Annotated in this window: 196 protein-coding genes, 9 tRNA genes and 1 pseudogene (2 of these 206 only partly in view); 69 read left to right on the top strand and 137 right to left on the bottom strand. The window is 34.1% G+C overall.

Translation table 11 applies throughout. The features are described 5' to 3' along the window. Positions 1-240, top strand: partial view of an SDR family oxidoreductase gene (locus C8C87_RS11295; RefSeq protein ID WP_199716381.1) — the 3' end only. The gene continues 642 nt to the left of window position 1, outside the view; only the last 240 of its 882 coding nucleotides appear in the window; the start codon falls outside the window, past its left edge; the stop codon is at positions 238-240. Between the two features lie 151 nt (positions 241-391). Here C8C87_RS11295 and C8C87_RS11300 read toward each other — a convergent pair whose 3' ends face one another. From C8C87_RS11300 to C8C87_RS11315, 4 genes are all read right to left on the bottom strand, one after another. Beyond that, positions 392-706: a hypothetical protein gene (locus tag C8C87_RS11300; protein WP_121342676.1), complete on the bottom strand. Its 315-nt coding sequence runs from the start codon at positions 704-706 to the stop codon at positions 392-394. 70 nt (positions 707-776) lie between these two features. Next, positions 777-1,307: a YceI family protein gene (locus C8C87_RS11305; protein ID WP_121342677.1), complete on the bottom strand. Its 531-nt coding sequence runs from the start codon at positions 1,305-1,307 to the stop codon at positions 777-779. A gap of 66 nt (positions 1,308-1,373) precedes the next feature. Continuing rightward, positions 1,374-2,126, bottom strand: coding sequence for a pirin family protein (locus tag C8C87_RS11310; protein WP_121342678.1), 753 nt, complete (start codon positions 2,124-2,126; stop codon positions 1,374-1,376). Between the two features lie 90 nt (positions 2,127-2,216). Continuing rightward, positions 2,217-2,798 (bottom strand): Crp/Fnr family transcriptional regulator, encoded by a 582-nt coding sequence (locus C8C87_RS11315; RefSeq protein ID WP_099714583.1) that lies wholly within the window; start codon positions 2,796-2,798, stop codon positions 2,217-2,219. 151 nt (positions 2,799-2,949) lie between these two features. On the opposite strand from C8C87_RS11315, the gene udk reads away from it, so the two are divergent. From udk to C8C87_RS11340, 5 genes are all read left to right on the top strand, one after another. Further along, positions 2,950-3,558 carry a uridine kinase gene (gene udk / locus C8C87_RS11320; protein ID WP_099714582.1) on the top strand — a complete coding sequence of 203 codons (609 nt, stop codon included), beginning with the start codon at positions 2,950-2,952 and terminating at the stop codon, positions 3,556-3,558. A gap of 140 nt (positions 3,559-3,698) precedes the next feature. Continuing rightward, a complete protein-coding gene (locus C8C87_RS11325) occupies positions 3,699-4,019 on the top strand; it encodes a septum formation initiator family protein (RefSeq protein ID WP_099714581.1) in 321 nt (106 codons plus the stop codon). A 62-nt stretch (positions 4,020-4,081) separates the two neighbouring features. Further along, positions 4,082-5,446 (top strand): methylmalonyl-CoA mutase subunit beta, encoded by a 1,365-nt coding sequence (locus C8C87_RS11330; protein WP_121342679.1) that lies wholly within the window; start codon positions 4,082-4,084, stop codon positions 5,444-5,446. Between the two features lie 67 nt (positions 5,447-5,513). Then, positions 5,514-7,652, top strand: coding sequence for a methylmalonyl-CoA mutase (gene scpA, locus C8C87_RS11335; RefSeq protein WP_099714579.1), 2,139 nt, complete (start codon positions 5,514-5,516; stop codon positions 7,650-7,652). Positions 7,653-7,993: 341 nt separating this feature from the next. Continuing rightward, a complete protein-coding gene (locus tag C8C87_RS11340; RefSeq protein ID WP_099714578.1) occupies positions 7,994-8,512 on the top strand; it encodes a hypothetical protein in 519 nt (172 codons plus the stop codon). A gap of 70 nt (positions 8,513-8,582) precedes the next feature. Here C8C87_RS11340 and C8C87_RS11345 read toward each other — a convergent pair whose 3' ends face one another. The 5 genes from C8C87_RS11345 to dapF form a co-directional block, all read right to left on the bottom strand. Next, positions 8,583-9,230: a peptidoglycan-binding protein LysM gene (locus C8C87_RS11345; protein ID WP_099714577.1), complete on the bottom strand. Its 648-nt coding sequence runs from the start codon at positions 9,228-9,230 to the stop codon at positions 8,583-8,585. Between the two features lie 97 nt (positions 9,231-9,327). After that, positions 9,328-10,206 carry a DUF2279 domain-containing protein gene (locus C8C87_RS11350; RefSeq protein WP_121342680.1) on the bottom strand — a complete coding sequence of 293 codons (879 nt, stop codon included), beginning with the start codon at positions 10,204-10,206 and terminating at the stop codon, positions 9,328-9,330. 44 nt (positions 10,207-10,250) lie between these two features. Further along, positions 10,251-11,291 (bottom strand): endolytic transglycosylase MltG, encoded by a 1,041-nt coding sequence (mltG, locus tag C8C87_RS11355; RefSeq protein WP_099714575.1) that lies wholly within the window; start codon positions 11,289-11,291, stop codon positions 10,251-10,253. 89 nt (positions 11,292-11,380) lie between these two features. Then, a complete protein-coding gene (locus C8C87_RS11360) occupies positions 11,381-11,914 on the bottom strand; it encodes a GNAT family N-acetyltransferase (protein WP_121342681.1) in 534 nt (177 codons plus the stop codon). Positions 11,915-11,932: 18 nt separating this feature from the next. Further along, a complete protein-coding gene (gene dapF / locus C8C87_RS11365) occupies positions 11,933-12,715 on the bottom strand; it encodes a diaminopimelate epimerase (protein WP_121342682.1) in 783 nt (260 codons plus the stop codon). 137 nt (positions 12,716-12,852) lie between these two features. On the opposite strand from dapF, the gene C8C87_RS11370 reads away from it, so the two are divergent. Together C8C87_RS11370 and C8C87_RS11375 are read left to right on the top strand one after the other, a co-directional pair. Continuing rightward, positions 12,853-14,253 carry a S1C family serine protease gene (locus C8C87_RS11370; RefSeq protein ID WP_121342683.1) on the top strand — a complete coding sequence of 467 codons (1,401 nt, stop codon included), beginning with the start codon at positions 12,853-12,855 and terminating at the stop codon, positions 14,251-14,253. Between the two features lie 158 nt (positions 14,254-14,411). Then, positions 14,412-15,860: a glyceraldehyde-3-phosphate dehydrogenase gene (locus C8C87_RS11375; RefSeq protein ID WP_121342684.1), complete on the top strand. Its 1,449-nt coding sequence runs from the start codon at positions 14,412-14,414 to the stop codon at positions 15,858-15,860. 281 nt (positions 15,861-16,141) lie between these two features. Here the strand turns inward: C8C87_RS11375 and C8C87_RS11380 are convergent, their stop codons facing one another. Next, positions 16,142-17,548 (bottom strand): APC family permease, encoded by a 1,407-nt coding sequence (locus C8C87_RS11380; protein WP_121342685.1) that lies wholly within the window; start codon positions 17,546-17,548, stop codon positions 16,142-16,144. A 441-nt stretch (positions 17,549-17,989) separates the two neighbouring features. Here C8C87_RS11380 and C8C87_RS11385 point away from each other — a divergent pair, with 441 nt between their 5' ends. After that, entirely contained in the window at positions 17,990-18,490 is a 501-nt protein-coding gene (locus C8C87_RS11385; protein WP_121342686.1) for a hypothetical protein, read from the top strand. 256 nt (positions 18,491-18,746) lie between these two features. Here the strand turns inward: C8C87_RS11385 and C8C87_RS15805 are convergent, their stop codons facing one another. Continuing rightward, the gene (locus C8C87_RS15805) at positions 18,747-18,887 is read right to left on the bottom strand and encodes a hypothetical protein (RefSeq protein ID WP_158589745.1); all 141 of its coding nucleotides are present in this window, start codon (positions 18,885-18,887) and stop codon (positions 18,747-18,749) included. Between the two features lie 341 nt (positions 18,888-19,228). Between C8C87_RS15805 and C8C87_RS11395 the strand changes: the two genes are divergently transcribed. Both C8C87_RS11395 and C8C87_RS11400 read left to right on the top strand, forming a co-directional pair. Next, on the top strand, positions 19,229-19,618 hold the full coding sequence (locus C8C87_RS11395) for a hypothetical protein (RefSeq protein ID WP_147402371.1): 390 nt from the start codon (positions 19,229-19,231) through the stop codon (positions 19,616-19,618). Between the two features lie 89 nt (positions 19,619-19,707). Further along, the gene (locus C8C87_RS11400; RefSeq protein ID WP_121342689.1) at positions 19,708-20,568 is read left to right on the top strand and encodes an NAD(P)-dependent oxidoreductase; all 861 of its coding nucleotides are present in this window, start codon (positions 19,708-19,710) and stop codon (positions 20,566-20,568) included. A 119-nt stretch (positions 20,569-20,687) separates the two neighbouring features. Here the strand turns inward: C8C87_RS11400 and C8C87_RS11405 are convergent, their stop codons facing one another. The 7 genes from C8C87_RS11405 to C8C87_RS11435 form a co-directional block, all read right to left on the bottom strand. Next, a complete protein-coding gene (locus C8C87_RS11405) occupies positions 20,688-20,915 on the bottom strand; it encodes a CDGSH iron-sulfur domain-containing protein (RefSeq protein WP_091164708.1) in 228 nt (75 codons plus the stop codon). A 236-nt stretch (positions 20,916-21,151) separates the two neighbouring features. Continuing rightward, complete coding sequence (locus C8C87_RS11410; protein ID WP_099714565.1) at positions 21,152-22,300, bottom strand: cytochrome-c peroxidase; 1,149 nt, start codon at positions 22,298-22,300, stop codon at positions 21,152-21,154. A gap of 21 nt (positions 22,301-22,321) precedes the next feature. Then, entirely contained in the window at positions 22,322-23,791 is a 1,470-nt protein-coding gene (locus C8C87_RS11415) for a hypothetical protein (protein WP_147402372.1), read from the bottom strand. Then, positions 23,778-25,256 carry a RagB/SusD family nutrient uptake outer membrane protein gene (locus C8C87_RS11420; protein ID WP_121342691.1) on the bottom strand — a complete coding sequence of 493 codons (1,479 nt, stop codon included), beginning with the start codon at positions 25,254-25,256 and terminating at the stop codon, positions 23,778-23,780. Before C8C87_RS11420 ends, C8C87_RS11415 begins: the two co-directional genes overlap by 14 nt. Positions 25,257-25,260: 4 nt before the next feature. Further along, a complete protein-coding gene (locus tag C8C87_RS11425; protein WP_121342692.1) occupies positions 25,261-28,611 on the bottom strand; it encodes a SusC/RagA family TonB-linked outer membrane protein in 3,351 nt (1,116 codons plus the stop codon). 42 nt (positions 28,612-28,653) lie between these two features. Continuing rightward, entirely contained in the window at positions 28,654-29,766 is a 1,113-nt protein-coding gene (locus C8C87_RS11430) for a FecR family protein (RefSeq protein WP_121342693.1), read from the bottom strand. Positions 29,767-30,002: 236 nt separating this feature from the next. Continuing rightward, positions 30,003-30,605, bottom strand: coding sequence for an RNA polymerase sigma-70 factor (locus C8C87_RS11435; protein ID WP_121342694.1), 603 nt, complete (start codon positions 30,603-30,605; stop codon positions 30,003-30,005). A gap of 420 nt (positions 30,606-31,025) precedes the next feature. Here C8C87_RS11435 and C8C87_RS11440 point away from each other — a divergent pair, with 420 nt between their 5' ends. Both C8C87_RS11440 and C8C87_RS11445 read left to right on the top strand, forming a co-directional pair. Next, a complete protein-coding gene (locus C8C87_RS11440) occupies positions 31,026-32,081 on the top strand; it encodes a glycosyltransferase family 9 protein (protein WP_121342695.1) in 1,056 nt (351 codons plus the stop codon). Positions 32,082-32,105: 24 nt separating this feature from the next. Next, complete coding sequence (locus C8C87_RS11445; RefSeq protein ID WP_121342696.1) at positions 32,106-32,564, top strand: VOC family protein; 459 nt, start codon at positions 32,106-32,108, stop codon at positions 32,562-32,564. Positions 32,565-32,653: 89 nt separating this feature from the next. On the opposite strand, the gene C8C87_RS11450 is transcribed toward C8C87_RS11445, so the two are convergent. The 6 genes from C8C87_RS11450 to C8C87_RS11480 all read right to left on the bottom strand — a co-directional run bounded on the left by C8C87_RS11450 (position 32,654) and on the right by C8C87_RS11480 (position 43,442). Beyond that, entirely contained in the window at positions 32,654-34,153 is a 1,500-nt protein-coding gene (locus C8C87_RS11450) for a LysM peptidoglycan-binding domain-containing protein (RefSeq protein ID WP_121343358.1), read from the bottom strand. 702 nt (positions 34,154-34,855) lie between these two features. Then, complete coding sequence (locus C8C87_RS11460; RefSeq protein ID WP_099714555.1) at positions 34,856-35,176, bottom strand: panthothenate synthetase; 321 nt, start codon at positions 35,174-35,176, stop codon at positions 34,856-34,858. Positions 35,177-35,375: 199 nt separating this feature from the next. Continuing rightward, a complete protein-coding gene (locus C8C87_RS11465; RefSeq protein WP_121342698.1) occupies positions 35,376-37,643 on the bottom strand; it encodes an aconitate hydratase in 2,268 nt (755 codons plus the stop codon). Between the two features lie 121 nt (positions 37,644-37,764). After that, entirely contained in the window at positions 37,765-40,536 is a 2,772-nt protein-coding gene (locus C8C87_RS11470; protein WP_121342699.1) for a bifunctional aconitate hydratase 2/2-methylisocitrate dehydratase, read from the bottom strand. Between the two features lie 403 nt (positions 40,537-40,939). Next, the gene (locus tag C8C87_RS11475) at positions 40,940-41,893 is read right to left on the bottom strand and encodes a MoxR family ATPase (RefSeq protein WP_121342700.1); all 954 of its coding nucleotides are present in this window, start codon (positions 41,891-41,893) and stop codon (positions 40,940-40,942) included. A 118-nt stretch (positions 41,894-42,011) separates the two neighbouring features. Next, positions 42,012-43,442 (bottom strand): peptidylprolyl isomerase, encoded by a 1,431-nt coding sequence (locus tag C8C87_RS11480; protein ID WP_121342701.1) that lies wholly within the window; start codon positions 43,440-43,442, stop codon positions 42,012-42,014. A gap of 760 nt (positions 43,443-44,202) precedes the next feature. On the opposite strand from C8C87_RS11480, the gene C8C87_RS11485 reads away from it, so the two are divergent. Next, a complete protein-coding gene (locus tag C8C87_RS11485) occupies positions 44,203-45,645 on the top strand; it encodes an alpha-amylase (protein ID WP_121342702.1) in 1,443 nt (480 codons plus the stop codon). A gap of 189 nt (positions 45,646-45,834) precedes the next feature. Continuing rightward, positions 45,835-47,425, top strand: a pseudogene (locus tag C8C87_RS11490) (peptide chain release factor 3). An 81-nt stretch (positions 47,426-47,506) separates the two neighbouring features. Here C8C87_RS11490 and C8C87_RS11495 read toward each other — a convergent pair. The 20 genes from C8C87_RS11495 to C8C87_RS11590 form a co-directional block, all read right to left on the bottom strand. Then, positions 47,507-47,866: a hypothetical protein gene (locus tag C8C87_RS11495; RefSeq protein WP_099714548.1), complete on the bottom strand. Its 360-nt coding sequence runs from the start codon at positions 47,864-47,866 to the stop codon at positions 47,507-47,509. A 350-nt stretch (positions 47,867-48,216) separates the two neighbouring features. Continuing rightward, positions 48,217-48,528, bottom strand: coding sequence for a DUF3467 domain-containing protein (locus tag C8C87_RS11500; RefSeq protein ID WP_121342703.1), 312 nt, complete (start codon positions 48,526-48,528; stop codon positions 48,217-48,219). A 3-nt stretch (positions 48,529-48,531) separates the two neighbouring features. Continuing rightward, the gene (rpoC, locus tag C8C87_RS11505; RefSeq protein WP_121342704.1) at positions 48,532-52,845 is read right to left on the bottom strand and encodes a DNA-directed RNA polymerase subunit beta'; all 4,314 of its coding nucleotides are present in this window, start codon (positions 52,843-52,845) and stop codon (positions 48,532-48,534) included. Positions 52,846-53,138: 293 nt separating this feature from the next. Next, positions 53,139-56,951, bottom strand: coding sequence for a DNA-directed RNA polymerase subunit beta (gene rpoB / locus C8C87_RS11510; protein ID WP_099714546.1), 3,813 nt, complete (start codon positions 56,949-56,951; stop codon positions 53,139-53,141). A 274-nt stretch (positions 56,952-57,225) separates the two neighbouring features. Then, positions 57,226-57,594, bottom strand: a complete 369-nt coding sequence (gene rplL, locus C8C87_RS11515) for a 50S ribosomal protein L7/L12 (protein WP_035670434.1) — start codon at positions 57,592-57,594, stop codon at positions 57,226-57,228. A gap of 90 nt (positions 57,595-57,684) precedes the next feature. Continuing rightward, positions 57,685-58,197, bottom strand: coding sequence for a 50S ribosomal protein L10 (rplJ, locus tag C8C87_RS11520; protein WP_099714545.1), 513 nt, complete (start codon positions 58,195-58,197; stop codon positions 57,685-57,687). A 22-nt stretch (positions 58,198-58,219) separates the two neighbouring features. Then, a complete protein-coding gene (gene rplA / locus C8C87_RS11525; protein ID WP_039111376.1) occupies positions 58,220-58,909 on the bottom strand; it encodes a 50S ribosomal protein L1 in 690 nt (229 codons plus the stop codon). 13 nt (positions 58,910-58,922) lie between these two features. Continuing rightward, on the bottom strand, positions 58,923-59,360 hold the full coding sequence (rplK, locus tag C8C87_RS11530) for a 50S ribosomal protein L11 (RefSeq protein WP_035639405.1): 438 nt from the start codon (positions 59,358-59,360) through the stop codon (positions 58,923-58,925). Positions 59,361-59,428: 68 nt separating this feature from the next. Next, on the bottom strand, positions 59,429-59,980 hold the full coding sequence (gene nusG, locus C8C87_RS11535) for a transcription termination/antitermination protein NusG (RefSeq protein ID WP_121342705.1): 552 nt from the start codon (positions 59,978-59,980) through the stop codon (positions 59,429-59,431). 12 nt (positions 59,981-59,992) lie between these two features. Beyond that, complete coding sequence (secE, locus tag C8C87_RS11540) at positions 59,993-60,190, bottom strand: preprotein translocase subunit SecE (protein ID WP_039109059.1); 198 nt, start codon at positions 60,188-60,190, stop codon at positions 59,993-59,995. 17 nt (positions 60,191-60,207) lie between these two features. Next, positions 60,208-60,278: transfer RNA gene (locus C8C87_RS11545), tRNA-Trp, on the bottom strand. A 59-nt stretch (positions 60,279-60,337) separates the two neighbouring features. After that, positions 60,338-61,525 carry an elongation factor Tu gene (gene tuf / locus C8C87_RS11550; protein WP_099714543.1) on the bottom strand — a complete coding sequence of 396 codons (1,188 nt, stop codon included), beginning with the start codon at positions 61,523-61,525 and terminating at the stop codon, positions 60,338-60,340. Positions 61,526-61,579: 54 nt separating this feature from the next. Next, a tRNA-Thr gene (locus C8C87_RS11555) sits at positions 61,580-61,651 on the bottom strand. Between the two features lie 79 nt (positions 61,652-61,730). Then, positions 61,731-61,811, bottom strand: a tRNA-Tyr gene (locus tag C8C87_RS11560). A gap of 33 nt (positions 61,812-61,844) precedes the next feature. Further along, positions 61,845-61,918: transfer RNA gene (locus C8C87_RS11565), tRNA-Thr, on the bottom strand. A 90-nt stretch (positions 61,919-62,008) separates the two neighbouring features. Then, a complete protein-coding gene (gene hpf, locus C8C87_RS11570; protein WP_099716279.1) occupies positions 62,009-62,311 on the bottom strand; it encodes a ribosome hibernation-promoting factor, HPF/YfiA family in 303 nt (100 codons plus the stop codon). A gap of 35 nt (positions 62,312-62,346) precedes the next feature. Then, the gene (locus C8C87_RS11575; protein WP_121342706.1) at positions 62,347-63,243 is read right to left on the bottom strand and encodes a tyrosine-type recombinase/integrase; all 897 of its coding nucleotides are present in this window, start codon (positions 63,241-63,243) and stop codon (positions 62,347-62,349) included. A 70-nt stretch (positions 63,244-63,313) separates the two neighbouring features. Then, positions 63,314-63,508 (bottom strand): 30S ribosomal protein S21, encoded by a 195-nt coding sequence (gene rpsU / locus C8C87_RS11580; RefSeq protein WP_035670421.1) that lies wholly within the window; start codon positions 63,506-63,508, stop codon positions 63,314-63,316. Between the two features lie 262 nt (positions 63,509-63,770). Next, entirely contained in the window at positions 63,771-64,913 is a 1,143-nt protein-coding gene (locus C8C87_RS11585) for an acyl-CoA dehydrogenase family protein (RefSeq protein ID WP_121342707.1), read from the bottom strand. Positions 64,914-64,930: 17 nt separating this feature from the next. Continuing rightward, positions 64,931-65,599, bottom strand: a complete 669-nt coding sequence (locus C8C87_RS11590; protein WP_367881661.1) for a ComEA family DNA-binding protein — start codon at positions 65,597-65,599, stop codon at positions 64,931-64,933. Between the two features lie 497 nt (positions 65,600-66,096). On the opposite strand from C8C87_RS11590, the gene C8C87_RS11595 reads away from it, so the two are divergent. Continuing rightward, entirely contained in the window at positions 66,097-67,548 is a 1,452-nt protein-coding gene (locus tag C8C87_RS11595) for an amino acid permease (RefSeq protein ID WP_099714539.1), read from the top strand. Positions 67,549-67,622: 74 nt separating this feature from the next. Here C8C87_RS11595 and C8C87_RS11600 read toward each other — a convergent pair whose 3' ends face one another. Together C8C87_RS11600 and C8C87_RS11605 are read right to left on the bottom strand one after the other, a co-directional pair. Continuing rightward, positions 67,623-67,850: a PspC family transcriptional regulator gene (locus tag C8C87_RS11600; protein ID WP_099714538.1), complete on the bottom strand. Its 228-nt coding sequence runs from the start codon at positions 67,848-67,850 to the stop codon at positions 67,623-67,625. A 67-nt stretch (positions 67,851-67,917) separates the two neighbouring features. Then, complete coding sequence (locus tag C8C87_RS11605; RefSeq protein WP_121342709.1) at positions 67,918-69,189, bottom strand: DUF2851 family protein; 1,272 nt, start codon at positions 69,187-69,189, stop codon at positions 67,918-67,920. A 163-nt stretch (positions 69,190-69,352) separates the two neighbouring features. Here C8C87_RS11605 and C8C87_RS11610 point away from each other — a divergent pair, with 163 nt between their 5' ends. Further along, positions 69,353-71,026: a GLPGLI family protein gene (locus C8C87_RS11610; protein ID WP_121342710.1), complete on the top strand. Its 1,674-nt coding sequence runs from the start codon at positions 69,353-69,355 to the stop codon at positions 71,024-71,026. 44 nt (positions 71,027-71,070) lie between these two features. Here C8C87_RS11610 and C8C87_RS11615 read toward each other — a convergent pair whose 3' ends face one another. The 9 genes from C8C87_RS11615 to C8C87_RS11655 form a co-directional block, all read right to left on the bottom strand. After that, positions 71,071-71,553, bottom strand: coding sequence for a 3'-5' exonuclease (locus C8C87_RS11615; RefSeq protein ID WP_099714535.1), 483 nt, complete (start codon positions 71,551-71,553; stop codon positions 71,071-71,073). A 99-nt stretch (positions 71,554-71,652) separates the two neighbouring features. Then, the gene (locus tag C8C87_RS11620; RefSeq protein WP_099714534.1) at positions 71,653-73,014 is read right to left on the bottom strand and encodes a pyridoxal-phosphate dependent enzyme; all 1,362 of its coding nucleotides are present in this window, start codon (positions 73,012-73,014) and stop codon (positions 71,653-71,655) included. Positions 73,015-73,219: 205 nt separating this feature from the next. Next, positions 73,220-75,178 (bottom strand): putative porin, encoded by a 1,959-nt coding sequence (locus C8C87_RS11625; protein ID WP_121342711.1) that lies wholly within the window; start codon positions 75,176-75,178, stop codon positions 73,220-73,222. A 301-nt stretch (positions 75,179-75,479) separates the two neighbouring features. Beyond that, positions 75,480-76,205, bottom strand: a complete 726-nt coding sequence (locus C8C87_RS11630) for a hypothetical protein (protein WP_147402373.1) — start codon at positions 76,203-76,205, stop codon at positions 75,480-75,482. A 57-nt stretch (positions 76,206-76,262) separates the two neighbouring features. Further along, entirely contained in the window at positions 76,263-77,744 is a 1,482-nt protein-coding gene (locus tag C8C87_RS11635; RefSeq protein ID WP_121342713.1) for a RagB/SusD family nutrient uptake outer membrane protein, read from the bottom strand. Between the two features lie 11 nt (positions 77,745-77,755). Then, positions 77,756-80,818 carry a SusC/RagA family TonB-linked outer membrane protein gene (locus C8C87_RS11640; protein WP_121342714.1) on the bottom strand — a complete coding sequence of 1,021 codons (3,063 nt, stop codon included), beginning with the start codon at positions 80,816-80,818 and terminating at the stop codon, positions 77,756-77,758. Between the two features lie 197 nt (positions 80,819-81,015). Beyond that, complete coding sequence (locus tag C8C87_RS11645) at positions 81,016-82,965, bottom strand: S8 family serine peptidase (RefSeq protein ID WP_099714529.1); 1,950 nt, start codon at positions 82,963-82,965, stop codon at positions 81,016-81,018. A gap of 346 nt (positions 82,966-83,311) precedes the next feature. Next, a complete protein-coding gene (locus C8C87_RS11650) occupies positions 83,312-84,940 on the bottom strand; it encodes a RagB/SusD family nutrient uptake outer membrane protein (protein ID WP_121343359.1) in 1,629 nt (542 codons plus the stop codon). 16 nt (positions 84,941-84,956) lie between these two features. Next, positions 84,957-88,043: a TonB-dependent receptor gene (locus C8C87_RS11655; protein WP_121342715.1), complete on the bottom strand. Its 3,087-nt coding sequence runs from the start codon at positions 88,041-88,043 to the stop codon at positions 84,957-84,959. A 199-nt stretch (positions 88,044-88,242) separates the two neighbouring features. Here C8C87_RS11655 and C8C87_RS11660 point away from each other — a divergent pair, with 199 nt between their 5' ends. Continuing rightward, the gene (locus C8C87_RS11660; RefSeq protein WP_121342716.1) at positions 88,243-88,902 is read left to right on the top strand and encodes a ribonuclease HII; all 660 of its coding nucleotides are present in this window, start codon (positions 88,243-88,245) and stop codon (positions 88,900-88,902) included. Between the two features lie 7 nt (positions 88,903-88,909). On the opposite strand, the gene lipB is transcribed toward C8C87_RS11660, so the two are convergent. Together lipB and C8C87_RS11670 are read right to left on the bottom strand one after the other, a co-directional pair. Then, a complete protein-coding gene (lipB, locus tag C8C87_RS11665) occupies positions 88,910-89,629 on the bottom strand; it encodes a lipoyl(octanoyl) transferase LipB (RefSeq protein WP_121342717.1) in 720 nt (239 codons plus the stop codon). Between the two features lie 83 nt (positions 89,630-89,712). Beyond that, positions 89,713-90,444: a hypothetical protein gene (locus C8C87_RS11670; protein WP_233550030.1), complete on the bottom strand. Its 732-nt coding sequence runs from the start codon at positions 90,442-90,444 to the stop codon at positions 89,713-89,715. A gap of 205 nt (positions 90,445-90,649) precedes the next feature. Between C8C87_RS11670 and lysS the strand changes: the two genes are divergently transcribed. After that, entirely contained in the window at positions 90,650-92,359 is a 1,710-nt protein-coding gene (gene lysS / locus C8C87_RS11675; RefSeq protein ID WP_121342718.1) for a lysine--tRNA ligase, read from the top strand. 163 nt (positions 92,360-92,522) lie between these two features. On the opposite strand, the gene C8C87_RS11680 is transcribed toward lysS, so the two are convergent. The 6 genes from C8C87_RS11680 to C8C87_RS11705 all read right to left on the bottom strand — a co-directional run bounded on the left by C8C87_RS11680 (position 92,523) and on the right by C8C87_RS11705 (position 99,674). Then, positions 92,523-94,046, bottom strand: a complete 1,524-nt coding sequence (locus tag C8C87_RS11680; protein WP_121342719.1) for a DUF4394 domain-containing protein — start codon at positions 94,044-94,046, stop codon at positions 92,523-92,525. A gap of 205 nt (positions 94,047-94,251) precedes the next feature. Beyond that, on the bottom strand, positions 94,252-95,211 hold the full coding sequence (locus C8C87_RS11685; protein WP_121342720.1) for a transporter: 960 nt from the start codon (positions 95,209-95,211) through the stop codon (positions 94,252-94,254). Between the two features lie 160 nt (positions 95,212-95,371). After that, entirely contained in the window at positions 95,372-96,412 is a 1,041-nt protein-coding gene (locus C8C87_RS11690) for a cytochrome-c peroxidase (RefSeq protein WP_121342721.1), read from the bottom strand. A gap of 58 nt (positions 96,413-96,470) precedes the next feature. Further along, positions 96,471-97,253: an MbnP family protein gene (locus C8C87_RS11695; RefSeq protein WP_121342722.1), complete on the bottom strand. Its 783-nt coding sequence runs from the start codon at positions 97,251-97,253 to the stop codon at positions 96,471-96,473. Between the two features lie 136 nt (positions 97,254-97,389). After that, complete coding sequence (locus C8C87_RS11700; RefSeq protein WP_121343361.1) at positions 97,390-97,731, bottom strand: hypothetical protein; 342 nt, start codon at positions 97,729-97,731, stop codon at positions 97,390-97,392. 128 nt (positions 97,732-97,859) lie between these two features. Further along, positions 97,860-99,674 (bottom strand): hypothetical protein, encoded by a 1,815-nt coding sequence (locus C8C87_RS11705; protein WP_121342723.1) that lies wholly within the window; start codon positions 99,672-99,674, stop codon positions 97,860-97,862. A 266-nt stretch (positions 99,675-99,940) separates the two neighbouring features. On the opposite strand from C8C87_RS11705, the gene C8C87_RS11710 reads away from it, so the two are divergent. From C8C87_RS11710 to C8C87_RS11720, 3 genes are all read left to right on the top strand, one after another. Further along, positions 99,941-100,534 (top strand): Crp/Fnr family transcriptional regulator, encoded by a 594-nt coding sequence (locus C8C87_RS11710; RefSeq protein WP_099714519.1) that lies wholly within the window; start codon positions 99,941-99,943, stop codon positions 100,532-100,534. A gap of 3 nt (positions 100,535-100,537) precedes the next feature. Continuing rightward, positions 100,538-101,770 (top strand): hypothetical protein, encoded by a 1,233-nt coding sequence (locus C8C87_RS11715; protein ID WP_147402374.1) that lies wholly within the window; start codon positions 100,538-100,540, stop codon positions 101,768-101,770. A 67-nt stretch (positions 101,771-101,837) separates the two neighbouring features. Continuing rightward, on the top strand, positions 101,838-102,395 hold the full coding sequence (locus C8C87_RS11720; protein WP_121342725.1) for a fasciclin domain-containing protein: 558 nt from the start codon (positions 101,838-101,840) through the stop codon (positions 102,393-102,395). A gap of 69 nt (positions 102,396-102,464) precedes the next feature. Here the strand turns inward: C8C87_RS11720 and C8C87_RS11725 are convergent, their stop codons facing one another. The 8 genes from C8C87_RS11725 to C8C87_RS11760 form a co-directional block, all read right to left on the bottom strand. After that, complete coding sequence (locus C8C87_RS11725; protein WP_121342726.1) at positions 102,465-102,836, bottom strand: group III truncated hemoglobin; 372 nt, start codon at positions 102,834-102,836, stop codon at positions 102,465-102,467. An 11-nt stretch (positions 102,837-102,847) separates the two neighbouring features. Further along, the gene (locus C8C87_RS11730; protein ID WP_099714515.1) at positions 102,848-103,141 is read right to left on the bottom strand and encodes a hypothetical protein; all 294 of its coding nucleotides are present in this window, start codon (positions 103,139-103,141) and stop codon (positions 102,848-102,850) included. Further along, on the bottom strand, positions 103,141-103,908 hold the full coding sequence (locus C8C87_RS11735; RefSeq protein WP_121342727.1) for an ABC transporter permease subunit: 768 nt from the start codon (positions 103,906-103,908) through the stop codon (positions 103,141-103,143). Before C8C87_RS11735 ends, C8C87_RS11730 begins: the two co-directional genes overlap by 1 nt. Further along, positions 103,892-104,614 (bottom strand): ABC transporter ATP-binding protein, encoded by a 723-nt coding sequence (locus C8C87_RS11740; RefSeq protein ID WP_121342728.1) that lies wholly within the window; start codon positions 104,612-104,614, stop codon positions 103,892-103,894. The genes C8C87_RS11735 and C8C87_RS11740 overlap by 17 nt, the downstream gene beginning before the upstream one ends. Then, the gene (locus C8C87_RS11745) at positions 104,611-105,840 is read right to left on the bottom strand and encodes a nitrous oxide reductase family maturation protein NosD (protein WP_121342729.1); all 1,230 of its coding nucleotides are present in this window, start codon (positions 105,838-105,840) and stop codon (positions 104,611-104,613) included. The genes C8C87_RS11740 and C8C87_RS11745 overlap by 4 nt, the downstream gene beginning before the upstream one ends. Positions 105,841-105,888: 48 nt before the next feature. Continuing rightward, positions 105,889-106,905 (bottom strand): nitrous oxide reductase accessory protein NosL, encoded by a 1,017-nt coding sequence (locus C8C87_RS11750; RefSeq protein WP_233550031.1) that lies wholly within the window; start codon positions 106,903-106,905, stop codon positions 105,889-105,891. Positions 106,906-106,969: 64 nt separating this feature from the next. Further along, a complete protein-coding gene (nosZ, locus tag C8C87_RS11755; protein WP_121342730.1) occupies positions 106,970-108,943 on the bottom strand; it encodes a Sec-dependent nitrous-oxide reductase in 1,974 nt (657 codons plus the stop codon). Positions 108,944-108,959: 16 nt separating this feature from the next. Beyond that, entirely contained in the window at positions 108,960-109,448 is a 489-nt protein-coding gene (locus C8C87_RS11760; RefSeq protein ID WP_121342731.1) for a c-type cytochrome, read from the bottom strand. 194 nt (positions 109,449-109,642) lie between these two features. Here C8C87_RS11760 and C8C87_RS11765 point away from each other — a divergent pair, with 194 nt between their 5' ends. Beyond that, positions 109,643-110,104, top strand: a complete 462-nt coding sequence (locus C8C87_RS11765) for a hypothetical protein (RefSeq protein ID WP_121342732.1) — start codon at positions 109,643-109,645, stop codon at positions 110,102-110,104. Between the two features lie 66 nt (positions 110,105-110,170). Here the strand turns inward: C8C87_RS11765 and hemL are convergent, their stop codons facing one another. The 5 genes from hemL to C8C87_RS11790 form a co-directional block, all read right to left on the bottom strand. Continuing rightward, entirely contained in the window at positions 110,171-111,457 is a 1,287-nt protein-coding gene (hemL, locus tag C8C87_RS11770; protein ID WP_121342733.1) for a glutamate-1-semialdehyde 2,1-aminomutase, read from the bottom strand. A 32-nt stretch (positions 111,458-111,489) separates the two neighbouring features. Then, on the bottom strand, positions 111,490-112,398 hold the full coding sequence (locus tag C8C87_RS11775; protein WP_121342734.1) for a glucosaminidase domain-containing protein: 909 nt from the start codon (positions 112,396-112,398) through the stop codon (positions 111,490-111,492). After that, positions 112,391-113,287, bottom strand: a complete 897-nt coding sequence (locus C8C87_RS11780) for a 1-aminocyclopropane-1-carboxylate deaminase/D-cysteine desulfhydrase (RefSeq protein ID WP_121342735.1) — start codon at positions 113,285-113,287, stop codon at positions 112,391-112,393. Before C8C87_RS11780 ends, C8C87_RS11775 begins: the two co-directional genes overlap by 8 nt. Before the next feature lie 86 nt (positions 113,288-113,373). Next, positions 113,374-115,209, bottom strand: coding sequence for a T9SS type A sorting domain-containing protein (locus C8C87_RS11785; RefSeq protein ID WP_121342736.1), 1,836 nt, complete (start codon positions 115,207-115,209; stop codon positions 113,374-113,376). Positions 115,210-115,648: 439 nt separating this feature from the next. Then, positions 115,649-115,990, bottom strand: coding sequence for a hypothetical protein (locus C8C87_RS11790; RefSeq protein WP_121342737.1), 342 nt, complete (start codon positions 115,988-115,990; stop codon positions 115,649-115,651). A 123-nt stretch (positions 115,991-116,113) separates the two neighbouring features. On the opposite strand from C8C87_RS11790, the gene C8C87_RS15810 reads away from it, so the two are divergent. The 6 genes from C8C87_RS15810 (at position 116,114) to C8C87_RS11815 (ending at position 122,714) form a co-directional block, all read left to right on the top strand. Next, positions 116,114-116,290 carry a DUF5522 domain-containing protein gene (locus C8C87_RS15810; RefSeq protein ID WP_158589746.1) on the top strand — a complete coding sequence of 59 codons (177 nt, stop codon included), beginning with the start codon at positions 116,114-116,116 and terminating at the stop codon, positions 116,288-116,290. A gap of 215 nt (positions 116,291-116,505) precedes the next feature. Further along, complete coding sequence (locus C8C87_RS11795; protein WP_121342738.1) at positions 116,506-118,488, top strand: urocanate hydratase; 1,983 nt, start codon at positions 116,506-116,508, stop codon at positions 118,486-118,488. A 49-nt stretch (positions 118,489-118,537) separates the two neighbouring features. Further along, a complete protein-coding gene (locus C8C87_RS11800; RefSeq protein ID WP_121342739.1) occupies positions 118,538-119,074 on the top strand; it encodes a DUF4136 domain-containing protein in 537 nt (178 codons plus the stop codon). A 60-nt stretch (positions 119,075-119,134) separates the two neighbouring features. Next, the gene (locus C8C87_RS11805; protein ID WP_121342740.1) at positions 119,135-119,536 is read left to right on the top strand and encodes a group III truncated hemoglobin; all 402 of its coding nucleotides are present in this window, start codon (positions 119,135-119,137) and stop codon (positions 119,534-119,536) included. 63 nt (positions 119,537-119,599) lie between these two features. After that, positions 119,600-120,733, top strand: coding sequence for an esterase-like activity of phytase family protein (locus C8C87_RS11810; protein WP_121342741.1), 1,134 nt, complete (start codon positions 119,600-119,602; stop codon positions 120,731-120,733). Between the two features lie 223 nt (positions 120,734-120,956). After that, the gene (locus C8C87_RS11815) at positions 120,957-122,714 is read left to right on the top strand and encodes an aromatic amino acid hydroxylase (protein ID WP_121342742.1); all 1,758 of its coding nucleotides are present in this window, start codon (positions 120,957-120,959) and stop codon (positions 122,712-122,714) included. A 58-nt stretch (positions 122,715-122,772) separates the two neighbouring features. Here the strand turns inward: C8C87_RS11815 and C8C87_RS11820 are convergent, their stop codons facing one another. From C8C87_RS11820 to alaS, 5 genes are all read right to left on the bottom strand, one after another. Then, positions 122,773-123,393: a DUF4230 domain-containing protein gene (locus C8C87_RS11820; RefSeq protein WP_099714497.1), complete on the bottom strand. Its 621-nt coding sequence runs from the start codon at positions 123,391-123,393 to the stop codon at positions 122,773-122,775. 2 nt (positions 123,394-123,395) lie between these two features. Further along, positions 123,396-124,352 (bottom strand): GSCFA domain-containing protein, encoded by a 957-nt coding sequence (locus C8C87_RS11825; protein WP_121342743.1) that lies wholly within the window; start codon positions 124,350-124,352, stop codon positions 123,396-123,398. Positions 124,353-124,486: 134 nt separating this feature from the next. Continuing rightward, positions 124,487-125,344, bottom strand: a complete 858-nt coding sequence (locus tag C8C87_RS11830; RefSeq protein WP_121342744.1) for a hypothetical protein — start codon at positions 125,342-125,344, stop codon at positions 124,487-124,489. A 135-nt stretch (positions 125,345-125,479) separates the two neighbouring features. Next, on the bottom strand, positions 125,480-126,256 hold the full coding sequence (locus C8C87_RS11835) for a hypothetical protein (protein ID WP_121342745.1): 777 nt from the start codon (positions 126,254-126,256) through the stop codon (positions 125,480-125,482). Positions 126,257-126,485: 229 nt separating this feature from the next. Next, positions 126,486-129,122 carry an alanine--tRNA ligase gene (gene alaS, locus C8C87_RS11840; RefSeq protein WP_121342746.1) on the bottom strand — a complete coding sequence of 879 codons (2,637 nt, stop codon included), beginning with the start codon at positions 129,120-129,122 and terminating at the stop codon, positions 126,486-126,488. 343 nt (positions 129,123-129,465) lie between these two features. Here alaS and C8C87_RS11845 point away from each other — a divergent pair, with 343 nt between their 5' ends. The 10 genes from C8C87_RS11845 (at position 129,466) to C8C87_RS11890 (ending at position 138,721) form a co-directional block, all read left to right on the top strand. Continuing rightward, positions 129,466-130,443 carry a M23 family metallopeptidase gene (locus C8C87_RS11845; protein ID WP_121342747.1) on the top strand — a complete coding sequence of 326 codons (978 nt, stop codon included), beginning with the start codon at positions 129,466-129,468 and terminating at the stop codon, positions 130,441-130,443. Between the two features lie 74 nt (positions 130,444-130,517). Further along, the gene (locus C8C87_RS11850; protein ID WP_099714491.1) at positions 130,518-130,850 is read left to right on the top strand and encodes a MerR family transcriptional regulator; all 333 of its coding nucleotides are present in this window, start codon (positions 130,518-130,520) and stop codon (positions 130,848-130,850) included. 66 nt (positions 130,851-130,916) lie between these two features. After that, positions 130,917-131,504: a LemA family protein gene (locus tag C8C87_RS11855; protein ID WP_099714490.1), complete on the top strand. Its 588-nt coding sequence runs from the start codon at positions 130,917-130,919 to the stop codon at positions 131,502-131,504. Positions 131,505-131,587: 83 nt separating this feature from the next. Beyond that, a complete protein-coding gene (locus C8C87_RS11860; protein ID WP_099714489.1) occupies positions 131,588-132,025 on the top strand; it encodes a TPM domain-containing protein in 438 nt (145 codons plus the stop codon). Further along, on the top strand, positions 132,025-132,840 hold the full coding sequence (locus C8C87_RS11865; RefSeq protein ID WP_121342748.1) for a YgcG family protein: 816 nt from the start codon (positions 132,025-132,027) through the stop codon (positions 132,838-132,840). Before C8C87_RS11860 ends, C8C87_RS11865 begins: the two co-directional genes overlap by 1 nt. A gap of 69 nt (positions 132,841-132,909) precedes the next feature. Continuing rightward, positions 132,910-133,323 carry an Rrf2 family transcriptional regulator gene (locus C8C87_RS11870; protein WP_099714487.1) on the top strand — a complete coding sequence of 138 codons (414 nt, stop codon included), beginning with the start codon at positions 132,910-132,912 and terminating at the stop codon, positions 133,321-133,323. Positions 133,324-133,568: 245 nt separating this feature from the next. Then, the gene (locus tag C8C87_RS11875; RefSeq protein ID WP_121342749.1) at positions 133,569-136,112 is read left to right on the top strand and encodes a TonB-dependent receptor; all 2,544 of its coding nucleotides are present in this window, start codon (positions 133,569-133,571) and stop codon (positions 136,110-136,112) included. Between the two features lie 196 nt (positions 136,113-136,308). Further along, positions 136,309-137,493: a chromate transporter gene (locus C8C87_RS11880; protein WP_099714485.1), complete on the top strand. Its 1,185-nt coding sequence runs from the start codon at positions 136,309-136,311 to the stop codon at positions 137,491-137,493. Between the two features lie 124 nt (positions 137,494-137,617). Continuing rightward, positions 137,618-138,358 carry a DUF2490 domain-containing protein gene (locus C8C87_RS11885; protein WP_121342750.1) on the top strand — a complete coding sequence of 247 codons (741 nt, stop codon included), beginning with the start codon at positions 137,618-137,620 and terminating at the stop codon, positions 138,356-138,358. Positions 138,359-138,484: 126 nt separating this feature from the next. Further along, complete coding sequence (locus C8C87_RS11890; protein WP_121342751.1) at positions 138,485-138,721, top strand: hypothetical protein; 237 nt, start codon at positions 138,485-138,487, stop codon at positions 138,719-138,721. 100 nt (positions 138,722-138,821) lie between these two features. Here C8C87_RS11890 and C8C87_RS11895 read toward each other — a convergent pair whose 3' ends face one another. The 3 genes from C8C87_RS11895 to era form a co-directional block, all read right to left on the bottom strand. After that, the gene (locus C8C87_RS11895; RefSeq protein WP_121342752.1) at positions 138,822-139,613 is read right to left on the bottom strand and encodes an SDR family oxidoreductase; all 792 of its coding nucleotides are present in this window, start codon (positions 139,611-139,613) and stop codon (positions 138,822-138,824) included. A 79-nt stretch (positions 139,614-139,692) separates the two neighbouring features. Continuing rightward, a complete protein-coding gene (gene der, locus C8C87_RS11900) occupies positions 139,693-141,003 on the bottom strand; it encodes a ribosome biogenesis GTPase Der (RefSeq protein ID WP_099714481.1) in 1,311 nt (436 codons plus the stop codon). 160 nt (positions 141,004-141,163) lie between these two features. Next, positions 141,164-142,045 (bottom strand): GTPase Era, encoded by an 882-nt coding sequence (gene era, locus C8C87_RS11905; protein WP_099714480.1) that lies wholly within the window; start codon positions 142,043-142,045, stop codon positions 141,164-141,166. A gap of 117 nt (positions 142,046-142,162) precedes the next feature. On the opposite strand from era, the gene C8C87_RS11910 reads away from it, so the two are divergent. The 3 genes from C8C87_RS11910 to C8C87_RS15935 all read left to right on the top strand — a co-directional run bounded on the left by C8C87_RS11910 (position 142,163) and on the right by C8C87_RS15935 (position 142,963). Further along, positions 142,163-142,235, top strand: a tRNA-Met gene (locus C8C87_RS11910). A 32-nt stretch (positions 142,236-142,267) separates the two neighbouring features. Then, positions 142,268-142,340, top strand: a tRNA-Met gene (locus C8C87_RS11915). Between the two features lie 242 nt (positions 142,341-142,582). Then, a complete protein-coding gene (locus tag C8C87_RS15935) occupies positions 142,583-142,963 on the top strand; it encodes a hypothetical protein (RefSeq protein ID WP_233550032.1) in 381 nt (126 codons plus the stop codon). Between the two features lie 552 nt (positions 142,964-143,515). Here the strand turns inward: C8C87_RS15935 and C8C87_RS11925 are convergent. Beyond that, positions 143,516-144,370 (bottom strand): leucine-rich repeat domain-containing protein, encoded by an 855-nt coding sequence (locus C8C87_RS11925; RefSeq protein WP_121342753.1) that lies wholly within the window; start codon positions 144,368-144,370, stop codon positions 143,516-143,518. Between the two features lie 182 nt (positions 144,371-144,552). Here C8C87_RS11925 and C8C87_RS11930 point away from each other — a divergent pair, with 182 nt between their 5' ends. Beyond that, positions 144,553-145,035, top strand: coding sequence for a DUF1761 domain-containing protein (locus C8C87_RS11930; RefSeq protein WP_099714477.1), 483 nt, complete (start codon positions 144,553-144,555; stop codon positions 145,033-145,035). Positions 145,036-145,123: 88 nt separating this feature from the next. Here the strand turns inward: C8C87_RS11930 and C8C87_RS11935 are convergent, their stop codons facing one another. Next, on the bottom strand, positions 145,124-145,402 hold the full coding sequence (locus C8C87_RS11935) for a 4a-hydroxytetrahydrobiopterin dehydratase (RefSeq protein ID WP_121342754.1): 279 nt from the start codon (positions 145,400-145,402) through the stop codon (positions 145,124-145,126). 97 nt (positions 145,403-145,499) lie between these two features. On the opposite strand from C8C87_RS11935, the gene C8C87_RS11940 reads away from it, so the two are divergent. Continuing rightward, the gene (locus C8C87_RS11940) at positions 145,500-146,648 is read left to right on the top strand and encodes a GNAT family N-acetyltransferase (protein WP_121342755.1); all 1,149 of its coding nucleotides are present in this window, start codon (positions 145,500-145,502) and stop codon (positions 146,646-146,648) included. Here the strand turns inward: C8C87_RS11940 and C8C87_RS11945 are convergent. After that, positions 146,641-147,531, bottom strand: coding sequence for a diacylglycerol kinase family protein (locus C8C87_RS11945; RefSeq protein WP_099716273.1), 891 nt, complete (start codon positions 147,529-147,531; stop codon positions 146,641-146,643). The genes C8C87_RS11940 and C8C87_RS11945 overlap by 8 nt on opposite strands. Before the next feature lie 64 nt (positions 147,532-147,595). On the opposite strand from C8C87_RS11945, the gene C8C87_RS11950 reads away from it, so the two are divergent. Then, positions 147,596-148,564, top strand: a complete 969-nt coding sequence (locus C8C87_RS11950; RefSeq protein ID WP_099714475.1) for an App1 family protein — start codon at positions 147,596-147,598, stop codon at positions 148,562-148,564. 33 nt (positions 148,565-148,597) lie between these two features. Here C8C87_RS11950 and C8C87_RS11955 read toward each other — a convergent pair whose 3' ends face one another. Beyond that, positions 148,598-150,505 carry an ATP-binding cassette domain-containing protein gene (locus tag C8C87_RS11955; protein WP_099714474.1) on the bottom strand — a complete coding sequence of 636 codons (1,908 nt, stop codon included), beginning with the start codon at positions 150,503-150,505 and terminating at the stop codon, positions 148,598-148,600. Positions 150,506-150,578: 73 nt separating this feature from the next. Here C8C87_RS11955 and C8C87_RS11960 point away from each other — a divergent pair, with 73 nt between their 5' ends. Further along, positions 150,579-150,962 carry a DUF983 domain-containing protein gene (locus C8C87_RS11960; RefSeq protein ID WP_099716272.1) on the top strand — a complete coding sequence of 128 codons (384 nt, stop codon included), beginning with the start codon at positions 150,579-150,581 and terminating at the stop codon, positions 150,960-150,962. Positions 150,963-150,964: 2 nt separating this feature from the next. Here C8C87_RS11960 and C8C87_RS11965 read toward each other — a convergent pair whose 3' ends face one another. The 7 genes from C8C87_RS11965 to topA form a co-directional block, all read right to left on the bottom strand. Then, positions 150,965-152,017: an FAD-binding oxidoreductase gene (locus C8C87_RS11965; RefSeq protein WP_121342756.1), complete on the bottom strand. Its 1,053-nt coding sequence runs from the start codon at positions 152,015-152,017 to the stop codon at positions 150,965-150,967. Positions 152,018-152,117: 100 nt separating this feature from the next. Beyond that, on the bottom strand, positions 152,118-153,008 hold the full coding sequence (gene gldN / locus C8C87_RS11970; RefSeq protein ID WP_099716271.1) for a gliding motility protein GldN: 891 nt from the start codon (positions 153,006-153,008) through the stop codon (positions 152,118-152,120). 53 nt (positions 153,009-153,061) lie between these two features. Continuing rightward, positions 153,062-154,609 carry a gliding motility protein GldM gene (gene gldM / locus C8C87_RS11975; protein WP_099714472.1) on the bottom strand — a complete coding sequence of 516 codons (1,548 nt, stop codon included), beginning with the start codon at positions 154,607-154,609 and terminating at the stop codon, positions 153,062-153,064. Positions 154,610-154,654: 45 nt separating this feature from the next. Beyond that, a complete protein-coding gene (gene gldL, locus C8C87_RS11980) occupies positions 154,655-155,302 on the bottom strand; it encodes a gliding motility protein GldL (protein ID WP_099714471.1) in 648 nt (215 codons plus the stop codon). A gap of 46 nt (positions 155,303-155,348) precedes the next feature. Next, positions 155,349-156,758, bottom strand: a complete 1,410-nt coding sequence (gene gldK, locus C8C87_RS11985; protein ID WP_099714470.1) for a gliding motility lipoprotein GldK — start codon at positions 156,756-156,758, stop codon at positions 155,349-155,351. 267 nt (positions 156,759-157,025) lie between these two features. Beyond that, the gene (locus C8C87_RS11990) at positions 157,026-158,177 is read right to left on the bottom strand and encodes a formimidoylglutamase (protein ID WP_121342757.1); all 1,152 of its coding nucleotides are present in this window, start codon (positions 158,175-158,177) and stop codon (positions 157,026-157,028) included. A 72-nt stretch (positions 158,178-158,249) separates the two neighbouring features. Continuing rightward, positions 158,250-160,769 carry a type I DNA topoisomerase gene (gene topA / locus C8C87_RS11995; RefSeq protein ID WP_121342758.1) on the bottom strand — a complete coding sequence of 840 codons (2,520 nt, stop codon included), beginning with the start codon at positions 160,767-160,769 and terminating at the stop codon, positions 158,250-158,252. 394 nt (positions 160,770-161,163) lie between these two features. Here topA and miaB point away from each other — a divergent pair, with 394 nt between their 5' ends. The 8 genes from miaB (at position 161,164) to C8C87_RS12035 (ending at position 170,387) form a co-directional block, all read left to right on the top strand. Beyond that, positions 161,164-162,609, top strand: coding sequence for a tRNA (N6-isopentenyl adenosine(37)-C2)-methylthiotransferase MiaB (gene miaB, locus C8C87_RS12000; protein WP_121343363.1), 1,446 nt, complete (start codon positions 161,164-161,166; stop codon positions 162,607-162,609). An 81-nt stretch (positions 162,610-162,690) separates the two neighbouring features. Continuing rightward, entirely contained in the window at positions 162,691-163,947 is a 1,257-nt protein-coding gene (locus tag C8C87_RS12005) for a sigma-54-dependent Fis family transcriptional regulator (RefSeq protein WP_099714467.1), read from the top strand. A gap of 99 nt (positions 163,948-164,046) precedes the next feature. Next, positions 164,047-164,550 (top strand): LptE family protein, encoded by a 504-nt coding sequence (locus C8C87_RS12010; RefSeq protein WP_099714466.1) that lies wholly within the window; start codon positions 164,047-164,049, stop codon positions 164,548-164,550. An 81-nt stretch (positions 164,551-164,631) separates the two neighbouring features. After that, positions 164,632-165,483, top strand: a complete 852-nt coding sequence (locus C8C87_RS12015) for a tetratricopeptide repeat protein (protein WP_121342759.1) — start codon at positions 164,632-164,634, stop codon at positions 165,481-165,483. A 3-nt stretch (positions 165,484-165,486) separates the two neighbouring features. Next, entirely contained in the window at positions 165,487-165,831 is a 345-nt protein-coding gene (gene secG / locus C8C87_RS12020) for a preprotein translocase subunit SecG (RefSeq protein WP_099714465.1), read from the top strand. A 139-nt stretch (positions 165,832-165,970) separates the two neighbouring features. After that, on the top strand, positions 165,971-166,246 hold the full coding sequence (groES, locus tag C8C87_RS12025) for a co-chaperone GroES (RefSeq protein WP_007137725.1): 276 nt from the start codon (positions 165,971-165,973) through the stop codon (positions 166,244-166,246). 39 nt (positions 166,247-166,285) lie between these two features. Then, positions 166,286-167,914: a chaperonin GroEL gene (groL, locus tag C8C87_RS12030; protein WP_099714464.1), complete on the top strand. Its 1,629-nt coding sequence runs from the start codon at positions 166,286-166,288 to the stop codon at positions 167,912-167,914. 115 nt (positions 167,915-168,029) lie between these two features. Continuing rightward, positions 168,030-170,387, top strand: a complete 2,358-nt coding sequence (locus C8C87_RS12035) for a hypothetical protein (protein WP_147402375.1) — start codon at positions 168,030-168,032, stop codon at positions 170,385-170,387. 288 nt (positions 170,388-170,675) lie between these two features. Here C8C87_RS12035 and C8C87_RS12040 read toward each other — a convergent pair whose 3' ends face one another. The 8 genes from C8C87_RS12040 to xrtF all read right to left on the bottom strand — a co-directional run bounded on the left by C8C87_RS12040 (position 170,676) and on the right by xrtF (position 177,775). Next, on the bottom strand, positions 170,676-171,356 hold the full coding sequence (locus C8C87_RS12040) for a DedA family protein (RefSeq protein WP_099714462.1): 681 nt from the start codon (positions 171,354-171,356) through the stop codon (positions 170,676-170,678). Positions 171,357-171,628: 272 nt separating this feature from the next. After that, entirely contained in the window at positions 171,629-171,970 is a 342-nt protein-coding gene (locus C8C87_RS12045; RefSeq protein WP_099714461.1) for a heavy-metal-associated domain-containing protein, read from the bottom strand. 17 nt (positions 171,971-171,987) lie between these two features. After that, positions 171,988-174,000 (bottom strand): TonB-dependent siderophore receptor, encoded by a 2,013-nt coding sequence (locus tag C8C87_RS12050; protein WP_199716382.1) that lies wholly within the window; start codon positions 173,998-174,000, stop codon positions 171,988-171,990. Positions 174,001-174,071: 71 nt separating this feature from the next. Beyond that, on the bottom strand, positions 174,072-174,443 hold the full coding sequence (locus tag C8C87_RS12055; protein ID WP_233550033.1) for a hypothetical protein: 372 nt from the start codon (positions 174,441-174,443) through the stop codon (positions 174,072-174,074). 81 nt (positions 174,444-174,524) lie between these two features. After that, the gene (locus C8C87_RS12060) at positions 174,525-175,880 is read right to left on the bottom strand and encodes an MBL fold metallo-hydrolase RNA specificity domain-containing protein (protein ID WP_121342761.1); all 1,356 of its coding nucleotides are present in this window, start codon (positions 175,878-175,880) and stop codon (positions 174,525-174,527) included. 37 nt (positions 175,881-175,917) lie between these two features. Next, a complete protein-coding gene (locus C8C87_RS12065; RefSeq protein WP_121342762.1) occupies positions 175,918-176,748 on the bottom strand; it encodes an ATP cone domain-containing protein in 831 nt (276 codons plus the stop codon). A gap of 57 nt (positions 176,749-176,805) precedes the next feature. After that, entirely contained in the window at positions 176,806-177,249 is a 444-nt protein-coding gene (locus tag C8C87_RS12070) for an exosortase F system-associated protein (protein ID WP_121342763.1), read from the bottom strand. Next, positions 177,227-177,775 (bottom strand): exosortase family protein XrtF, encoded by a 549-nt coding sequence (gene xrtF / locus C8C87_RS12075; protein WP_121342764.1) that lies wholly within the window; start codon positions 177,773-177,775, stop codon positions 177,227-177,229. Before xrtF ends, C8C87_RS12070 begins: the two co-directional genes overlap by 23 nt. A gap of 75 nt (positions 177,776-177,850) precedes the next feature. Between xrtF and C8C87_RS12080 the strand changes: the two genes are divergently transcribed. The 5 genes from C8C87_RS12080 (at position 177,851) to rpe (ending at position 183,135) form a co-directional block, all read left to right on the top strand. Beyond that, positions 177,851-178,318, top strand: a complete 468-nt coding sequence (locus tag C8C87_RS12080; protein ID WP_121342765.1) for a GAF domain-containing protein — start codon at positions 177,851-177,853, stop codon at positions 178,316-178,318. Positions 178,319-178,463: 145 nt separating this feature from the next. Beyond that, positions 178,464-178,730, top strand: a complete 267-nt coding sequence (gene rpsO, locus C8C87_RS12085) for a 30S ribosomal protein S15 (protein ID WP_035670202.1) — start codon at positions 178,464-178,466, stop codon at positions 178,728-178,730. Between the two features lie 150 nt (positions 178,731-178,880). Beyond that, the gene (locus C8C87_RS12090; RefSeq protein ID WP_121342766.1) at positions 178,881-181,016 is read left to right on the top strand and encodes a polyribonucleotide nucleotidyltransferase; all 2,136 of its coding nucleotides are present in this window, start codon (positions 178,881-178,883) and stop codon (positions 181,014-181,016) included. A 165-nt stretch (positions 181,017-181,181) separates the two neighbouring features. Beyond that, the gene (locus tag C8C87_RS12095) at positions 181,182-182,045 is read left to right on the top strand and encodes an RNA polymerase sigma factor RpoD/SigA (RefSeq protein WP_007137700.1); all 864 of its coding nucleotides are present in this window, start codon (positions 181,182-181,184) and stop codon (positions 182,043-182,045) included. Between the two features lie 427 nt (positions 182,046-182,472). After that, complete coding sequence (gene rpe / locus C8C87_RS12100) at positions 182,473-183,135, top strand: ribulose-phosphate 3-epimerase (RefSeq protein WP_121342767.1); 663 nt, start codon at positions 182,473-182,475, stop codon at positions 183,133-183,135. 33 nt (positions 183,136-183,168) lie between these two features. On the opposite strand, the gene C8C87_RS12105 is transcribed toward rpe, so the two are convergent. The 16 genes from C8C87_RS12105 to mraZ all read right to left on the bottom strand — a co-directional run bounded on the left by C8C87_RS12105 (position 183,169) and on the right by mraZ (position 200,796). Further along, positions 183,169-183,978, bottom strand: a complete 810-nt coding sequence (locus C8C87_RS12105; protein WP_121342768.1) for a zinc-dependent peptidase — start codon at positions 183,976-183,978, stop codon at positions 183,169-183,171. Positions 183,979-184,063: 85 nt separating this feature from the next. Next, a tRNA-Arg gene (locus C8C87_RS12110) sits at positions 184,064-184,137 on the bottom strand. A 71-nt stretch (positions 184,138-184,208) separates the two neighbouring features. After that, positions 184,209-184,658, bottom strand: coding sequence for a GatB/YqeY domain-containing protein (locus tag C8C87_RS12115; protein ID WP_121342769.1), 450 nt, complete (start codon positions 184,656-184,658; stop codon positions 184,209-184,211). Positions 184,659-185,010: 352 nt separating this feature from the next. Further along, on the bottom strand, positions 185,011-186,945 hold the full coding sequence (gene ftsZ, locus C8C87_RS12120; RefSeq protein WP_121342770.1) for a cell division protein FtsZ: 1,935 nt from the start codon (positions 186,943-186,945) through the stop codon (positions 185,011-185,013). Between the two features lie 54 nt (positions 186,946-186,999). Continuing rightward, positions 187,000-188,385: a cell division protein FtsA gene (ftsA, locus tag C8C87_RS12125; RefSeq protein WP_121342771.1), complete on the bottom strand. Its 1,386-nt coding sequence runs from the start codon at positions 188,383-188,385 to the stop codon at positions 187,000-187,002. A 7-nt stretch (positions 188,386-188,392) separates the two neighbouring features. Further along, on the bottom strand, positions 188,393-189,115 hold the full coding sequence (locus tag C8C87_RS12130) for a cell division protein FtsQ/DivIB (protein WP_121342772.1): 723 nt from the start codon (positions 189,113-189,115) through the stop codon (positions 188,393-188,395). Continuing rightward, complete coding sequence (gene murC, locus C8C87_RS12135; protein WP_121342773.1) at positions 189,102-190,451, bottom strand: UDP-N-acetylmuramate--L-alanine ligase; 1,350 nt, start codon at positions 190,449-190,451, stop codon at positions 189,102-189,104. Before murC ends, C8C87_RS12130 begins: the two co-directional genes overlap by 14 nt. A 37-nt stretch (positions 190,452-190,488) precedes the next feature. Beyond that, positions 190,489-191,577: an undecaprenyldiphospho-muramoylpentapeptide beta-N-acetylglucosaminyltransferase gene (gene murG / locus C8C87_RS12140; protein ID WP_121342774.1), complete on the bottom strand. Its 1,089-nt coding sequence runs from the start codon at positions 191,575-191,577 to the stop codon at positions 190,489-190,491. Between the two features lie 30 nt (positions 191,578-191,607). Then, positions 191,608-192,894, bottom strand: coding sequence for an FtsW/RodA/SpoVE family cell cycle protein (locus tag C8C87_RS12145; RefSeq protein ID WP_121342775.1), 1,287 nt, complete (start codon positions 192,892-192,894; stop codon positions 191,608-191,610). A gap of 72 nt (positions 192,895-192,966) precedes the next feature. Continuing rightward, a complete protein-coding gene (gene murD / locus C8C87_RS12150; protein WP_121342776.1) occupies positions 192,967-194,298 on the bottom strand; it encodes a UDP-N-acetylmuramoyl-L-alanine--D-glutamate ligase in 1,332 nt (443 codons plus the stop codon). Position 194,299: 1 nt separating this feature from the next. Continuing rightward, positions 194,300-195,529 carry a phospho-N-acetylmuramoyl-pentapeptide-transferase gene (gene mraY, locus C8C87_RS12155; protein ID WP_099714442.1) on the bottom strand — a complete coding sequence of 410 codons (1,230 nt, stop codon included), beginning with the start codon at positions 195,527-195,529 and terminating at the stop codon, positions 194,300-194,302. Between the two features lie 93 nt (positions 195,530-195,622). Continuing rightward, positions 195,623-197,086: a UDP-N-acetylmuramoyl-L-alanyl-D-glutamate--2,6-diaminopimelate ligase gene (locus tag C8C87_RS12160; protein WP_099714441.1), complete on the bottom strand. Its 1,464-nt coding sequence runs from the start codon at positions 197,084-197,086 to the stop codon at positions 195,623-195,625. Further along, positions 197,083-199,089, bottom strand: coding sequence for a penicillin-binding protein (locus tag C8C87_RS12165; RefSeq protein WP_121342777.1), 2,007 nt, complete (start codon positions 199,087-199,089; stop codon positions 197,083-197,085). Before C8C87_RS12165 ends, C8C87_RS12160 begins: the two co-directional genes overlap by 4 nt. Further along, positions 199,080-199,427 carry an FtsL-like putative cell division protein gene (locus C8C87_RS12170; protein WP_099714439.1) on the bottom strand — a complete coding sequence of 116 codons (348 nt, stop codon included), beginning with the start codon at positions 199,425-199,427 and terminating at the stop codon, positions 199,080-199,082. The genes C8C87_RS12165 and C8C87_RS12170 overlap by 10 nt, the downstream gene beginning before the upstream one ends. 12 nt (positions 199,428-199,439) lie before the next feature. Next, positions 199,440-200,348 carry a 16S rRNA (cytosine(1402)-N(4))-methyltransferase RsmH gene (gene rsmH / locus C8C87_RS12175; protein ID WP_199716383.1) on the bottom strand — a complete coding sequence of 303 codons (909 nt, stop codon included), beginning with the start codon at positions 200,346-200,348 and terminating at the stop codon, positions 199,440-199,442. Continuing rightward, positions 200,323-200,796, bottom strand: coding sequence for a division/cell wall cluster transcriptional repressor MraZ (mraZ, locus tag C8C87_RS12180; RefSeq protein WP_121342778.1), 474 nt, complete (start codon positions 200,794-200,796; stop codon positions 200,323-200,325). Before mraZ ends, rsmH begins: the two co-directional genes overlap by 26 nt. 381 nt (positions 200,797-201,177) lie before the next feature. Here mraZ and C8C87_RS12185 point away from each other — a divergent pair, with 381 nt between their 5' ends. Together C8C87_RS12185 and yihA are read left to right on the top strand one after the other, a co-directional pair. Further along, positions 201,178-201,951, top strand: a complete 774-nt coding sequence (locus C8C87_RS12185; RefSeq protein ID WP_099714437.1) for an alpha/beta fold hydrolase — start codon at positions 201,178-201,180, stop codon at positions 201,949-201,951. Between the two features lie 33 nt (positions 201,952-201,984). Continuing rightward, the gene (gene yihA / locus C8C87_RS12190) at positions 201,985-202,605 is read left to right on the top strand and encodes a ribosome biogenesis GTP-binding protein YihA/YsxC (protein ID WP_113634788.1); all 621 of its coding nucleotides are present in this window, start codon (positions 201,985-201,987) and stop codon (positions 202,603-202,605) included. Positions 202,606-202,683: 78 nt separating this feature from the next. On the opposite strand, the gene gldC is transcribed toward yihA, so the two are convergent. Both gldC and gldB read right to left on the bottom strand, forming a co-directional pair. Next, positions 202,684-203,019, bottom strand: a complete 336-nt coding sequence (gldC, locus tag C8C87_RS12195) for a gliding motility protein GldC (protein WP_091165314.1) — start codon at positions 203,017-203,019, stop codon at positions 202,684-202,686. After that, positions 203,019-203,975: a gliding motility lipoprotein GldB gene (gldB, locus tag C8C87_RS12200; protein WP_121342779.1), complete on the bottom strand. Its 957-nt coding sequence runs from the start codon at positions 203,973-203,975 to the stop codon at positions 203,019-203,021. The genes gldC and gldB overlap by 1 nt, the downstream gene beginning before the upstream one ends. A gap of 100 nt (positions 203,976-204,075) precedes the next feature. Between gldB and nadE the strand changes: the two genes are divergently transcribed. Then, a complete protein-coding gene (gene nadE, locus C8C87_RS12205; protein WP_121342780.1) occupies positions 204,076-204,876 on the top strand; it encodes an NAD(+) synthase in 801 nt (266 codons plus the stop codon). Between the two features lie 94 nt (positions 204,877-204,970). Further along, on the top strand, positions 204,971-205,600 hold the full coding sequence (locus tag C8C87_RS12210; protein ID WP_099714433.1) for a response regulator transcription factor: 630 nt from the start codon (positions 204,971-204,973) through the stop codon (positions 205,598-205,600). Here the strand turns inward: C8C87_RS12210 and dnaG are convergent. From dnaG to rlmN, 6 genes are all read right to left on the bottom strand, one after another. Beyond that, a complete protein-coding gene (dnaG, locus tag C8C87_RS12215) occupies positions 205,597-207,570 on the bottom strand; it encodes a DNA primase (protein ID WP_121342781.1) in 1,974 nt (657 codons plus the stop codon). The two genes, C8C87_RS12210 and dnaG, sit on opposite strands and share 4 nt — an antisense overlap. Positions 207,571-207,702: 132 nt before the next feature. Beyond that, on the bottom strand, positions 207,703-209,295 hold the full coding sequence (locus tag C8C87_RS12220) for a hypothetical protein (protein WP_121342782.1): 1,593 nt from the start codon (positions 209,293-209,295) through the stop codon (positions 207,703-207,705). A gap of 47 nt (positions 209,296-209,342) precedes the next feature. Continuing rightward, entirely contained in the window at positions 209,343-210,020 is a 678-nt protein-coding gene (locus C8C87_RS12225) for a hypothetical protein (RefSeq protein ID WP_147402376.1), read from the bottom strand. A gap of 55 nt (positions 210,021-210,075) precedes the next feature. Further along, a complete protein-coding gene (locus C8C87_RS12230) occupies positions 210,076-210,636 on the bottom strand; it encodes an RNA polymerase sigma factor (RefSeq protein WP_099714429.1) in 561 nt (186 codons plus the stop codon). Between the two features lie 148 nt (positions 210,637-210,784). Continuing rightward, positions 210,785-211,762 (bottom strand): polyprenyl synthetase family protein, encoded by a 978-nt coding sequence (locus C8C87_RS12235; RefSeq protein ID WP_121342784.1) that lies wholly within the window; start codon positions 211,760-211,762, stop codon positions 210,785-210,787. A 79-nt stretch (positions 211,763-211,841) separates the two neighbouring features. Beyond that, entirely contained in the window at positions 211,842-212,885 is a 1,044-nt protein-coding gene (gene rlmN, locus C8C87_RS12240) for a 23S rRNA (adenine(2503)-C(2))-methyltransferase RlmN (RefSeq protein ID WP_121342785.1), read from the bottom strand. An 81-nt stretch (positions 212,886-212,966) separates the two neighbouring features. On the opposite strand from rlmN, the gene C8C87_RS12245 reads away from it, so the two are divergent. After that, positions 212,967-213,608: an O-methyltransferase gene (locus tag C8C87_RS12245; protein ID WP_099716267.1), complete on the top strand. Its 642-nt coding sequence runs from the start codon at positions 212,967-212,969 to the stop codon at positions 213,606-213,608. 146 nt (positions 213,609-213,754) lie between these two features. On the opposite strand, the gene C8C87_RS12250 is transcribed toward C8C87_RS12245, so the two are convergent. From C8C87_RS12250 to C8C87_RS12280, 7 genes are all read right to left on the bottom strand, one after another. Further along, on the bottom strand, positions 213,755-214,318 hold the full coding sequence (locus tag C8C87_RS12250) for a phosphatase PAP2 family protein (RefSeq protein ID WP_121342786.1): 564 nt from the start codon (positions 214,316-214,318) through the stop codon (positions 213,755-213,757). Continuing rightward, positions 214,318-214,719 (bottom strand): twin-arginine translocase TatA/TatE family subunit, encoded by a 402-nt coding sequence (locus tag C8C87_RS12255; protein ID WP_121342787.1) that lies wholly within the window; start codon positions 214,717-214,719, stop codon positions 214,318-214,320. The genes C8C87_RS12250 and C8C87_RS12255 overlap by 1 nt, the downstream gene beginning before the upstream one ends. A gap of 110 nt (positions 214,720-214,829) precedes the next feature. After that, a complete protein-coding gene (locus C8C87_RS12260; protein WP_121342788.1) occupies positions 214,830-217,073 on the bottom strand; it encodes a M1 family metallopeptidase in 2,244 nt (747 codons plus the stop codon). 59 nt (positions 217,074-217,132) lie between these two features. After that, positions 217,133-217,639 carry a DUF6702 family protein gene (locus tag C8C87_RS12265; RefSeq protein WP_121342789.1) on the bottom strand — a complete coding sequence of 169 codons (507 nt, stop codon included), beginning with the start codon at positions 217,637-217,639 and terminating at the stop codon, positions 217,133-217,135. A gap of 79 nt (positions 217,640-217,718) precedes the next feature. Continuing rightward, complete coding sequence (locus C8C87_RS12270; RefSeq protein ID WP_121342790.1) at positions 217,719-218,474, bottom strand: hypothetical protein; 756 nt, start codon at positions 218,472-218,474, stop codon at positions 217,719-217,721. Between the two features lie 216 nt (positions 218,475-218,690). Beyond that, the gene (locus C8C87_RS12275) at positions 218,691-219,419 is read right to left on the bottom strand and encodes a hypothetical protein (protein ID WP_233550034.1); all 729 of its coding nucleotides are present in this window, start codon (positions 219,417-219,419) and stop codon (positions 218,691-218,693) included. Continuing rightward, a complete protein-coding gene (locus tag C8C87_RS12280; protein WP_121342791.1) occupies positions 219,409-220,164 on the bottom strand; it encodes a hypothetical protein in 756 nt (251 codons plus the stop codon). The genes C8C87_RS12275 and C8C87_RS12280 overlap by 11 nt, the downstream gene beginning before the upstream one ends. Positions 220,165-220,312: 148 nt before the next feature. Here C8C87_RS12280 and pepE point away from each other — a divergent pair, with 148 nt between their 5' ends. Beyond that, positions 220,313-221,020 carry a dipeptidase PepE gene (gene pepE / locus C8C87_RS12285; RefSeq protein WP_121342792.1) on the top strand — a complete coding sequence of 236 codons (708 nt, stop codon included), beginning with the start codon at positions 220,313-220,315 and terminating at the stop codon, positions 221,018-221,020. A gap of 53 nt (positions 221,021-221,073) precedes the next feature. On the opposite strand, the gene C8C87_RS12290 is transcribed toward pepE, so the two are convergent. Together C8C87_RS12290 and C8C87_RS12295 are read right to left on the bottom strand one after the other, a co-directional pair. After that, a tRNA-Gly gene (locus tag C8C87_RS12290) sits at positions 221,074-221,146 on the bottom strand. Between the two features lie 47 nt (positions 221,147-221,193). Continuing rightward, positions 221,194-221,266: transfer RNA gene (locus tag C8C87_RS12295), tRNA-Gly, on the bottom strand. A 429-nt stretch (positions 221,267-221,695) separates the two neighbouring features. On the opposite strand from C8C87_RS12295, the gene C8C87_RS12300 reads away from it, so the two are divergent. Next, a complete protein-coding gene (locus C8C87_RS12300) occupies positions 221,696-223,282 on the top strand; it encodes a murein L,D-transpeptidase (RefSeq protein WP_121342793.1) in 1,587 nt (528 codons plus the stop codon). On the opposite strand, the gene C8C87_RS12305 is transcribed toward C8C87_RS12300, so the two are convergent. Beyond that, positions 223,271-223,993: a murein L,D-transpeptidase catalytic domain family protein gene (locus C8C87_RS12305; protein ID WP_121342794.1), complete on the bottom strand. Its 723-nt coding sequence runs from the start codon at positions 223,991-223,993 to the stop codon at positions 223,271-223,273. The two genes, C8C87_RS12300 and C8C87_RS12305, sit on opposite strands and share 12 nt — an antisense overlap. 188 nt (positions 223,994-224,181) lie before the next feature. On the opposite strand from C8C87_RS12305, the gene C8C87_RS12310 reads away from it, so the two are divergent. The 3 genes from C8C87_RS12310 to gpmI all read left to right on the top strand — a co-directional run. Beyond that, the gene (locus tag C8C87_RS12310) at positions 224,182-226,575 is read left to right on the top strand and encodes a DUF5916 domain-containing protein (RefSeq protein ID WP_121342795.1); all 2,394 of its coding nucleotides are present in this window, start codon (positions 224,182-224,184) and stop codon (positions 226,573-226,575) included. 138 nt (positions 226,576-226,713) lie between these two features. Beyond that, positions 226,714-229,131, top strand: a complete 2,418-nt coding sequence (locus C8C87_RS12315; protein ID WP_121342796.1) for a DUF5916 domain-containing protein — start codon at positions 226,714-226,716, stop codon at positions 229,129-229,131. A gap of 141 nt (positions 229,132-229,272) precedes the next feature. Continuing rightward, positions 229,273-230,686 carry the 5' portion of a 2,3-bisphosphoglycerate-independent phosphoglycerate mutase gene (gene gpmI / locus C8C87_RS12320; RefSeq protein ID WP_121342797.1) on the top strand. 104 nt of this gene lie beyond the right edge of the window, so the window shows 1,414 of its 1,518 coding nt (coding positions 1-1,414); the start codon lies at positions 229,273-229,275; the stop codon falls past the right edge of the window.

Consider the following 230,686-nt stretch of genomic DNA (forward strand, 5'->3'; position numbering starts at 1 on the left):
GCCGAAAAATTTGATATGGCTAAAAAAGTGCCATTAAAACGTGTAGGAGATCATCAGGAATTAGCCAATTTAGCGGCTTATTTAGTTTCTGATTTTTCAGCGTATGTAAATGGTGAAGTCGTTGTTATTGATGGTGGCGAATGGTTGAAAGGAGCCGGTCAATTCAATATTCTGGAAGCTATTCCCGAAGAACTTTGGGATCAGTTAGAAATGATGATTAAAGCAAAGAAGAACAAATAATAGTTTTATACAAAAACAAAAAAGAGAGTCACTTGGCTCTCTTTTTTTAGTTGACACTACTAAATATTTTAGTAAACATCCTATTTTATAAATTTAACCATTAAGAAATTAAGAAGTGGTGCTTAATTTCTTAATCGTAAAAAAAGAGTTTTTAATTTTTATTGTTTTCCAAGGCAAGTAAAATTTCACTTTTCAGCAAACCACTTCCACCGCCATAATGCTGAACAATAATTATATTTGGATTCTGTTTATTGAAAAAAGTGCACAAATTAGTTTCACTTTCTTTCTGAATTCCGGAACCTAACAATACAAGTGAAAAATCTTTTCTTATAAAAATCTCCTTAGCTTCCTCATCGTTCATAACGCCTACTCCATTCCAATTCTCATTTGCATTTATTAATCGGATTACAGTTGCCAAGATTTCGAGATGTCTTCCTATGTATAAAATATTTATGGTTTCCATCATTCCAATTTTTTAAAAACACAAACCTCAAGAGAAATAATTCTTTGAGATTTGTGCTTAATTTATTTTAAAATTATTGTTGCAAAAATTGCAATTCGATATTCAAACGAACTTCTTCGCTTACTAAAACACCGCCAGTTTCAAGAGCCGAATTCCAGTTTAATCCCCAATCTTTTCTGTTGATTTTTCCTTCTAATGCAAGTGCCATTTTGGTATTTCCCCATGGATCTTTCATTAATCCTCCATATTCTGCAGCTAATTTCACTGATTTTGTGACACCGTGTAAGGTTAAATCACCAACCAATTCATATTCGCCTTCATTGATTTTGGTAAAAGAAGTAGCGCTAAATTTAATTTCTGGAAACTGTGCAGCATCAAAAAAATCCGGACTCAATAAATGAGTATCTCTATCTGCATTTCCTGTTGTTATCGAATCAATTGCTCCGGTAAATTCAATTTTTGCGTTTTCAAAATCATTATCTTCTGCTTCAATCGTTGCGTCGAATTTTGAAAATTTACCTGAAACATTAGTGAACATCATGTGTTTCACTTTAAAACCAATTTCTGAGTGTGTTGGGTCAATTACCCATTTTGTTGTTGACATAGTATTATTTTATTTATTATTATTATTATTATTATTATTAGTTATTTCTATTATTCTTTTATTTAATTACAATTTCATCGGTACTTCCATCAAAAGGATTTCGGCATTGGCAGAATTAGCGGTAATTTTAATACTATTGGTATCCCAAATTCCTAATCCATCACGTTCATTTAAAGCAATGTCCCCTATAGTGAAATCCCCTTTCAAAACAAAAGCATAGATTCCATTTCCTGGTTTTTTCAATTCATATGAAGTAGAAAAATCATTGTCAAACTTTCCAATATGAAACCAAGCATCCTGATGAATCCAAACACCTTCATCTTCTGGATTTGGCGATAAAATTTGTTGTAATTTATTGTGACGATCGTTTAAATCTAAAGTGATTTGGTCATAACGAGGCGTTACATTTTTTTGATTTGGATAAATCCAAATCTGCAAAAACTTAACCAACTGATCTTTGTTTTTATTGTATTCGCTGTGAAAAATTCCGGTACCGGCGCTCATCGCCTGAATATCACCTTCTTTGATTACGGTAGTATTTCCCATACTGTCTTGGTGTTCTAAATCACCTTCGAGCGGAATAGAAATAATTTCCATATTGTCATGCGGATGTTTTCCAAAACCCATTCCTTGATTGACTCTGTCATCATTCAAAACACGCAACACTCCAAAATTCATTCGTTCTGGATTGTGATAATTTGCAAAACTAAAAGTGTGATAGGATTCTAACCAACCGTGATTGGCATGACCGCGAGTATCCGCTTTATGCAAAACGGAATGTGTAATTGCTCCTTCTATAATTTTATCTGTATTTTCCATTGTTCTGTTCTTTAATATTGTGGTACAAAGTTGCGTCAAAAAAAAAGCGCATGCATTGAACTAGGACAAGAAATGAAAAATAACGAGAATTTAGTGTTTGGCTATTTTAGTTCTTATTTTACTAAGAAACTCCGCCGAAATACCCAAATAAGACGCAATATAATGCTGGGCAACGCGCTGTGAAAGTGTAGGATAATGTTCGAGAAATTCTAAATATTTCTCGGTGGCAGTTTTAGAAATGGTGTAAAACAAGCGTTCTTGGGTTACCGCAAGATTGCGTTGCATCAAGATGCGGAAAGCGCGTTCAAACTTTGGTGCTTTAACGAATAGTTCTTCTTTACTGTCTGGACTGAACATAAAAAATTCGCAATCTTCTAATGTTTCGATATACACACGACTCGGTTTATCTTCATAAATACTAAAAGAAATATCGCTTATCCACGCATTTTCGATAGCAAATTGTAGAATGACTTCAAAACCATTGGCATCAATATAATATTTACGGACACAGCCTTTGATAACAAAGGCTTCAAAATTGCACATCTCGCCTTCATGAAGTAAAATTGTCTTCTTAGGAACCGTTTTATATTCCAATAAAGAATTGAAAATTTCTAATTCTTTCGGTTCAAAAGTGACATAGCGACTTATATTTTTATTGATTTGTGAATACAAAGCAGTCTGTTTTAGAAACTAAAGATAGAAAAAAATGTCAATTAATAACGAGCAATAAATATATTAAATTAGCAAGATTTCCTCAAAAAACAAAATCCACTCCCAATTAAATTCCTATTTTTGTCGGGATAAAATACATAACAAAAAAATTATGCTCATTATAGGAATTGCAGGTGGTACAGGAAGCGGAAAAACAACCGTTGTACATCAAATCATGAATGAATTACCAGAAACCGAAGTAGGAATTATTTCGCAAGACTCGTATTATAAAGAAAATCACGGACTATCATTTGATGAAAGAGCATTAATTAATTTTGATCATCCGCGTGCCATTGATTTCGAATTATTGGTCACTCACCTTAAAGAATTAAAAGAAGGAAACAATATCCATCAACCCGTTTATTCGTTTGTAACGCACAATAGAACGGACGATACTGTTTTCACACATCCTCGAAAAGTGATGATTGTGGAAGGGATTTTAATTTTGGCAAACCCAGAATTAAGAGAATTATTTGATGTAAAAATATACGTTCATGCTGATTCTGACGAACGATTAATCCGTCGTATGAAACGCGATATTGCTGAACGTGGCCGAGATATGCATGAAGTAATCAACAGATATCAAACAACATTGAAGCCAATGCACGAGCAGTTTATAGAACCAACCAAAGCATTTGCAGACATTATTATACCAAACGATAAATACAACACGGTAGCCATTGATGTAGTTCGTGCGGTAATAAATCAAAAAATTCTATAATTTAATTGTAATTTTAGTGTAATAATTATTAGGAGCTATTTCCCGCTTTCCGTTTCAATCTTTTAGTAGGTGCATCTTCCTTCGTCATCATCACCTACTAAAAGGATTTTCACTGTAATCGGGGCTAAAAAAAATAAAAAATGACAAATCCGTATAAAGACAAACCTTGGTTTAAATTTTTAAGTAACAAATATGTCTGGGTGTTGTTATTTTTTGCTACTTGGATGATTTTTTTGGACAACTATTCCTATTTCGGGCATCGAGTTCTAGACAAACAAATCAACGAATTAGAAGACAATGCCAATTATTATAAGGAAGAAATAAAAAAGGACCAAGAGAACATCAAGCAATTAAAAAATTCAGAACAGATAGAAAAATACGCCCGAGAGAAATACTATATGAAAAAAGATAGTGAAGATATTTATATCATTGAATTCGAAGGTGACACGATTGAAAAATAAAACACCAAGTTTCAGCTCATTTCCAATAGGAAAAAGCTGGAATTAGGAAAACCATAAACAAAATGACAACAAATCTTTTCGATGATTTCAATCCCATTTCCTCAAAGCAATGGAAACAAAAAATCCAATTTGAACTCAATGGAGCGGATTATAATGAAACGGTAGTTTGGAATTCTCCCGAAGACATCCAAGTGAAACCTTTTTATCACAAAGATGAGTTCTCTAAAGCTTTCTCAGTAACTACAAAAGCGACAAATTTCAAAATTTGCCAAAACATATTTGTTTACGATATTGAAAAATCTATTGAAAGAGCATTAGATTCCTTGAGTCGTGGTGCAGACAGCCTTCGTTTTACAATAGAAAACGAATCGATTGATATTACCAATCTATTGGAGAAATTACCTTTAGAAAAAGTTATTGTTTATTTTAATCTGGGGTTTATTTCAATCGATTTCGTTAAAAAAATAGATGCATTTGCCAAGAAAAACAACACCACTATTTTCTGTAATCTGGATCCAATTGGGCAATTAGCCAAAGATGGAAACTGGTTTACAACCAAAGAAAAAAATAATTTCGAAACACTGAATTTACTTTCGACTGCAACACCATCTGTATCGTTAATAAGCATTAATGCGGCATTGTATCAAAATGCCGGTGCCAACATGGTGCAGCAAATTGCCTATAGTTTAGGACATGCCAATGAATATTTCAACAGGGTTGAAGCTATAAACAAACCCATTGTTTTTGAAGTTGCCGTGGGGACAAATTACTTTTTTGAAATTGCAAAACTGCGTGCTTTACGATTACTTTTTAATCTGATTGCCAAAGAATACAACCACAACTTAGATTGCAACATCATTGTTTCGCCTACAAAACGAAACAAAACTTTATACGATTATAACGTGAATATGTTGCGTACCACAACCGAATGTATGAGCGCAATTATTGGCGGAGCGGATGCTATTGCTAATTTGCCTTATGATGCGTTGTACCACAAAGACAACGAATTTGGTGACCGAATTGCCCGAAACCAATTGTTGATTCTCAAAAACGAAAGTTATTTTGATAAAGTTAATAATCCGGCTGACGGTAGTTATTATATCGAAAATCTTACTAATCAATTAGCTGAAAAATCATTGGCTTTATTCAAAGATATAGAGGCAAATGGCGGTTTCCTGAAACAACTTAATGATGGAATCATCAAAAGAAAAATTCAAGAAAGTGCTGATACTGCACAAGCATTATTTGATAACGGTAAAGAAATTTTATTGGGAACAAACAAACATCCCAACAAACAAGATAAAATGAAACACGATTTAGAGCTGTTCCCTTTTGTAAAAGTCAAACCAAGAAAAACATTGATTACACCCATAATCGAAAAACGTCTGGCAGAAAAAATAGAACAAGAGCGACTTGGTCTTGAATAAGATTCAGCAATTTCGACTAATCAAAATTAAAAATTCATCAGCATTCGTGTAATTCGGGACTAAACAAATGAAAAGAAAAGATTTACAACATATAAAATTAGAAAGTACATCGTTGAAAGTGGAGAATGAAAATTCTTTGGCTGATGCATTTCTAACCGCAGAAGGAATCGAACTAAAACCAACATATTCAGAACAAGACATAGAAAATCTTACTCATCTTGATTTTGGCGCTGGTTTTGCACCCAATTTACGCGGACCTTATGCAACAATGTACGTCCGCAGACCTTGGACCGTTCGCCAATATGCAGGATTTTCAACTGCTGAAGAAAGTAATGCTTTTTACAGAAGAAACCTAGCTGCGGGTCAAAAAGGACTTTCCATCGCTTTTGATTTACCTACTCATCGTGGTTATGATTCGGATCATGAACGTGTGGTAGGCGATGTAGGAAAAGCAGGAGTTGCGATTGATTCCGTGGAAGATATGAAAGTATTATTCGACCAAATTCCGCTAGATGAAATGTCCGTTTCTATGACGATGAATGGCGCTGTTTTACCTATTATGGCTTTCTATATTGTCGCCGCCGAAGAACAAGGCGTAAAACCCGAGTTACTTTCCGGAACGATACAAAATGACATTCTGAAAGAATTCATGGTACGTAACACGTATATTTATCCGCCAACGCCTTCGATGAAAATCATTGCAGATATTTTTGAATTTACCAGCAAAAAAATGCCCAAATTCAACTCGATTTCCATTTCAGGATATCACATGCAAGAAGCGGGAGCCACTGCTGACATTGAATTGGCTTACACTTTGGCTGATGGATTAGAATACATTAGAACTGGATTAGCGACCGGAATGAAAATTGATGAGTTTGCTCCACGATTATCCTTTTTCTGGGCGATTGGAATGAACCATTTTATGGAAATTGCCAAAATGCGTGCGGGAAGAATGATATGGGCAAAACTGGTAAAACAATTCGAACCAAAAGACGATAAATCATTAGCCTTGAGAACCCATTGTCAAACTTCGGGTTGGAGTTTAACCGAGCAAGATCCTTTCAATAATGTGGCACGAACCTGTATTGAAGCAGCCGCAGCCGCTTTTGGAGGAACACAATCTTTGCATACCAATGCCTTGGATGAAGCCATTGCCTTACCTACGGATTTCTCGGCAAGAATTGCCAGAAACACACAGCTTTATTTACAAGAAGAAACTAAAATTACCAAAACTGTTGATCCTTGGGCCGGTAGTTATTATGTAGAAAGCTTGACGAATGAGATTGCCGAAAATGCTTGGAAACTTATTGAAGAAGTGGAAGAACTTGGCGGAATGACGAAAGCCATTGAATCTGGAATCCCGAAACTTAGAATCGAGGAAGCGGCCGCAAGAAAACAAGCAAGAATAGACAGCGGACAGGATATTATTGTGGGTGTGAATCAATATAGATTAGAAAAGGAAGATCCGTTACAGATTCTGGATGTGGATAACCAAATGGTTCGCAAGCAACAATTGGAACAATTAGACCGAATCAAAGCGACTCGAGATACAGAAAAAGTCCAAAATTCATTAAAAAAACTAACCCTTTGTGCGCAAACAGGAGAAGGTAATTTATTGGAAATTGCCGTTGAAGCCGCTAGAAACCGAACAACATTAGGAGAAATCAGTGATGCATTAGAAGCGGTTTTTGGAAGATACAAAGCACAAATTAAATCCTTTAGCGGTGTGTATAGTAAAGAAATAAAAGACGACAAGAGTTTTGAAAAAGCAAAACAATTAGCAGACGAATTTGCTAAAAAAGAAGGACGTCGCCCTCGAATAATGATTGCCAAAATGGGACAAGACGGGCACGATCGTGGTGCAAAAGTTGTGGCTACCGGTTATGCCGATGTTGGTTTTGATGTAGACATTGGCCCACTTTTTCAAACACCAGCCGAAGCTGCCAAACAAGCCGTAGAAAACGATGTGCATATTTTAGGGGTTTCTTCTCTAGCGGCCGGACACAAAACTCTTGTGCCGCAAGTAATTGAAGAGCTAAAAAAATACGGTCGAGAAGATATTATGGTGGTTGTAGGCGGAGTAATTCCTGCGCAAGATTATCAATTTTTATTTGATTCTGGTGCTGTTGCCGTGTTTGGGCCAGGAACAAAAATTAGTGAAGCTGCCATTAAAATATTAGAAATTTTAATGGGCAGTTTCGAATAAAAAAGAACACTATAATTTTCAATTCTATCTAAAGCACTAATCAAAAGATTGGTGCTTTTTTTGTTTTTTATTAAAAAGGAAAAACATACTATTCCTATTAAAAAAGAAATGATTTAACTGATTTTATTAACATAAGTTATGGTATAAATTAACGCAAAAAATTGAATTAAAAAGCTAAATTTACATAAGCATATTCATTTTTGTTAAAAATTTAAAATTGTAAATTACTGATATATAGATAATTAAATAACTAAAGAAGGGGAAGTAAAACAGCAAGCCTTAGACTATATTAGTTTATTACAATTACGAAAAATCATTAATTAATTTAAAACTTAAATATTATGAAAGCACTTATTATTATACTTTTTTTAAGCGTTACTATAGCATCATACTCACAAGAAACTCCAAAGGGAAAAATTAAAATCGAAGAATTACCTGGCGTAGTTATTAAAAGAGTTGGCTCCGATTTTTCTGTTTATATTCCTGACAACAATCCTGACCAAAGAGTACGAACTGTAGAAGAAAAATTTATTGCCTTTGATTTAGGTAAAGATGCTGAAGGGTTTGAAGAATACCTTGTAGTAATGGAAGTAAAAAACGGCTCTTTGACCGCAACTTACAATGAAAACGGGAAATTAATACGCGTTGTGGAAGAATTCAAAAATGTAAAACTTCCCGGGGAGGTTATCTATTCTATTTATCGAGCATATCCCGGTTGGTCCATTGTAAATGACAGTTTCCTCTATTCACAGGCAGAAGGAGATATCATCAAAAAACAATATAACATTAAAATCAAAAAAGATAAGGAAACCATGAAATTAGTGGTTCGTCCGAATGGGGAAATTCTTAAAGCGAAATAAATCTGATTTAGAATCAAAAAAAGGCTGTCTAAAGTAATTTCAGACAGCCTTTTATATTTTGTTTAAACTATTAAATCTGTATGTTTTTTACATTTGCATTGCCATCAGCAACAATAAATGAAGTATCATAACCACCAAATAGTTTCATATATGTTCTTATGGAAGTTCCGTAAGCATCTCTAAAATAGCGCTTACCCTTATTTTTAAAATACTTTTTTACTGATCCTGCACCGCCAAGATGAGCCGCAGCTAAAATTCCAGATTCAGTAACGTGTATTCCGTTGAGAATTGTTCCTTCGTATTTTTCTATTTCCTTTTTCAGTTCCCATTTATTTTTAGCCAAAAGTGCGATAAATGCTTTTTCCTGTAATTCAGGACTATTTAAAAAAGTAGAACTATTACGAACTCCAACAGACTTTAAAGTCTCAATACCAAATTGGTATTTCCCTAAATATCCTAAAGAATTGATTTTTCTATATTTACTTTCAGATTCTCTGTATCCGATTGCTTCCTTAAAGCCAACGAAAAAATTTCCAGTAAAAGGGATGTTCAAATTGATGTAATCTTCTTGCTTTTCAGAAGGAAATAAGTAGTGTGTTCCTTCTTCTTCATTGATAAGAAACCAAGGGCTGGTTTCTAAGTTAAACGGTTTAAAACCTGAGCTTAAAAAAACTGTAATTACAGTCAGACTAGTGTAAAAATACCACTTCTTTATCATAAATTGTTTTTCTTCAAAACGCTGTCCCGTTAAGAAATTTCTATGCGCAAAGATACAACAAAAATAATTATACTGATAATCAAGCAGTTAAACTTTTCTAAAAATAGATTAAGTGGTATTTTATATCGTTTAAGTGCACAAATTCAATTGTGGGTGCAGGAATCTTAACGGTATTAAGAACGGAGAAAACGGTCTTCAAAAAATGGGATTTGGTCTTAATTTTTGTCAAATCTACATCCAAACTCAGGTAAAATTGTCTGAATCTTTTTGGATTCGAAGTTAAAACAGGGGGTGCATCTTCTTTATTTCCAGTTATCATACCATCAGCCCCATAACCCAAGGCCAAGTTAAGCCATTTTGGTATTTTTGAGCCTTTAGCGAAAGAATGCAAATTGATCGAGAGCCAATAGGTTTGTCCATTGTAGTCTTTTAGAATCTGTTCTGTAAATGAACTTCCTAAAACTTCAGGTCTGTAACCGGCATATTTTGTAGTATGAAAAGAAAATTTAGGCGTAATACGCTGTTCCTTCCATATTAATTCTTGTGAAACATATAAAGCTGTCCCGGAAGCATTTGCCACAACATCACCTAATGAAGCGCCCCATTCAGAGGAATATCCATCTAAAACCTCAACTGCAGTTAAAAATGCAAAGCCTAAACCCGCTCCATACAGCATTTGATTTTTTTTATTGGCACCACTCCATTGTAGCATTTCGGCACCAAATCGTCCCAAATGATACGACGAAAATACATGACCGGCTTTATCCATTTGGAGCCACTCAGCATTGTCATTTATAAAATGAAAATCAGATTTGGGATACTCGGCGTACCAAGCTTGATTCAAAGCTATTAAAGTTCCCGTAGCCAAAACTGCTTCGGAAATGATAACTGTATTTTGTCTTTTAATATCTAAAGAATCGGATGGTTTGAAGAAACTATCCGCTGTATTTTGAGCAAAACCAGTTTGGAAAATCATCCAAAACAGCAACAAAAAGACAACTTTTTTATTCCGCCCCAAAACTATCTTTTTACGCCTTGGCTGTTGATCCAATCCGAATATTTTTTGGCGTTTTTATTGTGTTCCTCTAATGTAGCGGCAAACTCGTGGTATCCAAAGCGCTCTACACTGGCGCAGAAGTAAATGAAATTATTTTTCTCAGGATCTAAAACAGCTTCTAATGCTGTAATATCAGGCATCGCGATAGGTCCCGGAGGAAGTCCCACATTCATATACGTATTGTACGGATGACTCATTGTCAAATCATTGTAAAAAACCCTTTTGATGACTTGGTCAAAATCATTCGATTTCTTTTTCATCGCAAAAATAACGGTTGGATCTGCTTGCAATGGCATTTGCGCTCTTAAACGATTCAAATACACGCCTGCAATTCTAGGTCTCTCGTCTTTTTTAACGGATTCTTTGTGTACGATTGAAGCCAAAATAGTAGCTTCAATAGGAGTTAATCCTTGTTTTTGTGCTTTGGCAACTCTTTCTTTATTCCAGAAATTACGGTATTCCTTAATCATTTTATCGCGAAACTTTTCAGCAGTGGTATTCCAATAAATCTCATACGTATTAGGAATAAACATTACCAAAACATTCTCTTCGTTAAAACCGTTTTCTTTCAAGAAAATAGAATCTTTAAACGAAGTCAGTAATGATAAACTGTCGGCTTCTATTTGAGAACCTACACGTCCGGCTAAATTCTCCACTCTTTCCTGATTATTGAATGCTAATTTCACAGGTGAATTAAGTCTTAAGGTTTTTACCAATTCATAACTGTTCATTCCTTTTGTGAATAGAAAACGACCCGGAATTACATTATCAGAATAGCCTCTTTTATTTGCCACCATTTCAAAACGGTCCATATTCTCTACATACGGCGCAATTATTTTTTTAACATCTTCGTATTTAGAATCTGTCGGAACATATACATACACTTCTTTATCTGTAAATTTTGTATTGGCAGAAAAAATTTGTTTCAACAGTATTAATCCATAAATCATTAATATTGATATTAAAACAACAGAAGCAATGGTGATAATTTTCTTAATATTCATAGGTGGTATTGTTATTTTTTGGAATCAGAACCGTGTCATTCTTCCTATTTGTTTGATTTTGAAACGATACTGATTCAAAACTAAAAAATTTAAAATTTAGTATTGATTAATTGAAAAATAGCTTCGTCTTTATAAACCCCGTTCACAAAGGTCCAGTCTTTCTTCACGCCTATTATTTCGAATCCAAATTTAGTAAAAAGAGCTTTACTAGCTTCATTTTCGGTTCCTATATTTGCATATAATTGATGTAAATTAAGATTACAAAAAGCATATTCAATTAATAGCCCCAAAGCTTCTGAACCAATATTCTGTTTTCGGTTTTCGTTGTCTTGGATAACGATACCTACTCCTGCCCTGTTATTCTTTGGATCAAAATCAAATAAATCGATTAAACCCAAGGCTGGAAAATCCTGATCTTGACAAATAGCCAATCTCAATTGCTTGGCTTCATAAATATCCTGATGGGCATTTTCTAAATATTGTTTGACTAAAAACCGGCTGTAAGGCGTGTGCGTATTACTAACTTCCCAAATACTCTGGTCGTTTTCTATGGCATACACAAACTCTAAATCATTGGGTTCTAATGCACGAATATAGATATTGTCGCCTTTTAATGTTTTCATTTTTGATTTAGAATTTGTTTAAATCTCAATCGTTCCTTTAAATACAAATTCTGCCGGTCCTTTCAAGAAAACGTCTGTAAAATGTCCTTCTTTTTTATCAAAAGAAACGACTAATTTTCCGCCTTCAACATTCAAATCAATAGAAGAAGCATCCGTTTTTCCTAAAACATTCATTGCAATTGCAACTGCTGTAGCGCCTGTTCCACAAGAAAGGGTTTCGTCCTCTACGCCTCTTTCATACGTTCGTAACGAAAAAGTAGTGTCGTCAATTTGTTTTACAAAATTGATATTACTTCCTGCTTTCCCATACAAATCTCCGTATCGAATGGCTGCTCCGTTTTCCTTTATATTGTAATTTTCTAAATCGTCTACCAGTTGCACATGGTGCGGCGAACCGGTATTTAGAAACACATGATCTGAACTCACTTTTACCTCAGCAACATCTATCATTTGTAGCGAAACCAATCCGTCATCTTCAATAGTCGCGTGGTGCAAACCATCTGTAGCAATAAAAGTAGTGTTGTTTTGGATTACGTTCAGCTTTTTGGCGAAAGCCACTAAACACCTGCCGCCGTTACCACACATAGAACTTTGGTTTCCGTCAGAGTTATAATAGACCATTTTGAAATTAGTTTCAGAGTCATTTTCCAATAAAATAAGACCATCGCCTCCTATTCCAAAACGTCTGTCACATAAGTGCGCGATGAGTTGTGTATTCTCCTTTGGAAAAAACTCCGAACGATTATCAATCATGACAAAATCATTTCCTGTTCCTTGGTATTTATAAAATTCTAGTTGCATTTTAATTGAATTGAGTTATACAAAATTACGAATTATTAATGAAATGTTAATCATTGTTAAAGAGCGTTAAACTGTATTTTGCGAAGCTAATTTAGTTTTATTTTTACGAGTAAATATCTTAAAAAACGAATTTAATTATGAAAAATTTTTCAACACTTTTTTTGGTTTCCCTGTTGAGCGGAGTAGTAACACTAGGTTCATACAAATTATTATTTGACACCAATGGATATTTTTCTAATGATAAAAATTCAGGAGTCACAATGGCATCCGATTCTTACGGAAAGAAAGTAGGATTATCATCGGAAGTACTTGATTTTACTGAAGCTGCAGAAAAAACAATCCATACGGTGGTACACGTAAAAAACGTTTCCCGAAGAACAATTACGAATCCCATTTTAGAATATTTTTATGGGTATAAAGGAGGACAATCCCAGGAGCAAGTGGGAACGGGTTCTGGCGTAATCATTTCTGAGGACGGTTATATCGTAACCAATAATCACGTAATTAAAGGTGCATCAGAAATTGAAATCACCTTAAATAACAAAAAATCGTATCAGGCAAAACTCATTGGAACCGATTCTAAAATGGATATTGCCTTATTGAAAATTGATGCGAATGAGAAATTACCGTACACTGTTTTTGCCAATTCTGATTCGGTGAAGGTGGGCGAATGGGTTTTGGCTGTCGGTAATCCGTATAATTTAACGTCCACGGTAACCGCTGGAATTGTTTCGGCGAAAGCCAGAGATTTAGACACCAGCGGAATCCAGTCTTTCATACAAACTGATGCTGCGGTAAATCCTGGAAACAGCGGTGGAGCCTTAGTGAATACGCGTGGTGAACTGATAGGAATCAACACGATGATTTCCTCCATGACGGGTTCATACGTAGGATATTCGTTTGCGGTTCCTTCGAATATTGCCCGAAAAATCATTGAGGACCTTATGGAATTTGGGAATGTACAACGTGGAATTCTTGGAGTTGAAGGAGGCGAATTGAACAGCATTAGTTCTAAAGAATTAGGCATAACACAAACACAGGGATTCTATATTAATAAAGTAACCAAAAATTCCGGTGCCGAGAAATCAGGACTTGGAAAAGGCGATGTCATCATCAAATTAGACGAACAAAATGTGGCTACTTTTGCTGATCTTTCCGGATACATCAATACGAAAAGACCGAATGATAAAGTTCAGGTTACGTATATCAGAGATGGAAAAACCAGAGTGGTTCCTGTAGTTTTAAGCAAAAATGAGTTTTTCAATGCTGAATTTAAAGGCATCGAATTAGAAAACATTGAGGCTGCTGACAAGAAGAAGTTCAAAATTGATTACGGTGTACGAATCAAATCCATAAACAGCCAAAACCTGAAGCAATACGAAGACGAGTTGATAGGGAATATTATCTTGAGTATTGACAATGTAAAAGCTACCGATGTGGAAACGGTATCCAAACTTTTAAGTAAAAAAGAGGAAAACCAAACTGTACGAATCGAAATGATTAATAAAAACGGAGAAATTATGCGTGTGATTCTTTAACACATCCGAGTTTTGAAAAAACAAAGCCATCTTGAAAAAACAAGGTGGCTTTTTTATTTTATAAATAATTCATAAAATGCGTTACGAAATCGATTGAAATGGGTACTTTTGCGCAAATTTTAAAAAATACAATCACTTATTTTCATTAAATTTTCAACATGGCTACCACAACTTTATACGAAAAAGAAGTTACTTTTCAAGCCGACAGGCGACGTGCAGGAGTAAAACTGATTAAAATCATCAGCGATTTATGGTATGATAAATCCATAGAAATGGTCTTATTCCGAAATCAATTAATTGACAGAAATGTCAGTGACATTATCAACCTGCATGAATATGCTGCCGAATTTGTAGGCAAACCCATTTCAGTATTTGACTCGGTTAAAATTGCAAAAGCTATTTTAGAATTGAATTTACCACCTGCAAAATTAGACATTGGTAAACTGACGTATGAATACGGTTTAGAAGAAGATAAATATCCGGATGCCAAGTATTTTGTAATTGACAAACTTAAAAACGCTAAAGACTCTGAAGAAATTCAGCCGAAAGATGTTGTGCTATATGGTTTTGGACGAATCGGTCGATTATTAGCCCGAGAATTAATGTCTAAAACCGGAAAAGGAAGTCAAATGCGATTGCGCGCTATTGTGACACGTGATAAAAATGACGCCAATTCTCTTGAAAAAAGAGCTTCCTTATTGCGATATGATTCCATTCACGGCGATTTTCAAGGATCAGTAACTGCTGATACTGAAAATAATGCTTTGATTATCAACGGAACAACTGTTCACGTTATTACTGCAAACGGACCTGAAGAGATTGATTACACCCTTTTTGGAATCGACAATGCATTGGTAATTGACAACACAGGCGCTTTTACAACCCACGAAGCATTAAGCCGACATTTGGTTTCCAAAGGTGTGGATAAAGTATTGCTTACCGCTCCCGGAAAAGGAGTTCCAAATATTGTTCATGGCGTAAACCATAACGAATACAATCCTGACGAAATCAACATTTTTTCGGCTGCGTCGTGTACTACCAATGCGATTACACCAATATTAAAAGCTGTTGAAGATACATTAGGAGTTGTAAAAGGACATCTAGAAACCATTCATGCCTACACAAACGACCAAAATCTTGTGGATAATATGCACAAAAAATACCGTCGTGGTAGAGCAGCAGCCTTAAATATGGTAATTACCGAAACGGGTGCCGGAAGTGCTGTTGCAAAAGCATTGCCAAGCCTTGCCGGAAAATTAACCTCAAATGCGATTCGGGTACCGGTTCCTAACGGTTCATTGGTAGTCTTGAATCTTGAAGTATCCAGAGAAACATCGCTGTTAGAAATCAATGCCATCATGAAAAAATATGCGTTGGAAGGCGAACTGGTAGAGCAAATCAAATATTCTTTGAATAACGAATTGGTTTCTTCGGATATCGTGGGAACATCGGCTCCTGCCATTTATGACAGTAACGCCACAATCGTTTCTACCGATGGTAAAAATATCGTGTTATACATTTGGTACGATAACGAATACGGATACAGCCACCAGGTAATCCGATTAGCAAAATACATTGCCAAAGTAAGACGTTTTACGTATTACTAGCCTATAGATTACAGGTTGATGGTTGCAGATTGTAATTTTTAGTTTTTTAGTTTTTAGATTTAGATTGAAGAAAGCAGCAACCCAGCCTGAATTAAATAGAAAATCCGTCGCGTTATCAAAACGAGACGGATTTTTTTTGTTATTCTACCGAATTTAGCCACAGATGACGCGGATTAAACGGATTTTCACTGATTTCCAAAAAATTATATTTAAAAATTCGATTTAACATCCACAAATTAATAATTAATAATTAATAATTCATAACTCATAATTAAAAAAAACTATTCCTTAGCTTTAGTCAAATAATAAACTGGAATACCTATTAGCATAATCAAAACTCCCCAACCACTTGTACTCGTTTTAGTATACAACAAAGCAATACAAATAGCCGTGGCGATAATTAGGTACAATCCTGGCAAAAATGGATATCCAAAAGCTTTATATGGTCTTTCGGCATTTGGCATTTTCTTGCGAAGAATAAATATCCCTAGAATCGTAAGTATGTAAAAAATCAAAACGATGATAACCACAAAATCCAATAAATCCCCATATTTCCCTGTTAGACACAACGCCGAAGCCCAAATACACTGCGCCCAAATAGACCAAGCCGGAACACTGGCATGATTCAATTCAGCCGCTTTCTTGAAGAAAACACCGTCTTGCGCCATTGTATAATACACTCTGGCTCCCGCCATAATCAATCCGTTGTTGCAAGCAAAAGTCGAAATCATAATCATCACAGCGATAATTAATGTTCCCACTGAACCAAAAATACTTTGCGAAGCCACAACAGCCACACGATCAGATTCTGCCGTAGCAATTTCATACAAAGGCACTACTGCTAAGTACATAATATTTGCCAAAATATAAATCACACTCACAATTAAGGTTCCTAAGAACAAACTCAATCCCACATTGCGTTTTGGATTTTTTATTTCACCAGCGATAAAAGTTACCCCTTCCCAGGCCACACTGGAGAACATTGAACCTACTAATGCTGCCGAAATTCCAGATATCAAAGCTGTTCCGCTGATGGGTAACCAAGAACCCGTTTCCACATTTAGTGTTTGTGACGTCCAAGCGTTGGTCCAGTTTGCGTCCCAAACTTCTGCTTTGGCAGCCATAAAACCAAAAATAATCAAACCTGCCAACGATAAAATTTTGATAACCGTCAGAACCGTTTGTAAAATCTTCGAGTTTTTCACCCCGCGACTGTTCACATAACTCAACAAAATAATGGTAAAAATAGAAACAATCTGAGCCGCATTGAGTTTGAAATCCCCAATCTCGTATAAAATATTCTTATCACTTAAAGGCGCGTACAAATAGGCGGCAAATTTAGCAAAAGCCACACCCACGGCAGCAATGGTCCCAGTTTGAATCACGGCAAAAAAGCTCCAACCGTATAAAAAACCCACCAGTTTCCCGTAGGCTTCCTTAATGTACACATATTGACCACCCGCTTTAGGAAACATCGCGCTCAACTCGCCATAACTCACGGCGGCAATCACCGTAATAGCGCCCGTAAGCACCCACATAGCAATCAACCAACCGGCAGAACCCAACTGGCGAACCATATCGGAGCTTACAATAAATATCCCGGAACCTATCATAGAACCCACCACAAGCATGGTTCCGTCGAGTAATCCTAATTCTCTTTTAAAATCGTCTGGTTTTTGGTCTTCCATATTTTTTGGTTTTGGGGTTTTGGTTTTAGTTGGCTAAAGATATACTTTTTTTGGAAATTTCATAAATTGAAGGAGGAAAGTGAGAAATTCAAAATAAAGAGTAAAGAGACAAGAGCAAAGAGTGAGGATTAACTAACCGATCGTTCATTTGGGCGTGACCCTGCAGCAGCTTTGTCGTTCCTCCTCGCTACTTTGGGTCGGGCGGTACGCTGTATCTTTATTTTCTTAAAGAAAGAAAATAAAGGATGCCGCTTCCCTCCCTCACGCAAACCGCAACAACTATCGTATTTATTCCTTTCAAGAAAATTGTAAGAAAAATTTAATATATTTGAGAAAAATAAAAACGAAATAAAGTTTCGCCAAGCCACGCATATTTTGGTGCATATGCGAAGATTTATTTCGCCTATATACAAGTTGTATGCAAGGTTAAAAACCGAAAAAATGAGAAAATATCTTTTAATAATTAGCTTTTTGTTTTTTAAAACTTTTATTTACTCTCAAGATTTTATAAAATCCGATACTTTAAAATCTGAAAGCGAAGTATATAGAACATCTCATATAAGTATGGGAAACTCAGGTTTGACAAAATATTTTAAAATTTTAACTTGCGACTCTTCAGACTTTAAAAAAATTGAACTTGAAATAATCAACTGTTATACTAAACATAAACTTGAATATACCGAATTTTATATTATCTGTATTCCAAATTATATTAAACTTCAATCAAATAAAGAAACAGACATTCTAATGAAATTTATTAATAAAATTGATGCTGAAAGAATGAATTTAAATTTATCTACTGCTTTAATTAAATTAAAATACGATTTTAAAAATAATAAATTTGAATATTATTTAGACGAACCAAAAAAAGATTTAATCGAATTTAAAGACTATAAACTAAATATAAAACCAAATGAAGTTTGTATGTTTTTAAGACGCTAAAAAGCCTGTATAAAACACACGCTACAAGCAATTTGGTTATTTGGCTTAATGGAAAAATTGGTTTGTATTTGGAAGATTTGGCAAATCCGAAGATAAGGCTTAATTTAATCCCAAACCCGCTGTAGTGTCAGAACTTTGGCAGTAATGTTAAAAACCCGAAACGCAATTGAATGAAATTACATGTTTTAAATAAAGTAGTATCTTTATTAATAATATTGCTGAATTTGTATTTTCTGCCTTATACAGTTATCCAGATTTATACAAATGGTGGAGCAATGGGTTTTGGCTTGATGTCCTTATCATTTACGTTATCAATCAATTTATTGTTAATTCCTGCAATCTTAATTTTTAAAAAAAGATTTGAAAATAGTATTTTTATCTTAATACTTAATTCCATAGGATTTATAATTTCATCATTAATTTTTTTCTTACTAATTACAACGCCGAACTTTGAATAGAATAACAAAAAAAAGTCAAAATAATTTCAATAATAGTAGGAAGTATAATTCTATTTTTCATGTGTGTTTATTTATATTTTACAGATTTTGGGAGCAAAGGAATTTTATCAAACGATCCCCTGCTAGCGCGAGCGTACCGCTCGTGATGGGTGTTAATAGATTAATATGATTTTAGTTTGTGCCAGTCATTAGATTTTTTTTTTAAAATATAGTGAGATAATAATTGTGTTCACGAGCGGACGCTCGCTCCAGCAGAGAATCCGAAAAGAATTAAAGTAAAATGAAAGAAAAAACAGTTCGAATTTTTGGATGGATTTCAGTTATATTTTATTCAATAATGGCACTTATAATGTTTCTAATTTTAATTTATGAAAGTCTAGATATTACTGCATTCTTGACTTTAACAATATTTACAGGGATGGCTGTTACCGGCTGGAACGCTAGGAGATTTGGATTGAATGATTTTAAACATAAACTCATCATAAAACTAACAGCTATATTTTCATTGATTTTTGGATGTGTGTTTGCGATTCTATCGCCATTTATTTTTTCCAAGAGTTACGGCATTGGTGACTCATATGAGCCTATTGTCGTTTTGATTGTTATGTTTCTTCCTTCGATAATATCGTCATTAGCAATTCTGATAAAATATAAAGTTCAAATAAATTAAATCCCGACCGCGCTGATATGCAACAATCGTTCGCGCACTTTTGCAAACTGTGCCCATAATTAGCAAATAATCTAAATAACACAAAAACTATGAATACATTAAAATTAGGATGGACAGGTCTTGGCAACATGGGAAATCCAATGGTGATGAACCTGCTCAAAGCGGGTTTTGAAGTATCCGTTTTCAATCGCACCAAAGATAAAGAAGCGCCATTACTGGCTGCAGGAGCAAAATCAGCAAGCAGTTTGCAAGAACTAATGGAAACTTGTGACGTCGTTTTGACCATGTTATCCAATGACGCAGCTGTCAAAGAAGTTTTTGAAGGACCAACGGGTTTATTGTCTAAAACCAATCCTGGCAAAACCATCATCAATATGAGCACGGTTGCTCCAGAAACCTCGCGTTATTTAAACACGATTTGCAACCAACATAACGTACATTTTATAGATGCTCCCGTTTCTGGAAGTGTAAAACCAGCACAAGACGGAACTTTAGTCATTCTCGTGGGCGCATCAACTGAAGACTACGAATTAGCCAAACCGATATTTGACGTTTTGGGTAAAATTGCGATTCACGTAGGCGAACCGGGCGTAGCAAGTTCAGCTAAATTAGCCATCAATTACCTATTGGGATTGAACCTTCAAGGAATAGCTGAAACAGTTTTATTTGCGGAGAAAAACGGCGTGAGCAAAGAAGATATGCTCAACATCATCAATCAAGGCGCTTGTGGCAACGGAATTACGAATATCAAAACGCCTTCCATTCTGAACGATTCTTATCCGGCAGCATTTGCTTTGAAACATCTCGTTAAAGATTTAAGACTGGCCAAAGAAGCCGGGCTCGATTCCCCGTTGATTCATCCTTTGTATGACAGTTATGCCGCAGCAGAACAAGAAGGATTAGGCGATCAAGATGTTATGGCGATTATCAGCAGTTTAAAGAGCAAGTGATATTTGGATATTATTTTGGGAATAAAACCCTTGCCAACAAATAAGTCACCCAAAAACATAAAAAAAGCTAAATCCATAAAGATTTAGCTTTTCTCATTTAATCAAATCAGAAAATGATATTACTTCGTTTTCATTGGTGGCAAGTCAAATGCAGCTGATTCATGCTCAAAACCATTGCGGTGTGAACCATCACAAAAAGGTTTGTTCACTGATAATCCGCAACGGCAAAGACCCAAAGCGGTTCTTCCTTCTAATCCGTATGTTTTTCCTTCACAGTCTGTTATTTCGAAATCGCCTTCTATTTTTATAGATCCATTGCGATTGATTGTTAGTTTTGTTTTGCTCATAATGCTTTTAATTTTTTAGAGTTCAAAGATTGCAAAATATTTTAGGACCTTTCTTCATTGCTGCGCTTTTTTATGATTCCAAATCGTAATTTACATTAATTCTATTTTATGCTATGCTAAAATCAAAAAACAGCTCAAGCCAACAAAAGGAGAGTAATAGTTATTCCTAAAAAAAAGATTCTAAATAATCACTGCTGATTGTTTAGAATCTTTTTCGTTACGCTATTTAATAAAACTTATTGCGGCATTTTTGGTGTTGCAATTCGCCCATTTGGCGAGCTTAATGTTTCTATAAATGCCAAAAGAGCATTGATTTCGGTTCTGTTTAAAGCCAGTTTTTTTAGAATTGGAGATGTTACAGGCAACAAAGAATCACGAGCTGTTCCTAAATACTTGGTTTGAACCGGTGATGGATTACCTAAATTATAAAATTCCACCACATCCAATAAACTTGGGAAATGCCCATGGTGCATCCATGGTTTTGTATTTACAACCTCTCTTAATGTTGGCGTTCTAAATTTTCCAAGATCTTTTTTATCATGTGTAACATTGTAACGACCAAAATCCTCATCTTTTGTCCCAAATAATGTTTGTCCATCATTATGAAATTGATTGTCGCTAAAATAAGGCGTATTGTGACAGTTGATACATTGCGCTTTGGTTCTGAACAAATGCAATCCAGTTACTTGTTGATCCGTATACGCATCTGATTTTCCGCTAACAAACTGGTCAAATTTACTTTTCGGACTTTTTATCGTTCTTTCATAGGTGGCAATCGCATATTGTATTCTTTGCAAAGTAACCTTTTCGTCACCAAAAGCATCTGTAAACAATTTACCGTAGCCATTTACAGCAACGATTTTATCAACAGCAATAGTTAATTTTTCATTCATTTCTAAAGGATCGGCAATAGGAAACTGCGCTTGATCTTCTAAACTGGAGGCACGCCCGTCCCAGAATAATGTTTTGGCATACCCGGAATTCAAAATAGTCATGGAATTTCGTTTTCCATTTTGTCTATTATGACCAAAAGAACGTGTTAAATTATCCGTCCAACCCAATTCTGGATTGTGGCAGGAAGCACATGCAATTTGCCCACTCACTGATAATCGGGGATCAAAGAATAATGTTTTACCTAAAAATGCTTTTTCTTTTGAGTATTTATTATACTCTGGATAAGTCATTTCTGGTAGCGGTCCAATATCTTGAAAAGTAGCTTTATCAACGTTCTTGTCCAAAGCAGGTTTTGGCCACTTCGCTGGATTTCCGCTGGAATACATTTGTCTTAAATCTTTTATGTCTATATATTCATTTTGATCATCTTTTTTGTAAGCAGATAAAAAAATCAACAAGGCGACTGGCAGTATGATGTGTTTTATTTTCATTTGTGACTACTATTACTAATTTTATAAACTAATTTCTTTGAGACAACTCTCGCTTATTGGAGTCGGTTTTGGATACACTCTGTTATTAAAAATTCTGTATTGTGAGGAAACTGTTCCGCCAAACAGAGCTGTATTTGTTGCTTTTAATTCGAATGAAATTTCAAATAAACCGGCACTAATTTCTCTATATGTTCCGCCGCCGGAAATACCAATGCTGTAACTTTTACCATTCGTTCCCGCAATAGTAATGTACTGTGGAATCACTAAAACAGCACCTTTTGTTTTACTATTTCCATTTTCAGGGAAAAATTCAAGCGCAGAAGTAATATTAAATCCAGGAGAATTTGCAGCCGAAATACTTTCATTAGAAAACCATCGTTTCAAACCGAAAGAATTTGTTGTATTAGTCCCCGTAGTAACATTAAACCCAATTTTGAAAGCATGATGGTACACATCATCTGTTGTGCTTGGAGTTCCTTTATCACTGTATAAAATGGCGTTTTCTGAACCAGCAGGAACAACCACAGGAAATGTAAATGCATTAAAAGTCTGCCACGCACACACGCCGCTTCTATCAAACCAATTCTCTCCATAAGTCAGGTAAAAAGGATTGGATAAATCATAGAAATTTGCTGCTGTATTTGCCGCCGTATCTCGGATTGATTTAATAGGTTTCACGATTTGAAGAACCGTATTTCCTGTTGTCTTGTACGTATCTGAATTGACTAATGCAATATTAGTTTGATAAAAAACATCATCATTTTTTATATTTTCCAAAAGTTTCAAACGATAGGTTACGCTGTTTCTATTGTCACCAAAATCATCGTGCGTCAATGTATAATTAAATCCATTCAAAAACTCAAACATCTTATTATCATTAATCTCTGAAGGTATAAAACCGTTAGGAAAATCGACTTTAAATACGATTTCTTCACCTATTTCGCCTTTTATTTCAAACCTGTTTATCGGAAAAGTGTAGGTTGTTTTTACCTCATCAAGATTTACTTCGAAACTATTATTAGGAGCTACAGTATTCAGATTTCCTATAGTAATAGCGGGATCTGAGCTTTCTTCAAGTTTTAAAGTAATCTTTTGCTTCGTGCTCCATCTTTTGTCGAAAGACAAATATATAGTATCCGTAAGTTGATTACCCATAAATGAGATTTGGTCCAATGGTTTAACGCTGAAACTATTGCTATCTCCTGTTCCTGTTATGCTATAGGTCACAAAAACAGGTTTTTTCAAGGTGGAAGACGATAAAGTTACCGGTATTTTTAATGGTTTCACTGATTTGTTCGTGTAACTGGCCACCGGAACTAAAGCGCTGTTCAATGTGGGATATTCTAAAGGCATATTGTTACTGTTCACCAATACATTGAACCGTACAAATGGATCAACATTGTCTGAATTTAATTTATAGTCATCCTTTGAGCAAGCAGTAAACAGGCTTAGGATTAAAACTGCTATCGATATAATTTTAATAGGATTCATTTTGCTGTAAGTTTGAATTAAGATTAATATTCTTTCTTGGAATTGGCAATACAAATTTTGGAGATGGATAATCCAAAGTACAGTTTAGCGACAAACATCCGTCATTTCTTGAAACCCCTTTATTTCTTCTGGCCAAATCAAAAAAGAAATGTCCTTCAAAACAAAGTTCTTTTCTACGCTCGGTTAGCAACACTTGTTCTAAATTATCCGTGGTTGTCAATAAAGTCGCTTTTGCTCTGCCTCTGATGGTATTGATATCCGCTTTTGTTGTTTCTAAATCTCCAAGTTCTAAAGCTGCTTCGGCACGAATTAAATAGAGTTCACTTAATCTGAATGCCAAATATCCCGGATTATCCTGAAACTTTTTGGTAAAATAATAATTGACATTAATAAATACTCCATTAATCAATGTAGGAAGTGCTTTTTCTAAAAACAATTGCTTTCTAATATCAGTAGATTCATAAAGTCCTAATAAATCTTGAGAAGCCACGTATTTATTATAATTAGTATTTGAAAAATACCCGAAAAAACTTGATAAAGAGCCTCCAACCTCACCGCCACTATCTCTAGGAATAGTAAACTCCAATAAATTTTCTGAAATGGGAAGATCTGTCTGTTCCCATTGTGAGATATAATTTTCAGTTACCACTAACGAAACCCCGGAATTTAAAATAACATCATTGGCGGTGGTAAATGCATTTTGCCAATCGTTCTTAGACAGATACACTCTTGCCAATAATGCCTTTGTATTTTTACTGTTAAAATACGAATACGATGGCCCAGTTAAAAGTGAATTATCCGAAAAATTATCTAAAGCCGCTTTTATATCCTCAATAATAAAAGAATATGTATTCGTTAAAGTTTCTCTTTTAGGATAGGTTATTCCATCGGTTAAAGTCGTTTTATTGTACACAATTCCTAATTGAGTATCTGGCGAAGTACTTCCTACAGCCTGACTGTACACTAAAGTCAATAAATAATGAGAATAGGCTCTTATTGCAAAAGCCTCGGCTTTAATTTGATTTTTTTCAATGTCAGTTGCATCCGATAAAGCATCAACATATTCTAAAATTAAATTGGTTTGATTAATTACATCATAACTTTCGTCATAAAAAGTGGTGAAATCACTATCGAGTGCCTGATCTTGGAACGAATATACATTTTCAAGATTTATTGGCACCGTAATCTGACCTCTGCTACTTCCAGATACAGTAGGAGAAAATTTAAGATTCCCACCTTGCAAATCTGCATAAACGGCAAAGCGCTCGCCTCTTACATTAGCTTCAAGTGATTGATAAATGCCATTTAATGCGTTTAAAACTCCTTTTTTAGTGGCTAATTGTTCCGTAATTGACGTTTGGGAACCTGGCTCCTGTTCTAAAAAATCACTGCAACTTTGCAATGAAAAAAGAACAACTAAAATCATTAATAATCTGTGGTTATATGTTATTTTACAGTAATTCATCGTATCAAAATTTAGTATTAAACCCTAAAGAAATTGTTCTTGCTTGTGGATAGGTAAAGTTAAATTCACGTATTCCATTCATACCAGACGGACTTTTGTCTTTGTACCAATACATCGCATTCGAAACATCAACAAAAACAGATAATGCGTCTAAAAAGGTCTTTTTAATAGGAACATTGTAGCTTAAATTAATATTACTGATTTTTAAATAAGTAGCGTCGTATAAAAATTTACTTAAATTAGGAATGAGGGTTGTATTGCTGATTACCAAAGGCTGTGAAACTACATCTCCTTGATTTCTCCAATAATCATAGGCATTGACAGAAAGGTTTCTATTAGAGGTAATGTTATATTTTGAGATAAGACTGTTATCTACTAAATAATCTCCACCCAATTGAAACGCGCCTCTTATGGATAAAACAATATTGTTTTTAATTGTAAAACTATTATTAAAACCTCCATAAGCTTTAGGTTGATTATCGCCAATAGGAACCCAATCAGCAGCATCAAATAAACTGCTATAGGTTGCAGCATCATAAACCTGCCCGTCTTTTTCTAAAAGATCTCTACCAGTTGCAGGATCAACACCTACCCACTTTATCCCCCAAATTGTTGATGTACTATACCCAACTTTTTGAGCAAGAGCGATCTCTGCAGTAGAAAATTCACTTCCTAAACCAACAAGCTCCGTAACTTTATTTTTTACCGTCGAAATATTAAAAGATGTCGTCCATTTAAAACTATCGCTTTGCAACCACTTAATTCGGGTTGTAAATTCCAATCCTTTATTATACATACTGGCAGCATTTAATTGGATGGAACTATAACCTGTTTCTGTTGGGATATCTCTAGTTGTTATTAAATTTTTTAAATCATCGTAAAAATATTCTAAAGACAATTCTACCCTACCCAAAAAATTAAAATCGACACCTGCGTTAAATTTTGTGTTTTTCTCCCAACTCAGATTCCCGTTTGGTGCTTCAGAGGGATAAGAACCTTGCGCTCCATTATATCCGTTTTGACTCAAGATATAAAGCCCTTTTGAGCGGTACGATCCTATTCTTGAATTGCCTGTAGTTCCATAACTGATTTTAAATTTTAGGAGGTCAATTATACTATTCGATTTCATAAAATCCTCATTACTGGTAATCCAACTCAACCCAGCTCCGCCATTTAAAGCAACATTAGTATCATCTCCAAATACCGAACTTTCATCACGCCTAAAATTCCCTAAAAAGTAATATCTCTTTTTATAATTGTAGTTAAACTGTGAAAAAAAAGACACTCGTGAGCTGTAACTAATATCGTCTCCAAAGGTCTGATTTCCGGATGATTCGTCTACTGTAGTCAACGGGTCATCATCTTGTATTGCATCGTTGATACTATTAATGCCATTTGGATTCACAAAACCTCTACCCGATGAATAATTAAAATTAGCTTTATCATTAGACAACTCAAAACCAAGAATTCCATCAATATTATGATCCAAATTGAACGTTTTATTGAATAAAGCTTGTCCTTGCCAGTTCCACTTAGTCGAATTTCTCTCGTTCAAAAGACGTCTTCCCCAGTTTGGGTATTGAATTCCTTCTAAAGTAAATGAGCCGTTGTATTGACCACTTTCATTGGCTCCTGAGAAATATCTGTCTTGCGTTTTGTCTTTATAATCTATCCCAAAAAGTGTCGAAAAACTTAAAAATTTGTTGAATTCATAAGAAGCATTTAAACTTCCCAAAAGACCATAACTGTCCGTTATATTTTTATTTTGCTCAATAGCTGCCAAAGGATTCCCTAAACCCGACACACCTACATTAGCATACGAACCATCCGCATTATATGGAGAAATAGTAGGAACAAAAGCATAACTGTAATAAATATTTGGTGCGTTTTTTTGAATGTAACTAGGATTCAAAGACAGGCTGACATCAAATTTATCTACGCGGTAACCCAGATTTATACCAGCGTTTAATTGTTGTGTTTTATTTCCTTTTTGTGGTTCGTCGATTGTAAGGTAACTCAAACTGCTACGATAGGACAACTTAGAATTGGCTCCAGAAACATTAAAATTATATTTATTGTAAATTCCCGCAACGTTCAGCAAATCAAACCAATCCGTATTTATACCATTATAAGCAACAGGTGTGTAATTTGTTTGACTGTTTTTTAAGTATTCATTTCTGAAGTCATTGTATTGAGATCCACTTAAATATTTAATTTGATTAATAGCTGAGGAAATCCCAAGCTGATTAGAAAAACCAAATTTTGCTTTTCCCTTTTTACCTTTTTTAGTAGTAATAAGAATTACACCATTAGCACCATCAGCACCATAAATACTTACTGCAGCTGCATCTTTTAGCACCGTAAAACTTTCGATATTTTCCGGTGATATTTGAGCGAGAGGATTGGATAGATTTTCAGAAAAAGTACCGTTAGCATCAAAAAACTGACTATCAATACCTACTTCTTCACTCATTATCACACCATCAACAATGATTAAAGGCTGTGTAGAAGTCCCTAAATTAGAATTAGTTAAAGAACTTAAGCTTCCTTGACCCCGTATATTAATTTTAACCGGACCACCAATCCCCGAAGTATTTTCTATTAACACCCCAGCAATTTGTCCTCCTACTATTTTATCAATACTTTCGGAAGCTTGTTCTACTGCTAAATCTTTGGCGTTCAAAGTAGAAATACTTCCTACTATTTCCTCTTTTAGTTTTTTTGTACCGTAGGATGAAGTAATAACCACTTGATCCAACTCATCTGTAAACTGTTCCATATTAAAAACAAAATCAAATGAATTTCCCACCCGGAAACTTTGTAGTTTCATCCCAAGATAGGATACTTCTAAAACAGTATTTGCTATGTCATCTCCTTTTAATAAATAGACAAATTTTCCGTTGCTGTCACTTATAGCTCCAGTCGAGGTGCCTTTTACCAAAATGGTTGCACCAGGAATGGGTAGTTTTTCTTTGTCATCTAAAACAACACCTTTTATAAAACGCTCTTTTTCTTCTAAAGGTTCATTACTCGTAATTTCGAGTAATAATATTTGCTCTTTTTGTATAAAAAAAGAGATTTTCTTGTCTTTGAAAAGTTTTTTCAAAGCGTCTTCAAGCTTGACATTTTTTACTGCAACAGTTACTTTTTGATTCACATCAATTTTATTAACATTGTAAATAATCCGAAAATTAGTTTGCTGTTCTATGAATTTTATAACTTGACTTAGTGGTTGTTCTTTAAAATTTAAAGTAATGGTCTTATCTTTTGTTTGGGAAAAAGCATTCATACTCATTAAGACTATCCCACAAGTCATTAAGAGCTTTTGCAAATAGGGGTGTAATGTAAACGTCATGTAATTCAAATTTTGGTTAGTTAGTTGTTAGTTAGTTGTTGTTTAATTGGTTATTCTTATACTGCCTTCTTTTTTGGTATATTTAAATGGAGTATCCAGCTTTAACAAGTCTAGAATATCTTCTACTTTAGATTCTTTAATCTTAATTGTTCCTGTAAATTTTTGTGCGACTAGATTGCTGTTTGTGTTTACAATAGTAACATCAAAAGCACGCTCCATTCTTTTACAGATGGAACCAAAAGATGCCTCTTTAAAAACAAGTTCTCCTTGAACCCAAGCCGTAAATAAATCAACATCTACCGTTTCTATGGCAAACTTTTTTGAAGATTCATCCCATGTTCCTATGTGGTTCGGAGATAAAATTTTACTGTTTTTCTGGTTAGCATTCTCTGATAATAGCACGCTGCCTTCTACTAAAACAGTATGTATTTGCTTATCATCAGGATAAGCTGTCAGATTAAACTTTGTCCCAAGAACTTCAATACTGACTTGGTTTGACTCCACTATGAATGGGTGTAATTTATCTTTGGCTACATCAAAAAAAGCTTCTCCGGTTAAATAAACTTTTCTATTATTATTTATACCAAATTGTTGCGGATACTTAAATGTTGTTCCGGCATTCAAATGAACCATAGTACCATCTGAAAGTGTTACTTTGAATGTTTTACCATAAGGAACTTTAAGCGTATTATAAACCACTTCATTATTCGCTACATGACCATGATAAATAATTTCATCGTGACTTTGCTCTGCAATTGGTTTTCCTTTGTCATCTACTACTTTTTTATGTTGGTCTTTAGTAATATATTCTACTGCTCCATTGCTTAATTCCAAAACAATCTCTTTTGAAGTATTTCCTAAAGGGTTATTCAGCTCTGTTGCGGTTCTTCCTAAACCAATAAACACGAGCACAATTGCTGCATATCGCAAAATTGTGTACAGTTTATTTGTGCCAGTCTTTTGCTTTTTCTTGTAAAAATCTTTTATAGCTAATGATGGGTTTTCATTAGACATTGCTGTAAACGCCCATGCCTTTTTTAAAGCAATAAATTGTTTTTTATTCTCTTCAGAAGTTTCAATCCATCTAAAAACAATAAGAACCTCTTCTTCAGAAGTTTCATTGTCTAAATATTTATAAATCAAGTCAGAAATCATATTAATATTTTTAGTTTGAACAAACGCTTTTTACGAGTAACTTTTAGAAACTGTGACAACTATTCATTTATAGAATAAACGGAACAAATGATTTTGTAATCATTATTATATATTCAGAGGTAAAGCTTGAAGCTAATTTTCTTGTAAATAAAAAAACATTTCGTAAGCCATATTCCTATCGTCTAAGTAAGTACACTTAACAATTGAAATACCCTATGTTAAAATTTAATTATTTTTTAACTATTTAGTAAAGTGATAATGATAAAGGAAGGCAAATAGTCTGACAATTGTTCTTTTAAAATCTTTAAAGCCTTTGTTATATGGGCTTCAACCGCTTTTTGGCTCACACCCATTTCAGCAGCGATTTCTTCATTTTTTTTATTCTCAAAACGTTTTTTTAAGTAAACTTGTTTTGTTTTTTCAGGAAGTTCAGCAATTACTTTATTTATCAAAACTTCTAATTCGGTTAATTCTAGGGAATCAAAATGTATTGAATTCAAGATTTGAGTATCTAATTCTCTCTCTTTTTGATTCAATAATTCATTTTTAAATTTGTCTTTTACTTTATTATGCCTTAAAAGATTTAAGCATATTGATTTTGCATACGTATAGAGAAAAGGTAGAATACCATTTGCAGTTTCAATTTTGTCCTTGTTGATCCATAATTTCAAAAAGACCTCTTGAGTAACATTTTTAGCTTCATCCTTATCGTATAAAAATTGAATGCTGAAGCCCAAAACACGATTATAATATTTATTGAAAAAAAAATTAAACGCAAAGTCATCTCCCTCTTTAAAGGCTCTGAATTGGTCTAATTCATTATGTTTTATTTCTTTCATTAAATAAAATAACACGCTGTTTTGTAAAAAAGCTAAATTAGAAAAATAATTCAACTAATTTATAGTTAACTATTATTTTGAATCTACTGGGAAAACAATTTGAATTCAGTCCAACTGAAAAGCAGATAGTTTCAGAAAAGAGGATGCAAAAAATTCACTCTTATAAATAAACAAAACAGCATCGTGTCTTTTATCTTTTTGATTTTATAACGCCTCAAAAAAACGTCCATATCAAGCCATCCTTAAGATTAAAGTAATCTTGATAAGCTACAAATATTATTAGCTTCTATATTGTATATTTGTCCGTTAGGTAATCCGTTTTAGGTGGTGTTAATTATTTTATATTCTGTAAAAGAATAAAAACACCTTTTCAATTTTATATTTAAAAATAATTTCAATACCATATAATATTTTAAAAGCATGAGTATCTTAAAAAAAGTAAATGTATTCCGAAGGATTTTAACTCGAAGCCTTACTAAAAATATCGGCAGTTCCCAGAAGAATCAACATATAGATTTGACTCAAAAAATTGAAATCAAAAGAGTATTAATTTCCAGACCCAATCATAGATTAGGAAACCTATTGCTAATTACACCTCTGGTACAAGACGTAATAGCCACTTTCCCAGAATGTAAAATTGATTTATTTGTAAAAGGAGGGCTTGCGCCAATTGTTTTTCAAAACTACGAAAACATCAATTATATTATTGAACTTCCAAAAAAGCCCTTTAAAAACCTAATCGCTTATTTTCAAGTTTGGATAAAAATCAAAAGGCAACGCTATGACATAGTTATAAATGTTGATAAAGGTTCTTCATCTGGACGATTATCGGCTCAGTTTGCAGATGCGAAATATAAGTTTTTTGGCGAAGTTGATGAAAACATTGCATTAAAACATAAAGATTACGAGCACATTGCCAAGTATCCGGTGTATGAATTTAGAAGTTTTTTAACCAAATTAGGATTTCAAGAAAAGGAAAATCCAGTTCCATCATTAGACCTTAAATTAAGTCATGCCGAACTTGCCGAAGGCAAAAAAACAATAGACAAAATAGTTCCTAATGACAAAAAAACTATTGCTATTTTCACCTATGCAACAGATGACAAATGCTATTCAGAAACTTGGTGGGAAGATTTCTATCAGCAATTAAAAACAAAGTTTGAAGATTACAATATTATAGAAATTTTACCGGTAGAAAATATTTCACAAATAGGATTTAAAGCACCTACTTTTTATAGCAAAGACATTCGGGAAATTGGTTCAGTAATTGCAAATACAGAAATTTTCATTGGTGCCGACAGTGGAATTATGCATTTGGCCAGCGCTTCACTAACACCTACTGTGGGTTTATTTTCTCGTCTTAATCAAAACAAATATGCCCCTTACAACAATAACAGTGTGGCCATAAACACCAATACCAGCACAACCGAGGAATCGATCAAAGTAATCAATAACATTCTTCTTGGTAAGAATTAATTAAAAGTATAAAGCAAATTATCCATGAAAAAAATAGCTGTATTCCTAATTGTATTTGTAATCACTGGAACACTTTGCGCCCAGAATACCAACACCTATGCTTTGAAGTTGGACCACATGGCACTTTCAGTAAAAGACTTGGATCGCTCCGTTGATTTCTATACTAATGTTTTGAAACTTTCAGAAATTACCAATCTTACACGAAAAGAAGGCATTCGTTGGGTTTCATTGGGTGATGGTAAAGAATTACACTTAGTTTCCACCATTAAAGGACCTGTTACGATAAACAAAGCAGTACATCTTGCGTTTAAATCAGCTAATTTTGACGCATTGATTCAAGCACTTAAAGCTTTAAAAATTACATATTCTGACTGGCCGGGGAAACTTGACACGATCACCGTTAGAGCAGACGGAATCAAACAAATATACATACAGGATCCAGATGGCTATTGGATTGAAATAAATAGTGCCGAGCAACACTAAACTGTAAAACTAAAAAAACGAAACTCCTCAGTTGCCTGAGGAGTTTCGTTTTTTATTCGTTATATTTTTTTGAAATTCACCAATTAGAATTACTGTAAAACTCTATTTATTTGGGAGAAATTTTTCTCATAATATTTTTCTTTGGTTGAGGAAATAATAACTCCATTACTCACTGAAGAGTGAATGAATTTTATTTCTCCTTCACAAACTTCTACCACCATACCTACATGATTAATTTGGCTTCTACCATTTGTTTTAAAGAAAATTAAATCTCCTTTTTGAGCTTCTTCAGTATTTATTTTAGTACCAATACCGGATTGTTCTCTTGATGTTCTTGGCAACTTTATATCGAATGCACCAAAAGTAGTACACATTAAACCGGAACAGTCAAATCCTGCTTTTGAAGTTCCTCCAGAACGGTATCTTGTTCCTATGTTTTCTGAAGCGCGTTCTATCAATTGATCCAGAAAATCATGACTAAAAGTAGGCTTTAACGTATTGTTAAAATCAATTGTAGTATTTTCAATTGTAGTTGCATTATTGCTATCGATGCTAACAACAGCATTATTTTCTACTGGTGCATTATTTGTACGAATGTTCAATTTAGCCCCTACACGAAGCCCGTTTTTAACTTCTGGATTTTGTTTTTCTAATTCCTGAACCGAAATTCCGTATTGTTTAGCAATACCATATTTAGTTTCTTTTGGCAACACTTCGCGAACAATATTATCTGAGATTGCGCTTGGCGATTCATTAGGTTGAGAAACAGCTATAACTTCTGATTTTGGCAAATCTATTTTTGGCTGAGAAACTACTGGCTCTTCTGTTTTAGGTGTAATTGTAACGGGCTCTGCAATAACTACAGCTTCAGCAGTTGGTAATTCTTTGTTTGGCTGTGGCGCAACTGCTACTTCAGTCACTGGTATTCCATTTCCTGGAATCGTTATTTTTTGACCCACTCTAAGTGCTTTAGTACCTAAAGTTGGATTGGCTTTGTCTAATTCTTTAACCGTAATTCCGTATTTTCTTGCGATAGAATATTTTGATTCTTTTGGTAGGACTTCTATCGTGGTTTGTTCCGTAGTGGATTTTTCAGTTTCGATTACTTGGGGAGTAACTACTAATTCCGGTTTTTGAGAAACCTTTTTGGCTTGAGGAGCAACAGCTACTTCCGTTGAAGATGCGTTTGCAGGAATTATAATTTTTTGACCTATTTTTAATCCTGTAGATTCTAACGTTGGATTAAGTTCATTTAATTCTTTTAGGGAGATTCCGTATTGTTTTGCAATTCCGTAAAGCGTTTCTTTGGCAAGTACTTCATGTTCTTTTGCGGAGTAATTTGCTGCAACCTTAGATTTAGTATTTGTCTTTTTTGTAGCTGCTACAGGAATTAATAAAATGGAATTGAGTTTTAATAGATTTTTTGCATTTGGATTTAATTTGAAAATAGCGCTTTGTTTAACATCATATTTCTCAGCAATACTAGAAATTGTTTCTCCTTTTACGATGGTGTGCTTCGTGATATTTTCCTGAGAAAAAAGAACGATACTATTCAATAAAAACAATGTTACAATTAATCTTAAACTCATATTCATTTATTTCAAATTACTTACCCCATTTTTATTCTACACAGCGATTTCGGGATATAATTATTAAATCTCGCTATGGTTTGCTTTTTTACTTTTTTATTTAAAAAATTGTAAAAATAATCCTTATCTCTTTTATAAAAAGAGGTTCAGAATGTGTTCATTTTAAATTCTAGTTGATTTTTTATTTCAATTGCAAAAGCAGGTGAAATAGTAACGCCGTACAATCCTATTGTATTGTTGGGCTGAAAATAAAAATTCTAAAGAAGGTTGATTTAAAAAAACTATCAAAAAAGCTCCTTTGAATAATTAATTTTTCAAAAAAGCTAATATAAGAGATTTAATCAAAAAACACAGCCTTTTTTTTAATTTTAACGTTCAAAAAATAAAATTTCGACTTGTTTTTTGAATTTTGCCCGTATTTTCGGCTTATAGCCCTTTTCTTTTTTAAAATAAAATTTTGTTTCAAATCAATAAATAGGGATTGAAATTCTGGTTCATGACTTGTAGCCCTGATGAAAGTGAAAAGCCTTTTGAAGCGGAATTGCCTATTTTTCCTGAGAAAAAAGAGCGACTAAAAGAAGCTCCTTTTTTATCTTGGAAAAAAGCAATTGCGCAAAAAAGCTTGAAACGGTCAGCGGGAAATAGCTCAAAAAAAACCACCTCATTTTATTTGAAGTGGCGCTGTTAATTCTCTCGTTTGGTTTATACTACATGAATATCACTCCACTTTTCAGCAAGTTTAGAGAGGTTAGCTCGCATTAAATCATCAGGAGTCATCGCTATTCTAAATTCGCAATTGGCTTCAAAATTTAAAAACCAAGGTTCAGCAATAGATGGAATTGCAGACGCATCAGGAACTTCAACTACCATAATAGCGCCTCGATGACCGTCTTGTTCAGAAAAATAAATACTCTCTGGTTTGATATCATTAATCACTCGACTAATGATTTCGCCAGCTGTTCCATTTCTAGTCATTGAGTTGAAAGGCTCAATAGGAAAGATAACATTGACTAACATTCTCATAGCAATAAGATTTAAGATTAATAGTAACTAAAGATACAAAATAACACAATCCGTATCTCTAATAAAATACTCATTATCAATACTTTAACTTAAATTAACATGCCGTTAAAAAACGAATATTGTTCTTCTAAAAAAACCCATAAAACAAAAAAACTCCCAAGTTTCCTTGAGAGTTTTGAATATAAATATTTTAATTTACTTATGCGTTACTGGCAGCAGCAATTAAGTTTAATGCTGAACCAGCTACAAACCAGCCAATTTGCCCTTCGTTATAGGTATGGTTTGCCAAGATAATATCTTTGGTTCCATCTGCATGAACGAATTCTAGAGTTAATGGCTTTCCTGGAGCAAAATCTACCAAATCGATGAAGTTGATTGTATCATCTTCCTGGATTTTATCGTAATCTGCTTCGTTAGCAAATGTCAATCCTAAAAGTCCTTGTTTTTTAAGGTTTGTTTCGTGGATACGAGCAAATGATTTTACTAATACTGCTTGAACCCCTAAGAAACGAGGCTCCATAGCTGCATGCTCACGAGAAGATCCTTCTCCATAATTGTGATCTCCCACAACAATAGATGGAACTCCAGCTGCTTTATATGCACGTGCTACGGCAGGAACGGCATCATAGGTACCCGTTAATTGATTTTTAACCGAATTGGTTTTTTCTGTAAAAGCATTAACTGCTCCAATCAACATATTATTAGAAATGTTATCTAAGTGACCGCGGAAACGCAACCATGGACCAGCCATAGAGATGTGATCTGTAGTACATTTTCCGAAAGCCTTAATCAATAATTTAGCTCCAGTAATATTTTTACCATCCCAAGGTTGGAATGGTGCCAATAATTGCAAACGGTCTGAAGTTTCGCTAACTAGGATTTGAACACCTGATCCATCAGCTGCTGGTGCTTGAAAACCTGCATCTTCTACTGCGAAACCTTTTTTAGGCAATTCATCACCATAAGGAGCGGTTAGTTTTACTTCTTCCCCGTTATCGTTGATTAAAGTATCAGTAATAGGATTGAAATCCAAACGCCCTGAAATTGCTAATGCAGCAACCATTTCTGGAGACGTTACAAAAGCGTGTGTGTTTGGGTTACCGTCGGCACGTTTAGAGAAGTTACGGTTGAAAGAGTGCACGATTGTATTTTTCTCTCCTTTATCAGCGCCAGCTCTATCCCATTGTCCAATACATGGTCCACAAGCATTAGTAAAGACTTTGGTTCCCATTTTTTCGAAAGTAGCGATAATTCCATCTCTTTCGATTGTATATCTAATTTGCTCCGAACCTGGGTTGATACCAAATTCAGCCTTTGGGCTGATTCCTAATTCAACTGCCTGATTTACGATAGATGCAGCGCGAGCCATATCTTCGTAAGAAGAGTTAGTACAAGAACCGATTAATCCCCATTCTACTTTAATTGGCCATCCGTTTGCAGCAGCTTCAGCTTTCATCTGAGAAACTGGCGTACCGCGATCCGGAGTAAAAGGACCATTTATGTGTGGTTCTAATTCAGAAAGATTAATTTCGATTACTTGGTCAAAATATGTTTCTGGGTTTGCATACACTTCTGGATCAGCAGTTAAATAAGACGCTACCTTATCAGCAGCATCTACTACATCTTGACGACCTGTTGCAGAAAGGTATCTTCTCATGGACTCGTCATAACCAAATGTAGATGTGGTAGCACCAATTTCGGCACCCATATTACAAATAGTTCCTTTTCCAGTACATGACATTGAAGTAGCGCCTTCTCCAAAATATTCAACGATAGCTCCTGTTCCACCTTTTACAGTAAGAATATCAGCTACTTTAAGGATAACATCTTTTGGTGCAGTCCAACCGGAAAGTTTTCCAGTTAATTTTACACCTATTAATTTTGGAAATTTTAATTCCCATGACATTCCTGACATTACATCTACAGCATCAGCTCCACCAACACCAATAGCTAACATTCCTAATCCACCTGCATTTACAGTATGCGAATCAGTACCAATCATCAAACCTCCTGGGAAGGCATAATTCTCCAAAACGATTTGGTGAATAATTCCCGAACCTGGTTTCCAAAAACCAATTCCGTATTTATCAGACACTGAAGAAAGGAAGTCAAAAACTTCTTTAGATTGTGTATTTGCTGCAGCTAAATCAAATTCAGCTCCATTTTTAGCCAAAATCAAGTGATCACAATGCACCGTTGTAGGAACTGCAACTTTCTTTTTACCAGCGTGCATAAATTGCAACAATGCCATTTGAGCCGTTGCATCTTGACAAGCAACTCTATCCGGGGCAAAATCCACATAATCAACACCTCTTCCAAAAGCAGTTGATGGCATTCCATCCCAAAGGTGATTGTACAAAATTTTCTCTGTTAAAGTAAGCGGACGGCCAACTATTTCGCGTGCCTTATCAACACGAGTTGTCATGTTGTCGTACACTTTTTTAATCATTTCAATATCAAAAGCCATAATATATAGGTGTTTTTTGTTATTCTATTTCTTCACCACAAGATACAAAAAAATAGAGTATAAAAAAAAGCCTGAGTCTAATGACTCAGGCTTTTAAATTATAATTAACTAATTATGTGAATTATTTAACTAATAACTTATGAGAAGGTGCAAACTTGGTTAGATTAATACCTTCTACCGCCGTTTTATATTCTTCTATTGTTGGAGTTCTACCAAGGATTGTTGACAAAACTACAACTGGTGTAGAAGAAAGTAAAGACTCTCCTTTTTTACCTTCAGTATCTTCTACAACTCTTCCTTGGAAAAGACGTGTAGATGTTGCCATAACGGTATCTCCTTTTGCCGCCTTTTCCTGGTTACCCATACAAAGGTTACAACCCGGACGTTCTAGATATAACATATTTTCATATGAAGTACGTGCTGCAGCTTTAGGAACATTATCGTCAAATTCGAAACCAGAATATTTTTGTAAAATTTCCCAGTCACCTTCTGCTTTTAACTCATCAACAATATTATAAGTAGGCGGAGCTACAACTAGTGGCGCTTTGAATTCTACTTTACCTTCTTGCTCATCAATGTTCTTAAGCATATGAGCTAGAATTTTCATATCACCCTTATGAACCATACAAGATCCAATAAATCCAAGATCTACTTTTTTAACCCCTCCATAGAAAGATAATGGTCTAATAGTATCGTGTGTGTATCTTTTAGAAACATCAGCATTATTCACATCAGGATCCGCAATCATTGGCTCAGCAATTACATCAAGATCTACGACAACTTCAGCGTAATACTTAGCGTTTGCATCCGGTCTTAGCGCTGGTTTTTCACCTGAAATAATCTCAGCAATTCTCTTATCAGCAATAGCAATCAATCCTTTCAGTACTTGATTTTTGTTATCCATTCCCTTATCAATCATGATCTGAATTCTACCTTTTGCCATCTCAAGAGATTCAATCAAGGTATAATCTTCAGAAATACAGATAGAAGCTTTTGCTTTCATTTCTGCAGTCCAATCCGTAAAAGTAAATGCTTGATCCGCATTCAGCGTTCCTAAGTGAACCTCAATAATTCTTCCTTGGAATACATTCTCTCCACCAAATGTTTTAAGCATTTGAGATTGTGTAGCATGAACCACGTCACGGAAATCCATGTATCCTTTCATATCTCCTTTGAAAGTCACCTTCACAGATTCTGGAATTGGCATTGAAGCTTCACCTGTAGCCAAAGCCAAAGCAACTGTTCCTGAGTCAGCACCAAAAGCAACACCTTTTGACATTCTGGTATGAGAGTCACCACCAATGATGATAGCCCATTCGTTTACAGTAATATCATTAAGTACTTTATGAATTACATCCGTCATGGAATGATAAACGCCTTTCGGATCACGAGCCGTGATCAAACCGAAGTCATTCATAAATTTCATCAGTCTCGGAATATTTGCTTTAGATTTACTATCCCATACTGAAGCAGTGTGACAACCTGATTGGTAAGCACCGTCAACTATTGGAGAAATCACAGTTGCAGCCATAGACTCTAATTCCTGAGAGGTCATCAAACCAGTTGTATCTTGTGAACCAACAATATTTACGGTAACACGAACATCAGAACCAGCGTGTAAAACTTTACCTGGAGTTGTTCCAACCGCGTTTTTATTAAATATTTTTTCTACTGCCGTAAGACCTTGCCCTTCAATAGAAACTTCTTTTGACGGAGCATATACAGGTACAATAACAATACCAAGAGTCTTTGATGCAAATGTTTGTAATTTTTTCCCAAACACAATAGCGTAAGAACCACCAGCTTTTATAAATTCAATTTTCTGAGGGGTAAATGCCTTAGAAATATCAATCAATTCTTTATCTCCGCTGTAAAGTTTCTTTGTCTTTGTATTGATTGTAAGAACCGTACCAGTAGCAACAGAGTAAACTTCTTCTAAAATAGGATCACCACTTTCATTACGAACAGGATTACCATTTTCATCTAATTTTTTTACCCAGTTTTTAAGGTCCAAACCAATACCACCAGTAACATCTACAGTAGTAAGGAAAATCGGGGAAATACCATTTGTTCCTGCAACGATTGGCGCAATATTAATAAATGGAACATAAGGGCTTGCTTGTTTTCCACTCCAAAGCGCCACGTTGTTCACACCTGACATTCTTGAAGATCCCACACCCATAGTACCTTTTTCAGCGATTAACATCACGCTCTTATCAGGATTCGCTTCTGCTAACGCTTTGATTTCAGCTTGTGCTTCTGGTGAAATTAAGCATTTACCGTGCAATTCACGATCTGAACGCGAGTGCGCTTGATTTCCTGGAGAAAGTAAATCTGTTGAAATATCTCCTTCACCAGCAATAAAAGTAATTACCTTAATTTCTTCTGCAATTTCAGGTAATTTAGTAAAGAACTCTGCCTTAGCATAGCTTTCTAAAATATCCTTGGCAATTTCGTTACCGTTTTTGAAAGCCTCAGCTAAACGATCTGTATCTGCTTCATAAAGATAAACTTGTGTTTTTAAAACAGCTGCAGCATCTTTTGCAATAGCAACATCATCACCTAAAGCTAAATCAAGTAAAACGGCTATAGAAGTTCCACCTTTCATATGTGATAATAACTCTAAAGCAAAAGCAGGCTTAATTTCAGCAACTACTGATTGACCTAAAACGATTTCCTTCAAAAACTTAGCTTTCACATTAGCTGCAGGAGTAGTTCCTGGAACAACATTGTAAATAAAGAATTTAAGAGAATCCTCTCTGTACTCGTTACTCAAATCTTTAATTTGTTCAATGATTTCGCTTAATAATTCGGCTCCATCAATTGGCTTTGGGTTAAGTCCCTGGCCTTTTCGTTCTTCAATTTCTTGAATGTAATCCTTATAAGTATTCATAATAGAAGTCTTTTCTTGGTATTTTTATTTTTTGTACGCAAATTTAGGAATTAATGCCGAGAATTAAAAAAAATATAATAGATGTAGCTTTTTCAAAAATTATTATTACAAAATAAAGAGTTTCACTACTTTTTATTGTCAAAAATTCAATTTTAAATTAAAATAATGAATTATCAACAATTTAAAATCTTTTCTTTGAGAAAGTTGAAATTTAACGATACTTAGGGAGCGAGATTTTACACCGTTTTCAGCTAAGAACCTTTCTAAATTATCACTTATAACGTTGTAGTTGTAGTTGCATTTTTAAACGCTCTTTTTGGTCAAACTGCACTATTAAGTGAAAACAAAAAAGCCAAACAGATTTTAAAAATTTGTTTGGCTTTTTTCTCAATATTAAAGATTATTACATCAGCTTCTGAATAATAGCTTCTTCAGTAATTCCTTCGGCATCAGCTTTATAATTTTTAATAATTCTATGGCGTAAAATTCCGGTAGCCACAGCTTTTACATCTTCAATATCCGGAGAAAATTTACCATTAAAAGCAGCATTTGCCTTGGCAGCTAAAATTAAATTTTGAGAAGCACGAGGTCCAGCTCCCCAATCTAAATAATTTTTCACAAACTCATTAGACAACGGATTATCCGGTCTTGTTTTACTGACCAATGTCACTGCATACTCAATTACATTATCTGCAACAGGTATTCTACGGATTAATTGTTGAAAATCAATTATTTCTTGAGCAGTAAATAATGGATTTATAGTGTTTTTTATATCAGAAGTAGTCTGCTTAACCACTTGAACTTCTTCTAAAAAAGAAGGATATTCTAATTTTATGGCAAACATGAAGCGGTCTAACTGAGCTTCGGGCAAAGGATACGTTCCTTCCTGCTCAATTGGATTTTGAGTTGCCAAAACAAAATAAGGCAAATCTAATTTATAGTTTTCACCCGCAATAGTAACCGAACGCTCCTGCATCGCTTCCAACAAAGCAGCTTGGGTTTTTGGTGGCGTTCTGTTTATCTCGTCGGCCAAAATAATATTAGAAAAAATAGGCCCTTTTATAAATTTAAAATGACGATTTTCATCTAGTATTTCACTTCCAAGTATATCTGAAGGCATCAAATCCGGAGTAAACTGAATTCTTTTGAAATCAAGTCCTAATGCTTGCGCAAGCGTGTTTACCATCAATGTTTTGGCCAATCCTGGAACTCCTACCAATAATGCATGCCCGCCAGAAAATATACAAAGTAAAATTTGATCTACCACATCATCCTGACCTACAATGATTTTTGCTATCTCCGTTTTTAGCTCATTCCTTTTTTGAACCAAGTTATGTATTGCTGCTACGTCTGACATGTATTAAGTATTTAAAATTAAAAAGAGTTAGCGTTATGAAATCATAAAACTAACTCTTTTTATTTATTTATTGAAAAATTTTTATTCCTAATTCCAATCTGGTAAATGATTAAGGAAACTATTTTTTAAGCCAATTGTTTGTAAAATCACAATCTCTATATTCTCCAATGATTTTGATGTACGTTTCTTTAATCTTTTCATCAAACCATTTTCCAATAGTCGTAATTTGTTTGCTTTTTAAAGCCAAGTCTTTTATTTTAATGTAATCTTTGGCATAATCCGCCGCATGCTCATCAATTCTATTTGTAACAGTAATTAGTTTGAATGTTTTCTTTCCTTCTTCACCTTGTTCTAATATTGGAGCAGAAACTTCACCCTCTTTTAAATTAGAAACTTGACTATAAAAAGTAGGATCCATTTTTGTCAATTCAAAACGAGTATCTTGTGTTTTTGGATTGATTAAAGCTCCACCATTGGCTCTAGTTTCTTTCTCATCAGATAATGTTCTGGCTGCATCTGCAAAAGTGATTTCTTTATCTTCGATTCTTTTTTTAATCAAAGTAATTTTCTCTTTAGCTTCATTCAACGCTTCTTCAGTTACTGTTGGTGTCAATAATATATGACGTAATTCTATTTCTTGCCCTTTAATTTTTTCTACATAAATGATATGATATCCAAAATCTGTTTGAAAAGGAGCAGAAATTTCTCCTTCAGCAAGACTAAACGCAACATCTTTAAACTCTTTTACAAATGGAGTTTTACGATTCATTTTATAAAACCCTCCATTCGATCTTGAACCCGGATCTTGAGAATATAAAACTGCTTTAGTAGAAAAACTCGAACCTTCTTCTATTTCCTTTTTAAAACCATTCAGTTTATCAATTACCTTTTGTTTATCGGCATCCGAAACTTTAGGAGCTACCACAATTTGCGCTACTTCTAATTCTACACCAAAAAAAGGAAGATCAGTAGCAGGTATTGTCTTGAAATAATTACGCACTTCTTCAGGAGTAATTTCTACAGCATCAACAATTTTCTTTTGCATTTCTGAACTTAACTTACCTTCTTTTAAAATATCAGAGAAGTAAGTTCTGAATTCTTCCTCAGAATCTTTTTTGTAGTACTTAACCACTTTGTCTAAAGATCCAATTTGCTCTACCATATAGTTCAAACGATCTTCCATCATACCTTTCACTTCAGCATCTGTAACTACGATACTATCTTGAATAGCTTGATGTGCATATAATTTATCTTCCAATAATTTACCTAACATTTGACATCTTGTAATGTCTTTTACAGATCCACCTTGAGTAGAAATCTCAAGATACGACTTATCAATATCAGAATCAAGTATGATATAATCCCCAACCGTGGCAATTACACCGTCAATTTTTTGTTTTTGATTGGATTGGATTTTTTTAACCGGAGTAATGACACTATCCTTAATAATTTCTTGAGCACTTGCTACAACACTGGAAAAAAGCAAAACAAAAAAAGTAAGTGCAATTCTATTATTGATGGATCTCATTTGTATTTTATTTATTGGCATTATTATAATTTGTATTTATTGTAAAACATCCCTATTCAACTGTCTTTAAACCTGTTTTATAAAGGCCAGAATAATTTTGGCAAATATACACTTTAAGAATCAAGAAGCGAATTGAATTTATAATACAATTTCTTACCATTCTTTAAATTTAAAACGAACAAAAATAACAATTCAATTACATAATACAAGTTTCCTACCTACTATTAACAAAAAATTATAAACGCATTTATTGATTGCGATATTCAGCTCCTAAATCGTAAAGAAACTGAACATTAGAAGTGGCGAAATTAAAATCACCATTGTGCATTATTAAATTGTAACAGTATCATTTTATTTCCCTTTTTTAAACATTCTAGTTTTTAGCAAAATCTACTTTCCTTTTTTCCACTGTTTCATTTGTTCCAAATCGAGTTTTGCTTTAAAAAACATTCCAAAAACAGAAAAAGCATTAAAAATCAGGGTTTAAATTTCTCATTTTTAGCAGTATATTCAAAAAGTTGTAAACACTACAACGTTTTCGTTAAGAATTAAAAAAATTCGCATACTCATCACGTAAGAATTTGTATAAATTAGCTAAAAAAGTGATTTATTATTAAAAAATTAAATGTAAAAATAAATTTATAATAATTATTCCATTTATTTTTTTGATTTTAATAAAATGAGTTTTAATCCCTAACCTTAAAAAAATCTAAAATTCATATTGTATACTATTTTCAATTAATACTCCAAAATCTATTATTTAACCAAATTTATTCCTTTTATGAAAAAACTAAATTTCAAAGCGTATCTATTATCAGCCTTATTAGTTGGTATGTATTCGTGTAATTCGAATGACGATCTGGCAACTGATTCTGCTGCTGCTGCTTCACAATTCAAAGTAATCAATGTTACGCATCACGACGGACAACCATTCAGTACCGGAAAATCAGCTAATTCCACAACCGGAAGATATGTTGCAAATCCTGGCGGTGGTGTTATGATGCAAGCATTCTATTGGGACGTTCCTGCCGGCGGTAACTGGTGGAATACTGTTAACGCCAAAATAACGGCTTGGTCAAATGCCGGGATTGGTTCTATCTGGCTTCCTCCCGTATCCAAAGCACAAAATGGTGCTTTCTCAATGGGATATGATCCTACAGATTATTTTGATTTTGGTAATTACAATCAAAATGGAACTGTAGAAACAAGATTCGGTTCCCGTACAGAACTAGAAAGTCTGATAACAAAAGTGCACGCCGAAAACATGCAAGTATATGCTGATATGGTTTTAAATCACAATAGCGGCGGACAATTAGAAAACAATCCTTTTACAGGAACGCAAACCTATACTAATTTTACCGGTGTCGCTTCTGGCAAATTCCCTAGAACCAGTGCTGATTTTTATAAAAATGCATACGGAAATAATGATGAAGGTGCTTTTGGAGGCTTTCCCGATTTAGCTCACGTGGTACCAAATGTTCAAGACTGGCTTTGGAAAAGAGCAGACGGAGTTGGTAAATATTACAAAAATACGATGAAATTTGACGGATGGAGATTTGATTACGTTAAAGGTTTTGCTCCTTGGGTCATAAAAGATTGGAATGCAAACGTGGGTGGATTCTCCGTTGGTGAGTTATGGGATTCTAACGTAAACATACTGAATGATTGGGCAAATAATGCCAATAGTTCTGTTTTTGACTTTGCCTGTTATTATAAAATGAACGATGCATTCGACGGAAACAATTTAAATCTTTTGAATGATGACATGATGTGGAAAAGAAACCCTTACAAAGCAGTTACTTTCGTTTCTAATCATGACACCGATGAAATTTGGAAAAAAGAGTTAGCGTATGCTTATATTTTAACTCACGAAGGATATCCAACTATTTTTTACAGAGATTATGAGGAATGGTTGAATAAAGCGAAAATGGACAATCTTATTTGGATACACAATAATAAAGGAACTGGAACAACTTCTATTTTATACACCGATACTGATGAATATATCGCTCGAAGAAATGGTTATAATGGAAATCCAGGTTTAGTGGTTTACATTAACAACTCATCAACTTGGCAAGAAAGATGGATTCAAACGAATTGGGCTAATGCACAAATCAAAGATTTCACAGGAAATTCAACTTGGTTTCCTACAACACAAGGCGATAAATGGGTTAAAATTCAGTGTCCACCAAATGGATATTCTGTTTGGTCAATCAATATGTAACACATAAATACCATCAAGGCTGTCTGAAAAGGCAGCCTTTTTTTTTATCAGTTAGTAAATCTTCACAATACTAATATTGCTTTAAAATCACATGAATTGCAACTTCAAAACTCGCCTACTCCATTTAGAGTATACAATTTTTTTAAATGGCATTTATAAATAGTACTTTTGCAAACTATTTATACAAATATGGGCTTTTTAGAAGAAATACAACGCAGAAGAACTTTCGGGATTATCTCACATCCTGATGCCGGAAAAAACAACACTTACTGAGAAACTCCTCCTTTTTGGTGGTGCAATTCAAGAAGCAGGTGCCGTAAAGAATAATAAAATTAAAAAAGGTGCTACCAGTGACTTTATGGAAATTGAACGCCAGAGAGGAATTTCGGTTTCTACTTCGGTTTTAGCATTCAATTATAAAGACAAAAAAATAAATATTCTCGATACTCCCGGACACAAGGATTTTGCCGAGGACACTTTTAGAACATTAACTGCTGTTGACAGCGTTATTGTTGTAATTGACGTTGCCAAAGGTGTTGAGGAACAAACGGAAAAATTAGTAGCTGTTTGTAGAATGCGAAAAATTCCAATAATCGTATTCATCAACAAATTAGACCGTGAAGGAAAAGATGCTTTTGACTTGATGGATGAAGTGGAACAAAAACTGGGTTTAACCGTTACGCCATTAAGTTTCCCAATAGGAATGGGTTATGATTTTCAAGGTATTTATAATCTATGGGAACAAAACATCAACTTATTTAGTGGAGACAGCCGTAAAAATATTGAAGAAACTATCGCTTTCTCTGATGTTCAAAATCCAGAATTAGAGAAAATCATCGGGCAGAAACCTGCTGATAAACTACGTGAAGAACTAGAGTTGATCGACGAAGTATATCCAAAATTTGATCGTCAAGATTATTTAGACGGAAAACTACAACCTGTATTTTTTGGTTCGGCATTGAATAATTTTGGAGTAAGAGAATTATTGGACTGTTTTGTTCAAATTGCTCCATCGCCAAGACCAAAAGATTCTGAGACACGATTGGTAGATCCAAAAGAAGAAAAAATGACTGGATTTGTTTTTAAAATCCACGCCAATATGGATCCAAAACACAGAGACCGTCTGGCCTTTATAAAAATTGTTTCTGGAACTTTCGAAAGAAACAAACCGTATTATCACGTTCGCCAGAAGAAAAACTTAAAATTCTCGAGTCCGAATGCTTTTTTTGCAGAAAAAAAAGAAATAGTAGACATATCCTATCCTGGTGATATTGTTGGTTTACACGACACCGGAAATTTCAAAATTGGAGATACGTTGACCGAAGGGGAAATCATGAGCTTCAAGGGAATTCCAAGTTTCTCACCGGAACACTTTAGATATATTAATAATGCTGATCCAATGAAAGCCAAACAATTGGACAAAGGAATTGATCAGTTGATGGACGAAGGTGTTGCGCAGTTATTTACACTTGAAATGAACAACAGAAAAATAATTGGTACGGTTGGCGCACTTCAATATGAGGTGATTCAGTATCGTTTGGAACATGAATATGGCGCAAAATGTACGTATGAAAATTTCCCTGTTCACAAAGCATGTTGGGTAAAACCTAACGATCCAAAAAGCGATGAATTTAAAGAATTTAGAAGAATCAAACAAAAGTTCTTAGCACATGATAAGTACGGACAATTAGTATTTCTAGCCGATTCTGATTTTACAATCCAGATGACACAGAATAAATATCCGAATGTAAAATTATACTTTACTTCAGAATTTGAATAAAATATTTTTTAAAATAATTACAAAAAAAACGCTAATTAAAAATTAGCGTTTTTTTATATACCTTTTAAAATAAACCTCCACTTAAGAAATCATACTGTCAGAATCTACGGCTTTCTTTAAAAAAGCTTTGATCAACAAACGGTTTGGAGCAGAACCAGATGTTATAACCTGTATTTTTGTATTTGTACTTTCTTTAGAGATTGTACCGTTTGGATCTTGTTTTGTCCCCATAAACCATAGTACGAAATTCATACTATTTGAAGATGAAACTGCTGAAACACTTTCTTTTTTTGAATTACTGTTAACTTCAACAGTATTACCATCAACTAGCTTTTGAGCAGATTGACCAAATACAGATACGTTTGACATTAATACAAAAACAAACATTATCAAGAGATTAGAAATCCCTTTAGTGTCCGCTTTTAAAGAAAAATATTTCATAACAATTCGTTTTTTTTATGATGGATAGGATTTAATTCCCTATCTCGAGAACGAAAGTATATCATTTATTTACGAGCAAAAAATATTTTCGATGAAGCACCTTAATAATCGTTTAAAACACAAACTTGTTATCAAGACCCTGAATTTAATAGTTTCTTAATATCAATTTATCAAATAAAAAGTATTGTTTAATTTTTTTCAGAAATACAAAATTTCAAGAGCGATTGCTGGAGAATATTGAAATTGTTCTGAAATACATATTTATATCAAAACGTATAGTTGCTAATTAAGTGACTAATATATAAACAAAAAAAGGCCCCATTTCTGGAGCCTTTTTTTTTCTTTATAATTTATGCTTGTCCTGCCGGACCGAAATTAAGCGGTATTGGTGCTTGTTCAGTGTCTTTTATTTCGCCATGAGCGACTTCAAAACGGTGAATGTTTTCTCCTATTGCTTTCAACAATCTTTTAGCATGTTGTGGTGTCAAGACAATTCTTGATTTCACCTTAGCTTTAGGAATACCAGGCATGATGCTTACAAAATCTAAAACAAACTCTGATGAAGAGTGATTTATTATTGCCAAGTTGGAATAAATCCCTTCGGCAACTTTTTCATCTAGCTCAATATTAATTTGCTCTTGTTGTTGATTAGAATTACTCATATTTTAGTAAATATATTCTTCTTTGTTAGCCATCATGTCGTTATAATCTTCTTTTGAACCTACAATTGTATTGTCATATTCTCTCATACCTGTTCCGGCAGGGATTCTATGTCCTACAATTACATTTTCTTTCAATCCTTCTAAGTAATCGATTTTACCTGCAACTGCAGCTTCATTCAATACTTTAGTAGTTTCTTGGAAAGATGCAGCAGAAATAAATGATTTAGTTTGAAGCGATGCTCTTGTAATACCTTGTAAAACTGGTGTTGCTGTTGCAGTAACAACATCACGAGCTACAACAAGATTTTTATCTGTACGTTTCAATAAAGAGTTTTCATCACGCAACTCACGAGGCGTAATAATTTGACCTTCTTTTAATGCACTAGAATCTCCAGCATCTTCAACTACTTTCATACCATATAATTTATCATTTTGAACGATAAAATCTTTAGTGTGAATTAATTGATCTTCTAAGAATAAAGTATCACCTGGATCCTGAACTCTTACTTTACGCATCATTTGACGTATCACTACTTCAAAGTGTTTGTCGTTGATTTTTACCCCTTGTAAACGGTATACTTCTTGAATTTCATTTACCAAATACTGTTGAACAGCAGCTGGTCCTTGGATTCTTAAAATATCATCCGGAGTAATTGCACCATCAGATAAAGGCACCCCTGCTCTTACGAAGTCATTTTCTTGAACTAGAATTTGGCTTGATAATTTAACCAAGTATTTTCTAACGTCACCAAATTTAGACTCGATAACAATCTCACGGTTACCTCTTTTGATTTTTCCAAAAGAAACAACACCATCGATTTCAGAAACAACAGCTGGGTTTGAAGGATTACGAGCTTCTAACAACTCTGTAATTCTAGGTAAACCTCCTGTAATATCTCCTGATTTAGAAGAACGACGTGGGATTTTTACCAATACTTTACCTGCTTTAATTTTCTCACCATTTTCAACCATCAAGTGGGCTCCAACTGGTAAGTTATAAGAACGAATTAGTTCCCCTTCTTTACCGTAAACCAATAAAGTTGGAATTAATTTTTTAGCTCTAGATTCAGAAATTACTTTTTCTTGGAAACCAGTTTGCTCATCAATTTCAACCATGAATGATTGACCTTGCTCTAAATCTTCATAAGCAATTTTACCGGTAAATTCAGAAACGATAACTCCATTATATGGATCCCATTTACAAATCACATCTCCTTTAGCAACAGATTGACCGTCTTTAACGAAAATACTTGAACCGTAAGGAATATTATTTGTACTTAATAAGATACCTGTTCTTTCATCAATTAATTTCAATTCAGTAGAACGAGATACAACAATATCAACTGCATTACCTTCGCTATCTTCTCCTTTAACAGTTTTTAAATCTTCGATTTCAAGTTTACCATTAAATTTGGTAATGATGCTTGATTCTTCAGAAATACCACCCGCAACCCCACCAACGTGGAATGTACGTAATGTTAACTGTGTACCAGGTTCTCCAATAGATTGTGCTGCAATAACACCAACTGCTTCTCCTCTTTGTGTCATTTTACCAGTAGCTAAATTTCTACCGTAACATTTTGCACAAATACCTTTTAACGCTTCACAAGTTAATGGTGAACGCACTTCAACTTTCTCGATTGGAGAAGCGTCAATTGCTTTCATTATAACTTCTGTGATTTGTTGTCCAGATTGAACTAAAACTTCATTGTTTAAAGGATTAATTACGTCTTGTAAAACAACACGTCCTAAAATTCTTTCTCCTAATGATTCAACAATTTCCTCATTTTTCTTCAATGCTGATACTTCAACACCTCTTAATGTACCACAATCTTCGATGTTAACAATAACATCTTGAGATACATCATGCAATCTTCTTGTTAAATATCCTGCATCGGCAGTTTTCAATGCCGTATCCGCAAGACCTTTACGCGCACCGTGAGTAGAGATAAAGTACTCAAGGATAGAAAGACCTTCTTTAAAGTTAGAAAGAATCGGGTTTTCAATAATCTCACCACCACCAGCAGTCGATTTTTTAGGCTTAGCCATCAAACCACGCATACCAGTTAACTGACGAATTTGTTCTTTGGAACCCCTTGCTCCAGAATCAAGCATCATATACACTGAGTTGAAACCTTGTTGGTCTTCTCTAATGTTTTTCATAGCTAACTCTGTCAATTGAGCATTTGCTGAAGTCCAAACATCAATAACTTGGTTGTAACGTTCGTTATTGGTAATAAGACCCATGTTATAATTTGCAGAAATACCTCCTACTTGCTCTCTTGCGTCGGCAATTAATTTAGGTTTCTGATCTGGAATTCTAATATCTCCAAGAGAGAATGACAAACCACCTTTGAAGGCAAATTTGTACCCCATGTCTTTCATATTATCCAAGAAAGCCGCTGTAGTAGGTACATCAGTAGAACTCAAAACGTGACCGATAATATCTCTAAGATTTTTCTTAGTCAATACATCATTGATATATCCAGCTGCTTCTGGTACTACTTCATTAAATAATACACGACCTGCAGTTGTTTGTATAATTTGGTATACTAATTCACCAGCTTCATTAAAATCTTTTGCTCTAATTTTTACTCTAGCATTCAATTCTAATCTTCCTTCATTCAAAGCAATATTTACTTCTTCAGCAGAATAGAAAGTGATTCCTTCTCCTAAAATTTTAAGCTCTGGAGTTGATAAACGTTCTTTGGTCATATAGTATAGACCCAAAACCATATCCTGAGAAGGTACCGTGATAGGAGCTCCATTTGCAGGATTCAGAATATTGTGAGAACCCAACATTAATAGTTGTGCTTCCAAAATAGCTTCTGGTCCTAAAGGCAAGTGAACTGCCATTTGATCCCCATCAAAATCCGCATTAAATGCAGTACAAACTAAAGGGTGCAATTGGATTGCTTTTCCTTCAATTAATTTTGGTTGGAATGCTTGTATACCTAATCTGTGCAAAGTAGGAGCACGATTCAGTAATATTGGGTGACCTTTGATAACATTTTCAAGGATATCCCAAACTACAGGCTCTTTCTTATCTATTATTTTCTTAGCTGATTTTACAGTTTTTACAATTCCTCTTTCTATCAATTTACGGATAACGAAAGGTTTGTATAATTCTGCTGCCATATCTTTTGGGATACCACATTCAGATAATTTCAATTCAGGTCCAACAACAATTACCGAACGAGCAGAATAATCCACACGTTTTCCAAGTAAATTTTGACGGAAACGTCCTTGTTTACCTTTAAGGGAATCAGATAATGATTTTAATGGTCTGTTTGATTCTGTTTTTACTGCAGATGCTTTACGCGTATTATCGAAAAGTGAATCTACAGATTCTTGCAACATACGTTTTTCGTTTCTTAAGATAACTTCTGGAGCTTTAATCTCCATTAATCTTTTCAAACGGTTGTTACGTATAATTACACGACGGTATAAATCATTTAAATCTGAAGTTGCAAAACGACCTCCATCAAGTGGCACAAGCGGACGTAATTCTGGTGGAATAACTGGTACCACTTTCATAATCATCCATTCCGGACGATTCTCACGGTTCAAGTTAGACTCACGGAAAGATTCAACAACTTGTAATCTTTTTAGTGCTTCAGTTTTACGTTGTTTAGACGTTTCATTGTTAGCATTGTGTCTCAATTGGTAAGACAATGCATCAAGATCTATTCTTGCTAATAAATCCATGATACACTCCGCTCCCATTTTGGCAACAAATTTATTAGGATCAAAATCATCAAGATACTGATTGTCAGCAGGAAGTGTATCTAAAATATTTAAATATTCTTCTTCTGTCAAAAAGTCTAGTCTTTGTAATGATTCACCTTCTGCATTTTTAGCAATACCAGCCTGGATAACTACGTATCTTTCGTAGTATATAATCATGTCTAATTTCTTAGATGGAAGACCAAGGATATAACCAATTTTGTTTGGAAGAGAACGGAAATACCAGATATGAGCAATTGGCACAACTAGATTGATGTGACCTACTCTGTCTCTACGTACTTTTTTCTCAGTTACTTCAACACCACAACGGTCACAGATGATTCCTTTGTAACGTATTCTTTTATACTTACCACAAGCACATTCAAAATCTTTTACTGGTCCGAAAATTCTTTCGCAGAAAAGACCATCACGCTCTGGTTTGTGCGTTCTGTAGTTGATAGTTTCCGGCTTCAATACTTCACCTCTTGATTCTTTCAAGATAGATTCAGGAGAAGCAAGCCCTATTGAGATTTTATTAAACCTTTTTACGGGGTTTTTATCTTTACTATTATTATTTCTATTATTCATCATAGTTTTTACTATTGATTTATTTGCAATTAAAAAATTGATTCTTGTTTAAGTCGAAAGTTTGAAAGTCGAAAGTCGAAAGTCACACTAGACTTTAAAACTTTAAGACATTTGACTTTATGACTGTAACATTACCTCGGATTACTTCTCTAAACTTCAACAAATTTTTGAAGTGCTAGTTATAAAATCTTTTGAGATTTTATAAAAAATCGGAACGGTTTACGGGTCTAAATCCTAAAAACTTATATAAATGAGTAATCAGCCCCGAAAAAATCGGGACTGATTACTAAACTTTTTTATTCTTCTAAACGAATGTCTAATCCAAGACCTTTCAATTCATGCATCAATACATTGAATGATTCAGGTAATCCTGGTTCTGGCATAGATTCACCTTTTACGATTGCTTCGTAAGTTTTAGCTCTACCGATAACATCATCAGACTTCACAGTCAAGATTTCTCTAAGAGTACTTGATGCTCCATAAGCTTCAAGTGCCCAAACTTCCATCTCTCCAAAACGTTGACCTCCAAATTGAGCTTTACCTCCAAGTGGTTGTTGTGTAATCAACGAGTATGGACCTATAGAACGTGCGTGCATTTTATCGTCAACCATGTGTCCAAGTTTCAACATGTAGATAACTCCTACTGTTGCAGCTTGATGGAAACGCTCTCCTGTACCACCATCATATAAATGTGTATGTCCAAAACGTGGTATTCCAGCTTCATCAGTCAATTCATTGATTTGATCAAGAGTTGCTCCGTCAAAAATTGGTGTAGCAAATTTTCTACCCAAGTTCATACCAGCCCAACCAAGTACCGTTTCATAAATTTGACCAATGTTCATACGTGAAGGTACCCCAAGTGGGTTCAACACGATATCAACTGGCGTTCCATCTTCAAGGAAAGGCATATCTTCATGACGAACGATACGAGCAACAATACCTTTGTTACCGTGACGTCCCGCCATTTTATCCCCAACTTTCAGTTTACGTTTTTTGGCAATATATACTTTAGCTAGTTTCAAGATTCCTGCTGGCAATTCATCTCCAACAGTAATAGTGAATTTCTCTCTACGTAATGCACCTTGTAAATCGTTCAATTTAATTTTATAGTTATGAATTAAATCATTAACCATTTTATTAGTTGCATCATCAGCAACCCATTGACCTTTACTTAAGTGAGCAAAATCTTCAACAGCATAAAGCATTTTTTGAGTGTATTTTTTACCTTTTGGTAAAACTTCCTCACCCAAATCATTCATTACACCTTGAGATGTTTTTCCGTTTACGATCAAGAAAAGTTTTTCAACTAATTTGTCTTTTAATTCAACAAATTTAACTTCAAACTCCATTTCAAGTGCTCCTAAAGCATCTTTATCTTGAGTACGCTTACGTTTATCTTTTACTGCTCTTGCGAACAATTTTTTGTCTAAAACAACACCATGTAAAGAAGGAGACGCTTTTAATGAAGCATCTTTTACATCACCTGCTTTGTCTCCGAAGATTGCACGAAGCAATTTCTCTTCCGGAGTAGGATCTGATTCCCCTTTTGGAGTAATTTTTCCAATAAGAATGTCGCCAGGTTTAACTTCAGCTCCAATTCTAATCATACCATTTTCATCTAAATCTTTAGTAGCTTCTTCAGAAACGTTCGGTATGTCGTTCGTTAATTCTTCGTTACCTAATTTAGTATCTCTAACTTCTAATGAATAATCATCAACGTGAATAGAGGTAAAAATATCGTCACGAACTACTTTTTCAGAAATTACAATCGCATCCTCGAAGTTATATCCTTTCCATGGCATAAATGCAACTTTAAGGTTTCTACCTAAAGCTAATTCACCATTTTGAGTCGCATATCCTTCTGATAATACTTGTCCAGGAATAACTCTGTCCCCTTTTCTTACGATAGGTTTAAGGTTGATACTTGTACCTTGATTGGTTTTTCTAAATTTAATTAGATTGTATGTTTTTTCATCTGGCTCAAAACTCACCATTCTTTCTTCCTCAGAACGGTCGTATTTGATAGTGATGATATTTGCATCTACATATTCTATAACCCCATCTCCTTCAGCATTAATCAATACTCTAGAATCAGAAGCTACTTGACGCTCTAAACCGGTTCCAACAATTGGAGCTTCAGGACGAATTAATGGTACGGCCTGACGCATCATGTTAGATCCCATCAAGGCTCTATTCGCATCATCATGTTCCAAGAAAGGAATCAAAGAAGCCGAGATAGAAGCAATTTGATTTGGAGCAACATCCGTATAATCAACTTTTGTTGGTTCAATTACAGGGAAATCACCTTCTTGACGTGCAATTACGTCTTCGGCAGTAATTTTTCCAGTAGCATCCATTTGAATATTTGCCTGAGCAATCATCATTCCTTCTTCTTCTTCTGCGCTCAAGTACACTGGAGTAGACACTAAATCTACAGTTCCATTAGTTACTTTACGGTAAGGTGTTTCGATGAAACCCATTCCGTTTACTTTAGCATAAACACCAAGAGATGAAATCAAACCAATATTTGGTCCCTCTGGAGTTTCAATTGGACATAAACGTCCGTAATGCGTATAGTGAACGTCACGTACCTCAAAACCTGCTCTTTCTCTCGAAAGTCCACCTGGTCCTAGTGCAGATAATCTTCTTTTGTGCGTAATCTCGGCAAGTGGATTCGTTTGATCCATAAACTGAGACAACTGGTTTGTTCCAAAGAAAGAGTTGATAACAGATGATAATGTTTTAGCATTAATCAAATCTATTGGTGTAAACACCTCGTTATCTCTAACGTTCATTCTCTCACGAATAGTTCTAGCCATACGCGCTAAACCTACACCGAATTGTTGAGACAATTGTTCTCCAACTGTTCTTACACGACGGTTTGATAAGTGATCAATATCATCAATCTCTGCTTTAGAGTTGATCAATTCAATCAAATATTTTACAATGGTTATGATATCTTCTTTGGTCAAGACTTGCTTTTCCATTGGAGTATCTAAACCTAATTTTTTATTTATTCTATAACGACCTACTTCACCTAAATTGTAACGTTGGTCAGAGAAGAATAATTTATCTATAATACCACGAGCTGTTTCTTCATCAGGCGGTTCAGCGTTACGTAATTGTCTGTAGATATGTTCAACAGCCTCTTTTTCAGAGTTTGTTGGATCTTTTTGCAACGTATTATGAATGATGGCATAATCACCTTGATTAGCATCTTCTTTATGTAACAAAATAGATTTAACGTTAGAATCAATGATTTCTTCTACATTATCTTTGTCGATAATTGTATCTCTATCAAGGATTATTTCGTTACGTTCGATAGAAACTACTTCACCAGTGTCTTCATCTACGAAATCTTCATGCCATGTATTCAATACACGGGCAGCTAATTTTCTACCGATATATTTTTTTAAACCTGTTTTAGAAACCTTAATTTCTTCGGCAAGGTCAAAAATTTCTAGAATATCTTTATCTCTTTCAAAACCAATTGCTCTAAAAAGAGTGGTAACTGGTAATTTTTTCTTTCTATCGATATAAGCATACATTACGCTATTAATATCTGTAGAAAATTCTATCCAAGAACCTTTAAAAGGAATTACTCTCGCAGAATATAATTTTGTTCCATTTGCATGGAATGATTGACCAAAGAAAACACCTGGAGATCTGTGTAATTGAGAAACAACTACACGCTCAGCACCATTAATAACAAAGGTACCACTCGGTGTCATATAAGGTATCGTACCAAGATAAACATCTTGAACAATAGTTTCAAAATCTTCATGTTCTGGGTCTGTACAATATAGTTTTAACCTAGCTTTTAAAGGCACACTATAGGTAAGACCTCTTTCTATACATTCTTGAATTGTATAACGTGGTGGATCTACAAAATAATCAAGGAATTCTAATACAAAGTTATTTCTTGTATCAGTAATTGGGAAGTTTTCCATGAAGGTATTGTAAAGCCCTTCGTCGCCTCTTTCGTCAGATTTAGTTTCTAATTGAAAAAAATCTTTGAACGATTTAACCTGAACATCAAGAAAATCTGGATAATCAGGAATATTTTTTGTTGAGGCAAAATTCAATCTTTCAGTCTGATTTGTTATCATCAATGGACAAAATTTTGATTAAAAAAGTAATTTTTGGTGTAAATAATAATTTATTTACATTTAAATTTTACAACCATTACATCTTTAAAAAATCAATTTAAGATAACTACTTTCTTATTATCTATTGATTTATTTTCTCGTAATGGGTAAAATTATTGTATTAAAAAGTATAAATTGTAACAATACAAGCTAGACTTTTGTTATACGAAAAATGGTTTAGGTCATTGGGTGACTAAACCCAAGACCTAAACCTTATTCTTTAAACTGAGTTTAACTATTTAAGCTCAACAACAGCTCCAGCTTCTTCTAAAGATTTTTTAAGACCTTCAGCCTCTTCTTTAGAAACACCTTCTTTTACATTACTTGGTGCGCTATCAACTACATCTTTAGCTTCTTTCAAACCTAAACCTGTAAGTTCTTTTACTAATTTCACAACAGCTAATTTAGAAGCACCAGCTTCTTTCAATACAACTGTGAATTCTGTTTGTACTTCTTCAGCAGCAGCTTCTCCACCACCTGAAACTACTACAGCTGCAGCAGCTGGTTCGATTCCGTACTCATCTTTTAATATTGTTGCTAATTCGTTAACTTCTTTTACCGTTAGGTTAACTAATTGTTCTGCGAATTGTTTCAAATCTGCCATTTTTTCTATCGTTTTAAAATGATTTGTAAAAATATAATTTATTTATTGTGCGCTTTTTAAAATAAAACTGAGACTATAAAGTCGGTTTTATTATGCTTCTACTTCTTCTGTAGCCTCTTCGCTTTTTGCGAATTGGTTTTGAAGAGCAGAAATAACTCTTTGAGCTGGTGATTGAAGTAATCCAATGATTTCGCCGATAAGCTCTTCTTTAGATTTAATAGTTGCTAATGCATCTAATTGATCATCTCCAATATAAATTTCAGAGTTAATATAAGCTCCCTTTAACACAGGTTTAGCTGATTTTTTTCTGAAATCTTTAATTATTTTTCCAGGTGCATTTGCAACATCTGAAATAAATATAGCACTGTTACCTGTCAATACAGAAGGTAAGTCACCATAATCATTATCAGAAGCCTCCATTGCTTTTGCAAGCAAAGTGTTTTTTACAACCTCTAATTTTATACCTGCTTTAAAACAAGCTCTTCTCAAGCTTGAAGTAGTCTCTGCATTAAGTCCTGAAATATCAGATATGTAAATGATATTTGTACCAGCTAACTGTGCAGTTAAATCTTCAATCGCGATTGATTTTTCTTCTCTAGTCATACTAAAAATTATTAACTACCAATTATACTGCTTTTGGATCCAATGCAATTGCAGGACTCATAGTGCTTGTAAGGTGAATACCTTTAATGTAGGTACCTTTAGCAGCAGTTGGCTTAAGTTTGATTAATGTTTGAATAATTTCGTGTGCATTGTCATAAATTTGCTCAGCTCCAAAAGAAACTTTACCAATTCCTGCATGTACGATACCAGTTTTATCAACTTTGAAATCGATTTTACCAGCTTTAACTTCTTGAACAGCTTTTGCAACATCCATAGTTACAGTACCTGTTTTAGGGTTTGGCATTAAACCTCTAGGTCCTAAAATACGACCTAATGGACCTAATTTACCCATAACAGCAGGCATCGTGATGATAACATCAACATCTGTCCAACCGTCTTTAATTTTTTGAAGGTAATCGTCAAGACCTACATAGTCTGCACCAGCTGCCAAAGCTTCCGCTTCTTTATCTGGAGTAACTAATGCTAATACTTTAACATCTTTACCAGTTCCATGAGGTAATGTTACCACACCTCTTACCATTTGATTCGCTTTTCTTGGATCTACACCCAATCGAACTGCGATATCAACAGACTCATCAAATTTTGCAGAAGCAATAACTTTTATCAATGCAGCTGCATCTTTTAAAGAGTATAATTTGTTCTTCTCAATTTTTGAAGCAGCCTCTTTTTGCTTTTTTGTCAATTTTGCCATGTCTTTCTCTTAATTAAAAAGGAGAATCTCCTGATACAGTTATACCCATAGATCTAGCTGTTCCAGCAATCATGCTCATAGCAGATTCGATTGTGAATGCATTTAAATCTACCATTTTATCTTCAGCAATTGCTTTGATAACATCCCAAGTAACGCTAGCTACTTTTTTACGATTTGGTTCACCAGATCCTGACTTTAGCTTTGCAGCTTCCAATAACTGGACTGCCGCTGGAGGAGTTTTTACAACAAAATCAAATGATTTGTCTTTATACACAGTAATTTGTACTGGGCATATTTTGCCAGGTTTATCTTGAGTTCTAGCATTAAATTGCTTACAGAATTCCATGATGTTTACCCCAGCAGCTCCTAAAGCAGGTCCAACCGGTGGCGACGGGTTCGCAGCACCTCCCTTAACTTGTAGTTTAACTACCTTACTAATTTCTTTAGCCATTTTTTAAAAAATTTAACACTACAATCATTGGAAGCGATTGTAATGGATATTATAGATGTAACAAAAAATTATACTTTTTCAACTTGCATAAAACTTAACTCTAATGGAGTTTTTCTTCCGAAAATCTTAACCATTACTTCAAGCTTACGCTTTTCTTCATTGATTTTCTCAACAGTACCGTTAAAACCATTAAAAGGTCCATCAACAACCTTAATAGTCTCACCAATGTTAAAAGGAATAGAACGCGTATCTGTATTTACAGCCAGCTCATCTACTTTACCTAACATTCTGTTTACTTCAGAAATTCTCAATGGCACAGGCTCTCCACCTTTGATTTCACCTAGAAAACCAATAACACTTGTTATAGACTTAATAATATGAGGTATCTCTCCAATAAGATTAGCTTCAATCATAACATAACCAGGAAAATAAACTTTGTCTTTGACTATTTTTTTCCCCTCTTTTACTGTAACTACTTTTTCAGTAGGCACTAAAACTTGCGAAACATAATCTCCCATTCCTAGTCGCGCGATTTCGGTTTCAATATAAGCTTTCACTTTATTTTCTTGCCCGCTTACCGCTCTAACGACATACCACTTCTTAATAATATTATCTGCCATAACAAAAAAAAATTATGCTTTTATCCAGTTAAAAAATCCAGCCAAAGCTTTTGCGAAAATTTCATCTACTCCCCAAGTTGCCAAAGCGAATAATACTGAAAAAACAGCAACAACAATCGTTAGACGTTGCACCTCAGCCCAAGCCGGCCAAGTTACATTTGACTTTAATTCCTCAAATGCTTCTGATATGTAATTAACAACTTTTGTCATTATGATTTATTTTTTTGCACGGGCGGAGGGATTCGAACCCCCATCAACGGTTTTGGAGACCGCTATTCTACCCTTGAACTACGCCCGTAGAATAAAAAGTAGTGCCATCGTTAAACGACACTACTTTTTGAATTTATTTTTAGTAGATTATCCTACAATTTCAGTTACTTGTCCAGCACCTACTGTTCTACCACCTTCACGGATAGCGAAACGTAAACCAACGCTCATTGCGATTGGGCTTAACAAAGCAACATTAATAGTTAAGTTGTCTCCTGGCATTACCATCTCTACACCTTCTGGCAAAGTAATAACTCCTGTTACGTCAGTTGTACGTACGTAGAACTGTGGACGGTAGTTATTATGAAATGGAGTGTGACGACCACCTTCTTCTTTTTTCAAGATATAAACCTCTGCTTTGAAAGTAGCGTGTGGTTTAACTGAACCTGGCTTAATGATAACCATTCCTCTTTTGATAGATTCTTTATCAACACCACGCAACAATAAACCTACGTTATCTCCTGCTTCACCTCTATCAAGGATTTTACGGAACATCTCAACTCCTGTAATAGTAGAAGTTAATTTTTCAGCTCCCATACCAATGATTTCAACAGCATCTCCTGTATTAGCAATACCAGTTTCGATACGACCTGTAGCAACAGTTCCACGACCAGTAATTGTAAATACATCCTCAACTGGCATCAAGAATGGTTTTTCTGTATCACGAACTGGCTCTTCAATCCAGCTATCAACAGCTTCCATTAATTCAATGATTTTTGGTACCCAAGCTGGATCATTATTCAATCCTCCAAGAGCAGACCCCTGAACAACTGGACAATTATCTCCATCATATTCGTAGAAAGACAATAAGTCTCTAATTTCCATTTCAACAAGCTCTAATAACTCAGCGTCATCAACCATATCCACTTTGTTCATGAAAACTACCATTCTAGGAATACCAACCTGGCGACCTAAAAGGATGTGCTCACGTGTTTGTGGCATTGGTCCATCAGTTGCAGCTACAACAAGGATAGCACCGTCCATTTGAGCAGCACCAGTAACCATGTTCTTTACGTAATCCGCGTGACCAGGACAGTCAACGTGTGCGTAGTGACGGTTAGCAGTTTCGTACTCAACGTGTGATGTATTAATTGTAATACCTCTTTCTTTTTCTTCAGGAGCATTATCAATTTGATCAAATGATTTTGCTTGACAGTAACCAGCATCAGATAACACTTTTGTGATTGCTGCTGTTAAAGTAGTTTTACCGTGATCTACGTGTCCGATCGTACCAATATTTAAGTGTGGTTTCGAACGGTTAAAGGTTTCTTTTGCCATTTTACTTAATTTTTAATCTAGTTTATATATTTATTTCAATTTCCTACTTACTTGAGCCAACTACGGGAATTGAACCCGTGACCTCTTCCTTACCAAGGAAGCACTCTACCTCTGAGCTAAGTCGGCAGAACCCTTGATTAAAGAGCTTAGATTCCTAATTTTAAACTTTTCAATCTAAAAATTCACAATCTAAAATTAATTCTTGTGGGGAGAGCAGGATTCGAACCTGCGAAGTTCACACAGCAGATTTACAGTCTGCCCTCGTTGGCCGCTTGAGTATCTCCCCTACTTTTTCTATCGTCAAACCTTTACAGTCTTGAGCCGGCGGAGGGACTCGAACCCACGACCTGCTGATTACAAATCAGCTGCTCTAGCCAACTGAGCTACGCTGGCGAATCAATAAAAAAAGTCCGCTATTTCTAACGGACTGCAAATGTAGAGATTTTATCTCTCAATCAAAACATTTTTTAAAAAAAATTCATATTAAATGTGCGAACTTATTTTTTCTTTCCTTTTTACTAACATTCTCTCTAAGGATTCTGCCGAAAGCTCAACTGCCTCTTCAAAAGTTTTACATTGCTTTTTTACCAAAAAATCATCTCCTGGAACATTGATTTTTACCTCGGCAATTTTATTTTCTTTATCACTTGTCTTTTCAACCTTCAAAAAAACATCTGCTGATACTACTTTGTCATAATACTTTTCCAACTTGTCCATTCTCTCTTGAACAAAATCTACTAGCTTTTTGTCAACAGTAAAGTTAACTGCATGAACACTTACCTTCATAATCATTTTTTTTAATAGTTAAACATTTCTCAAAATTACTTCCGACCCCGTGGATGCGCTTCTTTATATACACTTTTCAGTTCTGATAAACTACTGTGCGTATATATTTGCGTCGATGCCAGACTAGAATGACCTAATAATTCCTTGACTGAATTTAAATCCGCTCCATTATTTAACAAATGCGTTGCAAAAGTATGTCTCAATATATGGGGGCTCTTTTTTACTTTTTCAGAGACAGTACTAAAGTAAGAATTTATTAATCGATACACAAAGGAATCATTTAATTTTAACCCTTTTTTTGTGAGAAATAAATAATCATGATCTTCAATAGACAACAAACTCTCCCGCTCTTTCAAGTACAAAGCGAACTGCTCTTTTATTATTGGCAAAACAGGAATAATTCGCTCCTTATTTCGCTTTCCTAACACTTTTATTGTACTGCCAGACAAATCAACATTTGTTATTTTCAAACTTATCAGTTCTGCTCTACGCATCCCTGTAGTATAAAACAAATCAATGACAAGTTTATTTCTAACTCCTTCAAAGCCGACTGCACTTTGCGCTATATCCAAAACATCAATAACCTCCTTTTCAGAAAAAGGAATCTGTAACAACTTTGGAGTCTTTAACGCTTTGTGCTTAAATAATGGACTTACTTCTATTTGCTTTGTTTTTAATAGAAATTTATAAAATGCTTTTAAGGATGCAATTTTTCTATTAACTGAGGTATTTGATATGTCATTATCAACAAGAGACACAATCCAACTTCTAATTTGACTATAATTAACCTGCTCAATATTTTGTTTGTCAAAATGTATCGTATTGAATGATTCAAAAGAAGTAATATCATTACAATACGCCGTAACGGTATGTGAAGAATATTTTTTCTCCAACTGTAGATAATCCCGAAATGCGTCTTTATTAGTAGTCATAAAAAAACCGTTAGCATCAAAGTTATAAAACTTTTAATGACTAACGGTATTTTATTTTAATAGATATTGACTAACTCTCTAAGTTATCTCTCATATTTTGGATATAAGCCGCTTTTTGAATTTTGATTCTATTTGTTACTGAAGGCTTAATAAAAGCAGTACGTGCTCTTAGTTGACGAACAGTTCCTGTTTTATCAAATTTTCTTTTGTAACGTTTTAACGCTCTATCGATATTTTCTCCGTCTTTAATTGGTATAATTAACATAATATAGACACCCCCTTTCTTTAAGTGTGCAAAAGTAAACATTATTTTGAATTATGAGTCATGAATTATAGATTATTTTTGGGCGTGCCGGTGGACACCTCTTTTATCATTCACAAAACGTCAATTCGTCCACCGTCAGGCTGTCCGTTTCAAGTCCTCATTGCATTCCGGGCTTTCCTCTTCTATCCTTCACGCAAAAAAAAGAGCCAAGCTACAATTTAATGCATTTTGGCTCTTTTTACTATATTCAAATTTTCAAAAACTACCCTTTCAACAAATTTCTGGAAATCACTATTTTTTGAATCTCGGTTGTTCCTTCTCCAATAGTACATAATTTAGAATCCCTGTAGAATTTCTCTACCGGATAATCCTTGATATAACCATAACCTCCATGTATTTGCACTGCCTCATTTGCTACTTTCACACACACTTCTGAAGAATACATTTTAGCCATCGCTCCCAATGTGCTAACTGGCCTGTGTTTCTCTTTCAAGAAAGCCGCTTTGTGCAACAATAATTCCGAAGCTTCAATCTCAGTTGCCATATCAGCCAACTTAAATGAAATACCTTGAAATTCTGAAATTGGCTGTCCAAACTGATGTCTTTCTTTCGAATATTTCAAAGCTGCTTCATACGCTCCTTTTGCAATTCCTAATGACAATGCGCCAATAGAAATTCTTCCACCGTCTAAAATTTTCATCGCCTGGATAAAACCTTGTCCTACTTCTCCTAATCTGTTTGCATCAGGAATACGACAATTATCAAAAATCAATTCAGCAGTTTCACTGGCACGCATGCCTAATTTATTTTCTTTTTTACCAGATGTAAAACCTGACATTCCTTTCTCAAAAACAAAAGCTGTCATTCCTTTTGAATCTCCTTTTTCACCAGTACGAACAATTACAACCGCAATATCTCCAGAGATAGCATGCGTAATGAAATTCTTAGCTCCATTTACAATCCAGAAATCTCCGTCTTTTTTTGCAGTAGTATTCATTCCTCCAGCATCAGAACCTGTATTGTGTTCCGTCAATCCCCAAGCACCAATATGCTCAGCAGTAGCCAGCTTTGGAATCCATTTTTTCTTTTGTTCTTCGCTTCCAAAAGTCAAAATATGATTGGTACACAAGGAATTATGCGCCGCAACAGACAATCCTATGGATGGATCAACTTTTGATATTTCTTCTACTATAGTAATGTATTCATGATATCCTAACCCCGAACCACCTAGTTCTTCCGGCACTAAAACTCCCATAAAACCCATTTCACCTAATTTTTTAAATAACGGCACAGGAAATGTTTGAGCTTCATCCCATTCCATTATGTTTGGTCGAATTTCTTTTTCAGCAAAATCTCTTATAGATTGCGCAATCATTGATTGCGTTTCGTTGTAGTCAAAGTTCATTGTAATAGTGTTTTGTTTTAAAAGTCCAAATATAAGCCAATTATTTTTGCTTTATCAACAGGAAATCCCTTAATTTTTGTTAAATCCTCAATATTGTTAATATTTCCTCTCATACTTCTATAGGTAACAATTTCTTTTGCCAAAGCATATCTGAAATAATAAAATTGAGAAAGTTCTTTTAAAGACGCATTATTAACATCTATTTTCTTAATATTCGGAAGTACCGAAACTTTAAAATGAGAATTTAAGTTCTCAATCACTTCAGGTGATAATCCCCAAACATCTTTCATTTGTTCCATGGAAACAAACCCACCTAAATTTTCTTTTTGTTTTAAAATTCGCAAAGAAATCGCCTCACCTATTCCGTAAATTTTTATCAAATCCTCTTTGGTTGCCTGATTGATATCGATTATAATAATTTTTTCTTTTTTGGCGAAAGCCTTATTTGGATATTTATTATACTCTTTAAATTCTTTCTTATTATTTACCCAATCAGGGAATTTAAAATAAGGAGCTATGACATTTAACAATGAATCCGAAATTTTAGTTACGTTTTGAAACTCCTTAGGTGAATTAACGTATTTATTTTCTTTTCTAAAAACTAGCAAGCGATCAATTTCTTCCACTGACATTCCTAACTTATATCCTTTATAATCAGTTATGAAATTAGGATTAAAAAGATACATTTTTGGAGACTCTTTTTCGGACTCCGTTTTCATGGAATCAATTTCAGATTGAAGGGAAAGCCATTTTTGTTTATCAGGATATTCTTTTGTTTCAAAACCAAAGTCCACAAAAAAATAAATCATTTGCAAAAGAATTATGATTGCGAATAAAACAAAAATACCCGTGCGTTGCTCTCGAGTAAAATTGAAGAAACTTCGCAGTGTTTTAAAATTCATTTATAATATCAGGATTAGTGCAGTAAATTAAGATTCCTAAATTTATAAATTAAATCAAGACCTATCACTTTCTAAGAAAAAATATTTGAAAGAAGTAAAACTTATTTCAAAAACAAAGTGGAATTCAGTACACCTACAGTCAAAAAAAGTTTTTTCTCATACTAAACCCCAAATAAAGACAGGTAAATTACTTTTTTATAACTTAAAATTCAATTATTGTTTTTATTTTTTATAAAAAACTATACATTTGGAGCTTAATAACAAACAAAACCATATAACCCATGTCAATTTGGAAAACTAAACCACTGTCGGTATTGCTAAATGAAGCATCAGAATCCGAAAAAGGATTAAAAAGGACTTTGTCTTCACGTTCATTAGTAGCACTTGGAGTTGGAGCAATTATTGGAGCAGGATTATTCTCATTAACAGGAATTGCTGCCGCAGAACATGCTGGTCCAGCAGTTACACTTTCATTTATTTTAGCCGCCGTAGGATGTGCTTTTGCAGGACTTTGTTATGCTGAGTTCGCATCAATGATACCAGTAGCAGGTAGTGCTTACACGTACTCCTATGCAACTATGGGAGAATTTATGGCTTGGATTATCGGTTGGGATTTAGTTCTTGAATACGCATTAGGAGCCGCAACAGTAGGGGTAAGTTGGTCGCGCTATTTACTCGAATTATTAAACAAATACGGAATACATCTTCCACATGATTTGATATGTTCGCCCTGGGAAACATTAAAATTAAGCGACGGAACCATAATAGAAGGTGGAATCATTAATCTTCCTGCTATTTTTATCGTTTCGATGCTATCTTTACTATTGATAAGAGGAACTAAAGAATCTGCCTCTATAAACAACTTTCTAGTTGTTGTAAAAGTAATAGTGGTTATCATGTTTATTGTTTTAGGTTGGAGCTTTATTGACACTGCTAATTACACACCTTACATTCCTGAAAACACAGGAGTTTTTGGAGAATTTGGATGGTCAGGAATTGCTGCAGGAGCTGGAACTGTATTCTTTGCCTTCATTGGTTTTGATGCTGTTTCTACAGCTGCTCAAGAGGCAAAAAATCCACAAAAAGGGATGCCAATTGGTATTTTAGGATCTCTTATTATTTGTACTATTCTATATGTATTATTTGCTCACGTAATGACTGGACTTGTTCCTTATAATGAATTTGCAGGAGATGCTAAACCAGCAGCAACTGCATTTGCAAGAACCGGATATACCTTTTTACAAACTGGTTTAATCGTAGCTATTTTAGCAGGTTATACTTCGGTAATGCTTGTGATGTTAATGGGACAAAGTCGTGTTTTTTACACGATGAGTAAAGATGGTTTATTACCTTCTTTCTTCAGTGATATTCATGCAAAATTCAGAACACCATGGAAAACGAATCTTTTCTTCATGGTATTTGTAAGCCTTTTTGCAGGTTTTGTACCGGTAAGTGATTTAGGTCATATGGTAAGTATTGGAACATTATTAGCCTTCGTTTTAGTATGTATCGGAGTTTTAGTAATGCGTAAAAAAATGCCAGATGCACCAAGATCTTTCCGCACGCCTTTAGTACCATTTGTACCAATTGCAGGAATCCTAATCTGTTTAGCCTTGATGTATTCATTACCAAATGAAAGCTGGGCGAGACTTGTTATTTGGATGGCATTAGGTGTTGCTATTTACTTTGTTTACGGAAAGAAAAACAGTAAATTGAACAATCCAGACAAATAAAATTTCATCATAAATAAAAAAAGGGATTATAAAGTAGTTGATACTTTATAATCCCTTTTTTTATTTATAGCTATTTACAAATCAAAAACCGAAGTCCGCTTGGCGCGAATTAAATCCTTCAAACGAATCCAAAAAGCCAACGTGAGGTAGACCGCAAACCACAACCCTACAGTAACAAAAGACAAATAGATAAAAAACAATCGCACACTACTGGCACGCATTCCTAAAGTATCCGCTAAACGAGAGGAAACATGAAAACCATGTTTTTCAAAAAAGAACTTTAGTTTAATTACTACTGACATTTTATGAGTTATGAATTATGAACAAAATTACGATTTTTTCGAATAAACAAATGACCGAATCAACAAATCAACATTTTTTCATCAATTCCGAACCTATAACGCATTCTAAACACTTACTTTTATTACAATACTCATTCTTGAGTTGCAACAAAGATTGCGTTTCAAAAGCAGTTTTTGACTGTATTCCAAAAGAAGTAAATTTTTCAATAATGGCATTTTTCTCCGCAACAACTTCATTTAAAAGCTGTATTAAATCCTCCGAAATTTCTTTTCCCTGACTTTTAGCAAAAGCAAATTGAATTGGAATTATAGTATTTATAACAATTAAATCAATGAAAGATTTAGATAGTTTTCTCTGTTTCATCGGACTTTCTTTATCAAACTGATAATGGTTTTGCCAATACTCCGAAGCCGCAATCTGAAACAATTCGTAAGTACTTTTTAATGAACTTAAACTATTTATTTTCGAAAATAAATTCTGCTGACTGTGGTATAAATTAGCTAATTGTGAGAGTCTTATCGTCGGAAAATTATCTGGACGATGCTTGAAAAACTGTACTGGTTCTATACAAACTTTCTCTATTTGATACTTATGCAACAAGTAGAAATACCTGAATTTTAAATCCTTAAAATAGTTATCTTCTTTTTCGGAATCCAATAATCCGGTAGTACCAAAAATTAAAGCTTCCATATTTTCCACTTTAAAACTTTCCTTTCTAATTATCGAAAAAGGAATAGATTGCGCCATTTTATAAAAGATTTCTCCGTTTGTATTTAAACCAAAATTCTTAGCCAACAAACAGAACAAAACTCCTTCCCAATCTTGATTGGTTTGTTCCAATAAATCAAATATGGGTTGGGATTTTCTTTCTAACCGTTCAAAAAACAATCGTTCTTGCCAGTTTTTCAATGCAAACTCGTCAACATCTTTTAGCTGTTTTTCGCAAAAAATCCATGATTTTGGGGTCATTAAAGACTGATAATTTTCCAGAGTCGCTTTTTCGACATATTCTTTTAATGCTAAAACAGGAATTTCAGAATTGTCGCTTCTAAAAACTGCTACATCATGCTCCCAAACCACATGCAAAATTACGTTTTCATAACCCGCATCTTTTTCGTGATGATGCACGTACCAATCAGAAGATTTTATATGAATTTCAACATTTCCTGCCCATTTTTGAGCACCAATAACTATCTGAGCATTAAAAAAGTCAGGACCTGCCAATTCAAGATATTGACCTACATTGACAATTGTAATTTCCTCGTTGTTGACCGTTTTTAAATTCAGAGTGTCAAACTTCTTAAACTTCCAGAGGTAATGCAGAAAATCTTCTTTCATTTGTTTAAATTTAAAGAATCAGATTCTAAAGTAACGAAAATTATTACAAATAAATACATCGAAATGCTATGACAAAAAAAATATTTTTCATCTCCAATATAAAGAAACATCGGCTAAAAATCTTACCCTAATTTTTTATATTTGCGTTCCTAACTCCATTACCATGAAAAACCACTTCATTTTATTCTTTGTTTTTTGTTCTGTCTTTTCAGCTCTGGCTCAAAAAAATATCAAATCAATAAAAATAACTTATACCAGAAGTTCAAACGGAACCCTTATTGAAAACCAAGATCCCATTTTAGTTTTTACCAATGAACTAAAAACACAAATCACTTCTGAATCCATATTTAATAAAAAAGCCTCTTACCCTTTCGAATACTACAACATCTATAGAGAAACCAATAGATATGACCAGTTTGCAAATCTAAATGAGAACAAAATTATTTACACAACAGATAGTCTTTCATTAGCAAAACAAAATTTTGAGATTACCAATGAAACCAAAACTATTTTAGGTTATGCCTGCAAAAAAGCCGAAACAGTAATCAACTCAAATACCATTGAATTATGGTTTACTAATGATTTAAAAGTAAAAGGCGCACCAACAATCTTAGGACAAAATCTAGGTTTAGTACTCGAAATGGTTAGAAATGGGAATTATATTACCGCTACCACTAAAATTGAAGTCCTAAAAGAATTTCCAATAATAAGAAAAAGTGAAGCTCCACAAAGAAAAGTAGATTTATTAACGTACAAAGATTTAATCTGGAAAAGTCGATTTACCAATATTGCTGTTTTTGACAAAGAAATCATCAACTTTTCGAATACATCCCAATCAAATGACAGCATCTTACGCTTTGCCAATGGAACTATAATTCTCAAAAAAGTAAAAATCCCAGAAATCAAAAAAGGAAACCGAATTTTTGTCGATGTAACAGAGCAATCAAATGGTGACGCTTATGATAGAACCGGTTCCGTATTTTTAATTCCTACAGACAAAAACATTTCATTTCTTGATGGCTTGAAAAATGGAGCAAAAGAATTGCCCATATACGAAAATGGGAATGGTGAAAAATATCAAGGTGTGATTCGAACAGAAAATTATGCTCCTCTTTTAGAATTGATGCGCTTTTTTACTCCTTTTGGCGTAAAGCAGTTCAATACGCTTCAATTGAAGAACAAAGTGTGGCAAGACAGTGTATATTACCGTCAAGATATTTCAGAAATGCTTCCTGCATTGAGCAATAAAGAAGTCTGGATTGGTATGAATATTGGCAATTATGACAAAGGCGGACACAAAGCAAGTTTGAATATTTCTATACATCCAGAAGAAGAAAACAAGCCAAAAAACACATGGTTATTACCTCTTTTTAATACTAATAATGTCATGGAAATGGCCGGCCAGCAATACGCAACCATGTTCAACACCGATAAAGGATTGGAAGTGACTTTTGATGTTCCCGAAGGTTTTAAGAATTTCAAGTTACGCTACATCACCACAGGTCACGGCGGCTGGGAAAACGGAGATGAATTTGTACCTAAGAAAAACACCATACTCGTTGATGAAAAAGAAGTTTTTGCATTTACGCCATGGCGAACGGATTGCGGTTCCTATAGATTGAGTAATCCCGCATCTGGAAATTTCAGCGACGGATTATCTTCTTCTGATTTAAGTCGTTCCAACTGGTGTCCAGGAACAGTAACTAATCCTATTTATATTGATTTAGGAAATCTTTCACCTGGAAAACATACGATACAAATTAAAATACCTCAAGGCAAACCAGAAGGATCTAGCTTTAGCTCGTGGAATGTTTCAGGTTGTTTAATAGGGGAATAAAAAATAGAATTCGGATTTTTTTGCCAATATAAAAAACCGGTAAGTTATCTCAAAATGTACAATTTGGCACAAGCCCGAGCATCTGATAATGCTTCGTGATGGTTTAAAGCTATATTCATTTCTCGACAACAATCACTTAATTTAGTTGGTTTCAATCCTTTGGCTTTGTAGATTTTTACAGTGCATTCCCAACGCGAAGCTATATTCAAATCGGCATAATCAAAACCATAAAGCGCCATTGATTTAGCAAGAACATTTCTGTCAAAACTTTCATTATGAGCCACAACCACTCTATTTTGCAGACGTTTTTGAATTTCAGGATACACTTGTGCAAATGATTTTGCATTCACCGTATCTCGTGGATATATCCCGTGAACTTGAATCGTAAAAGGAGAATACAGATTATTTGGAGGCTTAATTAAACTAACAAACTCATCTACAATTATTCCGTTTTCAACGGTAACAATTCCTACCGAACATGGATGGAATGCAGTTGCGGTTTCAAAATCTATGGCAGTGAAAGTCATATTATATGTTTGTTATAAATCTGAAAAGCCACAAATTTAACGAAATAAACTCGTCAAATTCATGGCTTTAAAATTTTTAATATTTTGATTCTAAAATTTTTACTTTATAGACCCAATAATATCATATTTGGTAATAATATGGTGACTTCCATTTTCTAATTCAATCAAAACTGCTTCATTCTCTTTAGTAAATAATCGAGAAACTTCTTCTATTGAAGTTCCAAATTTCACTATTGGAAATGGTTTCCCCATAACTTCTTTTATAGGCTTATCAGCAACATTTTTATCGGCAACATAACTTTGAAACAAATCACTTTCATCAACAGAACCTACAAAACCCGTAACATCAATCACCGGAATTTGAGAAATTTTGTATTTACGCATTCTTTCAATAGCGTGCGAAACTAATTCCTCGGTACGCACAACAATCAATGGTTTATCGATATGATCTTTGATTACATCTTCGGCTTTTGTAATTTCTTCGTCAAGAAAACCACGTTCACGCATCCAATCATCATTGAACATTTTACCTACGTAACGACTTCCTGAATCATGGAAAAGAACCACAACAACATCTTCAGGCTTAAAATGTTCTTTAAGCTGCAACAATCCTTTTATCGCTGCACCTGCAGAATTCCCTACAAATATTCCTTCTTCAAGTGCAATTTTACGGGTATAAACCGCTGCGTCTTTATCCGTTACTTTTGTAAATCCATCAATCAAAGAAAAATCAACATTTTTGGGAAGAATATCTTCTCCAATTCCTTCTGTGATATACGAATAGATTTCATTTTCATCAAAAATTCCTGTTTCATGGTATTTTTTAAATACTGAACCATACGTATCAATTCCCCAAATTTTAATGTTTGGATTTTTCTCTTTCAAATATTTAGCCACACCAGAAATTGTTCCGCCAGTTCCTACACCAACAACAAAATGAGTAATTTTACCTCCTGTTTGCTCCCAAATTTCCGGACCCGTTTGCTCGTAATGTGCGATAGCATTTGAAGGATTATCGTATTGATTCACATACCAAGAATTAGGTGTTTCTTTGGCTAATCTTTTGGAAACAGAATAATAGGAACGTGGATCAGTAGGCTCGACATCAGTAGGACAAACCACTACTTTAGCACCAACAGCACGAAGTATATCCATCTTCTCTTTAGACTGTTTATCAGAAATCACACAAATCAGTTTGTATCCTTTTATGATGGCTACTAATGCTAATCCCATTCCTGTATTCCCAGAAGTTCCTTCAATAATGGTTCCGCCCGGTTTTAATCGTCCATCAGCCTCTGCATCTTCAATCATTTTTACTGCCATTCTATCCTTTACTGAATTTCCCGGATTGAAAGTTTCTACCTTAGCAAGTACTAAAGCATCTACTTCTGCAGTTACTTTATTCAGTTTTACTAAAGGTGTGTTCCCTATTGTGCCTAATATATTTTCTGCGTAGCGCATTTTATGTTGAATTTAAGATTGTGATTTGTTGTAAATACCAATACAAAGATAGTATTTTGTTATAAAATATTCTGGTTTACGGAATTTTGCGTTAGTGATGGTAGCGACATCCTTTACTTGCTTCTTTTAAGCAAGTAAAGATACAGTGGACAGCGCGGGAAACGCCCAAGAAAAAACATTTAAAAGGTATATTATTGCCCGAAAATTAATTAAAGAAGTTCCAAATTAATCCGAAACGAATCGTGAAATCACGCGATGGATTATTGGGTGAGGAATAAAAATTATTACCCATTAGAGACGAATTAAAATGCTCCGCTTTGAAATAAATACGTGTTCTTTGAATCTTTGCGTTTATAAAAAAATCAAAGTTTGGATGATTTCCAATTTGTTTATCATTTTGCACAAAAAACTCTCCAATAACCGGATTGTAATCACTTGCATAATATTTCGTGAAATAATTCAATACAATTCCTGTTTGCAAAAATAAAGCACGTTTGAATAAATAATTGGAATAATAAAACGTATTTCTAGTTACTATTTCAGGAACATTTAAAATGGCATCTTGCTGCTCTACTTTTTGATATAAAATAGTATTGTCTAAAGCGAAGTTCCCAAATGTCAATTCTCTACTTAATTTTACAGATAAGTAATTTATAGTCCCATCGTATTGTGACGGAGCCACTATTTGTGTTTTTGCGAGTGCTTGTTCAGAAGTTGACGCATCGTTAAAATACAAATGATCTTTTAAAACTGAAAATTGTACTTCTGCATCTACCCATGGAGTAATTGCATTAGCGCTAATTGTATTTATTTTTTCGTTCTTGAAATCATTTGACCAATTATACTGAACGTAACTACTTTGATGTAGATTGTAATTACTGTTTGGCAGTTTATTTATGTTCTGGTATTGAAATGAAAATTGGTTTTGGTCATTAAGATCATAATCTAATTTAGCATCAAGATTTGATAAAGACTGGGCCGTTACTGATCTTGAGTATAAAAACTTACCATTCCATTTATTTTTTCTATATTCATATTGACCACCAACACTATTAATTTCCTGACTGAATGAACTTGGTATCACATTTTGATTATCAAAAATCAATATCTGGTCGTAATAATAATTCGATCTAAAATCATCTGCAAAAAACTGGAATTTACCTAAAATAGTATTCTCATAAACCAGCCCAACTCTATTGTACATTTTATTATAACGCGTTTGGTCATTTATCCCGCTACTTTTAAAAGATTCCCCAAATCTATATACAATTGTGTTTCCTACTGTTGATGGAACGGTAGCTTGGTTGTATTCAAAAAATTTATTTTCGTAATTAAACTGATGGGTTAAATACAGGTTGTTATTCCCTTTTTCTGAATTTATCCTGAAATTATGGTCCAGGAATATTCTTTTCCCTTTAAGAAAGGACTTCGCGTCTGAAAAATAAACTTCAAATCTTTGGCGATTATTATAGTTTGGATCTTCACTTTCGAAATCATCTATTGTTGTTATTCCACCATTTTCCTCATTCAAAATATCTTGAAAAGTATAATGTGCTTTAGCGAAATAGCGTTTATTCTTGGTGTTATAACTAGTGGTGAATCTAAAATTACCAGTACTGGATAACTGATTAATATATTCCCCTTCAGAACGCAAACCTTTGTATGCAATAGAAAAATTAAGATTTTCAGAAGTATTCAAGGTTATAAATGCATCAACAGATTGTCCTTTTCTAACAGTAGTTTTAAAATACAATTCGGTCACAGGAGTAGCTACAGAACTGTACCTTATTTGGTTTGCTTCTAAAAAATTGAAATGTTTTGCTTTAAAACCAAATTCCGGATAAGGTGAAAAATCGGTTAAACTATATTGTAATGTATTATAGGTTTGTCCATCATTTGCAAAAGGTAAAAGCCCAAAAATATCTTTTCGCAAATAGTTGTGACTGTATTCTTTTTGAATAGTCAGCGAAGTATCTATGTAAGTGGTATCATTTTCGATTGTAATAAAACGATACATGTCAATGGTAGCGATTTTTTCACTTATCTTTTTAATCGAATCAGAACTATTATATTTATTATCAATTCTCAATTTTTGAATCTTTTTCTCTTGAGAAAATAATAGAACCGGAAATGTTAAGAAACAAAACAAAAATAATATTCTCATTTGAAAGAAATCTAATTAGTCGATTAAAAAAAATAATCAAGCAAAGATATAGTATTAAGAGATATAATTAAAAAAAGAAATGCCAATATGAATTCAAACTGAATTAATTAAAATAAGAGTTGGTAGATTAATCCGTTTACAGAACGCCCCTTATGTTTTAAGAGCCGAAGTTATTTTTATTATCATTTATTATTTTTGTCGGTTAGCAATAATAAATGATATGACTCCAGCTATTTATTTACAAAAAAAAGAGTGTTTTGTTAGTCACAAAACACTCTTTCTATTTTTTTTAAAAAACTCTTTACGGGTTTATTTCAAAAGCAGTAATTTCTGTACATCCGTATGCTCCAGTACCAGATGCGTGCTTAATAATAGAACAGTCTAATTTATAACCACCATCATAAGCTCCATCATTTTGACCATCACAATAAATATCTTCCATAACAAGAGTATACTTACCGTTAGGTAAATTAATATTATGAGTATACACTTTTCCTCTACTTGCAGTAGATGAAGCAGGTCCATAAGTTCCAGGAGGTATTGATGCAACTACAGCTCCTGCAGCATTTACGATTTTCCAAGAAGTTTCTTCTGCATAGGCATCAGTAGTTACAGTTAACACAACATTATTACATACAACTTTTTTATTATAATTTATTGTTGCAACATCGTTAAAGGCTGAACCTCCAGCAGGTGCTACTAGTTTTACAAGTAGTGAATATGCTATACCATCCTGTAGAGAATTAGTATTTAAAGTAACATCTAAAGTTCCTTCATAAGATCCAGCGGGAATTGTTGCTACACCTATTGAATAAGAAACAGCTGCACCAGTTGACTTAACATCTGCAACCGCTTCATATGTTCTGGCAACATTAGAAATTGTTGTAACGCTTACCGGTATAGTTACTGTTGTTCCTGCAGGTGGAACAGTAATGTTATAACTTCTTGTAGTAAATTGAACGCCTTCTTGTCCGTTTACATTATCAAATACTACACTCTCGCTTTCACAACCTGCAATTACCCCCATAAAAAGGGCAACTGCGGTTATTTTTAATAAATATTTTTTCATAATACAATAGTTAAATTAGTTAGTATAACCAGGATTTTGTTGGTCTTTTATACCAGTGTTAGCACTAAGTTCTTGAAAAGGAATAGGCATTGTAAATCTAAAGTCAGTATTTGGTATAGTACAAGCATTATAGATACTACAGTCCGCTGGATCTCTATCAATAGAAACACCTGCTTTAACACCCAAACGTTTTAAATCCAAGTATCTGTGCCCTTCAAAACACAACTCTATTCTACGTTGTTTCAAGATTTCTGCAAAAGCAGCTTGTTTAGTAGTTGGCACTGCAATAACCGGAGCAGTTCCCGCAACAAATCTAGCATTAGTAACCGCTTGTAATTGCGCAGCTACACCTGCAAAGTTTCCAGCCTCAGCAAGTGCTTCTGCTTTTAAGTAATACATTTCCGGAGTTCTGAAAATTTTAACATCATTCAATTGAACAATACCACCTGAACCAGGATACTTACCAATAACAATTCTATTTCCAGCAGGATCTGAGGAAGGACTTAAAAAAGCACGCCTTCTGATATCATTTGGATTATTAAGCAAATTGTATAAACCAGTACTCATTTCATAAAAAGGAGAACCATTTACAGTACTATTAACTGATGCCCATGTTGCATTTATCAATCTATTTCCAGCAACACGCTCCAATTTGAAAATTACTTCATTCTGAGTAGCTGTAGGTATAGCTACATCTGTCCAAATATTCAAATATAGCGATGTAGCTTCTGTAGCAACAGTAGCTGATCTAGGAGTTAAAGGATATGCAGCAATTAAATCATCTGCAAAAGCAGTTACTTCAGTATATTTACCTCTGTATGCAGCCATTCTAGCTCTAAAAGCTTTAACAAAATCAGTTGAAACAAAAGTACGTGTAGTATTAGCCGCATTAGCAGACAAAGAGGAAACAAAATTTAAATCTTCATTGATTAATGCAAAAACTTCACCATTTGTATTTCTTGGCAACTGATCAGTTACAAGCGGTACAAAATCAAGTTTAATAACGCCAAGGGCACTATCACTAGTCAAATCTGTTGAAAAATGACTTAACAACACAAAATGTCCCCAAGCTCTTAAAATATGTGCTTGTGCTACGATATTTTTGTATGCCGCTTCATTAGCAGCAGTTGGAGTAACAAGTGCAGCTCCAGCTATAACTCTATTTGCTCTATTTATTAAAGAATAATTAGAATACCATATTGCAGCAGCATCACCAGACGCTGCGTTTAGGTTAAAAACATATTCACCTCCATTCAGTCCCTGACCACCATTGGCAAAACCAATAGCAACTTCATCTGTAAAAACGGTACTAAAGGCTATCGGGTTCTCACCAGCTATAGCAGCATATACTCCATTAAGACCCAATTGTAAATCATCTACAGTCTGAAAAGTAACATCTGGTCCTAATTCACCAGGTTGAATAATATCAGTCGCATCTTCACATGAAGAGAAAAATGACACGATCAATGCTAATAAAATAAAATTAATTTTTTTCATATCTTTTTATATTAAAATTCTAATTGTAATCCTACAGAAAAGATTTTCGGAGTAGGGTATTGGTATTGGTCAGCAGTACGTGGGCTTTCAGCATCCCAACCTCTCCACTTAGAGAATGTAACTAAGTTTTCTCCCTGAATAAAAGCTTTCACAGTTTTGAAAGGTGTTCTTTCAAGCAATTTTTTAGGAACATCATATCCAAAAGATGCAAATCTTAATCTTACATAAGAAGCATCAACTAAATAACGATCTGAATTATTTTGCGCAGCATAATTAGCAGCTCTCAATGCAGGAATGTCAGTTACTCTGTTATCAACCGTCCACGCATTTAATAAGTCAGCAGAAACATTAAATACTCCTACATTGTTTGTAGGATTCTGTAATCCTTGTAAATCAAAATCAATTCTGTACACTTCAGCAGCATAAGAAAAATTTGTTGTCAAGAAAAAGCCTTTATAGCTTGAATCAAAACCAAAACCTCCTTGATACAACGGAACACGTGATTTACCAGTAAGCACTCTATCACCAGTAACGTTAGGATTTTCTGTAATTTCTCCAGCAGCATTCAGGAAAAGTAAATTACCATTAGCTGGATTAACTCCTTGATATCTTGTAAGAAAGAATTCATCAATTGTTTTTCCTTCTTGAATTACCGTAGTTCCATTATCAATTACTCCAGTAGTACCAGCTACATCCAAGATGGTATTCTTGTTGTAAGATCCATTAAAATTTAAAGCCAAATTGAATCCACCAACTTTATCACTCTTAAATAAGCCATAATTCAGCGTAGCTTCAACTCCTTCATTCTTTAGCGCACCAAAATTAGCATTAATCCCATCAGCTGCATTAACTCCAGATAATGGTACTCTAAGAAACAAATCTGTAGTTTTCTTTTGATACACGTCAAATGAACCAGTCAATCTACCTTTGAAAACTTCAAAATCCAAACCGATGTTAGCTTGGGCTGTTTTTTCCCAACGCAAATCTGGCACTGCCAACTGAGAAAGCACAAAAGACTGAGTTCCATTATATCCTACACCAGTAGTGTATAACTCCCTAGTATTGTTTAATGCTGAATATGTTCCGTTCAAAATGTCTTGATTACCTGAAGTTCCATAAGACCCTCTTAATTTAAGAGCATTAATTACTGAACCCTGCATGAAAGCTTCTTTATCGATATTCCAACGACCACTTAAGGAGTAGAAAGTACCCCATTTATAATCATCTGCAAATCTGGATGATGCATCTCTACGAATAGTAGCACCAAAACCATATTTACTGTCATAATCATAATCCGCAGTACCGAAATATGAGAATAAACCTGTTTCTTGTTTTGCAGCAGAAACAGTTGGTACATTTCTATCATTAGCAGGACCATCAATAATGTATCCAGTACCAGCTCCCGGAGAAGTAGTTTTAGGATTTAAACCTCTTTGCGTGAAAGTAAAAGCATTTCTATGTGCTTTAATATATTCTATATAAGCACCCGCATTAATGGTGTGTTTTTCATTGAAAGAACGGTTATAGTTCAAACGAGTATTTGAAGACAAAGCTAAATCTCTTTCAAAAAACTGATTTTCAGTATCAGATGCAGTTGCAGCAGCACTAAAAAGAAGTGTATTGAATGCGGTAGGACTTTGCCAAGTATAAGAATTTTGTTGCGTATAATCTAATGCTAACGCTGTCCCAATACTTAAATCTTTAGTGATTTTGTAACCACCATCAATATTGATCAAACCTTTTAATTCATCAATTCTGTTTTCAAAAGTTTTTAGTTTATCAACAAGGAATAATGGAGTTAATAATAAAGTTCCTCCTTGTGTTTGATAATCTAATAAAAGTTGTTGACTAGTACTATAATCCTTCGGTGAAATATAAGGTGCACTATTATTAGCTCCAAGTACATAATTCTGATTTACACCTCCAGTACCAATAGCGTTAGCTTCATTTCTTCTAGAAAAGTTGATAGAAGTTGTAGTTGAGTACGTAAATTTATCATTATTTGATTTTCCAGTAATATTACTTCTAAAACTGAATCTTTTCAAATCAGATCCTTTCAAGATACCTTGTTGATCAAAATAACCAAGAGATGTAAATGAAGTCATGTTTTTACCACCACCAGCTAAACTAACAACTTGATTTTGAGTTACACCTGTTCTAAAGAAATAGTCAGTCCAGTCTGTATTTACTGCCGCAGCAATTTGAGCATCTGTCATTGGACCACCGTTAGGACCATTAGTAAAACCTCTACCTCTACCATATGCTCTCTCAGTAGTAAGCAATTCTTGAGAGTTCATCAAGTTATAATCCGTTTTTTGTAAAGTTGAAAAACCTGTTGTAGATGTATATTTTACACTTAAAGCAGAATCAAAACTACCTTTTTTAGTTTTAACGATAATTACACCATTTGCTCCTCTATTACCATAAATAGAAGTTGCACCAGCATCTTTAAGAACAGAAACTGATTCAATATCATCAGGATTTATACTTCTAAAGTTATCAGAGTTCAAAGGAATTCCGTCTATAACGAATAATGGCTCGACTTTACCGTTGATAGAACCTGTACCTCTAATAATAATTTGGCTATTCCCTCCAGGTTGTCCTGTTCCTGATGTAATATTCAAACCAGAAACTTGCGCCTGTAAAGTTTGAATAAAAGAGGCATTAGGTCTTCCCTCAATAGTTTTAGAACTAACAGTTACCGAGGCAACGTTAGATTTTGCTTTTGTTTTAGTTACATTGTAACCTTCAACGATAACATTTTCCAATACAGTAGTATCATCTTCAAGCTGAACATTAATTCTATTTTGAGCACCTACCACAACAGTAACAGGTTTTGACCCAACAATAGAAATAACTAATCTTTCTCCAACGGAAGCTTTGATAGAAAACTCTCCATTGAAATCGGTTTGTACTCCACGACTTGTACCTTGTACAACAACATTTACCCCCGGCATAGTCATTTGATCGGATTTAGAAGTAACAGTACCCGAAACAGTTTTCTCTTGCGCAAAGGAAAACTGAATAAAAAACGCTAAACATAGCGTAAGAATCCAAGTAAACTTTGATTTCATAAATAATTTTTTTGAGTTAGTTAAAAAACAAAACTATTAATTTATTATTAATTAACAAACATTTAATAGTTAATATTATAGGTTTTTAAATTCAATAGGCATTTTTATCAAAAACAGAACTTTTTACTCTGTTATTGTTTATTCCGCTTTTTTGAAGAAAAAAAGTATTAAAAAGAAAAATTTCAAATATATTTAGTTTAATTTTTCAATATTTTCCAAACAGATTGTTTATTTCCCTGCTTAATTTTAAAAATATAAACCCCTTTTTTCAGAGAATCTACATTTATTGAATTAACTAAACCATTATTTGAATAATCTATTTTTTTATAAAGCTGTCTAATTCCCAAAACATCATACACCTCTAAGTACATTTCGTCAGAAAGATCTGACTGAACAGATATGTTAACAAATTCATTCATTGGATTAGGCCATACATTCAATGATTTAAAATCAGACTCATAATTTGATAATGTGCTTTCATCTACACCTGAAACTATTAAAGAAAAATCTTGGCTATCTCCGATCAAACTTCCTTTATGGTTAACCGTTATTGTGTAAAAATCATTAGCAGGATTATTAATTTCAATCTTCTCAACATTATCAACACTATTATCTGCTTTAATAGCTGGCAGACTTCTTACATCATTTAATCTCCATGGAAAAAAGACCTCATTCCCTTTAGTAATTCTAATATCCAAATCATTTACCAAAACAGGAGTTGCTAAATCAACAGTACCTGTATTAACCACACCCGAACGATCTGTCCAAGAAATAGTTGCTACCAAGGGCTCAGTTCCTTTAGCTTTAATAACTTTTGTAAAAACAGAACCTTGAAGCAAAGGAGATGTTCTAGAATCAAATTCCTGAATTAAAACTTTGTTATTCGTCTCAAATGCATTAGTAATTAATATTGCCGCTTTTTCAGCGTTTAGCAAGCCCCAACCAAATCTTGGATCTGGTCCATCTGCATCTCCGGCCTCATCAGCACTATGAATCATTAATCCCCTTAATGTAGCAGATCGCATAAAATCCCCTTTAACATTTCTAAAATGCTCTTGCAATAACAGTAAAGTCCCTGTAACTCCAGGAGCTGCCATTGAAGTTCCAGATATTGTCCCATACCCCTTATTACCCGCAGCATTGGTTGTTGAAAAAACATTAACACCTTTTGTAGAAATATCAGGTTTTATTCGATTATCATCAGTTGGTCCCCAGCTACTAAAATTAGACATGACAACACTACTTGAATTAACATAACCATTAACACTTAAACCTTCTACAGCTGCAACTACAATTGCATTTTTTGCAGTGCTAAAATCCGTCAATAAATCATACCCGTCTTTTGAAGCATTAATATTCGGAGTTTTATTTCTATCATTACCAGCTGCAATAACCGGTTGATAATAGGGCGCATCAAAAGCTATTTGATCTAAATCTTTCGAATCACTCCTGTAAGCTCCAAAAATATACTCTGGAAAACTTGCGCTAGTTGCAAGAAGTCCGTATGAATGATTAGAGAGTAATAACCCATTATTTGTAGCTAATTCTGTCATCTCTTCTAAATCTCTAGTCCAATTACTTACGTAAGCGTAAGCCTGATAAGCAATACCTCTACCTAAACCACTAGTTGAATTTGCACCAGAACTAATCATTGTACCTGTCACGTGGCTTGAATGATACGAAGTAGGATTTGTATTATTATCATAAACAAAAGCCCTTCCTCCAAAATCCTCATGTGCAATGATCGCATTATCTTGATCCCAGACTCCTACGAATAATCCATTACCTGTTAGATTCAAACCTAATCCGCCATTAGGACGTAATTTATTCGCTCTAGAAGTAAATGCAGATCCTTCATTTCTGGTTACACGATACAATGGAAATCCATCATCGGTAACTTCTTTAATTTCGGAATAAGTCCCATCAGAACTTGTAAATTTAACAGGCCATCCATTTTGTTTAGCAATAGCAACTGCTTTTTCATATTTTTTTATTTGACTCAAACCAAATTCCATTTTCAATTTTTTAAGATTTGAAACATTGGTTTGATTTAAAATAACTTTTTTTTCTTTGTCATTTTGTGAATATGAAAAAATTGAAAAAAACAGCATTAACAACAATAATATTCTAAAAGTATTTTTTTTCATGATTTGAAATTAAATGGATTTTCTTGCTTGCTAAATTAAAATAAAAAATAACTTATTTATGTTAAAAAACAGCACAAGATGATATGATTAATTCAACAAACTTCTTATTTAGAAAACATTTAATTAAAAGTTTTAAAAAAATCGCCTTTATAAGATTTAAATTATAGAATGAAGGATTAACTATTTTCTTTTCCTTTTTTAACTGGAAAAAAATTAAAATAAAAAAAACAGCTATAAGAATAAATTCTCATAGCTGTTTATATAATAATAACTTATAGCTCTTTTATAGTAAGATTAATAACTGATATAATTATTTCACCTTATTTATAATGAACTATTAACTTATTTAGTAACCAGGATTTTGTTGTTCTCTTAGAGTTGGATTAGAATCCAATTCCAATTGCGGTATAGGCCACAAAAACTTGAAGTTATCGTAAGGAATTGCATTCACACCTAAAGCGCCTGCGTACGGAGTCCCTAATGCATATGCAGCCAAAGCTGTTGAAGCACTAGAAAAACCTCCATTAGCAGCTTTTGCAGGAACACCAGCTATTGGGAAATTAGCATCGTTTTGCAATCTGTGAATATCAGCCCAACGACGTCCTTCCATAAGAAACTCAATTCTTCTTTCTTTCAATATAGCACCTAATAATGTGATGTTCGAAGAAAAACTAGTCGCAGTAAACGCCTGAGTTGTTGGATCAGCTAAAGATCTATTTCTAACAGAGTTTAATCTTGCTAAACCATTAGCTACATCATTATTTCTAGCGTAAGCTTCTGCCATATTCAATGCTACTTCAGCATATCTAATCACTGGAGCCGCATCTGTTTTATTCACACCATCTTTGTATTTTTTGGTGAATTTAGAATTTGGATAATAACTTCCAATACCTGTAATAATCATAGTACCTTCAGTTCTTCTTTTATCATCAGACAACCAACTTGGATCTCTCCAAATAATTGGGCTTATAGCTACCAATCCACGACCATTAGAGGCTGCTGGAATTGGTGGATGATACATATTTGCTAATGCACCATTCGCACCTGGATTATTTGTAGCACCATTTGCAATAGAGAAGATAGACTCCGTATTTGAACTGTTACTAGCAAAAGGAGTATCTGGATTTGCTGTCATAGAATACAAACCATTTAACTTTAAACCTTCTGTTATTACACCATTCCAATTACGCATATGCAAATGGACTCTCGTTTTATAGGCTATGGCAGCTTCTTTAGTAATTCTTTCAATTTTAGCAGCACCAACTCTTGCGCTTTTTGAAAAAAGTAACGTTTCTGCGTCATTCAAATCTTTAAGGATTTTTGTATAACATTCAGCAACAGTATTTCTACCTTGAGCTAAACCAAGTTCAATATTAGCAGGAGTATTATAAGGAATCTCTCTGTAAGGAACTCCTAAATTAGCACCATTATTATCTTGAAAAGGTTTTGCATAAAAAATTAGCAATTCATTGTGCGCAATCGCTCTGAAAAATTTTGCTTGCCCAATATAGTCATTAGCAACGTCTTGAGTGATAATTCCACTTGCAGCAGCTTTTTCAACACCTTCAATTACAATATTTGTTCTATTAATTAAACGATAAGCATCAGCCCAATAATATACGTTATTAGCTGTAGTTGGATCATACGTACCAGTGTAAGTCAATTGGTAGAATGCCGCTAAATTAACTACATCTTCACCTCTATTATCACCTTGCTGAATGTAAGCTGCTCCAAATACATACCCTCTAGCTCCTGCACCATTAAAGTTACCCAATTGAGCACCATTATACATACCTGTTACCGAAAGATCAATTAAAGCTGGAGTTTCAAAAGCAACATTTTCTGAGATACTATTGAAAGGGTCTAATTCAATCGTATTTTCTTCACTGCAAGAGGCAAACAAGAGTGAAACCACCATTAACGGAACTGCTATTTTAGCACTCCATAAGGATAAAAATTTATTTTTATTTTTCATTTTTTTCATTTTTAAATTAGAAACCTACATTAAGACCAATAGTGAATACTCGAGATCTTGGAGTACCATTTAAATCAATACCTGTAATTTCCATTTCTGGATCTAAACCTTTATAGTCTGTAATAATTAATAAGTTTTGACCTTGTACAAAAAATCTAAATTTATCAACTCCAATTTTTTCTAAAACTGGTTTTGGTAAATTATAACCTAAAGTTACGTTATCCAATTTGATATAGTCACCATCTTCAACAAAACGAGTAGATGCTTGATTTAAATTGATAAAAGTTTCTCTATCATCTCTCAATCTTGGAGTCCATCCATCACCAGGATTAGCAGCACTTTGCCATCTTCCTAATATTTCAGTACTATTGTTATTGAAATTCATTGTTAACGCATCACGTCTAGTTGAATTGTGAATTTTATTACCTCCACTGAAACGGAACATAAAACCTAAATCAAAATCTTTATATCTCATGTTAGAATTGAATGCACCAAAATAAGTAGGAAGTACACTTCCTAAAATACTTTTATCAGATGTACTCAAAGAAGAAGCAACAGAAATATCAGAAGGATTGTTTGGATCAAAAACTCTATATGCTTGAGTATCGATATTTCCTTGAACTAACGAACCATCAGCTTTATAATAAACTGGGTTACCATTAGCTGGATTTACTCCCCAATATTTAAAACCATACAAAGCGTAAGGAGACTCACCTTCTCTTAATATGTTGTTTCCAGTATTAAAATTATCTGCATCAACATAATTAATATCCTGACCATTAACTAAGGTATTCACTTTACTTTTAACTAAAGATAAATTAGCCGTTAAAGTCCATTCAAAATTTTCACTTTTAAAAGGTGAAGCTTCAACTGATATTTCATGACCAGAATTTTTCAAAGAACCAATATTTTGTGATATTGAATTTCCAGGAACTCCTAATGACAATGGCTGAGGCACTGCTAAAATCAATCCATCTTGATTATTGATAAAATAATCATAGGTAAATTTTAAACGATTATTTAAAAAAGCTAAATCTACACCATAATCAATCTTCTCTGAAGTTTCCCATTTTAATTGGTTATTACCTGCTTGAGAATATGAAATTCCGTTATATTCAGCATATTTTGAATTGTTGTACAAACCTAAATAAGGGTAGTTTCCAATATCAGTATTTCCAACTTCAGCATAAGAAGCTCTTAATTTGAATTCAGAAATAACATTTTCTAAAGGTGTCATGAAAGACTCTTTGTTCACACTCCAACCTGCAGAAACTCCTGGGAAAGTTCCCCATTTGTTAGCAGAAGGCAATGATGAAAGACCATCTTTACGAATAGATCCTTGAAGGAAATATTTCTCTTTATAATTATAAGTTAATCTACCTGCATAAGAAATAATTCCATTTTCAGATATTCCTCCACCAGAAACTTGAGTAGCATATGAACCAGAGATCAGACCTTGATTAAAGAAAGTATCAGATAAACCATTACCTCCACCAAAGAAAGAATTTACTTTTTGTTTTTGTGCTTCATAGATTGCAGTAGCTCCTATAGTATGAGCATCACCAAAAGTCTTGTTGTATGACAAAATATTTTGAACATTCCAACGTGTCAAGTTTGTAAAGTTATTTCTAACTAATCCTGCTACTCCAGCACCATCTCCATTAATTGGATTTAAATACTGAAAACCTTCCGTTCCAATAGCATCTACACTTCCTTGAGTTTTAAAATTCAAACTAGGTAAAATTTTAAAATCAGCAAAAAGACTAACTAAAGATCTATCAATTTTTGATCTGTAAATATTATTATCCAAAACATAAACAATGTTTGGTAAATTATTTCCAATTACTGACAAGTTTTCTCCTTGACCTACACTTGCACCTGCAATATTGTAACCCGTTGGATTAGCAGCATCATAAATAGCAGTATTTGGTAATTGACGCATTGCATTAAACATCAAACCTGACAATGAGTTAGCTCCAGTGTTTAAACCATTATTTTGCGTTCTGGACAAAGCCATATTCACACCAATGTTCAACCAGCTTTTAACTTTTTGATCTACGTTAGCTCTTACGTTATATCTAGTTTGGTTATTTGCTTTTGCAATACCTTCTTGCTCATTGTATCCAACAGAGAAATAATAATTTGTCTTGTCAGTTGAGCCTGATAATGATAAATTATGATCTGTTTGAAAAGCGTTAGAACGAAGTACCGCTTTTTGCCAGTCAGTATTAAAAGTCGTTCCAGCTGCCCATGGTGAAGCTGCTCTGTTTGATCTTTTTTCATTCTGAATTGTAATAAAATCTTTAGTACCCAACAAATCTAATAAATCGATTGGCGAAGCAACTCCAGTATAAGTATTGTAGTTTACTCTAAATTTACCACCTTTTCCTTTTTTAGTTGTAATTAAAATTACACCATTAGAAGCTCTAGAACCATAAATAGCGGTTGCAGAACCATCTTTTAAAATTTCTGTCGATTCAATATCCGCTGGATTTATATCTCCTAAAGCGTTAGTATTAGCATATCCTCCCACATCTCCTGTGAAAATTGGCACACCATCAACCACAACTAAAGGATAGCTTCCAGAAGAAATTGAACCAATTCCTCTAATTCTAATTCTAGGAGCTTGTCCTAAAACACCTGAATTAGATGTAACTTGAACACCCGCAGCTCTACCAGCTAATTGAGATTCGAAACTAGGAGTCGCTAAACTTGCTATAGACTCACCTTTAATTTGTGAAATCGAACCTGTAAGATTTTTTTTCTTTTGAGTTCCATAACCTACAACTACGACTTCCTCTAATGTATTATCTTGTTGCTCCATTTTAACACTAAGTGTAGAAGAAGCTCCAACACTTGCTGTAGTCTCTTTCATACCTACAAAAGAAAATACTAAAACTTCACCTGCACTAGCCTTAATGGAATACTTTCCATCAAAATCAGTTTGTGCACTTCTATTTGTACCTCTAACAACAACGTTAGCTCCAGGAATAGGCCCAGTAGCATCTGTAACCACACCAGTAACAGTCTTTTCTTGTGCAAACGCAAATTGCATTGACAATGCCAATAGCAACGAAAAAATCCATTTGAATTTTGATCTCATATTAAATTTGTTTTGAATTAGTTATTTCACAAAAATCATAATAATTTCTTAAAGTAGCAAGTATTTACAAGAATTAACACATTTTATTTTTGTTAAAATATCAAACCTAAAAGAGCATATAATATTAAAATTTCATCTGTATACATATTTTTTTACGAATAATTACATATAAATCAATATTTTTGTCAAAATTAATACAATGTTAAGCCCCTTTTTTTTAACACAAAATTTAGAAACTGGAACTGACGAAGCAGGTCGTGGTTGCCTTGCAGGGCCAGTTACTGCTGCAGCAGTAATTTTACCCTCTGATTTTCAAAACAGTACACTAAACGACAGCAAACAACTGTCTGAAAAAGCGAGAGAAAAATTAAGACCTATTATAGAGCAAGAATGCATTTCATTTGCGGTAACTCATCTGGAACCTTTAATAATCGATGAAATAAACATTCTGAATGCATCTATAAAAGCAATGCAGGAAAGCATTCTAAAATTAGACCCAAAACCTGAATCTATTATTGTAGACGGAAATAGTCCATTAATACCTAAAGGAGGAATTAAAAATCGCGGAGGAAAGATTTTTACCGATGCTGAGATTGAAATCCTAAATTCGATTCCGAATGCGAGTATTATAAAAGGAGATTCAAAATACATGAGTATTGCAGCCGCTTCTGTACTAGCAAAAACATATCGTGATGAATATATGAATCGGATTCATGAGGAATTCCCAATGTACAATTGGAAACAAAACAAAGGTTACCCTACCAAAGAACACCGAGAAGCAATTCGAATCTACGGAGTTACAAAATACCACCGAATGACATTTCGCTTATTGCCGGAACAGTATACTTTTGATTTTTGATTGTAGATTAATGATTTTTGATTGCAGATTTCTCAAAAGTCGCTTCAAAAAGAATGGAGAAATGTTTCAGGATTTTTTCTTTGACATCTTCTTCATTAACTTTTTCTACGCCAAGTTCTACATTTAATGAAGTTACCGCTTTACCGCGAATACCACACGGAATGATATTATCGAAATAACCTAAATCGGCATTTACGTTTAAAGCAAATCCGTGCATGGTTACCCAACGGGAAGCGCGAACACCCATAGCACAAATTTTTCTTGCAAATGGAGTTCCTGCACCTAACCAAACTCCGGTTTCACCTTCGCTTCTGCCGCAAGCAATTCCATATTCCTGAAGAGTAAGAATAATGGCCTCTTCCAGAAAACGCAAGTATTTATGAATATCAGTAAAGAAATTTTCTAAGTCTATAATTGGATATCCTACAATTTGCCCCGGTCCGTGATAGGTAATATCGCCACCACGATTGATTTTGTAGAAAGTCGCTCCTTTGGCTTCCAATTGTTTTTCAGATAAAAGCAAATTACTTAAATCACCGCTTTTGCCTAATGTATACACGTGAGGATGTTCTACGAAAAGAAAGTAATTTGGAGTTTCTAAGTCGAGTTCTTCTCTGCGATTTCGAATTTTCAAGTCTACGATTCCTTTAAACAATTCCTCTTGGTATTCCCAAGTTTCTTTGTAATCTTTAGTTCCTAAATCTTGAAGTTGGATGGTTTTGTTCATTTCTTGAAAGATGCAAAGGTTAAGAGCGGCAAAGGTACAAAGTTTTTTAAGAGAAGTTACAGACAAGAAAAGCTTGCAATGAATTACTCTAAAACAACTTCCAGATTAGTCTTCTCTGGATTCACTAAACAATCTGCAATTAGAAATTGCAATTCCAGTGATTTCTTATCTTCACTAATTTTTGCATTTGGATTTGACACGGACTTTATTTTCCTTGGAAAATGATATTTTAGAACATAAGGCTGTGTGATTTTGAATTTAGAAACTTGCGTTTTATATCCTTCAATCTTATCCTGCTGCTTTTTTAGCTCAATTTCATCTGTAATTTTCACTATTCTCTTGAAAACACTTCCGTCAAAATCATAGTTCACACTATAATAATGTTCTTCGGCAACCAGTGCATAATTATTTTCTATATCATCTGCATATTCTTCGGTTTTGTATAAATCCGCAACCTCGTCAATTTTGTTGAAATTCTGACTAATTGTTGTGCGAAATTCTTTCTCGAATGAGCTTTTCTTGATATGTACTTTTACAGAAGCAAATTTTTGAAAAATGGCTTTTTCGGATGCTGGCAATCTGGAAAACGTCTCGGAATGTTTCGTAATAAAATCCTGAAAAACATAAGTTGTATCTCTAAAAACTTCTTCTTTGGAGTAGTTTTCACCTGCTAATTGCATATAACTATGTTCATCGCGCAATTCATTTATTTCGATTCTGCCGGTTCCGTCTTGGTTTAAATGAATGGTTTCCGTGACTTGGCAACTTGTTAAAAAGAATATTAAAAGTAGTAGGGCGTAAATTTTATTTTTCAATTTTTATGATTTTGAATCGTTATTTTTACCAAATGTAAAATAATAACTACAATTCCTAGCCCAGATTAAAGCTAAAATCCTTTTTATTTTTTCTTTAAAAATAAAAAGATTGTAACGGAAAGCTGGAAATAGCTCCAAAAAACGGTTAGCACTTTGCTACTTTGCTACTTATACAGTATCTTTGCGCTCTTAAAATCAGAATATAATGGCATTATCCGAACAAGAAACTCTACGTAGAGAAGCACTTACAGAATTACGCAATTTAGGTATCGAACCTTATCCTGCAGCCGAATTTACCACTACCGCATATTCTAGCGAAATCCTAGCTGATTTCGAAAAGTACGAAGGAAAAGAGGTTGTTTTAGCAGGTCGTTTGATGGGTAAACGTATCATGGGAAAGGCCTCATTTGCGGAATTGAAAGATGCTGAAGGGCGTATTCAAGTGTATGTTTCGAGAGATGATATTTCGATTGATGAAGAAAAAACAATGTACAATGTGGTTTTCAAAAAACTATTGGACATTGGCGATTTTATTGGGGTTCGTGGAACGGTTTTCAAAACGCAAGTGGGAGAAATCTCGATTCATGTTTATGGATTGACGGTTTTATCTAAAGCCTTAAAACCACTTCCGGTAGTAAAAACGGATGCGGACGGAAAAACACACGATGCTTTTGCTGATCCGGAACAAAGATACCGTCGTCGTTACGTAGATTTGACCGTGAACGATCATGTGAAAGAAACGTTTATCAAAAGAACAAAATTGTTCAATGCAATGCGTTCTTTCTTTAATGACAAAGGATATTTAGAGGTAGAAACGCCTGTTTTGCAACCAATTCCTGGTGGAGCAGCTGCGCGTCCTTTTATCACGCACCACAACTCGCTTGACATGCCATTGTACATGCGTATTGCGAATGAGTTGTACTTAAAAAGATTGATTGTTGGTGGTTTTGAAGGAGTGTATGAGTTTTCGAAAAACTTTCGTAATGAAGGGATGGACCGAACACACAACCCGGAATTTACTGCTATGGAAATATATGTAGCCTACAAAGACTACAACTGGATGATGAAATTTGCCGAAGACCTTTTGGAGCATTGCGCGATTGCCGTTAATGGAACTTCAGAAGTGACTTTTGGAGAACACACTATCAATTTCAAAGCGCCTTATGCACGAGTTACGATGACTGATTCTATAAAACATTTTACTGGATTTGATATTTCAGGAAAAAGTGAAACTGAGTTATTTGATGCTGCCAGAGGCATGGGAATTGACGTGGATACAACCATGGGTAAAGGAAAACTGATTGACGAAATCTTTGGCGCTAAATGCGAAGGAAATTATATTCAGCCTACTTACATCACGGATTATCCAAAGGAAATGTCACCATTGTGTAAGCAACACCGTGACAATCCGGAATTGACAGAACGTTTTGAATTAATGGTTTGTGGTAAAGAAGTTGCGAACGCTTATTCTGAATTAAACGACCCGATTGACCAAAGAGAACGTTTTGAAGACCAAATGAGATTGTCTGAAAAAGGAGATGATGAAGCCACTGGAATTATCGATGAGGATTTCTTAAGAGCGTTAGAATACGGAATGCCTCCAACATCTGGAATGGGAATTGGAATGGATCGATTGATTATGTATTTGACAAATAATGCTTCTATTCAAGAAGTGTTGTTGTTCCCGCAAATGCGACCAGAGAAAAAACAAGTTCAAATTGAATTAGAAGAAGACGAAAAATTAATTATTGATCTTTTGAAAGTCAATGAAAACCAAATGGAGTTTGGTCTTTTGAAAATCAAATCAGAATTGAGCGGTAAAAAATGGGACAAAGCCATGAAAAATTTATCTTCTTTAGGATTGACAGAAGTTGTCGTGAATGGCGATAGTAAAGCGTGTCGATTGAAAGAATAAGTTTATTCAAGTATATATTTAAAAAAAGGAGCTTCGTTATGGAGTTCCTTTTTTTATAGAATAAACTAAAAAATTACAGACGATACCTGAATACGATGTAATCACATAAAAAAGCCGGCTCTATTCAAAGAGCCGGCTTACTAATTCAAATAAAATCTTAAGATTAAAATCCTAAACCAACAGCCATTGCTGTAGCTTGAATATTTATATCAGAAACCTTAGTTGCAGCACCTGTTGCCATGTTAATACTGTATACAGAAGTAACACTGTTTACTTTCAATAAAGCAAAAGCCGTAGCACTATTTCCACCAATATCAAATCCGCTATCAGCATCAACATTTACCCCTAAATTTCCAATAGCAACTAATGTACCGTTATTAGGTGGATCTTGACGAAATAACATATCCGTTTGTGAGTCAATTACAAACAAAGCTGTTGTAGTTGCTCCAGCAATATTATTTGTATATGCAGCACCCGTTATAAATGGTGTTCCAGGATTTAAATTGCCATCAACTGCTACTACTGTTCCTAAATCTGGGTGTAAACGTAGGTTTTGACCTGCATTACTTACTAATCTTATTCTGTCCACCGTTGGATTAAAATCAAAACCAAAAGCTGTACCTGATAATCCAGGCACTAATGTTGAACCAACTACTGTTAATGCTCCACTTGCAGTATTCACAGAAAACAATCTGCTTTGATTTGAGATTGCATACAATGCTCCATTTGCCGGTCTAAAATCTAAACCTACAATACTTTCGCTTGCAGCTAAACCAGTTAATGCTACAGAATTATTATTCCCGCTTGTAGGATTAAAACGAACCAACATATTTCCAGTAGTTGTTGCATAAGCGATTGGATTAGTCTTAAATGCTAAACTTATTACCGGAGCAGTGAATTTACCAACATCAACGGCTTTTCCTGTAGTTAAATCAATTGTATATAATGTGGATACATTAGCATTGTTTGTTACAGCAAGAGCAGTAGAATTATCCGCTAAAATATCCATATCTCCTACACCTTGAAAGTTAACTCCTAAGTCACCAACAAGTTGAAGCGTTCCGTCGTTAGGCGGCGTTTGCATGTATAATTTATCTTGTTCAAAATCAATATCATACAACATAGTTGCGGTAGCTCCCGCCATACTATTGGTATATGCTACAGCACCAATTTTAGCATTTACACCACCATTAATAATACCATCAGTTACCACAACGGTTCCTAATTCTGGATGCAATCTTAAATTTTGACCTGAATCTGTTACCAAACGAATTCTATCTACTGTAGGATTAAAATCTAATGAGGCATTACCTCCCGCAAGTACAGGCGAGAAAGATGCTGCGCCTAGTGCCGTTGCCACTCCGCTTTTTTCATTGATAAAGTAAAGACGGCTAGAGGAACCTAATGCATACAATTGTCCAGTTGCAGGTCTATAATCAATACTTACAATAGTCTCTGATGCAGCCAAACCAACAATTGGAGTAGTTGAAGTTGGAGTTCCTAAATTTCTCGCATTGAATGTAAGAATGGTATTATTACTGGCCAATGCCGTAAAATTTACATCCGGTGCTATAACAGCAGGCGTCATCATATCATTGTCATCATCATTGCATGAAATTGCGGTAAAAGATAACAGTGCTAGTCCAAAAATGGTAGCAAATCCTAAATTAAGTTGTTTGTTTTTCATCGTTTATTTATTTAGTTATGTTATTACATACGAAGCGTGCTTCATTATGGTTTTAAAATTTTGAAAAAAATTTCAAATAACTATCTAAATTGAAACGGATTATAAGAACAAAAAGCTCCTTCAAATTGTAGCGTATAAAAAGATTCAGATCATTTTGAGAACATAATAGTGATAATTAAAAATTTCATCAAACTCTTTTTTTATTTTACAAACTATAATTAAAGTTGACACTCCATCGATAATTTGCTTCAACATTGCCGCCGGTAAGGTTTTGATTGATAGGTAACATTGCATTGGCCCCAAAAGAAAGTCTTTCCTTCCCTACTTCGAAACCAACTTTCCCAAAAAAGATATCACCGTTTGTATTTCTTAATTTTTGATTGTGCTGGTAATTGCTTTCATAGACTTCCCCTGCAAAACCAAGTTGTGGAACAATAGAAAAGCTATTTTTCTCGTATAAATAGAAAAAAGTTCCTGCATAATTCAGTTGATTTCCAAAACGGTAACTCTTTTGATTTTCTGTTTTTATCACATAATTCAGCATGGAGTTCAAACCAAACTGCTTTCTTTTTACGACATATTCAGTTGCCAAAAGATAATCCCAACTTCCTGTTCCTACCTGAAAGCTTGGATTTATACTTCCGGAATTCGCTTCATTAAACTTTCCGGTTGGCGCTTTTATTCCACCTCCCAATTGCAACGTATGTACCAAAAAAGTGCTGTCTTTATGGGTTTGATACAAGCGATACATCGCCAAAACGGTGATGTCACCAATTCCATTGATGTTTTTATTGCCTGTTGCCGTTTCTCTTTCATGAGAATGATACGGTATTAATGCCGAAACTTGTACTTTTTCACTAACCGGAATTCGGCCCCAAACCTGAATAGTGTTGAAGTTTTCTTTGTACCAAGGCGAATTGCTGTACAAACCATCCATGGATTTGTATTGTTGATTGAAATACCGAATTCCGACGAAATTAGTATTTAACATCGAGGCAAATCCCATGCTTCCTCCGCTGGCTGAGCAGCCGCAGGCATCACAAAAATCCTCTTCTTCAAGAAAGGAATGGTATTTTGTAAATGGATTTATGGCGTTTAAACTGTCTTTTTCTGTGGCGTTTGCCAATTGAAAAAGCAGTAGCAATAGTAGTGTGTATTTTTTCATGTTTGTTGTTTTTAGCCCTGATGGAAACGGAAAGCCCGGAGCGGAAAAAGCTTGTTTTTCTTGTCCTGAAAAAGCGACCAAGGGAAGCTTTTTTCAAGACTTAGAAAAACGGCTTTTGTAGCGAGGACTTGTAGTGTACAGCAGGAAATAGCTTCTAAAATTAATATTCGGAAAAGCGTTTATCCGTTAGGTATTGCGTGTCTGTCAGTGTTTTTAGAAAAGCAATTATTTTTGATTTTTCGGTTGCTGTTAAAGGGATTCCAAGCGACCCATTTTTATTTAAAATTGGGTCTAAAGTAGCTGAATTGACTACCCCAGAATTGTAATGTTCCAAAACGGCTTCTAATGAAAATAAGCGACCGTCGTGCATATAAGGCGCTGTTTTTTCTATATTTCGAAGACTTGGCACTTTGAATTTATACTTGTCCTGAGGCAACTCAGTAACACGGAAACGACCAACATCATTGTACGCGGGATCTATTGGCAAACCGTTGTTTCTAAAAGAATTGTCCGTAAATAAATCCGTGGCGTGACAACTGGAACATTTCTGGTTGAAAATTGCATAACCGTCCTGCTCGTCTTGAGTGAGCGTTCCTCCGGATTCATTACGGCGATACTTATCAAAACGGGAATTAGAGGAAGTGATCATCACCATGAATTGCCCCAAGGCTTTGAGCATGTTTTCTGAATTGATTTGTCCATCAGAAAAAGCCACTTTGAATAGCTTTTGGTACTCTGAATCACTTTTCATCATCGTGATGGCTTTGGCAAAATCGCCATTCATTTCGATAGGACTTGTAAACGGAATAATGGGTTGCAAATCTAAATGTGTGGTTGCTCCATCGTACATAAAAGTGGTTTGATAGGCCAAATTCTGGATTGGTGGCGTGTTTCGCGTTCCAATAGCGTCATCAACCCCGTGGCTCAAAGTGTGGCCGTGGTGCGTAAATGCATCTTCCTGAATGTGACAAAACCCACAGGAAACTATTCCATCTGAAGCTAATCGACCGTCATAGAAAAGCTTTTTTCCGAGTTCAAACCCTTTTTCAGTAGGTGGATTATTCGCTAAATCATATGCCAAAGGCGGGAAATTTGGAGGAACTTGAAAATCCAAAGGAATATCCTGATAGTCATTGCCTTCATCAGTAGAACAAGACCACAGCAACGGAAAAATGAGCAATATGATATATTTTGCTTTCATTTTTTATATTTTTTAAAAGCGGTCAGACTTTGATACCCAACCGCTACTAGATTGAAAATTAGTCGTTGTGAACGTGGTCTATTGTAAACATAGAGGAAATATTAGCGGTGACTAACGCTAATTTAGCACCACCCATCACGGTTGCAGATTCTGAAAAATTGATTTTATTGGTTCCATCAATAAGCTGAGATAAATCAGCCATAATATGAACTTGAGGCGTAATTGTAGTTCTCACCAAAGCATTTTCAGGAAAATCTAAAGTAACTTCAATGTAGTTATAATCCGTTCCCGTCTGTCCGGTATGTACTTTAAATTCTTTGGCTGTTGTTACCGTAGGAGCTGTAAAAGAACCTTCGAAAGCAACAAACTTATAACCCGCACTCCAAGACCACATCATTTCTGCGGTTTGAGCTGTTGCCAAAAAATCTCCTTGACCGGTTGCTCCAGCTTCCCATTGCGTTTTATCAACTCCAATTCCGTATTTTACTTTAGTATAATTTCCGGCAGGAATATTGGAAAGATTCAACGTCAAAGTTGCTGGCGTTGCTTCATCTACAATAAAATAACTGTGGCTTTTTGGGTAGGTAAATGTCGTTCCATCTGCTTTTGTCAAGACAATATTACTCACAATGTATTTCACTTTAGAAACTGTTATAACCTCAGCATTAGAATTTGTATAGTTTGTATTGAAAGCAAAATTTGCTGATTTGTATACGTTATCGAATTCTAATTTAAGATTTCCATTACCAGTAATCGTTTCATTATTATCATCATTTGAACAAGAGAATAAGGTAACTGCGATAGCCATTACAGCTAGTATATTTTTTAATTGAAATTTCATTTCTTAGGTTTTTTATTTTAAATATAGGTATTCATTTGCATGCCATTTTTGGACCATTTTTTTCCAAAAAAAGCAAACAGAATCTCATCCGTTGTATAAAAACGGATTAATAAAAGCACACTACGTGCATAAAAATTTAAGAAATGAAAGTGGGTGGGTGAAAAACAGAAGTACTATTCAAGTGAAAGTATAAATTAGAATAGTATGGGTTTATTTTTTCTTTGGTGGCAAAACAAACGGGTACAATTACAAAAGATTTAATTTCCTCAAAAATAAGTACATCAAGTATTGGAGTAGTTCCTTTTTTATCCGAAGAAAGTGGTTTTTCAGCATCAGAAGCTTTGGCCAATTCTTTCATCAAATGACATTTTCCGTTACATTGCATTTTAGGTTTATCCTTATTGATACAAAGCACTTTTGAAATGTATTCATAATTCACGACATACTCTAAAACCGGCAGAATGGGCTTTACTAGCATGATTAATACAATTATGAATATGATTTTTTTCACGGTGCAAATTTACAACATCATTGAGCAAAAAAAATATTTTTAAATAGAATAATCCTGTAAAAATCATTCTATTTAAAAACAAATATTTGGAGGCTTTATGCCAATTTCAATTCGGGGATTTCAATCTCAAATAATTCTAATTTATAGGAATTAAATTGATTAAATATCTCTTTTTTAGAACTTTCGAAAAAAGGAGTTGCTGAGAATAAATCTTCATAATATTCAATTCCTTGCAGCAAATTATTTTTAAATGAATTCCATTTTTTAATTTGTCCCAAAGTTATTTCTTCAGAAACGGATACAATTTCATTCTTCAGATAATCTAAATACATTTTTAACTCTTTGACAAATAGATTTGGTCGATTAGTGACCGACAATACCGATGCGTTTCCATAAATATGCTGCACCATTTTAGACAGTGAAACTTCTTGATCAAAATATGCCATATTAGGTCCGGGACAAATGATTACTCCTTGCGCCTGACCTTTAATTTTAATGTCATTTTCAAGATACGAAGCATTGGCTAAACCTACACAAAGACAGGCTTTCTCCGTAATACTGTTTTTCTTTTTTTCGAAAACTTCTGCTGGTAAAATATCTTTTTCAAGAAGCAATTCTTCCAGTTTCAAATCTTGAAATTTTTTGGAAGATGTACAAATTCCTTTCGCATCGTATTCTTTGCTTAGCGCCAAAAATCGTTTTGGACATGAACTTCCCGCTTTGCTTTCCTCAATTCGTTTCAATTTCAATTTTTCATTCGTCGTTCCTCGTAACGTATTGAAAGGAATTCCCAATGGCGAAATATGACTTAAATACAAATCATCTTCTTTGGCTCCAGCCAATAAATCTCTGGTGTGTTTATCTACCGATGTTGCTTCAGGAACCAATAAAAAAGGCGAACCCCAACCCACAGAATCCACATTATAATGGTCCAATAGAAAATCGTGTTCTTCAGCAGTTCCTACGCCGCCTTGAACCGTGATTTTTAAATATAAAGGCTGTTCTGGAACATGCATTTCTTTTTGCCCCAATGCTTTCACCATCAACTCGTGTGCGGATTGAATCAATTGCTCTTTTTTCTGTTTGAATTCTTCCAGAATCGGTCCTAACAAATAGCCTTCGGTTGCAAAAGCATGTCCGCCGCAATTCAGTCCGGATTCGATTCGATATTCAGAAACCCAAAGTCCTTTTTTAGCCAGAAAATTCCCTTGAATCATCGCCGAACGAAAGTCGCTTACTTTCAGCGTGATTTTCTTTTTCAATGCATTATTCGAATCTGGAAAGAAAGCTGAAAAACTTTCGAAATAGCTGTATAATCTTGGATTCATCCCCGCCGATAAAACTACCGAAGATTCTAATGTACTATTGACAAACCCACGCAGCGCGGCATGTGCATCATTAAAAATAATTGGTAATTGTTCGTCTTTGATGAAATTATCCTTATCCAATTTGGTCATAATATTGACATCAATATCGCCCGGATAAAGATTTTTCTCCAGATAATTTTTGATGTTTTCTTTGAAAGCAAAACCGTCTTCCATCAAGTTTTGCAAACCTGATTTAATCTCTGATTTGTTGGGCAGCATGGCGATGTAATTTTCCAAAGCTGATTTGCTTTCGGATAGTTCCGTTTTGAAATTTTCAAATTTTTCTTTTACGATTTTGTCTACCAAATTCAAATAAGAAGTAATGCGTTCTGCACGATAATCATGTATTTTTTGGGTAATTTCCTGATACGGCAAATCGAATTTCTTACTGTAAAAAGCATTCATTTTTTCGATAAGTTCATCATCCATAATTGAAATCACAGATGAAATTCCATACTTCGCCACTCGTATAGGACTATCAATCGTATAAGCAAGTCCCATAACCGGGATATGAAAAGTATGAAGCGGATTATTTTTTGTCATGCTAAAAATGATTTAATAAATAAACCACAAAAGTCGAGAAACAAAAAACTATAAAAACTGATAAATATCATATGCTATGCTACTTTAATGAAATACTTTAGCCATTATTTTTTTATGTGAATTTTCACTAAACAAATACTTTTTTCTGATGATATTTTATGATTTCAATCATATTACTATTGATTTTATAAAAATTATATTTGTATTCGTTGCAAATTTTTGCCTTTTTTTATTGCTAATAAACTATTATTAATTCCAATTTAATTATGCAAATAGACATCGATTTATTGTTTTCATGGGGAGCTGTTGCCAAAAAATACAAAAAAAATGAAGTTATTTTTCAGGAAGATGAAATAGCTCATTTTTATTATCAAATCATTGATGGCAGCGTGAGAATGTTTAACTCAAATGACGAAGGAAAAGAGTTCACACAAGGACTTTTTTGTATAGGAGAAAGTTTTGGAGAACCTCCTTTGTTTATTGATCAGCCGTATCCATCTAAAGCGATTTGCATTCAGGACAGCACTATCATAAAATTATCAAAGGATAAATTTTTGAAAATTCTTGACGAATATCCCGTAATACAGAAAGCATTTTTGGTTTTACTTGCCAATAAAATTCATTCAAAATCCAATACTTCAAAAGAGATCATCAACCAGAAACCGGAGTTTAGAATTCTAGCCTTTTTGAATACACACAAAAGAAAATCAGAATGTAATGGCAGTAAAGTATTGATTCCCTATACGCGTCAGGAAATTGCAAATTTTACCGGTTTAAGAGTCGAAACGGTGATTCGCGTTTTTTCAAAAATGAATGATTGCAACAAAGTTGACATCATCAATCACAAAATATTTTATTAAAAAATGAAATTAAACATACAGTTTTGGCTTAAATTCTCCTTGTTAAATCTTTGTATCGTTGCCTCACTTGGCGTTTTAATGCGTTATAAAATTGGTTTTGAATTCCCTTATTTCAATCAAAAAAACATCTTACATTCCCATTCTCATTTTGCATTTTCAGGATGGATCAGTCATACTTTGATGACATTGATGACATATTATCTTCAGAAAAAAACCACTGATTTTCAAGCAAATAAATATCAAAAAATAATCATAGCCAATCTAATTTGTTCCTATGGAATGCTGATTTTTTTTATTATTCAGGGATACGGAATGATTTCCATATTTTTCTCAACGGCATCGATTCTGGTATCCTATCTTTTTGGCTATTATTACATCAAAGATTTAAAAAAACTAGATACCGATTTTGCTTCAATAAACTGGTTTAAAGCCGCCGTAGTTTTTAATATTATTTCCTCTTTCGGCACTTTTTACTTGGCTTACATGATGGCCAGTAAAAATGTCATACAGGATTTATATTTAGCATCTATTTATTATTTTCTCCATTTTCAATATAACGGTTGGTTTTTCTTTGCTTGTATTGGTTTATTTTTTGGCTTTTTAAATCTAAAAAAATCAGAACATCCTTTTTACGAAACTTCCTTTAAGCTGTTTGCTGTTTCTTGTATTCCTGCATATTTTTTATCCACACTTTGGCTCGATTTACCGATTTGGCTTTATGCCATCACAGTTTTTGCTGCAATAATTCAGGTTTTTGCCTGGTTTAAACTTCTTTTAATTTTAATACAAAAACAAAAAGAGTATCTGAAAAATTTTGCTTCATTGTTGCGCTATATTTTGCTCTTTTCCTGTTTGGCATTAAGCATAAAATTCATTCTGCAATTAGGTTCAACAATCTCATCGTTAAGCCAGCTTGCCTTTGGCTTCAGGCCAATTGTAATCGCCTATTTACACTTGGTTTTATTGGCGGTAATCACGTTGTTCTTGTTGTTTTACATCTATGCCAGTCATTTGATTTTCATTACTAAAAAGATAAAAATTGGCCTGGTTCTATTTTCCATTGGCGTTTTATTAAATGAGTTAGTTTTAGCCGTTCAAGGTGTTGCATCGTTCAGTTATACCATAATTCCGTACGTAAATGAAATTCTTTTTATAGTTGCATTAATCTTGCTTTTAGGAATCGGGGTTACTACCTATTTTTCCATCAAAAAAGTTAAAAATAACCCTCCTTTATGATTGAACGCATATAATAAACATTTGATAATTAAGTACTTTGCTATATAAAACCAAAGTAAACTTAATTATGAAAAAATCAATTCAATTAGTAGTAGCTGTTTGTGTATTTACCATTTTTGGCTGCAAACAAAATAGTGAAGCTGCATCTGAATCAACAACAGAAAATACAGCAACGCAAGGTGGTGGACAGTCAGCGGTGATTGATGAAACTTCTAATCCAAACATTGTTCAGGTAGCTTCCGGAAGCAAAGATCACTCCACACTTGTAACAGCCGTAAAAGCAGCAGAATTAGTGGATGTATTGAGCAATGCCGGGCCGTTTACCGTTTTTGCACCAACAAACGCTGCTTTTGATAAACTTCCAAAAGGAACCGTTGAAGGATTATTAGAACCCGGAAAAAAAGATGATTTGAAAAATATATTAGAATACCATACTTACGTAGGAAATCTAAAGACTGAATACATGCAAGACGGGCAGGAATATGAACAAGTGAATGCAGGAAAAATAAAAATCACTAAAGTAGGTGACAAAGTGTTTGTAAATGGTTCCGAAATAGTGGCATCAATACCAACATCAAACGGAATTATACACGTAATCAATGATGTTTTACTTCCAAAAAAATAATATTATTAATTCATTTTGCCAGATTGAAAAAAGCGTAAACTAAAGTAGTTTACGCTTTTTTTATGCTTTTCATCCTATGGTTTTGTACATTAATACTGCCGAAATATTCATGGCTCTTTGTTTGATTTCTCCAGCTTTTTCTCCTGTGAATAACTCATCAACAGTTTCATTGAACAAAGCGTTCCAATGCTGAAAATGAGCTTCTTTCATTTCGCTTTTTTGATGTAACTCTTTGTGTTTAGTCATCGGATTTCCCGTGTAATTCCCATTAGAAAACATAACATTTTCCCAAAAATCATACATTTTAGGCAAGTGCTCTTCCCAATTCACTTTGGCTACATCCGTAAAAAAATAACCAATTTTAGTATCTGTTTTTATTTTACCGTAGAAAGTGTTTATCAGTTTCTCAATGTCGTTTCTGTTTTTTATATCTGTTTTCATTTCTAGATTTTTTAGCCTTTAAACAATAAACACAAGCTGTCTTCCAATGCTTCTACGGAATGCAAAACTGCTACTGGAATTTCTTGTTCGTCATAAAGAAAGAGTTCGTTTTGTTGGTTCTCCTCTTTATAAATCACGTTTCCTTTTATCACCAATAATTTGGCAGGAACATCCGTTTTATGCTCCTTGAGAATCATTCCTTTTTTGAAAGCAATCACCATTACTTTACTGCAAGAAGTATTTTGAACCACTTGCGCCACTGGATTAGCGGCATTTTCTAGTTTTTGAAGTATATCTTTAAACATTATAAATCTTTGTTTTTAAATTTAATTAATGAAATGAAAAATGGAATAATAATCCACAAACACAATAACGAAAAAGAAAGTAACAGCCCCAATGAAGTCCCGAAAAAATCTTTAAAAATAGCTCCGGTATATCCCATCATCGCAGAAACATCCAGATGCAATAGGATTTGAATTCGGGCTAAATCTATTGGGCTAAGTGCCGTAACGCCTATCATTGCTTTCTCTATTGGATAGTCTGAAAATTGAAACAATAAATACAAAATTATTCCATCAAAAAGCAGTGCAAAATATAACCAGCCCATGATGGCAATCCCTATTCCTTTTGCCTTGTCTCTCGTCAGTATCGAACTTAAAAATGCTAAAGCCACGAAGACCAACGTAATCAGACAACCTATAACGAGCATCATAATGCCTACGCTATCCGGCGCATTGATTAAAAGCGGAATTCCGGCACCAATAAAAAAGGCTAAAACCATCGCTAATGAAAGTCCGAGAAAGAGACTCAACCAAATTTTATTGCGTTTAATGGGTTGGCTTAATAAAAGCTCAATAAACTCCGTACTATTGTACAAATAAATCGTGGCAAAAAGAATGGAAACCAGCGGAACCGTGAATAAAATTATATTCAAAATGGTAAGCAATCCTTTGGCAGAATTATCTTCCAGCCCAAATGAACTCCAGGAAAGAATGGCTAAAATAAGGGTGTACGCCAGTATAATCTTGTTCTTCAGAATGTCTAGAAAAATGATTTTAATGATTCTGTTCATTACTTTTGTTTTTTAAGATTTTAGCAATTGCTTTGGATATTTTTTGTTCGTTTGTTGATTCCAATAAATCTGCGATAGTTTGATGAAAATGTACTGTTCCGTCTTGCATGTAAATAATTTGCGTAATCAAATCATCTAATTCGCTCAAAAGATGAGAAGTAATCAAAATGAGTTTTCCCTTTTCTTTTTCTTTTATAATTTTCTCTTTCAATATTTCGGAAGCCAATGGATCTAATCCCGCTGTAGGTTCATCTAAAATCAACACCTCAGGATTAAACAAAAAAGCCAGCGTAGCACTTACTTTTTGCGTTGTTCCACCAGAAAGTGTCCGCATTTGTTTATCAACTATTTTTTCGAGTTCAAATGCATGGACTAAATCCTCATCTAAAACCTGATTCGAATTCCGAATTTTCTTTATCATTTCAATGATTTGCCCAACTGTCATATAATCCGGATAACGCCCTATTTGCGGCATGTAGCCTATTTGTTCGCGATATTTAAATTCCTTTAAAATTGATTTTTCATTGAATAAAATATCGCCTTTTGAAGGAATCACCATTCCCAAAATACTTTTTATCAAAGTGGTTTTTCCACAGCCATTTGGACCAATTAAAGCAATGCATTCTCCTTTTTTAAAAGAAAGATTGATATCATTTAAAACCTCTAATTTTCCAAATTTTTTATATATATTTTTTATTTCAATCATAATGGTAATGAATGCATTAATGGCGAATTGTCAATGAAATTATCCGGCGTTATACTGGGCAACACTTTTTCGGATTTATCCAAAAGTGTGATCATAAAACTCCGAAACAGCAACATCGCCGAGGGATTATTTTCAACTAAAACTGCAAATAAACTCAACGGATGATACGGTACATCGCCGACACCATTTTTGTCTAAATCATATCCTTCGTATTTATCCCAATAATTGGTATTGAACGTATTTAAAACTAAACTTCCGTTAGTTCCCATATCAAAAGTATTTCCAATAAAATTATTATTTACTATTTCATTATCTACGCAACTGGCTTGGATTTTCATGGCCCAACCGTTGGCTTCAAAAACATTCTTTTCAATTCGAATTCGATTGGTTCCTTCCATGTGAATTCCAGAAGTGTTTTTAGAAAATTTATTTCCAATGATGTGGCTGTCTGTGATTTCTTTAAGGAATAATCCATAAGCGCCATCTCCCCAATTTTCTTCGAAATAGTTATTGAACATCTTGACATTTTTGGTAAACATTACCGCAACGCCGGCACCGTTATTCTTGAAAATGTTGGTAATATACGCGTCGTCATTAGAGAACATAAAATGCAAACCATACCGAATATTGTTAGTTGAAATATTTCTCCAGATAACGGAATTGGTCACAAATTCAAAATAAATCCCATCACGATGACCGGAAATAGTATTAGCGATAATTTGGAGATTTTCACTTTTCCAACAATGAATTCCGTTGCCTATTTGCTGTTCTTCTTTGCCATACGCCACAATGGTGTTGTTTTTTATCAGGCAGTTTTTCCCATTTTGGATATAAATTCCAAAGAAATTATCGTCCAAAATATTGTTCTGAATAACAACATGGCTTTTATTATAGACTTTAATCGCGCAGGGATCTTCGAGTGAAGCATACCCTGATTTTATCACTTTAAAACCTTGCACAACCACACTATCCGCCTTAATGGAAAGTACTTCATACTTTTTTTGCCCATCTAAAACTGGATATCCTTTACCCAGAAAAACAATTCTTTTATCAATAACAATATTGCCTTCTTTATAAACTCCTTTATGAACTAAAATAGTGTCACCAACTTTAGCCGAGATAATTGCTTTTTTTATTGATTTTATAGGTTTATTAGCGCCTACTTCAATCACACGAGCATGAAGGAATGAAGAAAAAAACAGAAATATGTAGAGGAGTTTTTTCATTATTTTTAAAATTAAACCGTCTGAATTTAAATACAAAAAAAGACTGGTTTATTTTGCGATTACTGCTTCCCAAGTAACTGGTTTTGCTTCTAATTTTATTTCAAATTCTTTTGCGTCATTTTCAGAAGAAAAAGCAATAATTCCGCCTCTCATAGGGCTTTGAATAGTTCCTCCGGAAAGGAAAAAAGCAGTTTCAGCAGTAATTAAAACATTGTCTTGGGTATAATCATTCACATAATAAGTTGTCATTTTTGTGTTGGAATTTTCTTTTCCATAATGTACCATACACATGAAATCGTCAAACTTGTAGACTCTTCCTTTTTCAGTAATTACTTCGGCCGCATATTTTCCATCGGCTATTGTCATTTTACAGAAATCACAGGTATCAACGTTCAATTTAATGGGAACCACTTCCGTTTTGGAACAAGAAAAAAAAGAAAAAGATAAAAAAATCAACAAAGCTGCTGTTGAATTCGATTTTTTGAATCTCTGCAACAGATTAGCTTCTTTGATAACCAGCAAAAACAATAAAAATCCCGATGCGATCAGCATCCATCCTCCACTATCCGGAATAGAATACGCTCCAAAATTCAGGAGTTGTTTGTATCCTATTAATGGCGGCTGATACGACATTCCTGGCACTCTGATTGCTGCATTCGGATCCAGATTATGTCCGTATTCATAGTTCCATCGGTAAAAATCGACTCCTGCTAATATTCCAAAAAGAATAAATGAAATGAATAAAGTATAAAGTCCTTTTTTCTTGGCAACTACCGCAACTGCTAAAGCACACAATGCAAAAAAACCAATGATATAAGGCAATACGGTAAACTCTATAAAATCTTCTTTATGCAAGGTTTTCATACCAATGTAATGGTTTAATCCATTAATAATCTCAACATCACCACCTATTTTATTAGCATGTAGTTGCAGTACTAATCCTTCAGGGTATTGAGGAGCTGACAATTCAATTCTCCACATTGGAACAAAAACAGATGACACTAATAGCACCATCACCAACAAAAGCATCACTTTTGAAAGTGTTGAAATTTTTGAATTCTTCATGATTTTTTTATTAAAAAAGGGAACAAACTAAATAATTTGTTCCCTCTTGAATTTGAAGTGATTCTTATTTAGCCGGCATATTTGTTCCTAAACTAAACGTCAAAGGAACACTACTTCCCGTAGCAGAAACTCTTAGATATCCTGACATTTCCTGGTGTAGCGCACTACAAAAATCAGTACAATAGAAAGGAAATATCCCTACTTTTTTTGGTATCCATTTCAAAGTGGCTGTTTCACCCGGCATGATTAACAACTCGGCATTATCAGCACCTTTTATAGCAAATCCATGGGGTACATCCCAATCTTGTTCTAAATTAGTGACATGAAAATATACCTCATCACCTACTTTGACCCCTTCGATATTATCAGAAGCAAAGTGAGAACGTATGGAAGTCATATAGACATGAACTTGGTTTCCTTTTCTGACTACCTTAGCTTCTTTTTCTCCTTTGGCAACATAAGGGTGTTTGTTTTCTTCGATTTTATAGAATTTCAACTGACCATTATTCCTAATTAAATCAGCCGGAGCAGATTGTGCATAATGGGGTTCTCCAATAGTTGGATAATCTAATATAAGTTTCATTTTATCTCCGCTAATATCAAACAATTGCGCACTTTGAGCTAGTTCAGGTCCAGTAGGCAAGTATCTGTCTTTGGTAATTTTATTATAAACGACCATGTATTTTCCAAATGGTTTTTTACTGTCGCCACCAGGAATAGAAAGGTGTCCAGGAGAATAATAAGTAGGTGCTCTATCTAAAACTTTCAATGTTTTAATGTCCCATTTCACCACTTCGGAAGAAACAAAGAAAGTAGTATATGCATTTCCTTTTCCATCAAACTCAGTATGTAATGGTCCTAATCCCGGTTTTTTAACCTCACCATACAAAGCTGCTTCGTATTTGATAACCGGAATACCTTCGTATTCGCCATCAAATTGTTTTTTTGCAATAGCATTTTTCATTTTGTCAAAACTAAAGACAGGAATTAAAGCCGCTAATTTTCCGCTGCCTATAATGTATTCTCCTGTAGGATCTACATCACATCCATGAGGTGATTTTGGACAAGGAATCATGTAGCAAATGTCTTTTAACACTTTAGAATCCAAAACTAATACTTCAGTTCTCATTTCAGATTTTGCTGTATGCGTTTTTTCGTCCCAAGTATTGTGTACGTATTTAGCTTTCACTTTTTTTCCTTTTCCGGCTTTAATGTACTCTTCGGCTTTTTTCCAATTCACCGCCATAATATAATCTTTATCATTCTGTGAAGCATTCACTTCCAGTAAAGTATTGGCTTGTTCTGTATTGTAACAAGAGAAGAAAAACCAACCGTGAGATTTGCCTTTACCGGCATGACTCAAGTCGAAATTTACTCCCGGCGCTTCAATTTGGAAAGCGATATCCATCTGACCTTCCTTGCCTACTTTTACAAAACTCAAATAGCCTTTGAAATTTTGTTTGTAGGTATTTATAGGCACATCACCGTTTGCATTATCCGTAGGAACGCTGAATCGGGTTCCAGCTACCACATATTCTGTGTTTTCAGTAATAAATGGAGAAGAGTGGTTTCCTGCACTATTCGGCAATTCGATTATTTCAACCGTTTTGAACGTTTTCAAATCAACACGGGCAATTCTGGGTGTGTTATTGGCATTTGCAAAAATCCAACGACCATCTACCTCACCTTTGGTTTGAGACAATTCTAAATGGTGCTGATCGTCCCAAGGCACATAACCGTGAGAAGTATTCAACATTGGTTTCGTTTCTTCGCTGTATCCGTAACCCGTTTGAGGATCTTGGGAAAATATTGGAACTACTCTCAATAATCTTGCACTTGGCAAACCATACACACTCATTTGACCACTAAAACCTCCTGAAACGAAATTATAGAATTCGTCATATTTTCCTGGAGCAACATATGCTTTTTGAGCTGCATCTCCACTTACGGCATCTGCAGTATCTTTTGGTCTGCAAGAACCAAAAAGTGCACTTACCAAAACTATCGCAAGACTGGTTTTTATAAAAATATTGTTCATATTATTTTGAGTTAAATTATTTTACTCCGTCATTTTTACGCATAAATTCCAGTAAGTTTCTTGCGTCGACATCAGTCAATGCTTGATTTGGCATACGAACTAAACAAAGTTCTAGTTGCGCTTGAAGTTTTGGATCTTTATCAATCATTGGATCTGGATTAGTGATGAAATTCATAATCCATTCTGGTTTTTGTCTTTGAGTAACTCCTTTCCATCCTGGGCCAACTAATTTTTCATCAGTCAATTTATGGCAAGAAGAACATTTAACGGATTGGATTTTTTCTCCTTCGGCAGCCATTGCTTCATCCAATTTATCACCTAAATCAACTGATGTATGTTTTCCAATACCTCTGTTTGGATCATACGTAGCCGCATCGGTTGGGTTGGTCGCAGATTCCTCAGAAGGAGCAGCAGTATCTTTTGAAAAGTCATCATTAGTTTTGGTTTTATCACCACATGAAGTTAACATTACGAATGCAACTACAAAAAAAGTTAATTTGTCCATAAAATTGTTTTTAGAATTGTTTAACAAATTTGCGATTAGATTAGCGCATTAATTATGACTGGAATCATACTTAATCAAGTATTTTTTATGATTTTTCTACTTCTAATCAGAAAATCAAACGATAAACTTTTGTTAACGATTAAACTTTTCTAACCTATCCTCGTCCTATATGCATAAAACTTAAAACAATACATATGAAAAAATTATTTATCGCTGCATTATTAGTTGTCGGAATGACAAGCTTTGCACAAGAAAAAAAAGCAAGACCAGAGAGAGCCAAAATGGAGCAAATGACTCCTGAGCAAAGAAACCAATTGCACTTGAAAAAGATGACTTTGGAATTAGATTTAAATGCTTCACAACAAAAAGAAATGAGTAAAATCATTGCGGAACAAAGTGCCAAAAGAGAAGCTAAAATGGCGGAACGAAAAGCAACTAAAGATTCAGTCAAAAAACTTACTTCAGACGAAATTTTTGCTAAAAAAAGTAAAATGTTAGACGAGCAAATTGTTATGAAAGAAAGAGTGAAAAAAATTCTTACTCCAGAACAATATAAAAAATGGGATGACATGAAATCGAAAAGACATCACGGAATGAAAAAAAGAATGATGCACCATAAAGACAGAAAACCAGCAGAAACGGGTGATAAAAAATAATCCGTTCACTTGAAATACTTCATCTTATTTCATAAAAAAAGCCCCTATTCAGGGGCTTTTTTATTATTAAAATGTTTTCGAAACTTTATCTATGGCTCGAATGGTAAAATCTAAATCCTCATACGTTAATGCATCGGTAATAAACCACGTTTCATATGCCGAGGGCGCAATATAAATTCCTTCTTGCAATAATCCGTGAAAGAATTTCTTGAACGTCTCGTTATCGCCGTTTGCAGCGGTTTGAAAATCAACAACCGGAGCAGCATCAAAATGAACCGAAATCATCGATCCAATACTGTTAATTGTAAATGTAACGTTATTTGCTTTCAACACTTTATCAATTCCTGCAGCCAAATACGCTGTTTTCTCTTCTAATCTTTGAAAAATAGCACGATCCGTATCTAAAGCCTGCAACATTGCCAATCCAGCCGCCATTGCCAACGGATTTCCAGACAATGTTCCTGCCTGATAAACGGGACCTAACGGAGCCAGATAATTCATAATTTCTTCGCGGGCAGCAAAAGCACCAACAGGCAATCCTCCGCCGATTACTTTCCCGAAGCAAACAATATCAGCCGTTATATTGAATAATTCCTGAACACCACCTCTAGCGAGTCTGAAACCAGTCATAACCTCATCAAAAATCAATAGAATTCCATTATCGGTACACAATTGGCGCAAGCCTTCCAAAAAGCCTTTATTTGGCGGAATACAACCCATATTCCCCGCAACAGGTTCTACGATTATAGCTGCAATTTCATTTTTATTGGCTTCAATTAAAGTCGCTACATTTTCTAAGTCATTGTATTTTGCAAGCAAAGTATCTTTGGCTGTTCCAGCTGTAACTCCAGGACTGTTTGGCGAACCAAAAGTAATTGCTCCACTTCCGGCTTGGATTAAAAACGAATCCGAATGACCGTGATAACAACCTGCAAATTTTATTATTTTATCTCTTTTGGTAAATCCGCGAGCCAATCTTACAGCACTCATACAGGCTTCGGTACCTGAATTTACAAATCTAATTTTATCGATATTTGGAACCATGGAAACAGCCAAAGCTGCAATTTGAGTTTCCAATTCTGTTGGCATGCCAAATGAGGTTCCTAACTTCGCTTTCTCAATCACGGCTTGCACTACAGGTTCGTAGGCGTGTCCTAAAATCATTGGTCCCCAAGAATTGATATAGTCAATCAAACGGTTTCCATCTTCATCGTACAAATAAGCACCTTTGGCACTTTTGACAAAAATTGGAGTTCCACCCACCGCTTTAAAAGCTCTTACTGGCGAATTTACACCTCCTGGAATTACTTTTTCTGCTTCAGCAAAAAGCTGACTGCTTCTTTTATACAACATTTATGAATTATGAATTATAGTTATTTTTTCAATTATTTTACCATCAACCTCTGTCCAATAGAAAGTGTATTGTCAGAAAGATTATTTTTTTGTTTTAAATCATCAACCTTTAAATCGAATTTTTTTGAAATGGAATACAGCGTATCCCCTTTTTGAACAACGTATGAAAATAAGTCTTGATTGATTGTATTTCTCGATTCAATCGTTAATTCCTCAACCATTTGTTTTTCATTAGACACATAATTTACATCTAAAACCTGATTGTCATATTGATGCAAATTGTAGCGCTCAATATAAGAAATCAACTTATCCGGATATTTTGGATCTGTAGCATAACCTGCAGCTCTTAGCCCTTTTGCCCAAGCTTTATAATCGCCTTTTGAGAATTCAAACAGCTTGGAATACCTGCTTCTTCCTGTCAAAAATAACGCGTGATCTTTGAAGGATTCTGAAGGATTGTCATATTTTCTAAAGCACTCCTGGTCAGAATCATCGTCATGCTTAACGCTTTCTCCTGTCCATCCTACGTGACATTTTATTCCAAAATGATTATTGGCACTTATTGCTAAATCACCTCTTCCTGCACCCGATTCTAAAATCCCCTGAGCCAAAATAATACTTGCGGGAATCCCATAATTTTTCATGTTTCCCATCGCAATTTCTTTAAATTTAGAAATATAAGATACGATAACATCATTAGTAACCACTGTTTTTGAAGTTGAAACAATTACTTCTGTTTCTCGATTACCTTGTTCTTTTTTTATAGGTTTTGCAACTGTTGGTCTTGTAGTGGCCGGACTTGACGAAGCTGGCTTTTTTATCGTGCGTACTACCTCTGGTTTTGGTTTTATGGGAGCTTTCTTTGTTACAATAACAGGTTTTGCGGCATTACAACCTATCAAAGTAATTATGGTAAGAAGCAGTAGGATTTTTTTAAACATTGATATCGATTGTTGGTAATTGTTTGTTTCTTAATTTCATATTCATTCCTTGAATTCCCTGAATTCCACCTGTATGAATTAGTAAAATTTTTGATTCGGCAGGAAAATAGTTTTTTTGAATTAAATCTATAACGCCAAAAACCATCTTTCCCGTATAAACGGGGTCCAAGGGAATTTGATTTTCCATGTAAAACTGATTAATGAATCCGATTAAGGCCTCATTTACTTTCCCGTAACCCCCAAAATGATACTCCGTAATTAAGTCCCAATTTTCATTTTGGACAAAATTACGAATTTCCTCTTTCAAAAAATCACCTTTTAAAGCAGGAAATCCTAAAACTTTTTGGTGTGGTAAAGCACTGTTAATAATTCCAGAAATGGTACCGCCAGTTCCTATTGAGCAACAAATATAATCAAATTCAGCATCTTCCGGAGTTAGAATCTCTTGACACCCTTTGATGGCTAAAGCATTTGTTCCTCCTTCAGGTATTAGATAAAAATCGCCAAATTGCTGTTTTAATTTCTCTAAAAATGAAGCCTCGCTTTTTAAGCGGTACTCTTCTCTTGAAATAAATTCCAGTTGCATTCCGCAATTTTGAGCAAATGCCAATGTGGGATTCTCTGCTATTTTACTCCCTAATTCATCCCCACGAATAATTCCTATGGTTTTAAATCCTTTTTCTTTTCCTGCAAAAGCTACTGCTGCGATATGATTTGAAAAAGCACCTCCAAAAGTAAGTAGCGTTTCAAAATGCTCCGTTTTCGCTTGCAGCAAATTGTATTTCAGCTTTCTGAATTTATTTCCGGAAACAAAAGGGTGAATCAAATCCTCCCGTTTGATGGCTACTGAAATAGAGTTTAGAAACGGAGATGTTACCTGTTGATTCAAGGAAAGTGATTTTGGCACAAAGGTAAAATTATATCTAATAAAAATGCAACCCTTACAGATTGCATTTTTTTCATTTATGTTGACTCTTATCTTCTGATAATTATTTTTTGACCAACTTCAATTTTATCTTTAGTTGCTATTTTAACGATATAAATTCCATCACTAAGTCCCGAAGTAGAAAAGGTATAAGACGAATTCGATCCTAAATCTTTTTTATTAAAAATTAATTTTCCGGCTACATCATACAAATTGCAAGTAGCAAGATCCAGTAATAATGGATTACTAATGGTTAAATTCTTAGTTGTGTTATTTTGATAAACCACAAAACTTTGGCGAGCTGTTTCGTCAACTCCTAAAGCAACATTGTTTTTAAAAGTAATTTCAAACTGTGTGTTGTTTACTCCTGCCGGCAATGTCAAATCATAGAAATCGTTTTTGATGTCGTGGTATAAATCGGTTGTTTTATCGTGCAAATAAACGGCATTGGTCCCAGTAAAATTCAACATTCCCTTTACTGTAATCTTAAAATTAGCTTGATTTGTATTTTTAAAACCAATTGGAATCTTTTTATCCATATCAAAATTCACTGCGTTGATAAGATATTCATCGTTATCTATCACAAAATAAATATCTGCCGGACAATCATCACTGGAAGATATTGCATCCATCGCACGATCAACTCCATCAGTAGCACCTGGAACAAATGCCAGAACAATTTGACGAACTCCTTGATTGTTCAATAAGGTATTAAATCGGATTTGAGGTGTTGGTAAAACACTTACGGTTTTGTAATCAAACCCGGATACTGATGGAATATCAGCCATATAAGTCGAAGTAGTCTTTGTTTTATTTGAATTTATATTTCTTTCAAATTCAGAAAAATTCGATGCGCCTTCTTTAACAAAAACCCTGTAGCTATTTTTCATCTCTACTGTTCCGTTAACCAAGCCGTCAATCATGAAACCTTGTCCAATAGGAGAAAAACGTCTTTCATAATTCCCTCCTGTTCCAGAAGCCGATCCTTCATTTCCAGAACCATCGTAGGAATAAAAAGTAGCTGGCACGTAAATCCCACTACTACCAATAGTACCGGGAGAAAAAGCACCATATCCACCTTTATAATCGGCAATAAAATGGGAATCAACTGTTTTATCCTGTTCCCAGAAATAAGCAATTCCGGTGCAATTTGTTTGTTCAATTAAAAAAGCAGACAAATCTATCGCTGATGGATAAGGATTTCCTGTCAATGTAAATTGCTCAAATGCTACTGGAACAGAAATAGTCCCATCATTTGGTTTTCCTCTAAAATCGTAACGCTGTTTTCCTCCAGGATTGTTTTGAACTCCATTTACAGTTGTTAAATTAGTCCCTGAACTCCCTTTCATCGTAAATCCTTCTCCTGCATTTATATTCGAAGTTACTCCTACCTGATTCCAATCTGAATAATTGGATGAAGCCGTTAACTTAAAAATCCAATAGGGTGCAATTGCAAATGGACTGGCAGTTCCATCGTAATTATTCATTGCCAAAGGAGTTGAGTTGGTACTATTTGTCACATCTACAATATTTTTTAGTTGCGTGATTCCAAAAGCAGAATTTCCCGCAATTGCATTACTGCCACCAACTGGAGAACACCAATAATCGAATTGATAATTGTTTGTTGTTCCTTCTTGAAAAACAGACAAGCTTCCAAGTCCTTTATTAGCACTTCCTGATGTAGCACCTTGAACCAACTGAGCATCTGTCCTTAAATAGAAATTACTGCTGGCAGCATTTAACTCCAGTTCCTGTTTCACAAAAACTACTTGGTTATTTGCAAAAACATAACTGTTAGGACTTACATACATCTGGGCATTTACACTGTTCTGTAAAAATAATCCGGTAACAATCAACAGTGTTCGTTTAAGTAATTTTGAGTCCATAAGCCAACATTTTAAATTAATTTGTATGAAATAAATTATATTTTTTATTAAGACATTGCACTTGAAATAATGTCCTTTTAATTTTTAAAAAATGAAATCTACTTTAGCCTTAAAAAGGTCTAAAAACACATTCCTAAATCAAGGATTTCAGCTAATAAAAGCTGTTTTGAGTTATTTTTATTTAAAGTTACAAAAAAAATAGAATAGGAATCAGCATAAACACCGATAAAAAGTACAAATAATCGATTAAATACATCTTTTTTAATTTAAAATATATAATTTCTTACAATTAAAAATAAAACAATAGGGATTAACCATTTAAGGATTTTAAATAAAAAAATCTTTAAAACCCTGTAAGTTAATACTGTAGATTTGTTTTAACTCAACAAACAAAAAGCGATAAAATACAATCGAATGTAACCAAATGATTCTCGAAAGACTATTCCTTTTTTATGTCTAAATATTTTAAGAATCGAAAAGAAGGTCTGTTTTTTAGGTATTCAAAATTTGATTCATTCGTATAAGCTTCTCTTTCAAAACTAATGTTTCTGTAAGCCAGATTTGCATTTTTATACTGAATCAATCGAACACAATATTCTATCAGATACCAAATAAAAAAGGGAAGTATTAATAATTCTAATTGTTGGCGAAGATGAATTTTCTCGTGATTGACAAAAATTCTATTTCCTTTATCCATTCCATATTTTACAAATACAAAAGGAAATACAGCCAATCCACGATATCCTTTAGGAATTAAATATTTAGCAACAATCAGAAACATTCGCTATAAAATTTATAAATTTGTAATGATAAAAGGGTTCTATTTAATGAAAATCTCAATCGTTTGAGTTGATTTTAATGAATTAGTAATCCAAATAAATTTTACAATAGAATAATCCCAAACATGATTGACCAAAGTAATGAAAATAAATTGATAGAAGGGGAAGATTTCTATTATACACCCGAGGGCTATAAATGCTTTACTGAAAAATACCATTTAAAACGTGGTTATTGCTGTAAAAGTGGCTGCCGCCATTGTCCCTATGGTTTTGATAAAAAAACAGGAACCAATAAAAAGTAACCGCATTTTAGAATCCAAATCAACAAAATAAGAAAACGTCAGTTTTAAAAAACATCAAATAAAATGGATATTTGTTCACAGAAATATAGAATCAAAATTCACAAATCCTACCACAGGTCGGATATTCGTTATCCTTAGTTGTTTCATTTTTTTACACAAAGTTTAAGCTTCTTAAACGAATCAACACAAAAAAATTAACGAATCAACAGCTAAAAATGACTTTTCAAGAACAAATACAACAAGGAATTCCATCGGTTTTACCAAAACCAAAACCATACGAAATTGACATCAATCACGCTCCAAAGCGTAAAGAAATCCTTTCGGTTGAAGAAAAAAAATTGGCACTTCGCAATGCCTTACGTTATTTTGAACCGCAACATCACGCAGAATTAATCAAAGAATTTTCAGAAGAACTGGAAACCTATGGTCGTATATATATGTACCGTTTACGTCCAGATTATAAAATGTACGCAAGACCTATTGCTGAATATCCAGGAAAATGTGAGCAGGCCAAAGCAATTATGCTGATGATTCAAAACAATTTGGATTATGCCGTAGCACAACATCCACATGAGTTGATTACTTACGGTGGGAATGGAGCCGTTTTTCAAAACTGGGCACAATATCTATTGACAATGCAATATTTGTCTGAAATGACAGAGGAACAAACGCTGACCATGTATTCCGGTCATCCAATGGGATTGTTCCCGTCCCATAAAGAAGCTCCGCGAGTTGTCGTGACTAACGGAATGGTAATTCCTAATTATTCTAAACCGGACGATTGGGAAAAAATGAATGCATTAGGCGTTTCTCAATACGGGCAAATGACGGCAGGAAGCTACATGTACATTGGTCCGCAGGGAATCGTACACGGAACAACCATAACGGTTTTGAATGGTTTTCGTAAAATAAAACGCAGTCCAAAAGGCGGTTTATTCGTCACTTCTGGTTTGGGCGGAATGTCTGGCGCTCAACCAAAGGCCGGAAATATTGCCGGTTGCATCACCGTTTGTGCCGAAGTAAACCCAAAAATAACACACATTCGTCACAGTCAAGGATGGATCAATGAAGTGATAGAAAACGTGGATGAACTCGTAAAAAGAGTCGCTTTGGCGCAGGCCAATAAAGAAGTTGTTTCTATCGGGTATCTTGGAAATGTAGTTGACGTTTGGGAAAAATTTGATAAAGAAAATATCCATATCGATTTAGGATCCGATCAAACTTCCTTACATAATCCTTGGGCGGGCGGCTATTATCCAGCTGATCTTTCCTTTGAAGAAGCCAATGAAATGATGGCTAATAATCCTGATTTATTTAAAACAAAAGTTCAGGAAACATTACGCAGACATACCACGGCAATTAATAAACACACAGCTAGAGGAACCTATTTCTTTGATTATGGAAATGCTTTTTTACTGGAAGCTTCCCGTGCCGGTGCTGATGTTATGGCAGAAAATCATATCGATTTCAGGTATCCGAGTTACGTACAGGATATTATGGGACCAATGTGTTTTGATTATGGTTTTGGTCCTTTCCGATGGGTTTGCGCTTCGGGAAAACCAGAAGATTTAGCCCAAACAGATTTAATTGCTTGTCAGGTTTTGGAAGAAATGGCAAAAACAGCTCCCGAAGAAATTCAGCAACAAATGCAGGATAATATTCATTGGATAAAAGGCGCACAAGAAAATAAATTAGTCGTAGGTTCCCAAGCAAGAATCTTGTATGCTGATGCTGAAGGTCGTGTTAAAATTGCAGCAGCCTTTAATCAGGCTATTGCCAAAGGCGAAATAGGAACTGTAGTTTTAGGCAGGGATCACCATGATGTTTCCGGTACTGATTCTCCATACAGAGAAACTTCAAATATTTATGACGGCTCAAGATTTACAGCTGATATGGCGATACAAAATGTCATTGGAGACAGCTTTCGAGGTGCTACTTGGGTATCCATTCACAATGGCGGTGGCGTAGGCTGGGGCGAGGTAATAAACGGTGGATTTGGTATGGTTCTTGATGGATCTAAAGAAGCTTCAAGACGTTTAGAATCAATGCTTTTCTGGGATGTCAACAATGGAATTTCCAGAAGAAGCTGGGCTAGAAATGACGGAGCATTATTTGCAATAAAAAGAGCAATGGAGACGCAACCTTTATTGAAAGTAACCATCCCTAATATAGTAGCCGACAATTTGTTGGATTTTTAAAAATTTGAACGTAACTTTAGTAAACATATAGTAATCAAATAACTAACCCATGAAAGCAATTAAACTCCTTCCAGTACTCCTACTTTTTGTAGCTGCATCTTGCAGTTCCGTAAGAGTGTATTCCGATTATGATAATAACATAAATTTTAGTCAATATAAAACGTATGCTTTCCATAAGAAAGGCATCGATCGAGTTGAAATTTCAGAATTGGATAAAAAAAGAATCCTTAATGCCATAGACCGAGAATTAAGCAAAAAAGGGATGACCAAAAGTGAAAATCCAGATTTGCTGATTAATATTCTTACCAAAGAAAGAGAACGAATAGACGTAAACCAATACAATGCCGGTTGGGGATATGGATGGGGTTACGGATGGAATCCTTATTTATGGGGAGGTCGAAGCACTTATGTTTCCTCTTCAACCGAAGGAACATTGTATATTGATTTAATTGATGCCAAGAAAAAAGAATTGGTTTGGCAAGGCGAGGGTGTTGGTTATCTGACTGAAAACCGCACTGAAAAAGAAAAACAAATCAATGAATTTGTCGCAAAAATTTTAGAGCAATTTCCACCGAAAGCAAAATAGTTTACGATTACATTTCAACATAAAAGCCTACCTTTGCGTAGGCTTTTTTTATACCCAATCATGGCACAATTTAACGACATTACCACATTCGAAGATATCAAATTACTGGTTGATACTTTTTATTCTAAAGTTCAAAAAGACGAATTTATTGGTCCCATATTCAACGAGAAAATAGGTAACCGCTGGCCGGAACATCTGGAAAAAATGTATCGCTTTTGGCAAACTATTTTGCTTGAAGTCCATTCTTATTCCGGAAGTCCATTTCCACCACACAAACAATTACCGGTTGCCAAAGAACATTTTGACCGCTGGATGGAAATTTTCACAGCAACTACCGATAGTTTATTTACAGGTCCATTAGCTGAAGAAGCGAAACTACGTGCTAAAAATATGGCTGAAATGTTCCATTACAAAATTGACTACTTCCGTAATCTTGAAAAAAATCAAACGAACAATTCATAGTTTTTAAAGTGGGTTTTTAATCCAAAAATCAGATTCTTTTTGCAAACAGCAATACATTTTTTTATGCGCAAATTATTATTTCTTGTCGTTTTACCCGCTTTTCTTCTTTCTTGTTCCAATTTAAAACAAACTGTTGAAAACAAAACAACTCCAAGTTTAAAACTGGTCAGTTCCATTGAAATTCCATTTGAGGAAACGTTTCAGAATACAAAAGTGGGCGGTTTATCCGGAATTGATTATGATGCAAAAAATGATTTGTATTATTTGATATGTGATGACAAATCGATGTTTAACGATTCTAGATTTTATACTGCAAAAATTCGTTTGCTCGAAAATAAAGTAGAAGGTATCGATTTCCAAAGTGTCAGCACTTTAAAAAATGAAACCGGAAAAGTATACGGCGATTGGAACACCACACCAACTACCTCAGCAGATCCCGAAGATATCCGATTCAATCCAAAAACGAATACTTTGATTTGGAGCAGCGAAGGTGCACGAGTGCTAACTGCAGGTAAAGAAGTTTTACAAAATCCTTCGTTGAATTTTATGGATTTAAAAGGTGATTTTCTAGGCAATGTTACCTTACCGGAAAATTTAAAAATGCAAAAGCTAGAAAAAGGCCCGAGAAATAATGGAACTTTAGAAGGAATTACATTCGATTTTAATTACAAAAATATTTACACCAATATTGAAGAACCTTTATTTGAAGATGGCGACCAAGCCAATACCAGCAAAGGAGGTTTTATTAGATTCTATCAATTTGATGCCAAAACAAAAGTAAACACCGCTCAATACGGATACCAACTGGAACCTATTGCACGTGAACCCAATCCGAAAGGCGCTTTTGGCGTGAATGGCGTTTCGGCAATTCAGTATTATGGTAAAAACCAATTGCTGGTTGTGGAACGCTCCTACTCGACCGGAACGCAAGCTTGCACGATAAAAGTATTTTTGTGCGACTTGAAAAAGGCAACTGACGTTAAAAATCACCCTTCCCTACAAAATCAAAAATTGGAATTAGCTTCTAAAAAACTGATTCTAAATATGGATGATTTGGGAATTTTTATTGATAATATCGAAGGGCTTACTTTTGGTCCAAAACTAAAAAATGGCAATCCATCCATCATTTTTATTTCGGATAATAATTTTTCAGATAAACAAAAAACACAGGTTTTGGTGTTTGAGTTGGTGAAGTAGTAAATCCAAAAAAAAGCTGTCAATCCCCAACTCCCCTAGCCCCGAGTGAAATGAAAAGCTTTTTGCGAAAGCCGTTTTGGTTTTTCTTGTTGCTGCAGAGCGACCAAAGGAAGCTCCTGCGGGAACCGTAGAAAAACAAACGGGTTTGCAAAAACTTGCAATGAAAAGCGGGAAATAGCTCCTGAAATTCGTACTTTTGCAGTAGAACTACAACGTTTTCGATATGAACTCAACTATAGAAAGCAATCCGTTATTAGACCGATTGCCAAAGCACTTAAAACAATTCATTAAGCCTCAGGATTATAGCGATTATACGCCCATAAATCAAGCGGTTTGGCGTTATGTGATGCGCAAAAATGTAGATTACTTATCAAAAGTGGCGCATAGTTCCTACTTGGAAGGCTTGAAAAAAACGGGAATCGAAATTGACAATATTCCGAGCATGTATGGCATGAACCGTATTTTGACCGAAATAGGTTGGGCTGCAGTGGCCGTGGATGGATTTATTCCGCCGAATGCTTTTATGGAATTTCAGGCGTATAATGTGCTTGTAATTGCTTCTGACATTCGCCAACTCGAACATATAGAATACACGCCCGCGCCGGATATTATTCACGAAGGTGCCGGTCATGCGCCCATTATTGCCAATCCCGAATATGCGGAATACCTGCGTCGTTTTGGGGAAATAGGCTGTAAAGCGATTTCTTCGCATAAAGATTACCAAATGTATGAAGCTATCAGACTGCTTTCAATCTTGAAAGAAGCTGAAGATACACCGCAAGCCGATATTGATGCTGCTGAAAAAGCAGTGGAAGATTTGCAGAATAATATGGGTGAATTATCAGAAATGGCGCAAATTAGAAACCTGCATTGGTGGACTGTGGAATATGGTTTGATTGGAACTATCGATAATCCAAAAATTTACGGTGCCGGACTGCTTTCGTCCATAGGAGAAAGTGCGTGGTGCATGACGGATAATGTGAAGAAAATACCTTACGATATATCAGCAGCGAACCAGAGTTTTGATATTACAAAACTGCAGCCGCAACTTTACGTTACTCCAGATTTTGCTTATTTAAGCCTGGTTTTGGAAGAGTTTGCTAATAAAATGGCGTTGCGTACCGGAGGATTATCCGGAATTAATAAACTGATTCATTCCAATGCTTTAGGAACAATTGAATTGAGTACCGGAATTCAGATTTCGGGCGTTTTTACCAATGTTATTGAAGAAGAAGGAAAACCCGTTTATATCCAAACAACCGGAAAAACAGCATTATCATACCGTGAAAAAGAATTAGTAGGTCATGGCACAATAAAACATGCCGAAGGTTTTGGAAGTCCTATTGGAAAACTTAAAGGTATAAATCTAGCGATTGAAGACATGAGTCCAAGAGATTTAAGTGCTTATTCTATCACTGAAAGTAAAACTGTAACCTTAGAATTTGAAGGTGATATCACCGTAAAAGGGGAAATTATTACCGGATCCAGAAACTTACACGGAGAGATTATTCTAATCAGTTTAAAGAATTGTACCGTGACACACGGAGAAACTATTTTGTTCCAGCCGGAATGGGGAATTTACGATATGGCTGTAGGTAAAAAAGTGATTTCAGCATTTTCAGGTCCCGCCGATGTGAATAGTTTTGATTTGATTTCGCATGTTCCAACAAGCAAAACCATCAAAGCGAAACATACGGCGGAACGCGATGATTTAGAGGTTTTATACCAAACGATTCGAAACATAAGAGAAACAAAGGATACAGAAACTTCTTTAGTACCAATTTTTGATAAATTACACACCAATCATCCAAACGACTGGTTGTTAGCTGTTGAAATTGCAGAGCTTTTGAAGGACCGAAACGAACCTCAATTGCTACAGGAAATAATGGTTTATCTTGATCAATTGAAAGTAAAAAGACCCGAAGTAGCCCATTTGATTGCTGGTGGTTTGGACTTGATTTTCGATAAAGAGAAAGCTTAAAAAAGGAACCGCAGATTCGCAAATTATTAAATGGGTTAATCTGCGGTTCTTTTTTTAATTATAATTTTATTTTTTGCCCAAAATCTTTCTCGCTTTCGATAACCTTTCCTTCGTATTGCAATTTCCACCCCATGGTATTGGTCAGAATCAATATTTTAGATAATTCGCTTATCAAGCGATTTTGAGCATTTGTTTTCAACGATGATTTTTCTATTTTCTTCGCCAGATTCGCTTTTACCGATTTGTTGATTTTATTGTAATCATCTCCCGTAAACGGATTCAATTTACTTTGTTCTACATCATAAAACTGAATATCAGGACTTATTTTTATTTCCTCTTTTGGAATACTTACAATTGTGATGGTTTTATTCTTTTCATCGATATCGTATTTCATTTTGTGCAAATCATACGCTACAGTCACATCGGCATTGACGACAACCAAGGCTTTTTTCTCGAAAGAAAGCATGTCTAACAAATATTTTTGCTGATTTTTATAGGTGATAACTTCCGAAAAATGACCTTCAGTAACGACCAATTTTCCAACGTTTAGAATTTGTTGCTGAATGAGATTCGTGTTGTAAGTGATATCTTCATCATCGTTTTTCTTAAAATCACAGAATTTGAACAATAAAAATATTCCAACAATAACTCCTATTCCAATAAGTATTCTTCTAAGCATAATTAAAATTTCATGAATGAATATTGATTCTCCAATTTAGTGATTTTTTCTCTGACTTTGGTCTCGAACTTCAAATGACTTTCAGAATTCGGGTTAAAAGGCTTATGCGAAAGACTTTTTTGGATATTCTCCACTTCATCCATCACAGCAAAAGCGTTTTCTGAAATGGAAGTTTCCTTGAAACGTTTCCAGATATAATCGATTGCCACTTGATTGGGATGCAACATATCTTCGGCATAAAAACGGTAATCCCGAAGCTCATCCATCATGATTTCGTAGCTGGGAAAATATTCAGTACTCAGTTTACAGTGCTCAGTATTCAGAACATCGTGAATTGCAGAAATTAAGTTGGCTTTACTCCATTGATTTTCTACAAAACCGTCTTTAATGTGGCGCACCGGCGAAACCGTAAAAATAATAGTGCAATTAGGATTTACCGCATGAATTAGTTTTACTGTATTTATAATACTATTTTTTATTTCTTCAACAGAGAGTAATTCTTTATTGAACTGTTTTTGAGGTACTTTATGGCAATTCGCCACAATAGAATCGCTTTCTATATTACGATAAACCCAAGAGGTTCCATACGTGATGACGAAATGTGTTGATTGGGTTATTTGTTGATTTGTTGATTTGATTATTGTGTTTAATGATGCTACTAATTCCTCTTTATTTGAATTACTCAAATCTGAATGTACATCAAAACAATGCCATCGTTCATTGTGAAAAAAAATATCGTTTTCTGTAAATTGCTTTCCTGAAACAGCAAAATCAATTAACTTTTCAATCGCTAACGGATGAAACAAAATCCCAACTGGATTACAGCTGTTTTTAAATTTAAAATAGTCCAATTTCTCCGCCATATTTACCGCAAAACAAGAGCCTAAAGACATAATAGTAGCATTATAATCTATTGGATAATCACTTTTAGGAATGGGAATTTGGGTTCTGAATTGCATTGCTATTTTATTTACTACAAATTTGAATAATTTTAGCGAATTAAATGAGGTTTAGTTCTTTTTTCATTGGTATAAAAAACCCTTTCAAAGTTTAAAACTCTGAAAGGGTTTATCAATCCTATAAACTCAAAAATTTATTCATAAAAATATTGAAAAGTTACATCGTGAATATTGTTTCCATTATAGATATAATACTCTTTCATCTCACTTGGATATCCATTAGCATTATACGTATATTGATTAAATTTAGGGAAAGAGCCCGAAATATTAGATTTCAAAACATTATTAAACTTATGTAAATGATATTGTAAAGCTGAGACATTATAAAGAGGTGGAATCTCTTGAAACATAATCTTATTTAAACCTAAAACACCCTTTTTAGGGTTCGATTTCGTATCGTATTCAAAACTGCCAAAAAGAAAACTAGCATCCAAAGACTCTGATTTAATAAGGTTTTTATTTACATCAAAAGAAAACTTACCCTCCCATACAAGCGTTTCTATATTATCTCTTGAATCACTGGAATACATTTTACAATTGACTGAAGTAGTATTTATTTTAGTATATACTACTCTCAATATAGCTTTAAACGTGTCAAAATATTGCTCTCTGGTAGAAGAAATTAAATCTTCATTACTATCATAAAAAAAATCTGTTTTAAGAACAAGCTTATCTTGATTAGCCCCAATATTTTTTACTTTTATACTAGTGATTAAATTACCCGTATAAGTATATTCAGTTTTATAAGTATACAAAAACCCGATGTTTCCAATTACCGAAAGATCTTTTTTTGCTATAACTTCGCTGACAATTTTGTTCCCGTTGTAAACAAAATCAGTCGTGCTCATTTCTTTTCCATCCTTATCTAATTCAATAATTTTTTTGACGAGTATTGATGATGGTGTTACAGGTGTATCACTTTCACTACTACTATCACTTGAACACGATGACACTAGCATCAAAACACTTAAGATTAAAGTTATTTTTTTCATATTATAATTTTTAATAAATTAAACTATAAAAAAACAATTTAACACTATTAATTGTATAAAAAAACTCAAATATCTTTTTAATTCGATATTTGAGTTTTGATTTATGTCTGGAAGAATCAGTGAGCATTTCTTACATTAGTAGAAGTATTGTGTTTTTAAATACCCCGTATTTCCATTAGCTAAAATTGCTGTTTCCGAAACCCGTTCTGTTGGATAATTCTCAGAATCGTATTTAAAAGAGCTTTTATAAAAATTAGCTACCGATAATACTTGGTCTCCATTTGTAGTAGTTGCAATTACTGTATTTATTAAACTGTTATTAGACGATATCGTTTCCATATGGTCCAATAAATTTTTATATCCCAAGACATTATACAATGGATTATTTTTAGCATCATAGTCAAAAGTTATACTCTCACTTGAGGTGATTCCTACTGGAATAGTATCTAAAATCCTTTCATTTTTGATCAAATTTTCGTTCTCAAAATACAATGTTCCATGAAATTCTTTTACTTGCTGATTGCCTGAAATCCTGAATCTTTCATAAGAAACCGTTTTATCTGTATTATGAATGTAATTTATTCTGTAATTACCCAAAGATTCAACTTCAACTAATTTACCCACAAGGTAACTGTATTCAATGGTCTCCAAAAGCTGATTTGCTTTATTTAGTATTACCCTTTTTGTAATTAAACCATCCGTATACGTGAAATCAGTACGTTTCTGAACGCCATCAATACTAACTATTTCAGTTCCATTATAAGTATATACAGTAGTTTCTGAAGTCCCATTTTCTGAAGTTTCAACAACTTTCTTTAGCAATTTTAGACTATCGTCATTATCATTTGAACACGAATAAAGTGTCAATAAAAAAATTGATAATACCCAAAAAATATTTTTTGTTTTTTTCATTATAATAAATAAATCGATTCACCTTCCTCAAACCTTGGGGTGCTACATCAATCAAACCTAGAGAAATAAAGTAAAAACGACAATATTCATCGTTACAATCCCTATATTTCAGTTAAACTACTATTTTTAAACTTAAGGAAGGCCTTGTAAATAGTGTGTTAAACAAAAAAACAAACCCTTTTAGAACATCTGTCCTAAAAGGGTTTTTATTATAAAAAATAAATTTGTTCTACTTTACAAAGTCAATCGCTTTTTCCAAAGCTTGTTGAATTCCTGCAACATTTTTTCCTCCAGCTGTAGCAAAAAACGGTTGTCCGCCACCACCACCTTGGATAAATTTACCCAATTCACGAACAACTTGTCCAGCATTTAGGTTTTTTTCCGCGACTAATTCTTTAGAAACATAACAGGTTAACATTGGTTTTTCTTCATCGGCTGTAGCCAAAACCAAAAATAAATTATTCCCTAAATTTCCTAATTCATAAGCCAAATCTTTTGCTCCTTCTGGATTCAAATCGACCTGTTTAGCTAAGAATTGAACGCCGTTTATTTCCTGTATTTCAGCAATTAAACTCGCTTTCAAATTTTTAACTTTATCTTTTATCAAAGCCTCGATTTGTTTGGACAATTTTGCATTTTCTTCTTGCATCGAATGAACGGCTTTCAAAATATCCTGAGGATTTTTCAAGGCTGTTTTCACTTCATTCAATGTGCTTTCATACGATGCGAAATGTGCTTTTACCGCATCACTTGTAATGGCTTCAATACGACGAATTCCCGCAGCAACCGCTCCTTCAGAAACGATTTTGAAATGCCAGATTTCAGCTGTGTTTTTCACGTGGATTCCACCGCATAATTCCATGCTTTCGCCAAATTTAATTGCACGAACCTCATCACCATATTTCTCTCCAAAAAGCGCCATCGCTCCTTCTTGAACCGCTTGCGCAAAAGGAATATTTCTTCTTTCGATAAGTGGCAATTGTTCCTGGATTCTTGCATTTACAAAATCTTCTACTTGTTGCAATTCAGCTTCCGTCATTTTAGCAAAATGCGAAAAGTCAAAACGCAAATAGTTTGGATTTACTAAAGATCCTTTTTGTTCAACGTGTGTTCCAAGAATACTTCTCAAGGCTTGGTGCATCAAATGTGTAGCCGAGTGATTTCTAGAAGATAAACTTCTCAAATCCTGATTTACTTTAGCCACAAAACCAGCATTTACATTTTCCGGTAATTTTTTTGCAAAATGTAAAATCAGGTTATTTTCCTTTTTAGTGTCGATGATTTCTATGGTTTCATTTGCAGAAACCAACGTTCCTTTATCTCCTACTTGCCCTCCACCTTCTGGATAGAATGGCGTACTATCTAAAACAATTTGGTATAAAACACCATCTTTTTTACTGTCAACTTTACGGATACGAGTGATTTTTACGTCACTTTCTGATTGATCATACCCTACAAATGTTTCTACATTTCCAGGAATCAACACAGACCAATCTTCGGTAGAAACTTCTGAAGCTGCGCGAGAACGAGCTTTTTGTTCTTGCATGGCAGCGTTAAAACCAGCTTCGTCCAATTCGAATCCTTTTTCTCTAAGAATTAATGCCGTCAAGTCAATTGGGAATCCGAAAGTATCGTATAATTCAAATGCTTTTGTTCCAGAAACAATTGAACCTTTAGTTTCGGCAACTACATTTTCTAATAATTGTAATCCTTGGTCTAGTGTTCTCAAGAAAGAAGCTTCTTCTTCACGAATCACATTGGTAACCAATTGTTGTTGCGATTTGATTTCTGGGAAAAATTCCCCCATTTGATTCGCCAAAACAGCAACCAATTGATTGATGAAAGGTTCTTTGGTGTTCAAGAACGTAAATCCGTAACGAATTGCACGACGTAAAACTCTACGAATTACATAACCAGCTCCTGTGTTAGATGGTAATTGACCGTCAGCAATAGCAAAAGCTACCGCGCGAACGTGATCAACTACTACACGAATAGCAATATTGGTTTTGTTTTGCTCTTCGCTAATATTTAAAACTTCGTTTGAAGTGTATTTTAATCCTGTAATTTGCTCTACTTTTTCAATAAGTGGCGTAAAAACATCGGTGTCATAATTAGAAGTTTTTCCTTGCAATGCCATACACAAACGCTCAAATCCCATTCCGGTATCAACGTGTTTTGCAGGCAGTTTTTCTAAAGAACCATCGGCTTTACGGTTGAACTCCATAAATACATTGTTCCAGATTTCCACAACTTGCGGATGGTCATTGTTTACTAAACTTTTTCCTGAAACTAAAGCTTTTTCTTCTGCAGAACGGATGTCAACGTGAATTTCTGAACATGGACCACACGGACCTTGATCTCCCATTTCCCAGAAGTTGTCTTTCTTGTTTCCAAGAATGATTCGGTCTTCATCGATCAATTCCTTCCAAATGTCCCAAGCTTCCTGATCGAATGGTACGTTTTCTTCCGGGTTTCCCTCAAATACGGAAACGTATAAGTTTTCTTTTGGAATTTTATACACTTCTGTCAAAAGTTGCCAAGCCCAGTTGATGGCTTCTTTTTTGAAATAATCACCAAAAGACCAGTTCCCTAACATTTCAAACATGGTGTGGTGATACGTATCAAAACCTACATCTTCTAAGTCATTATGCTTTCCTGAAACACGAAGACATTTTTGCGTATCGGCAATTCTGGTACTTTTTGGAGTTCCATTACCCAGAAAATATTCTTTGAACTGCGCCATTCCTGAGTTGTTGAACATCAGTGTTGGATCATCCTTTAGAACTATGGGTGCCGATGGAACGATTAAGTGTCCATTTGATGCAAAAAAATCCAGAAATTGTTTACGTACGTCTTGTGATTTCATTTTTATTGTTTGTTCGGTTATTAGTTAATTTGGTTAATCGGCTGCATCGCATAAACGAATAACCAAATAATCAAATCAACATTTTTTGCCCCAGATAGCAGTGAAAAGCTTCAAGATTTATAGATTTATTTTTTCTTGAGGTGGCAGAGCGACTCCCGAAGTCTCGGGATAAGCTCCTGCTGGCTCATTAGAAAAAAAGATTTATAAACGAGAACTTGTAACGAATAGCTGGAATAGGCACATTATTTTATTTATTATTGAAAAAAGGGTGTAACAAATGAAACATTTATTAAATTTGTTCGTCTAACCTTTTACAGTGTGCAAAAATAGGGTATTTTAAAATATGTCGAAAGTAAAATATTATTACGATTCCGAAAATCTAGCCTATAGAAAAATAAAAACACGAAAAAGAAGAAAACTTGGTGTTATTATTCTGTTTTTATTGGCATCGGCATTGTTTGGTTTTTTGAGTTTCATTGTTTTATTGAACACTCCATATTTTGAAACACCAAAAGACCGTTTGCAAGCGCGTGAAATTGAAAATTTGAGATTGAATTATGCGCTGCTGAACAAAAAAATGGATCAGGTAAATGGCGTTATTGAAGCTATTGAAAATCGAGATAATAATTTATATCGTGTGTATTTCAACAAATCAGCGATTCCGGATTCTATTCGAAAAGCGGGATTACCGGGAATAAGCAGGTATAAAACACTAGAAGGTTATGACAATTCCCAGTTGGTAATCAATACCACAAAAAGAATTGATGTCCTTAGCAAGGAATTAGCGATTCAGTCGAAATCATTGGATGCAATTTTGAAATTGGCAGAAGCCAAAAGTGATTTTTTGTCAGCTATTCCTGCCATTCAGCCAGTACGAAATGAAAATTTAAAGCAAATGGCATCTGGTTTTGGATACCGAACGGATCCTTTTACAAAAGCAAGGAAGATGCATGAAGGCATGGATTTTACAGCTAAAACAGGAACACCCATTTATGCCACAGGCGACGGAGTTGTAGCAAAAGCGGACAATACTGCCTCAGGATATGGAAATCATATTGTTATTCGGCATGGATTTGGATACGAAACTTTATACGCGCATCTGAGCAAATATAAAGCTAGAGCGGGACAACGTGTAAAACGAGGCGACATTATAGGTTATGTAGGAAGCACGGGAAGATCCGAAGGACCGCACTTGCATTATGAGGTTCACAAGGATAAAAAAGTGGTGAATCCGCTTAATTTTTATTACGGAAATATTTCAGCTGTAGAATATGTTGTGATTGCACAATTAGCAAATCAAGAGAATCAATCATTAGATTAATGCTCCAGAAAAGTAATCAGGTGTAGGAGAAAAAAGTCTACAGGTTGCAGAATTAAAAGTCAAATAAAAGAAACATGCATATTGAGCTTTCTAAAGATAAAAGATATTACAGCATTGGCGAAGTAGCCAAAGCATTTGACGTGAATGCATCGCTGATTCGTTTTTGGGACAATGAATTTGATATTCTGAAACCAAAAAAGAATGCGAAAGGCAATCGAATGTTTACTCCGGAGGATATCACTAATTTACAACTGATCTATCATTTGGTCAAAGAAAGAGGTTTTACGCTGGAAGGTGCCAAAACCCATTTGAAAGAAGGACAGAAAAAAACGTTGGATAAATTTGATATCATTCGAAAATTAGAAACGATACGCACACAATTAACAAATATAAAAAACGAATTGTAGTCATTTAAGACTACTTATCGATTGAAATTTTTAAACAATTAAACAATAAACTTAAATTAAATAAACATGAAAAGATTTTTGCCTTGGATTATCGGAGCAGTTGTAATTTTTGTAATTTACAGCTGGGTTAAAGGAATTAACAATACTGCAGTAACTTTAAACCAAAATGTAGAACAATCTTGGGGTGATGTTCAAACGGCGTATCAAAGAAGAAATGACCTTATTGGAAATTTAGTAAATACAGTAAAAGGTGCCGCTGATTTTGAAAAAAGCACGTTGACAGCAGTTATCGAAGCGCGTTCTAAAGCTACTTCTGTAAAAATTGATCCAGCAAATATTACTCCGGAACAATTAGCTGAATTCAACAAAGCACAAAGCGGTGTGAGCAGTTCATTGTCTCGATTATTAGTAACTGTTGAAGCATATCCTGAATTGAAAGCCAACCAAAATTTCTTAAAATTACAAGACGAATTGGCTAGTACTGAAAATCAAATTCTAACAGCGAGAACGCGTTTCAACGAAGCTGTTAAACCATATAACTCTCATATTAAAACGTTCCCAAATAGCTTATTTGCAGGATTGTTTGGATTCAAAGAGAAAGCATACTTTAATGCAGTTGAAGGTGCTGATAAACCAGTTGAAGTAAAATTCTAAAGTTAGATTATTTAGACTTCTAGATTTTTAGAAGTCTAAATAAATCAAATTTAAATTCAAGAAACAACCTTTAAAATATTTCAATGTCAAAAGTAGAAGATTTTTTAACCAAAGAAGAAGAACAAGAAATTGTTGAAGCTATTCGTATGGCTGAAAAAAATACTTCTGGCGAGATTAGAGTTCACATAGAAAAAACAACTTCCTTGGATGCGTATGATCGCGCCTTGGAAGTTTTTCATGAACTGAAAATGGATGAAACTGAGCTCCAAAATGGTGTTTTGATTTACTTAGCGGTAGAAGACAGGCATTTTGTAATTTGTGGTGACAAAGGTATTAATGATGTCGTACAAGATGATTTTTGGAATTGTACCCGCGATATTATGGTGGCTGAGTTCAAAAAAGGGGATTTCAAGCAAGGTCTTGTTGATGGAATTGCCAGAGCAGGCGAACAATTGCAAAAATATTTCCCTTGGCAAGAAGGCGATACAAATGAATTATCAAACGAAATATCTAGAGGATAATGCTATTACAAAAAAAGAGTACCCTAATTTCCCTAAAACTGTTTGTATGTTTGCTATTCACACAAATTGGTTTTGCGCAATTTACCATTCCTGAAAAACCAACTTTACAAACTTCTGTTTATGATTATGCTAATGTTCTAAGCGCAACAGAAAAAGCACAATTAGAAGAAAAACTAATTAAATATTCAGATTCTACTACTACTCAAATTGTGGTGATTACCATAGAAAGTCTCAAAGGAGAAGATATTGGTATCCTTACTCCAAAATGGGGACATGCTTGGGGAATTGGTGGAACTGCAAAAAATGATAATGGTGTACTTATTTTATTGGCAAAAGCCGAAAGAAAAATATGGATTTCACCAGGGTATGGACTTGAAGATCGATTGACTGCCGGTATTGGTGGAGAAATTACACGAAACATTATTATTCCTGAATTTAAAGCAGGAAGTTATTACAAAGGACTCGATAAAGGAACGGATGCTTTATTTGATGTTTTTAAAGGAAAATACAAAGGAGAGCGAGTAAAAAAAACAACCAAAGATAAAGGATTCCCTATTTTACCCTTAATCGTTATTGTCATTATTATACTGGTATTGATATCCCGAAACAAAGGCGGTGGCGGAAATTCCGGTAACAGAGGCGGCGGTATTGGCCCAAGTTTATTGGATGTCATTATTCTAAGCAGTCTTGGAAGAAACAGTGGCGGAGGTGGTTTCGGCGGAGGTTCATCTGGTGGTGGATTTGGCGGAGGCGGTTTCGGCGGAGGATTTGGTGGCGGAGGTTTCTCTGGCGGTGGATCTGGCGGAGATTGGTAGTATTCAGTCCCCATCTTTAAAAAATAATTACATCTGAAATTCAAAAAAACATAAATCAATTACAGTAAAATGCTTTCACATAAAGCCAAATACGCGCTAAAAGCCCTCTTATATTTAGCGCAACAAGAAGAAACCCATGTTTCTCGAACTATCGAAATTGCCGAGGCGGCATCTATTCCAAAAAAGTTTTTGGAACAGATTTTATTGGATTTAAAACGCGGCCATTTCGTAGGAAGTAAACAAGGTAAATTTGGCGGTTATTATCTTCTAAAATCTAAAAACGACATTACTTTAGCCGATATTCATAGGCTTTTTGATGGTGCAATTGCTTTACTTCCTTGTGCATCATTAAATTTTTATGAACGCTGTTCTGATTGCGTCGATGAATCGGAATGCCTATTACGACACGGATTGATTACCATTAGAGAAGAAACTTTAAAGGCAATGGAAGGCATCACTATTGCTTCATTAGTAAAAAAATAAAAAAATATTTTTTAAACTCTACTAATTTTATAGAATTAATTATATATTTGCCCCAGATTTAATACATAATTAACAATCCAAATTTAAACGTATGAAAACGTACCAAAGTAAGTTTGCTTTATTGAATAAGCAACCCGGAAAAAATCAACTAATTGTAATTGAAAAAAAGAGCTGTCAAATGATGTGTATGTGTTAGTTTAAAAAAATTTAAATTAAATTCTACTAATTACATATACTTAATATAAATGAAAAATTCTATAAAAAATATACTTACTCTATTATCCGTTCTAACTTTCTCAATATCATTTGCACAAAACATTGAAGGTGTAGTTACAACAAACCAAAACATTCCGTTAGAAGCAACAAATATTGTTATAAAAGGAACAACTTCTAACACAATTTCTGATTCTAGCGGGAAATTTATAATAGACACAAAAGGAAAACTCCCTTTAACTCTTTTAGTTCAATATGTAGGATACAAAACTGCAGAAATAGAAATTACTTCTTTAGCAATACCTTCATTGCAAATAACGCTTATTGAAGAAAATGCTTTGGTAGAGGTGGTAGTTTCCTCAAGACGCCGAATAGAAAAAGTACAAGATGTGCCAATCGCAATATCAGTAATAACAGGAAAACAGGCAGAACAAACTGGAGCTTTTAACGTTAATCGCATAAAAGAACTTGTTCCATCAGTTCAATTATATTCTTCAAACCCAAGAAATACAGGTATTAATATTCGAAGTCTAGGCTCTCCTTTTGGACTTACAAATGATGGAATTGATCCTGGTGTTGGTTTCTATGTTGATGGTGTTTATTATGCCCGTCCAGCGGCAACCACTCTAGATTTTATCGATATCGAACAAATTGAGGTATTGCGTGGTCCGCAAGGATCATTATTTGGTAAAAACACAACTTCAGGAGCCTTTAACATTACTACTCGTAAACCGAGTTTTACTTCAGGTGCTGACTTTGAAGTGAGCTATGGAAATTATGCATTCCTACAAGCCAAAGCATCTGTTACAGGAGCATTAGGTAAAAAAATTGCAGGTCGTATCTCTTTTTCCGGTACGCAACGTGATGGTCTAATTGATAATGTCGCAACAGGAAGACCTACAAATTCCCTCAATAATCAAGGAATAAGAGGACAATTACTTTATACACCTTCTGAGAGAACCAATATTATATTAGCTGCAGATATTACTACGCAACGTCCAGATGGATATGCTCAGGTAGTTGCTGGTGTAGCGCCTACACAAAGAGCGCCTTATCGTCAATTTGATGCTATTATTGCTGATTTGAATTACCAACTTCCGAGTTTTAATGCGTTTGATCGTAAAATTGACCACGATACGCCATGGCGTTCCGGACAAGATATGGGAGGTATATCTCTTAATGTTGATACAAAAATTGGAAACGGAACACTTACGGCAACTACCGCTTGGCGTTTTTGGAATTGGGATCCATCAAACGATAGGGATTTTACAGGATTACAAGTGTTAGCAAAATCGCAAAACCCAACCAGACAAACACAAATAACACAAGAAGTACGTTATGCAGGTCAGCTTACCTCTAAATTAAGTGGTGTTGTAGGTGTCTTTTTTATTGACCAGACATCACAAACAGATGGTACAGAAGAATCCGGTAATGCTCAATGGAGATTTGCACAAAGCACCACCAGTAATTTATGGAAAACACCAAATCTATTTGAAGGTTACGGTATCAAAACCGATGCCCGCATTAGAGCTTCCAGTGCAGCAGTATTTGGTCAATTGGACTGGGCTATAACAGAACGTTTGCACGTATTACCAGGTTTACGCCATAATTTTGACAAAAAAGATGCTTATTATAACCGTACAACATACGGAGGGCTTCAAACGAGTGACCCAGCTTTAATTGCTTTGAAAAAATTAGTTTATACAGATCAATCATTTTCATCTAACACTGACAACACTGACTTTTCTGGAAACATAACCGTTTCTTTTAAAGCTACTGACAAGATTAATGCGTATGCAACTTTTGCGAAAAGCTACAAACCTGTTGGAGTAAACGTAGCTGGATTACCTACTCTTGCCGGACAGCCAATTCTTGAACTTGCCGTAATTAAACCAGAAGAAGTAAATCATTATGAAATTGGAGTAAAAACATCACCGTTTAAAAACTCAATATTCAATTTAACCTTCTTTAATACCGATATCAAAGATTTTCAAACAAATGTACAGGCAGCAGAATTAGGTGTAAACCGTGGCTATCTTGCCAATGCAGATAAAGTACAGGTAAAAGGTGTAGAACTGGATGCGAGTTTTGTAATCAGCAAACATTTAACCATCAATGGAGCAGCAACATATACAGACGGTAAATATGTTAAATTTACAAATGCACCCCTTCCGTTAGAAGAAACTGGAGCGGCAGTATCTTTTAAAGATGTTTCCGGAACTGCTTTACCGGGTGCTTCGAAATGGGCAGGATCTTTAGGAGGAGAGCTTTCAGATAAAGCAAAATTCTTTGGAAATGCAGGAAAAATATTCCTTGGAATCGATTCTTATGCACGTTCTGAATTCTCTTCAAGTCCTTCTGCTTCAAAATATTTAGTAGTTCAGGGTTATGCCCTATTTAATGCTCGTTTAGGTTTCCGTGCAACAGATGGTTTGTCTGTACAATTCTGGGGACGTAACCTTTTAAATAAAGATTATTACGAACAACTATTGCCTGCCGGTGGAAATTCAGGACAATATGCAGGTGTATTAGGCGATCAAAGAACGTATGGAGTTACATTGAAATATTCATTATAATAGTTACAAACTTTTAAATTATAAATACAAAAATACCGCAATTCGTTTTATAACGACTGCGGTGTTTTTAATTCAAACTAAAGTCTAAATAGATTTAAAACTAACTTCCGATTTGGAAATCAGAGACCAACTTCCATAACTCTATAATTCTAATTTGGAATCGCATTTAACATCCTGAACCATTTAATTAAAATATATGTCTCAGCCAGAAATAACAACTCCAAATTATACTTTACTGGATTTAATAAAATATTTTCTTAAACTGGGGACAACTGGTTTTGGAGGTCCAGTCGCTTTGGTCAGTTATATGCAAAATGATTTAGTTGAAACTCGAAAATGGATTAGCGAATCTGATTTTAAAGAAGGACTGGCTCTTTCTCAATTAGCTCCCGGTCCCTTGGCTGCTCAATTAGGCATTTATATTGGATATGTTCACTATGGTATTTTGGGCGCAACTGTTTCAGGATTTGCATTTGTTCTTCCCTCCTTCATCATGGTTATATTGATAGGAATAGCTTATCAAGCCTATGGAAGTTTACCTTGGATGCAAGCCATATTTTACGGAGTAAGTGCTGCCGTAATTGGAATCATCGTAATGAGTTCCTACAAACTTACCATCAAATCGATTAGTAAATTTGAAATTTCAGGGATTAAAAAAAACTGGTTACTTTGGTTTTTTTATATCAGTTCTGCTATACTAACGGCTGTAACTCAAAAAGAAGAGGTGCTCTTATTCATCGCTTTAGGTTTTTTATACATGGTTGTCAAAGCTCCGCCGGAATGGATCAAACGACCTAAAACAACTTCTTATTTTTTAATAGGTTCTGCTGGATTCTCTACTATAGAACTTGGAAAATTAGGTGATTTGGCCTGGTTCTTTACAAAAGCCGGAGCATTTGTTTTTGGAAGCGGGCTGGCAATTGTTCCATTTTTACATAGTGGAGTTGTCAATGAATATGGATGGTTAACGGAGAATCAATTTGTTGATGCCGTAGCCGTAGCTATGATCACTCCTGGACCAGTTGTCATTACAGTTGGTTTTATTGGCTTTTTGGTTGCCGGCTATAAAGGAGCTGTTGTTGCTGCGTTAGCGACTTTCCTGCCTTGTTATCTTTTTACTGTGATTCCTGCTCCTTATTTCAAAAAAATTGCCAAAAACCAAAGCATCAGAGCCTTTGTAGATGGAATTACCGCTGCGGTGATAGGAGCTTTAGTAGGAGCGGTAATTGTCATTGCCTCTCGTTCAATTATAGATTTTCCCACAATACTGATTGCTATAGGAGCAATATTAACTCTCATTTACACTAAAAAAATACAAGAACCACATATTATTGGTATTGCTGCACTCTTAGGTGTTTTACTGAAACTAATAGACACATAGTTCTAAATAAACGATGTAAATTTTGACAAATTAAAATATTTAATTGAAGTCCTTTTAAAAAAAAAATACAACCCATAGAATTAATAGAGTTTTTGTAAATTTGCCAAAATTGAAATAAAACTCCGTGAAAACCATTAGAATCATTTTCTTTTTATTCGTATCAGTCCTCTGTCAAGCGCAAACAGAGAAAAACATAGATCATCAAAGCATTCTTTGGACACGATACAACAATCAATTGGTATTAAATGAAAAATGGTCTTTGCATACTGAGTTTGACAATAGAGTCTTTTTAAAACCAGTAAAAGAGAATTTATATGTCATACGAATTCAAGGACGCTATAAAATCAACGAAAATTTAGAAGCAGGAATTGGCTTTGCCCATTTCTCTGTTGCTACACAAGAACCTGAAGTTTCCTATGATTTTAAAATACCGGAATACAGAGGACAACAAGATCTTACTTGGAAGCTAAACATTAATAAAGTAACATTGCTACAACGATTTCAAGCAGAAGAACGATTCATTCATAATGCCAATAAAGAATCATTGTTACCCGGCTCTACATTCACATGGAGATTCAGATACAGACTTCAAGCCGATTATATTTTTTGGAAAAAAGAAAATCAATTTTTAAAAACTATTCTTTCAGATGAAATAATGTTCAATGCGGGAAAAACTATCATTAAAAACACTTTTGATCAAAATAGGATTTATGCAGCGCTACAATATGGCATAAACAAAAACATTGCATTAGAGTTGGGTTATCTAAACAGTTTTCAACGCCGAACCAATGGAATTAATTATTTCAATAGAGATATTATCCGATTCAGTATTTTTCATAAAATAAAACTCCAAAAAAAGGTTTAAAATAGTATTTATGACCTTTCACTACCATGAATAATCAATGATTTATTTTAATTTTAAACATTGATTACCAATACATTAACTAAATATTTTGAATTTCCGGCGTAACTTTAATAAAAAGATATAGCCATGAAAAATTTTGCAATTAAACTCGTTTGGTTTACTACCATTTATGTTTTTGTATTTGCCGGTTTATGTCAAACTAACGTAGCTTTGCCGGTAATAATGACCTTATATTGCGTTGGCATACCATTAATCTTGTTTATGGTTTATACCGTACTACATGATGATTATACAACCACAAAAACATTTAAAGATTGGTACGGTGATCATCCAATGGAAACTTTGGAAGAAGATGAAAATTAGGAATATTATAGTTTTATTAAATAACAAAAAATCCCTAGCAATCGGGATTTTTTATTCTTATCAATTCCTGATTTAAATTTTCATTAGACAATATTGAAATTTATCTTACTTTGCTTTTTAAAACAAAATAATGCAACCACTTTGGGAAAAATCGTTTCATATAAACCCCCAACGTTTCTTTGCCACCAATATAAACTTCAAATTTATCGGACTCAACTGCTTTCACAAATTTTTTGGCAAAAACACTTGTTGGCATTCCGTTTTGAGTTGCTTCATCATCTATATTTTGTTTTGATCCGTCTGCAGTCAAGGCATTTTTAGCTACATTAGTTTGAATAAATCCAGGGCAGACGAGTGTCACACTGATATTGTCTTTTTGATGTTCCATTCTCAAAACATCAAAAAAACCATGTAAAGCATGTTTTGCACCACAATATCCTGAACGATATGGCGAACCAAATTTCCCCATCAAACTGGTAATGGTTACAAAATGGCCTTTCTTATTCTTGATAAAATGAGGTAATAATGCTTTTGTTAAGGCAACCGTCCCGAGATAATCTGTTTCGATGAGTTTTTTATCTACTTCAAAATCGGTTTCTACAATCAGCGAGCGCTGGCTAACACCGCCATTATTGATAAGCAGATCCACTTTTCCAAAGGCGGCAATGGCTTTTTCTGCATGATTTTTGGCGTTGTCAAAATCAACCAAATCAAAAGGTAAAATGGCGACTTCTGTGTTTGAACATTTAGATTTTACCGTTTCTAAAGCATCACTATTTCTAGCCGAAAGAATTAATTTGCAATTTTTACCAGCTAATTCATACGCTAAAGCCTCTCCTATTCCGCTTGAAGCGCCTGTAATCCAAACTACTTTGCCATTTATTGCATTCATATTTTTTCATAAAAATAAAAAAAGTTTATCGAGCTTTTGCAAACTCAATAAACTTTCTATTTTAATTTAGAAATAAAAACTATTTCTCTCTGATATAAATATCGATTGGCACTCCTGAAAAGTCCCAGTTTTCTCTAATTTTATTTTCCAGATAACGTTTGTAAGGTTCTTTTACATATTGTGGCATATTGGCAAAAAACACAAATTGTGGTGTTGGTGTTGGCAACTGCATGCAATATTTAATTTTTACATATTTCCCTTTTGTAGCTGGTGGTGGGTATGCTTCAATCACTTTCAACATAAATTCGTTGAATTTTGAAGTAGCAATACGTTGTTGTCTATTTTCGAAAACTTTTACTGTAGCTTCCAAAGCTTTCAACAAACGTTGTTTTGTCAAAGCCGAAACAAAAAGAATAGGCACATCCGTAAATGGCATTAATTCTTCTCTGATTTTAGCTTCATAATCACGAGTTGACATCGTTTCTTTCTCGACTAAATCCCATTTGTTCACTAAGATGACAACACCTTTACGGTTTTTCTCCGCTAACCAAAAAATACTTTGATCCTGACCTTCAAAACCACGAGTGGCGTCAATAATCAAAATACAAATGTCAGCATGCTCAATCGCACGAACCGAACGCATTACCGAGTAAAACTCTAAATCTTCCTTTACTTTTGCTTTACGACGGATTCCCGCAGTATCCACTAAGTTGAATTCGAAACCAAAACGGTCAAATTTCGTATCGATAGAATCACGGGTTGTTCCCGCAATATCAGTAACAATATATCGGTCTTTACCAATTAAGGCATTGATAAAACTTGATTTTCCAGCATTAGGACGACCTACAACTGCAAAACGAGGTAAAGCGACTTCTTCTTGGGTTGGTTCTGGTTTTACTGGAAAAGCATCAATCAATGCATCCAATAAATCTCCTGTTCCACTTCCTGAAATACTGGCAAACGTATAATATTCTCCTAAACCAAGGTTGTAAAACTCTACCGCATCTTTCTCACGCATCGCATTATCCACCTTATTTACTGCCAGTAAAACCGGTTTCGTTACCTTACGCAACAATCTCGCAACAGCATCATCCATTGGAGTAATGCCTTCTTCAACATCAACTACAAAAATGATAACATCCGCTTCATCAATGGCAAGTTCCACTTGTTTACGAATTTCGCCTTCAAAAACGTCATCCGACCCACGTACGTAACCACCTGTATCAATTACAGAAAACTCTTTTCCGTTCCACTCGCTTTTACCATAGTTTCTATCTCGGGTCACCCCAGATACTGAATCTACAATAGCTTCTCTTCTTTGTATCAGCCTATTAAAAAGGGTTGATTTCCCTACATTAGGTCTTCCTACTATCGCAACAATGTTATTCATAATATAAATTCAAATATTTTGCAAAGGTACTCTATTATTTTGTAATCTAAGCTATCCGTTTTTTGCGTGAAGGATAGCAGTGAAAATCCTTTGTTGCAATTCTTTTTGCAACAAAGATTGTAACGTATAGCCTGACCCTTGTGGTCACGCCCAAATTATATTATTGATTGTATCCGAATCGTTTTAACATATTTGCGTTGCTTCTCCAGTTTTTATTCACTTTTACGTACAACTCTATATGGATTTGTTTGCCAAAAAATTTCTCTAAATCGACACGGGCTTCCATTCCTACTTTTTTCAAAGCGGCACCTTTATGCCCTATAATGATTCCTTTTTGGGTATCGCGTTCCACCATAATCAAAGAACGGATTCTAATGATGTTTTCATCCTCAAAAAATTCTTCGGTAACAATTTCTACTGCGTATGGTATTTCTTTGCTGTAATTCAACAAGATTTTCTCACGGATGGTTTCATTTACAAAGAAACGCTCCGGCTTATCTGTCAATTGATCTTTTGGATAATAAGCAGGTGATTCCGGCAACAATTCAATGATTCTTCCAAAAACTTCCGGTACATTAAAATTCTGTAAAGCAGATATTGGAAAAATTTCAGCATTAGGAACTTTGGCAGTCCAGAAAGCCACTTGTTCTTCCAGTTGCGCCTGATTTGAATTATCGATTTTATTCAATAATAATAGAACCGGAATTTTGGCATGGATAATTTTATTAAAAAACGCTTCGTCTTTCAACTCTTGTTCTCCAATTTCCACCATATAAATCAGCACATCAGCATCTTCAAAAGCGGACTTCACAAAATTCATCATTGATTCCTGCATTTCGTATGCCGGTTTGATGATTCCAGGTGTATCTGATAAGATCATTTGAAAATCTTCTCCATTTACAATTCCTAGAATTCTATGACGTGTTGTTTGTGCTTTTGATGTGATTATTGACAATCTTTCTCCAACAAAGGCATTCATAAGTGTTGATTTACCAACATTTGGATTCCCGATGATGTTTACAAAACCTGCTTTATGTGACATTTCTATTATAATTTATTCCGCAAAGGTAGTCATATCAAGTCAATAGACGAAATAAAACATTTTTTAAAATTTTCGTTGGAAATTTAGAAATTCGTCGTACATTTGCACCCGAAACAACGCGGGATAGAGCAGTAGGCAGCTCGTCGGGCTCATAACCCGAAGGTCACAGGTTCGAGTCCTGTTCCCGCTACTAAGAATTTTATTGAAATTACAAACGCACATCGCGGGATAGAGCAGTAGGCAGCTCGTCGGGCTCATAACCCGAAGGTCACAGGTTCGAGTCCTGTTCCCGCTACTAGAAAGCTTCAGAGAAATCTGGAGCTTTTTTTATGGAATAAACTTGAGGATGCAATAGCATCAACAACAACCATACTACAATTAATTATAGTTAGTACGATTATACCTATATTTGTTTAAAACATAAGTAGCATTCTACCACACTAAACTAGCTATATAGAGATTGCTTTTTGTAACAAAGTCACACATATATAAAAGTCATCTTTAACTGCAACGGACAACACAACGACTACTATCAAAATGAAAATAATAAGCTGGAATTGTAATATGGCTTTTCGAAAAAAAGCGGAGTTTATTCTGAAAGAACAGCCAGACATTCTAATTGTGCCTGAATGTGAACATCCGGACAAATTAATTTTCAAAAATGATATAGCTAAGCCAACAGATTTATTTTGGTTTGGAAAAAATCAAAACAAAGGGCTTGGAATATTTTCGTATTCAGACTTTAAGATTAAACTTTTAAGTATTCACAATCCTGAATTTAAATATGTACTACCCTTATCCGTTAGCAACAATGAAATTGAGTTAACTATTTTTGCGATATGGGCTCAAAAACCTCAAAATCACGATTGCTATACAGAACAAATTTGGAACGCAGTTCATTTTTATAGCGACTTGTAGAATAATGAAAATGTAATTCTTGCGGGGGATTTTAACAGTAGTTCAATTTGGGACAAGCCAAAAAGAATTTACAACCATACTAACCTTGTTAACTTTTTAAAAAATAAGAATATCTATAGCACCTATCATAGTTTCCATAGTCAGACACAAGGAAAAGAAACCGCTTCAACTCTATTTATGCACCGAAAAATTGACAGACCATATCACATTGACTTTTGCTTTGCATCTAAAAATCTAATTGACAAAATTAAAAGTGTGGAAATAGGAGAATATGAAAATTGGACTAAATATAGCGACCACAAACCTATAACTGTGTCATTTGAAATATGACAATAGAAATAACAGATGTTTTGAGTTAAAGTGTGATTTATTGGAATTGTCATTTCGCATCATATTTCCTTCAAAGTCGAAAATTGAAAGATTATAAGTCAAAACAATCTAAACGAAAAAAAAACCTGTGAAGCAAGCTTCACAGGTTTAGACAAACTAAGTTTATTAAAACAACTAAATATGCAATATCAAAGAGTATGCAAACTCTTTACTATTTCTAAATTAATCTTCAGAAGCGATAGCTGTATTTTTACCAGTATTCACTTCTAATAAAACCGCTACTCCCTTATCATTTATCATTGTCATATTTAACGTATCTAAAACCGCTAAATTTCTAGATGTTAATCCATTAAACATATTGTAAGAAATATTCATTTCTTTCAATTTATCCAATTTCTCAAGCTCGAAAGGTATCTGACCAATCATCTTATTATCAAACAAACTAAGATTTTCAAGTGATGTCATGTTTACTACTTCACTACTTAATCCTCCTGAAAGTTTATTACTGTTTAAAAGCAATGTTTTTAGCGTTTTTATTTCATATAATGAAGTTGGGATTTGCCCTGCTATTTCATTGTTGAATAACGAAAGTGTTTCTAATTGATTCAAAGCTCCTATTTGCATTGGTAATTCTCCTGAAATGGCATTCATATACAATTCTAAATCTTTCAAATTACTCATTTCACAAATAGAAGAAGGAATTGTTCCTGATAGTCTATTGAACGAAAGATTCAATACTTTCATTTCTTTTAATTTCCCTATTGAAGAAGGAATTATTCCTGATATTTGATTTTTGTGTAAATCCAATTTTTGCAAACTTACCAGGTTTAAAATTTCTTCAGGAATTTCACCAATCAAATTGTTATTGTCCAAGGCAATAGAAATCACTTTATCGTCTTGCAACGTAACACCATGCCAAGTAGAAATAGGTGATGTTAAATCCCATTTTACTTTCCACTGATCTCCATTTGTAGATTGATACAGTTTTACTAACGCATCTTTCTCAGATTGAGACACATCTGCAAACATTGAAAATGAAAACAAAAGGGTTAAAAATAGAGTAGTTATATTTCTCATAACGTCAGATTTATTTTTTTAATACACATAAAACTACACACTACGAAGCCAATCAGCAAATAAAATCGACGAACTACACTGTTTTGCAATTTTTATAGAGTTATATCTTACAAGAATGTTTGATTTTCTTAATTAAATATTAATTTGTTAAATTTGATTTACTAATCTTTAAAACCAATTTTATGGAAATCAATTTTCTGGCACTTTTTGTTGCTGCGCTATCGACACTTGTAGTAGGATTTGTTTGGTACAATCCAAAAGTTTTTGGAACCATTTGGATGAAAGAATCCGGTATGACCGAAGAAAAAATGAAAGGAGGAAATATGCTCTTGACATTTGGACTATCATTACTGTACGCTTTTTTCATAAGCTTTATAATACAAATGCTGACTATACATCAATTTGGCGCATTAGGAATGGTGGGAGGAGATCCAAGTATCGCAAAACCTTCTTACGAGGCTTTTATGGCAGATTACGGAATGGCATTCAGAACTTTCAAGCATGGAGCTTTACATGGTTTTATGACTGGACTATTTTTAGTATTACCGGTTATAGGAACTAATGCATTATACGAAAGAAGAAGCTTCAAATACACTCTGGTAACAGGCGGTTTTTGGATCGTATGCTTTATGATTATGGGAGGAATTATTTGTGCCTGGAAATAATTTCCAAAAAAAATAAAATAAAATAAAATAAAATAAAATAAAATAAAATAAATTTCGTCTTGGCATTCTTCAAGACGAAATTTATTTTTTATTGAATTCCCTCAATAGCTTTGGCTAAATCTAAATCCTTATCGGTAACTCCGCTTGCATCATGTGTTGTCAGCCTGATTGTGACTTTATTATACACATTGAATAATTCCGGATGGTGATTTCTTTTCTCGGCCATCACTCCTACTTGCACTATAAAACCTAATGCTTGAGTAAAGTTTAAAAAGACAAACTTTTTCTCAATTCCATTATTGTCAAATTGCCAATCTTTAAGCGCTTTTAACTCTGGTTGAATTGTCTCTGCTGAATAGGTTTCCATAATGTACTTTTAATTTATATAAAGTTAGTTAATTTCGAGACATTGAGAAATACTTTAACTTTATTAACTAATTTTGAAAAAAAATTACTCCTCAATTTTGACTACACCTTATTCTTTTAAAATTTATAGTGAGACAGCGCAACTTCCTTCAAACTGGGACGACTTAGCTGTTTCAACCATTTTTTTATCCAAAAAATACTTGGAGATTTTAGAGAAATCATCTCCGGAAAATATGGTGTGTCATTTTATTGGACTATTCGAAAATGAAACTTTAGTAGGGATTGCTCTCTCTCAATTTTTAGATTTAAACCTACTGGAATCTTTTGGAGATCGAGACAAATGCATTAAAACCACTGTTCGAAATTTAGTTTTCAGAAATTTCGGCTCTCATGTTCTTGTAATTGGAAACAACATGCTGACCGGGCAAAATTCTTTTGCGTTATCAAAGTCTATTGATAAAAAGAAAGCGTTGCAAACCCTGAGGTCAGCAACAACAGCATTGAAAAAAATGTTTCTGTCCAAAGGTAAAAAGATTCATATTACCACTTATAAAGATTTTCACAAAGAAGACATTGCGAACTTTGCCATTCCGGAATTCGAAAATGATTATCAGTTTTCGACACAACCGAATATGGTTTTTCACATCAATGAAAACTGGAAATCTGAACAAGACTACATTGACTCACTTTCAAAAAAATACAGAGATCAATACAAACGAGCCCGAAAAAAAGCAACCATTATTGAGAAAAGAAAAATGCATTTAGAGGATATCATTGCTCTGGAAGATACTATTTATGACTTGTATCTTCATGTGGCCAAAAATGCGCCTTTCAATACTTTTTTTCTGCCTAAAAACCATTTTAGGGTTTTCAAAGAAATCTTTAAAGACAAGTTTCTTTTTTATGGCTATTTTATTGATGAAAAATTAATTGGATTTAATACTTTAATAAAAAATGGTTCCGTAATGGACACTTATTTTCTTGGGTATGACGAAAGTATACAACGCGAAAAAATGCTGTATTTAAACATGCTATATGATATGATCGCATATTCCATCAATAAAGGTTTTAAGGAAATTGTGTTTGCAAGAACGGCATTGGAAATTAAAAGTTCTGTTGGCGCAAAACCTATAAAAATGTATGGATTTATAGCCCATAGCAATCAAATAGTCAATTCGTATATGCCTAAAATATTTAGATATCTCGAACCTGAAACCAATTGGCAGGAACGAAACCCCTTTAAATAATCCCGCTAATTAAATTCGGAATAGCTACTTTCATTTGTTTGGGTAAAATTTCAATATTCAGATTTGTCTCGGTACCGCAATATTCCCCATCAATTTGAAAACTAACCGGAACATTTGTCCTAACCATTGCTTTATCTGTAGAAATTATCTCAACATCTTCTGAATCTAAAGGCATATTCCCTGAAATAATTTTTCCAAGTACTACCAAATCTAAATTTTTCAAAATAACTAATTCAAACTTTCCATCATCCATAACGCCATTAGGATTGATAGAAACCCCTGTACCGTATTTTTGAGAATTCGCAATCACAATCATTCTTGCTGTACATTCAATTGTTTCAAAATCGCCTGTTATTGTTGCAGTAAAAGGATCGTCTAAATCAATCAAAGTGGTAACTGTTTGTATCGCGTATCCCCATTTTCCTCGAATACTACTATTTTCATAGTTCTTTATCATTTCTGCATTTACGCCTAAGTCGCTCAAATGGATACTTTTTTTCCCATTGATAGAAATCATATCTATTTCCATGTAGTCGTTATGAAATGCAATTTCTAAGTTTTCTTCGATTGTAGATGGCAAATTTAAATCTACAGCTAAACCATTGGCAGAACCAGCCGGTATAATCCCAATAATAACGTCATGATTTTCCATGGCCTCAGCAACCATTTTTATTGTTCCATCACCACCGGCAACAATAATTCGTTCCGGATTATAGGTTTCATAGAGCACTTTTATATTCTCAATATCAGAGGCTCCCGAAGTATTATAAATTACAAGATTTAAATTCTCGTTTCCTGCAAAAATTGTTGTCGCATCAATCAACTCTGATTTGTCAACATCACCAGAGATTGGATTTACAACCAGCATAATATTATTTTTCAAACTTTTTCTTCTTTTATTGATTAAAAACAATTAATTTCAACAACACTCAAAAGTACTACAATAAATGAAACCAATTTTAAAATTATATCGCGGCTATGCTAATGAACAGGAATTGATTGTGATGGGGCATGTTTTTAAGCCAACAACAATTCAAGAGTATAATTTTCAAAAAAAGAATCTGAAAAACGCTACTTCGGTAATTAAAATGTTTCAAATAAAAACACAGGCAAACGCCGATGTATACTTAGAACACAACAATGCCAAAATTCATACCAAAACATTAATCGACGGTTATTTTAAATTCTGTGTTCCATTAGACCAAAACACTAATTATGGATGGATTGATTACGAAGTAAGTATTGTTTACAAAAATGAATCCATAACAACCCGAGACAGTTACATACGTCCCCACAAAGGAAATTTAGGAATCATATCAGATATTGATGATACTTTTTTAGTTTCGCACACGCTGAATCCTTTGAAAAAATTATATGTTTTATTATTTAAAAACGTAAACAAGAGAAAAATCTATGAAGATGTTGTGACGCATTATCAGGCGTTAAGCACAGCAGGAAGGGAAAACAAAGAGGAATTCAATGCTTTTTTCTATGTTTCCAGCAGCGAATGGAATTTGTATCGTTTTATCACAAAATTCACCGAAATTCATCAGCTCCCGAAAGCAGTTTTATTATTGAAGGATATTAAAACAAGCCTCACTGATTTTTTCTTGACCGGCAGAGGCAATCACAATCATAAGTTTGACAAAATAAAACACATTTTAGAATTTTACCCAAATTTAGAATATGTACTTCTTGGAGATGATTCGCAACACGATCCATTTCTATACGAGGCCATTTGTAAGATTTTTCCAGTAACCGTAAAAGCCGTTTATATTAGACAAACCGGAACAAGCAAAAAAGAAAAAGTAACTGCGGTTTTGAAAAATTTAGAAACCCTGAAAGTTTCTGTTTGTTATTTTCAAAATAGCAGCGAAGCCATTGCACACTCTAAAATGATTGGGATTATTGCATAAAAAAAGAGCTCCAAAAATGGAACTCTCTCTTTTTTATAAATTATCTATTTCTTCCTGAACTATTTCCCAATCAGAGAGAAGTTTGTCCAATTCTGCTTTTTTCTTATTGTATGCTGTGAAAAATTTAGCGTCTTCAATGTGTTTATCATAATTAGAAGCGAGCATTTTATCATCTTGCTGAATGTCCTTTTCTAATTGTTTGATTTGACTCTCGACTTTGCTCAATTTATTCTGCAACGCTTTCCCTTTTTTCTGATCTTCATAAGAAGCTTTGTTGCTTTCTTTAGGCGCAGCTGCTTTTTGGGCATCTTTTTTCTCCACTTCACGCATATTTTCCATATTGCGTTGCTCTAAGAAATAGTTGATATCCCCTAAATATTCTTTTATTTTTTGGTCTTTGAATTCATAAACCAAATTTGACATTCCCTGCAAAAAATCCCTATCGTGAGAAACCAGCAATAGAGTTCCACCAAATTTTTGAAGTGCGGCTTTCAAAACATTCTTAGATTTAATATCCAAGTGATTCGTAGGCTCATCCATCAACAAAACATTGATTGGTTGCAAAAGCAATTTACAAAGCGCTAAACGGTTTCTTTCGCCTCCAGAAAGGACTTTTACCTTTTTTTCTACATCATCACCACGAAACAAGAAAGAACCCAGCATATCGCGTACTTTCATTCGGTTTGTATCTGCAGCAGCATCTTCCATGGTTTGCAACAAAGTGATTTCGCCATCCAGATATTCGGCTTGATTTTGCGCAAAATAACCCAGCTGTACATTATGTCCTAACTTGATATTTCCTTTATACTCGAATTCGTCAACTATAGCTTTAATGAAAGTCGATTTTCCTTGTCCGTTTTGTCCAACGAATGCAATTTTACTTCCACGTTCCACTAACAAACTGATATCTTTCAAAATCGTTTTATCACCGTAACTTTTAGTCACGTTTTCGGCTTCAATTACAACTCTCCCCGGTTCTTTTGAAACAGGAAAAGTAATATTCATCACCGAGTTGTCATCTTCATCCACTTCGATACGTTCTACTTTATCTAATTTTTTGATTAACGATTGTGCCATCGATGCTTTGGAAGCTTTAGCACGGAATTTTTCAATTAATTTTTCCGTTTCTTCAATCTTTTTGGCTTGGTTTTTTTGCGTTGCCAATTGCTTCTCACGAATTTCATGACGCAGTTCTAAATATTGAGAATATGGTTTATTGAAATCATATGCTTTTCCTAGGGAAATTTCGATCGTTCTGTTCGTCACATTATCCAAAAACATTTTATCGTGCGAAACAATCACCACAACTCCCGGATAATTTCGAAGGAAACTTTCTAACCAGATGATACTTTCTATATCCAAGTGATTCGTAGGCTCATCCAGCAACAAAACATCATTGGCCTGCAATAATAATTTGGCTAATTCAATACGCATTCTCCATCCACCAGAAAAAGTTTCGGTTTGATTATCAAATACGTCTCTTTTAAATCCTAAACCAAGTAAAATTTTCTCCGTATCTCCCACATAATTATAACCGCCTAATAAATCAAAACGATGGGTATAATCAGATAAGTCTTCTATGATTTGACTGTATTCATCACTTTCATAATCCGTTCTTGTAACTAACAAGTGATTAATCTCTTCGAGCTTTTTCTCTACAATTTTAATCTCTGTAAAAGCTTCGTATGCTTCTTCCAAAACTGTTCTTCCTTGTTCAAAATCAATATCCTGACGCAAGAATCCCATACGAAGATCTTTCTCTTGAGAAATAACACCTGAATCAGGAGCAAAATCTTTAGCCAACATTTTAAGCATGGTAGATTTTCCCGCTCCATTCTTCCCTACAAGACCCACACGGTCTCCGGCACCCAATCGAAAGGTAACTTCTTCAAACAAATAAGTACCACCAAACGAAACGGATAAATTGTGTATATTAAGCATGTATTGTTATTTTATTCCTTTTCGAATGTGTAAATTTGTAACTCTAAGAAAGGAAAAATTAAATTTTTTGCAAATGTTAAAAAAAGGATCCAAATTATATAGCATTTTAACAGGAACTTGTCCTAAATGTCAGAATGAGAGTATGTATTTGGACAAAAATCCGTTACATTTCAATAAAATCTTGAAAATGCATGAAAATTGCAGCCATTGTGGTTTAAAATATCAAATTGAACCTTCCTTTTTTTATGGTGCAATGTATGTCAGTTATGGATTGAATGTCGCTGTTGGAATTGCAGCTTTTTTAATCTCATTTGTAATCTTTGGCTCCAGCCTAAAAGTGGCTTTTATTGCTATAATTGCATCACTTATTGTCTTATTCCCATTTGTCTTGCGCTGGTCCAGAAACATTTACATCAATATGTTTGTTTCGTATGATCCAAAAACGAACCAAAAATAATATTACTGCTGCCCTTTAGGCAGAAATCTTTTAATATCAATTTCTTTATTTAGTGGAACTTGATATTCTATATTTTCAAATAACGCTTTTGCCATTGCCGGTCCTAGCATAACTCCTCTGGTTCCCAAACCATTGAGAATATGTATGAATTCATAATTCCTATGTGTCCCCACTAACGGTCTTCTGTCCTTGACCGTTGGTCGAACGCCTGCAAAATGCTCGACAATTTCAAAATCACACGTAATAATTTCCTTTATTCTATCTACTAATTCTGTTTTTCCTTCCTCAGTAGGTAAATCCGTTTTATCTTTCCAATTATAAGTTGCGCCAACTTTGAATAAATCATTCCCAAGTGGCAAAATAAACACACTCGTATTCACAATTACATCTAAATCTAACTCAGGTGCTTTAATAATAAAAAGCTCTCCTTTGGTTCCGTCTAAAGGCAACTGATTAAAATAAGGATTGGCATGCATCCCAAAACCTTCCGCAAAAATGATATGTTTGGCGTGAATATTTTTATATTGAATACCGTCAGAATAAATTACTAAAGCATCATATTCAAAAGATTCTTCTTGAAACAAATTGTTATGTTTTAGATACTCTCTGTATTTATTTAAAAGCAAAGCGGTGTCTACATAGCCCGTTTGTAAAACTTCGCCATAACCATAAGGAGAATCAATTCCTATGTACTTTTTAAAAATTAACTCTGTTGACAAAAAAGGAGCAAGCGCAACTTTATCCGAAGCGGCAAACCAATTATTCTGTTCTTCAACGGAAAAGAATTTTCTTAAAATAGGACTTTTGAAATCAACCTTACAATTTAGTTTTTTTTCTAAAAGAGTATAAAATTCATTCATTAAAACTAATTGCTCTTGAGCCTGCCACACCTCGCTAAAACGTTTTAAAATAACAGGATTATACAAACCTCCAGCAATTTTAGATGAATTTTGAGAATTATTATCCAAAACCAAAATAGATTTATTATTCCGCAAAGCAATCTCTGCGTATGAAATACCTGCTAAACCAGAACCTATAATTAAATAATCAATCATTTGAAATTATACCTTTTAAATAAGTGCAAAGTAAACACATTAAAACAAAAAAACTCTTACCATTATAGTAAGAGTTTTTTAATATATTTTAAAGCCGGTATTAATAATTCCACATATCTTGTTCGAAATTGCGAATTTTTTCTTTTACTCTTTCCGATTCTAATAATTGATTTTGCGCGTTATCTTTCATGTATTCTTCAATAGTTCTATCGCCGTATACATTCTCTTCTTTGTAAATAACACTATTAAAACGCCTCGAGTTTAATATTTGATCAAATGAAACTGGCATCGCTGAATTTTTATCATTAAACGCTTTTGCTTCATGCAAAACATCTCTTGCAGCCGGGAAGAATACCCAGAACAATTCGATATAATCCTTTTCATCACTGTTCATCGTATAAACATCTGGAGTTACAGGACAAATTCCCAATAAACGATACTTCAATTCACTCTGACGTTTATCAAAATACCAGTATCCTTTAATTTTATATTGGGTTACATCTTGAGCAGCTAAGTCTTGTCTTAAAATATACTCATCAGATATTTGGTTTCCAGCATTAATTTGTTCTCTACCTGCGTCAGTAGTATCTATACGAGTCAATGAAGTTTGAATATCTTGCATTGATTTTTTGGTATTAAAATAACTATCAGTATACACCTCAGTAATTTTACCATTTTTCAAAGCTTTTGTAAGCACATCATACAAAGACCTTCTATCAGAACCAATATTTGAAGTATCAATAGGAAAATACAAAGCAAAATTAATTTTTTCACTTAAGTCAATAATTTCCCATGTAGTCTTACCCATTAAAACATCTCTATCATGTACATAACCATAGACTAATGGTTTATCATTATCTGAAATGAGTTGTGCCGCAGTTTTAAGTCCTATTTGGTCAGGAGTTTTTGCATTAAGCAAATTAGACTGTCCAAAAGAGGCGAAACTTCCCGTAATAGAGACAATAGCGATTAAAAAATTTCTTACATTCATCATGGTATCATAATAAGATATTGAAGTAGGTCAAATATAAACTTACTTATTATTTATTGTATTTCAAAAATTACTGGAGCAGTTCTTGGCAATAAATAGCTACCTGCACCAACAAGTTTTGTTTTTATTTCAGAAATAGTAACTTGATCTCCTCTAACTGCTTTTGAAAGTACAGCATTACACTGTGCATTCAATTTATTTCCTGTAACAACTACAGTAGGCTGACCAGTTACTTTTAAATTAAATCCAATTACGTTTAATCCAACTTCAAAGTCGAAATCAACTAATTTGGCTCCAATTGTAGCAATTTGTAAATTTGATTTAGGTCCTTTAACAACACCCATTTCTCCTCTAATAGTTCCTGTTGGACCAGGAATACCTTTTATTCTAAAGGTTTTCTTGTCAGAAACTTTAGAACCGTCAGGAAGTGCACCTGTTACATTAATAACCACTTCAGAACCTGAACCTGGACTCATATTGTATTTACCACCACCTGCAGAACTTAATCCTGGAGCGCTAGCAGAAACTTTATCAGCAGAAACTCCTGCAAAAGAAATAGTCATTGGGTTAACAACACCTCTGTAAACTACATTCATTTTATCTGCAGAAATAGTAGCCGATTTTGGTCTCGCAACAACAACATATTTATCTTTAATAGGTAAGCTAACTACTTTCCCATTCTCATCAAAATTAAATGAACCGCCAATAGCATGTTCTCCAATATTACCAGCACCAAAAGAGAACTTAGCTTGACCCGCTTGCGCTTGTACACTAGATCCATTAACAATAACAGATTTTGCTTTTAATGATGGATCAAATTTACCTAAAATAATTTTTCCTGTTACCGCTTCTCCTTGAAAGAAAACCGATTTATCAAGAACAACAATAGGTTGGTAAGCCGTAAGTGATGCTGCAGCAACTAAGTCGGACTGAAACATTCCTGTCATTACATCGCTTTCAGTTGTTTTGATATCTGCTTGCAATTGAGACAATTTAGTAATTGTAGCAATAAGTGGATATCCCTTATAGTTGTAATCAATCCAATCTAATTTAGCACCTGCTTTTTCAGAATAAACTGGTTTTGTAGCAAATCTAGCTTCAATCTTTTTCATTTCAGATTCAGCAATTGAACTTCCACCAATTGCTTTTATTTGAGTTGAGAAATTATTGATTTTATCTAAGAACTCTTTACCTTGTTTAGAAACTCTATCTCCAGTAAAGAACATTCTGTCAATTAAATCTCCTTTATCCATTTGCTCGTATGGCAAATTTCCTTCGGCATCTCTTTCAAATTTCGTAGTAACCTTTGTTTTGATATTTTCTATGTAGTCGTTAAACTCTTTAGACAAAGCTCTAATTTTTTCAACTTTAGCTTTTTTATCACCAAATTGACCTGGTTGATCCACTGCTTTTTGAGCTAATTGTTGAAATGAGCTTTCATTTCTAGTATCAGTTATAGAGTTAGACTCTACTATTTTATTATTTAAAATCCCAAAAGCTGATAATACCTCTTTGGACATATTTAATGCTAACATCGCGATAAAAACCAAGTACATTAGGTTAATCATCTTCTGTCTAGGGGTTAGTTTTCCTCCTGCCATATTTTCTACTAATTAGTTTGTTGTTTTTTTATAGTTTGAAACTAATTATCCTTTATTACCCATTGCAGAAAGCATTCCACCATAAACATTGTTCAATGAAGCAATATTTGCAGTCATAGATTGCATTTGTTCTTTTAATTTTCCTGCATTTTCAGCAATTTCTTTATTTGCTTCAGCATTTCTTGAAGCACTTTCTAATTGTACTTTGTATAAGCTGTTTAAAGATTCCATCTGTGCCGCAGCCATAGACAATTCTTCACTGTATTTTTTAGTTGCAGAAATAGAATCTACTGTTGGAGCAATTCCTTTGGCAGCTGATTCAAAATTTTTGATACTATTCCCTAAGCTTGCCATTAATTCTCCATCAATTTTAGCATCTTTCAACATTGCATCCAATTTTTGAGACAACAATCCTTGAGTATCAGCAGGAGCTTCAACTTTTTTCTTAGATTCACCTTTTACTCCATTTGCTAATTCAGGATAAACTAATGTCCAATCCAATTCATCATCAACTGGTTCAAAAGCAGAAAGAGCAAAGATTAAAGCTTCAACAACAAGACCTATTGTAAGCATTAAATTCCCTGTTATAAATCCAAATTCAATGTGTGTAATTTTGAATAATGCTCCAATAATTACAACCGCAGCTCCCATACCGTATGCGAAATTCATTTGTTTTTTACTTAGTAATGCCATAATAGTTTTTTTTTAATTTAATAGATATAGATTTGGTTTCTTTTATTTATTTCTTTTTCCCGTTACCGGTGGTTTGAAGTCCCATATAATCTTGAACTGTTCTAAAACCGATATAACTTCTGGCAGAATCTGCATATTCATGATCACGAGTACTCACTTGAAGGAAGTAAGCAACATCTTTCCATGAACCACCACGAACCACTTTTCTTTGATTCTTATAATCCTGAACATTCGGGTTCATTGAAGAAACATATTCGTAAGCATTTGGATCATATGATGAATCAGTCCACTCAGAAACGTTTCCAGCCATATTATAAAGATTATAACCATTTGGCTCATATGATTTTGCTTCTACAGTATACAAAGCTTCATCTGCCGCATAATCACCTCTGTTAGGTTTAAAATTCGCCAAGAAACAACCTCTGTCATTTTTAGTGTAAGGACCACCCCAAGGATAAGTAGCTGACTCTAAACCACCTCTTGCTGAATATTCCCATTCTGCTTCTGTTGGCAATCTGAATGAGTTTATCAAGTCATGCCCTTTCTTTTTAGATTTTATGTAGGTGTTTTTATTTAAAGTTCTCCAAGCACAAAAAGCTTTTGCTTGAGTCCATTTAACTCCTACAACTGGATAATCTCCGTAAGCTTTATGCCAGAAATAATCATTGTGCATTGGCTCATTATAAGAATAAGCATAATCTTTAATCCAAACCGTTGTGTCAGGATATACTTTTACTTCTTCCGTTCTGATGAAGTTTTTTCTATTTCCTACTTTAGCTTTTGCAGCTGCTTGAATGTCCATCCAAGAATAACGGAATTTTAATTTATTTACATCGATAGTTCTTAATCCATTGTATGAAGCCTCTATTGGCAAATACATTGAATCCATTACTTCGGCGTAATATGCATCCGGATACAACTTAGTATCTTTGATTAGTTTCACTTTTTTATTAAGCTTTCTTCCTGCATAAGGATCATCAGCAGTACCTACACTATAATAATTATCATACATGTATTTATCATAAGCTGTCATCTTTTCAGGATCTGAATCATTAAAAGCAAAATCACCAATACTTCCGGCATTTTTACCTTTACCTTTAGGATCTCCCGCACCAGCAGTCTGACCACTTTCATCAGCAAGAATAGCTAATCTAACTCTCATAGTAGAATCTTTTACCCATTCTACAAATTGACGGTATTCACTATTGGTAATTTCCGTTTCATCCATATAAAATGAACGAACAGTAACAGTTTTAGTAGGAGCATCTTCCACATTAGCTAAATCACCATCTGATTTACCCATAATAAAAGCACCACCAGGAATTAAAGCCATTCCATAAGGCTTTTCAGGATGCCATTTACCTCCATTAATACCAACTAATTCTCCTTTATCGCTTGATTTACCACAGCCGATTAAAAGGGCCAAAATTGACGTATATGCAATGAACTTCTTCATATAAATTTGGTTATCTATTCATTATTTTTAAGTGTGTAAACCTATTTATTATTTATTAATAAAACAATATTTTTGTTATGAAATTAATTTGAGCTCAAAAATAATGTTAAATAAAATACAAAAAAAATATTTTGTCGATAAAATGCTAAAATAATCGATAAAATACACAAAAATCGATTTTTTTATCTGTTTTATAATGTTAAGCTTATAAAATCCATTAATTTTTAAACAATTTTCAAGGACAGAATTGTAAATGTAAAATAATGATTACAAAATATTCTTTCGTTGTGCTTTCCACCATCTTTCAGGCAATTCTTGGTTGCATGCCAATAAATATTCTTCATAGGAACATGGTAATAACGTATTTCTTTTTAGTTTATTATTAACATTTGAAATAAATGGAATTTCTATCCACCATCGATCCGTTTTATCACTTTTATAAAAAACAAGTTCCTCTTCTTCTAATGGAACAATATATTTTAAATAATTCTCTTTACTTCCAAAAGGATACTCATTAGAACGATAATGAAACCCTTCTATGAAATACCAAATTATCTGTGCGATAATGACCGATTCTTGTGCCGAATTATTATGATTGAATATTCCAAATGATGATACTTTATCACTTATTCCCGCATATCGTGACAAAGAACAAATTTCTTTTCCATTAAAACCATTTGGTGCAAACGAAATAAAATTTCCAGAATCAGATGATTTAACCGAATTCAAATCAATACTTACTAAATCAGCATCTCTAAAAACAGGCTCCGAAATAGAAATATTATTAGAAACTTCCCCTAATCTATAGGCATCAAAAAACAGTTTTTCTATCAAATCTATTTCTTCCTGCGAATTAAAATACGTTTGATACCCAATATTACAATAATTGAAAAGATTATTAGGCTCGTCTACAATTATTTTTGTCAAATAAGACGAAGACGAGACTTCCTCTTCATCCTTACCAAAATCAAATTTATTATCAATGGAAACTAGATTGACCATTTGTTCCAAATCATCGTAAGCTCTATAGAGCGCGTACGTCAAATCTTGAGAACCTCCAATAACTATGGGAGTTATTTTTTTCTTGATTAAACTTGCAACCACTTTTTTTAAGGCAAAATAAGTGTCTTCAGCAGAATTTCCTGCCAGAATATCACCTAAATCAGCAATAGAAGCATCCCAATTTCCTGGAAACAATCCGTAAAGCTCTTTTCTAAGTGGTATTAAATCTACATCCGAAACAGCTTTTTTGTCTCCTCGATTTTCTAAAACGCCTATTACAGCAATTTTAATCTTATTTAAATCCGGAAACTGTTTTTCTGTATGCAGCACAATTTTACTTCCCAATTGCTGAGAAGTCAATCCGTTTATATAAGCAAGGATTTCATCATCTACGGGTTTCAGAAAATCAAATTCCATTTTATTTCTTTTTTTTCCTCTCCACAACCCCCTTCATAGGAGAGGGAAGGTAAGAATGGAATGTGTTTATACTTATTTCTTCTTAACAGCTGCTTTCTTAGCTGCTGGTTTTTTTGTCGTTGTTGCTTTCTTTGCCGGTGCTTTTTTTGCTGGTGTTTTCTTGGCAATCATTTCCTGAACTTCGGCTAATGTCAATTTTGTGGCATCAACATCTTTACTTAATTCAATTTTGATTTTACCTTTAGTAATTACCGAACGTCCCCAACGGGCTTTTTCAACTAAAATTCCTTCTTCTTCCCAATTATGCAGAACCTTATCAATATTCTTTTGCAATTTATCTTCAATCAAGGCTTCAATATCCGATTGAGAAAGATTATCAAAGTTATACTTTTTACTCACATTAATAAACAAACCGTTCCATTTGATAAAAGGACCAAAACGACCCACACCTTTCTGTACACCTTCTCCTTTATAAACTGCTATTGGCGCATCGGCGGCGGCTTTTTCATCAATTAATTCCTGAGCTCTTTCAAAATCTACATCTAGAGGATTTTCTCCTTTTGGCAACGAAACAAAAGCGGCTCCGTGACGAATATATGGACCATAACGACCATTACTCACCTCAACTTCTTCTCCTTTATATTCTCCAAGATTTTTTGGTAACAAAAATAAATTCAAAGTTTCCTCTAAAGTGATGTTTCCAATATTTTGATCTGCCATTAAACTGGCAAATTTTTTCTCTTCATCATCAGCAGCTCCAATTTGTGCCATTGGTCCAAATTTCCCTAAACGCACCGAAACTGGTTTCCCAGTTTTTGGATCAGTTCCCAGAATTCTTTCACCGCTTTCTCTGTCTGCATTCGCTTCTACATCTTTCACGGTTGGGTGAAATTTATCGTAGAACTCTTGCATCATTTTTGTCCAAACGATATTTCCTTCTGCAATTTCATCAAAATCCTGTTCCACTTTTGCAGTGAAATTATAATCTAAAATGTTTCCAAAATTCTTAACCAAGAAATCGGTAACAATTGTTCCAATATCTGTAGGAACTAATTTCCCTTTATCAGAACCTGTATTTTCTTTCAGTAACTTCTCTCCTACTTTCCCGGATTGTAAAGTCAATTGCGTATAATTACGTTCCTGACCGTCAAGATTTCCTTTCTCCACATAATTTCTGTTGATAATGGTAGAAATTGTTGGCGCATAAGTAGAAGGACGACCAATTCCCAATTCTTCTAATTTTTTTACCAAAGAAGCTTCCGTATATCTTGCTGGTGGTCTAGAATATCTTTCGGTTGCTGAGATATAATTGTTTTGTAATTTTTCGTTGACTTTCATCGCAGGCAACATTCCTTCTTGCTCCTCTTCATCGTCATCATGACCTTCTAAGTATACTTTCAAGAAACCTTCAAAAAGCAAAACTTCTCCAGATGCCGTGAATATTTCACCGTGATTATTTGCTTCAATTTTCACATTGGTACGCTCTAATTGTGCATCACTCATTTGCGAAGCCAATGTTCTTTTCCAAATCAAATCATACAAACGCGCTTGATCTCTGTCGATATCTACCGTATGACGCGACATATCTGTAGGACGAATCGCCTCGTGCGCCTCCTGTGCTCCTTTGCTTTTATTGACAAAAGTTCGAGGTTTAGAAAATTCTTTTCCGTAGGATTTGATGATTTCCGCTTCAGCAGCTTCCATTGCATCTTTAGATAAGTTCACACTATCCGTTCTCATATAAGTGATAAGTCCAGCTTCGTATAAACGTTGTGCGAGTTGCATGGTAATTCCAACAGGCAAATACAATTTACGAGCGGCTTCTTGTTGCAAAGTCGAAGTGGTAAAAGGTCCAGTTGGTGATTTTTTGGTAGGCTTCGTTTCTAAATCGGCTACCTTATATGAAGAACCTATATTTTTATTTAAAAAATCTTCGGCTTCTTTTTTAGTATTGAAATTTTTAGGCAGTTTGGCTTTGAATGTTTTTCCAGATTCGTTAGTAAATTCAGCCACAACAGAATACGTTGCAATCGCTTTGAAATTCTGAATTTCTCTTTCACGCTCTACAATCAAACGAACAGACACTGATTGTACACGACCCGCAGAAAGTCCCCCTTTAATTTTTCTCCAAAGTACAGGCGACAATTCATAACCAACTAATCTGTCCAAAACACGACGTGCTTGTTGTGCATTAACTAAATTATAATCGATTTCTCGTGGATTATCAATTGCTTTTAGAATCGCAGTTTTAGTAATTTCGTGAAAAACAATTCGCTTGGTTTTGGTTTTGTCTAATTTTAATTCTTCGGCTAAATGCCAAGAAATAGCCTCACCCTCGCGATCCTCATCACTTGCTAACCAAACCATTTCGGCTTTTTTTGCTAATCCTTTTAATTTAGTGACCAACGCTTTTTTATCGGCAGAAACTTCGTATTTGGGTTTAAAACCATTTTCCACATCTACACCAATTTCTTTGGAAGGTAAGTCAGCAATATGCCCATAACTGGACTCTACTTGAAAATCACTTCCTAGAAATTTCTCGATTGTTTTTGCCTTTGCAGGGGACTCAACTATAACTAAATTCTTTGCCATTGCTCTATTTTTCTGGGACAAAAGTATCTAATTTTTTTAAATATTGGGCTTTAGATTTTATTTTTGAATTATTTCACAATCATTAATAAGTAAGTTATTGCCATACCCGACTGTTTTTTAGCCTCGATTATAGTGAAAAGCCCGGAGCAAAAAAGTAAAAGTTTCCTGTTCTAAAAAAGCGACCAACGGAAGCTCTTTTCAGGACTTTGGAAACTTTACCTTTTTTGTGAGTCCCGAAGGGTCGGGATTGTAACGGAAAGCGGGACACGAACAAAGCGAACTGACGAAGTAAATAGCTCCCCAGAAAAAATGCCTTAAAATAGTGTTAATTCTTAATCTGACATCTTGTCATATTTATTTGAATTGCGTTATCTTTGTGCTTTGAAAATACATGATGGAAAAGATTATTGAAGAAAGTAAGCAAGGCGAAAGTCTTGTTCTGGAGAATAAACCTGAGAATACAAAAAAACTATTTATAGAAAGTTACGGTTGTGCGATGAATTTTTCGGACAGTGAAATTGTAGCTTCTATTCTATCCGGAAACGGATACAATACAACGCAAGTTCTGGAAGAAGCCGATTTGGTTTTAGTCAATACCTGTTCTATTCGGGACAAAGCGGAGCAAACTATTCGCAAACGTTTGGAAAAATATAATGCTGTAAAACGTATTAATCCAAAAATGAAAGTTGGCGTTTTAGGCTGTATGGCGGAACGATTGAAAAGTCAATTCCTTGAAGAAGAAAAAATCGTTGATCTTGTTGTGGGCCCTGATGCCTATAAAGATTTACCAAACCTTTTACTGGAAGTAGAAGAAGGTCGTGATGCGATTAACGTGATTTTGTCGAAAGACGAAACCTATGGTGATATTTCGCCGGTTCGATTGATGAGCAACGGAATTACCGCTTTGGTTTCAATAACTCGTGGTTGCGACAATATGTGTACGTTTTGCGTGGTGCCGTTTACCCGCGGACGTGAGCGCAGTCGTGAGCCTCAAAGTATCATGAAGGAAATTCAGGATTTATGGGACAAAGGGTTTAAAGAAATTACACTTTTGGGACAAAATGTAGATAGTTTCCTTTGGTACGGTGGCGGATTGAAGAAAGATTTTGAAAATGCTACCGAAATGCAAAAGGCTACTGCTGTAGATTTTGACCAATTACTGGAAATGGTAGCGGTAGGTTTTCCTAAAATGAGAATCCGATTTTCGACCTCTAATCCACAAGATATGCACGAAAGTGTTTTGCACGTTATTGCAAAACATCCTAATATTTGCAAACACATTCACTTACCGGTGCAGTCCGGAAGCAATAGAATTTTGAAAGAAATGAACCGTTTGCACACGCGTGAAGAATACATGACTTTGATTGACAAAATCAGAACTATTATTCCAAACAGTTCGATTTCACAGGATATGATTGCTGGTTTCCCTACAGAAACCGAAGAAGATCATCAAGACACCTTAAGTTTGATGGAATATGTAAAATATAATTTTGGTTATATGTATTCGTATTCCGAACGTCCGGGAACATTGGCAGGAAGAAAAATGGAGGATGACGTTACCGAAGAAACGAAAGCAAGAAGATTGCAGGAAATTGTCGATTTACAACAAAAACACGCTTGGTTCCGCTCTGAGGAATTCATTGGACAAACGGTAGAAGTTTTGGTTGAGAAAGTTTCAAAAAAATCGACAGAAGAATTTTCAGGAAGAAATTCACAAAGTATTACCGTTGTTTTTCCGAAAGAAAATTACAAGATTGGGGATTTTGTGAATGTGAAAATTACTTCTTGTACCAGCGGAACTTTGAAAGGAGAAGCAGTTGGTTTGAGTGAGATGAATTAAGAAAAGTTTAAAATTTAAGGTTTAAAGTTGTCTCAATAACTTGAAACTTTAAACAAATAGAACTTTAAACAAAAATAAAATATGGAATCAGTTCAAGCTATAAAACAACGATTTGAGATTATCGGGAATGACCCGAAGCTCAACCGTGCGATAGAAAAAGCCATTCAGGTAGCTCCAACTGATATTACCGTTTTAGTAGCGGGAGAAAGCGGCGTGGGAAAAGAGAATATTCCTAGAATTATTCATTCGCTTTCGCACAGAAAACACGGAAAATACATTGCCGTAAACTGTGGAGCCATTCCTGAAGGAACGATTGACAGTGAACTTTTCGGACATGAAAAAGGCGCTTTTACCGGCGCAACAAATACGCGTGAAGGTTATTTTGAAGTAGCTGACGGCGGAACTATTTTCTTGGACGAAGTAGGTGAACTGCCTTTAACTACTCAAGTGCGTTTGTTACGTGTTCTTGAAAATGGCGAATTTATAAAAGTAGGTTCTTCTCAGGTTCAAAAAACAGATGTACGAATTGTAGCCGCTACCAATGTCAATTTATTTGATGCTATCGAAAAAGGGAAATTCCGTGAGGATTTATATTATCGTCTAAGTACGGTGGATATTACTTTGCCCCCTTTACGCGATCGAAAAGATGACATTCATTTGTTATTCAGAAAATTCGTTGCTGACTTTGCCCATAAATATAAAATGCCTCCTTTAAAACTGGACGAAAATGCTATCCAATTATTGCAAAAATTTCGTTGGAGCGGTAATATTAGACAATTGCGAAATGTAGCCGAACAAATCTCTGTTTTGGAAACGAATCGTGATATCTCAGCCGTGACTTTACAATCATATCTACCGGTTCTGGGAAACAATTTACCATCTGTCATAAAAGACAAGAAAAGCGAAAGTGATTTTAGTACCGAAAGAGAAATTTTGTACAAAGTACTTTTTGATATGAAAAGTGATTTGAACGATTTGAAAAAATTAACTTTGGAATTGATTCAAAACGGCGTGTCTAAAGTTCAGGAAACCAATCAGCATTTGATAAAAAAAATATATGGTTCGAAAGAAAATGACAGTGAAATAGATTTTGAAGAAGAACCAAGATCAGCCTTAATCACTACTCAAAACAATGAAGAGCTGTATCAGGAACATGATGATAATTATCTTTTTGCAGAAACAATCGAAGAAGAAGAAACGTTGCGTTTAGAGCAAAAAGAAATCGAAATGATTAAAAAATCATTAGAAAAAAACAAAGGAAAACGAAAAGCTGCCGCAGACGAATTAGGCATTTCTGAAAGGACTTTATATAGAAAAATCAAACAATTTGACTTGTAGTTTTTACCACAAAAGCACTAAGACACAAATGATTTAATTCAAAAAGAATATCTTTGACCCGAGCGTTAGAAACCGGCGAAGCAAATTTTAAAATAGAAAATGAAATATATAAAACTTATTCTTCTTTCAATAATTATAGTAAGCATCAACAGTTGCTCGGTTTATAACTTTACCGGAACTGGTAAAATTGATGCCGAAACATTTCAAGTTGGCTTTTTTCAGAATAACGCTGAATTAATTGAACCTGGTATTGACAGAACATTTACATTAGAACTTCAAGATTTAATCCAGAATCAAACCAATTTAAACTTGGTCAAAAGTAGTGCTGATTTGACTTACGAAGGAGAAATTGTAGATTACAGAATAAGTCCAATGACTGCTACTGCAGATCAGCGAGCAGCTCAGAACCGATTAACGATTCGAGTGAATGTTCGTTTTACTAATAAGAAAAAAGAAACAGATGATTTTGAAAAACCATTCACTTTTTTCTACGATTATCCAGCGGAACAACAATTGACAGGAGCAACTTTGAACAGTGCTTTAAAGGAAATTTTTGAAAGAATTACACAAGACATCTTTAATGAATCACTCGCAAAATGGTAAATGGGTTTTAAATTCGATAATTTGTTGATTCGGTTAACCGAGGAACAAACAAACGAATAACCAAATAAACGAATACCCTTTATGAACGTAACCGATTATACTTATTTGATTAATAAACCTGATGCTATCCATGAGAAGCAAACGGAAGCTTTGGAAAAAGTACTCATTGAGTTTCCTTATTTTCAAAGTGCCAGAGCGATTCAATTAAAAGGTCTTTACAATCAAAATAGCTTTAAATACAATACTGCTTTAAAAGTTACTGCAGCACATTCAACTGACCGATCTATTTTATTTGACTTCATTACTTCGGATACGTTCACTTCGATTCAAAAAGGTCTTTACGATAAAAAAGCACTAGAAATTCTTGATATAAATGTAGTCGACAGTGAAACAATTGTTACTGAAGAAAAAACGGAATCTAAAATAAATTCTTTAGAAAGATCCATACTCACATCAATAAAAGAAGCTTCTGCAGTCGATGTTGATGATGCTTCAAAAACTACCGAAGAGAAACTGGCAATTGGAAAACCTTTAGATTTTTCTAAAAGTGAGCAACATTCCTTTCAAGAATGGCTTCAACTTTCCCGCACTGAACCTATCGAAAGAGAGAAAGAAAGTGCTATTAATTTACCACTTCCTGTAATAGATGAAGATAAAAGAAAGAAACTAGAATTAATCGATAAGTTTATTGAAGCCAGTCCGAAGATTTCTCCGGTAAAACATGGAGTTGCTTCGACCGTTACTTTTGACTTAAATGCAGCCGACAATTCTTTCTTGATGACAGAGACTTTGGCCAGAGTATATTTAGAACAAAAAAAATATCAAAAAGCGATTCAAGCTTATGAAATATTAATTTTGAAATATCCAGAAAAAAGTAGTTTCTTTGCAGACCGCATATCGGATATTAAGATTTTACAACATAATAATAATTAAACAATGAGCACATTTTCAATTTTTTTAGTTTTAATAACTATAGTTTGTTTTCTATTAATCGTAGTTATCATGGTTCAAAACCCTAAAGGTGGAGGATTATCATCTACAATAGGTGGTTCTCAAATGTTAGGTGGAGTACAAAAAACAACTGATTTTTTAGACAAAAGCACTTGGACATTAGCAACTATACTAATTGCACTTATATTACTTTCTAGCTTAAGCTTTACAGGAACATTAAGTGATACTGATTCTAAAATCATCGAAAACACAGGAAGTGCAGCACCAGCTACAAACACGCCAGCAGCTCCTGCTCAAAACACTCCTGCTGCAACAAATCCAGCAGAATAAATTATTACAACATATTCTAAATGCCAGCCTGTCAAAGCTGGCATTTTTTATAAGAAATTATGTCAGTTTCATTAGGATGGCACAATTTCTGAAATCTCCATAACCGTAATATAAATAAATAATATAAAAATATACAATCATGGCTTTAAACATTAAACCTCTTTCAGACAGAGTTCTTATCGAACCCGTTGCAGCTGAAACAAAAACTGCTTCAGGAATTTTTATTCCAGATACAGCAAAAGAAAAACCACAAAAAGGAACTGTTGTTGCTGTTGGAAACGGAACAAAAGAACACACAATGACTGTGAAAATTGGTGATTCTGTGCTTTATGGAAAATACGCTGGTACGGAATTAAAACTGGAAGGAAAAGATTATTTGATCATGCGTGAAGACGATATTTTAGCAATAATATAATCGAATTAACAAATAAACGAATTAACAAATAAAATTAAAATGGCAAAAGATATAAAATTTGATATTGAAGCACGTGACGGTTTAAAACGTGGTGTTGATGCATTGGCAAATGCAGTAAAAGTAACGCTAGGACCAAAAGGTCGTAATGTAATTATTGGAAAAGCTTTTGGCGGACCAAACGTTACTAAAGATGGTGTTACCGTTGCAAAAGAAATTGAATTAAAAGACCCATTGGAAAACATGGGTGCTCAAATGGTAAAAGAAGTAGCGTCAAAAACTAATGATTTAGCCGGAGACGGAACTACAACTGCAACTGTTTTGGCACAAGCTATCGTAAAAGAAGGTTTGAAAAACGTTGCTGCAGGTGCAAATCCAATGGATTTGAAACGCGGAATTGACAAAGCGGTTGAGGCTATTGTAGCTGACTTAGCGAAACAAGCAAAAGTAGTAGGAAGTGATTCTGAAAAAATCAAACAAATTGCTTCAATTTCTGCTAACAATGACGAAGTAATTGGTGAGTTAATCGCTACTGCTTTCGCAAAAGTTGGAAAAGAAGGTGTTATCACTGTTGAAGAGGCTAAAGGAACTGATACTTATGTTGATGTTGTTGAAGGAATGCAATTTGACAGAGGATATCTTTCTCCTTATTTTGTGACTAATTCAGAGAAAATGGAAGTAGAATTGGAAAATCCTTACATCCTTTTGTATGACAAAAAAGTTTCTTCTTTAAAAGAATTATTACCAGTTTTGGAACCAGTTGCTCAATCTGGAAAACCATTATTGATTATTGCTGAAGATGTTGATGGTGAAGCATTATCAACATTGGTAGTAAACAAATTACGTGGAGCCTTGAAAATCGCTGCTGTAAAAGCACCTGGTTTTGGTGACAGAAGAAAAGCTATGTTGGAAGATATCGCAATCTTAACTGGTGGAACTGTAATCTCAGAAGAAAGAGGATACACTTTAGAAAACACAACTATCGAAATGTTAGGAACTGCTAAAAAAGTGACTATCGATAAAGACAATACAACGATTGTAAGCGGTGCTGGTGAAGCTGATATTATCAAGAATCGTGTCAACCAAATCAAAGGTCAAATGGAAGCTACCACTTCTGATTATGACAAAGAAAAGTTGCAGGAACGTTTGGCTAAATTAGCTGGTGGTGTTGCTGTACTTTATGTTGGTGCTGCTTCTGAAGTAGAAATGAAAGAGAAAAAAGACAGAGTTGATGACGCACTTCACGCAACTCGTGCTGCTGTTGAAGAAGGAATTGTTGCCGGTGGTGGTGTTGCTTTATTGAGAGCTAAAAATGCATTAAGCACTCTAAAAGCTGACAACGCTGATGAAGCAACAGGAATTCAAATTGTATCTCGTGCTGTAGAGTCTCCATTGAGAACTATTGTTGAAAATGCAGGTCTTGAAGGTTCAGTTGTTGTTGCAAAAGTTGCTGAAGGAAAAGGTGATTTTGGATACAACGCAAAAACGGATGAATATGTTGACATGCTTAAAGCAGGTATTATTGATCCTAAAAAAGTAACTCGTGTAGCGTTAGAAAACGCAGCTTCGGTTGCCGGAATGATATTGACTACTGAATGTGCTTTGATTGATATTAGAGAAGATAATGGCGGTGGAAACCCAATGGGTGGAGGTATGCCAGGAATGATGTAATAAAAATTAAGAAAAATCTTAAAAAAATAAAATCCGAAGCTCATCACTTCGGATTTTATTTTTATATTTATAGTTTTAGATACAAATCAAAATTAACCTCCTGATACTGATTTTTATGTTATCAAAACTTAATTGGCTACTCCTTTTTTTGTTTATTTTCTGCCCTAAAAACTTCAGTCAAACTAATGGACCGAAAGAACAAATAGTAGAAAAACTAAATAACTATTTTGCTTTAGAGCGAGAAAACATTCATTTACATTTAAATAAAGATACATATTTATCCGAAGAAGATATTTGGTTTAAGGGCTATGCTTACAACCGAAAGGAACTTTTACCTTTTTACAAAACTATGAACGTTTTTGTAGTTCTGTACAATCAAGCAGGCATAAAAATAAATCAACAACTTGCCTACTCAAATACGGGTACTTTTGAAGGAGCATTCAAAGATTTAAAGAAATTGCCCTCTGGGAATTATTACATTCAAGTGTATACTAATTGGATGAATAACTTCCAAGAAAATGAGTCTAGCATATATCCAATAAAAATCATCAATCCTGCAAAGACCGATTTTTTCGACACTACAAAAAGCAATTTGGCATCTGCTCAAATAGAAATTCATCCAGAAGGTGGCACTTTAGTTTATGGAATCACTAATACCGTTGGTGTTAAAATCGTAGACATGTTCAATAATCCAATTGGAAATTTGACAGCAAAATTAAGAAACAGCATTAACGAAGTAGTTTCAGAGATTGCAATTAATAGCGATGGATTGGGAAAATTCATTGTTACACCCAAAAATGATCCCTATTCACTAACGTTAGAAATAAATAACAAAATCATTCAACAAACACTCCCAAACCCTTCTACTAAAGGATTGTCTCTTGAAGTAAATTGTTATACCTTAAACAATAAAGCATCAGTTAAAATCAAAACGAATGCTACAACATTTAATGATTTAAAATCAAAGCAATTATTTTTAGTTGTTCAGCAAGATGAAAGGGCTTTACTATTTGATATTGCTTTAGATTCAAATTCATTAGAGCAAAATATCATATTTTCAACCGAAAACATCTCCAATGGCGTCAATACGGTGCGAATTATAGATGAAAACATGAATCAGCTAGCAGAAAGAACCATCATCAAACTCCCTAATTTAACTCAAAAGTTTACTCTTTCTAAAAAAACAACTAACACTGGTACCAAACAAATTGAAGGTCTATCCAGTCAGAACGATGCTAACCTCAGCGTTTCAATAGTACCCGCAAATTCTATTGCAACCGAAAAAAACACTTCCATAACTTCTGATTTTTTATCTAATTTCTATTTAATTAAACCAATAAAAAACATTGATTTATACCAAACGAACCCAAATACCGCCAAGAAATACGAGTTGGACTTAGCCATGCTCAATCAATCAAAATCCAAATACTCATGGAACGAAATTGTTCAAAATCCACCACAACCCAATTATGAATTTGACATGGGACTTACGGTAAAAGGAAGAGTATTGACTCCTACTTTAAAGAATGCGAAAGATTACAACATTAGATTCCGTGCGTTTCATCATCAAATCAATGTTCAATCTCCTATAACTGAAACAGGAGATTTTGAATTCAAATATCTGGTATTGAAAGACTCAGCTTCAGTAGATTTCAGTTTGCTCAAAAACGTTGAAGCAACACCTTTAAAATTAACTCATACAGCGAAAATAACGAATGGTAATAGAGAATATAAGTTCCCATTTAAAGGATTTAACCCTACCGACTTACAACAAACAACAAACTCTCAAATTTTAGAATTACCTGTTTTCGAAGATGACATTATTGAATTAAATACTGTCACTGTTAAAGCAGAGGCTAAAAAAAATATGTTAACCCATGCCAACACTATGGAAAATAGAAATTTAAGAGGTTATAAAATTTCCGAACAAGAGACAATGAACCTTCTAACTTTTATTAATACTCGTGGATTTAAGGTGTCTGACAATGGTATGGATGTTAGCATTACGGTCCTAAATTCTGGTTCAAATATTCCAGCTCGACCCGAAATTTTTGTCGACAATATTCAAATTAGGGACTTTTCCTATTTGCAAAACATACAAATGAATGAACTGGAAGAAATATACATGAATCCGAATGCATTAATCCCATCTGGTAGAAATCTTCAAGGAATCGTAAGGATATACACTAAAAAACCTATATATAGTACTCTAAAAACTAATGTAAAAAGCTCAGAATTGGCAAATGGTTTTACTACAGCACCAAAATTTGAAAACTCTAACTATAATTCAACTTTGAGCCAAGGTTTTTTGTATTACGGGGTAATTAATTGGATTCCTACCTTATTAACGGACCAAAAAAATAGTTCTCAAATTGATGTTCCAAATTTCAATCAGAAAAAAATAAAAATAATTATAGAAGGTTTTACTTATAATGGCGAACTGATTTCTGAAACGCAAATTATTGATTTATAAAAAAACTCTTTTTTCGATAATTCATAATAAGTAAAATCAATTAACCCATTGGCTTTACTAAGAAAATCAGCTATAGGTACTATTTAGTCATCTAAATCAGAATACGCACTAAGCATTTTTTTACTACTATAAATATGTACATCTCATTAATTCCTGAATCTATGCAAAAAAAGGAGCATAAACTCTAGATTTATGCTCCTTCTTATTCATTATTATCAAATTCCAAAATGACTTCTTTAATAGCCTCTGTTTTTACGAGACGGTTTTTTTATGATAAAAAATTATTAATTATTCTTGAGTTTTTGACTTTCTGCTGAACTTATAAATTACCGGTAAAACAGTAATCCCAACTAAAGCTATAACAATTATTTCGATGTGTTCTTTCAAATCAATTTGATAATTTTCAAGTAGAAAACCATATAAATAATGTCCTGCGAAAATCAATGTGAATGACCAAATGAAAGAACTTAAAATGTTATAAAACATAAATTTCTTTTTGTCCATAGAAACAATCCCAGCTACTATTGGCGCAAAAGTTCTAAAAATTGGAAGGAATCGAGCAAAAATAATTGCTTTGCCTCCGTATTTCTCAAAGAAATCTTTTGATTGAACCAAATATTTTTTCTTAAACCAAAAACTATCTTCCTTATTGTACAAGTAATAACCGCTTTTTGAACCAAACCAATATCCAACAACATTACCCAAGATACCTGCTAAAGCAACAAGTGTTGATAAAAGAACAACATTCGCAAAATCATTTTCAATGAATAAAATGTTTTCTATTAAATCACGGCTGTAAATCCCTGCTAAAAACAACAAACTATCTCCTGGTAAAAAGAACCCCGCAAAAAGACCTGTTTCTGCAAAAACAATAAATAAAACTATATAAATACCCAATTTAATTCCATTAACATCAAAATGAATATAAAAAAGCGGGTCAATCAAATTCTTCCAATCAAAATCGTTCATTCTACGGTGTTTTATGCTAAAATTATTCGTGCGTGAAAGTACGGATAATATATCTTAACCACAATTTATGCTACTATTTTAAAGTTTTATTAACTATTTAAATTAGCCGAATTAACTTTCCATTGCCAACAATCAAATATTGTTTTTTTTATTCGGGATTCTAGCGCTTTAAAAACATGGCTTTTTATAGTTAACCACCATAATTTCATTCAAAAAATATTCAAAATATGGCATTAAAAAAACCAAAGCTTTCACTTTGGTTTTCTTTAAAATTATTTTCGTTCATATTGGCAACAAGTATGAAGCTTTTCATAATCTTCCTTTAATGCCTTGACTTCATCTGTATCGTGACCAACTTTTGCAATCGCTTTTTGAATCGTTAGAACATCCGTTTTCTGTTCGTTTGCAATCAAATATAAAGTGCCACAATCCATATGCCAATCGGCAGATTTCACTCCCGAGACACTTAATGCCGCTTTTTCAATTCTCTTTTTACACATTTCACAATTCCCGCTCACATGAAATTCAACTTTAGCATTTTTATTTTTCACTTCTTGAGCCTGAACTGTAAATCCAACAAATGTCAGTAACAGTACTACAATTATATTTTTCATAATTTAATTTTTTAAGACTATTTAATTTTAAAACGTAAACCTGCATAATACATTTGTCCAAAAACTGGACCATAAACTATTGATGCATCAAAAGTAGGTCCAAATGGATTTTCATTACCCAAGATAACGTTATCTTGTTTGTAATTTCCAATATTTTCTCCGCCAATATAGATTTCAAAAGTAGAAGAAAAAGTTCGTGTAACTTGTATATTCATCACAGAAAATGATGGCGAAAATTCAGGCAACCTGTCTTCTACAGGATTTGTTGACGTATTGGGCAATTGTTGTTTGCCGAGCCAATTGAAAGTATAATCAAACTTCCATTGTTTTCCTTTATCCAAAATATGGGTTTCATATCCTAAATTCCCAAAGAAACGATGTTTTGCCTGCAATGGCCTTTGATACGTTCCTGACAAATAATCCGCTTGAATATCATAGTACTTGTAGGCTGTCCTCAAATTAAAATGTTTGGCTAATTCATAATTGAACTCTACTTGCAAACTATTGGCATACGATTTCCCAATTAAGTTGTAAAACAAAACCTGTTGCGGACTTTGCATCACATCAACAACTGCCTGATTTTGAAAATCGGTTCTGTAGAAATCAAACCCAACATCAGCGTTCTTACCAAAAAGTAAAAAACCCTGCATAAAACTCAGCCCATAATTCCATGCAATTTCAGGATTCAAACCGTATATTTTTCCATTGGTATCCAAAAAATCAAAGGTTCTTGAACTTGCCAAAAGCTGTTGATTTTCGGCAAAAACATTAGCGCTTCGTTTCCCTCTTCCTGCTGAAAATCGTAAAACACCTTTCTCCCAAGGATTGTATCGCACATGCAATCTTGGCGTAGCAAAAGTCCCCAAACGATTATGATTGTCTATTCTACCGCCAAGAACTACGCTAAAATTATCCGTGTTATCATAGGTATATTCGAAAAAAGCGCCAGCCGAATTATCAATCCTACTGTAATCATTTGCATTGACAAACTCACCGTATTTATCATAGGTAAAGTTCAGACCCGTTGAAAATTTATGTTTCGTATTATTGATAATCGAATTAAAAATCAGGTTCGAATAATAACTTTTTTGTTTAATATTATATTGATTTAACCCAAAATAAGAATTTTGATCATGACTATTAAAAGCATTTTGAAAACCAATACTCTGATACGGCATATCCGGAAAAACATACCCTAATTTAGTGGAAACATCAAACCGTTCTGTATTGATTTCGGAGCCCCAATAATTCGTTGTCCCCTTATCTCTATCAGGGTCAAAATTTAATTCTCCTGTTTGTTTTTGATCATTCATATAACGGAAGTTGATAAAAGTTACCCACCCTTTTTCGGCATTAGTATATTGCCAACGGTTCAAAACATTGATTTGTTTTGCTAATGGATTGTCCAGAAAACCATCATCATTCATATCGTTTTTTGAAACCCTCGTATTTCCGTGAACAAACAAGCTGCTACTCCATTTCTCGGAAATTTTCTTGTTGAAATGGGTATTTAATTCAAATCGAGAATCTGTTGAACTATACGCATTAAGAAAAAATGGAATATCGCTGATGGGCTTTATCAATTCGGTATTAATTTGTCCCGAAATACTTTCGAAACCATTAACTACACTTCCGGCTCCTTTGGTGATTTGAATACTTTCGACCCAAGTTCCCGGAGTGAATGACAATCCATAGGCTTGAGAAGCACCACGCACCGAAGGAATGTTTTCCTCTGTAATCATCAAATAAGGACTCGTTAATCCCAGCATTTTTATTTGTTTCGTTCCCGTCAAAGCATCCGAAAAATTAACGTCGATTGAAGGATTTGTTTCAAAACTTTCTGCCAGATTACAACAAGCAGCTTTGAGTAGTTCTTTGCTTGTCAGTACTGTAGTATTAGCCGTTAAGCTATATGATTTTTTTAAACTTTTACTGTTGCCTTTTACTTTTATCTCCTGCAAAGTATCTTGAGCAAAAGAATTAAAAGCGCAAAAGAAGAACAATAAAAGTATTGAAATTTGTTTTTGCATGATTGATTTTTAATGTTTGAAAAATGTAAAATCACAAAGCTGTGATTCAAGTTTTTATAGAAACATTAAAACTACGCGTAGAAAATATATTGGTGGTATAATTTAAAAAAAGGAGGCGTATTTGCATCGCAGTAATACGAAAGAAATGGACTATTTTTAAAATTTGAAACAAATGAAAACACAGAAGGATTCCATTCATTCATTTGAAATATAAAATCGGGATGAAAAGAGACTGTTTTTTGAATTAAATCATCTGTTTTCTTTTGAAATTTAACCTCTTTGTCTTTGCAACAATGTGATTCTTTTTCAACAACCCCACAACAATCTTTTTCTAATTTTTGGTCCTGAACAGGTGTTTTAAGAGTTACGGAAGTAATCTCACTTCCACAATAACGAACATTAAATGCTAATCCCATATTGGAAACCAATACGAAAAAAGCCAAAAGTATACTTATATGTTTGTTAAATTTCACCTTGCAAAACTAGTGATTTTATCACATCAAAAAATTAAATTCCTAAAGAATTTACAACTCAAATTCTTGTCCCATTAAAGGAATTTTACAGTCAAAACCGTATTTTTCATGAATTTTTATACGAAGCTCATCCATAGGCTCATTTTCTCCATGCACAAGAAAAACTCGTGTAGGCTTATTTTCCAATTCTGACAACCAGTTAAGCAAATCTTTTTGATCTCCATGTGCTGATAAACCTTGTATTTCCAGGATAATAGCTTTTACAGGATAATAGCGACCATGAATTTTAATTTCTTTAGCTCCTTCCAGTAATTTTCTTCCGCGGGTTCCTTCGGCTTGATATCCCACAATAATTACGGTAGTTTCCGGAAGACCAATATAATGTTCGAGATACCCCAATACTCTTCCTCCAGTTACCATTCCGCTGGCAGCAATAACCACTTTAGGCTGTTCATCAAAAATAACTTGCATGGTTTCTTGATAATCAGAAACCAATGAAAACATTTTACTCATTTCGGCACATTCTTCCAGCGATAACTTGTGCCATTTTTTATTATTCGAAAAAATATTCAGTGCATTAATTCCCATTGGAGTGTCAATAATATATGGAATATTAGGGATTTTATCCTCCTCTCTGAGTTGCCACAATAAGTACATGATGGTTTGGGCACGCTCTACGGCAAAACTCGGAATAATGATGGTTCCGCCTTTCTCAACGGTATTATTTATATAAGTTTCCAATTCTAATTTAGTATCTGTTTGAGGATGCAGTCGATTGCCATAGGTACTTTCGAGAAAAACATAATCGGCTTTTTTAGGTTTGGTTGGCGGATACATCAATACATCATTATCGCGACCAATGTCTCCGGAAAAAACCAACGTTTTATTTTCAAGTGTCAACGCAATGCTGCACGCTCCTAAAATATGGCCTGCATTTGTATAAACAGCTTCAATTTGGGCATCCAAAGGAACGGGTTCATTGATTTTAATTACTCTAAAAAACGGAAAAACTTTTTCAGCCTGTTCTACCGTATAAAGTGGTTCGGCAATTTCATGTTTGGAATATTTCCCTTCATTAGCATTTTTGGCTTCTTCTTCCTGAATTTTCGCACTATCCAGCAGGATGAGTTTAGTAATGTCTTTTGTGGGACTCGTGCAATAAATTTTGCCTTCAAAACCTTGATTTACTAATCTTGGCAACCAACCGCAATGATCTAAATGGCCGTGAGTAAGCAAAACAAAATCTATCGTGGCTGGTAAAATAGGCAAAGGTTCCCAATTGAGTTCCCGTAAAGGCTTGATGCCCTGAAACAATCCACAGTCTATCAAAATCCGAATCCCATTACTTTCAATTAATGTTTTTGAACCGGTTACTGTACCTGCTCCACCAATAAATTTAACTTTCATATGATTTGAATTTAAAATTAAACAATCCTGTATTATTTTAAATATAACTGCATAATTCCGTTGCTTCTTTTAATACGTTTTTTATCCGGTTTGGACTCAATCCTATTTTTTCTAAACAATCGGAATGGTTTATAATTTCTTTGACTAAAATCACGTCTAATATCAATAACTTATCTTTTTCGGCTATTGATAAAGTAGTTAAGCAAGTTACCGGATAAAGATAGTGTGTGTCATTTTTTGTTTTTAGATTATTGTCTTCAGGATAATTCCAACTTAATAAATTCAATCCGGAGCATTTTGCAAAATCGACAGCATCAGTCGTAAACCTGTTATTTGTGACAATCCAACAATTTGAAATACTATCTTTCTTTTCAAAAATGGCATGCTGTCTTTCCTTCAAATCATTGAAACGAGATAAAATATACATGGGAACTTTCACATCCGAAGCGGCTTCCCTGCCCAGATGATATTTACATTCAATCATTGAAATTTGCTCATTCTTCTTTACTAAAACATCAATTTCATGCAACACACATTTGCCTTGCAAGCTCATATTTGTTACCGTTTGATACTGTTCCGAAGCAAAAAGACGGGCGATATATTTTTCGAAAAAGAAACCTGCCGGACCTAACAGTCGTATTGCTTCTCTTAAATTATAACGTGCCGCATGGGAATTAGCCGTTTTTTTCAATAATGAAAAAGCCATTTTGTAGATTTGTTTCGTAGAAATACCCTCATACATTTGTTTTTTTATAGCATAAAGTATGTTATCGACCGCAATAGCACTTGCTCCCGATTTTAAAAGTGACTTTTTAAGTTTATCAGAATTAAACTCGACAATATCTCCAGAATGTTTGATAATTTTCATACCCTTATTGATTTGATAAACAAATACTTAAATCAACATAAAGATAAAGAAAAAAGACTACTTATTTTGTTTTTGATAATAAAATCCCGGAACAAATAATAAGACAAAAATAGGCTGAATCAAAAACCTGCGAACGTAAAATAAGACCCAATTACTATTTTCATTCGCAAAGTAGACTATGTAGAAAAAAGCAACAATAAGAATCATGAAGAAAAAATAATACAGGACGAAGGCAAATTTAACCATCGCGACATCCTTGAAAATGACATAAATAATACCCAATGAAATAACGGTATTTAATGTGTAACGGAACAATAGTCCTAAAAATAATTGAGTTGAATCAAAACTTGGTAGCCTTAACTTGGCAAAATCTTTTTTGAAAAAATCCAGAAAAGGATCATAAAACAACTGATTTTCAAAAGCACGAACAAGCACTAATAATACAACCAAAAGAAGGAATTGTACGAATCTCAGTTTGTTATTTAATATCTTTTGAAGCATATCTTGAAAATTTACGAACCCAAATTAACCACAAAATAAAAACTACACCATAAATATACAAAGGAAAAAGGACTCCGTGTAAAAACGGCTCTTGTTTTGGAAAATAAAAAATCAGTGCACTTAAAGCAGCTATTCTCAAAATATTCAACACATAAATAAGAAGGCTTCCGCCAAAGATGAAAAGCAGCGTTGCTTGTAGTTTCCCCGAAAAAGCTAATACAAATGAAATAAACAAAATAATTACACTAATTGCATTACAGCCTTCTATAATACGGGCAACATATTTTTGATTATAAAACAGCTTCATATAAGGATGCGCAGCACTTTCTTCAATTGAAGATCCATTATTAAACAATTGCAGTACTTGCTCCGTATTTTCACTCACCATTCTGGTAATGGAATCTATTTTATTTTCCTCAAAACCATTAAGATAGCGCTGATACAAAAAAGTCAGCACTATATAACTCAAAAAAAAGGTTGCCAAAAAAAGCAAAAACGGTTTGTAGAGAATAAAATATTTTTTCAAAATCTATTTTTTAACAAATTTATGTAATTTTTGAAACTGGCTTTAAATACTTTTGCATAAATAAAAATTAAAAACATGACATTTCAAGAATTACAACCAAAAGTAACCGAAATCACTTTAAATACAACGTTGTCAAGAGACGAAAAACTATTGTCTATTTGTGAGCTTCTTAGCAACTCCGTTGATTATTATAATTGGGTTGGATTTTATTTTGCAAACCACGAATCCAAAACATTGCACTTAGGCCCTTATGTTGGAGCAGAAACAGATCATACTGTAATCCCTTTTGGAAAAGGAATTTGCGGACAAGTAGCAGTTTCTAATGAAAATTTTGTAGTTCCTGACGTTGCAGCGCAAGACAATTATATCGCTTGTAGTTTTACCGTAAAATCAGAAATTGTAGTACCACTTTTTGTAAACGGAGAAAACATAGGACAAATTGATATTGACAGCCATATCTTGGATCCTTTTACTAAAGACGATGAGTTATTTTTGGAATTTGTAAATACAGAAGTAGCTAAATTATATGTTGATTTAAAATAATTCACAATTCATAATTCATAATTGCTTCGCCAGTTCACAAAATAAAGAAAGCTTTATTTTGTTCGTGTCATAATTATTATTTACTTTTGCACCCGTCTTACAATAGATGTACGACATACATAAAAATCATTAAACAAATATTGGAATGTATTTAACTAAAGAGATTAAAGAAGAGATCTTCGCTAAACACGGAGAAAAAACAAACACTGGAAAATCAGAAGCGCAAATTGCTTTGTTCACTTTCAGAATTAGCCACTTAACTGAGCACTTGAAAAAAAATCGTCACGATTATAATACAGAGCGTTCATTAGTATTGCTTGTAGGTAAAAGAAGAGCTTTGTTGGATTACTTGAAGAAAACAGAAATCAACAGATACCGTGAAATTATCAAAGTATTGAATATCAGAAAATAATCAATATAAAAGAGGTGCGAAAGTGCCTCTTTTTGTTTTTATATACAATAATAAAAAAAGTTTGGTTTTTCATTGGGTTTTAGGCATTAACTACGCAAAACAACAACTACAACACAACTAGAACCCATGTTTAACTAATAAATTAAATTTATGATTCCACAATTATTTGTAGAAAGTATCGATTTAGGTGATGGCAGAAACATCACAATCGAGACAGGTCGTTTAGCCAAACAAGCGGATGGATCTGTAGTAGTAAGAATAGGTAAAACTGTTATTTTAGGAACAGTAGTATCTTCAAGAAAAGCAAGTCCTGGTATCGACTTTTTACCACTTACGGTAGATTATCGTGAGAAATTTGCTGCAGCAGGACGTTTCCCTGGTGGTTTCTTCAAAAGAGAAGCTCGTCCAAGTGATAACGAAGTGCTAACAATGCGTTTAGTAGACCGTGTATTGCGTCCGCTTTTCCCAGATGATTATCACGCAGAAGTTCAAGTGATGATTCAATTAATGTCTTATGATGAAGATGTAATGCCTGATGCATTAGCAGGTTTAGCCGCTTCAGCAGCATTAGCTTTATCTGACATTCCTTTCGAAACTTTAATTTCTGAAGCTAGAGTTGGAAGAATTGATGGTAAATTCATCATCAATCCAAGTCGTGCACAATTAGCATTATCTGATATTGATATGATGATTGGAGCTTCAATGGATTCTATCGCAATGGTAGAAGGTGAGATGAAAGAAATTTCGGAAGCAGAAATGCTAGAAGCAATTAAATTTGCACACGAACACATTAAAAATCAAATTGCTGCTCAACTACGTTTGCAAGCTGCTTTTGGAAAAAAAGAAGTTCGTACTTACGAAGGTGAGAAAGAAGATGAGGCTATTTACGCTAAAGTAAAAGCAGCATCTTATGATAAAATTTACGCTATTGCAAGTAAAGGTTCTTCTAAACAAGAACGTACAGCTGCATTTGCAGAAGTAAAAGAAGAAGTAAAAACATTATTTACAGAAGAAGAATTGGCAGAAAATGGCGATTTAGTTTCTAAATATTTTTACAAAACTAACAAAGAAGCGGTTCGTAATGTAACCTTAGATTTAGGAACACGTTTAGATGGAAGAAAAACTACAGAAATCAGACCAATCTGGTGTGAAGTAGATTATTTACCATCTGTACACGGATCTGCATTGTTTACACGTGGAGAAACACAAGCTTTGGCAACAGCAACTTTAGGAACATCTAGAGAAGCAAACCAAATTGACTCTCCGTCTGAACAAGGGGAAGAAAAATTCTACTTACATTATAACTTCCCTCCTTTCTCAACTGGTGAAGCTCGTCCTTTAAGAGGAACTTCAAGAAGAGAAGTAGGTCACGGAAACTTGGCTCAAAGAGCATTAAAAAACATGATTCCAGCTGATTGTCCTTACACAATTCGTGTAGTATCTGAAGTTTTAGAATCTAACGGTTCATCTTCTATGGCAACAGTTTGCGCTGGAACATTATCATTAATGGATGCTGGTATTCAAATGATTCGTCCAGTTTCTGGAATTGCAATGGGATTAATTACTGATGGAGAACGTTTTGCTGTATTGTCTGATATTCTTGGTGATGAAGATCACTTAGGAGATATGGACTTTAAAGTAACTGGAACTTCTGTAGGAATTACAGCTTGTCAAATGGACATCAAAATCGACGGTTTGAAATACGAGATTATGGAAGCTGCTTTAGCTCAAGCTCGTGACGGTCGTTTACATATCCTTGGAAAATTAATCGAAACTTTAGCTGAGCCAAAAGCGGATGTTAAAGCATATGCTCCAAAAATCATTACAAGAACAATTCCTGGTAACTTTATTGGTGCTTTGATTGGACCTGGTGGAAAAGTAATTCAAGAATTACAAAAAGCGACTGGAACAACTATCGTAATCAACGAAGTAGATGAGCAAGGAGTTATAGAAATCTTAGGAACTGACCCTGCAGGAATTGAAGCAGTATTGGCTAAAATTAAGTCAATCACTTTCAAACCACAAATGGGAGAAGCTTACGAAGTAAAAGTTATCAAAATGCTAGATTTTGGTGCAGTTGTAGAGTACCTTGACGCTCCAGGAAACGAAGTATTACTTCACGTTTCTGAATTGGCTTGGGAAAGAACAGAGAATGTTACCGATGTAGTAAACATGGGTGATGTATTCATGATTAAATATTTAGGTTTAGATCCTAAAACTCGTAAAGAGAAAGTATCTAGAAAAGCCTTAATGCCAAGACCTCCACGTGAGGAGAAAAAAGAGTAATCAATTCTTAGTTTACTAAAGGTTTATTTATAAAAAATCCCGTTTCATGAATTTGAAACGGGATTTTTGTTTTTAAATTAAATTATTTTTGAAACTATTGTAACTTTTTTGAAACTCCATACGTATAATCATTTGTACACTTAAAAATTGAGGAGACAAAAAAACATGAGACAACTAAAAATCACCAAGCAGGTAACCAATCGTGAAACTGCTTCATTAGACAAGTATTTACAAGAAATTGGAAAAGTTGACCTTATTACCGCTGACGAAGAGGTAGAATTAGCACAAAAGATTAAAGCCGGTGACCAGAAAGCATTAGAGAAATTGACAAAAGCCAATTTACGTTTCGTGGTTTCGGTAGCAAAACAATATCAAAATCAAGGGTTAACTCTTCCCGATTTGATTAACGAAGGAAATTTAGGATTGATAAAAGCAGCACAACGTTTTGATGAAACTCGTGGTTTCAAATTCATCTCGTATGCCGTTTGGTGGATTCGTCAATCTATTTTACAAGCATTGGCTGAACAATCTCGTATCGTTCGTTTGCCTTTGAACAAAATTGGTTCTATCAATAAAATCAACAAAATGTACGCTTTATTAGAGCAATCTAACGAGCGTCCACCATCTGCTGAGGAAATTGCAAAAGAGCTTGACATGACCGTAAATGACGTAAAAGAGAGCATGAAAAACTCTGGCCGTCACTTATCAATGGATGCACCTCTTGTAGAAGGAGAAGACTCTAACCTATATGACGTTTTACGTTCAGGTGAATCTCCAAATCCAGACAGAGAATTAATCCACGAATCATTGCGTACCGAAATAGAGCGTTCATTAGAAACATTGACTCCAAGAGAGGCTGATGTAGTTCGTTTATACTTTGGTCTTGGTGACCAACACCCAATGACATTAGAGGAAATAGGAGAAACTTTCGACCTAACTCGTGAGCGTGTACGTCAAATCAAGGAAAAAGCAATCCGCAGATTAAAACACACTTCAAGAAGTAAAATACTAAAAACCTATTTAGGATAAAACAGTCAAAAGTCATAAAGTCAAAAATCATAAAGTTTAACAACAGTATGATTTTTGACTTTCGGCTTTAGACTAATAAGTAACGACGGTCTGATTAACTGTTCGTTTTTTGATTGATGATTGAAACTCCGGCTGATTACCGGAGTTTTATTTTTTACAATTGCGAGGTACAAAGCAAACCAATTACATCATTATTTTTTGGGCGTAACCCTCCGTAAAACTTCAGGTCAGGCTTTCGGCTTTATCTCTCCGTTACACTTCGAGGATATTGCCTCAAATGAAATTCACTGAACACCAATAAAAATAAACCCCTAATGAAGTAATCCCTTACGCGTTTTACGAACAACTCGCGAGTTCTCCCTTCATTAAAAAAATTTCTCCAATTGCTCTAAAAAAACTACTTTTGTACAAACAATACAACTACACAATGAAGAATACACTTATTGCACCATCAGTGCTTGCTGCCGATTTTGGAAACCTGCAACGCGACATCGAAATGATTAATAACAGTGAAGCTGATTGGTTTCATATTGATATTATGGATGGCGTATTTGTTCCAAACATTTCTTATGGAATGCCAGTTCTGGAAGCCATTAACCGACATGCAAAAAAAACAATTGACGTTCACTTGATGATTATTCATCCTGACCGTTACATTAAAACTTTTGCTGAGTTAGGAGCAAATGTTCTAAGTGTACACTATGAAGCTTGCACGCACCTTCACAGAACACTGCAAGCCATCAAAGCTGAAGGGATGAAAGCTGGAGTTGCCATCAATCCACACACAAATATTGACTTACTGGAAGACGTAATCAATGATATTGATTTAGTTTGTATCATGAGTGTGAATCCAGGTTTTGGAGGACAATCTTTTATAGAAAACACGTATGCTAAAATTGAAAAGTTAAAAGCTTTAATCACCAAAAAAGGAGCAACTACAATAATTGAAGTTGACGGTGGTGTAACCAATAAAAATGCAAAACAATTAGTAGAAGCCGGAGCTGATGTTTTGGTAGCCGGAAGTTTTGTTTTCAAAGCAGAAAATCCAACGCAAACGATACACGATTTAAAGAAGCTAACAAACTTCTAGAAAATAAAAAATGGCGCTTTAAGCGCCATTTTTTTATTTTAAATATTCTTCTTTAAAATTAATCATTCTTGAAATATGAGCATATAATTCCGGATGTTCCTTTTTGAAAATATGGGGAGTTTCATAAAAATGTTCTAAGATAACCGATAAAAATTCGAATTGATTTTCATAAGCATACAGCCTAAAATAATCTGTTCGAGTTAACTCGTTATTTAAAACTGGATCACTGTAATATTTTACGACTTCATTGAATTCATCAAAAAAGATAATCGCACTTGGATCATTACTTCTTAGGCAATGAAAATGCAACACATGAGAGAACTCGTGCAAACCCAGATTAATATTATCATTTGAGGTTAAATGGCCCAATAAAAAATCTTCCCACGAAAAAACGACCGCTTTCATTCTAGGATTAAATTCTCCTTTATGATACGTTTCGTTCACGGTAGAAAAATAACTGGAAGGATAGATTATAATTTTATTGAATAAACTAACAAGATAGTTCCTCATTCCAAAAGTTAACATCACATACGTTCCCGCAATCAGCATTTGCATTTGTTCCGTAATAGCAATTTCCTTTCCTATAAATTCATATTTAGCAACAAACTCTTTTATTCGATGCTCAAAATACGTTTTCCTTTTAGAAGAAAGCCTATTATAGAATGGAAAATCATTTACTAAAATCTGTCGTTGGCTTGGTTTTAATTTTTTGGAGAAAGGATACCAATGAATGTAAAGTGGCTTATTAAACAGTAAAATATAAGCTGGTTCCACTACTCTAAAAATTAAAAGCAGGAGAAATAATGTTCCAAAAAGTACCGAAATGAAAATTTGTAATGACATATTTTATAACCGCTTTAAAATAAAAAATGCTTCAAAATAATTTCAAGGAAACTTGATTTTTTTGAAGCATTTCTATTTGTATTTGTGGCCGCGACAGGGTTCGAACCTGCAACCCTCAGAGTCGAAATCTGATATTCTATCCAGTTGAACTACGCAGCCATTTGATTTTAGATTGGTGATTAACGATTTTAGATTTATGATGTAAAATCGTTAATTAACAAACATAAAATTTATGTCAATAGTTTTTTAACTATTGTAGAAATTGTCTTTCCTTCGGCTGTTCCACCTAATTGAGCTGCTGCCAATCCCATCACTTTTCCCATTGAAGCAATTCCTGACGCACCAGTTTCTGCAATAATTTTAGCTATTACAGCTTCTACTTCAGCTTCGCTTAATTGTGCCGGCAAGAATTTTTCGATTACTGCAATTTGAGCCAATTCAGGTTCAGCTAAATCCAAACGGTTTTGCTCCGTAAAAATTCTAGCACTTTCCTTACGTGTTTTTACTAATCTTTGAAGCAATTTAACTTCATCATCTTCCGATATTTCTTCCTTAGATCCCGTCGCTGTTTGCGCTAACAGGATTTCAGATTTAATTGCTCTTAAAGCTTCTAATGCAACTGTATCTTTGGCTCTCATGGCGGTTTTCATTTCGTCCATGATTTGTACTGATAAACTCATATTCTTTATTGTTAATTTAGTTAATCGATTATTTGTTTAATCGATTGTTAAAATGCTAATTATGGAAACCATTCTTTTTTTGCCCCAGTCCCGACGCTTCGGGAGTAGTGGAAAGCCTTTTAGGAGAAAATGTATTTTTTCATGGACTTAAAAAGCGACTTTAGAAGCTCTTTTAAGAGTGTAGAAAAAAACATTTTTGACAAAAAGCTTGAAACGACAGCAGGATTAAGGCCCGACAAAATTAAAGAAATTTACTGTAATTAGCAATAGATTGCTTTGTTGCTCGAAACGACAAAAAAATAACCCGAAAATTAAATGAATTTTCGGGCTACCTCATTTTGGTTTGAGTTAGTTAATCTACGTTGTCATGTAAATACGAGTTGTTAGAACGCAACTGTAGATCGTTGTTGCTGTCTGTTCCCACAGAAATTCTCGAATTTGTATTATTGGCTTGATTGTTTGAAATATCTATTCCCAATCTTTTGTAAGCCGGTTCTTTTTCATATTCATCAATTTTAGAAACATTGTTATGAAACTTATAATTGAATTCTTTTAATTTTTTTCTTCTTTCATCGGCTCTCATTCTCAATGACTCCTCGATTGTCATTTCCATTGGAGAAACAGCATCAAAGTCAACAGGTGTATTTACTGATGTATCTACTTGTTTCATTGTGATGTTTAATTCCGCAGGAACAACAACTTCCGGAGTTTTAGCAACTGGTTTTACCATGAAATCGTGCTCTGGCTCCATATACTCTTCAAGAGAATATTTGATAATTCCATTATCAGTCAATTCTGTTACGGGAACAAATTGAACCGCTTCGTTTACTTTGATATCACGAGTTTCATTTGTCAATTCAAACATTACTTTGCTTTCTTCAACTTGCGCTACCGGTTCTGCTTTGAAAAGTGGTAAATCAAATGAGAAAGTAGTTTGTTCTTGTCTTTCGATAACTTTTGGCTGTACTGCTTTTACTTCTGCTACTGGAGATGAAATTGTAAAATCAATATCAGTAATAGGAGAAACAATTTCGAAAGTCACGTCTAAATTTTTAATAAATTCAGACATTACCATCAATTCTTCTTTATTGATAGCTGGCGCCGCTACAACTGGCTCAGGAGCAACAACAGTATCTTCCAACAAATCAAAAACTATTCTTTCGTTTGAGTTAGAAGCTGGAGATTCTGTATTTAAATCAAAAGCTGCAACCGTTTTATTACTTAGATTATGAACACTTCTTTGTTCATCCTCTAATGTGTGTATAATTTTTTTTGGCTCCGTATTTACAATTTCGTTTTGTTGTTCAATATCAAAACCTGTAGCAATAATGGTAACAGCAATAGCATCACCTAGTGATTCGTCTTCACCAACCCCCATGATAATATTTGCATTGTGACCCGCTTCAGCTTGAATATGATCATTGATTTCTCCAATTTCGTCAATTGTAATTTCATTAGTTCCAGAAACGATAAGCAACAATACGTTTTTGGCACCTGTAATTTTATTATCATTTAACAACGGAGAATCTAAAGCAGCAATAATAGCTTCCTTAGCTCTATTCTCACCAGAAGAAACAGAAGATCCCATAATAGCAGTTCCGCTATTATACAATACTGTTTTAGCATCTCTTAAATCGATATTTTGAGTATAGTGATGCGTAATTACTTCAGCAATACCTCTTGAGGCTGTTGCCAAAACTTCATCCGCTTTTGAAAATCCAGCTTTGAAACCAAGATTCCCATATACTTCTCTTAATTTGTTATTATTGATAACAATTAAAGAGTCGACTTGCTTGCGTAATTTTTCTATACCAATTAAGGCTTGTTCCTGACGCACTTTTCCTTCAAATAAGAACGGTAATGTCACAATTCCTACAGTAAGAATATCTCTTTCTTTAGCCAATTGTGCAATAACCGGTGCAGCTCCAGTTCCTGTACCACCACCCATTCCGGCAGTGATGAATACCATTTTAGTATTTCTATCCAACATTTTTTCAATCTCGGAAATACTTTCAATAGCAGATTGCTGTCCTACATCTGGGTTTGCTCCAGCTCCAAGTCCTTCCGTTAAATGTACTCCTAACTGAATTTTGTTAGGCACAGAACTACTTTGTAAGGCTTGAGAGTCCGTATTACATACGATGAAATCTACGCCTTTAATTCCTTGTTTAAACATGTGGTTTATGGCGTTACTTCCGCCTCCACCTACACCAATAACTTTTATTACATTTGATTGGTTCTTTGGTAAATCAAATGAAATACTTCCAAATTCTGAGTTGCTCATCATTTTATTTGGTTTTTGATATTTATTATTAATTATTGTGTTTTTCTGGGCACTGCCCTATTCTGCATTATCTAAGAAATCCTTAATCTTATCAACATAACGGTCAAAGAAATTTCTTTGAATCCTGTTTACGGTAGAATTATGTTTCTCATTTGAGTTTTGATCCTCTTCTTCTTCCTCTTTCTCAAGAACTTCATTCACTACCGGATTTTGAATAACTGCTTGTCGGTATACCGGAGCTTTAGGTTGTTCAATGGCGTCCATTCTTATTGCACTTTGTGTTTTATTCTCAATGCTTTTCATTACTAATCCGACTGCTGTTGCATACAAAGGACTTGAAATCTCCTCATCTGAATTTCCAGCCAAATGTTCGTTTGGATATCCAATTCTAGTATCCATTCCAGTAATGTATTCCACTAACTGTTTGATGTGTTTCAATTGCGCACCACCACCAGTAAGCACAATTCCTGCAATTAATTTTTTTCGAGGATCTTCGTGTCCGTAAGCTTTCACTTCAGTGAATACCTGATCTACAATTTCCACAACACGAGCATGGATTATTTTAGATAGATTTTTCAACGAAATCTCTTTTGGTTCTCTACCTCTTAATCCTGGAATAGAAACAATCTCGTTGTCTTTATTTTCTCCTGGCCAAGCTGATCCAAATTTCACTTTCAATAATTCAGCCTGCTTTTCAATGATCGAACATCCTTCTTTGATATCATCAGTAATCACATTTCCTCCAAAAGGAATTACCGCTGTGTGACGAATAATACCATCTTTGAAAATAGCCAAGTCTGTTGTTCCACCACCAATATCAATCAATGCAACTCCAGCTTCTTTTTCTTCCTGACTCAAAACGGCATCAGCTGAAGCCAATGGTTCCAAGGTCAATCCTGACAATTCAATTCCAGAACTTTGAATACATCTGCCTACATTACGAATCGATGAAGCTTGTCCTACTACAACATGAAAACTAGACTCTAATCTTCCACCATACATCCCGATAGGCTCTTTGATTTCAGATTGTCCGTCAATTTTAAATTCCTGTGGCAAAACATGTATAATTTCTTCGCCAGGTAACATTGCCAATTTATTTACTTGGTCAATCAAAAGCTGAATGTCATTCCCGCCAATTACTTCTTCAGGATTGCTTCTGCTGATGTAATCAGTATGCTGAATACTGCGGATGTGTTGTCCCGCGATTCCTACCACTACATCTTTTATTTTATAGCCTGAATTATTTTCGGCTTCTTGAATCGCTTGCTGTATTGATTGTATGGTTTGAGTGATGTTATTTACCACACCTCTGGCCACACCTAAACTTTTAGATTTTCCTACACCTAAAATTTCTAATTTCCCATACTCATTCTTCTTGCCTATCATGGCAACTATTTTAGTTGTCCCAATATCTAGACCTACTGCAATATTCTCTTTTTCCATTATCTATTTATTTAGTGCAAACTACTTGTTCCGTAAATCGGAGGTCAATTTTTTTATATTTATACAACGAACTATCTAAAACCGCTTTTTGAAAAAAAGCTTTATAATTCTTGAATTTACGCTCGACATTTATCATTCTACCAAAATCAATTTGATAATCAAAATTTCTATTGAGCATTTTTAAGCTTCCATTAGGCATAATTTGAATTCCGATGATGTTTTTTTTCAAAAACGCATCGTCATAGATTAAGCGAAATAAATCGGATAAATCTTCGTTATTTTTTTTATTTATTCCCCCTGAAACAAGTGGAACTCTAGCTGTAAAATTAGTTGACAATGGCATTCTATTACCTTCGTAATCAATATAAAAAGAACCGCTATTATCAAAAACTCTAGCAATAGGAGTTTTTTGTTTCACCACTGCTTTTAACACCCCATCAATACTCACAAATACATCTGATCTTTCAATCATTTCTTGTGCGTTGAGAGTTGTTTCCAGTTTATTCAAATCTAAATTAACTTTTTGAATGCTTGATGCATCTTTTTTATTTTCTATTAACAATTTATTAACCGTTTCTTGCTTTACAAAAGGAGCGTTATCTCCTATAAAAATAACGGCAGATTTCGTCAATTTTCTATTAGCATTACGATTTGACGTAAACGAAAACAGAAAAATTACCAACACAAACATCAGTAATAATCGAATATTTGTCCAATTAAAGAGTCTCATTTATCGCTTTTTTAATTGATGGTACTAATTCTCCAATATCTCCAGCTCCGATCGTTACAATTATGGGAGCATCACTTGCTAAAATTGTTGCAATCAAATCGTCTTTAACTACTATTTTTTTATGACTATTAATCATTTTATCCATCAGCCATTGTGAGTTTATTCCTTCCATTGGCAATTCACGGGCCGGATAAATATCCAATAAAATTATGTCATCAAAAGCAGATAAACTTTTAGCAAAATCATCAGCAAAATCTCTCGTTCTACTAAACAAATGGGGTTGAAAAACTGCCAAAACTTTTTGGTTTGGATACAATTCTCGAACCGCCTGATGCACTGCATTTATCTCTGTTGGATGATGTGCATAATCATCAATATAAACCTTCGCTTCTGTTTTAACCTGATACGAAAATCTTCTTTTTATTCCCTTAAATGACATAATGGCTTTTGCAATGGCATCGGTTGGGGTGCCGAATAATTTTGCCATTGCGATAGCCATTAATGCATTCATTAAATTATGTCTTCCCGGTAAACCAAAATGTAAATCTTTAATTACTTCTGTAGGCGTTTGTACATCAAAAACATAGCTGCCATTTCCTATTCTAACATTAAAAGCTTTAAAAACAGCATCTTCGTTTACAGCACAGGTTACACCTTCTATTGCTAATTCTTTTGTTATAAAAAGATTGCTTTTATCTTCTATTTTGGAAGCAAATTCAAGAAAAGATTCCTCAATTGCTTCACTGGTACCGTAAATATCCAAATGATCCGCATCCATAGAAGTTATACAGGCAATATTGGGATGTAAATGCAGGAATGAACGATCAAATTCATCGGCTTCAACAACAGTTACTGTTTTTCCGCTTCCTATTAAATTCGAATTATAATTCTCAACTATTCCACCTATAAAGGCAGTAACATCAGCACCACTTTCGTTTAAAATATGCCCTAAAATTCCTGATGTTGTTGTTTTTCCGTGTGTTCCGGCAACTGCAAAACAAAAAGTATCTTTTGTAATTATTCCTAAAACCTCTGCTCTTTTCTTAACTTGAAAATCTCTTTCCAAGAAATAATTCCACTCTGAATGCGTCTTAGGAACTGCAGGAGTAATAATCACCAAAGTATTTTCTATGTAAAAATCTTTTGGAATCGCATCAATGCTGTCTTCAAAATGAATTGAAATTCCACTTTCTATTAATTCATTAGTAAGGGCCGATGGTGTTTTATCATAACCTGAGACATTCTTGCCCAGATTCTTGAAATAACGAGCCAAATTACTCATCCCAATGCCTCCGATTCCGATAAAATAGACGTTATGTATTTGATTTAAGTTCATTTTATTTTGAGTCTTTGGTGTATTATCTTTTTTATTTCTATCTAATTAGCTTTACAATTTCGTCAACAATTTGTTTTGTTGCTTCTGGCATAGCCAATAATTTTATATTTTCACTCAGCTGATTTTGCTTTCCCTGATCTTTCAGCAAGACTTCAAAAACAAGACTGAACTGTGATTCAAGTTCTGATTCTTTCAGAATCAAAGCTCCTTTTTTATCGACTATGGCTTGTGCATTTTTAGTTTGATGGTCTTCGGCAACATTTGGGGACGGAATAAAAATTACCGGTTTACCCACAATACACAACTCCGAAACGGATGATGCACCTGCACGAGAAATAACAATATCTGCCGCTGCATAAACTAAATCCATTCTTTCAATAAAAGCGACCACCTGAACATTAGCTGAATTGTATTTTTTATAATCTTCCAAATACAACTTTCCGCATTGCCAAATCACCTGAACATTTTGAGAAAGCATATTTGGCAACTCTTTTTCGATTAATTGGTTTACTCTTCTGGCGCCAAGGCTTCCTCCAAGAACCAACAATGTTTTTTTATTTGAATCTAAATTAAAATATTGAATTGCTTCTTCTCTTTTACTTTCGATATCAATTAAATCCTGACGCACTGGATTTCCAGTCAAAATCATTTTCTCTTTTGGAAAAAATCGTTCCAGATTTTCATAAGCAACACAAATTTTGTTTGCCTTTTTACTCAACAGTTTATTGGTAATTCCCGGAAAGGAATTTTGTTCTTGAATCACTGTTGGAATTCCTGCAATCGTGGCTGCTTGTAATAACGGACCACTTGCAAAACCACCTGTTCCAATAACCACATCTGGCTTGAACTGTTTGATTATTGTTCGGGATTTTAATAAACTTGAAAGCAACTTAATTGGAAAAAGAGCATTGTCAAATGTCAATCTACGTTGTAAACCTGATATCCAAAGTCCTTTTATATTGTAACCTGCCTGAGGTACTTTTTGCATTTCCATTTTGTCTTTGGCACCTACAAAAAGAAAATCTGCATCAGGAAAACGAGCTTTTAATTCATTTGCAATAGCAATTGCAGGATAGATATGTCCACCCGTTCCGCCACCACTTAATATGAATTTATACTGTTTCATTTTTATTAATTTCTAATTTTATAAAACCACTTATTTATTTAAAACCGCGTGCATCGGATTATTAGCTTTATCTTCTATCGAATAATTCTCCGCTACTATCTCTTCTTCTTCTAATTCCCGGTCAATTAATTTTTGAAGCGCTTCTTCTCTCTTGGCAGCATCTTTCAATTCCTGCGCAATTTCTTCTTCTTTTTTCGTAACACTAATGATGATTCCAAGTGCAAAACAAGTCATCCAGATTGAACTTCCTCCACTACTGATTAGGGGCAATGTTTGTCCCGTAACCGGCAATAATTCAACCGCTACAGCCATATTTACCATCGCCTGAAATATCATGGGGAAACCCAATCCCACAACTACTAATTTTCCAAACAGTGAATTGGCTTTATGCGATGCTATTACAAATCGAAACAACAATAATAAATACAACATCAATACTCCTAAACCACCTAAAAGCCCATATTCTTCGACGATTATGGCAAAAATAAAATCGGAGGAAGATTGAGGCAAAAAGTTCTTTTGAACACTTTTTCCTGGACCTAATCCATATATTTTTCCGGAAGCTATAGCAATTTTAGCTTTCTCTATTTGATAATCATCTTCATCAGGTTTATCACTGGTAAAATTATCAATACGACTAATCCAAGTATCGACACGATTAGGAAAAGCATCCGGAAAAGCTTTAGCCACAAGAATAAAAAATGCAAGAAATACTATTCCTGACCCTACAACAATTCCAATATAACGCAACGGATATTTTCCAATGAAAACCAACATCAACACCATGGAGAAAATTAATGCCGTAGTAGAAAAATTGGCCGGAAGAATGAATGCCAACGTAATGAATACCGGCAACCAAAGCTCCCAAATTGATGATTTAAAAGAAATAGGAACTTCTCGGGTTTTAGACAAATAACGCGCTACAAAAATAAACAACACCATTGCTGCCAATGTTGAAGTTTGAAACGTAACCCCTATGAACGGAACCTGAATCCATCGACTGGCATTGGCACCAGCAATTACTGTTCCCTTTATTAATGTGTAGGCCAATAATACCCAAACAATATACAACGCTCCTTTGGAAACAGCCTTAAAATAGTGGTAAGGTACTTTATGTACCATAAAAATAATGGTAAAACCAATACAGATATGCACAATATGTTTAACCAAATAACCTAATGTATTTCCGTTTCCTTGTCCGATATAAGCCAAATTACTACTAGCACTAAAAACAGGCATAAATGAAAACAAGGCCAATAAGGCCACGAATGACCAAATACCTTTATCTCCTTTTAAATTGTTCACTAGTTGTTTCATTTCTTATTAGTTTAAAGTTTTGTGTTTAACGTTTAAAGTTTCTCAACCTTAAACTTTAAACCTTAAACATTCCTATAAATTCTTAACTGCTTGTTTGAATTGTTTTCCTCTGTCTTCGTAGTTTTCGAATAAATCGAAACTGGCACATGCAGGGGACAATAAAACTGTATCGCCTTTTTCTGACAATCTTTGGGCCATTTTCACGGCATCATTCATAGTAGAGACTTCAATCATTATATCGACTACGTTACCAAAAACATCAATGATTTTTTTATTATCCACACCAAGACAGATAATCGCTTTTACTTTTTCACGAACTAATGACATCAATTCATTGTAATCATTTCCTTTATCAACACCTCCCACAATCCAAACTGTAGGTGTATTCATGCTGTCTAATGCAAAAAAAGTGGCGTTTACATTGGTTGCTTTTGAATCATTGATATATTGTACATTCTGAATTTTCAATACTTTTTCAAGACGGTGTTCCACTCCCTGAAAATTAGATAAACTTTCACGTATTGTAGATTTTCTAATCTGCATCAATTTTGCCACAGAGGTTGCTGCCATTGCGTTTTTCATGTTATGTTTTCCTTCTAAGGCAATATGTTCTGTGTCCATTGTAAACTCTTCGTGATTGATTGAAATTTCCATTTTGTTGTTTTTTATATAAGCTCCTTCGCTGAAAGTTTTTGTCAATGAAAAAGGAATTAATTTGGCTTTTGTTGTATGTGTCTTAAACCATTCTGTAATGGCTTCATCATCGGCATCATAAATGAGGTAATCTTCCTCGGTTTGATTCATCGTAATTCTAAACTTTGCATCAATGTAATTCTCATATTTGTAATCGTATCGATCTAAATGATCTGGACTAATATTCGTAATAATGGCAATATGTGGCTTAAAATTCAAGATTCCGTCCAATTGAAAACTGCTCAACTCCAACACATAAGAATCATATTTATTATCTGCTACTTGCCAGGCAAAACTCTTTCCAATATTCCCTCCCAATCCTACATTTAACCCTGCAGATTTCAGCAAATGATGTGTAAGCATTGTGGTAGTTGTCTTTCCATTACTACCGGTAATCCCTATTATGGTTGCATCTGTAAAAGGTGCAGCGAATTCAATTTCAGACAATACTGGAATTCCTTTTTCAATAAGCTTCTTTACTATTGGAGACTTATCCGGAATTCCTGGACTTTTCATGACCACATCAGCATTCAAAATCAAATCTTCGGTATGCTTTTCCTCTTCCCAAGCTATTCCATTAATGATAAGAACCTCTTTGTAATTTCCTTTTATCTTTCCGAAATCAGATACAAAAACTTCATATCCTTTTTTCTTGCCCAGAATAGCAGTACCTACACCACTTTCTCCTCCACCTAAGATTACTAACCTCATGTTATCTTAATTTTAAAGTAACAATTGACAGTATGGCGAGCATTATGGCAACAATCCAAAAACGCGTTACTATTTTACTTTCATGATACCCTTTCTTCTGATAATGATGATGCAAAGGAGACATTAGAAATATTCTTCGGCCTTCGCCAAAGCGTTTCTTGGTATACTTAAAATAACTTACTTGTAAAACCACCGATAGATTTTCGACAAGGAAAATTCCGCACAATAAAGGAATCAACATTTCTTTTCGAACGGCAATTGCCAGAACTGCAATAATTCCACCAATAGTCAAACTTCCTGTATCGCCCATAAATACCGATGCAGGATACGAGTTGTACCAAAGAAATCCAATCAATGATCCCACAAATGCGGCTATAAAAACCGTCATTTCCCCTGAATTAGGAATATACATTATATTCAAGTAATTGGAGAAAATTATATTTCCTGAAACGAACGTAAATATTCCTAACGCCAGAACTGAAACAGCAGAAGTTCCTGCGGCAAGTCCATCAATTCCATCCGTTAAATTAGCACCATTAGAAACTGCCGTTATAATGAAAATAACAACTGGAATAAAAATTAACCAAGCCCATTTTTCGTATCCTTCGCCAGTCCATGCTAATAATTCAGCATAATCAAATTCATTATTTTTAAAGAACGGGATTGTAGTAGCCGTAGATTTTTCTTCTACTGGCGCAGGCAAAATCACCGTTTGTGCTGGCACTTTAAAAATATCCGATGTAGAAGTATCTGTACGAACCGTAACACCAGGACTAAAATAAAGAACCGTACCTACTATTAAACCAAGACCTACTTGTCCTACAACTTTGAATATTCCTTTTAAACCTTCTTTATCTTTCTTGAAAATTTTGATATAATCATCTATAAAACCAATTGTTCCCATCCAAAGTGTGGTTACAATCAACAAAACAATGTAGATGTTATGCAGTTTTGCAAAAAGCACAACTGGAACCAGAGTGGCAAATATGATAATTAACCCACCCATTGTTGGTGTTCCCGCTTTTTCATTTTGACCAGCCAGACCAAGTTCACGAACGGTTTCTCCCACTTGCTGCCTTTGCAGAAAACGGATGATTCTTTTACCATAAATTGTAGACAATAGCAAAGAAAGCATCAATGCTAACGCTGATCTAAAAGTGATGTACTGAAAAACACCTGTTCCAGGAACATCTAATATTTTGTCTAAATATTCAAATAAATAGTATAGCATATATCTTTGTTTATTTGGTTAATCGTTGATTTGTTTATTTGCTGATTTGATTACTATTAGATTAAACAGTTAACCAAATCAACGATTAAACTTTTATTTTCCTAGTTGATCTAATATTTCTTTAACTATTTTCATATCGTCAAAATCATGACGGATACCATTTATTTCCTGATACGTTTCATGTCCTTTCCCGGCAATTAAAATAATATCATTGGGCTGAGCCAATTGGCAAGCCGTTTTTATAGCTTGTTTCCTATCGGTTATGGTCAACATTTTTTTATAATTCTGAGGAGCAACGCCTAATTCCATTTCTGCAATAATTGCTTCCGGGTCTTCATTTCTTGGATTATCCGAAGTAAAAATTGCTTTATCACTTAAATCCGACGCAATGCCAGCCATAATTGGTCGCTTGGTTTTATCTCTATTTCCTCCACAACCTACAACCGTAATTAGTTGTTCGTTTTTTGTACGAATGTCATTAATCGTTTTTAGCACATTTTCTAATGCATCCGGTGTATGCGCATAATCTACAATCGCTGTAATATTTGAAGCAGAAACAATAAATTGAAAACGTCCCGAAACACTTTCTAAATCAGATAATAATCGAAGTACTTCTAAACTCTCCATTCCTAGCTCTATCGCAGTCCCATAAATAGCCAATAAATTATAGGCATTAAATGTTCCTATCAGCTTCACCCAAACTTCATTTCCGTTTATTTTCAACAACAAACCTGATAATTGATTTTCCAGAATTTGCGCTTTATAATCCGCATACGATTTTAAGGCATAGGTCAGTTTTTTTGCCACAGTATTCTGCAACATCACCTGTCCATTTTTATCATCAATATTGGACAATGCAAAAGCTGTTTTAGGCAAATTATCAAAAAACGATTTTTTCACATCTCTGTATTCTGCAAACGTTGGATGGTAATCCAAATGATCGTGAGACAAATTGGTAAAAATACCGCCAACAAAATGCAACGCTTCAGTTCTTTTCTGATGAATTCCATGAGAACTCACTTCCATAAAACAATATTCGACACCGTTTTCAACCATCTCCTTTAGGTAATGATTTATCGTAATCGAATCTGGAGTCGTGTGAGTCGCTTTATATTCAACATCATCAACCAAAATTTTTACTGTCGAAAGTAATCCAACTTTAAAACCTGCCTTTTTAAACAATTGGTACAACAAAGAAGCAATGGTCGTTTTACCGTTTGTTCCCGTGATTCCAACCAATTTCAAGTTTTGAGACGGATCTCCAAAATAATTTGCAGCCATAAATGCCAAGGCCGAATTCGTATCTTTTACCTGAACATAAGTAATTCCTTTAGCAATATTCTCCGGAAATGTATCGCATATAACCGCTACAGCACCCTGCTCAATTGCTTTTTCTATAAAATCGTGACCATCAGAAATGGAGCCACGAATAGCCACAAAAATATCATTAGACCCGATTTTTCTAGAATCGAAATCCATTTTATTAATAGTAATATCCGTCGAACCTTTTACAGCTTCGATAGCTACTTTATACAATATATCTTTTAATATACTCATGATAATTCCAATAGTATAGTTGTATTTTTTACAATATTCTGACCCGCAGCAAGTGATTGTTTTTTCACTTTACCAACTCCAACAGCCTTTACTTTTACTCCTAAATTCTCTAATAAAGCAACCGCATCCATTCCAGACATTCCTTTCACATTTGGAATTAATTGCAATTTCTTTTCTGATTTTACAAAGTAAGAATCATAATTATTCTCCTGCTTTTGTATTTTCCTATTTAGATTTTTAATCTCATTTGTTGAAGGCGCATCGGTGAAAATCTTTTGAGCAATTCTCTTGAAAACTGGTCCGGCAACATCAGCTCCATAATAATTATTCATTGATGTATTTGGTGCATGAACTACAACAATGCAAGAATATTTAGGATGCTCAGCAGGAAAAAACCCTACGAAAGATGAAATATAATGTTTGTCATTTCCGCCATTTTTTCCATAATTGGCTTGCGCTGTTCCTGTTTTTCCTGCCATAGAAAAATCTTTAGAATATAGCTTTGCTCCTGTTCCTCTTTTTACCACATTTGATAAAAGCGCTTTTAATTTTTTGATAGTTGCATCTGAACAAATCTTCGGATTGATAATTTGTTTATCGTATTTCTTGATGGTTTTATTCCATTCTTTAATTTCTGAAACGAATTGTGGTTTTACCATTTCTCCGTTATTTGCAACAGCATTATACAAAGTCAAAGTTTGCAAAGGTGTCATTGCAACACTATATCCAAAAGCCATCCATGGTAAAATATTAGGATTCCAATTTTTATCTGATGTTTGGTGAACAATAGGTTTTCCTTCACCTTGAAATGGTAATCCAAGAGGTTTGTTTAAACCCATTTTATTTATTCTATCGATAAATTGCTGTGGATTATTTTTATAATTTTCTACAACAGCCTGAACTAAAATAGTATTGGAAGAAACTTCAAAACCTTTTCCAAGCGATATTTTTCCATATCCGCCTTCATGTGAATCACGAACTTTATCACCTCTGTAAGTTATAACACCACCACGACTATCGTAAACCTTAGATGTATCGACTTTATTATCATCCAAAAGCGCAATCATATCTACCAATTTGAAGGTAGAACCTGGTTCATGAGATTCTGCAACAGCATAATTTATAGTTTCATAATAATTACCTGATTTCTCGTCTCTTCCCAAATTAGAAATCGCTTTAACCTGACCGGTTTTGGTTTCCATAACCACCACACAACCATGTTCAGCGCCATATTCTTCCAATTGTTTCAACAAGGCATGATGCGCAATATCTTGAATGTAAACATCAATAGTAGAAATTACATCGTATCCATCTTGCGGATCAACTTCGTTTACATCACGAATGGGTTTCCATTGCCCTTTTGCAATTTTTTGTTTTAAAATTTTACCGTCTTTTCCATTTAGATATTTTCCAAAAGCACCTTCTATTCCTACTCTTTTTAATTGACCACTTTCGTCAATTCTATCGTAACCAATAGTTCTTTCAGCGATTTTACCAATTGGGTGTTCTCTTACGGTTTCTTGTTCAATTATAATTCCGCCCTTGTAAGCACCCAAATTGAACAACGGAAAGCTTTTTATTTTAGAATACTGTGTATAACTTAATTTACGGGCAACTAAATAATATCTGTTTTTATTAGCCCTGGCTTTTCTTAATTCATTTTCAAAAAAACTAGACGGTTTTCCTAAAACCGATGCCAATGAATCTGACAATGACTTAACATTTCTTTCAAATGCTTCAGCTTTTGGAGCTACGGCATCAAAACGTATTTCATAATTCGGAATAGAAGTAGCTAAAAGGCTTCCGTCTGCAGAATATATATTTCCTTTATTTGCTGGAATCACAAAATTCTTAACGGTTCTTTCCTTGGCTAATTTTCTATAATAATCGCCTTCAACCCATTGAATATTTGTCAATTTTACAGCAATAGCAATAGCCATCAATAAGATAGCGAATGCAACCAGATAAATTCTGTACGATATGTATTTATCTTCTACTGCCATATTTTTTTGAAAAAGCTTTTTTCTTCTTCTTTTTTAACCTTTATTTTTATTGGAGGAACTGTTGACGGAAAAATTTCTTTTGCTATCATTTTTTCAGAAACAGTCGATTCCATTTTTAATTTCATTAATTCTGAGCGTCTGTCCACAAATTCTGAACGCAACTCTTTAACCTGATTTGTCAACTCTGCAATCCTAAATACTTTCTGCTCAAATCGCTGTGTATTAGCAATCATAACAATCGCCAATAGAATTACAAAAACAATAAACCGCCAGTTTTTTACCGCATCATCATTTATAAGAAACCGCGCTTTCAATAGGCTGTAAACTCCGTTTTTCATTTTTATGACTAATTATATCTTCTCAGCAATTCTTAATTTGGCACTTCTTGCTCTATTGTTCTCTTTTATTTCAGCATTATCCGGAACAATTAATTTTCCAACCGTTTTAAATGGCACTGAAAAATTACCAAAAAAGTCACGTTCAGGTTCTCCTTCAAACATTCCGTTTTTCATAAATCTTTTCACCAATCGATCTTCTAATGAATGATATGAAATCACGCTCAATCTTCCGCCTGGATTCAATACTTCTAAAGATTGTTCCAAAAACTCTTTCAAAACATCCATTTCTTGATTCACTTCAATTCGAATCGCCTGATAAATTTGAGCCAATATTTTATTCCTAACTCTTTCCGGTAAATATCTCGCCAAGACCTCTTTTAATTCATCAGTCGTCTTGATTGGCTGTTCCTCTCTGGCTTCTATAATTGTTCTGGACAAAGCAGGTGCATTTTTCAATTCTCCATAATCCAAAAACACCCTTCTCAAATTCGCATCATCATATTCATTGACAACCCGATAGGCATTCAAATCATTTTTTTGACTCATTCTCATATCCAACCCCGCATCAAAACGAGTAGAAAAACCTCTTTCAGGAACGTCAAACTGATGGGAGGAAACTCCTAAATCTGCCAAGATTCCATCAACACTTTTCACCCCATAAAAACGCAAAAACCGTTTTATAAAACGGAAATTCTCATTAATCAGCGTAAATCTTTCATCAGGCAAAGCATTCGCCAAAGCATCTTCATCCTGATCGAAAGCAAACAGCTTTCCGTTTGGCCCGAGTCTTTTCAATATTTCTTTCGAATGTCCTCCACCACCAAAAGTGACATCAACATAAATGCCGTCTGGCTTAATATTTAAACCATCTACTGATGCATGAAGCAAAACCGGATTATGATATTCCATTGTCGTCGTCATTTATATTTCCCATTACTTCTTCTGCCAAATCTGCAAAATCAACATCCTCACCATTTATTGATTTTTCGTATAAATCTTTATCCCAAATCTCAACAATATTCACTGCTGATGAGAACACAACCTCTTTAGTAATACTCGCAAACATCACCAAATCCTTTGGTACTAATAACCTGCCTAAAGTATCTATCTCAACTACTTTAACTCCAGCAGTAAACCTGCGGATAAAGTCATTGTTTTTCTTCACGAACCGATTCAGTTTATTGATTTTTTGCATCATCAAATCCCATTCGCTCATAGGATACAACTCCAAACAGGGTTGAAACACGGAACGCTTCAAAACAAAGCCGTTTTGAAGTGAAGCAGCCAATTGCTTTTTCAAAGGCGCTGGCAACAGCAACCTTCCTTTAGCATCGACTTTACATTCATATGTTCCAATAATTGTATCCAATCAAAAAGTTTTAAATGATGTTGAGCAAAAATATAAAAAATATTACCACAATTTACCACTATATCCCACTTTGTTAATAAGTTTAACCACTTTGAAACAAAAACCCTTAATTTTTGGACAGTCAGAACGTTAGCTCTCTTTTGTTTTATTTGTAAGAAAGGTAATGTTATTAAAAAAAGGAGGTGAAATACAATGAAATTTCAATTTAAAATGGTAATAACAAGTTCAAAATAATTAAAATTTGAAGCTCAAATACACAAAAAAGAGAAGTCTGTTTTTATAACAACACGCATAATTTTACAATTAAAAATTGTTGTAAAAATTCTTTTTTATTTATTAAATCCTATATTTGTCAAAATTGAAAATCCGCATTCAAAAAAAATGGAAAAACACTATAAAAAAGAAGGTAGATATAGCTATTACGAAGCTGGCGAAGGAACTCCAATTGTCATCTTACACGGGCTTATGGGTGGACTTAGCAACTTTGATGCTGTTGCAAGTTACTTTTCTACAAAAGGATATAAAATAATCATTCCAGATTTACCTATATACACTCAAAACATTTTAAAAACGAATGTAAAAAGTTTTGCGAAATATGTTAAAGATTTTATCACATTCAAGGGGCTGGACAGAGTAATTCTGTTAGGAAATTCATTAGGCGGCCATATTGCTTTATACCACACTAAAATGTATCCCGAAAAAGTAGCCGGACTTGTAATTACCGGAAGTTCTGGCCTTTATGAAAGCGCTATGGGTGACAGTTATCCTAAAAGAGGCGATTATGAATACATCAAGAAAAAAGCTGAAGATGTATTTTATGATCCAAAAGTAGCCACTAAAGAACTTATTGATGAAGTTTACGAATCCGTAAATGACAGAATAAAATTGATAAAAACATTGACAATTGCCAAAAGCGCCATTCGTCATAATATGGCAAAAGATTTGCCGAAAATGCATGTTCAAACCTGTATAATTTGGGGAAAAAACGACAAAGTTACGCCTCCGGATGTTGCAGAAGAATTCAATAAATTATTACCTAATTCTACCTTATACTGGATTGATAAATGTGGTCACGCAGCTATGATGGAGCATCCTGATGAATTTAATCGTTTATTAGAAGACTGGTTAACGCACACGCATTTATCAGTACACTAATCCTAAAAAAGGAGAATTTTACACCTAGAAAAAATGAAAATTAATACTGCCGAATTTGTTATCAGCAACTCCGATGTATCCAAATGTCCAAAAGACTTTTTGCCGGAATACGCTTTTATTGGCCGATCAAATGTTGGGAAGTCCTCTTTGATAAACATGCTAACGAATCATAAAAAGCTAGCTAAAACATCAGGAAGGCCAGGAAAAACACAATTAATTAATCATTTTTTGATTAACAACAATTGGTTTCTTGTAGATTTACCAGGTTACGGTTATGCTAAAGTTTCTAAAAAAACGAAATCAATTTTTCAGGAGTTTATTACTGATTATTTTGAAACCAGAGAACAATTAGTTTGTGCATTTGTTCTGATTGACATTCGTCATGAAGCGCAAACCATAGATATTGAATTCATGTCCTACATGGGCGAAAGTGAAATTCCTTTTTGTATTGTTTTCACCAAAGCTGACAAAATCAGTAAAGTAAAAATTGACTCTCATATTGCGGCTTACAAAAAGAAAATGTTCGCTAACAATTGGGCCGAAATGCCACATTACTTTGTTACTTCCGCAACAGAATCTACTGGAAAAGAAGAATTATTAAGTTATATTGACGAGGTAAATCAAGAGGTTTTCAAAAACAATAGTCAATTTTAAAAACTATATTTAGAATATAAAAAATCCCAAAACTAAAGTTTAGTTTTGGGATTTTATTTTTTTAGTATGCAAGTTACTCTATTTTGTCAACTCCAATTTCTCGGCAAAATAATCACAGAAATCTTTCATGGTGTCAGCCATTTTCTCATCATCAGTAGCACGTTTAAATGTTTCTGACATTGCCACTAAAGTCTGGTGAAAGAAAATTTTCATTTCATCAACCGGCATATCTTTAGTCCATAAATCAATTCGCATACTTTCTTTTGCCTTGCTGTCCCAGATAGACAACATAATCGCTTTTGCCTCTTCTTGTTCAACTCCACCATCTTTGGCAGACCACATTAATTTTTCCGGAACACGGTTTTCATCTAATTCAATTAGAAACTTAATTTCTGATGTATTTTTATTCGACATTACTTTTTAGGTTTGTATTTTGATTTCACAAATATTTCTTTTGCATTGGTTTTTAATAAATCTACCAAAGGCACGTCATTATTTATCATATAAGAGCGTACCATTTGCCATCCTATCCAGGCACCAACCTGCCCTGGTGATTCATTATCAATTTCCAAATAAAATTTAGAAAATGGCGCCGGATTTATAAACCGGGAAATTAATTTTTGATCATTACTGTAAAGCATTTCTTTTTCAATAAAATAACGCCACATGTAACTTTCATTTTCTTGACACCATGTTATCTGTTCTGGAGTATATCCCATTTTTTCAGCATCGGTATAATCCGGCAAAAGTAAGTCTTTTAAATACAATTGCTTCCCAGAATAAATCATTTGGCTTAACAAATCTTTATCTAAAACCGGTGGAATTTTACCTGCTGAAAAACTCGAAACTACATCTGGAGCGATTTGTCTTTCCTCAAAATTTTGTTTTAAATAATTTGGAAACTGATAAAACTTATGATTCTTTCCTAAATACAATTCAAGTGAAATCACCACCAAACTATCCGCATAAATAGCCTTATTTTTATAATCCATTTCAGAGATTATAGTGATCACTTTTGGCGTTTTTGTCTTAGGAAAATAGTATTTGATATGTTTAAAAAGTGTTTCTAACTCTAATTTTACGGGCTCAAAATCACCATATTTTTTTTGAACTTCTGTATACAATTCTCTCCATAAGGGATCTTGCATTTTACTCAACCAAACACTATTATCATTTCCTGGAGGAAAAAAAAACGGAAACTGTTTTTTTACTTTTTCTAAATCCTGTGGTGGAGTTTCAAAAAATATTTTATCAAAGCGCTCCACTTTTACTTCCAAAGGAATTGCTGTAACAGCACTTTCTACTTTGTTTTTCTTGTCACAGGATAAAATAAAGAGACAAAAGACTACAAGAAACAGATATTTTTTCATATATATTAATTAAATTTGTTTCCAAAGAATCTAAGGAAACGAACGCGCAACAAATTGATTTTGCAAATATACATTCCTGATTTTTAAAACGTAAACTATTATGACTAAAAAAAGCACATTACAAGTTGAAAAAGTGAATACCCACATTGTAAATTGGTTAAAAACATATGCTGAAAATGCAAAAGTAAATGGTTTTGTAATTGGAGTTTCCGGAGGAGTAGATTCGGCAGTTACCTCAACATTATGTGCACAAACAGGATTAAAAGTTTTATGTGTTGAAATGCCCATTCATCAAGCGCAAAGTCATGTAACTCGTGGACGGGAGCATATTGAACAATTAAAAAAAAGATTCCCTAATGTATCCAGTATTGAAGCTGATTTGACCTCTGTTTTTGAAACCTTCAAGACAGCAGTTCCAGATGTTTCAGATACAGCTAGACTTCATTTATCACTTGCCAATACTCGAGCACGATTAAGAATGACAACGCTGTATTACTTTGCAGGGATTCATTGTTTATTAGTCGCAGGAACTGGAAATAAAGTAGAAGATTTTGGAGTGGGTTTCTATACAAAATATGGTGATGGCGGAGTTGATTTGAGTCCTATTGCTGATTTAATGAAGTCTGAAGTGTTTCTTTTAGGAAGTTATTTGAAAGTTCCGGACTCTATTTTAAATGCATCACCTACTGATGGATTATTTGGTGATGAAAGGACTGATGAAGATCAATTAGGTGCCAGTTATGACGAATTGGAATGGGCAATGACCCAAGATGAAGCTGGACAATCTTCAGATGCTTTTTCAGGAAGAGAAAAGGTTGTTTTCGAAATTTACAAGCGATTAAATGCGATCAATCAACATAAAATGACAGCAATTCCTGTTTGTTTTATCCCAAAAGAATAAAGAAGTCACATTTTATATTGATTTACAATTAATTACAGAATTTATTTATTAATTTTACATTTCCAATAACAAATAATTCTAAAAATTTAAAATCATGATTAAAGTATGTATAGCCGATAATTATCCTGTTGTGCATTTTGGAGTAAAATCTTACTTTAAAGATAATGCAGACATATCAATAGTTGCCAATGTTGGTAATTTCTTGATGGTACGGGATATACTTTTAACTAAAGAGATTGATGTCTTAGTTTTAGATTTGGAGCTGGAAGGTCTTTCCAGTATTTTTGAGGTTAAAGCAGTCTTGAAAAATTTTCCAAAAACTAAAATTATCATCTTCAGTGGTCTTTCAGAACAAATCTATGCTCCAAATGCTATTAAAGCAGGAGTTTCAGGATTCATCCACAAAAAAGAAAAACTAGAAACTTTAGGAATTTCAATTATCAAAGTCCACCAAGGAAAGATAATTATAAATGAAACCGTAAAGAAAAATCTAGCCCTAATTGCAAAACAAAGTAAGAGCGAACGCTTATATCGTAAGCTTTCTAATCGTGAAGTAGAAGTTTTACGCTATCTAAGTGACGGGAAGAAGAATCATGAGATAGCTGATATTCTGAAACTAAACGAAAAAACAATTAGTACGTACAAATTACGATTACTTACAAAACTAAATGTTACTAATTTAGTAGACTTGGTAAACAAAGCAAAAACTTTAGAGATCGTTTAGTACCGCGACATAACTCTCCCTAATTTTTTTGAAAAAGAATGGACTAATATATTATAATCCATAACCATAGACAAAGGCTCTGTATTATCTGAACCAGCTTCGGATGATAGAGAGCTTTTTAATTCGTCGATTATTTTACCTACCAAATACCATCTTAAAGTTAGAATCGTTTCGGATACATTTTGACTTATTGTATCGTTTTTAGATTTTGGAAAAATATTTTGACCTTCCCAATTGTGCAAAACAACTCTTTCATCTTCCATCAAAATATCAGTAACTTCTTGTGCAAATTCAACTTGCAAATGCATTAAATATTGCTCTAAACTGAAAGTCTCATTCTGATGGTAATAGTTAATCAAGTTATTGAATATGTCCCGAAACAGCGGGTTTGCTAATTCAACTTCATCTTCTTGCAAACTCAAATAAATTCTTTGATATACTTTATACTCTCTTTTTTCAACGACAGTTTCAATTTCACCTTCAGTATTTGTTCTCAAAAATGTATCTTCAAATTCTTCATTCTTGTTTCCATACAACAATAGAATCTCAATAATTTTTCTTTCCAAACGATATAAAATATCTACCTTTTCCGCATCAACAGGATTTTCATTTTTTACAACTTCAAAAGCTTTTTGTTCTTGTTTTTGCTTTTTGCCAACTTCAACAACATCTTTTTGAACTAATTGTGCTAAGGTACTCACAAGCACTTGCTCCGAAATATCCATAATTCGGGAACATTCCTGAATATAAATTTCACGTTGAATTCTATCCGGAATCTTAGAAATACTGACAACCATATCCCGAATCAAGTCTGCTTTTTTTATAGGATCATTCTTCGCTTCATTCATCAAAAGCGATGCTTTAAACTGAATGAAATCTTTAGCATTATTTTCAAGGTATAATACTAAATCATCATAAGACGTTTTCTTAGCAAAACTATCTGGATCTTCTCCATCAGGAAAAGTGCATACTTTTACATTCATTCCTTCTTCAAGAATCAAATCGATTCCACGAATGGAAGCACGCAAACCGGCCGCATCTCCATCAAAAAGAACGGTAATATTCTTTGTCAATCTATTAACCAAACGGATTTGATCTGGCGTCAAAGCTGTTCCCGAAGAAGCAACCACATTTTCAATTCCAGATTGATTGAACTGAATTACATCCGTATATCCTTCAACTAAATAACAATTATTCAGTTTTGCAATGGATTGTTTGGCTTGAAAAATACCATACAACACTTTACTTTTATGGTAAATTTCACTCTCTGGTGAATTCAGGTATTTTGCCGCTTTTTTATCATTGGTAAGAATCCTTCCTCCAAAACCGAGAACTCTTCCTGACATACTTTGTATTGGGAACATCACACGCCCTTTGAACCTATCGAAAGGTCTGTCATCTCTAGGAATTGTAAGTCCTGTACTTTCCAGGAATTCTAATTTATATCCTTTGCCTAATGCTTCCTTGGTAAAAGCATCCCAAGCTTCAGGAGAATATCCTAAACCAAATTTCTTTATGGTTTCATTTGTAAAACCACGTTCTTTAAAATAAGAATAGCCAATTGCTTTCCCTTCTTCAGAGTTTAAAAGTGTATTATGGAAATAGGTTTTTGCAAATTCCGAAACCAAATACATACTTTCCCGTACATCCGTATTGGCTTTCTCTTCATCCGTTTGCTCGGTTTCTTCAATTTCAATATTATATTTTTTGGCTAAATAGCGAATGGCTTCCGGATACGTAAATTTTTCGTGCTCCATCAAGAAAGCCACAGAATTACCCCCTTTTCCAGAACTAAAATCTTTCCAAATTCCTTTGGCAGGAGAAACCATGAACGATGGTGAGCGCTCTTCAGAAAACGGACTTAAGCCTTTGAAGTTACTTCCTGCACGTTTCAAGTGTACAAAATCACCAATCACCTCCTCAACACGAGCAGTTTCGAAAACAGTATCTATGGTAGCTTTTGAAATCAAGTTAGATATAAAATTTAATAATTGAAAAGTGTGTAAAAATACACAAATCAAAGTTGATAATTCAATATCTAAAACAAAAAAAGCACTTCTTTCAAAGTGCTTTTCAAAGTATAAAACTAACTAAAACAATTTCTAATTAAAATCAAAACGCAGTCCTAAAGAAACGTTATTCTGTTTCACTGTATTGTCTTTGAATAAAGGATTCAAGTCATATTTCAAGTACAAACTGGTAGATTTATACCCTACATAAGTGCTTAATCCATATATAAAACTATCAACATTAAAATCACCTTTAGTTATTTCTCTTGATTTATACCCATCAATATCATAATTTATATGTTGCTTCGATTTTAGATTTGTACCCACGTACCCTCCTAAACCAATACGGAAACTATCGTGTGTTTTAAAATAAGTCTTCCCATCTCTTTCTTTGGATTTTGTGAAGTCAAATTCTAAGTGCATTGGAAATACTAAATTAACATTCTTGAAACGAGAATCATCCTGATGAATAGGATTTACCTGAAGGTTTGTTTGGTTTCCATCTACTACAAAATACCTATTATCTGTAGCTCGCAAATTATTGTACATTACAGAAAACCCGTATTTTGCATGCAATAGATTGTTGTTTTTTAAAATTCTGGTATTGTAACTCAATCCCCACTCGTAAAAATGCGATCCTAAATACCTAAAATCTAATTTTTGTACAGAGCCATCAGTCACTACATTATTCAATCCAGCAGCGAATACAAATTGTGAAGTAGTTCTTTTGGACTGGCGCTCTTCTTTATCTTCCTGACCATTATAAACCTTCATTGAAGTGATATTAATTTCGGTTTGAGAACCAATTGAATTTGGATTGTTACCTAGAATAATTGTTCGACCTCCTCTTCTATGATCCTTTTCATCCGCTACTTTTCCATCAACTTTATCTTGTACCAATTGATTTAACTTTACCTGTTCAACACTCACTTTTGCTTCAATGGCTGCAGCATGAATTTTTGCTTTTTGCATTTTAAGGTCACTTGCTTGCTCCTTAGTAACAACACCTTTTTCTAAGTCATTATCAATTAATTCCACAGCCACTTTTAGTGCATTTTTTTCATTATCTGTAATGGCTTTAATTTCGTTACTAATAGCTTTAGCTTTGGTTTCAAAGGAAATTACTTTATGGTCTCTTCCTTTATTTTGTCCGGTTTCTTCAAGGGAGTCGTCAACTACTTCCATTGTTACATCCTTAAACCAAATTTGTCCTGTTTCATTTAATAAAATACCATACGAAATAGCTGTTGCCTCAGTTGGAACATATAAAACCACCTCATATTTTGTCCAATCCTTAGTTCCTTTGATAGGCCTTCTTTGCATATTATCAAAAGCTAAAACTGCTGCAGTATAATAATCTACTCGCATCCACAACCCTGCCCATGACTTTACATTTTCACTTTTCACATACGCAGTCATTTTGACTGTTTTTCCCAAAAATGCATCCGGTTGTATGGTTTTCATTATAGTACCAAAACCATTCGTTTTACTTTGAATCGATTTAATTTTGTAAACCGTTTGATTGTTTTTTTCAGCCCCTGCATCTGATCCCATTTCATAACTATCCGGCTTTGAACCTCTATAGTGCCAGTCTGAACTATTTTTTATGGCATCTACTCCTTGAGCGTTTACCTTACATAGAAAGGAAAGCACCACAATTGCTGTGAATAAAATAATTTTTTGCATGATTTTCGTTTTTTGATTGATGATTGATTTTTATTGATGATTGATTTTTATTCTTCGTAATTTCTATTAACTAAAACTGTTTTTATAGCATTAAAATTTTTATTGAATTTGTTCAATGCAGATTCTCTAAATGATTGATTTAATTCTGTTTCAGCATTTGACAACAAACTGTTTGGATTTACCACAATAGCTTTTCTAGTTTTTTCAATTGTTTTATCAGTAGCTTTAGATTCAAATTTAGTATTCGTAACTTCTGCTAATAATTTTTCTGCTGAAATATATTTATTTACACTTGTTGATTGGTAATTCTTGTTTTCAGAAGAATTAACTACAGCATCATTTTCTTTTGATTGATTGATAATTAAAGCTTCCTCCTCTATATTATTAAGTTGCTTCGGCTGCTTTTTCAGATTATTATTATCAGCGACAACTTTATGTGTCTCTACTATTGTTTTTTGAACTTGGCTAGGTAAAACAGTTTCATTAATTATTCCTGGCGCTTCTAAATTATCCCTATCTATTTTTTGTTCTATAACTACTGGATTTCCCTTATCTATTTTTACAGTTTCAAAACCTTTAAAATAAATCGTACCTATTAATAGAAATCCAACAAAACTTGCCGCCATAAACATCCAAGGGAATTTAGTTTTTTGTTTTTGCTTCGCCTGTTCGCTATTGCTCGAGTCAGCTACCGAAAGCATTGCATCCAGTTTGCTCCAAGCCATTTCTGATGGTTTGATCTCCCGAGAATTCAATTGCTCTTTGAACTGGGTTTCTAATTTATTCGGTTCCATAACTGTAATTTTTTAACGTATTAATCTGCCCTTGCAGCATTTTTCTGGCATGTGACAATTGCGACTTTGATGTTCCTTCATTAATCCCTAACATACTTGCAATTTCCTGATGCTTATACCCTTCAATAGCATATAAATTGAAAACCATTTTATAACCATCCGGCAAGCTGTCTATTAAAAACTGAATATCGTCTATTGAAAATTGGCTTTCAATGTTGTTGAAACTTTCTTCAAAATAGGTTTCGTCTTCACTATACTTTAGCTTTTTTTCAACTCGGATAAAAGAAATACATTCATTGACCATGATTCTTCTAATCCAACCTTCGAAACTTCCTTTGTGCTGAAAATTCTTCAGATTCGTAAACACTTTCATAAAAGCAGTAATCATGATATCTTCAGCCTGATGAATGTCTTTTATGTATTGACGGCAAACACTTAACATTTTTGGAGAAAACTGGGTATAAATTTTCTGTTGTGCATGCCGATTATTCTCGACAGCTAACTCGATTAATTCATTTTCCTCCTGATGTAAGTTGATTACTTTCAAAATCTTTATAAAGTGTTTCTATAAGTATAGACGATTGACAATGCAAAAAGGTTGCATCTTAAATAGAAAATTTTTTGATTCTAAAAATTAAAACCAAAAAAAGTCAATAAAATCAATAGTTAACGAGAGAAAATTATTTTTGAAAAAATTATTTTTTTCTTTCAATCACATAATTCACCATCAAAATCAGCGCGTCTTTAAACTCAGAATCCGAATAATTATCTAAAAGCAAAAGGGCTTCTTGCTGGAATTCTACCATTTTTTTTTCTGCATAAAGCAATCCATTATTGTTTTTTACAAAAGCAATAACTTCTTTGACACGTTTTTTATCTTTATTATGGTTTTTAATGGAATTGACAAGCCAAGTTTTCTCTTTGGAAGTACACGTATTCAGGACGTGAATAAGAGGCAGCGTCATTTTTTGTTCTTTGATGTCAATTCCGGTTGGTTTCCCAATGGCATCTTCGGTATAATCAAATAAATCATCTTTTATCTGAAAAGCCATCCCGATAAGTTCTCCAAATTTACGCATGTTTTCTACCTGAACTTCATCTTCAATAACGGATCTTGCACCAAGAGCGCAACAGGCAGCAATAAGTGTCGCTGTCTTTTTTCGGATGATTTCATAGTAAATATCTTCTGTGATATCGAGTCTTCGGGCTTTTTCAATTTGAAGTAATTCGCCTTCACTCATTTCGCGTACAGCGACAGAAATAATTCGTAGCAAATCGAAATCTCCATTATCAATAGAAAGCAACAATCCTTTGGACAATAAATAATCACCCACAAGTACCGCAATTTTATTTTTCCAAAGCGCATTAAGCGAGAAAAAACCTCTTCTGCGATTACTGTCATCCACTACATCATCATGAACTAATGTCGCAGTATGAATCAGTTCGATAACACAAGCGCCACGATACGTTCGTTCGTTTACAATTCCTGCCGAAACCATTTTAGCAGTCAGAAAAACAAACATAGGACGCATTTGTTTTCCTTTTCTGTTGACGATGTAATACGTGATTCTATTTAACAAAGCCACTTTTGAGGTCATCGATTCATAGAACTTTTTTTCAAAAAGTTCCATTTCATTGAAAATGGGCTGTTTTATTTGTGAAGTAATATTCATTAGAATTCAAAGATACAATTTTAGCCTAGAATCTTACAAATGCTTGCATTCTTTTGAATATTTTTCGAAAAGAAAACTCTTAAGCTTCTTTATTTGCCAATTGTCCACAAGCTGCATCAATATCTTTTCCACGACTTCTTCGCACTTTTACCACAATTCCGCTAGCTTCAAGCGCTTTTATGTACGCATTAATTGATTCTTCAGAAGCCTGTTGAAATTCCCCATCATCGATAGGATTGTATTCGATAAGATTTACTTTGCAAGGAACGTATTTGCAAAACTTTACCAAAGCGTCTATGGAAGCTTTATTGTCATTGATATCTTTCCAAACGACATACTCGTAGGAGATTTTACTTTTAGTTTTTCGGTACCAATATTCTAATGATTCACGTAAATCCGCCAAAGGAAAATTAGTACTAAAAGGCATAATTCTGGAGCGAATTTCGTCGATTGCAGAGTGTAGCGAAACGGCTAATTTGAATTTTACTTCGTCATCAGCGAGTTTTTTTATCATTTTAGGAACTCCCGAAGTCGAAACCATAATACGTTTCGGCGACATCCCTAAACCTTCCGGAGAGGTAATCATTTCGATTGCTTTCAAAACATTGTTGTAATTCATAAGCGGTTCTCCCATTCCCATGAAAACAATATTCGACAACGGATGATTGTAATACAAACGGCTTTCTTTATCAATGGCAATTACCTGATCATAGATTTCGGCCGGTTCTAGATTTCGCATTCTTTTTAATCGCGCTGTAGCGCAAAAGTTGCAATCTAAACTACAACCTACTTGACTCGAAACACACGCAGTAGTTCTTGTATTTGTAGGTATCAAAACCGATTCTACCACCAAACCATCATGCAAACGAACGGCATTTTTCACAGTTCCGTCTTCACTGCGCTGCATCGTATCCACTTTGATGTGGTTAATAACAAAATGCGTCTCCAACATCGTGCGTGTTCCCTTAGAAACATTGGTCATATCCTCAAAACTATGTGCGCCTTTGCTCCACAACCATTCGTAAACTTGATTGCCACGAAAGGCTTTGTCTCCATTTGCTACGAAAAAATCTCGCAATTGTTCTTTTGATAAGGATCGTATGTCTTTTTTCTCGATTTCCATGGTGCAAATTTAATGACAATTTGTTGATTTGTTGATTTGATAATTTGATAACTTTGCTTCCAATTGAAAAAAATTCAAAAAATGCATTTCATTTCCCAAGATTTAGAAGATTATATCGAGCAACATTCTCAAAAAGAGCCTGCTTTACTGGCGGCGTTGAATAAAGAAACGTACCAAAAAATTCTGTTGCCACGAATGTTGAGCGGTCATTTTCAAGGTCGGGTTTTGAGTATGTTGTCTAAATTGATTCGGCCGGTGAATATTCTGGAAATTGGTACTTACACAGGTTATTCGGCGTTGTGTTTGTGCGAAGGCATGCAAGTAACCGGACAATTGCACACGATAGACATCAAAGAAGAATTGGTAGATTTTCAAAGAAAACATTTTGACAAATCGCCTTGGGGGAAACAAATTGTACAACATTTAGGCGAGGCAGTTGACATTATTCCAGCGCTTGACTTGAAATTTGATTTGGTTTTTATCGATGCTGATAAAGAAAATTACCTCAACTATTTTGAATTGATTCTTCCAAAAATGAATACAGGCGGAATTATCTTATCAGACAATGTATTATGGAGTGGGAAAGTTCTGGAACCGTTACACCCAAATGATTTGAGTACAAAAGTATTACTGGAATACAATCAGTTATTAGCAACTGATCCCAGAGTGGAAACGGTTTTGTTGCCTATTCGTGATGGATTGACAGTAAGCAGAGTTCTATAGTTTCGATATTTCTATTGAAAACAAATGCCCTAGCCCTGATAGAAGCGGCATCCTTTTTCTTGTTATTCTGACTTAAGGAAGAATAACAAAAAAAGATACAGCGTAGAGCAGGAAATAGCTCCAGCTTATTTCGTTTCTCGTAATAACTATTGTGGAAAATACTTTTGTTGTGCTATTTTGTATCCTTTGAACATCAAAAATCCAAAAGTAAAACCGAATAAATAACCTGTAAGAATATCTAACGGATAATGCAATCCCAAGTAGATTCTACTGTATGCAAAGATGAGCGGCCACAAGAACAGGAAGCCGAAAAATTTGATTTTATCTTTAAAATTAAAGAACAAAAATGTAGCAACTGCCATTGAATTTGCAGCGTGACCTGAGAAAAAACTAAATGAGTTTCTGACTTGAACGATGCGTATAAAGGAATTAATTTCAGGATTATTACAAGGTCGTAATCGTTGAAATCCGTTCTTGAATACGTTTGTTGCTTGATCTGTAAATGTGACTAAAGCCGCTACAAAAAGCAATAAATATAAGGTTTGCTTAGCGCCAAGTTTTTTATAAAGGACATACAAAAGGAGTAAAAAAAGAGGAATCCAGTTGCTTTGTTTCGTAATAAATAACCAAAGTCCATCATAGGTTTCCGACCCTAATCCATTCAAAAAAACAAACAATTTTGTATCTAAAGACAGTAATTTATCCAACATTATATCTGACGTTTTATAGGTCCTGCAACATCTTCTATAGCTTCTTTAGTTGTTTCGATTTGAGTGGTGGTTTCGCCCAGTAAATTGTCTTTGGCTTTATTAATTTCTGAGGTTATATTCCCGGTTATATCGCTAATTTGTGACGTATCTCCCAATAGATCATCCTTAGCTTTATTGATATGCGATGTAATATTTCCTCTTAAATCGGTTAATGTTTGTGTATCAAATCCATTAGCCTCAGCTCCTTTTTGAATTTCACTTTTTATGTCATTTGTAGCATGTTTTAATTGTGCCATTGCTTTACCCATGGTGCGGGCTATTTCCGGTACTTTATCTGATCCAAAAAGCATCAGTACTATAAACATGATAAAAATTAATTCGCCTCCTCCTATGCCAAACATATTTTTTATTTTTTATTGCTACAAATATACCTAATTTTGAATCTTTGACTTTTAATTTTTTCATAAAAAAAAGACTCTTTTCAGAGTCTTTTTTAATTTTATGTCTTTATTTAATCAAATTTAGACTTCACTTCTTCTTTAGGCCAAGCGTTATTGGTTACATCAATATCAGCTGTTTCTAATTTTGGATCTATCTGAATCTTTTTAATTGCTTTTTCAGTTGCATACACTTTCTTAGCGGTATCGTTGTTTTTTCTCCAAATTTGAGCTGGATATTTGAATGTTTCTTTCGTATCATCTTCGTAAGTCAATTCAACAATAATTGGCATTAACATTCCTCCTGGCTTGTTAAACTCTACTTCGTAGAAATACTTAGGAGATTTTAATTTTAACCTTTCATCCGCAGAGAAGTTTTGGTTTACATACTCAGATAGTAAATTTACATCTGCAATTGCCAATGCTTTTTTGTCTTTAGCTGATAATTCTTCACTTGTTCCAGGAACTAAATAAACGAAAGGTCCTTTTTCTTGACCAAAACGCCCTCTTCTTACTACAGCGTCTTTCAATTCTTTTGTTGCTGTCTCAGACACGAAATATTGTTTTACTTCTTTCACTCCGATATCTACAAAATCAGTAGAGTAAAACCATCCTCTGAAAAACCAATCTAAATCTACTGCTGATGCATCTTCCATGGTTCTAAAAAAGTCTTCTGGTGTAGGATGCTTGAATTTCCATCTGTTTGCATATACTTTGAAAGCATGGTCAAACAATTCTCTACCCATAATTGTTTCTCTAAGGATGTTTAAACCTGTTGCCGGCTTACCATAAGCATTAGCACCAAATTGAACTATCGTTTCAGAGTTTGACATAATTGGCTCCAAGAATTTTTGATCTCCACTCATGTAAGGAACAATTTTACTTGCCGGTCCACGACTTGAAGGGAAATTTGTACCCATTTCTTGTTCAGCCATGTATTGCATAAAAGTATTAAGACCTTCATCCATCCAAGACCATTGACGCTCATCAGAATTTACAATCATAGGAAAGAAATTGTGTCCTACTTCATGTATTACTACACCAATCATTCCGTTTTTAATACGTTCACTAGTCACTCCTTTTTCGTCAGGACGACCATAATTCCAACAAATCATTGGGTATTCCATCCCTTGATCTTCTGCTGAAACAGAAACTGCTTTTGGATAAGGATAGTCAAATGTATGAGATGAATAACTTTTTAAAGTATGGGCAACAGTTCTAGTTGAAGTTTCTCCCCAAAGTGGATTACTTTCTTTAGGATAAACTGAAATTGCCATAACTGTTTTGTTAGTCAATTGAACTGCCATTGCATCAAGAATAAACTTTCTTGACGTAGCAATACCAAAATCCCTTACGTTTTTAGCACTAAATTTCCATGTTTTTTTCTTTTCTGAAAAACCTTTTTCGCTTGCTTCAGCTTCCGCTTGAGTAACAATTACAACTGGTTTGTCAAATGATTTTTGAGCCAGTTCGTATCTTTTTACTTGCTCTGCAGTAAAGACTTCGCTTCTGTTCATCAATTCCCCTGTAGCTTCCATAACGTGATCTGCAGGAACAGTGATATTTACATCAAAGTTTCCAAAAGGCAACGTAAATTCTCCCGTTCCCCAAAATTGCATATTCTGCCATCCTTCAACATCATTATAAACCGCCATTCTAGGATAGAACTGTGCAATTACATATAATTTATTTCCTTCTTTTTCGAATAATTCATAGCCAGAACGACCACCGTCTTGTCTGTAATTATTAATATTATACCACCAATTGATAGAAAAAGTAAATTTCTCACCAGGTTTCATTGGCGTTGCTAAATTAATACGCATCATCGTTTGATTGATCGAATAGGACAAAGCATTTCCTTTTACATCTTTCACGAACTCAATGTTAAAACCACGCTCTTGCTCTTGTTTTAAGAACTTATTTGCGAAGTTTCCAGCTGGAAAAACCTGTTCCATTCTTTGGCTTTCCGCCAATGGAGTCTGCGAAGTTTTCGCAGCTTGATTTTGGTCTAACTGAACCCATAAATACTCTAAAGTATCTGGAGAATTGTTATAATAAGTAACCGTTTCAGAACCAGTTAATTTAGATTTTTTGTCATCAAGCTCTACATTTATCTTGTAGTCAGCCTGTTGCTGATAGTAAGCCGGACCCGGAGCTCCAGAAGCCGTACGAAACATGTTAGGTGTTGCTAACAGGTCATACATTTGACTAAACTTATTGGTATCGTATTTTCCTGTTTGTTTTGGCGCAACAGGTGCCGTTTTTTCTTGGGCAAATAAAATTGCGGGAAGAAGTAATAATAATGTAAATTTTTTCATAGGTGGAAATCTGGTTATCAGTGCGTGAAAATAATAATTTAAAACAAATTTCTCTAAATTTATTCATATTTTAACATTCCCTTGGATGTGGACTCTGTAAATAGTAGTGTATTTTTTACACCAGCCACATTAAAATGCATAATATTCTGTTGCTCTGAATTTCCTTCTATGATAACTGTGTTATAAATTTCGAGTGAATTAATTTTAGGGACTTCCTTAATACTTAAATAACAAATAAGTACATCTCCTTCCATTTCTTTACTTAAAAGATTCATGGACTTCGCTTGTCCATTTATTTTTATGGAGAATTTTTCGCTTAAATACTTTTTCAACAAAATCAAATCTTCATCCGTTTCTTTTTCGGAGCCCAAATTGATTTTTTTAGTATACTTTTTTCCAACGGCACTATTCAAATCATCAACAAAAATACGAGCGGTGATTTGAAGCATTTTCTTTTGGGGAGCGTAATTTACTTGGTATAATGCTACATAAAATTTATGCACAGTAAAAGAAGTAAACGTTAAAAATAATAGGCCAAAAAAAGTAATTAAGATTGTTTTTTTCATACGAAGATTCTATTTGTTTTTATCGGAATATGGTATCGCAATTCTTGAATCTTATTTGTATTTTGGAATCATGGCGATTTCATTTTTCAAAAGTAGTAATTCTTTTAAACTCTTCGTTCTTGGTGATTAAAAAATCAATTAGTAAAAATTCGTCTTCTTGTTTCAAAAGGCTTTTTGATTTTGGATCATTCTCGCAATAATCCAGAAAAAGTCCAATTTCCTCTTTTTTCAACTTCAATGTATTTGTAAAGAAATAATTGTCAATTCCTTTAGAAACCACATCCGAGAAATCCACATTAGAATTCAAATCGGCTTTTTTTGCCGAATCATTCTTGAATACTTTAGAAACCATTTTAAATATTCTAACAAAATCCATTCCGTTTTCTATACTTCCATCCGATGGCATGGTTCTATTCACTGGCGAAGATTTCACATCGTCAAAAAATTGCAGGTCTACAATTCCCTGAGAATTTCCGGTTATTGGTTTTATCTCCGCTTTACGCTTCACAATAACTTCCTTCAAAAGCGTAGTTTGTGCTTCTAAATTGACTATAAACAACGGTTTTGAAAAATCGTTGTCCTGAATCACAATTTTTTTTGACTTGAAAGATACGCTTGAAACTAACAAGGTGTCTTTGGCTTTCGCCAAAATATCAAAAAAGCCTTGGTCGCTTATAAAGGTTCTTGTTTTTGAATTCAAATTAAAAACATACCCGTTGTCTACCAAAGCAGATTCATTTACAAATTGACCGTGCAAAGACTTTCTGTTTCCATTTTGACCAAAAGAAAGTTGGCAAAAGAAAATCAAACAAAGGATTCTTATTTTAGTTTTCATCTTGGATTATTTTATAAGCATTATTTTTTTCAATCTAGCAATTGGCTTTAGCCATAATAAAAAATTCTCCATCACTATTTGTGACGGCTGTTTTTTCATTTACTAAATTTAAGATATTTATTCCACTTATGTAAGCCGAATCGACTCTAATTTTACCATGAAGCAGTTTGTCCAAAAGAAATTTGGCACATTAAAAATAAAACTACCGGTAGAATTTTATTTATTTTCACCTGTAATAATTTCATTGTAATTTTCGGCGAGCCTTACAATTAAAAACATGACCATTGTCTTATTTTTAGATCGCAATGCATTTGCAAAAGCAGTATCATCAATACAGTAATATTGAAAACCTCTAATATAATCTGTGGGAATTTTTAAGTTTTCGATATAATATTTATCTTCAAAAAGAACTTCGATTCTAGCTAATAATTGTTCTTTTTTCTCAATTACAATTTCCTTTTTCAGCATGGCTTTTCGTCCTGAAATGGTATTCAGCAATCCATCGATTCCATTACCGGAAGTTGCCGTGTATAATTTCCTTTCGGCTGGTGTATATTTTTTTTGCCCGTAAGGTATAATCCCTAAGCTCTCTGCTGTAATGGAAGATTCATTCACGATAACTTCTTTCAAAATAATACTTTTAGGAATCATCTTTACAGTAATAACTTCCTGCAGCATATCCTGCTTGTCAATTTTCATTCGGAGACCTTCTAAATTAACCGCAGTAAACACCAAAACATCACCTTCTTTTACAGCAATAGTAAAGAAACCGTTCACATCCGAAAAAGCAGTTTTATCCGTTGTTACATTCTCAATCTTAATGCGATCAACCGCAACAGAATCGGCGATGATTTTTCCTCGAAGCTCCTTTACGTTGTCAGTTTGAGCAAAAATGACTTGCACGAACAAAAAAACAATAAACTGTAGCGTAATTTTAATTTTCACCGGCGATTATTTCTTTATATTTAGTTGCTAACTCTCCAATTAAGAAAGTAGTCATCGTTACATTTTTAGATTTTAAAATAGTCACAAATCTTTCGTTGTCAACAATATAATACTCAAATCCCTTGACATATTCAGAAGGTATTTTTAATGTATTTACAAAATAATCAATCGTAAACATATTCTCTAATTGCCTCATATACGATTCTTTCTTTTCGACTTCAACTTCTTTTTTAAGCATTTTAGTCCTTCCTGAAAACCAATTCAATAATGGATCCGCTGAGATTGAACCACCCATCATCGAGCCTGCATTAGCAGTGGCATTAAGATTACTGGCAGTATATAACTTTCGTTCTGCCGGAGTATATATTTTTTGTCCCTTTGGAATTATCCCCATTGATACTGCATTGATACCGCTTCTTACAATAACTTCGCGCAATTGATTTACTATCGACATCATTTTCACAGAAAGCATTTCTTGTTCAAAATCCTTTTGGGTTAAGCTAATTCTAATCTCTTTGAACTGCCCTTCAGTAAATAGTAATGTGTCCCCTACTTTAGCCAATATCGAAAAATTTCCCTCTTTATCTGTGACTAAAGCTTGCTCGCTTTTTAAGTTTATCACATAAATTCCTTCTAAAACAGAAACGTCAGAAGTCACTTTCCCTTTCAATCTTATTCTAGAAGTTTCCTGTGCTACAACATTCGTTGTTACAAAAGCCAAATACAAGTACACAATTCTAATCATCCCTTTTTAAATCCGTTATTCACACCTCGTAAAAGTATCTTAATGCGTTCCAAATTAATTACTAATGGGTTGGTAAAAAAATGTTAATTAAAAATGTGAAATCAAAAAGACTGATTTAATACCTTTAGCACAAATTATTCACTAAAAAATGAAAAATATACTAATCGCAAGCACTTCTACTCTTGCAAACCAGAATTATCTGGACTATTTATTACCTGAATTGCAATTGCATTTTAAAGACTGTAATACTATTCTTTTCATTCCTTACGCAAGACCCGGAGGTATTTCTCATGAGGAATACACTGCAATGGTTAGCTTGGCTTTTGCCAAAATAAATAAAAAAGTAATCGGAATCCATGAGTTTGAAGATGCTACTCAAGCTTTGAAAAATGCCGAAGGAATTTTTACCGGAGGTGGAAGCACCTTTGTTTTGGTTTCCCAATTATACAAAAATAACAGTATGGAAATCCTCTCTGAAGTTGTAAAAAATGGAACTCCGTATTTAGGAACAAGTGCCGGAAGTAACATTTGTGGATTAACGATGCAAACGACAAATGACATGCCAATTGTTTATCCTCCAAGTTTTAAAACTCTGGGATTAATTCCTTTCAATTTGAACCCACATTATTTAGATCCCGACACCAATTCAAAACACATGGGAGAAACTCGCGAAACCAGAATAAAAGAGTTTCATGCTTATAATTCAGTACCCGTTTTAGGATTAAGAGAAGGAAGTTGGCTAGATGTAAAAGGAGACAAAATAACTTTGAAAGGCGATTTGACAGCACGCCTGTTTAGACAAAATCAAGCACCTGAAGAACTGGAAAGCGGAACTGATTTAAGTTTTTTAAAGTAATCCTAAAATAAATTACAAAAAAAAGCCGAAACAATTAAGTTTCGGCTTTGAAGAGCGAAAGACGAGGCTCGAACTCGCGACAACCAGCTTGGAAGGCTGGAGCTCTACCAACTGAGCTACTTTCGCATTAAAACAGTAAAATAAAAAACCTCAAATCTAAATTTGAGGCTTAGAGCGAAAGACGAGGCTCGAACTCGCGACAACCAGCTTGGAAGGCTGGAGCTCTACCAACTGAGCTACTTTCGCATTAACAACGGTGCAAATATAATTAATAAGTTTGCTTCAATGCAAGTTTTTTTCTTAAAAAATCACAAACTTACCCATGCGATCTTTTTTAATAAAGCATATAAAAATCATAAAGAATTTAATATGAAATTATTATACCTTTATTACGCTTAAAAAAACAATCTAAAATATCAAAAAAATTATCGTTTTTTGAAGCATTTTCAGTAAGACATCCCGTACTTCGGGTAGAAAACAGTTCCGAATTCAGGAAATAGCAGTCTTAAAACAGCATCAAAAAAGGGTTTTGAAGAAAAACTCATTCAAAATTCTGAGAAATTCGCACGAAAAGAAGCATTGGATTCCATAAAAAAATAGAATATCAAGTCAAAATGTTACCTTTTAAAGTAAAAGGAGTTGAAGAACACATTATCATGTTTAAAAAAACGAATAATGAAAACGTTGGTTCTAATATTATTAATGTGTGTAACTATTAGTTGCAAAAAGGAAGCACTAAAAAGTGAGGTAATCTTGAAAAATGACATTTCAAATCCTCCTGTTTTACCTGAAAATACATCCGTTAGAATTGACTCCATCCTACTAACTTCTTTTAACAACAAAACACTTTTCAATTTTTATAAAGCGACTAACTACAGAACAATTTGGCAATCTGAGGATAGTAGAAAAATAATTTTAACAGAACTCCTTAAATCTGAAGAGGAGGGATTAAATCCGGAGGACTACAAAGTAAAAACATTAAGTGATTTTGAAAAAAAATCAGCAACACTAAACGATTTTGATTTAGCCAAATACGACATTTTACTGACCGAAAGTTTTCAAAAATACATTTCACATTTGACAAACGGAACATTAAACCCAAGAAAACTATATAAAAACTGGGATTTAAAAGAAAACTATATTGACCTAAACGAGACTTTGACTAATTTACTGGACAGCGATTCCTTAGCAGACAAAATAGAACAATTGAAACCCAATCATATTGTTTACAAAAGATTAAAAAAAGCATTAAACCTGATTAATACCTTTCCTAAAGATGATTTCAAAGCGTTAAAAATCGCAGAAATAATTGCTCCAAACGATACCAATCCTTCCATAATTGATATTAAAAAAAGATTGATTTACTGGAAAGAATTGCAACCGCAAGACAGCTTAACGACTATCTATGACCCAGAAACCATACTTGCAATAAAGAAATTTCAAAGTCGTCATGGCTTAGCTATCGATGGAATAATTGGACCTGCAACAATTTCCTCACTCAATTTTTCCAAAAAACAACGAATGCAACAAATTATAGTAAATCTTGAGCGCTGGAAATGGTATCCTAAAGAAATGGGAAAAGAATATATAATCATTAATATTCCCGACTACAGATTGACGCTAATAAAAGAGAAAGACACGTTGAGAACGCACAGAGTAATAGTGGGAAGAGCGAAAAGAAAAACACCTATCTTATCGTCTAAATTAACTCAGGTTGTCTTTAACCCAACTTGGACTGTTCCTCCCACCATTTTGCGGGAAGATGTTATTCCTGCCATTTTAAAAAACCGCAGTTATTTATCGGAATCAAATATTAAGATCTATGATCGCAATGGAAGAATCGTTAGTCCTTACGAATGGCAATTATCGCAAGCCAAAAGTTATCGTTATGTGCAAAGTCCAGGAACTTTTAATTCGCTGGGAATGGTTAAAATTATTTTTCCAAACCGCTTCTCTGTTTATTTACACGATACCAATCACAGGGATTATTTCGACAAAATAGATCGTTCGTTGAGTTCGGGTTGTGTTAGAGTTGACAATCCATTAGAATTAACAGAATATTTATTGAACGATGCCGTAAATTGGAATCTGGAAAAAATTACAACAATCTTGCAAAATGAAAAAACAAAATTTGTAAAAATCAAAAAAGAAGTTTCCTTTCACCTACTATATTGGACCGCTTGGAGCGAAAACAACAAACTGATTTTTAGAGATGATATTTACAATCTAGATAATGATTTATACACTAAATTAAGAAATTGATTCTGTTCCAAATTTAGAAGCCCTTGACGGATGGTAAATAAAAAAACATGATTTGTTTTTTATGGCACTGATGATATCTTTAGACAATTCTACCGGCACAGCAGGACAACCTTGACTTCTGCCTAATCTGTGATTATTTTTGATAAATGAATTAGAAACATAGTCAGCTGCATGCATCACTACTCCTCTTGCTCTTGCATTGTCATTAACTCCTTTTTCCAGACCATCTAATTTAAGTGACATCCCATGTTTACCATTATAAATCTCACCCGTTGCATAAAAACCTAAACTGCTTTTATACGACTCAGCTGAATTTGAAAAATTAGAAGCAAATTCATTTCCTGTATTTCTACCATGTGCCACAAGAGAATGAAACAATATATCTCCGGTAACTAGATCAATAACCCAAAGTCTTTTGGTATTTGAGGACAAGCTAAAATCAATTAAGGTTAGAATATCTTTCTTAATTAATCCTTTTTCTTTCAACGAATAATACCCTTTTAAAGCTTCAGCAAAACTTTCTAATTTAGGCAAAGCAAATTTATCAGAATGCAAATTATTGTAAGCCAATTCAATTTTAGCCTCTACACTAGATTCTACCGTTTTGGCATAAACCACTGGTTTAACATCACTTGACTCTGAAAGGTTTGTTTTGCTTGTAGAGAAAGAAAACAGCATAAACAAAATAGTAGGAAATAGATTATAAATCATTGATTATCTTTAAGTTATAAATAAATTCGGGATTGCAAACGTACGTTAAAAAATCAAAATCGAAACATTTTTAACAAAATTTTAGTCCATTTATAACGTATTACTTGGTGAAATATTGAGTGAAAAATCATAAAAAACACAATTTCTATGTTAATTTTGTTATTTTTGTTTAGAATCAATCCCAATTTATGTCAAAGTTACATTCGATAGCTATATTTTATTTAATATTCTTTAGTTATACTGCTTACAGCCAAAAAAAAACGCTTCAAGCAAAATCCATCACTGAAAATATAACAATTGATGGAAAAATAAATGAAGAAATTTGGGAAACTGCCTCAGTTGCTACCAATTTTGTAATGTTTGAGCCTGACAACGGAAAACCAATAAGCAACGATAAAAGGACAGAAGTAAAAGTACTCTACGATAACAATGCCATCTACATATCGGCATTACTTTATGATAATGAACCTGAAAAAATTCAACGTGAAATAACAAAACGAGATGTTTTTGGGGTTTCAGATCACTTTTCAGTTTACATCAACGGATTCAATGATGGCCAACAAGATTTTAGGTTTTTTGTAAGCGCTGCAGGAGTCCAAATGGATTGTTTAGCAATTGAAGATTCTGAAGATTTTACTTGGGATGCCATTTGGGACAGTGAAGTAACAGTAACGGAATTTGGTTGGGTTGTTGAAATGAAAATTCCTTATGCTGCCTTACGATTTTCAAAAGCTGATAAACAAACTTGGGGCTTGAACTTCATGCGTGAAATCAAACGCGATGTACAAAAATATACTTGGAACAGGATTGACACTAAAATTGGCGCAGTTATTCCACAAGCAGGAATTCTTCAAGGAATTGAAAGTATACAAACTCCTACCCGACTTTTCTTGATTCCATATTCATCCGCATACTATCAACAAAGTGATATTGGTTCTGACACCACTTTAAAAGCTGGGTTGGATATAAAATACGGCATAAATGACTCCTTTACATTAGATGCTATTTTAGTACCTGATTTTGGACAGACAAAATTTGACAATGCCATTTTAAATTTAGAGCCTTTCGAACAACAGTTGGAAGAAAACAGACCGTTTTTTACCGAAGGAACTGATTTGTTCAGCAAAGGAAATCTATTCTATTCCCGAAGAATTGGTGGGGCTCCAAGCACTGAACCCGCTACGGCAGCAAATGAAGAAATAACCAATTATCCAAGCACGGTAGATTTGTTGAATGCCGTAAAAATATCCGGCCGTACTGAAAAAGGATTCGGAATTGGATTCTTGAATGCCGTTACTGAGAGAACTAAAGCTACTATTTTAAATAATGACACAGGCGAAGTTAGAAAAGAAGTTATCGAACCATTAACTAATTACAATATGTTGGTTTTAGATCAACGTTTTAACCAAAACTCATCTGTTTCTTTTGTAAATGCGAACACCACTAGAAATGGAGGTTTTAGAGATGCGAATGCTTCGGCATTATTGTTTGATTTGAATACAAAAGAAAATACGTATAATTTATATGGAGATTTCAAATACAGTTCCATCAATACAGTTGAAGATTACGATGGATTTAAGACCGAAATAGGATTTGCAAAAACAAGCGGGAAATATCGTTATGGATTTTCCGGAAAATATGTATCCGAAAACTATGATGTAAATGATTTAGGGATTAATTTTTATTCCAATTATCATAATGCTTATGCAAATGGAAGCTACAGAATTGTAAATCCGACTAAAGTTTTTAATACTTTCAAAATAAATCAATATATAAATTTTGAAGTTGACAACACCTCAAAAAAACTACAAACCGGTGCATTTGGAACAGAAATAAAAGCAACAACATTACAAAACGATTACTTAGAATTTGTAGTTGAATTTTCACCATTTAAAACTTTTGATTTTTATGAACCTCGTGAATATGGCAAATATGTGTTCCTTCCTGAAAAAGTTTTTACTGCAATAAATTTTGCTACTAACGACAATAACCCTTTTACATTAGTTGTGCAACCTTCATTGTCCAAATTCAATGAGAATGACCGAAATGTTTATGGTTTTTATATAAGTCCAAAATACCGATTTAACGATAGGCTTTCTATTGCATACGTATTGGATTATTTTAACGAAACTAATGATCGTGGTTGGGTTGATACTGACAATACAGGGATAATTTTTGCTGAACGTAATAGGGAAACAGCTCAAAATGATTTTACTGGAAAATATGCCTTGAATAATAGAATGACAATAAACCTGACTGCACGTTATTACTGGTCCTATTCTAAAAATCATCAATTTTTCACCTTACAAAACAACGGTTATTTAACTCCGAACAATACTTACGCACAAAACAAAGACAGGAATTTTAATTCTTGGAACTTCGATTTGTCTTATTCATGGTGGTTTGCTCCTGGAAGCGAAATATCCATTTTGTACCGTAACTATGGATTAGAAAGAGCGAGTATAGTAGAGAAAGATTTATCTAAAAATCTAAAAAGTATTTTTAATAGCGACTTAACCAATGTGCTTTCCATAAGCATTCGCTATTTCATTGATTACAATGCCGTGAAAAATAAATTTTAATTTTTCGATCAAACTGTAACATTCAATTGAAAAGGGAGTCTATTAATTCAAACTATTCAGTGGATTGGTGATTGTTGCCTTTGAAACTTTTTTGGTTTTTCTAAATTTTGCATCAATCACCAATCAATCAATCGTTTCATGAAAAACCAGTTATTACTTTGTTTTCTATTCCTATCTGCTTTTGGCTATAGCCAAAAAAAAGTCTTACAAACTAAATTCATTTCGGAAAAAATTGAAATCGATGGAAAATTAGACGAGAATACATGGCAGACAGCTGCAATAGCCAATGATTTCATCATGTTTGACCCAGACAATGGCAAAGCGATTCCAGAAAATAAGAGAACTGAAGTAAAAGTTTTATACGACAATGACGCCATATATATTGGAGCCATTATGTATGATGAAAATCCGGGAAAAATTTTAAGAGAAATTACCCAGCGGGATAATTTTGGTACTTCTGACCTTTTTGGTGTTTTTATAAATGGGTTTAATGATGGACAACAAGATTTTCAATTTTTTGTAAATGCCGCAGATGGACAAGCCGATTGCATTACCACCGATACCAATGGTGAGGATTATTCCTGGGACGCCGTTTGGAAAAGCAAAGCCGTGATTACGGATAAAGGCTGGGTTGTAGAAATGAGAATTCCATACGCCGCATTGCGTTTTTCTGGCGAGAATAAACAAACCTGGGGACTTAATTTTTTCAGGGAAATTAGACGGGATCGTCATAAATATACTTGGAATTTCATTGATTCAAAATTGGGAACTTTCACCCAACAAACAGGGGTTTTAGAAGGAATTGAAAATATAAAACCTCCCACCCGACTCTTCCTTTTGCCGTATTCTTCCTTTTATGTAAATGCAAATGCGCAACAAAAAACGTACGGAACTCTCAAAGGCGGATTAGATTTGAAATACGGAATAAACGATGCTTTTACGCTGGATATGATTCTTATTCCTGATTTTGGACAAACAAAATACGATGATCAAATTCTGAATTTAGGACCATTTGAACAACAATTTAACGAGAACAGACCTTTTTTTACAGAGGGAACCGATTTGTTTAGTAAAGGAAATTTGGTTTATTCGAGACGAATTGGGGGAAACCCAATCAATTATCCGACCGCTGAAGCCAATGAAGAAATTATTGACAACCCGGCAAGTGTAAATCTTATCAATGCATTAAAGGTTTCTGGAAGAACCAAAAATGGATTGGGAATAGGAATATTGAATGCCGTTACCGAAAAAACTTCAGCATCTATTCGAAATAATGACACACAAGAAGTAAGAAAAGAAGTAGTCGAACCTCTTGCAAACTACAATGTTTTGGTACTAGATCAACGCTTTCGCAAAAATTCCTCAGTTGCGTTTGTAAACACTAATGTGACTCGAAACGGAAGTTTTAGAGATGGAAACGTTACTGCTTTAGTTTGGGATTTGAATACTAAGAAAAACACCTACAACCTTTCGGGAGATTTCAAATACAGTTATATCAATGATGTTGAAGATAAAAAAGGAATTAATTCACAATTAAATTTCTCTGAAACCAGCGGAAAATACCGTTATGGTTTTGGTGGTAACATTGTTACCAAAGATTTCGATAATAATGATTTGGGAATCAATTTTGAAACTAATTATTACAGTTTATATGGTAATACGAGCTATAGAATCCTTAATCCAACTAAGGTGTTTAACAGCTTTAATGCCTACCTTAATCTTTACTCACAATTTCAAAAAGAAACGGGTAAAATTCAATCCAGTAATATCAATCTGGAGATAAATTCTAAAAACAAAAAAAATCACTTTTTTGGAATTGGGATTGATGCCAATGCGGTAGAAACATATGATTATTATGAACCAAGAACAGCCGACAGATACGTAATAAAACCAACAAAAATTGGAGGTTATCTGTATGTTTCCACTAATTATAATAATAGTTTTGCCATTGATGTAAATCCTTCTTATGCTTTTTTTGATGAAGCAGGAAGAAATTCCTATGGTTTTTCTATAGGTCCAAGATATCGTTTTAATGATAAATTATCTCTGAATTACAACTTCAATTTTTTCAGACAAAACAACAATAAAGGATACATTGACAGCATTAATGACGACATGAATTCGGCTACGCCAAACACGGTAGTTTTTGCCAATAGAAATGTAATTACCTATTCCAATACGCTTTCTGGGAAATATTCTCTGAACAGCCAAATGACGTTTAATATTTCGTTGCGCCAATATTGGTCGTATGCCGAAAATAAAAATACTTTATCATTAGAACAAAACGGAAGACTCACTGATTTTGCAGGATATACAACTAATAAAAACTCGAGTTTCTATTCTTGGAATGCTGATTTGTCTTATTCTTGGTGGTTTGCTCCCGGAAGTCAAGTTTCTGTTTTATATCGTAATAATGCTGGTGCCTTTGAAAGAGACATCAATAAAGAGTTTAAAGACAATGTCACTAATCTATTGAATAACGATGCATTGAGCCATGTTTTCTCAATAAGTGTGCGTTATTTTATAGATTACAATCAAGTTAAGAATAAATTCTAAATGCATTAATTTAAAAAAAGACAACTTTCCACAACAAAATAATCATTATTTGTTATTGTTAGCCTCCGAATGTATAATAGTGATTTCCATTCATTCGAACATTTTTAGAAATGCTTTATCTTTGCTTAAAATAAATTTGCAATGAACAAAAAAGTAATTCTTATGATTTTGGACGGTTGGGGAAAATCTCCTGACCCTAAAGTATCAGCAATTGATAATGCCAATGTGCCATTTATTAACAGTTTATATAGAAATTATCCAAGCGCCCAGCTTCGAACTGATGGATTAAATGTTGGACTTCCTGAGGGGCAAATGGGAAACAGCGAAGTAGGACACATGAATCTTGGTGCCGGTAGAATTGTCTATCAGGATTTAGCCAAAATTAACCTTGCCGTTGCACATGACACTTTAGCAAAGGAGCAAGTTTTAGTTGACGCATTTACTTATGCCAGAATAAACAATAAAAAAGTACACTTTTTAGGTCTGGTTTCAGATGGAGGTGTTCACTCTCATACTTCTCATCTACGCGGCTTGATTGACGCTACACAACAACACGGATTACAAAAAGTTTTCGTTCACGCTTTTACTGACGGTCGTGATGTGGACCCAAAATCCGGTAAACATTACATTCAGGATTTACAGGATTATATCGCTAATACTACCGTGAAACTGGCTTCGGTTGTGGGACGTTATTATGCAATGGACCGTGACAAACGTTGGGAAAGAGTAAAACTTGCCTACGATTTATTGGTAAACGGAATTGGAACTCATTCAACAAATGCAGTTACTTCCATCGAAGAAAGTTATGAGGTTAATGTAACCGATGAATTTATTCATCCAACGGTTATAGTTGATGAATATGACAAACCATTGGCCACAATTGAAGAAGACGATGTGGTTATCTTTTTCAATTTCAGAACAGACAGAGGAAGAGAATTAACCGAAGCACTCTCACAACAAGATTTTCATGAGGAGAACATGCATAAGTTAAACTTGTATTATGTAACCCTTACTAATTATGACGAAACCTACCAAAATGTAAAAGTCGTTTATAATAAAGATAATATTACGGAAACTCTTGGTGAGGTTCTAGAAAAAGCGCATAAAAAACAAATTCGTATCGCAGAAACGGAGAAATATCCTCACGTGACTTTCTTCTTTTCCGGTGGAAGAGAACAACCGTTTATTGGCGAAAGCCGCATTTTGAAAAATTCTCCAAAGGTCGCCACTTATGATTTACAACCAGAAATGAGTGCCTTTGAATTGACAGATGCCTTAGTTCCGGAATTGGAGAAAGAAGAAGTAGATTTTGTTTGTCTTAATTTTGCCAATGGTGATATGGTAGGTCATACCGGGATTATGAGTGCAGCGATAGAAGCCTGTGAAGCAGTTGATAAATGCGTTGAAAGAGTAATCACAACTGCATTAGCACACAATTATACGACTATCGTAATTGCTGATCACGGGAATTGTGAAACGATGATTAATCCTGACGGAAGCCCAAATACAGCACATACAACAAATCCAGTTCCAATTATTTTAGTGGACAAAGACT

Origin of the sequence: Flavobacterium sp. 120, from assembly GCF_003633605.1 — a bacterium.
Classification (GTDB): Bacteria; Bacteroidota; Bacteroidia; order Flavobacteriales; family Flavobacteriaceae; genus Flavobacterium; species Flavobacterium algoritolerans.

Excerpts from the sequence above, each read along its gene's own strand:
- C8C87_RS11310 (WP_121342678.1), bottom strand. The coding sequence starts at position 2,126 with ATGGAAAATACAGATAAAATTATAGAAGGAGCAATTACACATTCCGTT.
- C8C87_RS11705 (WP_121342723.1), bottom strand. The coding sequence starts at position 99,674 with ATGACAAAAAATAATCCGCTTCATACTTTTCATATCCCGGTTATGGGA.
- C8C87_RS12050 (WP_199716382.1), bottom strand. The coding sequence starts at position 174,000 with ATGCAAAAACAAATTTCAATACTTTTATTGTTCTTCTTTTGCGCTTTT.
- C8C87_RS12080 (WP_121342765.1), top strand. The coding sequence starts at position 177,851 with ATGACATTTCAAGAATTACAACCAAAAGTAACCGAAATCACTTTAAAT.
- C8C87_RS11845 (WP_121342747.1), top strand. The coding sequence starts at position 129,466 with ATGTCGAAAGTAAAATATTATTACGATTCCGAAAATCTAGCCTATAGA.
- ftsA (WP_121342771.1), bottom strand. The coding sequence starts at position 188,385 with ATGGAAAAAGAGAATATTGCAGTAGGTCTAGATATTGGGACAACTAAA.
- C8C87_RS11935 (WP_121342754.1), bottom strand. The coding sequence starts at position 145,402 with ATGGAAACCTATTCAGCAGAGACAATTCAACCAGAGTTAAAAGCGCTT.
- C8C87_RS11860 (WP_099714489.1), top strand. The coding sequence starts at position 131,588 with ATGTCAAAAGTAGAAGATTTTTTAACCAAAGAAGAAGAACAAGAAATT.
- rpoC (WP_121342704.1), bottom strand. The coding sequence starts at position 52,845 with ATGATGAATAATAGAAATAATAATAGTAAAGATAAAAACCCCGTAAAA.
- C8C87_RS11765 (WP_121342732.1), top strand. The coding sequence starts at position 109,643 with ATGAAAAAATTATTTATCGCTGCATTATTAGTTGTCGGAATGACAAGC.
- C8C87_RS11615 (WP_099714535.1), bottom strand. The coding sequence starts at position 71,553 with ATGACTTTCACTGCCATAGATTTTGAAACCGCAACTGCATTCCATCCA.
- C8C87_RS11590 (WP_367881661.1), bottom strand. The coding sequence starts at position 65,599 with ATGTATCTTTTTAATCCTAATTTCATAACTGATTATAAAGGATATAAG.
- C8C87_RS11495 (WP_099714548.1), bottom strand. The coding sequence starts at position 47,866 with ATGAAATATTTTTCTTTAAAAGCGGACACTAAAGGGATTTCTAATCTC.
- udk (WP_099714582.1), top strand. The coding sequence starts at position 2,950 with ATGCTCATTATAGGAATTGCAGGTGGTACAGGAAGCGGAAAAACAACC.
- C8C87_RS11650 (WP_121343359.1), bottom strand. The coding sequence starts at position 84,940 with ATGAAAAATAAAAATAAATTTTTATCCTTATGGAGTGCTAAAATAGCA.
- C8C87_RS12090 (WP_121342766.1), top strand. The coding sequence starts at position 178,881 with ATGATTCCACAATTATTTGTAGAAAGTATCGATTTAGGTGATGGCAGA.
- C8C87_RS11340 (WP_099714578.1), top strand. The coding sequence starts at position 7,994 with ATGAAAGCACTTATTATTATACTTTTTTTAAGCGTTACTATAGCATCA.
- C8C87_RS11715 (WP_147402374.1), top strand. The coding sequence starts at position 100,538 with ATGAAATTAAACATACAGTTTTGGCTTAAATTCTCCTTGTTAAATCTT.
- C8C87_RS11385 (WP_121342686.1), top strand. The coding sequence starts at position 17,990 with ATGAGAAAATATCTTTTAATAATTAGCTTTTTGTTTTTTAAAACTTTT.
- groES (WP_007137725.1), top strand. The coding sequence starts at position 165,971 with ATGGCTTTAAACATTAAACCTCTTTCAGACAGAGTTCTTATCGAACCC.
- C8C87_RS12310 (WP_121342795.1), top strand. The coding sequence starts at position 224,182 with ATGTCAAAGTTACATTCGATAGCTATATTTTATTTAATATTCTTTAGT.
- C8C87_RS11600 (WP_099714538.1), bottom strand. The coding sequence starts at position 67,850 with ATGTCAGTAGTAATTAAACTAAAGTTCTTTTTTGAAAAACATGGTTTT.
- der (WP_099714481.1), bottom strand. The coding sequence starts at position 141,003 with ATGAATAACATTGTTGCGATAGTAGGAAGACCTAATGTAGGGAAATCA.
- alaS (WP_121342746.1), bottom strand. The coding sequence starts at position 129,122 with ATGAAATCACAAGACGTACGTAAACAATTTCTGGATTTTTTTGCATCA.
- C8C87_RS11925 (WP_121342753.1), bottom strand. The coding sequence starts at position 144,370 with ATGAGAAATATAACTACTCTATTTTTAACCCTTTTGTTTTCATTTTCA.
- C8C87_RS12270 (WP_121342790.1), bottom strand. The coding sequence starts at position 218,474 with ATGAAAACTAAAATAAGAATCCTTTGTTTGATTTTCTTTTGCCAACTT.
- C8C87_RS11800 (WP_121342739.1), top strand. The coding sequence starts at position 118,538 with ATGAAAGCAATTAAACTCCTTCCAGTACTCCTACTTTTTGTAGCTGCA.
- rlmN (WP_121342785.1), bottom strand. The coding sequence starts at position 212,885 with ATGGAAATCGAGAAAAAAGACATACGATCCTTATCAAAAGAACAATTG.
- C8C87_RS11835 (WP_121342745.1), bottom strand. The coding sequence starts at position 126,256 with ATGAAAAAAACAAAAAATATTTTTTGGGTATTATCAATTTTTTTATTG.
- C8C87_RS11700 (WP_121343361.1), bottom strand. The coding sequence starts at position 97,731 with ATGCTAGTAAAGCCCATTCTGCCGGTTTTAGAGTATGTCGTGAATTAT.
- C8C87_RS12115 (WP_121342769.1), bottom strand. The coding sequence starts at position 184,658 with ATGAGTTTATCAGTACAAATCATGGACGAAATGAAAACCGCCATGAGA.
- C8C87_RS11735 (WP_121342727.1), bottom strand. The coding sequence starts at position 103,908 with ATGAACAGAATCATTAAAATCATTTTTCTAGACATTCTGAAGAACAAG.
- C8C87_RS12245 (WP_099716267.1), top strand. The coding sequence starts at position 212,967 with ATGCATTTCATTTCCCAAGATTTAGAAGATTATATCGAGCAACATTCT.
- C8C87_RS11875 (WP_121342749.1), top strand. The coding sequence starts at position 133,569 with ATGAAAAATTCTATAAAAAATATACTTACTCTATTATCCGTTCTAACT.
- gldL (WP_099714471.1), bottom strand. The coding sequence starts at position 155,302 with ATGGCATTACTAAGTAAAAAACAAATGAATTTCGCATACGGTATGGGA.
- rplA (WP_039111376.1), bottom strand. The coding sequence starts at position 58,909 with ATGGCAAAATTGACAAAAAAGCAAAAAGAGGCTGCTTCAAAAATTGAG.
- C8C87_RS11795 (WP_121342738.1), top strand. The coding sequence starts at position 116,506 with ATGACTTTTCAAGAACAAATACAACAAGGAATTCCATCGGTTTTACCA.
- C8C87_RS11825 (WP_121342743.1), bottom strand. The coding sequence starts at position 124,352 with ATGCAATTCAGAACCCAAATTCCCATTCCTAAAAGTGATTATCCAATA.
- C8C87_RS11575 (WP_121342706.1), bottom strand. The coding sequence starts at position 63,243 with ATGACTACTAATAAAGACGCATTTCGGGATTATCTACAGTTGGAGAAA.
- C8C87_RS12060 (WP_121342761.1), bottom strand. The coding sequence starts at position 175,880 with ATGAAAGTTAAATTTATTGGTGGAGCAGGTACAGTAACCGGTTCAAAA.
- C8C87_RS11395 (WP_147402371.1), top strand. The coding sequence starts at position 19,229 with ATGAAAGAAAAAACAGTTCGAATTTTTGGATGGATTTCAGTTATATTT.
- C8C87_RS11740 (WP_121342728.1), bottom strand. The coding sequence starts at position 104,614 with ATGATTGAAATAAAAAATATATATAAAAAATTTGGAAAATTAGAGGTT.
- C8C87_RS11470 (WP_121342699.1), bottom strand. The coding sequence starts at position 40,536 with ATGAATACTTATAAGGATTACATTCAAGAAATTGAAGAACGAAAAGGC.
- C8C87_RS11345 (WP_099714577.1), bottom strand. The coding sequence starts at position 9,230 with ATGATAAAGAAGTGGTATTTTTACACTAGTCTGACTGTAATTACAGTT.
- mraY (WP_099714442.1), bottom strand. The coding sequence starts at position 195,529 with ATGCTATACTATTTATTTGAATATTTAGACAAAATATTAGATGTTCCT.
- C8C87_RS11790 (WP_121342737.1), bottom strand. The coding sequence starts at position 115,990 with ATGTTTCTGATTGTTGCTAAATATTTAATTCCTAAAGGATATCGTGGA.
- C8C87_RS11865 (WP_121342748.1), top strand. The coding sequence starts at position 132,025 with ATGCTATTACAAAAAAAGAGTACCCTAATTTCCCTAAAACTGTTTGTA.
- C8C87_RS12185 (WP_099714437.1), top strand. The coding sequence starts at position 201,178 with ATGGAAAAACACTATAAAAAAGAAGGTAGATATAGCTATTACGAAGCT.
- C8C87_RS12095 (WP_007137700.1), top strand. The coding sequence starts at position 181,182 with ATGAGACAACTAAAAATCACCAAGCAGGTAACCAATCGTGAAACTGCT.
- C8C87_RS11595 (WP_099714539.1), top strand. The coding sequence starts at position 66,097 with ATGTCAATTTGGAAAACTAAACCACTGTCGGTATTGCTAAATGAAGCA.
- C8C87_RS11605 (WP_121342709.1), bottom strand. The coding sequence starts at position 69,189 with ATGAAAGAAGATTTTCTGCATTACCTCTGGAAGTTTAAGAAGTTTGAC.
- hemL (WP_121342733.1), bottom strand. The coding sequence starts at position 111,457 with ATGTTGTATAAAAGAAGCAGTCAGCTTTTTGCTGAAGCAGAAAAAGTA.
- C8C87_RS12035 (WP_147402375.1), top strand. The coding sequence starts at position 168,030 with ATGTTATCAAAACTTAATTGGCTACTCCTTTTTTTGTTTATTTTCTGC.
- C8C87_RS12315 (WP_121342796.1), top strand. The coding sequence starts at position 226,714 with ATGAAAAACCAGTTATTACTTTGTTTTCTATTCCTATCTGCTTTTGGC.
- C8C87_RS11460 (WP_099714555.1), bottom strand. The coding sequence starts at position 35,176 with ATGAGAATGTTAGTCAATGTTATCTTTCCTATTGAGCCTTTCAACTCA.
- C8C87_RS12260 (WP_121342788.1), bottom strand. The coding sequence starts at position 217,073 with ATGAAAAAATTTACATTATTATTACTTCTTCCCGCAATTTTATTTGCC.
- C8C87_RS11350 (WP_121342680.1), bottom strand. The coding sequence starts at position 10,206 with ATGATTTTCCAAACTGGTTTTGCTCAAAATACAGCGGATAGTTTCTTC.
- C8C87_RS11645 (WP_099714529.1), bottom strand. The coding sequence starts at position 82,965 with ATGAAAAAAAATACTTTTAGAATATTATTGTTGTTAATGCTGTTTTTT.
- C8C87_RS12265 (WP_121342789.1), bottom strand. The coding sequence starts at position 217,639 with ATGAAAAAAACAATCTTAATTACTTTTTTTGGCCTATTATTTTTAACG.
- C8C87_RS12305 (WP_121342794.1), bottom strand. The coding sequence starts at position 223,993 with ATGATTTATAATCTATTTCCTACTATTTTGTTTATGCTGTTTTCTTTC.
- mltG (WP_099714575.1), bottom strand. The coding sequence starts at position 11,291 with ATGAATATTAAGAAAATTATCACCATTGCTTCTGTTGTTTTAATATCA.
- C8C87_RS12015 (WP_121342759.1), top strand. The coding sequence starts at position 164,632 with ATGAACGTAACCGATTATACTTATTTGATTAATAAACCTGATGCTATC.
- C8C87_RS11955 (WP_099714474.1), bottom strand. The coding sequence starts at position 150,505 with ATGCTTAATATACACAATTTATCCGTTTCGTTTGGTGGTACTTATTTG.
- C8C87_RS12235 (WP_121342784.1), bottom strand. The coding sequence starts at position 211,762 with ATGAATATTACTTCACAAATAAAACAGCCCATTTTCAATGAAATGGAA.
- murC (WP_121342773.1), bottom strand. The coding sequence starts at position 190,451 with ATGAACTTAAATCAAATACATAACGTCTATTTTATCGGAATCGGAGGC.
- C8C87_RS12005 (WP_099714467.1), top strand. The coding sequence starts at position 162,691 with ATGGAATCAGTTCAAGCTATAAAACAACGATTTGAGATTATCGGGAAT.
- C8C87_RS11425 (WP_121342692.1), bottom strand. The coding sequence starts at position 28,611 with ATGACGTTTACATTACACCCCTATTTGCAAAAGCTCTTAATGACTTGT.
- C8C87_RS11430 (WP_121342693.1), bottom strand. The coding sequence starts at position 29,766 with ATGATTTCTGACTTGATTTATAAATATTTAGACAATGAAACTTCTGAA.
- C8C87_RS11810 (WP_121342741.1), top strand. The coding sequence starts at position 119,600 with ATGCGCAAATTATTATTTCTTGTCGTTTTACCCGCTTTTCTTCTTTCT.
- C8C87_RS11830 (WP_121342744.1), bottom strand. The coding sequence starts at position 125,344 with ATGAAAAAAATAACTTTAATCTTAAGTGTTTTGATGCTAGTGTCATCG.
- C8C87_RS11400 (WP_121342689.1), top strand. The coding sequence starts at position 19,708 with ATGAATACATTAAAATTAGGATGGACAGGTCTTGGCAACATGGGAAAT.
- C8C87_RS11630 (WP_147402373.1), bottom strand. The coding sequence starts at position 76,205 with ATGGGGGTAATTGCAGGTTGTGAAAGCGAGAGTGTAGTATTTGATAAT.
- C8C87_RS11660 (WP_121342716.1), top strand. The coding sequence starts at position 88,243 with ATGTTAAGCCCCTTTTTTTTAACACAAAATTTAGAAACTGGAACTGAC.
- C8C87_RS12010 (WP_099714466.1), top strand. The coding sequence starts at position 164,047 with ATGAAATATATAAAACTTATTCTTCTTTCAATAATTATAGTAAGCATC.
- yihA (WP_113634788.1), top strand. The coding sequence starts at position 201,985 with ATGAAAATTAATACTGCCGAATTTGTTATCAGCAACTCCGATGTATCC.
- C8C87_RS15805 (WP_158589745.1), bottom strand. The coding sequence starts at position 18,887 with ATGGAATTAAGTATTAAGATAAAAATACTATTTTCAAATCTTTTTTTA.
- C8C87_RS11465 (WP_121342698.1), bottom strand. The coding sequence starts at position 37,643 with ATGGCTTTTGATATTGAAATGATTAAAAAAGTGTACGACAACATGACA.
- C8C87_RS11685 (WP_121342720.1), bottom strand. The coding sequence starts at position 95,211 with ATGAAAAAATACACACTACTATTGCTACTGCTTTTTCAATTGGCAAAC.
- C8C87_RS12170 (WP_099714439.1), bottom strand. The coding sequence starts at position 199,427 with ATGAAAAACGGAGTTTACAGCCTATTGAAAGCGCGGTTTCTTATAAAT.
- scpA (WP_099714579.1), top strand. The coding sequence starts at position 5,514 with ATGAAAAGAAAAGATTTACAACATATAAAATTAGAAAGTACATCGTTG.
- C8C87_RS11805 (WP_121342740.1), top strand. The coding sequence starts at position 119,135 with ATGGCACAATTTAACGACATTACCACATTCGAAGATATCAAATTACTG.
- C8C87_RS11695 (WP_121342722.1), bottom strand. The coding sequence starts at position 97,253 with ATGAAATTTCAATTAAAAAATATACTAGCTGTAATGGCTATCGCAGTT.
- murD (WP_121342776.1), bottom strand. The coding sequence starts at position 194,298 with ATGAGGTTAGTAATCTTAGGTGGAGGAGAAAGTGGTGTAGGTACTGCT.
- nusG (WP_121342705.1), bottom strand. The coding sequence starts at position 59,980 with ATGGCAGATAATATTATTAAGAAGTGGTATGTCGTTAGAGCGGTAAGC.
- C8C87_RS11305 (WP_121342677.1), bottom strand. The coding sequence starts at position 1,307 with ATGTCAACAACAAAATGGGTAATTGACCCAACACACTCAGAAATTGGT.
- C8C87_RS11480 (WP_121342701.1), bottom strand. The coding sequence starts at position 43,442 with ATGCCAATAAATAAAATACAAATGAGATCCATCAATAATAGAATTGCA.
- C8C87_RS15935 (WP_233550032.1), top strand. The coding sequence starts at position 142,583 with ATGAAAATAATAAGCTGGAATTGTAATATGGCTTTTCGAAAAAAAGCG.
- C8C87_RS11725 (WP_121342726.1), bottom strand. The coding sequence starts at position 102,836 with ATGAAAACAGATATAAAAAACAGAAACGACATTGAGAAACTGATAAAC.
- nosZ (WP_121342730.1), bottom strand. The coding sequence starts at position 108,943 with ATGAACAATATTTTTATAAAAACCAGTCTTGCGATAGTTTTGGTAAGT.
- C8C87_RS11360 (WP_121342681.1), bottom strand. The coding sequence starts at position 11,914 with ATGAAAACATTAAAAGGCGACAATATCTATATTCGTGCATTAGAACCC.
- C8C87_RS11760 (WP_121342731.1), bottom strand. The coding sequence starts at position 109,448 with ATGGACAAATTAACTTTTTTTGTAGTTGCATTCGTAATGTTAACTTCA.
- C8C87_RS11325 (WP_099714581.1), top strand. The coding sequence starts at position 3,699 with ATGACAAATCCGTATAAAGACAAACCTTGGTTTAAATTTTTAAGTAAC.
- gldK (WP_099714470.1), bottom strand. The coding sequence starts at position 156,758 with ATGAAGAAGTTCATTGCATATACGTCAATTTTGGCCCTTTTAATCGGC.
- C8C87_RS12045 (WP_099714461.1), bottom strand. The coding sequence starts at position 171,970 with ATGAAAAATATAATTGTAGTACTGTTACTGACATTTGTTGGATTTACA.
- C8C87_RS11330 (WP_121342679.1), top strand. The coding sequence starts at position 4,082 with ATGACAACAAATCTTTTCGATGATTTCAATCCCATTTCCTCAAAGCAA.
- tuf (WP_099714543.1), bottom strand. The coding sequence starts at position 61,525 with ATGGCAAAAGAAACCTTTAACCGTTCGAAACCACACTTAAATATTGGT.
- C8C87_RS12255 (WP_121342787.1), bottom strand. The coding sequence starts at position 214,719 with ATGTTTGGCATAGGAGGAGGCGAATTAATTTTTATCATGTTTATAGTA.
- rplJ (WP_099714545.1), bottom strand. The coding sequence starts at position 58,197 with ATGACTAGAGAAGAAAAATCAATCGCGATTGAAGATTTAACTGCACAG.
- C8C87_RS11710 (WP_099714519.1), top strand. The coding sequence starts at position 99,941 with ATGCAAATAGACATCGATTTATTGTTTTCATGGGGAGCTGTTGCCAAA.
- dapF (WP_121342682.1), bottom strand. The coding sequence starts at position 12,715 with ATGCAACTAGAATTTTATAAATACCAAGGAACAGGAAATGATTTTGTC.
- rsmH (WP_199716383.1), bottom strand. The coding sequence starts at position 200,348 with ATGACGACGACAATGGAATATCATAATCCGGTTTTGCTTCATGCATCA.
- rpsU (WP_035670421.1), bottom strand. The coding sequence starts at position 63,508 with ATGTTAATTATACCAATTAAAGACGGAGAAAATATCGATAGAGCGTTA.
- nadE (WP_121342780.1), top strand. The coding sequence starts at position 204,076 with ATGACTAAAAAAAGCACATTACAAGTTGAAAAAGTGAATACCCACATT.
- C8C87_RS11440 (WP_121342695.1), top strand. The coding sequence starts at position 31,026 with ATGAGTATCTTAAAAAAAGTAAATGTATTCCGAAGGATTTTAACTCGA.
- C8C87_RS12165 (WP_121342777.1), bottom strand. The coding sequence starts at position 199,089 with ATGGCAGTAGAAGATAAATACATATCGTACAGAATTTATCTGGTTGCA.
- gldB (WP_121342779.1), bottom strand. The coding sequence starts at position 203,975 with ATGAAAAAATATCTGTTTCTTGTAGTCTTTTGTCTCTTTATTTTATCC.
- rpoB (WP_099714546.1), bottom strand. The coding sequence starts at position 56,951 with ATGATAACAAATCAGACTGAAAGATTGAATTTTGCCTCAACAAAAAAT.
- C8C87_RS11485 (WP_121342702.1), top strand. The coding sequence starts at position 44,203 with ATGAAAAAACTAAATTTCAAAGCGTATCTATTATCAGCCTTATTAGTT.
- rplL (WP_035670434.1), bottom strand. The coding sequence starts at position 57,594 with ATGGCAGATTTGAAACAATTCGCAGAACAATTAGTTAACCTAACGGTA.
- C8C87_RS11375 (WP_121342684.1), top strand. The coding sequence starts at position 14,412 with ATGGCTACCACAACTTTATACGAAAAAGAAGTTACTTTTCAAGCCGAC.
- C8C87_RS11720 (WP_121342725.1), top strand. The coding sequence starts at position 101,838 with ATGAAAAAATCAATTCAATTAGTAGTAGCTGTTTGTGTATTTACCATT.
- C8C87_RS11950 (WP_099714475.1), top strand. The coding sequence starts at position 147,596 with ATGAAACCAATTTTAAAATTATATCGCGGCTATGCTAATGAACAGGAA.
- rplK (WP_035639405.1), bottom strand. The coding sequence starts at position 59,360 with ATGGCTAAAGAAATTAGTAAGGTAGTTAAACTACAAGTTAAGGGAGGT.
- secE (WP_039109059.1), bottom strand. The coding sequence starts at position 60,190 with ATGACAAAAGTTGTTAATTACATATCAGAAGCATTTGAGGAATTAAAG.
- C8C87_RS11500 (WP_121342703.1), bottom strand. The coding sequence starts at position 48,528 with ATGAGTAATTCTAATCAACAACAAGAGCAAATTAATATTGAGCTAGAT.
- C8C87_RS11895 (WP_121342752.1), bottom strand. The coding sequence starts at position 139,613 with ATGAATGCAATAAATGGCAAAGTAGTTTGGATTACAGGCGCTTCAAGC.
- C8C87_RS11680 (WP_121342719.1), bottom strand. The coding sequence starts at position 94,046 with ATGAAAAACAAACAACTTAATTTAGGATTTGCTACCATTTTTGGACTA.
- C8C87_RS11370 (WP_121342683.1), top strand. The coding sequence starts at position 12,853 with ATGAAAAATTTTTCAACACTTTTTTTGGTTTCCCTGTTGAGCGGAGTA.
- C8C87_RS11585 (WP_121342707.1), bottom strand. The coding sequence starts at position 64,913 with ATGAACTTTGACTACAACGAAACGCAATCAATGATTGCGCAATCTATA.
- murG (WP_121342774.1), bottom strand. The coding sequence starts at position 191,577 with ATGAAACAGTATAAATTCATATTAAGTGGTGGCGGAACGGGTGGACAT.
- C8C87_RS11300 (WP_121342676.1), bottom strand. The coding sequence starts at position 706 with ATGATGGAAACCATAAATATTTTATACATAGGAAGACATCTCGAAATC.
- C8C87_RS12280 (WP_121342791.1), bottom strand. The coding sequence starts at position 220,164 with ATGATTAGAATTGTGTACTTGTATTTGGCTTTTGTAACAACGAATGTT.
- C8C87_RS11445 (WP_121342696.1), top strand. The coding sequence starts at position 32,106 with ATGAAAAAAATAGCTGTATTCCTAATTGTATTTGTAATCACTGGAACA.
- C8C87_RS12070 (WP_121342763.1), bottom strand. The coding sequence starts at position 177,249 with ATGCTTCAAAAGATATTAAATAACAAACTGAGATTCGTACAATTCCTT.
- pepE (WP_121342792.1), top strand. The coding sequence starts at position 220,313 with ATGAAAAATATACTAATCGCAAGCACTTCTACTCTTGCAAACCAGAAT.
- rpe (WP_121342767.1), top strand. The coding sequence starts at position 182,473 with ATGAAGAATACACTTATTGCACCATCAGTGCTTGCTGCCGATTTTGGA.
- topA (WP_121342758.1), bottom strand. The coding sequence starts at position 160,769 with ATGGCAAAGAATTTAGTTATAGTTGAGTCCCCTGCAAAGGCAAAAACA.
- C8C87_RS12160 (WP_099714441.1), bottom strand. The coding sequence starts at position 197,086 with ATGAGTATATTAAAAGATATATTGTATAAAGTAGCTATCGAAGCTGTA.
- C8C87_RS11640 (WP_121342714.1), bottom strand. The coding sequence starts at position 80,818 with ATGAAATCAAAGTTTACTTGGATTCTTACGCTATGTTTAGCGTTTTTT.
- C8C87_RS12210 (WP_099714433.1), top strand. The coding sequence starts at position 204,971 with ATGATTAAAGTATGTATAGCCGATAATTATCCTGTTGTGCATTTTGGA.
- C8C87_RS11960 (WP_099716272.1), top strand. The coding sequence starts at position 150,579 with ATGTTAAAAAAAGGATCCAAATTATATAGCATTTTAACAGGAACTTGT.
- gldC (WP_091165314.1), bottom strand. The coding sequence starts at position 203,019 with ATGTCGAATAAAAATACATCAGAAATTAAGTTTCTAATTGAATTAGAT.
- C8C87_RS11775 (WP_121342734.1), bottom strand. The coding sequence starts at position 112,398 with ATGTTTAAAAAAATCCTACTGCTTCTTACCATAATTACTTTGATAGGT.
- C8C87_RS15810 (WP_158589746.1), top strand. The coding sequence starts at position 116,114 with ATGATTGACCAAAGTAATGAAAATAAATTGATAGAAGGGGAAGATTTC.
- rpsO (WP_035670202.1), top strand. The coding sequence starts at position 178,464 with ATGTATTTAACTAAAGAGATTAAAGAAGAGATCTTCGCTAAACACGGA.
- C8C87_RS11820 (WP_099714497.1), bottom strand. The coding sequence starts at position 123,393 with ATGCTTAGAAGAATACTTATTGGAATAGGAGTTATTGTTGGAATATTT.
- C8C87_RS11420 (WP_121342691.1), bottom strand. The coding sequence starts at position 25,256 with ATGAATTACTGTAAAATAACATATAACCACAGATTATTAATGATTTTA.
- era (WP_099714480.1), bottom strand. The coding sequence starts at position 142,045 with ATGTCACATAAAGCAGGTTTTGTAAACATCATCGGGAATCCAAATGTT.
- C8C87_RS11930 (WP_099714477.1), top strand. The coding sequence starts at position 144,553 with ATGGAAATCAATTTTCTGGCACTTTTTGTTGCTGCGCTATCGACACTT.
- C8C87_RS12250 (WP_121342786.1), bottom strand. The coding sequence starts at position 214,318 with ATGTTGGATAAATTACTGTCTTTAGATACAAAATTGTTTGTTTTTTTG.
- C8C87_RS11870 (WP_099714487.1), top strand. The coding sequence starts at position 132,910 with ATGCTTTCACATAAAGCCAAATACGCGCTAAAAGCCCTCTTATATTTA.
- C8C87_RS11745 (WP_121342729.1), bottom strand. The coding sequence starts at position 105,840 with ATGAAAAAACTCCTCTACATATTTCTGTTTTTTTCTTCATTCCTTCAT.
- C8C87_RS11450 (WP_121343358.1), bottom strand. The coding sequence starts at position 34,153 with ATGAGTTTAAGATTAATTGTAACATTGTTTTTATTGAATAGTATCGTT.
- C8C87_RS11625 (WP_121342711.1), bottom strand. The coding sequence starts at position 75,178 with ATGAGAATATTATTTTTGTTTTGTTTCTTAACATTTCCGGTTCTATTA.
- C8C87_RS11620 (WP_099714534.1), bottom strand. The coding sequence starts at position 73,014 with ATGCGCTACGCAGAAAATATATTAGGCACAATAGGGAACACACCTTTA.
- groL (WP_099714464.1), top strand. The coding sequence starts at position 166,286 with ATGGCAAAAGATATAAAATTTGATATTGAAGCACGTGACGGTTTAAAA.
- lipB (WP_121342717.1), bottom strand. The coding sequence starts at position 89,629 with ATGAACAAAACCATCCAACTTCAAGATTTAGGAACTAAAGATTACAAA.
- C8C87_RS11435 (WP_121342694.1), bottom strand. The coding sequence starts at position 30,605 with ATGAAAGAAATAAAACATAATGAATTAGACCAATTCAGAGCCTTTAAA.
- ftsZ (WP_121342770.1), bottom strand. The coding sequence starts at position 186,945 with ATGATGAGCAACTCAGAATTTGGAAGTATTTCATTTGATTTACCAAAG.
- C8C87_RS12220 (WP_121342782.1), bottom strand. The coding sequence starts at position 209,295 with ATGCAAAAAATTATTTTATTCACAGCAATTGTGGTGCTTTCCTTTCTA.
- C8C87_RS12130 (WP_121342772.1), bottom strand. The coding sequence starts at position 189,115 with ATGAGACTCTTTAATTGGACAAATATTCGATTATTACTGATGTTTGTG.
- C8C87_RS11730 (WP_099714515.1), bottom strand. The coding sequence starts at position 103,141 with ATGTTTAAAGATATACTTCAAAAACTAGAAAATGCCGCTAATCCAGTG.
- C8C87_RS12105 (WP_121342768.1), bottom strand. The coding sequence starts at position 183,978 with ATGTCATTACAAATTTTCATTTCGGTACTTTTTGGAACATTATTTCTC.
- gldM (WP_099714472.1), bottom strand. The coding sequence starts at position 154,609 with ATGGCAGGAGGAAAACTAACCCCTAGACAGAAGATGATTAACCTAATG.
- C8C87_RS12040 (WP_099714462.1), bottom strand. The coding sequence starts at position 171,356 with ATGAACGATTTTGATTGGAAGAATTTGATTGACCCGCTTTTTTATATT.
- C8C87_RS12065 (WP_121342762.1), bottom strand. The coding sequence starts at position 176,748 with ATGAAAATTATCAAACATTCTGGAGATATTGTCGAGTTTAATTCTGAT.
- gldN (WP_099716271.1), bottom strand. The coding sequence starts at position 153,008 with ATGAATGTAAGAAATTTTTTAATCGCTATTGTCTCTATTACGGGAAGT.
- C8C87_RS11815 (WP_121342742.1), top strand. The coding sequence starts at position 120,957 with ATGAACTCAACTATAGAAAGCAATCCGTTATTAGACCGATTGCCAAAG.
- C8C87_RS12145 (WP_121342775.1), bottom strand. The coding sequence starts at position 192,894 with ATGAAACAACTAGTGAACAATTTAAAAGGAGATAAAGGTATTTGGTCA.
- C8C87_RS11655 (WP_121342715.1), bottom strand. The coding sequence starts at position 88,043 with ATGAGATCAAAATTCAAATGGATTTTTTCGTTGCTATTGGCATTGTCA.
- C8C87_RS11380 (WP_121342685.1), bottom strand. The coding sequence starts at position 17,548 with ATGGAAGACCAAAAACCAGACGATTTTAAAAGAGAATTAGGATTACTC.
- C8C87_RS11965 (WP_121342756.1), bottom strand. The coding sequence starts at position 152,017 with ATGATTGATTATTTAATTATAGGTTCTGGTTTAGCAGGTATTTCATAC.
- C8C87_RS11880 (WP_099714485.1), top strand. The coding sequence starts at position 136,309 with ATGTCTCAGCCAGAAATAACAACTCCAAATTATACTTTACTGGATTTA.
- lysS (WP_121342718.1), top strand. The coding sequence starts at position 90,650 with ATGGCATTATCCGAACAAGAAACTCTACGTAGAGAAGCACTTACAGAA.
- C8C87_RS11785 (WP_121342736.1), bottom strand. The coding sequence starts at position 115,209 with ATGGACTCAAAATTACTTAAACGAACACTGTTGATTGTTACCGGATTA.
- hpf (WP_099716279.1), bottom strand. The coding sequence starts at position 62,311 with ATGAAGGTAAGTGTTCATGCAGTTAACTTTACTGTTGACAAAAAGCTA.
- C8C87_RS11635 (WP_121342713.1), bottom strand. The coding sequence starts at position 77,744 with ATGAAAAAAATTAATTTTATTTTATTAGCATTGATCGTGTCATTTTTC.
- C8C87_RS11410 (WP_099714565.1), bottom strand. The coding sequence starts at position 22,300 with ATGAAAATAAAACACATCATACTGCCAGTCGCCTTGTTGATTTTTTTA.
- C8C87_RS11990 (WP_121342757.1), bottom strand. The coding sequence starts at position 158,177 with ATGGAATTTGATTTTCTGAAACCCGTAGATGATGAAATCCTTGCTTAT.
- C8C87_RS11405 (WP_091164708.1), bottom strand. The coding sequence starts at position 20,915 with ATGAGCAAAACAAAACTAACAATCAATCGCAATGGATCTATAAAAATA.
- C8C87_RS11750 (WP_233550031.1), bottom strand. The coding sequence starts at position 106,905 with ATGAAGAATTCAAAAATTTCAACACTTTCAAAAGTGATGCTTTTGTTG.
- C8C87_RS12225 (WP_147402376.1), bottom strand. The coding sequence starts at position 210,020 with ATGGCTTGGAGCAAACTGGATGCAATGCTTTCGGTAGCTGACTCGAGC.
- C8C87_RS11690 (WP_121342721.1), bottom strand. The coding sequence starts at position 96,412 with ATGAAAGCAAAATATATCATATTGCTCATTTTTCCGTTGCTGTGGTCT.
- C8C87_RS11855 (WP_099714490.1), top strand. The coding sequence starts at position 130,917 with ATGAAAAGATTTTTGCCTTGGATTATCGGAGCAGTTGTAATTTTTGTA.
- C8C87_RS12300 (WP_121342793.1), top strand. The coding sequence starts at position 221,696 with ATGAAAACGTTGGTTCTAATATTATTAATGTGTGTAACTATTAGTTGC.
- C8C87_RS11890 (WP_121342751.1), top strand. The coding sequence starts at position 138,485 with ATGAAAAATTTTGCAATTAAACTCGTTTGGTTTACTACCATTTATGTT.
- C8C87_RS11475 (WP_121342700.1), bottom strand. The coding sequence starts at position 41,893 with ATGTCAGACGTAGCAGCAATACATAACTTGGTTCAAAAAAGGAATGAG.
- miaB (WP_121343363.1), top strand. The coding sequence starts at position 161,164 with ATGGAAAAGATTATTGAAGAAAGTAAGCAAGGCGAAAGTCTTGTTCTG.
- C8C87_RS11415 (WP_147402372.1), bottom strand. The coding sequence starts at position 23,791 with ATGAATCCTATTAAAATTATATCGATAGCAGTTTTAATCCTAAGCCTG.
- secG (WP_099714465.1), top strand. The coding sequence starts at position 165,487 with ATGAGCACATTTTCAATTTTTTTAGTTTTAATAACTATAGTTTGTTTT.
- C8C87_RS11850 (WP_099714491.1), top strand. The coding sequence starts at position 130,518 with ATGCATATTGAGCTTTCTAAAGATAAAAGATATTACAGCATTGGCGAA.
- C8C87_RS11610 (WP_121342710.1), top strand. The coding sequence starts at position 69,353 with ATGAAAAACCACTTCATTTTATTCTTTGTTTTTTGTTCTGTCTTTTCA.